Raw genomic sequence first — 207,128 nt, 5'->3', positions numbered from 1 at the left:
AACGGGCGCGGTCCTCGATCGATCAAACTTCAGCTTCGACACCTGAATGATCATCGAAAGGCCGCGCCCGGCCTCATACCACCACGATCAGGAGTGTCCACCTAAGACACCCACAACGGGCGATCCGCTACCTTGCCTGAGCCCTGGGGCCTGCCCGAGGTCGTGGCGCAGGTATGGCCCGACACGGTGGTCCAGCGGTGCATCATCCACCTGCTGGACAACACGTTCCGCTACGCCTCCAAGCGTGACTGGGGCGAGGTCGCCCGCGACATCAAGCCGGTCTACACCGCACCGTCGGAACAGGCCGCCCTGGACGCGTTCGCCGAGTTCAGCGACAAGTGGGAGAAGCGCTACCCGGCGATCGTGCGGCTGTGGTCGGACGCCTGGGCGGAGATGGTGCCGTTCCTGCCCTTCGGCACCGAGACCCGTACGGTCGTGTGCACCACCAACGCGATCGAGTCGATCAACGCCCGGCTACGGCGGGCGGCCAACGCCCGCGGCCATCTCCCCAACGAGACGGCCGCGTAGAAATGCTTGTACCTCGCCATCCGCGCGATGGACCCGACCGGACGCGGCCGCACTCGCTGGACCAACCGGTGGAAGGCCGCACTCAACGCCTTCGACATCACCTTCAACCGCCGCGTCAGCGCCGACCGCCGCTAGACCACACCAGACAGACAACTACTCAGAAACCAGTAGTTACACGCGAAACCGGATAGACCCGGTTCGGGGATCGCCGCCGCGCCGCTACGCGGCGCGCCACCGAGTAGGCCACCGCCGCCGAGCACCACCGAAGGCGGCCCATCGACTGATCTGGATGCATACTCGCCGCTTGACGGCAACCCTGACGGCAACCCTGACGCGCAACGACAGACTTGTACTCCACGGCCACTCTGCGTGTTGTTGATCTCCTCCAGGTTCCCCTTGCGAATCAGCCCGGATAGTCGGGTGGGAGCTCTACCTCCGGCCTCCGGACTGCCATGCATACGAGTTCCCCGGATTCCGAGATCGCGAATTTGGTGTCACCCGAACCCACAAACCAAGACGCCTGCGAGTCACCAAATTGCAGGAAGACGTTGTCGCCCTGAGTCGACCACGCAAGGTGCTGAGGAATGGACACATCACGCTTGGCCGGCTCCACATAGTCCGGGGCAACGCGCCATTCCCACATCTCTCGATCAAGGACCACGGTCCCAAGATTCTTCGAATCTTCGGGCACTGGGAAACGTTGCGCGGCTTCTGGCGGAGCCTCAATTACGACAAGCTCCACAAGGGCTCCCGAACGTTCGTCTACCCTCATTTCTACGTACCCACCATCGTGCCCTTGGATGTAGAGATTCAAGAGCCCCGAACGCCCTTCGAGCTGCCAGTTCACCATTAGTGGAATCCAGGGGTCCGCCTGAATTTGTGCCGCCGCGCACGGCGAGTGGCCAACAACCTTAATCATTCGTCATCCCACCATTCGCGCGTGAACAAGAGCCGGCAACATGCCTGCCTGACGAGGAGCGCCGAACTTCAGCTCCCATCCGCCGACGTTTAGGAGCTTGTCATAGGTGAGGCCGCCGCGGCCAGCTTCACCCACCGCCGCCTGAAGGCTACGAAGGTTTTGCTGGGTGCCCAGTCCAACCATTTCTGGGCTCGCACCTCTGCTGGTCATATTCTCAGCGTACTCGGCGATGTGCTTGCTTGCATTTCCGTGCACCCAAACCTTGGTATCACCGGCAGCCAACTCGAAGGACTTCGGCATTCCACCGGTGCCCGGAATCTCTGGCTGGGTGCCCTTGATGTCGCCCCATACGGTCCCACCGCAGTTGTGGACCAGCACAGGCGTGGTGCCGGCCATCACATAGTACGTGTGGGTGTTGGCGACGGTGAGGTTGTGGACGGTGGCGCGGGGGACGTTCCAGCGGTCGATGGCGGTGATCTGGACGTAGGTGCCGGCGCTGGTTTGGAGCCACTGGCCGGGCTGGAGGTCGGTGGCGTCGATCCACTCGCCCAGCTCGGGTACCCAGAACGGGTGGCCGTCGGTGGCGGTGACCTCGGCGGTCTCCGATCCTTGGTCGCCGTCGGTGTCGATGACGACCTTCACCAAATGCTTGACGCCGTCGCCGGTGATCGTGGCGGTGACCGTGTCCACCTCGGTACGGCCGGTCTCCGGATCGGTGACCACCACCGTGTCGCCCGGCTTGACGTCCTCGATCGCCTTGGTCGAGCCGTCGGCCATGAGCACCCTCGTGCCCGGCACGAAGCTGTTGCTGGGGCGCTCACAGGATCCACCACCCGACGAACCGCCATTGTTGCCGCTGGAGCCGCCGTTACTGCGGTTGGAGGCACCGGAAGAACCGCCCGGCTTCGAGTCGCCCTTACCGCCGCCACCGCCGCCCCTACCACCGCCGCCCTTGCCGCCGGAGGCTGCCGACGAGCCCTTCGGGTTGGACTTGGCCTGAGCTTCCTTCTGCGGGCCGTTACCCGTCTTCTTCGCCGACTGCGTCGCCTTGTGGCTCGTCGAGTTGACCTTGTCGGCGGCCTTCTTCTTCGCCAACTGGGCGGCCTTCTTCGCCCGCTCGATGGCCAGCTTCTTCGCCTGCAACGCAGCGGCCTCCGCTGCCCGCGCCGCCGCCAACACCATCTCGGCGGCCCGTTTCGCCGCCTGCCATGCCTGGATCGCGTTGATCGTCCGGTTGACCGCCCGGATGACCGACGGAATCTTGGCGACCTTCGTCCAGGGAATCGCGTTGAGGATGACGCTGCCACACGCCCACATGTCACCGCCGAAGCAGCTCACAGCATCGTTGATGCCGATGAACTCCTTCAGGATGTACCACGCCGAATCCAGGATCACCGACATCAACGACCGGCCCATGTTGGCCTGCGCCTGCGCCACCATCGCCGACGACAAACCCGCACCGGCCAGCGCCGCCGCCGTCTCCGACGCGGTCAACGCCACCGACAGACCCGACGGATCAGAGTGGGTGACCGGGTTGTTGTGGGCGTACGTGAAGCCGATGTTCTGCACCGGGTCGGTCAGGTCCAGCACCGGGTCAGCGGAGAGGAACCGACCCACCTGCGGGTCGTACAGCCGGGCACCCAACGGTACGAAGCCGGAGGTGTCGTCGCGGACCGCACCGAGGAAGCCCCGGTTGGTCTGGAGGTTGGCCGGTGTGTCGGCGATCCGCTGGTTGCCGAACGGATCCTGCTTACGGATCCGGGTCTGCATACCGTCGGCGAGGGCCACCTCAGCGGACGGGCTGCCCTGATGGTCGCTGGCGACGGCCACCAGGTTGGATCCGGTGCTGGCGCCGTACGCGTACCGCGTCACCATCCCGTCCGGCGTGGCGTAGCTGCGCTGCGTGTTGAGCAGCATCCCGCCGCTCTGCACCGAGACCTGGGCGTCGCCAAGGTCGAGGGTTGCGTGCTGACCCTGGATCTTCAGCAGGCGGGTGCCGCCCGGCCCGTAGATGTGCCGCGTCTCGTCCTGCGCCTCCCACACCTGCGCAGGAACGGCAGCGGCGCAGGCGGCAAGCACGATCGGCGTGGCGTTCGCGATGTTGCCGCCCTGCACCGCCAGGCACAGGCCGGAGGCCGGATGCTTCAACTGCCCCGTCGACAGCCGCTCCACCTGCTGCGCCGTCGTACCGTCACACCGTTGCAGGCGCAACGCCGACCCGGCGGTGGTGCCAGCCGGCTGGGCGCACCAGGAGTCGAATATCGACAGGGTACCCACGTTAGCGTTGGTCTGCTCCGGTGCCGGGACGAACGCCCACTTCTGCGCGATCGTCGCGTTACACGTGTACAGCTGGATGGGTCGGTTCGGTTCGGCCAGGCTGGAACTCAGATCCAGACACTTGCTCGCCAGACCCACATACGCGGTGCGGCCCTTGGTGCCCGCGCCGGTGATCCGCTCGACCTGGCCGTCGTACGTCCAGGACAGCGTCTGCTGGTCGCCGTTGCGGGTGGAGGTGACCGCCTTCGTCTCGCCGGTCAGCTCGTACAGCCGTTTCGCCTCGGAGACGATGGCCGCGCCCTGCGGCGTGGTGTAGGTCTTGGTGACGGCGTCGAGGGTGCGCGGCTGGTCGCCCTCCTCGGTGCCGTAGCCGTACCCGTAGGTGGTCTCGATCGGGCCGGTTGAGGTGCGGCCGGTCAGGTCCCGCTCGACCAGCCTGGTGCGGTTGCCGAGCAGGTCGTACTCGTACTCCTGCCAGTACCCGGTGCCGTCGACTCCCGCCGCCGCGTTCGGTGCCGTCGCGGTGCCCGGACCGGCGCCGCACGACGCCTGGTCGTCGGCGGTCCAGGCGTTGCGGAGCTGGCCGAGCGGGTCGTAGGTGAAGCACTGCCGCTCGGCGATGGTGGTGGCGTGTTCGCGGATCGAGGTGACGTTGCCGGCGTCGTCGTAGCCGTAGGAACGGTTCGAGACGAGGTGGTTGCCGGTGACCTCGCGGAACACCTGCTGCCGGGTGAGGGCGCCGCTGGCGTCGTCGTACGAGGCCATGGTCCACACCCGGTACGGGTACGCGCCCAGGGTGGAGCGCAACACCTGCCCGTACGGCGAGTAGATCGTCTCGGAGCCGTACCAGTCCTTGCCGGACACCGACAGCGGCAGGCCGTCCCTCGTGTAGCGGAACAGCAGCTTCTCGCTGGGTAGCGACCCGACCGCCGGCAGCGTCGCCGACTCGGTCAGACCGGTGTCGGTGTAGGTGTAGTCGTATCGGTACTCCCGGTTCAGGCCCCAGGTGGTGGCGATCGACTCCGGTAGCGTCAGCGTGGTCGACGTCGGCTGATAGTCCTCGGTGTACCCACCGACCGACTGGGTGTACGGCAGACCGTCGGTGTACCGGGTCGCCGTCGCCGGCAGACCCTTACCGCCGGCCACCGTGTCGTAGGTGTACTGGGCCAGCAGTTCACCGCCGCTGCCACCGAGCCGCTGCTGGGTGGGGCGGGACAACTCGTCGTACCCGTTCCACAGCGTCACACCCCGGGCGTTGGTGGTGGTGAGCGGCCGGTCCCGGTGGTCGTACGTCATGGTGGTGGCGCCGGTGTCCGGGTCGGTGGTCCGGGTCAGCCGGCCGCGCTGGTCGTACGTCCACGTCCACGGGACAGGGCTCGCCGAGTGGGTGGCCTCGGCGAGCTGCCCGCGCGCGTCGTACTCGTAGCGCATCGAGGTGAAGTCGGTGCGGGCGGCGTCGCGGAAGGTGTCGACCCGCGTGGTGCGGCCGAGACCGTCGGTGTGGAGGCGGTACGAGGCCGCGCCCGCCGGGTTGATGACGGTGGAGTGGTCGAGACCGTAGCTGTACCGGGTGGCACGGCTCGGGTATTCCGTGCCGTTGAGCAGTGGTAGTTCCTCGACCACCCGGCCAAGCCCGTCGTAGGTGTAGCGGGTGGCGTTGGGCACCACCGTGTCCGACTCGGGGGTGAAGAGCTGACCGATCGGCGAGCCCTCGGCGACGTAAGCGTTGTTGGTCTGCCAGACCTCGCCGGCCGAGTTGTAGAGCGTGTCGGTGATCAGTCGACCGCCGCCGGTCGCCTCCACCTGGGACTGCCGCTCACGGCCGAGCCCATCGTAGATGGTCACCGAGGTTTGGATACGGTCGTCGTGGCCCCGGGCGAAGGTGGTGACGTACGGCGGCTTGCGGATGCTTTCGCCGGGGTTCTCCGGGTCGGGCGCGATCGCCGGTAGGGCGTACTCGGCCCGGAAGTCGGGCACCAGGGCCGGCGACGGGGTACGCCCCGCGCCCCACGCCTCGACCAGGCGGCCGAGCGCATCGTATTCGGCGTGGCTGACCTGGTTGTTCGGGTCGGTGGTCCTGAGGGTGACCGCACGACCCGGGTCCAGATCCCGGGTCTGCTTGTGCCCGAGGGAGTTCTCCTCGCTGACCGCGTATGCCTGCCCGCTGGCCGGGGTGTAGGTGATCCGGGAGACGTTGTTGTCCGGGTCGGTACGGGTCAGTACCCGGCCGACGGCGTCGAAGGTGGTGGTGCCGTCGTTCTGGAAGCCGGAACCGTCTGCCTTCAACGACCAGGTCTGGGTGGCCAGGCCCCGGGTGGTGCTCGGCAGGGCCGTGCCGTAGGCGGCGCCGTCGTAGCCGACCCGCCCGGCGGAGGAGAGCGTCGTCAGGTCGTCGAAGTCGGCGGCCGCACAGGTCGTCGGGCTGCTGCGGATCTGCCTGGTGAGGCCGATGAGGTTCTTGTCGGTGCGGTGCGTGTACTCGACGAGGGTGCACGACTCGTCACCGGACTTGCCGGTGTCGCCAAGTGATTCGATCCGCTCCGGCAGGCCGTGACTGCTCTCGTAGGTGGTCCTGGTCTCGACCGTGCGCATCGTACGGGTGTCGTCGCCGGTTCCGGAGGACCGGGCCACCGCCTTCTGCCGCGTGTCGGTGACCCGCCACGCCTTCAACGGGTCGAGCCCGTCGTCCCGGTCGCGGGAGGCGAGTTCGGTCGCCGTGGGGTAGGTGACGCTGCGGGTGAGCCAGTTGGCGTCCGGGTCGCTGGCCTTGGCGTACGTCAACTCCTCGGCGACCCGGCCGGCGAACGGCTGCCGGTCCTTGGCGATCTCCTCGCCGCTGCCAACGTTGTCCTGCACGGACACGTTGTCGCCCATGCCCCGGAAGTAACGGGTGACCGACTTGGTCTGCTCACTGCCCAGTTCCGCGGTGGCTGGCCCGGTGAGGACGGTGACCTGCTCGAAGCCGGCGAACTGGGAGTACGTGCGGCGGGACTTCTTGCTGAATTCCGGTTCGGCGAGCCGCCAGCCAGCGTTGTCGTACGAGTACCTGGTAAGGGTGGACGAGGCGGCGCCGTCGATGGCGGGCAGTTCCTCGACGGACTCCACCACATACTTGTGGAACCAGTCGATGACGTCGTCCTTGGCCGGATCCGGGTGCCAGAAGTTGGGGTAGCAGAGCCGGGTGTTGGCCTTCAGCTCGGCGGTGTCGTTCTTGCCGGGCAGACCGGATCCGGTGGCGCAGGAACCGGTGGGTGTCTTGTAGCTGACGACGGTCTCACCGCCGTACTCGTTGATCACCCGCGCGACGCGTAGCCGGGAGAAGCTGGGACGGTTGTCGTTACGCACCCGGTTGGGCATGTCCTGCGGGTTGTGGGCGAACCGCACCGGGTTGAGCGCGACCTTGTCACCGTCGACGCCGTACCCGGTCCGCTGGATCGACTCCAGCCAGAGGGCGGTGTTCGGGCCGGTCAGCAGAGTCGGGAAGGACTGGGTGAGCTGGTACTCGTCCACCTTCTGCAGAGCGGTGGAGCCGCTGCGCCGCTGCGCGAAAGTGGTGATCTTGTCGAGGCGTTTGCGGGTGAAGAACGACGGTGAGGAGTTCCAACACTTCCGGCCCGCGATGCAGTTCAGGTCGGCCGGGGTGTCGTACCAGATGCGGTAGTCGTGCGGGATCTGACTGTTGAAGTTCGACTCGGAGCAGGTCTGGGAGCCCTCGGCGAAGCAGCGCTCCGCCACGTCGAAGCTGACCCGGGCCAGCGGTGCGGCGCCGTAGACGCTGGTGCTGCGCTGCCCGTAGTCGATGCGGGTCAGGTAGCCGCCACGGTCGTACTTCACCGGGGACTTGAAGTTGAAGTTCCGCGCGTAGCGGTTCTCCTCCTTGGCCCACCACAGGCTCATCACGTTGCCGTGGATGTCCTCGACGTAGTCCAGCGACCACCGCCACGCCTGGGTGCAGGCCGAGTCGGCCCAGTCGCCGGCCTGGTAGCAGTCCTCACCGGAGTGGTTACCGTAGACCGGTGCGGTCAGCACCGAGTTGGTGACCGGCTGACCGGCGGTCCAGCCGGGCAGGCGGTGCCGGCCGAAATGGTAGCGGGTGCCGTCCCTGGTGGTGACGACCCAGTACTCACCGTCGGCGTCGCCGTTGTCCAGGCTGGTGTCCTTGAGCAGCTGCACCTTGGAACCGTCACCGTTGGCGGTGGTCCATGTTCCGCTGCTGTCGTCCCGGACCAGCTCGGTGGTCATCCCGCCGAGGGAGAGGGTGGCGTTCTTCGACCCCCAGCAGAGGTCCGCGGTCCGGTGGTCGCTGTTGTTGGAGCCGGGCTTCTTCGAGTCCTGCCGGCAGTTGACGTAGGTGCGGGTGATGGCGCCGGCCGCGTAGTCCCAGCCGTCGCCGATCCAGGAAGCCTGGTTGTTGGTGGCCGAGGTGCGCCCGTCCACTGACTGCGACGAGTACGACAGCGCCACCTTCGGCATCAGGCCGCCAGCGGTCTCGGGCACCTGCACCTGGTACGAGTAGGTGAAGGCGCCGGACGAGGAACCCGCCGCCCAGGAGCCGGAGAACAGCAGCGGGGTGGCGGTGAAGTCGCCGGAGGCCGAAGCGCCAGTGTCGAGTACCCCGACGACGTTGGCGCCGGTAGCGCTGGACTGGGCCCCGATGGCCGATCGGCTGGCTACCGCGCCGCCGGTTCCGACAAGTGAGCCGACGGGCACGCTGCCGGTGACGATCCGGCGGTCGCTGGCCCCCTGGTTGACGCCCGTGATCGCGGCGCTGCGGGCGGACGCGCCGGCGACCGGGAGGATTTCCACCTCGCTGGAGACGGCCTGGCCGGTGACTCCGGCCGGGTCGGTCGACTCGACGCCTGAGCTGCCGTCGGCGCAGTCACCCCCGTCCGGATTGTCGAAGACGCAGTCCGGCAGCAGCACGACGCCGAACCGGTCAGCGGCCTGCGGGCCGTAGAAGTCAGCGAAAGGGGTGTAGTCGACGCTGAGAGCCACCTCGGCCGTCGGGTCGGCGGTGGCCGGTGGAGTGATTTTCATGATCAGGCCGGAGACCCCGGCGTCGTGCGACGCCTCCGGGGCGGCCAGGTCCACCGCCCAGGTGCCGGCGAGGGCGGCCGGGTCACCGCCTTCCGGTACGCCGAGAGCGACCGGCAGGTCGTCGACCGGCAACGCGTCACCGGCGGCGACACCGGTGAGGTCCACCGTTCCGCTGCCCTCGTCCCAGGCGTCGACCGCCGAGGGCTCGTACAGATCGAGCGGTTCCGGCTCGTCGGTGAGCAGGTCGGTCACCGCCTGCTCGTCGGGCGCGATCTGCTCCACCTCCGGAATCTCCGGAAGGTCGATCGTGCCCCTGCTCATGCCCGGGGCCGGTATCGCGAAGGCCGGCGCGGGCAGCGCCGTCACCGTCATGGTCATGGACAGCGCCAGGATGAACGCCGTCCGGGCGGGACGCCCCCGCCGTCGGGCGGGCAAACCGGTACCAGGCATGCGCGTCGACTCCCACCCAGGCGTGTAGACGAAGGATGTTTCGCGGGCTAACCGCGAGGACCCGTGCCCGATCGGCACGTGCGTGAGCACTCTCCGTCAGGGCAGGTTGGACCTCAAGGTCACTTAGCGTGATGCCTCAGCCATTGATGTGATGCCGGGCACTGCCCAGATGGCGCAAAAGACACTTGCGATACCAAGGAAGGCAAGTCCGTTTATTCGTTAATACCTGACAAGCAGTACCGGCAAATCCTCCCACACAAGATCCAATTCCGGGCGTATCGGTCACTGATCAGAAAGTAAACATCACGAACAGATAACGTTCACGGGATAGACGAACCGCCCTGGTGCCGTGCGATCGTGTGCCCGCGGTTCTACCCCTCGGCCCCGCCGGTGGGGCGAATCCGCGCCCTTCCCTGTCCGCCCGGCCCACGGGAGTAGACCGCCGTGACAGCGCCTCGCCTACTCAGCCCGTTCGTGCGTACGCGTACCCGGCTGATCTGCACCACGGGTTTCCTGCTGGTCGCCGTCATCGCCACGTCTCTGCCCTGGTGGCCGGGAATTCACCAGGCCGGCGACGGGGTGCCGGAAGCCGCCACCGAGGCCACACCGGCGTCGACACCGCCACGCGACGAGGCGACCGCGATGGCCGAGGCGCTCCGCACGGGCACCGAGGTGCTCGTCGAGACCGCCACCACGGCCACCTCGCTCACCTGGGCACAACCGGCTGGGCAGTGGCGCACCACCACCCACGCCATCGCGCAGCGGGCCAGGAACGCCACCGGGCAGTGGGCACCGATCGACCTCACCCTGACCCACGATGCCGATTCACCGGACAACCTCGGCATCCGCCCGGTCAACCCGCCCAGCCCGGTCCGGTTCTCCGGCGGCCCGACGCGGCCCGACGCCCCGACGTCCGCTGGCCCGTCCGCCCAGTCGATGCGCCTGGTCGCCAACACCCGCGCCGAAGGGGACACCCCCCTCGCCGAAGTCGAGATCGACGGCCACACCCTCACCTACCTGTGGCCCGGCCCGCTGCCGGAGCCGGTGCTCGACGGTCCGCGCCTGCTCTACCCCGAGGTCCGGCCCGGCGTCGATCTGCTACTGGTCGCCCGGGACGAAGGCGGATTCGGGCAGCTGCTGATCGTCAAGAACCGGGACAGCGCCACCATCGAGTCGGTCCGGTCCCTCACCTACGGCCTGCAGTCACCGACGGCGCTCTTCCGCCACGACCAGGAGACCGGCGGTGTGCAGGTCCTCGACGCGGTGAGCCAGGCCGAGATCAGCTCGATGCCCACCCCCTTCGCTTGGGACTCCGCCGGCCAGGACCCGACGTCGCCCCAGCCTGCCCTGCGTACCGCCGTCGCCACCACCACCGACGTACTACGCCTGTCCGGTCTGCAAGGGGTCGAGGCGGGTGCCCGGCACGCCCCGATGCCTGTCAGCCTCGACGGTGACGGTAGCGGGGACGTACGACTACACCTGGACGTCGCCGCCACCGGCCTGCTCACCGACGCGGACGCGTTGTTCCCGCTCTTCCTCGACCCGACGCTGCGCAGCGGCACACTGGCCTGGGCGACGGTCTACAAACAGCACCCCAGCACCAACACCTGGAACGGCACCAACTTCAACTCCGGCAGCACCGACGCCCGGGTCGGTCACGAACAGCAGACTCCGTTGACCGCCCGCTCGTTCTGGCGCATGGGCTTCACCAGCAGCTTGAAGGGCGCGACCGTCAAATCGGCCAGTTTCAAGGTACTCAACAACCATTCCTGGAGCTGCACCGCGCGTCAGATGGAACTGTGGCGCACCGGCTCGATCTCCTCCGCCACCACCTGGAAGAAGCAGCCGAGCTGGGTCGAGGTGCAGCAGAGGAAGTCGTTCGCCCACGGCTACGGAAGCAGTTGCGCCGACGACTACGTCAGCTTCGACGTGAAGAAGATCGCCCAGAACGGCGCCGACGGCGGCTGGTCGAACGTCACCCTCGGCATGCATGCGACCAGCGAGAACGACACACTGACCTGGCGCAGGTTCAAGGTCAGCAGCACCGAACTGGAGGTCGTCTACAACACGCCGCCACGGGAACCGACGGGCGGCAAGAGCACGCCCGGCGGCACCTGCGTGCCCGGCCCCGGCAGCGGTGTCACAGTCGCCAGGACCAATCTGACGCTGTACGCCAAGGCCACCGACCCCGACGACAACCTGGCGTCGCTGCGCTTCCGCTTCTGGAAGACCGGCTCGACCGTCCCGCCGGGCACTCTGGTCACCGCTCGCAGCGATGGCAGCGCGGAACTCCTGGTGCCGTCCAGCAGCCTGGAGGACAAGACCACCTACTCCTGGGACGTACGCGCCGAGGACGAATCAGATGCCTCGTCGAGCTACTACCCGCCCGGCACCGAACCCTGCCAACTGACCATCGACGCCTCGGCGCCGCCCGCACCCACCGTGACGAGTGAGGTGTTCCCGGAGGCCACCCCCGACGGTGCGACCTGGGCAAGCGTGTCGTTCGGCGGAACCGGTGCGATCACCTTCAGCGCCACGGGCGCGACCCGGTTCACCTACGCCTTCGAGGCCATCAACGCCCAGTCCGTGAATGCCGTCGACGGCGCCGCCATGGTGCCGGACCTGGCACCACGGCACGCCGGTCCCACGACCCTGCACGTGTACGCCTACGACGCGGTCGGCAACCGCAGCGGCCGCACCGACTACACGTTTTTCGTGCCGCCACGCGACGAGGCCGACGGTCCAGCTGACACGACCGGCGACCAGCTGCCCGACATGCTGATCGTCGACGGTGACGGCCACCTGCGGACCTACGTCGGTGATGCCGGTGGCGAACTGAACGACCACCTCGCCGCCTCGTACACCGGCAAAGGCGAACAGAACCCGCCCGGACACTGGTACGACCCGGCCACCGGTAAGGCGGCGCTGATCACCAAGCACTCCGACACCTACCCGGGCGACGGGCTGACCGACCTGTTCGCCCGCACCCCGGACGGCGGATTCTGGCTCTACCCCGGTGACGGCCACGGCAGCTTCAACGTGGACGATCGGCTGCGGGTCATGCTTCCGCCGAACACGCCGAACCCGTCAGCCTGGACCCAGATCGAGGCCCTCGGCGACATCACCGGCGACAAGCGGCCGGACCTGGCCCTACGTTCCGGTACGGAGTTCTGGGTGCTGTCCGGCTACACCGGGGCGGCTTTCCAGGAAGCCACCCTGATGAACAGCAACGCCTGGGCCCGCCGGGAAATCCTCAACATCACCGACTTCGACCGGGACGGCACGCCCGACCTGCTCTGGCGCAACATGGACGCCGGCACGCTCTACGTCCGGCACGGGTTGCCCGGCACGGTGGCCGACAGCGTGACCCTGGAATCGCTGAAGCTCGCGGTCAACTCCCGTGACGGTGACGTCCGAATCGGCACGGGCTGGACGGAGGCGGCCTACGACGCCGTCGTAGGCATTCCCGACGTCAGCGCCGACGGGATACCGGACCTCTGGACCCGGTCCGGCACCGACGGCAGCATCCGACTGCACCGGCCCTCCCTCACCGACATCGACGCGTCGGCGCAGGTGGTCCTGTCGTCGAACTACACCTCCATCCGGGCCTTCGGTTGACGCGTCTGCCAGCGGACGTGACCCAAGCCGGTCAGGCGAGGTCGGTTACTGCCAGAGGGCGTTGGCGACCTGCGGGAACAGGCCCTCAGGGTGGGCGCGGAAGAGCGGCTCGGTGCCGAACAGGGTCACCGTTGCCCCCTTCGCCTCGCCGCTCACCACCACCGGCTGGCCGGCGGCGTCCTCCTGGCCGCTCCAGTGACCGGCCTGGAAGAAGCCCTCCCCGGCGAGGCGCTGATCGACGCGCACGCCGCTGCCGACCCTGGTGAAGTACTGCGGTGCGTACACGAAGGAGGTGGGCAGCGCCCAACCGGTGACCGGTGAGGCCGGATCGTTGCGCACCGAGACGGTGCCGTTGGCGTCGCTGCGGCCCGCGGTGGCCGTCACGTCGAGCAGCCCGGCGCGGTCGTTGAACTGCACACCGGCGGCACCACGCCCGACCACGGTGCCGCCGTCGGCCAGCCACGCCTCGAACGCGACCGCTCGGATGCCGTCCAGACCCAGCGGGTCGAACGCGGTCGTGGAGACGAACAGCGCGTCGACGTCGTCGAAGGACAGCGCGCCGGTGTTGAACGCGGTATGTGTCACCGCCACCGGATCGAAACCCATCTGCCGCAGGGCGTGGATCTCGCCCGCGTTCGCCGCGACACCGAGCCGGGTCGGCGCGACCGGCGTGGCCCGGCGTACCTGCGCCGGGGTGAGTCGCATGAAGTCGACACCGTAGGTTTCGGCGATCGGTCGGACGACCGCCGGGTCGCCAGGAACGACGAAGGTCCCGTCGGGGGTACGCGTCACCTTCACCCCGTCGGCGTGCAGTTCGTTCACCGCCCGGATGCCGGCCACCGAGTCCACCACGAGCCCGTGGTGCGTCGCCCGGCCGGACGGGACCGAACCGGTCGCCTGCACCTGTGTCACCGGGCGCAGGGCCCTGCCGTCGAGACCGACGTCGCGGGTCACCGACCGTACGGTCGCACCCCAGAGCTGACCGTGGCTCCAGGCCGAAATGTCGTACATCGTGGGGAAGTCACCCGTCACGTCCCGTCCCACGTCCAGCAGGGCACTGGCCAGCCCCCGTTTGCTCTGCCGCATGTCGACCACATAGGAGCCGCGCTCGTACCTGACCCCGGCCAGGGTGAACGGCCGGGACGCCTGGTGCACGGCCACGTCGTTGTCGAGCAGGAACTGAACCAGCCGGGCCGCCGCGGTGTCGCTGCGCTGACCGGGCCCGGCCGGGACGACGTACGCCCTGGGGAAGCTCTGCGGCTGTGTCCTGGCGTTGTCGCCGGCCGCCAGGGTCAGGGCGAGCGGGTCGTCGACCGGTCGGGTCGGCTCGCCGGCCACGCCGCGTCGAAACCATTCGAGCTGGTCGACCAGGAGCGCCTTGGTGTTCTCACTGGCGTAGCCGAGATTGCCCCGGATGCTCGCCACCGCGACGGCGGTGTTGATCCGGGTACGCTCGTGCCGCTCGGCCTCGGTGAGCGAGCCACGAGGATTCAGAGGCAGCTCGACGGTGTGGCCGACGGTGCCGTGATACATGGCGTACATCGGGGTGAAGATCGGCGGCCAGTCGTCCCAGCCGTCCGTCCACTCCCGGAACGGGATCACGGTACGCCGGCCGCCGTCGGTGTCCGCGCAGCTGGCGCGCTGCTCTCCGGTGGCGAGGACAGCCTGCTCCATGGCCAGCGCGTTACGCAACGCGTGCCTGATGTAGAGGTCGTACTCGTAGTTGTCGCCGTGCGGGCCGGTGGCCGGCTCGATGAGCGTGCAAGTGACGTACCCGTGGATGTCGAGCATGGTCAGCGGGCTGTAGCGGACCAGTTGGGCCCGTACCGCCCGGACCTCCGGCTGTGACGCGGTGATGTGGTCCCGGTTCATGTCGAAGCCGTTGGCGTTGGCCCGGGTGGCGGCGACCCGCCCGTCCGGGTTGTTCGTGACGACGAAAGCGATCACATGCCGGTCGAGCAGTCGCCGGATCGACGGATCGTCGGAGAAAGCCAGGTCGTGGAGGACCTGAAGGCTGGCGTCGGTGCCTTCCCACTCGTTGCCGTGGATGTTGTTGTTGACGAACAGTGGCGTACGCCAGCGGTCGTACCCGCCCGCCCGTGCCTTGGCCAACGCCGCACGCGGATCACTGAACCGCAGGTCGGACAGTCGCTGCCAGGTGCGCCACTCGGCGTCCCGCATCGGCGCGGTCGCCACCACCAGATGCAGATCGCGGCCGAGCACGGACCGGCCGATGACTTCGACACTGATCCGCTCGCTGCGCTGAAGGTCGCGTAGGGCCGCCGGGATGTCGTGGTAGGCGATGAGGTTCATCGGGATGGCGGCGTCGTCAGGGTCGACCGGCACGTCCCGGATGATGTCGTTGCGCGGCTTCCCGGGCAGCTTCGTCGACGGTGCCGGCTGGTGCGGCTCGCCGCCCCGGGCGGTCGCGGAAAGTGCCTGCGAGCCGGAATTGGGATGGAAGGGCAGGTCGGTGTCGGCCGGGCCACGGGGTGACTGCACCGTGGCACCGGGGGTCGCCGGGGCCGCGGGTGCCGCGCTGGGCGCGACGGTCGTCCCGAGAAGGAGTACGGCGGCGAGCGGGGCTACCAGTCGACGAATGTTCACGCACTTACCTCGATTCGCGGGCACGGCACCCGGACGGCGACTCGTGATCGCCAGCGCCGTTACCGGCAGTTCTACCAACGACGGTCTTCGAAGTCGATAGCCGACGGGTGGTTGCCGTCCCGTCGGCGGTCACGGTCGCCGATTCTGGTGCAGGTCCCGACCGTCCGAGTGGGGTCACCGGTCCATCGCCGACGCGACGGTTGCCGAGTCCGATGGCGGGGAAGTGAGGTGCGGTGGGCGGTGCATGGGAGCGGACGAAAAGGATCACCCGGGGGGCTTTCCGCCCGGTCCGTGGTCGGGACCTGTCGCTGCACGCCGCCGCGATCACCTTCTACGGGGCGATCGCCGTGGTGCCGGTGGCCCTGCTGGCGATCTGGTTGACGAGCCTGCTGACGGGAGCGTCGCAGGTGCGCCGGCTCACCGGGTACGCCGTGGAGACGCTGCCGGACGCGATCGGAGCGCCACAGGCGGTGGCCGCGCTCGTCGACGCCGGGGTGGAGCTGACGCCGTGGTTGGCGTTGGCCGCCCTGTTACCAGCCTCGCTGTACGGGGAGGGGCTGCGGCGGGCCTTCGTCTCGGTCGCCGCGCCCCGTTCCGACGAGCACCTGATCGGCTGGCGGGGCCGGTTGCTGCTGCTGCCGCTGCTGGCACCGGCCCCGGCGCTGCTGCTGTCGATCCTGCTGGCCCTGCCGACCACCACCGAGTTGGTCCGACAGGGTGGCTGGGCCGGCGCGCTCGGCGTGGTGCTCTCCTTCCTCGCCGTCTGGCTGGTGCTCACGCCGGTGCTGGTGTGGGTGTTCCGGGTGGTCGGCCCGGCCTCACCGGACTGGCTCTCCACGCTGGGCATGGGCTCCTTCACCGCGGCCAACCTTTCCGGTTTCCTGCACGGTTTCGTGCTTTTCGCCTCGCTGCCGCTCGACCTGGGCGTGCCCTTCGGCGGGTTGAACGAGGTGGGCTCCGCCGTGGCGATCCTGCTCTGGCTCTACCTGTTTCACGTGATCGTGCTGGCCGGCTACTCCGCCACCCTGGCCCTCGCGTCCTGGCGCCTTCGCCGGACACCACGCGGATGACGTGTGTTGATCATCAGGTTCTCCCCCGTCGGCGCCTCCGCCGACAAGGCGTCGCAGGCCGAACTGGCCGCGTTGCCCGAGGACCTCGCCCCGGCCTGGCTCGCCGAGCCGCGCCGGCCACAACGCCGCCCAACGCATCCTCGCCGACCTCGGTCGCTGACCGCCGACGGCGGTGCAAGGTCAACTCGCTGCCGGCGGATCCTCGCCGACCCGGTGGGCGCGGACCTTGTGACCCACGCTGGTCAGGCAGCGCCCACTGGGCAGGTCGAAACGCCAGCCGTGCAGCTGGCAGGTGAGCTGGTCACCGTCGACGATGCCGAAGCGGCTCAGGTCAGCTTTCAGGTGCGGGCAGCGCCGCTGCACCACCCAGTCACCGATGGTGATGTCCTCCGCGTCGACGGCCCGCTCATGCTCGTCGTACCAGCCCTCGGCGTACTGGAGACGCTCCGTGGAAAGGCACTTGAAGAAGGCGTACACGAACTCGTTGTACTGCCCGATCCGGGCGGCCGAGAAGCGGCAGGAAAGGAAAAGCGAGTTGACCCAGTCAACCTCGCCGATGTGCAGCAGGTGCTCCACCAACGCCCGTTCGGTACGGAACCGGTACCGGACCTTCTCGTCGGCGTACGGTCGGACCTGCTTTTCGGGGAAGTCCACCACGATCGACTCGATGCTGTCGCCGTCGTAGCCGACCAGGTCGAAGCGGACCGGACCGCCGACCCCCTTCGCCAGGTAGATCGACTCGTCGAGCAGTGGTTCGACGCGCCGCTTCAGCTCCTTGAGCACGTCCACCTCGGGATGCCGCCAGGACGCCTTCTCCGCCTCGATGATCGGCCGTTTGCGTTCGCGCATCTCCTCCAGGTGGGCGACCTTGTTGGCGAAGAACTCCTCGACCGGCACCGGATGCGTGGTCGTCGCGCCGGTGGTGGTGATCTCGCTGACGCTGCCGGGCAACAACACGATGCCGTTGGTGCCGCCGACCTTGGCGTACTCGGTGAGGAAGACCGACTGGTCGGGGAAGATGTTCCCCTCGTCGCCGAAGATGTCGTTGAACTGCCACAGCTCGTCGTCGAGGAAACACGGCGGGCCGGCGATCGGGAAGACATGGTCGGCTTTGAGGTCGTCGATGTAGCGCCAGGTGCGGTCGAACTGCCGGTCCCGCTTCTGCTTGCCGAACGCGGTCTTCGCCGCGTTCGGCAACTCGTACACCATCGGATACCAGATCGCGCCGGAGAACTGGAGCAGGTGCGCGTGGACGTGGCCCAGCTCGGCGAAGGTACTCAGGTCGGTCGGTCGGGCGTCGTTCTGGTTGAGCAGCCGAACACCGTCGTACTCCACCCAGAGCGAGGAGTCACCGATCGGACCGTCGGTCGGGCTGGTCAACGCCTGGATCATCACCTTCAGGCCGCCGTCCAGCTCGACGACCTCCTCGTTGCGGGTCTTCAGGAACCTCGTGAAGCCCAGCTCGCGGAACTCGTCCTCCATCTCCGAGGTGGGAAACTCGGGCAGTAGGACCGTGGCCTTCTTCGACACGTACCGCTTCAGGTGGGCCGCGTCGAAGTGGTCCCGGTGCAGGTGGGAGACGTACAGGTAGTCGACGTCACCGAGGGCCTCCCAGTCGAGCCGGGAGTTGTCGGGGAAGGGAAACCAGGAGGCGAAGTAGGCCGGATTGACCCACGGGTCGCACAGGATGCTGCCCGCGGCCGTGTCGATCCGCATGCTCGCGTGCCCCGTACCGGTCACTCGCACCGCAGTTCCCCCTCAAAAGACAATCAAAGGTGTACGCCCCAGAACGCTACCGGAGGCTGTCCGGTCCCCGCCCCGCGACGCCGGTAGTGTCCTTCCACCACCGGAGCGGAGCCCATCGCCCCTGGCCGGCAACCTGCGTAGGGGACGTGCCAGACTAGCCGGAGATCCGTTCGCGAGGAAGGACCGACAGTGGCAGGCAGCGAGCCGGTAACGTCGCCAGACCAGCACAAGCCCGGGCACCGCAAGGCCGGGCGGATCGGCGCGGTACTCACCGCGTTCGCGCTGCTGGCCATGCTCTGCGGCAACCACGAGGGCCGGGTCGAGAACCTGTGGCTGATCGGTCTGGCCGCGCTGCTGCTGCTCATCGTGATCGGCGACGTGGTGCTGCGCCGCAACGGCCTGCGCTCCTGACGGTTCCGGCGACCCGCGACAATGCGAACGGGCCCGCTCGGGTCTACCGAGGCGGGCCCGTTCGGGTGAAGCCTGTCAGCGGCCGAAGAGGATGTCCTGCACGTTCTTCAGCGCGGCGTCGACCTCGGCCTCGAAGTAGCCGCCCTGCACCAGCCCGAAACGCAGCGTGTCCAGTTCCTTCGGGTTGACCGGCATCTGGTTGCGCCCAGCCATCCCGCCCAGCAGCGACTCGAAGAACCGGTCCACCTGGTCCGGGTCGTACCCGCTACCGAAGCGGCGGACCTGGAAGCTGCGACGGATCTGGTCGACCCGGTAGAGGTCGCTGCCGGGTGGACCAGCCATCGGAGGCCCGCCCAACGAGGGCCCCGCCATTGCCGGGGGCTCACCCATCGCAGGCCCGCCGAGTGCCTGCTGCGGTGGACCGGCAGGTCCCGCCGCGCCACGCCGTGGATCCCGGTCCGGCAGCCTGATCTCGGCCGTCATATCGGGGCGGCCGTGCCGGCCTGCCTCGAAACCGTCGAAGCGCTGCCCGTCGGGAGGGCCGTAGCCGCCACCCGGGCCGTCCGGCGGGCCATAACCACCGGGCCCGTCCGGCGGACCGTAGTCACCCGGCCCTTCCGGCCGACCATAGCCAGCCGGCCCGTCCGGCCGACCGTAACCAGCCGGCCCGTCCGGCGGGCCATAGTTACCGGGCCCGTCCGGTGGGCCATAGCCACCCGGGCCGTCCGGCGGACCGTAACCACCGGGCCCGTCCGGCGGACCGTAACCACCCGGGCCTGCTGGTAGACCACGCGGCGGAGGCCCGCCGTGGCCCATCGCGCCGGGAGGCCCCATCTGCGCACCCGGACCCATCGGGGCGGCAGCGCCCCGCGAGCCGTCATACCCCCCCCGGCCAGCGTTGTCGTAACCACCGGCGAAGGCACCCGTCGGCTCGTCGTAGCGGCCGTAGGGCGGCCCGGCCTGCGCCGGCATCGCCCGAGGCGGCATCGGCGGCTGCGGCACCGGGGACATGCCGCGGTCGTCCCGCGTCCCAGGACCCATCCGGTCCGACGGGCCCGGCCGGACATCGCCGCGGCTGGCCCCGCCGCTCCGCTCCTCCAACTCCGCCAACTGCCGTTCGACCCGGTCGAGATGCAGGTCAACCTGCCACTCGTCGTAGCCGTTGAAGCGAACCCGGAAGACGACGTCATGAACCTCCTGCGCAGCCACCGACGCTCCGACCGGCTGCCCGGCGAGCGTCGCCTCGACCCGGTCCAGAAAGGCGTCCACCTCGTCAACCTTGTATCCCCGGCGGAGCGCCTTACGCCGGAAACGCTGACCCTGACTCGCCACTATGTCTCCTGGTCTCGTTCGCCACGCCCGGTCATGCCGTCATCTCCCCGGCCGGGTCGGTGCCACTGTCCTCCGCGGCGGCCAGCTGCCCGCACGCCCCGTCGATCTCGCGACCTCGGGTGTCCCGCACCGTGGCGGACACCCCGGCATCACGCAACCGCCGGACGAACTCCCGCTCCACCGGCTTCGGGCTGGCATCCCAGCGGCTGCCCGGAGTCGGGTTCAGCGGGATCAGGTTCACGTGGGCCAACTTGCCGGCCAGCAGCCGACCGAGCAGGTCAGCTCGCCACGGCTGATCGTTCACGTCCTTGATCATCGCGTACTCGATCGACACACGACGGCCCGTACGGGCCGCGTAGGCCCAGGCTGCGTCCAGCACCTCGCACACCTTCCAGCGCTGGTTGACCGGCACGAGTTCGTCGCGCAGCTCATCATCGGGGGCATGCAGCGACAACGCAAGAGTCACGGAGAGGTCTTCGCTGGCCAGTCGGTGGATGGCCGGCACCAGCCCGACCGTGGAAACGGTGATGTGACGCTGCGACAGGCCGAGCCCCTCGGGCGCCGGCGCGACGAGGCGGCGGATCGCGTCGACCACCCGATTGTAGTTCGCCAGCGGCTCCCCCATACCCATGAAAACCACGTGGGACAGCCTCGGTGGCGACCCCACGACCGCACCGGAGGCCGCCACGCCCGCCAGGTAAACCGCCTGGTCGACGATCTCGGCGGTGGAGAGGTTACGGGTCAGACCGGCCTGGCCGGTCGCGCAGAACGGGCACGCCATGCCGCATCCGGCCTGGCTGGAGATGCAGACAGTCACCCGGTCCGGGTAGCCCATCAGTACGCTTTCCACCAACGAGCCGTCGTGTAGCCGCCACAGCGCCTTACGGGTCGCTCCGTCGTCGCAGGCCAGCTCGCGGACCGGGGTGAGCAGCCGGGGCAGCAGCTGGTCGGCGAGGCGTTCACGGGACGCCGCCGGCAGGTCGGTCATCAGAGCAGGGTCGCGTACCAGCCGGGCGAAGTAGTGGGTGGAGACCTGCCGGGCGCGGAACGCCGCCTCGCCCAGCTTCTCGACCAGGTCCTTCCGACCGGCGAGGTCCAGGTCAGCAAGGTGTTGTGGTGGCATCGCCGCCCGGCGCGCACCCGGCGCGTCCGGGTCGGCCGGCATCAGGGGAAGACTCGTCATAGCACGTCCAGTCTGGCACGCCCGCTCGGTGGCGCACCCCCGCAGAGGTGCCGCGTCCGCTCCGGTCCCGTCCGCGTACCGGTCCCGCCTGCGTGGGCCATGCCTCAGTTCACCGCCGGAACGAAGACCACGAGCAGCAGGTACGCGGTCGGCACCGCGAACAGAACAGAGTCGAGCCGGTCCATCAGGCCACCGTGACCGGGCAGCAGGTTACTCATGTCCTTCACGCCGAGATCCCGTTTGATCATCGACTCGGCGAGGTCACCGAGAACCGCCGCGCCCGACACCGCCACGCCGAACACAGCCCCCCACCACGGCGCCACGTCGAACACCAGCCAGAGCAGCACCGCACTGCCGAGCGCCGCCGCGCCGACCGAGCCGGCGAAGCCCTCCCAGGACTTCTTCGGGCTGATCGTCGGAGCCATCGGATGCTTACCGAAGTTGGCACCGGCCGCGTACCCGCCGGTGTCGGAGAGCACCACCGCGACAAGTGTCACCAGCACCCGCAGGGCACCGTCACCGGGAGACGACGCGAGCAGGGCGGCGAAGCCACCCAGGAACGGCACGTACACCGAGATCAGGGTCGCTGCGGTCAGGTCACGCTGGAGGTTGGCCGTACCGTCGCCGAGCCGCCAGACCAGGGTGCCCGCCACCGTGACGAGCAGGCCGAGCAGCAGTGCGTCCAGCCCGGCGAACCAAGCCAGGGTGACCGTGAGGACCCCACCGGCGACCAGCGGAACCAGCGGCACCTGGGCACCCCCGCGGCGCACCGCGCGGGACATCTCCCAGATACCGACACCGAACGCGGCGGCGAGCACCAGCAGGAACGCCGGGGTGTAGAGGAACAGGGGCAGCAGGACCAGGGCGCCCAGCCCCACCCCGACCGCGATGGCCGCCGGCAGGTTCCGCCCGGCCTGGCTCCCGTTCTGCCGGGTGGCGGGCCGGCCGGCACCGGCCCGACGCCGGCCACGGTGCCGGCGGCCCGACCCGTCACCCTCGTCGGGCGACGGCGGTTCGGAACCGGTGTTCCCGGCAGGAACGGCCGCGAGCTGGGTGGTGGGGGCGTCGTCGTGATCCCGCACCGGCGCGATCAGTGCGGTGGGCGCGTCGTCGTGATCCCGCACCGGCGCGATCTGCGCGGTCGGGGCATCGTCGTGGTCCAGGTCGCGGGCACCGTTGCGCCCGTGAACCTGGTCCCAGCCGGCGGGTCTGGACCCGTTCCGGCTGTCCTGGGCAGCCCGGTCGTAGCCACGCCGGTCAAACCGATCCGAATCGGCGTCGTGCGGCGCGTCGAACCCGGCGCCGGCCGGTCCGCCCCGATCATCGGGGCGCTGGGCGAAGGGACGCTCGGACTGCGGGCCGGGACGGGTGAGCGGGTCAGCGTACAACTCCGCACCGGGCTGCGGGCCACGACCCCACGTGCCGGGTTGCACGTCCGGGTCCGGCCAGGGCAACGCGGTGGGCCGATCCGGGCGATGCCAGTCACGGGCCTCGGCGCCGCCGTAGGGGTCGAGGTGGGACATCACGCACCAGAGGAAAGCAGTACGAGATCCACCACTTGACGCACAGCCACTACCATCCCCTACCCGCGCGAGGCGCTCCGTCTGATATGCCGGCCTGTCGGCTGACCGATCCCCACCGTTCACCGTCGGGTCACCGGGAATCGTGCCGAGCCTACTGCACCCACCCGCTTGCAAGGGCGTACCGGGTGCCCGCTCCCGCAGCCTCGACCATGAAGTTGTCACCACGCCACGCCGGTAGCGACGGCAACAACTTCATGATCGGAAAAGTGGTGACCTCGCCGTCAGACTTCCAGGAGTTCGGACTCCTTGTGCTTGACCAGATCCTCGACGTGTGACACGTAGCGCTGGGTCAGGTCGTCCAGTTCCTTCTCCGCGCGACGCCCCTCGTCCTCACCGACCTCGCCGTCCTTGACCAGCCGGTCCAGCTCCTCCTTGCCCTTACGGCGGATGTTACGGATGGCGACCTTCGCCTCCTCACCCTTGTGCCGGGCAACCTTGATCATGTCGCGGCGGCGTTCCTCGGTCATCTGCGGGAGCAGGATGCGCAGCTGGTTACCCTCGTTGTTCGGGTTGACCCCGAGGTCCGAGTCGCGGATTGCCTTCTCCATCGCGTTGATCTGCGAGTTGTCGTACGGCTTGATGATGGCCATCCGCGGCTCCGGAACGGCCACCGACGCCATCTGCGTCAGCGGGGTCGGGCTGCCGTAGTAGTCGATGATGACCTTGGAGAACATGGCCGGAGTCGCGCGACCGGTACGGATGGCACCGAACTCCTCCTTGGCGTGCTCGACCGCACGCTCCATCTTCTCCTCGGCCTCGAGGAGGGTGTCGTCGATCACCGGTCTCCTCGCCTCCTTCTTGTGCTCGTCGTGGGCTTGTCGGGTCACCGGGATGCCGGGATCGCCGTCGGCGATCGGCTCAGGTGGTGATCAGAGTGCCGATCTTTTCGCCACCCACGGCCCGGACGATGGTGTCGTCGCCCTGCGCGCCGAAGACCAGCATCGGCAGGCCGTTCTCCATGCAGAGGCTGAAGGCCGCCGCGTCGGCGACCCGGAGGTTGCGACGCAGCACCTCGGAGAAGGTGATCGAGTCGAGCTTGCTGGCGGTCGGGTCGATCCGGGGATCGGCCGTGTAGACGCCATCCACCCCGTTCTTGCTCATCAGCACGACGTCCGCGTGGATCTCGAGTGCGCGCTGGGCGGCCACCGTGTCGGTGGAGAAGTACGGCATACCCGCGCCGGCACCGAAAATGACCACCCGGCCCTTCTCCAGGTGCCGGATCGCTCGCAGCGGAATGTAAGGCTCAGCGACCTGGGCCATCGTGATGGCGCTCTGCACCCGGGTCTCGATGCCCTCCTTCTCCAGGAAATCCTGGAGGGCCAGGCAGTTCATCACCGTGCCGAGCATGCCCATGTAGTCAGCACGGGCCCGATCCATGCCCCGCTTCTGCAGCTCCGCACCACGGAAGAAGTTGCCACCGCCGACCACGACGGAGACCTGTACACCCCGGCGCACCACGGTGGCAATCTGTCGGGCGATGGCCTGCACCACGTCCGGGTCGACGCCGATCGCGCCCCCGCCGAACACCTCGCCGGAAAGCTTCAACACGACCCGCCGGGCCCGACCGGGCGGTGGTGCCGTCGGATCGTCCGCCGCCAACGTCCGGTCACTCACAACCTGCGTCATCCGCCCGTCCTTCCCCCACTGGCGCGCTCCGGTGCGCGTACCTGCCGCTGCCGACCTTATGGGACGAGGAGGCCGCGGTGTGTGTCGCGTACACCGGCGGCCTCCTCGTCTCGTCGTTGCTCCCCGCACACGGGCGCGACGCGCCCTGGCCGGCTCAGGCCTGGCCGACCTCGAACCGCACGAAACCGGTGACCTCGATACCGGCCTCAGCCAGCACCTGCTTCACCGTCTTCTTGTTGTCGGTCACCGAGGACTGCTCCAGCAGGACGAAGTCCTTGAAGAATGAGTTGACCCGGCCCTCGACGATCTTCGGCAGTGCGGCCTCGGGCTTGTTCTCCTCCCGAGCGGTCTGCTCGGCGATGCGCCGCTCGGACTCGACGACCTCGGCCGGCACCTCGTCACGGGTGAGGTACTGCGGCCGCATCGCCGCGATCTGCATCGCCGCGCCGCGCGCGTCGGCGTCGCCCGCCTCGTCGGCCTTACCGGTGTACTGCACGAGCACACCGACCGCCGGCGGCAGGTCCTGCGCCTTGCGGTGCAGGTAGACCGCGACGGTGCCGTCGAGCTTGGCGAACCGGTTGAGCACCAACTTCTCGCCGATCTTGGCGGACTGTTCCTGGACCAGGTCGGCGACGGTACGGCCGTCGAGTTCGGTGGCCAGCAGTTCCTCGGCGTTGCCGACGCCGGCCCGCTCACCGTGCTCGACGAGCTGCTGGGCCAGCGCGATGAAACTGTCGTTCTTGGCGACGAAGTCGGTCTCGCAGTTGAGTTCGAGCAGCGCCTTACCGGAGTGTGCGACCAGACCGTTCGCGGCGGTCCGCCCGGCCCGCTTGCCGACGTCCTTCGCGCCCTTGACGCGCAGGATCTCGACGGCCTTGTCGAAGTCGCCCTCGGCCTCGGTCAGGGCCTTCTTGCTGTCCATCATGCCGGCGCCGGTCAGATCGCGGAGCTTCTTGACGTCCGCGGCGGTGATCTGGGACATGGCTCTCTCTTCGGTGTTGAGACTGCGTGGAATGGTCTGCGGTGACGTTTACCGGATGACGCGAGGTTCGTGCCCGCCCCACCCGCCGCCGGTCACCGCCCGTCGAACGGACGATGACCGGACGGCGGTACGGTCACTGGCCGGAGACGGCGGCCGGCTGCTCGGCTGCGGCCTGCTCGGCGGCCGGCTGCTCGGCGGCCGGCGGCTGCTCGTCGGCCTTCTTCGGCTCTTCGAGCAGTTCCCGCTCCCACTCGGCCAGCGGCTCGTCGGCGGCGACACCCGCTTCCGGCTTCTCGTCGCCGCCCCGGCGACGTCCAGAGCGGGCGATCAGACCGTCGGCCACGGCGGCGGCGACGACCTTGGTCAGCAGCTCGGCCGAGCGGATCGCGTCGTCGTTACCCGGAATCGGGAAGTCGACCTCATCCGGGTCACAGTTCGTGTCGAGCACGGCGATCACCGGGATGCCCAGCTTGCGGGCCTCGTCGACGGCGATGTGCTCCTTCTTCGTGTCGACCACCCAGACCGCGGCCGGCAGCTTCTGCATGTCCCGGAGGCCACCCAGGGTGCGGGTCAGCTTGATCTTCTCGCGGGAGAGCTGCAGGGTTTCCTTCTTGGTGTAGCCGGCGGCGGTGCCGCTGAGGTCACCGAGCGCCTCAAGCTCCTTCATCCGCTGCAGCCGCTTGTACACCGTCTGGAAGTTGGTGAGCATGCCGCCGAGCCAACGGTGGTTGACGTACGGCTGGCCCACGCGGGTGGCCTGTTCGGCGATCGCTTCCTGCGCCTGCTTCTTCGTGCCGACGAACAGGATGCTGCCGCCCTCGGCCACCGTGTTACGCACGAAGTCGTACGCCTTCTCGATGTAGTCGAGAGTCTGGCGCAGGTCGATGATGTAGATGCCGTTACGCTCGGTGAAGATAAAGCGCTTCATCTTCGGGTTCCAGCGCCGGGTCTGGTGCCCGAAGTGAACACCACTCTCCAGCAGCTGACGCATCGTCACGACGGCCATGATTGATACTCCTTGCGGTCCCTGGTTGTCCCGCCCGGCCGGCGGCCAGGCGTCCTGGTGCCCGGTCGTCGACCATGGTGGGCCCGACCGGGTCGGGACCAGGGAGGCCGCCGCCGCACGACGACTCGTGAGGAGGGCACGCGAGGTCGACCGCACGAGGCGGTCGCCGGATGACCAGTGTACGCGCCCTGCCGACCGTTCCACGCCCGGGTACGGCGGGGCTCCGCACTCGGCTGGCGGTACGGCCAACGGTCAGCCCTCGACCGGGCCAGACTCAGCCGGCAGCGACCGCGGCCACCAGGAACAGCGCCAGTCCGACCGTCAGGTACGCGGTCGGCGGTCGCAACCAACCACGCACCCCGTCGCTCAGCGGGAAGCCGGCAGTCTGTAACCCGTAGAGGCCGGCTGCGAAGATCGGCAGCCCACAGACCAGGAACGTGCCCGCCAACACGTCCCCTGTGGCTACCGGGTCCGCGGTGGCGCCGTGTAGCAGCACCCGCACCGCCGGCAGTTCGAAGAGCAAGACCAGCAGGGCGAAGAGCACCGCGAGCGCCGGTCGCCGCGTCCGGTACACACCGTCCCCGGCCGGCATGCCCGGCTGGACACCGCCCACCTGGTGACCGGAGGTCAGGTGACCTGTCAGCGGGTGACCGGCCGTAGGGTGACCTGTCACGGCATCGGTCGAGCCTGTCGGGGCCTCGCCCACCGGCGACTCGGTCCGGGTCGTCACCGACGGCACCGGTCCGGTCGGCTGCTCCAGCGGGTTACCGGCCTCGGTCCCACGCTTGGTCTCGACGATCGGGTATCCGGCCAGGGCCGCACGGTTCGGCTCCGCCGACACCGGTGTCCCGCCGCTGGTCGGGTCCATCTCGCGGGCGGCCCGTCGACCGGCGCGATCGACGGGCAACTCACCGGAGACGTCCGGTTCGGTCGGGTCCGCCCGGCGGGAACGCGACGCCCGGTAGCGCTCAGTATCCACCGCGACGTCACCGAGCGGGTCCGTCAGGGCGGCGCGGCGAGGCGAGACGTACCGGTCGTCGTCGTCACCACGCTGCTCAGGTACCACGCGCGGCTCGTCGCCGGGGTAGTGCCGCTCCCCCACCGGACGCCACTGCGGGTCGGCATAACCGTGGTCATGATCGCCCGGATACCAGCGTGATTCCCGGTCGTCGGCGAAGCTACGTCGTCCGTCCACGCCCGGCACCGTATGCGACGAGCGCTCAGCACGCCATCCGACCCCGCGTCTGACCAGCCCACCAAGAGTGCTATAGCACAACTAGTGCATGATCGTCCGTTCGTCCACAACTGCCTCGGCCGTCCACAGAACACCAAGGTGGGGTCGCCGCACGCTCTGGACGGGAGCAGGGTGCCGGTCATGACCAAGCGCAACCAGGCGATCGGCGGGTACGGGGAACGCTGCGCCGTACGGCATCTGATCGAGGCGGGACTACGCCCAGTGGCCCGCAACTGGCGCTGCCGCGCCGGGGAGATCGACATCGTTGCCTGGGACGGAGCGGTGCTCGCCTTCTGCGAGGTGAAGACGCGGCGCACCGCGACCTTCGGCAGCCCCGCCGAGGCGGTGGTACCCCGCAAGGCCCGCCGGCTACGGGGGCTCGCCGCCGCCTGGCTCGCCGCCACCGGCACCACCGCCGACGAGGTCCGCTTCGACGTCATCTCGGTGCTGCTGCCCCGCGTCGGCCGGGCACACGTCGAGCACGTCAAGGACGCGTTCCGGTGAGCGGGCACATCCGCCAGCGCAGCGCCCGGGTGCCGCGTCCGGGTACCGAGCGAAGCGAGGCGGGGCGATGAGCTACGCGCGGGTGCTCTGCGTCGGTCTGGTCGGGGTGACCGGGCAGTTGGTGGAGGTAGAAGTGGATCTCGCTGCCGGCCTGCCCGGGGTGGTGATCTCCGGGTTACCGGACACTGCTCTGCACGAGGCACGTGATCGCGTCCGGGCGGCGGTGGTCAACTCCGGCCAGCGCTGGCCGAACCGCCGGATCACACTCAACCTGTTGCCGGCCACCCTGCCCAAGTTCGGTTCGGCGTTCGACCTGGCGATCGCGGTGGCACTGCTCGGCGGGTCGGGCGAGCTCCCGCTGGTGCCGCTCGAGGGTGTGGCGGTCCTCGGGGAGCTGGGCCTGGACGGCACCGTGCGACCGGTCCGGGGCGTGCTGCCGATGGTCGCGTCGGCGGCAAAGGCCGGTGTACGGCGGGTAATCGTTCCGGCCGACAACACCGCCGAGGCGGCCGTCGTCCCCGGGCTGCTGGTACGTGGCGTGGACACCCTGCACCGGCTGGTCTCCTTCGTCCGCGACGGCACGCCGCTGATCGAGCCGCCGGTCGACGCTCCGTCACCGCAGCCACCCGGCCCCGACCTGGCCGAAGTCGCCGGGCAGGGACTGGGTCGCCGGGCTCTGGAGGTCGCCGCCGCCGGTGGACACCATCTGGCCCTGATCGGGCCGCCCGGGGCGGGCAAGACGATGCTCGCCGAACGCCTGCCGTCGATCCTGCCGGAGCTGGACGACGAGGCCGCGTTGGAAGTCACCGCACTGCATTCGATCGCCGGTCTGCTGCCGGCAGGCGGCCGGTTGATCCGCCGCCCACCGTTCCAGGCACCTCATCACACCGCGACCGTCCCCTCGATCGTCGGTGGCGGGTCAGGGCTCGCCCGCCCCGGTGCGATGTCCCTCGCCCACCGGGGGGTACTTCTGATGGACGAGGCGCCCGAGTTCAGCAAGGCGGCGTTGGAGGCGCTGCGTCAACCGTTGGAGCACGGCCGGGTGCTGCTGACCCGCAGCCGGGGAAGCGCCGAATACCCAGCCCGCGCCCAACTGGTTCTGGCGGCCAACCCGTGCCCGTGTGCCAACCCGGCCGGCGACGACCGCTGTGAGTGTGCCCCGCTGGCCCGCCGCCGTTACCTCGGCCGGCTCTCCGGTCCGCTGCTCGATCGGATCGATCTCCAGGTGCGCCTACCACCGATGCGTGCCGCCGAGCTGATGGAGACCACCGGTCACGAGTCCTCCGCGGTGGTCGCCCAGCGGGTCGCGGCGGCACGGGCGACGGCGGCCGAGCGTTGGGCACCACTGGGTCGGCGGCTCAACGCCGAGACACCCGGCCCAGATCTGCGTCGGGCGCCGTGGCGGCTGCCCGGCCGGGTCACCGCAGAGCTGCGGTCCCGGCTCGACTCGGGATCACTGTCCGCCCGTGGCTTCGACCGGGTCGTCCGACTCGCCTGGACGATCGCCGACCTCGACGGGCGGGCACGGCCGGACGCAGGGGACGTCGGCGAGGCCATCGCGCTCAGGACGGGAGAAGGCACATGAGCACCAACGAGGAGTTGACCCTGGCCCGGGTGGCGTTGACCTGGCTGACCGAACCGGGCACCCGGTCGGTGCACGATCTCGTCGACGAGCTTGGTCCGGTCGGCGCGTTGGACCTGTTGTTGGACGGCGGAGCACCTCAGCAGGCGTTGCGTGAATCCGTGGCGGCGCGCAGCCGTGCCGGTGACGCCAGGGTGATCGCCGCCGAGGCTCTGCACCGTGCCGACCGGCTCGGTGTCCGGGTCGTCATCCCCGGCGACGACGAATGGCCCGGGACGGTGCGGAGCCTGTGCACGCTCCGCCTGTTCGAGGCCCGTCGTCGGGTGGACGTGGAAACCGCACCACCGCTCTGCTTCTGGGTACGCGGATCGTGGCCGCTGGCCGAGGCGCTGGACCGGTCCGTAGCGGTGGTGGGGTCGCGAGCCGCCACGGCGTACGGCACCCACATCGCCACGGAGCTGGGCTACGGCCTGGCCAACCGAGGCTGGACCGTCGTCTCCGGTGGCGCGTTCGGCATCGACGCCGCCGCGCACCGTGGTGCGCTGAACGCCGGCGGGCTCACCGTCGCGGTGCTGGCCTGCGGAGTGGATCGTGCTTACCCGATGGGCAACGCCGCGCTGTTCGACCGCATCGCCGACACCGGTCTGCTGGTGAGCGAATGGCCGCCGGGTGCGGAGCCACTGCGTCCTCGCTTCCTCATCCGCAACCGGGTGATCGCGGCGGGGACGAGGGGCACCGTGCTGGTCGAGGCAGCGGCCCGCAGTGGCGCGACGCAGACCACCCGGCGGGCCATCGCTCTCGGCCGACCCGCAATGGTGGTGCCGGGCCCGGTCACCTCGGCGATGTCCGTCGGCGCCCACGAGATGCTCCGGGAATATCCGGAGGCACGCTTGGTGACGGGCCTCGCCCAGGTGCTGGAGGAGGTGGGCCGGATTGGCGAACTGGCCCCGGTGCCGCGTGGACCCGAACGGCCCACCGACCTGCTCGACGACGATGCCCGGTCGATCGTGGAGGCGATGCCGCGACGCAACCGCATCGGCGTGGATGCCCTGGCCGCACGGGCGGGTCTCGCCGTCCGCACGGTGCTGCGCAAACTGCCGCTACTGGAGGAACTGGCCCTGGTGGTACGCCGGGAGGACGGCTATGCCCTGGTTCCGCCGAGCCGGCAGGCCACCCGGCCCGGCACGTAGGGTGGAGCTCGTGGGCAGGACGGGCGGGAGGGGACAGGCCGCAAAGGGCACCCAGGCGATGCACGACGCGCTACCGACCCCGCTGCGCAGCGCCGTGGACGAGTTCGCGGGGCACCTAACCTCGGTCCGGAACCGCTCCGCGCACACCGTGCGGGCGTACGTCGCCGACCTGGTGTCGCTGTTCGACCACGCCGGGCGGATGGGGTGCACCGAAGTGTCCGAACTGAGCCTCGACACGGTACGCAGCTGGCTGGCCCGGCAACGAACGACCGGCGCCGCCCGCACCTCACTGGCCCGGAGAGCCGCAGCGGCCCGCACCTTCAGCGCCTGGGCGCACCGGAAAGGGTTGCTGAGTACCGACGTCGCCGCCACGTTGGCCAGCCCGCGACCACGCCGGACGCTGCCGACGGTGCTTCGTCCCGACCAGGCGGCCATCCTTGTCGAGGAACCCGCCCTCCGCCAGGCCACCCCGACGTGCGGCGCCGGTCCTCAGACCGTCGGAGACTCGCCCACGACGGCGGGGTCCGGGCACACCGACGAGGCGGTACGGCTACGCGACCGGCTCCTACTCGAACTGCTCTACGGCACCGGGGTACGGGTCAGCGAGGTGTGCGGGATCGACACGGGTGACATCGATGAGGACCGTCGGGTCGTCCGGGTACACGGCAAAGGCGGCCGGGAGCGGGCGGTGCCGTACGGGCTGCCGGCGCAACGCGCCATCGACGACTGGCTGCGGCACGGACGGCCGGTCCTGGTGGTCCCCGATGCCCGGGACGCGCTGCTGCTCGGTGCCCGCGGTGGTCGGCTGCACCCGACCACCGCCCGCCGGATCGTCGGCGGCTACGCCGAGGCGGCGGGATTGCCTCACACCAGTCCGCACGCGTTGCGCCACTCGGCCGCCACTCACCTACTCGAAGGCGGAGCGGACCTACGGGCGGTGCAGGAACTGCTCGGACATTCCTCGCTGGCCAGTACCCAGATCTACACCCATGTCTCGGTGGAACGACTCCGGGCCGCCTACCGCCAGGCCCACCCACGCGCCTGACGACCGCACGACCAGATGCCAGCCTGGGCCGGGCGCGACAGTCGGACCACACCAAACAGGTAGGCCACCAAGGGTGACAAGCGGCAAGCAGCACGGGGCACGCCCCGTCGACGGATACGATCATCGGGTGAGCGTTGCGCCACCCCCCGAGCCGATCACCGGTGCGAGCCTGCTCTTCTCCCTCGACCCGGCCGTCAGTCACCTCAACCACGGCTCGTTCGGAGCGGTCCCGATCATGGCGCAACGCGCCCAGCAACGGCTGCGCGACGAGATGGAGGCCAACCCGCTGCGGTTCTTCTCGCAGGGCCTGGTCGACCGAATCGCGCACGCCCGCCGGCATCTGGCGGGTTTCCTCGGCGCAGATCCCGAAGGCACCGCCCTGACCACGAACGTCACCACCGGTGCCGCGGTGGTGTTGCAGTCCCTCGGGCTGACTTCCGGTGACGAGGTGCTCACCACCGACCACGGCTACGGTGCCGTCGAACACTCCATCCGTCGGGAGTGCCGCCGCACCGGGGCCACCCACCGGATCGTGCGGGTCCCGTTGACCGCCACCGACGAAGAGGTGGTGCAGATCGTGCGGCACGGACTGCGGCCGGGCCGGACCCGCCTGCTGGTGATCGACCAGCTCACCTCCGCCACGGCCCGGCTGTTCCCGGTCGCCGCGATCACCGGGGTGGCCGGCGAGCACGGCGTACCGGTACTTGTCGACGCCGCGCACGCCCCGGGCATGCTGCCGACATCAGTACGCAGCATCGGTGCCGATTTCTGGGTCGGCAATCTGCACAAGTGGGGGTACGCGCCGCGCGGCACCGCCGTGCTTGTGGTGGCAGCCCCATGGCGGGACCGGATCGAGCCGCTGGTGGTCTCCTGGGAACAGGACTCGGGGTTCCCGGCCCGTCTGGAGTGGCAGGCAACCTCGGACTACACGGCCTGGTTGAGCGCGCCGGTGGGACTCTACGTGCTACGCAGCCTCGGTGTGGACCGGGTACGCGCCCACAACGCCGGCCTGGCCGCGTACGGGCAGCGGGTGGTGGGGGACGCGTTGGGCGTGCCACCGACCGACCTGCCCGACCCCGGTGGACCGACGGTCGCCATGCGGCTCGTCCCGTTGCCTGCGGACCTCGCCACCACCCTGGACGGTGCCCGGGCATTGCAGACCCGGATCGCCCAGCGGCTCGCCACCCAGGTCGCGGTCACCAACTGGGACGGACGCGGCTGGCTGCGGTTGTGCGGCCAGATTTACAACACGCCCGAGGAGTACCAGCGATTGGCCGTCGGGCTGCCCGGACTGCTCGCCCAACGGTGAGCGGACGCTCACGGCTGACGGCGACGCCACCGACGGGAAGCAGCCGGGCCCGTCCGAGACCGAGCAGAGCGAGCGGATCGAGATAGTCCTCCCCCCGCCGCAGTCCCCAGTGCAGGCACGCGACGCCCGGACAGCCGGCGTGCCCGGGCAGCAGCGTGCCCAGGGGCGCCCCGGCCGGCACCATCGTGCCCACCGTGACGATCGGTCGGACCGGTTCGTAGGTGGTCCGTAGCCCGTCGGGGTGCCCGACCGTGATCACCGGCCGGTCGGCGACCATGCCGGCGAACAGGATCGTGCCCGCTCCGGCCGCACGGATCGTGGCGGCGGCAGGGACGAGCAGGTCGACTCCCCGATGACCGGCAAGCCACGGGCGGCGTGGCGGGTCGAACCTGCGCACCGGCTCCGGTGCGCCGTCGACCGGCCAGCGGAACACCCCGCCGCCGTCGACACGCAGGTTGCCGTCCAGCCCGGATGTGGCCGGCTGGTCCGGCCAGCCGCTCGACGTGGCCGGCGGAGGCAGCCGACCAATCGCCCAGGCCGCACCGCCCACCGGCCCGGAGGGGGCGAGCAACAGGAGCGTGGTGAGTCCACCGGTCATCGCCATCCGCGGTCGCATGCGGTCGATTGTGGTCGGCATCTTTGTCCGCCACCGCCCACCGCAGCCCCCCTGTGGACGGTCGGACGTCCTGTGGACAGTCCACGCACGAAGCTGTCGATCTGCTATGGGCGGCTGCCGTCCCGACTCGCCGGGCACCCGGGGGGGCGATGCCACCGATTCCGACACACGCTTCGGTGCACTGTGGAACGAGGGCCGGTCGCGACGGGTGGGGGTCCGCCGTCACCGCCCCAGTCGGTACCCGAATCAGCCGCCGAAGCCGGAGTCGGCGGGGAGAGAAATCTCCGGCTTCTCCAACTCTTCGACGTTGACGTCCTTGAACGTCATCACCCGGACATTCTTCACGAAACGGGCTGGACGATACATGTCCCAGACCCAGGCGTCGTGCATCTCGACCTCGAAGTAGACCTCGCCGTCGGAGTTGCGCACGTGCAGGTCGACCTGGTTGGCCAGGTAGAACCGGCGCTCGGTCTCCACCACGTAGGAGAACTGACGGACGATGTCGCGGTACTCCCGGTAGAGCTGGAGCTCCATCTCTGTCTCGTACTTTTCGAGATCTTCCGCGCTCATCGCACTCCGCCTTCCATGACCACATCTTCCCCCACCGGCACCGGAGGCCAAGGCTGCTCGCCCAACGCCACGCCGACGGTACCCCCTACGGCGGGCGAGCGCTCCATCGGCTCGTCCCGGCTCGCGTCCAGCGGTCGCCGGGCGCGGGGTGGCCGACTGTCGAGCCCGGAGACGGCGGCCACGTTGACATACGAGTAGCGGTGTTCCCGGCACGGCCCGCGCTCGCGCAGCGCGGCTGTGTGCTCGGCGGTGATGTACCCCTTGTGCTCGGCGAACCCGTAACCGGGATGCTCGGCGTCCAGATCCACCATGATCCGATCCCGGGTGACCTTCGCCAGTACACTCGCCGCCGCCACGCAGGCGGCCACCCGGTCACCCTTCCACACCGCAAGCCCGGGCGCCCCCAGGCCGTCCACGCCGAAGCCGTCGGTCAGGACGTACTCCGGCCGGACCACCAGCGAGGCCAGCGCCCGCCGCATCGCGGCCAGATTGCACACATGCAGCCCACGGGAGTCGACCTCGTCGGCCGGGATGACCACCACCGCGTACGCCAGTGCGCGCTCGACCACCTCATCGTGGATCCGTTCCCGACTGGCCGGCGTCAGCAGCTTCGAGTCGGCCAACCCGTGGATCTCGCCCCGCCGGCCCTCCGGCAGTACCACGGCGGCGGCGACAAGCGGACCTGCGCAGGCACCACGGCCCGCCTCGTCGGCACCGGCGACGTGTCGGAAGCCGCGCCGTTGCAGGGCCCGCTCCAACGCGTACAGCCCGGCCTCGCGGCGTACCACGGTACGTGGTGGAGTCAGCATTCCCGTCCCTCGATGACAGCCGTCGTGCCGGCCAACGCGCGGGTCAGCACCTCTGCAAGGTCAAGTGGATAGCAGCGTTCCCCGGTGCCGCTCAACTCGTCCGCCGACCACCAGCGGTGACCGTCGACGCTACTCCGCTCCACCTCGCTGAACCCCGCCGTGTCGACCTCGTGCGCCGTCACCCGTACCAGGAAGAACTGCTGCTCCTGCCGGTACCGCACGCCGCAGAAAGAGAACTCGGTGACGTCGGCGTGCACGGGCACGCCGACGTCGGCCACGGTCAGCCGCAGCCCGGTCTCCTCGGCCAACTCGCGGACCGCGCCCTCGGCATACGTCTCCCCCGGATCCAGTCCCCCACCCGGGGTGAACCACCAACGCCCGCGTTCGGGGCAGGTCGGGTCGAAGCCGCGGAACAGCAGCAACCGACCGCCCGCGTCGACCAGCAGGACGCGAGCGGCACACCTGGGGGTGTAGACGGTCACCGCACCAGACTGCCAGATGCCTGCGACGTCGCCCACGCCGCGCCGCCTGCCCCCGGAAGCACTCGCCTACCGCAAGGCCGGCCCGGATCAGGACGCGGGAATCGCGTCGAACTCGTCCGGCACGGTCAGGATGGTGGCCCGGTCGAACGGCCAGAAGATGGTGAAGGCCCGCCCGACCACGTCGTCTTCGGGGATGGTGGCGGTCTCGATGTTCTGACCGGACTGCTGGTAGTGCTCGAGTGAGTCACCGGAGGCGGAGCGGTGGTCGCCCATCACCCAGAGCCGCCCCTCGGGCACCTCTACGTCGAACTCCTGGTCCGCTGGCTTGTCGCGCTGGCCATCCACGGAGAAGATGTACGGCTCGTCGAGCGGGATGCCGTTGACCAACAGGCGGTCCTGGTCGTCGCAGCAGACGATGCGGTCACCGCCCACACCGATCACCCGCTTGATGAAGTCCTCCCCCGCGGGTCTGCCGCTCCACTCGAGCGGAGCCTTGAAGACGATCACTTCGCCGCGGTGCGGTGAACGCGTGTGGTAGACGAGTTTGTTGACGAGCACCCGATCGTCGATCTTGAGTGTGTTCTCCATCGACGGTGAGGGGATGAAGAAGGTCTGCAGTACGAAAGCGCGTACCAGTACCGCGACCAGGATCGCCACCCCGAGGAGGATGGGCAGTTCCTTCCAGAAGGAGTGGCGGGGCGTGTCGGTCTGCTCGTCAATCACGGAAGGAGCCTACGTTGCCCGGCCAAGCGCCACCGTCTGGAACGCGCGAGAACGGAAAGTGTGGCTGCAACCGGGAGAAGCAGGACGACACCACCGTTGGAGTCGGTGCGTACCGGGGCCGCCCCGTCGGCTGCCGTTGGCGGGGCGACGCTGGCGAAGGTGTCGGGAATCGGCAGCGAATGCCACCTGTCGGATGGCCAGACCACCGCGAACGCCCGGCCGACCACGTTCTCGATCGGCACCGTGCCCTGGCACCTCGCGTCCTGCGAGACCTGCCGGTGGTCGCCGAGGACGAACATCTGACCTGGCGGAACAACGATCTCCTCGAACCGCCGGGAACGGCATTCCTGTGGATTCGGTGGGAAATCCAACGGCGAGTCACGCAGCACGTACGCGGACTCGTCCAACGGGGTGCCGTTGACCAGCACCCGCCCCTGATCGTCGCAGCAGCTCACCCGGTCGCCGGGTAGTCCGATGACGCGTTTGATGAAGTCCTTCTCACCCGGACGACCAACGCCGACCAGGTCACCGACCGTGCGGCCGAACTTGTCGGCGAAGCTGGTGGCCGGTTGCGCATCCACCTGCGGGACCCACTGATCGGTGCCCCGGAAGACAACCACCTCGCCCCGCAGCGGGTTCCGGACGTCGTAGACGACCTTGTTCACCACCACCCGGTCACCGACGAGCAGAGTGTCCTCCATCGACCCGGAGGGGATGAAGAACGCCTGGAGCAGGAACGTGCGGATCAGCACCGCCAGGCAGAAAGCGACGATGAGGAGCAGCGGCAACTCCTGCCAGAGTGGCATCTGCCGCTTACCGCGCCGGTTACGTCGTCGCCACGGATCAACCGCACCGCCGTCGTCAAGCGCCTGTACCACGCCCACTCCCAGGTCCGCAGAAACGACTACCGCCCGGGAACCTCGTCGAGGCTCCCCGGGCGGTAGTGGAGGTCACCCGCCACAGGAGGCGGGTCACCGCCGCGCTGCGCCCGTACCACCAGGGTAGTGCGGACTGACGAGTACGACATACGCGCAGCTTGGGCGGCGTGGCGCAGAGCGAGGTCAGCTCGGCTGCTTCTCGCGCAGCTCCTTGATCTTGGCCTTCTTGCCCCGCAGCTCACGCAGGTAGTAAAGCTTGGCCCGACGGACGTCACCGCGGACCGCGACCTCGATCCGGTCGATCGCCGGGCTGTTGATCGGATAGGTCCGCTCGACGCCGACGCCGAAGCTGAGCTTACGGACGGTGAAGGTCTCGCGCAGCCCAGCACCCTGGCGGCGGATGACGACGCCCTGGAAGATCTGGACCCGGGACCGAGCCCCCTCAACCACCCGGGCGTGCACCTTGACGGTGTCACCGGCACGGAAGTCGGGCAGGTCGGTGCGCTTCGACTGGGCGTCAAGGGCGTCCAGGATGTTCATCGCTGTGTCCTCGTGAGGCTCACGGCGCACCGTCACTCGGCGCGCGGATGGGTGATACTGATCCCCTTGTGCGGGCCGGTGGAACCGACCCCGGTTGGAGATCCTCGCAGTCGCCTACGGGCGCAGTCGACTGCGGCAACCCCCCTACTTTGCCACATCGGGCCCGGGCACCTGAAATCCGGCCCGGTCCAAGGCCGCCCTGTCCCGCCCGTCCAGGCTCTGCGGATCCAGTCCGGTGAGCATGTCCGGCCGTCGACGACCGGTCCGTACCAACGCCTCGTCACGACGCCAGCGGGCGATCCGGCCGTGATCGCCGGAACGGAGCACCTCCGGCACCGGGAGTCCACGCCAGGTCGCCGGCTTGGTGTACATCGGCGCCTCCAGCAACCCGTGCGCGTGGGACTCCTCGGCGAGCGAACCCGAGTTGCCGAGCACTCCCGGCAGCAGCCTGGTCACCGCCTCCAGGATCACCAGCACCGCCACCTCACCACCGAAGAGCACATAGTCACCGAGGCTCACCTCGGTGACCGGCATCCGTGTCGCCGCGTGGTCGAGGACCCGTTGGTCGATGCCCTCGTACCGGCCGCACGCGAACAACAGGTGCGGCTCGGCGGCCAACTCGGCGGCCACTGCCTGGGTGAAGGGCACCCCGGCCGGCGACGGCACCAGCAGTCGCGGCGGGGTCAGCTCCGTCGGCGCCAGGGCGTCCAACGCCTCCCCCCACGGCTCCGGCCGCATCACCATGCCCGGACCGCCGCCGTAGGGGGTGTCGTCGACGGTCCGGTGCACGTCGTGGGTCCAGTCCCGCAGATCGTGCACGGTCAGCCGCAGCGTGCCGTTGGCCCTCGCTCGGCCGATCAGCGACAGGTCCAGCGGGGCGAGATACTCCGGAAAGATCGACACGATGTCGACGCGCATCAGGGGCTCCGCCAGTCAGAGATCGAGCAGGCCAGCGGGTGGGTCCACCACGACGCGGCCACCGGCGAGATCGACCTCGGGGACGATGGCCCTGACGAACGGGATCAGCGCCGTGTGCCCCTCGGGACGCCGCAGCACCAGCAGGTCCGACGCCGGAGCGTGGTCGATCCGGGCCACCTCGCCCAACCGCTCGCCGTCCGGCGTGACCACCGCCAGTCCCACCAGCTCGTGATCGTGGAACTCCTCGGGATCCTCGGGCGGATCGACATCGGCGCTGTCCACGCCGAGCAGGGTCCCCCGCAGCGCCTCGGCAACGTCGCGGTCCAGCACCCCGTCGAAGGCGACCAGCAGCCGCCCCTGGTGCCGGCGTGCGGACTCGACGGTCAACGTGTCGGGAATCCGGAACGGCACACCGGGGCCGACCGGTGCGGGTCCGGTGGCGGTGGCGGCGTTCGCCCCCGGCACGGCGTTGAGCACCATGCCGGGAGCGAACCGCGTCTCAGGCTCGTCGGTGCGCACCTGCACGGTGACCTCACCGCGGATGCCGTGCGGCTTGCCGATCCTGCCGACGATGAGCAGCATCAGTACGAGTCGACGATGTCGACGCGTACGCCGCGCCCACCGATGGAGCCGATCACCTGACGCAGGGCCTTGGCAGTCCGGCCGGACCGCCCGATCACGGTGCCCAGGTCCTCGGGATGGACTCGGACCTCGAGCCGCTTCCCGCGACGGGAGTCGACCAGCCGGACGCGCACGTCGTCGGGGTGGTCGACGATGCCCTTGACCAGGTGCTCCAACGCCGGCCGCAGCGCCATGTCAGGCCTGCTCGCCGGAGTCGGCGGCGGGCTGCTCCTCGGCCTTCGGGGCTTCCTCGGCCTTCGGGGCCTCGGTGGCCTCGGCAGCCTTGGTGGCCTTCTTCGCCGGCTTGGCCGGGGTGTCGGCGACACCTGCGGCAGCCTTCGCCTCGGCCTCGTACGCCGCCTTGCGGTCGGCCCGCTCGGGAGCGACCTTCAGCGGCGGCGGGGCCGGCAGGCCCTTGAACTTCTGCCAGTCACCGGTCAGCTCCAGCAGCCGCTGCACCGCCTCGCTGGGCTGGGCGCCGACGGAGAGCCAGTACTGGACCCGCTCCGACTTGACCTCGATGACCGAAGGGTCCTCCTTCGGCTGGTAGATCCCGACGAACTCGATCGCCCGGCCGTCGCGCTTGGTACGCGAGTCGGCGACGACGATGCGGTACTGCGGGTTGCGGATCTTGCCCATCCGCAGGAGCCGGATCTTTACGGCCACGGTTGTTTCGCTCCTGTTGCGATCTCACCGACCCGGTACGGGCGGTGTGCACGGGTGAGCGCCAACCGGCACAGTGGGGTTGGGCCGGAGACCGCTCGGGTGGACTGGCGACGCGCCCGGGTTAGAGGGCGCCGGACACGCGCCGGATACCAGCCAGCCATTCTGCCAGATCCTCCCCCGGGCGCTCACACCGCACCGGTAAGCACGGCCCTGCGTGGCGGCAGACACAGCCGAACCGGTCAGCGGACCGGCGGGCGGTCCCAGCCGGCGGGCAGGTCAGCCGGAGCAGTCCAGTGCGGCGGTGCGGTGAAGTCGCACCAGGTGCCGTCGAAGGGAAAGGCTCCGGCCTCGGCGAGTGCTATCACCCGTTTACCCTCGGCCCGTACCGCTGCCTCGTCGGTCACCCAGTAGTGCTCCGGGAAGGCCAACCGCTCGACGAACTCGTCCTCGTCCTTCCACTCCCAGCTGCGGTCCGGACGAACCCACACGTCGAGATCCTGGTCGACGATGTCGACACCGGCCGACCCGCCGTCGTCCCAGCGGACGCCGGCCTCCTCCAGGTTGACGTACCACCCGGCGAAGTGGCCTCGCACGTCGCGGAACCACCAGACCGAGTGGGCTGCGCCGGTGGGCAGGAACTTCAGCAGCGGCGGACCGTCCCAGAGCCCTTGCGTCAGTCGAAAGGTAGGGGTCAGCCACTCCCGGAAGGGCACGGCTCGCATGCCGAGCCCGGCAGCGTTGACCTCGCTCGCCACCGGCGTGCCCTCAGCCACCCAGAGCAGCAACCCGCGCTCGTCGTCGCTCACCACCCGGGCCGGCCGGACCCATCCGATCCGCCCCCGCCGCACGTTGCGGTGCACAACCAACCGGCCCGCCTCAAACCTCACACCCCGACCCTACCCCCACCCAGCCCGGCCGTGCCCCCCGTCAAGAGATCGACTGCGCTGCCGCCCTCGGGTACAACGCGACGGGCGGGGGTGGGGTGGGTCAGTAGGCGCGGGCGAGGATGGCGGTCAGGTCAGGCTCGGTCTCGGTGTCGGGGACGGTGCCGTCGGCGTGGACCAGACACCGGACGGTGACGCCCTGGGCGTTGGCCTTCGCCTCGCCGTCGACGCCGACGGCCGACCACGGGACGCGGGCCCAGCCGGTGGCTGCCGCCTCCAGCGCCTCGTCGAGGGTCGCCACTTCGACCGTGCGCGACTCGCGGAAGGCGAGCGCCTGATCGTGCAACGCCCGCTGGTCGGCGTCGAGGGCGGCGAGCACCGCACCGACCACGTCGGCCACCGGGGTGGGCGACTTCGAGCCGTCCGTACGGCGGACCACCACCGCGTTGCCGGTAGCCAGGTCGCGGGGACCGACCTCGACGCGTACCGGATAGCCGCGAAGCTCGGCATCGACGGCCCGGCGGCCGAAGGGGGTGTCGGTACGGTCGTCGAGCGCGACCCGCACCCCCGCGTCGCGGAGCGCGTCGCGGAGCTTGACCGCAGCCTCGGCGACACCGTCACCGTCCTTGACCACCATGACGTACGCCTGGGTCGGCGCCAACCGCGGCGGCACCCGCAGCCCGTTGTCGTCGCCGTGGCACATGATCAGGCCGCCGAGCATCCGCGTCGAGGTGCCCCAGGAAGTCGTCCACGCGTGCTCCCGACCACCCTCGGCCGAGGAGTAGCTGATGTCGAACGCCTTGGCGAAGTTCTGGCCCAACTCGTGACTGGTGCCGAGCTGGAGCGCCTTGCCGTCACCCATCATGCCTTCGCAGGTGTAGGTGGCGGTCGCCCCGGCGAAACGCTCACGGGTGGTCTTCAGCCCGACCGTCACCGGGATGCCGAGCACGTTCACCATCAGGTCCTCGTACGCCTCGTGCAGGATCTTGCGGGCGTAGGCACGGGCGTCCTGGCGGGTGGCGTGCGCGGTGTGTCCCTCCTGCCAGAGGAACTCACTGGTCCGCAGGAACACCCGGGGGCGCAACTCCCAGCGGACCACGTTGGCCCATTGGTTGAGCAACAGCGGCAGGTCCCGGTAGGAGTCGATCCACTTGGCCATGAACTCGCCGATGACCGTCTCGCTCGTCGGCCGCACCACCACCGGCTCGGCGAGCTGCTTGCCACCACCGTGGGTCACCACGGCCAGTTCCGGCGAGAAGCCCTCGACGTGCTCGGCCTCACGCTTGAGATAGCTCTCCGGAATGAACAACGGGAAGTAGGCGTTCTCCGCACCCGCCGCCTTGATCCGGTCGTCCATCTCGGCCTGCATCCGTTCCCAGATGGCGTAGCCGGCCGGTCGGATCACCATGGTGCCCCGCACCGGCCCGTTGTCGGCCAGCTTCGCCTTGGCGATCAGATCCTGGTACCAGCGAGGAAAGTCCTCTGCCCGGGGAGTAAGCACGCGCGCCATGACCGCACATCCTATGCGCCCGCCCGATTCGACACCGGCTCACCCGCCCCACCTCGATGGTGCTCGTGGTGTTGTCGTCGCGACACGCGCGCAGCGGCGACAGCACGAGCGCCGGAAAGTCCGGCGGGGTGGCTGTCAGCGGACGGGTCGACCGCGGAGGATCAGGCGGGTGGGGGTACGGAGGGCGTCGAGGTCCCGGCGAGGGTCCTGGGGGTAGACCGCCAGGTCGGCGAGGCCACCTTCGACCAGACCGGGGAGGCCGAGCCAGGCTCGGGCAGACCAGGAGGCGGCAGCGAGAACGTCCAGGCGGGACATGCCGGCTTCGTGGTGCAGCAGGTGCATCTCCTCGACGGCGAGCCCGTGGTCGATGCCGCCACCGGCGTCGGTGCCCACGTAGATCGGCACACCGGCCTCGTACGCGGCCCGCACCACCTGGGGGAATCGGTCACGCAGGGCGAGCATGTGGTCGGCGTACCCCGGGAACTTGGGCCGCGCCTGGTCGGCGATGCGACCGAAGGTACGGATGTTGATCATCGTGGGGATCAACGCGGTGCCCTGCCGAGCCATCAGATCGATCAGGTCGGAGCTGAGCCCGGTGCCGTGCTCGACCGAGTCCACTCCGGCCCGCACCATGATCTCCACGGCCGACTCGCTGAAGGTGTGCACGGCGGCACGCGCCCCGGCAGCGTGCGCGGCGGCGACGGCGGCGGTCATCGTGTCGGCGTCCCAGGCTGGTGCCAGATCGCCGACACCCCGGTCGATCCAGTCACCTACCAGCTTCACCCAGCCGTTGCCGGCGGCGGCCTGCTCCGTCACGGTGGCGGCCACCGCCGCGGCGCCCACCTCCACACCGATGTCCCGCAAGTACCGCTTGGGCGGTGCGATGTGGCGACCGGCGCGTATCAACCGCGGCAGGTCGGGTTCATCGTCCAGTTCCGCGTACGGGAGGGGTGACCCGGCGTCGCGGAGGGCCAGCACCCCCGCATCCCGGTCGACGCGGGCCAACGCCCGCGCCTCGTCCAGGGAGGTGATCGGTGTGCCGCCGCGGGCGATGCCGATGTGGCAGTGCGCGTCCACCAGGCCGGGCAAGATGAAACCGCCGTCGGCGACCGTTTCCGCGCCGGGCACCGGATCGAAGGTGACCCGGTCGCCGACCAGCCACAGGTCGCGTACCTCGTCGTCGGGTAGGAGCACACCGCGCACATGCAGAGCCATGGAACAGTCCTACCCGATCACTGATCGTCGTGCCGGGGAAGGCCCCGCCCGCCGCACCGTCAAGGCGGTGTCACCCGCCGTCACCGACATGCTCAGCGGGGCGGCTTGCCGTCCTTGCCGAGCTTGTTGAAGTCGATCTTCGGCAGCCGGAAACCGGGCGGCAGCCCCTGGCCCGCGGCCAGATCGTCGGGGCTCATCCCCGGAGGCAGCTGCGGCATGCCACCGGGGAAACCACCCGGCAGGCCGCCCCGCGCGCCGGCACCACTGCGGGGCCTACCCCCACCCTTGGTGCCCTTGCGCTTGTTCTTCGGCGACTTGGTCGCCTTGCGGCGGCCCGCACCGGGCAGACCCATCATGCCGCCCATCTGCTTCATCATCTTCTGCGCGTCGGTGAAGCGGTTGAGCAGCTGGTTGACGTCCATCACCGTCACCCCGGAGCCGTTGGCGATCCGGGCCCGCCGCGAACCATTGATGATCTTCGGGTTGGTGCGCTCGGCCGGGGTCATCGACCGGATGATCGCGGTGATCCGGTCGAAGTGCCGGTCGTCAAGCTCGGCGAGCTGGTCCTTGACCTGCCCCATGCCCGGCATCATGGCCAGCACGTTGGCGATCGGCCCCATCCGGCGCACCGCGATGAGCTGGTCGAGGAAGTCCTCCAAAGTGAACTGCTCGCCGCCCATCAGCTTGGCGGTCATCTTCTCCTTCTGATCGGTGTCGAAGGCCGCCTCGGCCTGCTCGATCAGAGTGAGAACGTCGCCCATGCCGAGGATCCGGCTGGCCATCCGGTCGGGATGGAAGACGTCGAAGTCCGCCAGCTTCTCGCCGGTGGAGGCAAAGAGGATCGGCTGCCCGGTCACCTCACGGACCGACAGCGCAGCACCACCACGGGCGTCGCCGTCGAGCTTGGAGAGGACCACGCCGGTGATGCCGACGCCGTCGCGGAACGCCTCTGCCGTGCGCACCGCGTCCTGGCCGACCATCGCGTCGATGACGAAGATGACCTCGTCGGGGTCGACCGCGTCGCGGATGTCAGCGGCCTGCTGCATCATCTCCGCATCGATGCCGAGCCGTCCGGCGGTGTCGACGATGACGACGTCCCGGGCAGCCCGCCGGGCGTGTTCGACAGAGGACTTCGCGACCTGGACCGGGTCACCGACGCCGTTGCCGGGCTCCGGGGCGTACACCTCGACCCCGGCGCGTCCACCGAGCACCTGAAGCTGGCCGACGGCGTTGGGGCGTTGCAGGTCGGCGGCGACCAGCAAGGGCTGGTGCCCCTGGGCCTTGAGCCAGCGGGCCAGCTTGCCGGCGAGGGTGGTCTTTCCGGAGCCCTGCAGACCGGCCAGCATGATCACGGTGGGGGGTTGCTTGGCGAACTGGAGTCGCCGTCCCTCGCCGCCCAGCACGGCGATCAGCTCCTCGTTGACGATCTTGATGATCTGCTGGGCCGGGTTGAGCGCCTGGGATACCTCCGCGCTACGCGCCCGTTCCTTGACGTTCGCGATGAAGCCCTTGACCACCGGCAGCGCGACGTCCGCCTCCAGCAGCGCGAGGCGGATCTCGCGCGCGGTGGCGTCGATGTCGGCGTCGGTGAGACGTCCCTTGCCGCGGAGCTTGGTGAAGATCCCGGAAAGGCGGTCACTCAAGGTGTCAAACACGCGAACATCCCGTTTGTCAGTGTTCCGGCGAGCACGAACGAGGTCGGGTGAGGTGTCCGACCACCGCTAGGGTAGCCCGCCGCCCGCACCGGCGCTCCCGGCCGGGCCGCCCGCTCCAGCCCACCCGACCGCCGTCGCCGCGCCACCGCCTCCGCCGCCCTGCGCCAACGCCGCAGCGCCCGGTGGCCGGACCCTGGTCGGCGCTCACACGGCGGCCAGCACAGCCGCCTCCAAGCGGTCCCGCTCACCCTCCGGCGGCCAGCCGCCGACCAGGTAGAAGGCGTCGACCACGTCACCACCGAGCGTGGCGATCCGGGCCGCGCGGACCTGCGCTCCGGCGGCATCCAGCGCGCTGGTCACCCGGTAGAGCAGGCCAGTGGCGTCGGCGGCACGCAACTCCAGCAGCACCGCGTCGGTCGCGGCGTCCCGGTGCCAGACCACCCGCGGCTGAGCCCCGTTCCCCCGCGCGGCCAGAGCACGACCGCGTAACCGCTGGATCACCGACACGTCGCCGACCACCGCGCGGCGCAGGTCCGCGCTCAACGCCACCGGATCCGGGGCCAGGCCGTAGCGCGGCTGTACCCGGCACTGCACCAGGGCCCGCCCGTCCACCGTCGAGGCGTCGGCCGCCAGCACCTCCAACCGGTGCAGGGCCAGGCAGCCGGCCACCGTCGCGAGCAGACCACGTCGATCCGCCGCGGCCACCGCCACCCGGTCCCCACTCAGGTGGACCACCGGCAGGGGCCCGGCCACCAGCGCCGGGTCCGGTGCCGGCGGAGCGGGTACGTCACCCGTGTCGAGGGTGATGCGGACCCGGGCGACCAACTCGGCCACCAGCCGGCCCTTCCAGTCCGACCAGGCGGCCGGGCCGGTGGCGGCCGCGTCGGCGCGCACCAGCGCGTACAGCAGGTCGAGGGTGGTGACGTCGGCTACCGACTCGGCCACCCGGGCGATCGTCACCGGGTCGGAGAGGTCCCGCCGGGTGGCCACCTCGGGCAGCAGCAGGTGCAGCCGTACCAGCGTGCCGATGAGCGCCGCCTCGGCGGGGGGCAGGCCGATCCGGGTCGCGACCGCCTCAGCCATCGGCGCGCCCACCACGCTGTGGTCACCGGGAAGCCCCTTGCCGACGTCGTGCAGGAGCGCGCCGAGCAGCAGCAGATCGGGGCGGTCCACGTCGCGGGTGTGCCGGCTGGCTTCGGCGGCCGTCTGGATCAGGTGCCGGTCCAGGGTGAACCGGTGCACCGGGTTGTGCTGGGGCAGGCTGCGCAGCCGGGTCCACTCCGGCAACCAGCCGTCGACAAGTCCGTACCGGTCACACGTCTCCCAGGCCGGGATCATGCCGGCACCGGCACCGAGCAGCGTGGTCAGGGCGGCGCGCGCCTCGCCCGGCCAGGGCGTCGGCAGCGGCGGACAGTAGGCGGCCAACCACTCGCAGGTGGCCCGGGCGATCGGCAGCCCGGTGGTCGCCGCAGCAGCGGCCACCCGCAGTGACAGGCTCGCGTCGGGGCGGGCGCCGATGGCGGTACGCGCCAGCACCAGCTCTCCGTCGTGCTCCACCACGTCCCGGGCCACCGGCCGGCGCAACGGTCTCCCGTCGGCGCCCCGGCGACGACCGGAGCGCAGTCGGTCCGCGGCGCGGAACGCGTCGTCCAGAGCGTGACTGACGGTCCGGGCGTCCCCGGCGACCCGGCGCAGCAGGGTGTCGCCGTCGCCGTCCTCTGCACGCGAGGCCGGCGCGGAACGCTCCTGCCCAGACGTGTCGGTCGGCTGCGGTGGCACCGCGCCGGGCGGAGGGCCCCCAGCCGCCCCGGACGGTGCGCGACGCAGGCCGAGCAGAGCGGCCACCCCGTCGCGTTCCTGAGCGAGCAGTCGGTCGGCGCGCCGGCCAATCTGCTGGTGCAACGCGTCCCGGGTGTCCAGCAGCCGCAGGTGCGCGGCGTGTACGGCGGGTCGCAGTGCGTCGGTGATCCCCGCGGTCGCGACGGCCCGCAGGATGCCCACGTCCCGCAGCCCTCCGGCTGCTTCCTTCAGGTCACCCTCCAGCAGGTGGGCGAGTTCACCGTGGGCCTGCCAACGGGCGGCGGCGCTCTCCCGCAGCGCGGCGAGTTGGCGGACGGCGGTACGCCGCCAGTGGTCGGTCGCGCTGCTCACCAACGTGCCCGCGAGATCCGCATCACCGGCGACGAACCGGGCATCGAGCAGCCCGAGGGCCACCTTGACATCGTCCTGGGCGACCGACAGCGCCTCGGCGACAGTTCGGACCGAGTGGTCCAGCCGCAGCCCGGCGTCCCAGATCGGATACCAGACAGCGGCGGCCAGTTCGTCGATGCCGGGCACCCCGGCGTGTACCAGCACCAGGTCCAGATCGGCGTAGGGGGCGCACTGCCGGCGGCCCAGGCCGCCGACCGCAAGCAGCGCGACGCCTGGCCGGTCCGGCAGCAGCCGGGCCAGCCAGGCGTCGTACGCGTCCGCCCGAGCCCGACGCGCCGCCGCGCCGACCCCGGCCGGTACACCGACGACCTCGTTGACCAGAAGGTCGGCGCTCCCGAGGGGTTCCGGGGTTGTCCTGCTGGTCAACGAGGTCATCGATGCTCGTCCTAGAGTGCGTCCAGGCCGCGCTCACCGGTGCGGACCCGGACGACCTCCTCGACGGCGGTCACCCAGACCTTGCCGTCGCCGATCTTGCCCGTCCGGGCCGCCGAGACGACAGCGTCGACGATCTTCTCGACGTCGATCTCGTCGGTGAGCACCTCCACCCGGATCTTGGGCAGGAACTCGACGGTGTACTCGGCACCCCGGTAGACCTCGGTGTGGCCCTTCTGCCGCCCGTAACCCTGCACCTCGCTCACCGTCAGCCCGGCCACGCCCAGCGTGTGCAGGGCCTCCTTGACGGCGTCCAACTGGTGCGGCTTGATGACCGCGGTCACCAGCTTCATGTCCAACCCCTCCATTCCCGGAACGTTAGCCGGCGACCTTCTCGCTTACCGGTTCGGTGGTCCCGGTCTTCGGCGCCGTCGGCGTGCCGATGCCCGCGGCGGCGAACGCACCGCCGCCACCACCCGTGGAGCTGAACTCGTACGCGCTCTCCGCGTGCTCGGCGTTGTCGATGCCCTCGACCTCGGCGTCAGCGTTGGTGCGGAAGCCGATGGTCTTGTCGATCACGAAGCCGATCAGGTACGCGACCACGAACGAGTAGGCCAGTACGGCGACCGAGCCGAGAGCCTGCTTGCCCAGCAGCGTGACACCGCCGCCATAGAGCAGACCGTCGTTGCCCTCACCGGCCAGGACCTCCATCGCGAGGAAGCCGATGAGCAGCGAGCCGATGATGCCGCCGATCATGTGCACGGCGACCACGTCGAGCGAGTCGTCGTACTTGAGGCGGTACTTGAGGCCGACGGCGAGCGCGCAGACGACACCGGCGACGACACCCAGCGCAATCGCACCGAGCGGCTCCAGGAAGGCACACGCCGGGGTGATGGCGACCAGGCCCGCGATGGCGCCGGACGCCGCGCCGAGGGTGGTCGGCTTGCCGTCACGGATCTTCTCCACCAGCAGCCAGCCGAGCACCGCGGCGGCGGTGGCGACCTGGGTGTTGATGAAGGCGATCGCGGCGGTGCCGTTGGCGGCCAGGGCCGATCCGGCATTGAAACCGAACCAGCCGAACCACAGCAGGCCGGCACCGAGCAGCACCATCGGCAGGTTGTGCGGCTTGAAACTGTCCTTCGGCCAGCCGACCCGGCGGCCGAGCACCAGGGCCAGGGCCAGGGCCGCGGCACCGGCGTTGATGTGCACCGCGGTGCCGCCGGCGAAGTCGAGCACACCCAGCTCGAAGATCCAGCCACCGCCCCACACCCAGTGCGCCACCGGGAAGTAGACCAGGGTGGCCCACAGGCCGGCGAACAGCAGCCACGGGCCGAACCGGGCCCGGTCGGCGATCGCGCCGCTGATCAGCGCGACAGTGATCACCGCGAACATCAACTGGAAACCGGCGAACAGCAGGTCGGGGATGCCACCCTCGGTCCCGCTCTCCAGCATGCCGCGGAGGCCGGCGGCGGACAGATCACCGGTGATCCCGCCGACGTCCTCACCGAACGCGATGCTGTAGCCGTAGAACACCCACAGCAGGCTGACCAGGCCGATCGCGCCGAAGCTCATCATCATCATGTTGAGCACTGACTTGGACCGGGTCATGCCCCCGTAGAACAGCGCCAGGCCGGGTGTCATGAGCAACACCAGCGCGGCTGAAGTCAAAATCCAGGCGGTGGCACCAGAATCTAGCTCCGGCACGCTGCCTCCTCTCGGGTTGTTTTCTCCCTCCCTCCCGGCACCGCGCAACATCGCCCGTACGCCGGTTGCGCGGAAGCCTGCTGGTCCGCTGTTTCACCTAGGGACCCCGGCCGGTTTCCGAACCGTGACGGCTTGTTTCGTACGTGTGAAGAATGTCGCACACCTGGCTGAATTGGCGGGGGCGGATCGTCCGTTCGGTGCTACCGATCCGCCGACGGCTCAGCGCAAGGCGTACTCGAGGGCCTGTCGCTCGTAGTCGAGCAGCCGCAGATCCCGCATCGGTCGGCGCAGGTGGCCCTTGTGCACGATCCGGACGAAAGCCGGTTCACCGGCCGCAGCCATCCGGCGGATGCCCTCGACATGATCGACGACCCGTTTGCGGATGGTCCGGACCAACCGATGCCGGTCGCGCGGAATGAGCCCGTACGCGTCGGCGAAGAGCCGCAGCCGGCGTGGCCGGTCGGGGCGCTTCCAGCCGAGGGTGATGGAGTCCCGGTCGGAGAAGATCGGCACCCAGGTCCACGCGGCGTAGGCCACGTCGTAGATCCGCGCGCCCGGCGAGGCGAGATCGAAGTCGATCAGCCCGAGAGTGCCGTCGGGCCGCCAGATCACATTGTGCGGTGCCGCGTCGTGGTGGCAGATGACCTCGGTGTCCGGCGGGGGCGGACCGAACGAGCGCCACACCGCGTGCGGTGGCGGCGCGAAACCGTACTGGGCGTCGTGGAACATTCGCAGCATCGTGGCGACGGTCACCAGTGCCTCGTCGGTCACCCAGTGCGGGGCCAGCGGGTATTCCCCGCACTCCCCCTCCAGGTACGACAGCACTTCCCGGTTGCGCTCGTCCATCCCGAGGGCACGGGGCGCGCCGGTGAAACCGACGTACTCCAGGTGGCGCAGCAGGGCGTGCACCGACGGGGTCCACGGCCCGGCGTTACGTCGCACCGTGTCGCCCACCCGCACCACTGTGCTCACGTTCCCGCCGTGCAGCGGGATCTCCTGCGAGGTCACGTACGGTCTCCCGAGGCGCTGCGACGGGTGGCTCGGGTCGCGCCAGCCCGCGTACGCGCGATCGTCTCTGGTCACCCGAGGTTACGCGGTCTGACCGGAAGTCTCGGTGCCCAGCAACGCGTCGACGAACTGCGCCGGATCGAACGGCGCCAGGTCGTCCGGCCCCTCGCCGAGACCGACCAACTTCACCGGGATGCCGAGCTTGCGCTGCACGGCGATGACGATGCCGCCCTTGGCGGTGCCGTCGAGCTTGGTGAGCACGACGCCGGTGACGTCTACCACCTCGGTAAAGACACGCGCCTGCTCCAGACCGTTCTGGCCGGTGGTGGCATCGAGCACCAGCAGTGTCTCGTCGATCGGGCCGTGCTTCTCCACGACCCGCTTGACCTTGCCCAGCTCGTCCATCAGACCGATCTTGTTCTGGAGACGCCCGGCGGTGTCGACGAGGACCGTGTCCACGCTGGTCTCGATGCCCCGCTTGACCGCGTCGAAGGCGACGCTGGCCGGATCCGCCCCCTCCGGGCCACGGACGGTCTCCGCACCGACCCGCCCGGCCCAGGTCTGCAGCTGGTCGGCGGCGGCGGCCCGGAAGGTGTCGGCGGCACCGAGCAGCACGCTACGGCCGTCGGCGATGAGCACTCTGGCGATCTTGCCGCAGGTGGTGGTCTTGCCCGCGCCGTTGACACCGACCACGAGCAGCACCGACGGCACACCCTCCTTCGGTGCGGTGTGCAACGAACGGTCCAACGCGGGGTCGAGGGCGTTCACCAGCTCCGCAGCGAGCAGGGCACGCAGCTCGGCGACCGACCGGGTGCCGAGCACCCGGGTGCGCTCCCGCAGCCGGTCGACGATGTCCCGGGTGGCGTCGACGCCCACGTCGGCGGTGATCAGGCTGTCCTCGATCTCCTCCCAGACGTCCTCGTCGAGCCGGTCCCGGCTGAGCAGCCCGAGCAGCCCCTTGCCGAAGACGTTCTGCGACCGCGACAGCCGGGACCGAAGCCGCACCAACCGCCCGGCCGTCGGCTCGGGCACCTCGACGGTAGGTGTCGGCGCCTCGACGACCGGCGGCTCGACCAGGACCCCGGTGGACAGATCAGCCTCCGGCGCCTGCACCGGCGGGCCGGCGAGATCCTCCTCCGCCCGGGTGTCGACCTCCGTACGCGGCAGCGGCGGCTGCGGCCGTCGACGCAGCCGCGGCACGACCAGCCCGATGCCGCCGAGGATCAGCAGACCGAGCAGGGCGAGGGCGATGAGGAGGTATTCCGTCATGCCGGAATCCTGTCAGATGCCGGCGACCACGTCTCAGCCACCGCTCCCGCCGGGCTCGGCAGTCACCCGGCGCCCGACCGCTCGCGGCGGAGGCACAGAAAAACGGGCGGTAGTCTCGGCCACAGTTGGCAGTGGTGCACCACCGGCCGGGTAGTAGAGGATGAAGTTTTCTCGTCTGGAGGTCCTGTTATGCCCGCCGAGCTGCTCATCGGCCCCCTGCTGCGCCGGGTCGTCGGCACTCGGGCCACCGTCTGGGTGGAGACCACGGCGCCGGCAGTCGTGACCGTCCGCACGCCCGGCGGTGCCACCGGCACCGCGCCCACCTTCACCGCATACGACCACCACTATGCGTTGGTGGTGGTGGACGGGCTCACCCCGGACAGCGCCACCCGGTACGAGGTGCTCGTCGACGACGAACTGGCCTGGCCGGCACCGGACAGTCACTTCCCGCCGAGTGTCATCCGCACCCGGGCCGCCGACGACCGGGAGCAACCGGTCCGCCTGCTCTTCGGTTCCTGCCGGGAGACCACCCAGCACGCGACGACCCGTAAGTTGCCGCCGGACGCGCTCGACGCGTACGCCCGGCGGGTGCTGGCCGACCCGGACCCGGCGGCCCTGCCCGACCTGCTGCTGCTGCTCGGCGACCAGGTCTACGCCGACGAGACCTCACCCACCGTCAAGCGGCTGCTGCGTCGCCGTCGGCGGCGTCCGGAGGGCGCACCGAGGGACCAGGTCGTCAGCTTCGACGAGTACACCAAGCTCTACCTTGAGTCGTGGCGCGACCCGGAGATCCGCTGGCTCCTGTCCACCGTGCCGAGCGTGATGATCTTCGACGACCACGAGATCATCGACGACTGGAACACCTCCGCCTCCTGGCGGGCCGAGATGCGCGACCAACCGTGGTGGGCCGAACGGATCGCCAGTGGGCTGGCCTCCTACTGGGTCTACCAGCACCTGGGCAACCTCTCCCCGGACGAGATCGCGGCGGACCCGGTCTTCGCCAAGGTCAGCACCGCTGGGGACGCCACGGTGGTGCTGCGGGAGTTCGGCGCACGGGTCGACACCGAGGCTGATCTGGCCCACGACACCGAACGCTGGCGGGCAGTGCAGTACCAGTGGAGCTACGCGCTCGACCTGGGGCGTACCCGGTTGGTGATGCTGGACAACAGGTGCAGCCGGGTGCTGCTACCGGAGCGGCGGGCGATGCTGCCACCCGGCGAGTGGTCATGGTTCGTCGACCGCGCCCACGGCGGTTACGACCACCTGGTGGTCGGCTCCTCGCTTCCCTGGCTGCTGCCGCCCGGCATCCACCACGTCGAGACGTGGAACGAGAAGCTGGCCGACTCGCCCCGGCGGTGGGTCGCCGGGCTGGGCGAACGGCTCCGTCGGGCACTGGACCTGGAGCACTGGGCAGCGTTCCGCCGTTCGTTCGACGCGTTGGCCGAGTTGTTCGCCCGCATCGGCGCGGGCACGCCCGGTGCACCGGACGACCGCAAGGGCGCCGGTCCGGCGTACCCACCGCCAGCGTCGATAAGTGTGCTCTCCGGCGACGTGCACCACTCGTACGTGGCGAGAGTCCGGTTCGCCGACCCTGGGGTGCGCACGCCGGTGCACCAACTCACCTGCTCGCCGATCCACAACCAGGTGCCGGCCGGGATGCGTCCACTGATGCGGCTCGGTTGGGCCCGTGGCCCGGCCGGCGCGGCCCGTGCCCTGGCCCGCACCGCGGGGGTCCGTCGTCCCCTGGTCAGGTGGCGCAAGCTGGCCGGGCCCTACTTCGGCAACGCGGTCGCGACACTCACCCACGCCGGGCGCGGGGCCGAGGTGGTCATCGAGGGCACCACCGGTGACGGCCACCTGCACGAGGTGGCGCGCCACCGACTCACCGACGGCCACTGACACACCAGGAGTATGTGATCGTTCACCGGGCACCGGACCATGGTCCGACCGGCAGTGCGTGACTTCGACCCGGTTGCGGCATGTGGCGGTCATCCACGGACGGGACAGCCGACATGCCGCAACCCGGGCCGAGACCGGCACGCCGGGGTCGAGGTCAACTCAGCCGGCCAGCGCGGCGCGCAGGTAGCGCAGGTCCGCCGGCCCGTTCCAGCGATACGCCGACAGCCCGGCGGCGCGGGCCCCGCTGATCGCCCGATCCTCGTCGTCGACGAAGAGCACCCGCGACGGCGGGGTCCGCAGCGCCGCACAGGCGGCCTCGAAGTACTCGGGTGCCGGCTTGTGCACCCCGACGGTCGCGGAGTTGACCACCACATCCAGCTCGTCGGTCAGGCCGAGTGCAGCCAGGTCGGCGTCGAGCAGATCGGTGGCGTTGGTGCCGAGCCCGACCCGGATGCCGGCGGCCCGCGCCTCACGGACGAACATCAGCACCTCCGGATCGACCTCACCGCGGTAGCGCTGCCACTGCGCGACCGCCGCCCGCGCCCGCCCGGCGTCGCCGATCGACGGAGTGAGCGCGTCGGCCACGCTTGTCATCCAGTCGGCATGACTGACCTGGCCGGTGAGCACCGGTTGCAGCCGCCCCCACTGCATGGCGATCTCGCCGAGCACACCGGCGGACAGACCGTGCTCCCGCTCGACATCGGCGGCGACCGCCGGATCCCAGCGCCGCAGCACCCCGTCGAAGCCAACCAGGAGCGCCGTCGCGCGTTCCCGAACCACTACCCGTTCTCCTCGCCGCGGCTGCGCCGCTCGTCGTCGCCGTCGGCCCGGTTGAGCCGTTGACTGATTACCTGGGTGACCCCGCCACGCATGGTCACCCCGTAGAGTGCGTCGGCGATCTCCATCGTCCGTTTCTGGTGCGTGATGACGATCAGCTGGCTCTTCTCCCTAAGCTGGGCCAGCAGGGTGATCAACCGACCCAGGTTCACGTCGTCGAGGGCCGCCTCCACCTCGTCCATGATGTAGAACGGGCTGGGCCGGGCACGGAAGATCGCCACCAGCATCGCCACCGCGGTCAGCGACCGCTCACCACCGGAAAGCAACGACAGTCGTTTGATCTTCTTGCCCGGTGGGCGGGCCTCGACCTCGACGCCGGTGGTCAGCAGGTCCTCCGGGTCGGTGAGGATCAGCCGGCCCTCGCCACCGGGGAACAGCACCGTGAAGACCTGCTCGAACTCACGGGCGGTGTCGGCGAAGGCGCTGGCGAAGACCTCCAGGATGCGGTCGTCGACGTCCTTGACCACGGTGAGCAGGTCCCGCCGGGTCGCCTTGAGGTCCTCCAACTGCTCGGAGAGGAACTTGTACCGCTCCTCCAGCGCCGCGAACTCCTCAAGGGCCAGTGGGTTGACCTTGCCCAACAGGGTCAGTTCCCGTTCCGCCTTGGCGGCCCGCTTCTCCTGCACCGGACGTTCGTAGCGGATCGGCTCGGGCACCGGCAGCCCGTCCCGCTCGGCAGCGGCCACCTCAGCCTCGGTGGGCGGCACCAGCTGACCGGGGCCGTACTCGGCGACAAGGGTCTCGACCGTCAGGCCGAAGTCCTCGGCGGCCTTGGCTTCCAACTGCTCGATGCGTAGTCGCTGCTCGGCGCGGGCGACCTCGTCCCGGTGCACCTGGCTGGTCAACCGTTCCAGTTCCGCACCGAACCGTTTCGCGGCGGCCCGCACCTCCTGAAGCTCCGCCTCGCGGGTGGCCCGTTCCCGCGCCACCGCGTCGCGGTGTTCCTCGGCTCGGGCGATGCTGCTGGCCAGTTGGGCCAACGCCGTCCGCGCGCCCTGCGCCACCGCGCGGGCGATCGCGGCCCCCCGGGCCCGCGCCGCACGCCGGGCCGCCGCCCGTTCCCGGGCCGCCCGCTCGGCGCCAGCCTGCCGGCGCAGCGAGTCGGCCCGCCCGGCGATCGAGGCGACCCGCTCCTCGGCGGTACGCACCGCGAGCCGGACCTCCATCTCGTTCTGTCGCGCCTGCGGCACCATCGCGGCGTACTCGTCACGTTCCTCGGTCGAGGGTTCCGCGTCGATCGGAGTGGCCTCCGCCAGGCGCAGACGCTCCGCCAACTCGGCCAGAGCCGTCAGGTCCCTCTCCCGGGCCGCCTCGGCGCGCGACCGGGACTCGCCGAGCCGGTCGGTCTCCGCCTTCGCCGACCGCGCGGCGGCGCCAAGCTCGGCCAGCCGCCGGGCCGCGGCGTTGCGGTGGCTCTCCGCCTCCCGTTTGGCCGCTGCGGCGTGCTGCACCGCCTCCTTGGCGGCGGCCACCTCGGCACGCGCATCGACCAGCTGTTCCCGCAGTTCGGCGCTGGCCCGTTCGGCCGCCAGCCGACTGGACCGGGCCTCCTCGACGGCCGCCTGCACCTCGATGTAGCTGGGTGCCTTGGCCGATCCGCCGGCTGCCGCGTACGCGCCGACCACATCACCCTCGCGGGTCACCGCTCGCAACTCGGGACTGCCGGTGACCAGCTCGGCGGCGGCGGACAGGTCCGCCACCAGCACCACGTCACGGAGCGCCCGGTGAACTGCGGACCGGATCTGGTCGTCGCAGTCGACCAGATCCGGTGCCCAGAGGACGCCGTCAGGCAGTTTCGGGCGCAACGCGTCGGCCGAACCGGACATGCCGGGCCCGGCAGGGCTGCCGACGAGCAGTCCGGCCCGGCCCGCGTCCGAGATCTTCAGCAGGCGCATCGCCTCGACGGCCTCGTCCACGCCGGTCACCGCGACCGCATCGGCCAGCCCGCCCAACGCCGCAGCGAGCGCCGCCTCGTGCCCCGGGGCCACCGAGAGCAGGCCGGCCAGGCCGCCCAACAGGCCAGGTACCTCGCCGGCGCGGGCCAACAGCGCCCCGGCCCCGTCCTTGCGGCGCAGGCCGAGGGCGAGCGCCTCCTCCCGCGCCCTCCAGGTCGCGGCGTCCTTCTCCGCCGTTCGTTCCGCATCCGACAGGGTGCGGACCCTGGCCTGCACCCGCTCCTGGGCGGCGACGGCCTCGGCGTGCCGGGCGTCCAGGTCGGCGTTGTCCCGGTCCGCTTCGGTGGACTGCTCGGCGACCGCGTCCAGCTCGGCCTGGGCCCGCTCGGCGCGGGCCATCGCGTCGGCGTGCGCGGCGGCCAGCCGCTCGATCTCCTCACCGCCGCTCGTGGTTCGCGCCTGGGCGGAGTTCACCTGCCCGGTCAGCCGAGCCAAACCCTCCCGCCGGTCGGCGATCGCCTTCGCGGCGACGACCAGTTCCCGCTCGGCGGCGGCGAGCTGCCGTTCCAGTTCCTGACGGTGCTCGACCGCCTCGGCGAGTCGGACCTGATCGTCGGTGAGCGCCGCGCGAAGCTCCTCCTCCTGTTCGCGTACCCGTTCGGCCTCGGCCTCCAACTGCTCCGGGTCCCGACCAGGGCGCTCGTCGTCAGGCGTAGCGGTCAGGTGCCGCAGCCGCTCACCCGCCAGCTGCTCGGTAGAGCGGAACCGCTCCTGCAACGCGGAAAGCTTGTACCAGGTGTCCTGGGCGGCCGCCAGCAGCGGAGCATCGGAGGCCAACCCCTCCTCCAACTCGCCGAGGCGGGCCTGCACCTCGGCGTGTTCGGCCTCGACCTGCTCGCGTCGCTGGCGAAGCGCGGTCTCGTCCGCGATCTCCTTGTTCAGCGTGGTCCGCAGGGTGGCGAGGTCGTCGGCGAGCAACCGCAACCGGGCGTCGCGCAGATTGGCCTGGATCACGGCGGCACGGCGGGCCACCTCAGCCTGCCGGCCCAACGGTTTGAGCTGCCGGCGCAGCTCGGCGGTGAGGTCGGTGAGCCGGTTGAGGTTCGTCTGCATCGCGTCGAGCTTGCGCAGCGCCTTTTCCTTGCGCTTACGGTGCTTGAGGACGCCGGCCGCCTCCTCGATGAACGCCCGCCGGTCCTCCGGCTTGGCGTGCAGCATACCGTCGAGGCGGCCCTGCCCGACGATGATGTGCATCTCCCGGCCGATGCCGGAGTCCGACAGCAGTTCCTGGATGTCGAGCAGTCGGCACGAGTCGCCGTTGATCTCGTACTCGCTCTCGCCGGAGCGGAACATCCGGCGGGTGATGGAGACCTCGGTGTACTCGATCGGCAGCGCACCGTCGGTGTTGTCGATGGTGAGGGTCACCTCGGCCCGACCCAGTGGGGCCCGCCCGGCGGTGCCGGCGAAGATGACGTCCTCCATCTTGCCGCCGCGCAACGCCTTGGCGCCCTGCTCGCCGAGCACCCAGGCGATGGCGTCGACGACGTTCGACTTGCCCGAGCCGTTCGGACCGACCACACAGGTGATCCCCGGCTCCAGCTTGAGCGTCGTCGCGGAGGCGAAGGACTTGAAGCCCCTCACCGTCAGACTCTTGAGATGCACCTTCTCGATCCTCGTCCGGTGGCCACCGTACCGTCGCCCGCTGCGTTGCCCCTGGTGAAACGGCAGACTAACCCGGAACCAGGTAGCGCACGCCACGCGACCCACCTGCTGAAGCGGTGTCCGGACCGAGTTCCCTGCGGCGGACGGTGCGGTCGGGTCCGCACAGAGCTGCGCGCCGGCACACAACGTGTCGGCGCGCTCAGTGCATTGGTGCTATTCAGTTGTGGCGACCGGGTTGGGTTCGGTCGCACAGGTGGCGACCAGGTGGGTCAGGTCAGCGCGGGCTCGGCCAGACGGAGCAGATCGTCCGCCTCCGCCGCAGCCGCCGCGAGCCGATCGTTGTCGGCACGCAGCCGCGTGACCTCGAACTCCAGTGACTGAACCCTGGCACGCAGTCGGGTGACCTCGTCGAGCAGGCGCCGGTCGGGCGCCGCACCTACGTGGCCGTAGAGGGCCTTCGCCATTTTTACTCCTTGATGTGCGCTGCCGGAGAGGCCGGCCAACGCGCGCCCTTGTGAACGCGACTACCACTCCCACAACTTCTGGGCATGGCCGGGCGCGACTGGCGACATCACCATATTGAGCCGACAGCCCCTGGTTCGTCAAGTTCTCGCAGGCCGTAGATCATCTCGGCGTCGGCCACACCGGTCACAGGTGGCTGCCACGAGGCGCGGACACGCTCTGTCCGGACACTCCGACTCTACGCGCCGGGATCGCCGACCACCTCAACCGGAGGTACCAGCTCCCCCTTAACTCTTCCTTAGCAAGATTGCTGCTGCTCAGAAACAACACGTAGCGTCACGTCGGCCCGTAACTGACCCGTGGAGGCGACAGGCGTGCACGGCTGGCATGATCCGATCGATCCGGCACACACCCCACGGGGAGCGGAACCACCGACCGACGATCCGGCCTGGTTGACCGACCGCCCCGCACCTCGGTCGTCCTACCTCTTCGGCGACGCTGCGGAGGACCGGCCGGACGCCCGGTACCACGACCAGCCGACCGGGCAGTGGCGGTCCGACGCCCCCGACCAAGCTCCGTACCCGCACCAGGTGGCGGAGGCATCCGCGCCGGGCGAGCCGGCGTACCCGACGGCGCAGCCTGACTGGTACGACACCTCCGGTTCGTTCCACCAGGAGGACGGATGGCACCAGGAGAACGGATGGCACCAGGAGAACGGATGGCACCAGCACGACGACCACACCGTCGTACCCGGCGGTGGCTGGACCGCACACCACCCGTCGCCGCCGGAACCCCCGTACGCCTACGATGACCGGTCCGCCGGGTACGCCGACCGGACCGACGCGTACACCGAGCCGGTCATCCACCCGCCCTACGCGACGCAGCAGACCGGGCACCGGGAGGTGCCCGGAGTCGACGAACCGGCGTTCGAACCCGCCAACGGGAACCGCCGGGCCCGCCGGTTCCCGCGTCCGCTGGTGATGGGCGGCGCCGCCGCAGCAGCCACCCTCGTGGTCAGCATCGGCGTCGCGGCGCTGCTGCTGCCCGGTGACGACACACCGGCCAACGCCACGGCCGGCGGGGCACCGGTCACCGGCGGGGCGGTCGCGCCCCCGGAGGATCAGACGCTCACACTCGACCCGACCGAGAGCCCGAGCCCGAGCGCCACACCCAGTCCGAGCCCGAGCGCCTCCACCCGCACCGCCGCGGCCTCGCCGTCACCGAGCCAGGCCGACCCGCCGAAGCCCGCACCCTCGCGCAGCACGGCCCCCTCCCGGCTCGACACCGATCGTCAGGGCAGCCCGAGCCCGCCCGCCTCGGCCAGCCCGTCACCCTCCGGCGACGTCGCCCCGGAGGCGGCCGAGGTGGTCGCGCTCGTCAACGCCGAACGGGCGAAGGCCGGATGCGGCGCACTCGACATCGACGAGAAGCTGATGACCGCAGCCCAACGACACAGTCAGGACCAGGCCGACCACCAGAACATGTCGCACACCGGCAGCGACGGTAGCGACGCCGGTGAACGCATCGACCGGGTCGACTACGCCTGGCGCACCTACGGTGAGAACGTGGCCTGGAACCAGCGGACGCCCGCAGCGGTCATGGATGCCTGGATGAACAGCGACGGCCACCGTAGGAACATCCTCAACTGCGCCTTCACCGAGATCGGCGTCGGCGTGGCGAGCAGCAACGGGCCGTACTGGACGCAGGTCTTCGCCGCACCGCGTTAGCCGGTCGCGAATGCTCGTCGGGTCCGCCCGCCCCGGAGGCCGAACGCCTACCCCGCCCGCCGCCCTGTTCCTGACGTACGGGGGCGGGGTTGGCAGCGTGGACAGCTGAACGACGAGCGGTTCATGAAGGCCTCCCGTCGGATCGGTGCGCCACAGCGACGGCAGGGCTGCCCCTCACGTCCGTACGCGTTCAACGACCTGTCGAAGTAGCCGCTCTCACCGTTGACGTCCACGTAGAGGGCGTCGAAGCTGGTGCCGCCCGCGGTGATCGCCTCGCCGAGGACGTCCCGCACCTGCGCGAGCAGCCGGTGGGCGGCCGGGCCGGTCAGGGCGTCAGTGATCCGGGTGCCGTGCAGCCCGGCCCGCCACAACGCCTCGTCGGCGTAGATGTTGCCTACGCCGGAGATCAGACTCTGGTCGAGCAGCGCCCGCTTGACCTCGGTACGACGTCGGCGCAGCGCAGCCACGAACTCCGCGTCGGAGAACTCCGGATCCAGCGGATCACGGGCGATGTGGGCGATCTCCGACGGCAGCATGCCGCCGCCTTCACTTACCGACAGGCAGCCGAACGTACGTTGGTCGACGAAACGCAGCTCCGCCCCGTCGTCGTCGAAGCGGAACCTGACCCGCAGGTGCGTTTCGTCGGGCGCGTCCGCCGGTTGCAGCAGGAGCTGCCCGGACATCCCGAGATGCCCGACGACAGCGTCACCGCTGTCCAGTGGCAGCCAGAGGTACTTTCCGCGCCGACACACGTCGAGCACCTTCCGACCGGCCAGCACGTCGGCGAAGTGCGCCCCACCGGGCACGTGTCGACGGACCGCCCGAGGGTGGCGTACCTGCACGGAGCGGATCCGGCGGCCGGTGATCCAGCGGGACAGTCCCTGCCTGACGGTCTCCACCTCAGGCAGCTCAGGCATGGTGTGCCGGGGCTTCGACCTCGCCGACCAGTGGGGCGTCGTCGACCGCTGTGGTCGCCGGCGCGTCCACCGGTTGCGCTGAACCGTCCGCGGACGTCTCGGACTGTTCGGTGAGGGTGCGCCAAGCTGATTCCGCCGCCCGCTGCTCGGCCTCCTTCTTGCTCCGTCCGTCGGCGCCGCCGTACCGGTTACCGGCGACCACTACCCAGGCGGTGAAGGTTTTCAGGTGGTCCGGTCCGGTGCCCTCGATCCGGTACTCGGGCACGCCGAGGCCGAGCGCGGCGGTCAACTCCTGAAGGCTCGTCTTCCAGTCCAGCGCGGCCCCCCGGCCGGCGGACTCGGCCATCAGCGGGTCGAACAGCCGGTGGATGACGATGGCGACGGTGTCCAGCCCGTACTGCAGGTAGATCGCGCCGAGCAGCGCCTCCAGGGTGTCGGCGAGGATGCTGGCCTTGTCCCGTCCGCCGGTGGTCTCCTCGCCCTTGCCGAGCAGTAGGTAAGGGCCGAGCCCGCCCGGGCCCAGGCCGCGCGCCACGTCGGCGAGTGCGCGCATGTTGACCACGCTGGCCCGCAGCTTCGCCAGTTGGCCTTCCGGTAGGTCGGGATGATCCTCGAAGAGGGCGGTCGTGATCACCACACCCAGTACCGAGTCGCCGAGGAACTCAAGCCGCTCGTTGGTGGGCAGGCCGCCGTTCTCGTACGCGTACGAACGGTGGGTGAGCGCGCGTTCCAGCAGTTCCGGGTCCAGCGAGATGCCGAAGGCGGCCTCCAGGTGGCCGACTGCGGGCCGCCGACGCTTGTCGTTGCTCATGATGTGCGTACCTCGGTGTCGGTCGTGCGTTCGGTGCGGTCGCCGCCGACCAGGGCGGCGACTCGCTCGGTGGCATCGCGCCGCCAGAGGTGGGCGGCCAGGGCGATACCGGAGGCTATGTCATCGGGGCGGGCGGCGCCGTGGCAGACGACGACGGTGCCGGCCACTCCGAGCAGCGCGGCCGCGCGGGGTGCGCCACCACCGGGCGGGTCACCGCCGGCCATGGCGTACGCGCCTTCGACGGCCTTGAGCAGCACGTTACCGGTGAAACCGTCGGTGACCACGACATCGGCGCGGGTGCCGAGGCAGACGTCGTAGCCTTCGACGAGCCCGACGTAACGGGCATCCCCGGGCAGTGCCGCCGCGCTGAGCACAGGGTCGGTGAGCCGGCGGGCCCGATCCCCCTTGCCGGCCTCGGTGCCCACGGAGAGCAACCCCACCCGGGGTACGGCGACACCGTGGGCGACCGAGGCGTACGCGGCGCCCAGGGCGGCGTTCCGGGCGAGGGTCGTGGGGCTCGGCTCCAGCGAACCGCCCACGTCGAGCAGGACGACGGTGCCGGAGACAGCGGGCAGTGCGGCGGCGAGGGCGGGTCGCCGCACATCGGGCCAGCGACCAAGGACGAGGGCGGCGGCGGTGACCGTGGCACCGGTGGAGCCGGCGGAGACGAGCGCGTCAGCGTAACCGGCCCGGACGGCAGCCACGGCGGCCCGGACCGTGGTTTCGGCACGCGACGCGCCGGGGTCGTCGGCGATGTCGACGAAGGAGTGGGTCGGTCGGACCGTGATCCGGTCCCGTTCTGCCGGGTCCAGGGCGTCGATCAACGCACCGGCGGCCCGGGTCGGTCCGACGAGAAGCAGGTGCAGGTCCGGGTCGTCGCACACCGCCCGCAGAGCGCCGTCCACCACGACGGCGGGAGCGTCGTCCCCGCCGAGGAGGTCAACGGCGATCCGTGCGATTCCCGACTCCGTCCCGACGCCGGCCGGCCTCAGGCGGCCGGCGTCGGCCGGAGTTTCGGATGATCGCCGGGGGGTGCGCGTCACCCGACCTGTGGTCGGGGACGTCATGCGCGGTCCGGGTCAGACCTCAAGGACCTGGCGGCCGTTGTAGGTGCCGCAGACCGAGCAGGCGGCGTGCGGCAGCTTCGCGGACTTGCACTGCGGGCACGCGATGGTCGCCACCACCGTGGCCTTCCAGTTCGCCCGGCGGGACCGGGTGTTGCTGCGCGACATCTTGCGCTTGGGGACGGCCACGGTTCTTACTCCTCTGTACGGGTCAGTTGCGACAGGCCCGCCCAACGCGGGTCGATCTGCTGGTGGCTGTGATCGGCCGGCAGATCGTCCAGGTGCACCCCGCATTCGGGGCACAGCCCTGGGCAGTCCTGGCGGCAGAGCGGATTGTTCGGCAGTGCGAGCACCACCGCGTCCCGCAACGCCGGTTCCAGGTCGATCAGGTCGCCCTGCATTCGACCGACCTCGTCCTCCTCGGTGGTGGCGTCGGTGGTGCTGTTCTCGTACGCGTACAGCTCCTGGATCGTCACCGCCACCGAGTCGTCGATCTCGTGCAGGCAGCGGCCGCACTCGCCCTGGATCGGACCGCTGACGGTCCCCGAGACGAGCACACCCTCGGACACCGACTCCATCCGCAGATCGAGGTCGAGGCCCGCCCCCTCCGGCACGCCGATCAACTCCACGCCGAGGTCCGACGGTGCCGGGACCACCCGTTCGACGGTACGCAGAGCACCAGGTCGGCGTGGTAGCTCCCTCGTGTCGAGGACCAGCGGCGACCTGGGGTCGAGTGAAGTGGGTGAGTTCTTGGGCATAGTCAGACTCCGGCCGGTGAGAGGCCGACACACGAGGTTACCTGCACGGACACCCCAGCGTCGAACCGGGGTGACCAGCCGTCCCGGGCCGGCCGTGGACGAGCCCGACGTGGCGGAGAGTCCGGTCGGCGGCGGACGATCCGTTCGGCGGCGTAGGCAGGGTCAGAAGGGCAGCGGACGCTCCGCTTCGTCTCCACCGAAGGTGCCGATCTCCCGGAGGGCGTGCATCTTGTCCCGGCCGCGCTCTATCGAGGCCAGCGCCCGGGTGAGGAACTGTTCGAAATTGGCGAGCGCGGTGTCGACGTAGTCGTCGACCTCTTCCCGCAGCCGCTGCGCCTCCGCCCGCGCCTCGGCGACGATCCGCGCGCCCTCGTGTTCGGCGGAGACGGTGACCTCGTTCACCGAGACCAGGCGGGCGTGTTCCGCCTCACCCTCGCTGATGATGCGGTCGGCCTCCCGCTTGCCGGCCTCCATGATCTTGTCCCGTTCCTCCAGCAGGGCGGCGGCGCGGCGCAGGTCGGCCGGGAGCCCTTCCCGCAGTTCGTCGAGGGCCCCGATCATCTCACTCCGGTCGACCATGCAGTTGGTGCGCGACATCGGTACGGAACGCGCCTGCTCCACTATTGTGATCAGTTCGTCGATGCGGTCGAGCGGGTCCACCGGTACCTCACTCCTGTCATTCGTCGGGCCGACCTACATCATGCGGGCTGCGGGCGGTTTCCCGCTTCACCCAATGATGTCGTCCGCCGCCGACCCCGCACCGACGCTTTGCCCGGGCGTGTCGCCGGGGCCGTTGCCCGATCCCGCACTCGCCTACCCGTGGACCCGGCACGAACGGAATCACGCCGGGTCAGGTCGACGGGGGGACCAGGCGGGCTTTCAGGGCCGCACGGACCACATCCGGTACGTGCGGCGTGACGTCGCCGCCCCACTTCGCCACGTCCTTGACCAGACTCGACGAGAGGAAAGAGTAGAGCGGGTTGGTCGGCATGAACAGTGTCTCCACCCCGGCGAGACCGATGTTCATCTGGGCCATCTGCAACTCGTAGTCGAAGTCGCTCACCGCCCGCAGACCTTTGATCAGCACGGTCGCCCGCTGCGCCCGGCAGAAGTCCACCAGCAGGCCCCGGAAGGACTCCACCCGCACGTTGCCGTAGGAAGCGGTCACCTCGCGGAGCATGTCGATCCGCTCCTCGACGCTGAACAGGCCACTCTTCGACTGGTTGATCAGCACTCCGACGATCACCTCGTCGAACAGCCGACTGGCCCGGCCGATGATGTCGAGGTGACCGTTGGTGACCGGGTCGAAGGATCCGGGACACACCGCACGTCTCATGATCGGCGACCGTACCAAAGGGTGGACTCGCCGTACCGGCGACTGCGCTGGCCAGTGATGCCCTGCACCCACTCGACCGGCCCGCCACGACTGGACCGCTCGACCACCACCAATGCTTCCGGCGCCAGCCACCCTCCGTCCACCAGAGCCGCGAGCATCGCGTGGAGGCTGTCGTTCGACATCGCGTACGGCGGGTCGGCGAAGACGACGTCGTACGGCTCGCCCGCCCCGGCGGCCAGGACGGTGGCGACCTTGCCAGCGACCAGTCGGGCCGAGGTACCGACCCGCAGCACGGCCAGGTTCTCGCGGATCACCCGGGCGGCACGCGGGTCGGACTCCACAAGCAGCGCATGCGCCGCGCCGCGCGACAGCGCCTCCAGACCGACGGCACCGGAGCCGGCGTAGAGGTCGGCGAAGCGGGCGCCATCGATGTCGATGTCGGCTTCGACCGCACTGAACAACGCCTCGCGTACCCGATCTGACGTGGGTCGAGTGCCGCCGCCGGGTGGGGCGGTGATCCGCCGGCCACCAAGGGTGCCGGCGACGATGCGGGTCATCGCTCGCTCCTGCTCACCTTTCCGACGCTACGCGAGCCGGGAATTGGAGCTGGCCGACCCCGCATGATCACTTTGAGTGGACAAATTATCTCACGTTCATAACGTTTCCCTTAAGCTTGCCTGAGGGCTGTTTCGCTTCTCACGATCTCGCTAGGGTCTGCCGGTGCCGGCGTCATGTCCGCCGGCCATCGGCACGGGAGGCACCCTTCAGGCGCGGCATACGAGCCGCCAGCGCCGTCCGTCCCGCCCGCGCCGACCCTGACGGTTCTTCACCCCGGGAGTACGCGTGATCCGACCCAAGCTGTCGCTGCGGCGGCCGCTGGCCGTCCTGGCAGCTGCCCTCATCGGCATGACCGGAGCGGCGGTGGCGGCCACCCCCGCCGCCGCCCACCACACCACCATCACCGCCACCGCCGTCTGCGACCAACTCACTGGTGAGCGAGTGATCACGTGGAAGGTGGAAAACAGCGAACGCGACAAGGCTGCCACCCTCAGGAAGGTGACCACGGAGCCCTCGACGCCCGTCCAGGTGCTCGTCCCCGGCGCCGACCCCGTCGACCTCAAGGGCGTCGTCATCGCCAAGAAGGGCTTCGTCGAGGCCGTTCAGCGGGTGCCTGGCGACACCGCACGCGCCAAGCTCACCGTCGAGGCGCGGTGGGACAACAAGCGTGAGCGGACCAACGACGGCACCATCAAGCTCGACCGCGACGCACCGTGCACCCCGGCACCGAAGTGCGTCGACGCCAGCCAGGCGAAGTACAGCCACACCTTCGACGGCCCGAACGGCAAGGCGACCGTCAAGCTGGAGGGCGACCTGCCGCTGTGCGGCGAGGCACAGCAGTACTTCACCCTGGTGTCGTACTTCGCTCCGCGTCCGAAGTTCGCCACCCCGCAGTACGTCTACGGCGAGCCGGACAGCGACTTCCTCGGCGGCGGCCAGACCGAGATCGAGCTGAACGTCGGTGTGCCGGACTGCCACACCCAGGTCGACCTGATCTGGGGCGGCGTCGACGAGGTCATCGACCCGCTGGTCGAGGGCGGCGCACGCTACGGCTCCAAGAAGCTGGGCGACAAGGGCGCCCCCGGCAACCGCTCGTCGGGCCCCCAGGGCTGGTACAACGGCGGCAGCAAGAACTGCACCACCCCGGCGTCCACCTTCGCCTCCTCCTGCGACGGCACCGTCACCGTGTCGCTGAGCAACGACGGTTCGATCTCGAAGTACCCGGTCGAGTTCGAGGTTCGGGGCGAGAACGGCTGGACCAAGAAGGTCACGGTCGAGCCGGGCAAGGCCGACAACGAGACCGTGGTGCCCGCCGAGAACGCCGGGAAGATCGAGGTGCTGGTCGACGGCGAGGTCATCGAGAACGGCACCTACTCCTGGGAGCGTCCCGAGGACTGCCCGCTGCCGACGGTGACCACCGACGCGGACTGCGACACCTTCGGCCTGACCGCCTCGAACCCGGAGGGCGGCATGCCGGTCGAGGTGGAGTTCACCTACGGCGACAAGACCGAGACCCGTACCGTCGCGCCGGGCGCGTCGGAGAAGGTCACCTTCCCGGCCGGTGACGACGAGGCCGCACTCGTCGTCCTTCCTGAGCTGGGCCTGGAGCTTGAGGTGATCTACGCGCCCGAGGGTTGCGGGGGCGGTGGCGGCGGCGAGGAGCCGGGCCTGCCGGTGACCGGTGCTGCTGCCGGCGGCATCGCCGCAGGCGCTATCGCCCTGCTGGCGCTGGGCGCGGTCCTGTTCGTGATGGCACGGCGGCGGCGGATCCACTTCACCGCCTGAGCCGAGCTGAACGTGTCCGCCCCGGTCACCCCGTTCAACGGGTGACCGGGGCGGTTCGCTTGTCCCGGGCCGCAACAGGCCGCAGGGCGGACCCGGGCACAGCTGTCGGATCCGCCGCAGCGGCTCAGCCCTTTTCGAGATACTCGGCGCGGTCGGCGTCGACAAGCGCGGCCACCGAGGCGGCGAGCGCCGGATGCCGGGCCAGCTCCGGATCCTCCTCGACCAACGCGATCGACTCCGCCCGCGCATCCCGGATTAGGTCCGCGTCGCGTAACAGCGACAGCAGGCGCAGGTGCGAACGACGGCCGGACTGGCTTGCACCCAGAACGTCCCCCTCCCGCCGCTGCTCCAAGTCCAGCTCGGCGAGCTTGAAACCGTCGGTGGTGGAGGCCACCGCGTCCAGCCGTTCCCGGGCCCCGCTGCCCTCCGCCGCCTCGGTCACCAGCAGGCAGAGCCCGGGCGCACTGCCCCGGCCCACCCGCCCGCGCAACTGGTGCAGCTGCGAGACGCCGAACCGGTCGGCGTCCAGCACCACCATCATCGTCGCGTTGGGTACGTCAACTCCCACCTCGACCACGGTGGTGGCCACCAGCACGTCGACCTTGCCGGCGGCGAAGGACCGCATCACCGCGTCCTTCTCGTCGGCCGGCAGCCGGCCGTGCAGGACACCGATCCGTAGGCCGTGCAGCGGCCCGTCTGCCAGCAGCGGAGCGACCTCGACCACCGCCAGCGGCGGCCGACGCTCCGAGTCGTCGACCGCCGGTGGCTCCTCCTCGGCCCCGGACGTCGAGTTCCCGATCCGGGGACAGACCACATACGCCTGGTGCCCGGCAGCCACCTCCTCGCGCAGCCGACGCCAGGCCCGATCGAGAAACGCCGGCTTCTCCGCGGCCGGTACGACATGCGAGGCGATCGGCGAACGACCGCGCGGCAGCTGAGACAGGGTGGAGATCTCCAGATCGCCGTAGACGGTCATGGCCACCGTGCGAGGGATCGGGGTGGCGGTCATCACCAGTACGTGTGGCGGCTGCTCAGCCTTGGCCCGCAACGCGTCACGCTGCTCGACGCCGAACCGGTGCTGTTCGTCGACCACCACCAGACCGAGATCGGCGAAGTCGACCCCCTCGTAGAGCAGGGCGTGGGTGCCGAGCACGATGCCGGCCGCCCCGCTGGCGACCTCGCCCAGCACCCGACGGCGAGCCGCCGCACCCAGTGATCCGGTGACCAGCTCCACCCGGGTGGCATGCTCGGCGGCACCCAACTCACCGGCCTGCGCGAGCGGACCGAGCAGGTCGAGCATGCCCCGGTGGTGCTGGGCGGCGAGCACCTCGGTCGGCGCCAGCAGCGCGGCCTGCCCGCCCGCGTCCACCACCTGGAGCATCGCCCGCAGCGCCACCACCGTCTTGCCGGAGCCGACCTCGCCCTGTAACAGCCGGTGCATCGGATGACCGGTGGCGAGGTCGGCGGCGATCTCGACGCCGACCTCGCGTTGCCCGGCGGTCAGCTCGTACGGCAACCGGGCGTCGAAAGCGTCGAGCAGGCCGCCCGGCCGCCCGGGTCGGGGGCGCGCGGGCGACGCGGCGGCGTCCCGCCTGCGGCGGGCCAGGGTCACCTGCACGGCGAATGCCTCGTCCCACTTCAGCCGCCGACGGGCCCGGTAAAGTTCCTCCCGGCTGGACGGCCGGTGGATCTCCCGTAGGGCAGTGCCCAGACCGACGAGGTTCCGACCGGCCCGGACCGTCACCGGCAACGGATCATCCGGCGGTGCCACCGTGTCCAGCACCACCCGGACGCAACGGGCGATCACCCAGGTCGGCACCGCTGCGGCGGCCGGGTAGACCGGAATGAGCGCCCCGGCGAACTCCTCGATCTGCTCGGTTGCCGCCACCTCGGTGTCGGTCTGCTCCCCCAGCAGGACGTACTCCGGGCCGTTGAGCTGCCGCCGGCCCCGGAACTCGGTCACCTTTCCCGCGAACAGGCCCCACCGGCCGGGCCGCAGTTCGCGCTCACGCCACGCCTGGTTGCCGAAGAAGGTGAGGCTGAGGCTGCCTCCGGATCCGTCACCGACGGTGACCTCCAACAGGTTGCCCCGCCGCTGGCGCATCGGGCGTACAGCGGTGCGCTGCACCTGGGCCAGCACGGTGACCTGTTCGCCGACGTCCAGCGCGCGGATGTCGGTGTGCTCGCCACGCTCGTCGTATCGGCGGGGGAAGTGGTAGATCAGGTCACCTGCCGTGTGCAGGTCGAGATGGCCGGCGAGCGCCTTGGCGGTCTTCTCGCCGACGAGCTTCTTCAGGGCGGTGTCCAAGGCTGACGATTCGGTGGTCATTCGACACCGACCAGCAGCGGATGGTGTGGTTGCCCGCCCGGGAACGCCTGCACCTCCACGAAGGGCCAACGCGCTGCGATGTGCGTACGCACCGCGTCGACCAGCCCGTCGGGTGCATCGACGCCGACGAGCAGGGTGACCAGCTCACCACCGCCACCGAGCATCCGGTCGACAAGCGCGACGCAGGTTTCCACCAGGTCGGCACCGATCAGGTTCACCTCCCCCTCGACCAGGGCCAGCACGTCACCGGCGCGGCACGGCCCGGCCACGGTGAGCGCCTCGCGGCCGGCTCGACACACCTCGGCGTAGCGGCAGGCACCGGCGGCCTCAGCCATCGCGATCACGTCGTCGGCGAAGCGGCGCTGCGGGTCACGCACGGCCAGCGCCGCCAACGCCTGCACCGGGGAACGGGTCGGCACCACCGCGACGTCCACCCCGGCCCGGTACGCCTCCGCGGCGACCTGGTTCGCTGCCACCTGCGCCTCCGGGTCGTTCGGCAGCACCACCACGTGGGCCGCGCCGGTGGCCTGCACCGCTTCCAGCAGCTCCCCGCTGGTTGGTTTGCCCGGCACCACCACCGCCCCCTCCGTGGCGAACAGCTCCGCGATACCGGCGCCGGCGGCCACCACCACGGCGGCCCGCCCGTCGGACGACCGGGGTGGTGCGGGCTCCGGCTGGTCGGCGAAACGGGTCACCGAGATCTGGTGCGGGCGGCCGGCCACCACGCCCGCCTCGATCGCGGCACCGACATCGTCGACGTGCACATGGACCTGCCAGGTCCCCTGGTCACCGACGACCACCAGGGAGTCGCCGATCCTGGTGAGTGTCTCGCGCATCCGGTCCACTGCGGCGGCCTCGGCGTCGAGCAGGAACTGCACCTCGTAGGCGTACTCGGTCGGTGCCACCACCGCACCGGCGACGGCGACCGGTCGACGCACCTGCGCGACACCGGGCGCCGGGCGCACCGGGCTCTCCCCCGCGACCACCTCGACCAGCGCGTCGAGTAGCAGACACAGCCCCTTCCCACCGGCGTCGACCACCCCCGCCCGGGCCAGCGCCGGCAACTGCTCGGGGGTGTTGGCCAGCGCGTCGGCGGCAGCGTCGGCCGCCGCCCGGGTCACCACGCGAAGCTCGTCGCTGCCGGTCTGCCCGGCCGCGTCGGCCGCCGCCGCAACCACGGAGAGCAGAGTGCCCTCCACCGGACGGGCCACCGCGGTGTACGCCGCGTCGGCCGCCCCACGCAGGGCCACGGCCAGGTCCCGGCCCCGCACCTGCGGGACGGGGGCCAGCGTGTCGGCGAGGCCGCGCAGGATCTGCGACAGGATCACCCCGGAGTTTCCCCGCGCGCCGAGCAGGGCACCCCGCGCCATCAGTCGCAGCGCATGCCCGTGCGCCGTCGAGGTGCCGTCGGCATGGGTGTCGAGGTCCATCGCGAGCGCCTGCTGCGCGGAGGTGAGGGTGAGCACCAGGTTGGTGCCGGTGTCACCGTCGGGCACCGGGTAGACGTTCAGCTCGTCGATCTCACCCTGGTGCCGCTTGAGCGTAGCCAGGCCGTCGGCGCACCAGCGGCGCACGGCGGCGGCGTCGAAGGTGTCCAGCACGGTGGCAGCCTACTGGCGTACGCTGAGACTTGCCCTGAGCGGGCGGGTTCCGCTTCCGCCGGGTCGCCGCTGCGAACTGGCCGGCCGACCGCCGTGACGCCACCCGCCCCGGATGGGCAGGTGCCCTGCCCATCGGGTAGCCTGACGAGGTTGCCCAGGCTGCGCCTGGTGCTGACCTCATGAACGTTTCAAACCCAGGAGTATCCCGTGGCTAGCGTGTGTGACGTCTGTGGCAAGGGGCCGGGCTTCGGCCACAACGTGTCCCACTCGCACCGGCGGACCAACCGCCGCTGGAACCCGAACATCCAGTCGGTGCGCACCCCGGCCGGTGGCGGCACGACCAAGAAGCTGAAGGTCTGCACGTCCTGCATCAAGGCCGGCAAGGTCGCCCGCGCCTGACGCGGCGACACTCGGGACAGCACGTCCGACAGTACCGGCGAGCCTCGGCGGGCTCGCCGGTACTGTCGTGTCCGCACCCGTAGGCGGTTGCGGGGGAGGCGGCCCCTACTCCACACCAGGCGCCAACAGGGTGCCCTATCTCTTACAGGGTGCGGCCGAAGGACAGGCAGCTGGGTAGCTCGGCGTAGTAGCCGAAGTTGGGGATCCGCTCGTAGCCGGCCGCCGTGTACAGCCCGACAGCCTCGGGCTGCCGGTCGCCGCACTCCAGGATGAGCCGTCGGCGGCCATGCTCCCGGGCCGATCGCTCGACAGCCGCCAGGACCGTACGCGCCACACCCCGCCCCCGCACCTGCGGTGCGGTGTACATCCGCTTCAACTCGGCGTTCTCCTCGCCGTGGCTGCGCCACCCGCCGCAACCCACCGGCTGGCCGTCGATCAGGGCGACCAGGAAGGCCCCGGCCGGCGGGACGAACTCGCTCGCGTCGACGGGGGTCTCGTCGCCGCTGCCTCCGTACCGGGCGCTCAGGTCCGCCATGGTAGCGGTGATCAGGTGCTGGGCTGCCGGCGAGTCGAAGGGAACCACGCGGATCTCGATGTCGGACACCCGTGCAGGGTACGACCACGCCTGGCTGGGCTTCCCGGCTGGCCGGCGGTCAGCGGAAATGGTCCCACCCGGGCGGGCCGTCGAACGGTCGGCCGTCCACGGTCACTCCGGAACCCCCAGCGACCCGGCCGATCACCCGCCAGCCCGGTGGCAGGGCCGTCGCCGGGGGAAACGTCGCCGCCAACGCATGGTCGTCGCCACCGGTCAGCAGCCAGGCGTACGGGTCGACACCGAGCGCCTGCGCGGCGTCACGCATCTGTGGGGGCACCTCGAAGGCGTCCCTGACGGTGTCGATCGCCACCCCGCTGGCCTTCGCCACGTGCCCGAGGTCAGCGAGCAGACCGTCCGAGACGTCGATCATTGAGGTGGCACCGAGCCGGGCGGCCTGCGGTCCGGCCGGGTAGGGCACCTCCGGCCGCCGGTACGCCTCTACCAGCAGCCGGGGTGTCCGGAAACCACGGGAGAGCACGGTGAACCCGGCGGCCGCGTATCCGGTGCGACCGGCCAGGGCGAGCAGGTCACCTGGGCGGGCGCCGGCCCGGGTGACCGGTGCCCGACCGGCCAGGTCGCCGAGCGCGGTCACCGCGACGGTGAGCGTGGGGCTTGCCGACATGTCCCCGCCCACCACGCTGGCACCGACAGCGGCCGCCTCGGCGCCGAGCCCGTCGGCGAGTTGCTCCATCCACTCGGTGTCGACGTCGGCGGGTACGCAGAGCGCGACCAGCAGGGCCGTCGGCTCGGCGCCCATCGCCACCACGTCGGCGAGGTTGGCCGCCGCCGCCCGTCGGCCGATGTCGTGTGCACCGGACCAGTCCCGACGGAAGTGTCGCCCCTCGACGAGTACGTCGGTGGTGGCGACCACCCGGGCGTCCGGCGCGGCCACCACAGCTGCGTCGTCCCCGGGACCCAGCAGCACCGTGGCACCGTACGACAGCCGGGCGGTCACCCGGTCGATCAGTCCGAACTCGCCGACACCCGCGACGCTCACGACGGCACTCCGTTGCGCTCGCTCACTGCTTCTCCTTGGCCACCGATCGGGATCATCCCTGGTCGGTAAGGTACTTTCTCCCTTCGGGCCGCCTGGCGGGCGGCGACGGAGGGAGGTCGAGTCGTGGTTCAGGCGTACATCCTCATCCAGACAGAGGTCGGTCGGGCACGTGACGTGGCCGGTCTCATCGCGGATCTCGCCGGCGTGGTCCGCGTCGACGCGGTCACCGGGCCGTACGACGTCGTCGTGCTCACCGAGGCGAACACCGTCGACGAACTGGGAAAACTGATCGTCAGCAAGGTGCAGATGGTGCCCGGTATCACTCGCACCCTCACGTGTTCGGTGGTGCGCCTGTAAGTGGACGAGCAGCCGAGAACCTCCGTCGCCCCGGCCGACCGCCCGGACGGGAAGGCCCCCGACCGTACCAACCGCAGTGCGGCGCTCATCGCCACGGCGGTGGCGGTGCCGGTGGCCCTGCTGGTGGGTGCGCTGGCGCTGAGCAACCTCTCGCCACCGGAGCCGGCCGCCGCACCGCAGCCGTCGGCGACCACGCCCGGCCCGGCCGCCACCGCACCGGTCCCGATGGCCGCACCTGACCTCGACGGACGTCCGGCCGTCGTATGCCGTGCCCTGCTGTCCCAGTTGCCTGTCTCGATCCGCGAGCTGCCGCAGCGACCGGTCAGCGCCGGGCCGGAGCAGAACGCCGCGTACGGCGATCCGGCACTGACGGTGGCCTGCGGTGGCGACGCGCCACAGGTGCGACCTGACGACCACCTCTACCTGGTCAACTCGGTCTGCTGGTATGCGGTGGAAGGACCCGACGCGACAGAGTTGACCACTGTCGACCGGGAGACGGCGGTGACCATGCGGGTGCCGCACCTCTACGGCGAGGCGTTGCAGTGGGCCGCTCCGGTGTCCGCCACCATCGTCGAGTCGATCCGGTCGTCCGGCACCGCGCCGTCCGGCTGCACCTCCTGACGCGCCGGGCCACGTCCGGTCTGGACCGCATCCGCCGACGCTGCGGGTCAGTACCGCCCGGAACCCCGGGTCATCGCCGTACGGATGAGTCGGTCGACGAGCTTCGGGTACTCCAGGCCGGCCGCCGCCCACATCCTGGGGAACATCGACGTCGGCGTGAAGCCGGGCATCGTATTGATCTCGTTGAGGTAGACGTCGAGTTCGGGCGTGACGAAGAAGTCGACGCGGGCCAGGCCGGCGCAGTCCAGCGCGGTGAAGGCGCGTACGGCGTGCTCGCGCACCTGCCGGGTGACCTGCTCCGGCAGGTCGGCTGGGATGTCGTACTCGCAGGCGGACTCCGCGTCGATGTACTTGGCCTCGAAGTCGTAGAAGTCGTAGTCGCCGACCAGACGGACCTCGGCCAGCACGGATGCCTCCGGTGCGCCGCCGGCCTCGCCCTCCAGGACGCCACACTCGATTTCCCGGCCGACGATGGCACCCTCGACCAGCACCTTGCTGTCGATCTTCCGTGCGGTGGCGAGGGCCGCGTCCAGGTCGGCCCAGTCGTTGACCTTGGTGATGCCGAAGGATGAGCCGGCCCGGGAGGGCTTGACGAAGACCGGGAGGCCCAACCGCTCCTTGTCCGCCTCGCTGAGCGTCGTTCCGCTGCGCAGCACCGCGTACGGGCCGACCGGGATACCCTCGGCGACGCAGAGCTTCTTGGTGAACTCCTTGTCCATCGCGGCGGCCGAGGCGAACACCTTCGCCCCGACGTAAGGGATGCCGGCCATCTCCAGCATGCCCTGGATGGTGCCGTCCTCACCGTAGGCGCCGTGCAGTACGGGGAAGACCACGTCCATGTCGGCGAGCACCCGTGGCCCTTCGACCGGGTCGAGCACGAGCAGCCCACCGCCGGTGGGGTCGGTACGCAGCACGACGTCCAGGCCGGAATCGGCGGTGATCTCCGGCAACCGGCGGGCGTTGATCGCCAACTGACCGGGGTCGCCGCTGGTCAGCACCCACTGACCGGCCCGGGTGATGCCGACCGGTACCACCTCGAACTCGTCCGGATCCAGCGCGCCGAGCACACTGCCGGCGCTGACGCACGAGATGCCGTGTTCCGGGCTGCGGCCGCCGAAGACGATCGCCACACGGGTCTTGCCTGGGGTGGTCACTGTGATCACCTTTCCGGGACGCACTGCTGGCGCTCTCCCGGATGACCTTACTGTGCGTGGCGGGCGGGGGTAGCCGATACCCTGCGGGAACGCCACGCTGCTGCAAACGGTCAACCGATGATACACGGAGTGTTACCGGGCGCCGAGGTCAGCCGGCAAGCTCACGATCGCCGTACGCGTGCCGGCGACCGATGGCGAGCACCTTCACCCGTTGTCGACCGGCCCGCACCATGCCCAGCGCCATGAACGCTCCGGCGATGCGTTCGGCGGCTTCGCGGCTGTTCGCGCCGACCACCTGACGGCGCCGCTCGGGCGCCACCCGCTCGTTACGACCGTCGATCCCGTTCGGGCGGACGTCGGTGAGCACCACCAGGAAACGTGTCATCGCCGGCCGTCCCGGCGCTCGCCGAAAACCCGCTGACCAGTGCACACGTCGATTCCCTCCTGGCAGCCGACCAACTGGCGCGGCACGCGGCGGTCGAGTACGGGGGAAAACCCGACCGCCGCGCGCCCCATCCCCTCCGGTCGCTCACCACCACCGTCGCCACGACAACCGGCGGTGAGGACGCAACAACAGACTGACAGCTCCATGGGCATGAATGCAACTCTCACCGACGTTCTCTCATGTACAGCTTCCCAAATACGTGCGACCATCTATGCATGGCTCCGAAGACCGCACGCGCTCGTCGACTGGGCATCGCCCTGCGCCACCATCGGGAGGCCGCCGGCCTCACCCTGGAGACCGCAGCCGATGAGATCAACAGCACCCGCAGCACCCTCTCCCGCTACGAGAACGCGCAGACCCTCGTCAGCCCGGCTATCGTGCGCGCCCTACTCACCCTCTACGGGGTCGGTGCGGACGACGTCGCGGCAGCTGTCGAGCTCGCCAAGGACGCACGCAAGCCGGGCTGGTGGGTGTCCTACTCGTACCTGCTCGACCGGCGCACCATCGACTTCATCGCGCTGGAGGCGGAGGCCGTCGCCATCTCGAACTTCGAGCCGTCGGTGGTGCCCGGTCTGTTGCAGACCGCCGACTACATCCGTGGTGTGATGCGGGGCGGCCCGCACACCCTCAGCGACAACGACGTCGAGGAGCGGGTACGCATGCGGATCGACCGGCAGCAGCGGGTCTTCGCGGAAGACCCGCCGATCTTCGACGCGATACTCGACGAGGCCGCGCTGCTACGTCCGGTGGGTGACGACTCCGCACAGCAGGGCCAGCTGAGCCACCTGCTAAAGATGAGCGAGCTGCCGAACATCACCGTGCAGATGATCCCGTTGACAGCCGGCTACCACCGGGGCACCCGGGGTTCGCTGCACATCCTCGAATTCGCCGACCCGGAGGACCCGATCATCGCCTCCGTGGAGACGGTCGCCGGGCAGATGATCCTCGACCGTCCCGGTGACCTACGTACCTGCACCAAGATCATGGAACACCTGCGCACCGTCGCACTCAGCCCGACGGACAGTCGCGACGCAATCTTCAACCTGACGAAGGGACGGTAGTTCGATGACACCGGAGATCGAGGCGGCGGTGGCCGTGACACAGTGGCGCAAGAGCAGCCACAGCGGTGACGAGGGAGCCTGCGTCGAGATGGCTGTCGCCCCCGGCACCGTCGCCGTACGCGACTCCAAGGATCCGCACGGTCCGCTGCTGACCTTCCCGCCGTCGGCGTGGGCCACCTTCGCCCAGGCTCCGCCGACCCGCTGAGCTACGGAGGAACCGCACCCCAGAGCCGCTGACCGGGCCGGTAAGGGCACCGCCGGCCCGGTCAGCCCCTCCGTCGCCGTAGCCGCGCACCAACTTCGCCCGAGTTCCGCCTCCCGCCGTCACAGCCTGACGGCGACCTCGTCAGCCGGCGGCGTCGAGCGCGGCCCCGACATCGGCGATCAGGTCAGCGGTGTCCTCCACCCCACAGGAGAGCCGGACGAAGCCGGGAGGGGTGTCGTCGCCCCACTGTGCCCGCCGGTCCGCAGTGGTGTGCAGGCCACCGAAGGAGGTCGCCGCGACGACCAGTCGAGCCGCGTCGAGGAAACGGACGACCCGGTCGGCACTGCCGAGATCGAAGGAGAGCACACCCGGCATCCGCCGCAGTTGCCGCACCGCCACCGGATGCGCCGGGTCGTCGGGCAACCCGGGCCAGCGCAACCCGTCGACGTCGGTACGCGCGGCCAACAGCCGGGTCAGCGCGTCCGCGTTCGCCGTCTGCCGGGCCAGGCGCAGATCGAGAGTGGCCAGCGACCGGTGGGCCAGCCAGGCGTCGAACGCACCAGGCACGGAACCGGTGGCGGTACGCCAGGCGGTGACCGTCGACAACAGGTCCACCGACCGGGTGGCGACGTAGCCGAGCAGCAGGTCAGAGTGTCCGGTCAACGCCTTGGTACCGGAGGCGACGACCACGTCGGCGCCGAGATCCAGCGGACGCTGACCGAGCGGGGTGGCGGTCGTGTTGTCCACGGCCAACAGGGCACCGGCGGCGTGCACCCGCTCGGCCAACGCCGGCAGGTCGACAACGTCGAGCCCGGGGTTCGCCGGTGTCTCCACGAGCACCAGCCGTACCCCGTCGAGATCCGGGTACGGCCCGACGGTCGGTGCGAACTGCACTTCCACGCCGTTGCCGGCGAGAGTGTCGGTGGCGAACGCGCGCACCGGGAAGTACCCGTCGGAGGGGAGGACCACCGCGTCACCTGCCCGGAGCACCGCCAGCAGCAGCCCGGTTATCGCCGCCTGACCGCTGGCGAAGACCCGGCAGTCACCGCCTTCGAGTTCACCGACGGCGGCCTCGAGCAGCCGTCGGGTCGGGTTGTCCGAACGCCCGTACCCGTTCGGCGATCCCTCCGGCCCCTGCCGCGGGTCGAGGTGGTACGGCGCGGCGAACACCGGCCCGGGCAGGAACGGCGCGCCGGGGGTGGGCTCGGGCAGCCCGGCGTGCACGCACCGGGTGCCGTCCCCCAGTACGGGGGTCGACTGTTCGTGCTGCCGGGGCGAACGGAACTGGTATTCGTCGGTCATGCTCACTCCGGTTTCGTGGTGCGGCTCATCAGGGCCTGGACCGCCAGTCGCGGGTCCACCCCCTCGTGACAGACCAGCTCGACCTGCTCGGTGATCGGCATCTCCACCCCGTGCGCACGGGCCAGGTCCCGGATCGCCAGGGCGCTCTTGACGCCCTCGGCGGTCTGCCGGGTGGCGACCCGCGCCTGCTCCAGGGTGGCACCCCGGCCGAGATGCTCGCCGAAGGTACGGTTGCGGGCCGACGGCGACGAGCACGAGGCCACCAGGTCGCCCATTCCAGCGAGGCCGGCGAAGGTGAGCGGATCCGCACCGAGGGCGACCCCGAGCCGGGCGGTCTCGGCGAGTCCACGGGTGACGAGCATGGCTCGGGTGTTGTGGCCGAAGCCCATCGCGGTGGCGATGCCGTACGCCAGCGCGATCACGTTCTTGACGGCGCCGCCGAGCTCGCAGCCGATCACGTCGTCGTTCGTGTACGGGCGGAAGTAGGGCGTGGTGATCGACCGCTGCACCAGGGTGGCCCGGTCGGAGTCGGTGCAGGCGACCACCGTGGCCGCTGGTTGCTCCGCGGCGATCTCCGGTGCCAGGTTGGGGCCGGACACCACCACCACCCGGTCCGCCGCCACCTCGGCGGTCTCGACGATCACCTCGCTCATGCGCTTGGTGGTGCCGAGTTCGATGCCCTTCATCAACGACACCAGGGTGGCTTCGGGGTGCAGATGCCCCACCCACTCGGCGAGGTTGCCACGCAGGGTCTGCGACGGCACCGCCAACACCACCATCTCGGCATCCACGATCGCCTCGACGGGGTCGCCGGTTGCGGTGACCCGCTCCGGCAGCACCACGCCGGGCAGGTACTCCGGGTTACGCCGCTCGGCGCGGATCACGTCGACGATCGGCTGTCGCCGAGCCCAGAGCGTCACCTCCCGGCCGGCGTCAGCGAGGATCTTCGCGAACGACGTCCCCCACGAACCGGCTCCCAACACCGCCACATGCCCACTCATGCCGCCGTCTCCGGGCGCTCACGGTCGGTTTGCGGGCGGATGGGGCGTTGCCACAGCGGCGGTGGTGTGCCGCCCCGGATGTCGGAGAGCATGTCCCGCAACCGCAGCATGATCACATCGGTCATCTCCTCCAACACCTGGCGGCTCGGAGCGACGCCGGCCCAACGACTGAGGTCGATCGGTGGACCGGCCACCACGGTCACCGGGATCCGGGGCCGCAGGTTGATCCGCGCCCGGCGCGGGTCGAAGATCCGCTCCGGGCCCCACATCGCCAGGGGCACCACCGGGACGCCGGTGGTCAGCGCCAGCCGCGCCGCACCGGTCTTGCCCTTCATCGGCCACAGGTCGGGTTCCCGGCTGGTGGTCCCCTCCGGATAGATGATCACAGCGCCGCCTTCGTCGAGCGCCCGGACCAGGGCGTCAAGCGACTTCACCGCGTCGACCGAACCCCGCTCCACGGGGATCTGCCGGCACCGGTGCAGGATCCAGCCGATCACCGGCACCTTGAACACGCTCGCCTTGCCGAGGAACTGAGGCCAACGCCCGGCGTCGTAGACGAAGTGCGCCGAGACCAGCGGATCGGCATGCGAGATGTGGTTCGGCACGATGATCACGGGACCGTCCTGGCTCAGGTGTTCCATGCCCCGCCAGGTGCGCCGGGTCCAGACGGTCATCACCGGCTTGACCAGCACCACGGCGAACCATTGCCAGAATCCCAGCCTCCGCCGACCCACCGTGCCTCCTTCAAGCCCGCCCCGACCCGACACCGGAGGAGCCCGGTGAGGTCCGCAGCCGAAATCATGCCTGCTCGCCCCGGGTACGGCCAGTGAGGGTACCGCCGCCCGACTGGCAGGATGGCAGGTGTGACACAGCCCTGGACGGTGGTGGTGCCGGTCAAGCGCCTGTCAGCCGCGAAGACCCGGCTACGGGGCGGCCTGCCGGGCGTTGCCCATCAGGACCTGGCCCTGGCACTGGCCATGGACACCCTGGCGGCGGTGCGCACCACCCCGGGCGTGGCGGAGGTGCTCGTGGTCACCGGCGACACCCGGGTCGCGCAGGTGGTCCGATCGGCGGGTGTCCGGCTACTTCCGGATCCCGACGCCGGTCTCAACGCCGCGTTCCGGCACGGCGCGGCGAACGTCACCGGCTGGGTGGCCGGGCTCACCGCCGACCTGCCCGCGCTGCGACCGGCCGAGTTGGCGGCAGCGCTGTACGCGGCACTGAGCGGGCCGCCCGCGGCACGCCGGTTCGTGGCTGACACACCGGGCACCGGCACCGTGCTGCTGGCCGCCCCGCCGGGCGTACCGCTGGACCCGCGCTTCGGACCCGACTCGGCCGCCGCGCACACGGCAAGCGGTGCGTACCCGCTGACCGGCGGCTGGCCGAGCCTGCGGCGCGACGTGGACACCGCCGACGACCTGGCCGCCGCAGCATGGCTGGGGCTGGGCCCGCGTACCGCGGCGGTGGCCGCCGGCTGCCTGACCGAGTCCCCGAGCTGACCGGACGGGCGCTCGCCCGTCCCGGCCCGTTCGGTACGGTGCTGGCATGCAGGGCACGGTGGCGACCTTCGACGCGGCGACTCGCAGCGGGCTGCTGCTGCTCGACGACGGCACCGAGCTGTCCTTCCCGGCTCGGGCGTTCGACGCCTCCGGGTTGCGCCTGCTCCGCCTCGGGCAGCGGGTCCGTGTCGAGACGGACGCTGCCGGAGTCGTCGTACGCGTGACGCTGCCGACGATGTCCTGACAACCCGCCCCAAGTTCATTTTGCGTTTACCAAGTTCGGGTGATTATGAGCGGGTGAGTACCCCTCGCGAACGCCCCGCCAGCCCCGCCGCCACCAACGACACCACCAGCCGCAACGGAGGTCGCCCCCGAGGGACCGACGGGCGGTTCCGCAGCACCCGCCCGTCCCCCGAGGACCCAGCGGGCCACGACCCGGCGGCTGCCTCCGCCGGCCTGGAGGAGGTGCTGGACCCGGTGTCGAAGCCGGAGCTGCCGCAGCCTGTCGACGACCCGGTGCCCACCGACCCGCTTCCCGAGGACCGGTTCCTCAACCGGGAGCTGTCCTGGCTCGACTTCAACGCCCGGGTACTCGCCCTGGCCGAGGACCAGAAGACCCCGTTGCTGGAACGGGCCAAGTTCCTGGCCATCTTCGCCAGCAACCTCGACGAGTTCTACATGGTGCGGGTGGCCGGGCTGAAACGCCGGCTCTCCGCCGGCCTGCCCGTGCGGGGCGGCGACGGGCTGCCCCTGCGTACCCAGTTGGCGCTGATCTCGGAGAAGGCCGCCGAACTGGTCGCCCGGCAGGCCGCCTGCTACGTCGACGACCTGCTGCCCAAACTGGCCGCCGAGGACATCCGGGTGCTGCGCTGGTCCGACCTCGGCGATGCCGAACGGGAACGGCTGCGCACCTACTTCCGGGAGAAGATCTTCCCGGTGCTCACCCCGCTGGCGGTCGACCCGGCCCACCCGTTTCCGTACATTTCGGGCCGATCACTCAACCTGGCCGTCGCGGTACGCGACCCGGACGGCGGGCCGGAACTGTTCGCCCGGGTGAAGGTACCGAACAACGTGCCCCGCTTCGTACGGGTGGACCGGGACCGGCCCGGGGTCCGGATGCTGCCGGTCGAGGATCTCATCGCGGTGCATCTCGGTCAGCTCTTCTCCGGCATGCAGGTGGTCGAGTGCCACCTGTTCCGGGTGACCCGCAACGCCGAGGTGGAGGTCGACGAGGACCGGGACGAGGATCTGCTCCAGGCGTTGGAGCGGGAACTGGCGCGCCGTCGTTTCGGCCCACCGGTACGCCTGGAGGTCGCCGCCTCGATCTCCGACCACATGCTGGAACTGCTCGTCCGGGAACTGGACATGGACGCCCAGGACGTGCTTCGCGTCCGTGGCCTGCTGGATCTCTCCGCACTGTGGCAGCTCTACGGTGAGGCCGACCGGCCCGACCTCAAGGACCCGCCGTTCGTGCCCGCCACCCATCCTCGGCTCACCGAGGGCGAGGTGCCGCGCAGCGTCTTCGCCACCCTGCGCGACGGCGACGTGCTCGTGCACCACCCGTACCACTCCTTCGCCACGAGCGTGCAACGGTTCATCGAGCAGGCCGCCGCCGATCCGAACGTGCTGGCCATCAAGCAGACGCTCTATCGAACCAGTGGTGACTCACCGATCGTGGACGCCCTCGTCGACGCCGCCGCTGCCGGCAAGCAGGTGGTGGTGCTCGTCGAACTGAAGGCCCGCTTCGACGAGGTGGCGAACATCGGCTGGGCCCGCACCCTGGAGCGGGCCGGCTGCCACGTCGTCTACGGTCTGGTCGGTCTGAAGACGCACTGCAAGACCGCGCTGGTGGTACGCCAGGAAGGCAACCAGATCCGCCGCTACTGCCACATCGGCACCGGCAACTACCACCCGAAGACCGCCCGGCTGTACGAGGACTTCGGCATGCTCACCGCCGACCCGGAGATCGGCGCCGACCTGACCGACCTGTTCAACGTGCTCACCGGGTACAGCCGGCAGACCGCGTACCGGCGGCTGCTGGTGGCACCGCAGGGCATCCGCAGCGGTCTGATCGAACGGATCGAACGGGAAATCAACCATGTCCGGCTGGGCATGCCGGGGCTCGTCCAGTTCAAGGTGAACTCGCTAGTCGACGAGGAGATCACCGACGCGTTGTACCGGGCCTCGCAGGCCGGTGTACACGTCGACCTGATCATCCGGGGGATGTGCACGCTACGCCCGGGCGTGCCCGGACTGTCGGACAACATCCGGGTGCACTCGATCCTCGGCCAGTTCCTGGAGCACTCCCGGGTCTTCCGGTTCGGTAACAACGGCGACGCGGAGTTCTGGATCGGCTCCGCCGACCTGATGCACCGCAACCTGGACCGACGGGTGGAGGCGCTGGTCCAGGTGACCGACCCGGTGGCCCGAGCCGAACTCGACCATGTGCTCGGTGCCGCGATGAGCCCCGACGTGGAGGCGTTCGAGCTGGCCGGTGACGGCACCTGGAGCCGCCGCGCGGGCCGGCCGGAGACGCCGCTGAGCCACCTTCAGCATCTGCTGTTGCGTCGCGTCGGCGGCACAGCCGGTTGACCGGACCGGAATAGGCTGAGCAGATGGTCGAGGAGGAACGGAAGTTCACGGTGGAGGCCGGGTGGCTACCCCCCGACCTCTCCCCCGCCGCACCGGCCTCGGGGAGCGTCCGCGTACTGACGCCGACGACCCTGGTCGCCACCTACCACGACACCGTGGACCTGCGGCTGGCCCGGGCGGGTGTCTCGCTGCGGTACCGCGACGGTGACGAGGTGCCGTGGACGGTGAAGCTGCCGACCGGCAGTCCCGGCCTCCGCCACGAAATTTCCCGCCCCGGCTCCGCCGACGCGATGCCGACAGAGCTGGTCGAGCTGGTCACCGTGTTCCACCGAGGTGCCCCACTGGCCCCGGCCGCGGTGGTGCGTACCGTACGGCACGCCTGGGAGGTCGTCGACGACTCCGGTCGGGTGCTGGCCGAAGTGGTCGACGACCAGGTCACCGTGCTCGACGACGGAGGTGCCGTCACCGGCGCGTTCCGCGAGGTCGAGGTGGAACGCAAGGCCGGTGACGGCGTACTGCTCGACCGGCTCACCGATCTGCTGACTGCCGCCGGCGCCGGCGGTGGTGACTTCACCCCGAAACACGTACGCGCTCTGGGCCGGGCGGCCACCGCCGAACCGGACCTGGTCGCCCCGGACGACCTACCGGCCGATCCGCGTGCCGCGGCGGTGGTCACCGAGGCGGTACGCCGCGAGGTGGCTCGACTGTTGGCACACGATCCGCTGGTCCGCCTCCGCGCTCCGGTAGGCGACGACGACACCGCCGTGCACCAGATGCGGGTCGCCTGCCGGCGGTTGCGGAGCGACCTGAAGACTTTCGGCCCGCTGGTCCGCCCCGCGTGGGCACGCCCGCTGCGCACCGAGTTGAAGTGGCTGGCAGATGCGCTGGGGGCCGCCCGGGACGCGGAGGTGCTGCGGGAACGGTTGCGCCGCACCGCCACCGCCGACCCGGTCAGCCCGGTCGACCCGGCGGCGGTCGACCGGCTGGACGCCGCACTCGCCGGCTGGCAGGAGGAGGCGCTGGCGGGGGTCGATGAGGCGCTGCGCTCGGCGCGGTACCTCGCTCTGGTCGATGCGCTGGTACTGGCGGCTCGGGCGCCGCGACTGACGCCCCGGGCGGACGCGCCGGCTCGGCGGGTGCTGCCCCGACTCGTGGCCCGTCCGTGGCGACGTCTGGCGGGCACACCGAAGAAGCCAGGCGGCGTCGCGACGCTGGACCCGGCTGGGCCGGACGAGCAGTGGCACACCGTACGCAAGCAGGGCAAGCAGGCTCGCTCGGCGGTGACGGCGGTCGCCCCGGTACTCGGCGGGGACGCGACGAAGCTGGCCCGGGCGCTGGCCAAGGTGCAGAACCTGCTCGGTGAGCATCAGGACGCGGCGGTGGCCGCCGAAACCTGGCGGGCGGTGGCCGACGCCCGGCCCGACGACCATGAGTTGGCGGTGGCCGCGGGCCGGCTGCTGGAGCGGGAGCGGGCGGCCGTGCGACGGGCGCGGGCAGACTTCCCGTACGCCTGGCGGCGAGCCAGCCGGCGACGCCGGACCCGGTGGTTGGCGTGACCGCGATCCGGGCGGCCGGTGGCGTGGTGTGGCGGCCGGCGGGGAACCACGTCGAGGTGTGCCTTGTGCACCGGCCCCGGTACGGGGACTGGACGCTGCCGAAGGGCAAGTTGGAAGCGGGCGAACATCCGCTGGTCGCCGCCGCCCGGGAAGTCGCCGAGGAGGCCGACGCGCAGGCCGTGCCACAGCAGCGGCTGCCCTCGGTCCGGTATTTCAGCGAGGGCCGGCTCAAGGTGGTCGACTACTGGTCGATGCGGGCGGTGGGTACCGGCGGCTTCCAGCCGAACACGGAGGTCGACGAGGTCCGTTGGCTGTCCGCCGATGACGCGATGACCCTGGTGAGTTATCCGCACGACGTGGAGGTGCTGGCCGCCTTCGCGGCGTTGCCGCCGGTCACCGCAGCCCTGATGCTGGTACGCCACGGGCATGCAGGTAAGCGCCTGGCCTGGCCGGGCCCGGACACCGGACGGCCGTTGGACGCCCGTGGCTGGTCCGAGGCACAGGCGTTGGCGCCGCTGATCGGACTGATCCGCCCGGCCCGGCTGCTCTCCGCGTCGCCACGCCGGTGCGTGCAGACCCTCGATCCGGCCGCCGCCCTGGTGGACCTGCCGATCGAGGTCAGCGGCGACCTGGACGAACCGCGGGCAGGCCAACAGCCCGACGAATGCGTACTGGCCGCCGCCGCGCGCCTGGCCTCGCTGGCCGCCGCCGGAGCGTCGGCGGCGGTGTGCAGTCAGGGCAAGGTGATCCCCGGTGCCCTACAGCGGTTGGCGGTGCGGTGCGGCGACTTCACCACCCCCAAGGGCGGGGGCTGGCTGCTCGCCTTCGCCGGTGACCGGCTGGTCGCCGCCGACCGCCTCTGACCGGCTGAGCGGACACGGCGAGGGCGCCCACCGTGCCGGTGGGCGCCCTCGCCGTACGACCGGCTCAGCGCCGGGTCGCAGCCTTCTTGGCCGGCGCCTTCTTCGCCGGAGCCTTCTTGGCCGTCGTGGTCTTCCGGGCCGCCGTCGCCTTGGTCGTCGCGGCGGTCTTCTTCGCCGGGGCGGCCTTCTTCGTGGCGGCCTTCGTGGCGGCCTTCGTTGCCGGAGCGGCCTTGGCTGTCTTCTTGGCCGCGGTGGTCTTCTTGGCCGCCGCGGTCTTGCTCGCCGTGGTCCTCGTGGCTGCGGTGCTCTTCGCCGCGGTCGTCTTCTTCGCCGCAGTCGCCTTGCCACCTGTGGTCCTGGCGGTAGCCCCGGCGGTCTTCTTCGCCGCAGCCGTGGCCTTCGGCACCTTGCCGCTGGCCACCATCTCTTTGAACCCGGCGCCGGGGCGGAACAGCGGCACCGAGGTCTTCTTGACCTTCACCGCCTCCCCGGTACGCGGGTTGCGGGCTGTTCGCGCGCCCCGTACGCGCTTCTCGAACGCTCCGAAACCGGTGATCGCCACCTTCTCGCCCTTGGTGACCGCCGCCTGGACCTCGGCGAGGACCGCGTCGAGCGCGGCCGTCGCCGTTTTCCGGTCCCCCAGGCGAACCGCGAGCGCCTCGATGAGCTCGGCCTTGTTCACTACTTCCTCCTGATTGTGCAACTGACTCGACGCGAGCCATTCTGCGCGCACGGTATGCCCTGTGCTGGCGGGACACAAACATTCGGCGGAAAAAAGCCCTTGTGTCGTAACGGATTCGCCCCCACCGGTGGCACCGGTGGGGGCGAAATCGGCTACGGATCGGGGCGTTCGGACTACGCGACCCGGGGCAGGAAGGCTGGCCGATCAGCCTCGAAGGCGCTGATCCCGGCCTCGTGGCGGAGGGTGAGTCCAATGTCGTCCAAGCCCTCCATCAGCCGCCACCGGCTGAAGTCGTCGAGCGGGAACGACCAGGTCGCCGTGTCGACCCGCACCTCGCGGACGGTCAGGTCGACGACCACCGGGGTGGTCGGGTTCTCCTCGACCACGTTCCAGATCTCTTCGACGGCTTTCAATTCCAGCTCGACCGGAAGCAGTCCTTCCTTGAGGGCATTCCCACGGAAGATGTCGCCGAAGCGCGGTGAGATCACCACCCGGAAGCCGTGGTCGCGCAACGCCCACACGGCGTGCTCCCGCGATGATCCGGTGCCGAACTCCGGGCCGGCCACCAGAATCGACGCTCCCGAGTAAGCTCGATCGTTGAGTACGAATCCCGGGTCCTCACGCCACGCACTGAACAACCCGTCCGCGAAACCGGTACGGGTCACCCGCTTGAGGTACACGGCGGGAATGATCTGGTCGGTGTCCACGTCGGACCGACGCAACGGCAACGCGGTGCCGGTGTGCACGGTGAACTTGTCCATCTGTCGCAGCCCTTCTACAGGTCGGCCGGAGCGGCCAGCCGGCCGACGACGGCGGTGGCGGCAGCAACCGGTGGGCTGACCAGGTGGGTACGCCCGCCCCGGCCCTGGCGGCCCTCGAAGTTCCGGTTCGAGGTCGAGGCGGCACGCTGCCCCGGGGAGAGCGTGTCCGGGTTCATGCCCAGACACATGGAGCAGCCAGCGAAACGCCATTCGGCTCCCGCATCGGTGAAGACCTTGTCCAGCCCTTCCGCCTCGGCGGCCTCTCGGACCGCGGCCGAGCCGGGCACCACGAGCATGCGCACCCCGTCGGCCACCCGGTTGCCGCGAAGCACGTCAGCGGCGGCCCGGAGATCCTCCAGGCGCCCGTTGGTGCACGAACCGACGAACACGACGTCGACGGCGAGGTCACGCAGTGCGGTGCCGGGCTCCAGATCCATGTACGTCAGGGCACGACGGGCGGCGGCCCGTTCCGGCTCGGTGACGAACTCGTCCGGATCCGGCACGGTGGCGCCGAGCGGCGCACCCTGCCCGGGGTTGGTGCCCCAGGTGACGAACGGGGTGACCTCGCTGGCGTCCAGAGTCACCTCGGCGTCGAAGGTAGCGCCCTCGTCGGTGGGCAAGGTCCGCCAGTAGGCTAGCGCCGCGTCCCAGTCGGCGCCGCTCGGTGCGTTCGGTCGGCCCTTGAGGTACTCGAAGGTGGTCTCGTCCGGCGCGATCATGCCGGCCTTGGCGCCCCACTCGATGGACATGTTGGCGATCGTCATCCGCCCCTCCATGGACAGCGCCCGGATCGCCTCGCCCCGGTACTCCACGATGTGCCCGCGGCCACCGCCGGTGCCGACCTTCGCGATCAGCGCGAGCACCAGGTCCTTCGCGGTGACCCCGGGTCCGAGTTGACCGTCGACGGTGACCGCCATCGTCTTCGGGCGGGCCTGCGGCAACGTCTGGGTGGCCAGGACGTGTTCCACCTCGCTGGTGCCGATGCCGAAGGCCAGGGCACCGAACGCACCGTGGGTGGCGGTGTGGGAGTCGCCGCAGACGATCGTCATGCCGGGCTGGGTGAGGCCGAGCTGCGGGCCGATGACGTGCACGATGCCCTGGTTGGCGTCGCCGAGCGGATGCAGCCGCACGCCGAACTCGGCGCAGTTGCGCCGCAACGTCTCGATCTGGATGCGGGAGGTGGGGTCGGCGATGGTGAGCAGGTCGCCACGGCGCTGCTGGAACGAGGAATCGGCGTACCCGGTCGGGGTGTTGTGATCCTCGGTCGCCAGCGTGAGGTCGGTTCGCCGCACGCGGCGGCCGGCCATTCGCAGACCGTCGAACGCCTGCGGGCTGGTCACCTCGTGCAGCAGGTGCAGGTCGATGAAGAGCAGATCGGGCTCACCATCAGCGGACCGGACGATGTGTGCGTCCCAGACCTTCTCGGCCAGGGTCCTCGGTTCAGGAGTGACTCCCACCATCTGGACATCCTAAATTCTGGGAGGTAAATTTCGGCTTGTGGGACACAGTATGAGCGGTGTCGGCGTTCTCGACAAGGCGGTGGTCATCCTGGCCGCCTGCGTCGACGGCGCCAGCCTTGCCGAACTCGTTGAACGCACCAAACTACCCAGGGCCACCGCGCACCGGTTGGCCCAGGCGTTGGAGATCCACCGGATGCTGGTCCGGGACACCCAGGGCCGCTGGCGTCCCGGGCCACGCCTGGGCGAGCTGGCGAACGCGGCACCGGACGTGCTGCTAACAGCGGCCGAGCCGTTGCTGGCCGCCCTACGCGACGCCACCGGAGAGAGTGCCCAGCTCTACCTGCGTCGCGCAGACGAGCGAATCTGCGTGGCCGCCGCCGAGCGGGCCAGCGGACTGCGCGACACCGTGCCGGTCGGCTCGGTGCTGCCGATGACCGCCGGATCGGCGGCACAGATCCTGCTCGCCTGGGAGCCGCCCGAGGCGGTGATGCCGCTGCTGCCCCGGTCGAAGTTCACCGGCCGCACCCTCGCCGAGGTCCGTCGCCGGGGTTGGGCGCAGAGTGTGGCCGAGCGGGAAGCCGGGGTGGCGAGCGTCTCCGCCCCGATCCGTGACCGCACCGGCAGGGTGATCGCCTCGATCAGCATCTCCGGCCCCATCGAGCGGCTGGGCCGCCGCCCCGGGGAACGCCACGCCATGGCCGTCGTCAGAGCCGGCCAACGCCTCTCCGGCCTCTGAGCACCCCGACGGCACCGCCACGCGTGGGTGTGGAGGACCCGGTCGTCGTGGTGGTGATTCGCACGCCCGGCTTCCTGGTAGACCGGGAAAGCCGGCGGGCACGAGATCGGTGGTAGCCCCGACCGGATTCGAACCGGCGCTACCGCCTTGAGAGGGCGGCGTCCTGGGCCGCTAGACGACGGGGCCAGAAACTTTCCTGATTCACCTGCCCTGGGGGCGGTGCGGCAGTAGTCTAGCTGCGCCGTCCCGGCCCGCTCACGCAGGGGGCGACGCAAGCAGGGCACAAGGAAAACGGCCCGCCCGCAGTAGCGGGACGAGCCGTCAACACCTGTAGCCCCGACCGGATTCGAACCGGCGCTACCGCCTTGAGAGGGCGGCGTCCTGGGCCGCTAGACGACGGGGCCAGAACACATCGCGGCACCACCCTTCCGGGCGGTGCCGCCGAACTCTACCAGACTTCGCTTCCGGAGCCCCTCGCGGTGCATCCGTGCCGAACTCCACCAGAATCCAGCGACCTCGATTCCCTGCGGAATCTCGGCTGCGCTGGGGTACCAGGACTCGAACCTAGACTAACTGAACCAGAATCAGTCGGGCTGCCAATTACCCCATACCCCATTGGCCCCTTGCGGCGCCAGGAACAAACTCTACCCTCCCGGCACCGACAGGCCAAATCGACTTCCCCAGAGCACTCCTGAGCTGCCGAAACGGCGATCAGGCCGCCGACACCACCGGGTTCGTCAGTTCACCGATACCCTCGATCCGGACGCTCACCGTATCCCCGTCCATGAGCGGGCTAACCCCTGCCGGCGTTCCGGTCAACACCACGTCACCGGGTAGCAGCGTCATCACGTGTGAGACGTACGACACCAGCGCCGCAGCGTCGAAGACCATGTCGCCGGTACGGCCCAGTTGCCGTACCTCCATCTCGTCCGGGTTACGACCGACCTCGCACCGGATCTCCAGATCGGTGACGTCCAGACCGGTGGTGATCCACGGCCCGATCGGGCAGAAGGAGTCGAATCCCTTGGCCCGGGTCCACTGGCTGTCGGACCGCTGGAGGTCACGGGCGGTGACGTCGTTGGCGCAGGTGTAGCCGAAGATGGCCCGCTCGGCTGTGGCACGGTCCGCCCGGCGGGCACCCGGGGCACCGATCACCACCGCCAGCTCGGCCTCGTGCTCGATCTGCTTGCTGAACTCCGGCAGTCGGATCGCGTCCCGGGGACCGATCACCGAGGTCGAGGGCTTCAGGAACAACAGCGGCTCCTTCGGCACCTCCGCGCCGTGCTCGGCGGCGTGTTCGGCGTAGTTACGGCCGACACAGACCACCTTGCTCGGCAGGATCGGCGAGAGCAGCCGAACGTCGGACAACGCCCAGCGAACCCCGCTGAACGTGATCTGGCCGAACGGATGGCCGGAGATCTCGGCGATGGTGAGCCCCTGCGGACCCGCCTCCGGTTCTCCCTCGACGACACCGAACGACATTCCCTTGGCATGAGCGAAACGAGCGATACGCACCAGGCCAATGTAGTGCCGTGAGGGTACGGCCGCGCAGCTTACCCGCGCAGCTCGCGGTCGGGGTCCAAATCACCGCTTCGTACCCGCCCGACGCGCGCCCGGCCCTAGCGTCGGTCGCGGAGGTTCGTTCGTATGCCTGCATCGACACGACACCACAGGACCCTCGCGGCGATCGTGCACTGCGTCGGACTGCTGACCGCCCTTCCGGTGCTGCCGACAGCCACCGTCTCGCACATCCCGGCGGCCACCGCCCCGGATCCCAGCATGCCGGCGGCGCCGCCCGCGGTACCGACGCCGACCCGGGTGGTCTCGCCGGCCGCCAGACCTGCGGTGAGCGTCCGGGTCGCGCCGGAGCCGAGCACCGCACCTGGATACCGGATCGATGTCCGCAACGACGGCGACAAACCCGTGCAGACCACCGTTCGTCAGGAAATGCCCCAGGGCGTCTCGACAGTCACGGTCAGCGGTGGAGGTCAGGTGGTACGGAACGGCGGATCGGCGGCCACCGAGGTGACCTGGACACTGAAGCTGCCGCCGCAGAGCACCACCACGCTGGGCACCACGCTCACCACCACCGCAGCAGCACCGGTGACGGCACCGACGTGCGCCTTCGCCAGCGACGGCCGGCAACTCTTCGACTGCGCCACCGCCACCTGGACGGCACCCGGGACGGCGACCACGCAGTCACCGGAACGCGCAGGCTGGCGACGCCAGGCGCCTGCGCTGCTGGCCGCCGCAGCCGCCCTGCTGGTGCTGGGCTCGGTGGGACTGGCCACCTGGCGACACCGCCGACGGCCGGTGGCGGCGGCACTTGCCTCGGACGGGCCGGGCACGATCTACCCACGCCCGGCCACTCCCCGGCCCCCGGCCCGGCGTCGCACGCCACCGGTGTGGATCGTGGTGCCGGTGGCCGCGATCGTGCTGGCCGGCACGGTTGGTGCCGCCGCGTGGTCAGCCACCCGCCGCGTCACCACCATCGACACGGACAGCCAACCGACAAGCGGCGCCTGGAAGGGCACCGGAGTCAGCGGGGCCCTCGGAATGCCGCTACGGGAGGACGCATTCGAGTTCACCGTCTACCGGATGACCTGCGAACCGGGACGGGGGGCACGGCAGTGTCAGGTGACGGTCGGGGTCCGCAACGTCACCCCCGACCATCAGAGCTGGCACGGCAAACTGCAACGGGCCTACCTGGCGGACGGCAATTGGGTCACCACCGACGAGTCGGCCACCCGCCAGGCTAACCAGGGTCGCGACGTCTTCGCCGACCCGATGGCCGCCGGGAGCCGTGTGGTGCTGCCGCTGGTCTTCACGATCACGGGGCGGGAGGCACCGCAGCGGCTGGAACTGCGCAGCGGCGTCTTCTCGGCCGGCGTCCGGGTCGACGTGACCTGAGGCGGGCCGGACGCCGGCCGTACCCTTGGACGGTGACCGCCGTCCCCGCCCCCACCTCGCCCACCACCGTCGATGGTGCCGACGAGCGGCGGGTAACCAGCCTCCCCGCGGCTGTCTGGTGGCAGCTGCTGGCGGATCACGAACGGCGGGCCGACTCGCTCACCGCCGGGCACCGGGCCCGCCGAGCCGCCGGGGAGCGCCACGCCATCGAGGACTTCCTGTACGACTACTACGGCACCCGCCCCTCGATACTGCGCCGGTGGCACCCGGGCGTCGGTGTCCACCTGGCGGCCGGCGAGGACGGTCCGGCACCGCAGCACCGCTGGCGCTGGTACACGGTGGACGCGGACGGCACGGTACGCCTCGACGTCGACGGACTCCGCAACGACCGGGGTGACTCGGTGCGCTTCATCCGCCGGCTGCTCACCGCGATCGCCTCCCGACCCGCCTTCACCGGCTGCTTCGGCCTGCACGAGTGGGCGATGGTGTACCGACAGCGTGAGCACCGGCATCCGCTTCCGCTGCGACTCGGTCAGCGGGGCACCGACGCGGTGGTCGAGTCACACCAGATCCGCTGCACCCACTTCGACGCGTACCGGTTCTTCACCCCCGAGGCGGTCGGCCTCAACCATGTCCGACCGACCCGGGACAGTCAGGTCGACCTGGACCAGCCGGGCTGCCTACACGCCGCCATGGACTGCCACAAGTGGGCCACCAAGCTGGGTCCCGCCGTCCCCGGCGACCTGGCGCTCGACTGTTTCGAGCTGGCCGGCGACATCCGGCTACTCGACATGCGAGCCTCGCCGTACGACTTCTCCTCGTACGGTCAACCTGCGGTGGCCGTCGAGACGCCGGAGGGCAAGGCCGAGTACGTGGCGCGGCAACGTGAGTTCGCGCAGCGGGCCGGCCGGTTACGGGCCCGGCTGATCGAGGTCTGTTCGACGTTGCTCGACCCGACCGGACCGCCCCCGACCGGGTCGTGAGCGGCTGACGTGGACTATTCGCCGTCCACCCGACGGTCGCGCTTGCGCTGACCCCGACGCTTCTTCTCCGCGAGTCGCCGCTCCTTGGCCGCCCGTGACGGGCGGGTCGGACGGCGCGGCGGCGGTGGCGGAGCGACCGCCGCCCGCAGCACCGACACCAGACGTTCCCGGGCGGCTTCCCGGTTGGCCAGTTGCGCCCGGTGCTCGCTGGCGGCGATCGTCAGGACGCCGTCGACCAGCCGCCCGGCCAGCCGGTCCAACGCGCGGGTACGCAGCGGCTCCGGGATGCTCGGCGAACCGACCAGATCGAAGCTCAGCTCGACCCGGGAGTCGGCGGTGTTGACGCCCTGCCCGCCCGGTCCGGATGACCGGGAGAAGCGTTCCCGCAGCTCGGCCGGGGCAACCACCCACCTGTCGGTCACCCGTAGTCCGTCGTCCACACTCTGAGGCTAGCGCGGGTCCCGGAGCCCGCTCGTGTCGACGTCGGGAGCACACCAAGCGGCTCGGCAGCCGGTAGTCAACGGGCGGGTCGCTCGTCGGCGCTGCTGCTCGGCGTCGGCACCGCTGGTGCCGGATCGTCGCCGCCACCGGCGGCGGCGTACGCGACCGCGCCGATCAGGAGGAGCGCGATGACGCCGACCTTCGTGGTGACGACTTTGATCAGTACCCAGGCAGCGCGACGCGCTCCGGGCACGGTCTTCCTCGCCGCCTGGTAGTCGTTCCAGCCACGCCGGGCGCGTGCGTACGACGACCCGACGCCACTTCCGATGATGAGGCCCACCAGCAGGAGGGCCGCGATGAGAGGACGCTCCACCCACGCCAGTATTCATACCGAGCGTGATAGTTCCATTCTCCGATCATTGAGCGCCCGAATCCGACACAAACCACGACCTTTCCGTAATCTGCCAGTAGCCCTCGGTGACTATCCGCCCTTACCGATGATCGTGTCGGCGGTCTGCTGCACCTGCTCTATCGGGATCGCGAACCCGATTCCGATGGAGCCGTTACCGTCGATGGTCGCGATCGCGGTGTTCACCCCGATCACCTCACCCCGAGCGTTGACCAGAGGCCCGCCCGAGTTCCCGGGATTGATGGAGGCGTCGGTCTGCACCGCACGGTGCCGGTTGTCACCGAGGCGCACCTGACGGTCCAGTGCGCTGACGATACCCGCGGTGACCGTGCCGGGCAGCCCCAGCGGCGACCCGACGGCCAGCACCGGCTCCCCCACCCGGGTCGCACGCGGCTCGGCCAACGGCAACGACGTCAGGTTGGCCGACGACGGCACCTTGAGCACCGCAAGGTCACTGCCCGGTTCCCGGCCGACCACCTGCGCCGTGAACCGCCGGCCGTCCGGCAGCTCGACGGTCACCGGGCCACCGCGCCCCTTGGCGATGATGTGATCGTTGGTGATGATGTGCTGCTCGGAATCGACCGCGAAGCCAGAACCACTCGCCGCACCGCCCGCAGCCCCACCCACAAGCACCGACACCACGCCGGGCACGGTCTTCTCGGCGGCCGTCACCAGTTCAGCCGGCACCGGTGCTGCGGACGCCGCAGCCGGGCCCGGGAGACCGTCGCGACCCGCCACCCAACCGCCGGCCAACGCCCCCGAGCCGCCGGAGACCGCCACCATCGCCAGCCCGACCAGCAACCGGCGGCGCCAACCGCCCAGCAACCGGTCCCGCGCCTGCGACGCCGAGCCCGCCCCACCCCGGCTGTCCGGGTCGAGATCGGGCGAGACGAACCAGGGCCCGCGCGGCTCACCCAGGCCGGTCTGCACTGCCATACGTACGCTCCTCACGTGTGTCACCCGGTGACCGCTGTCACGGATCGGCCGGTCGCCTTTCAGGGCAGGCGGGAGAACCAGCGCATCGAGCCGACCGCCGCGCCCATCGCGAACACCAGCCCGACTCCGATGAACCGGGACGAGACGTCCTGCCGCACCATGCGCCAACCCACCGAGCTGCCGATGTCGTCGTAGACGGCCCGCAGTTCGGCGCTCGTGCCGGCCTCGTGGAAACCACCCCCGGTCTCCTCGGCGACGGCCCGCAGCGTCTCCCCGTCCACCGGCACCTGGATCGGTCGCCCGCCCCGATCGACGAAGCCACTCGGCGTACCGAACGAGATGCTGTGCACCGGCACGTCGAGGGCCACCGCATCGGCGACGGCCTCCATCGGATCCATCCCCGAGGTGTTCGCCCCGTCGGAGAGCAGGATGATCCGGGCCGGCGGCGGCTCGGTCGCGGCCCTGTCGTCGAGTGCCCTCACCGCGCCCAGCGAGGTGCTTATCGCCTCGCCGATCGCGGTGCCCTGCACCCCCGTCGCGCCCTCGGCCAACCGCTCGATCCCGTCGTGCAGCGCCTCCCGGTCGGTCCCCGGTGGTACCAGCACCGCAGCACTGCCGGCGAACGCGACGAGTCCCACGTTGAACTCGCGGGGCAGTCCGTCGGCGAACCGCCGGGCGGCGCTCTTGGCCGCGCTGAGCCGGTCCGGGGCGACGTCACCGGCGAGCATCGACGTGGAGACGTCCACCGCCACCATCACCGTGGCACGTTCCCGGGGCACCCGGACCTCGGCGGTGGGACGAGCGAAACCGACCACCAGCAGGGCGAGCATGGCCAGGAAGAGGCCAGCCGGCAAGTGTCGCCGCCAGGTCGGGCGCCGGGGCGCCACGCGGTCGAGCAGCCGCAGATTGGTGAAGCGCACCGCGTACCGGCTGCGGCGCCGCTGCGCCACCAGGTACGTCACCGTCAGAGCGAGCACGCCGAGCAACAGCCACAGCCGGACAGGCGACTGCCAGATCATGCCGTACCTCCCCGATGGGACGGGGCCGCGGCGGCGGCCAGCCGGCGTTGCGCATGTACGTGCCGGACGATGTCGACGGTCCAGTCCCGGTCGGTACGTAACGCCAGATGCGTCACGCCGGCCCGACGCAGCGCCTGCCGCACCTGTGTTCGTTGGGCGGCAGCCGCCGCCGCGTACCGCTCCCGCAGTCGGCGGTCGCCAGTCCACACCTCGCGGCGCTCGCCGGTCTCCGGGTCGACCAGGGTGATCAGTCCGACGTCCGGCAGTTCCAGCTCGCGAGGGTCGCTCACCTCGATTGCGAGCACCTGGTGACGCACCGTGAGCTGCCGCAGGTGCCGTTCCCAGGCGGCTGGTAGCCGTGCGTCGTCGGGTAGGCCGTCGAGGAAGTCGGAGACCACCACCACCAACCCGCGACGGTGGGCGACCCGACGTACCTCGGCCAGCGCGTCGCCCAGCCCGGTGGTGGGTGAGGTCCGGGGCCCGTCGTCCGGGATCTCGCCAGCCCGGGGCGCGGCCAGTAACGCGCGCAGCAGTCCGAACAGGTGGGCGCGTCCGGCGCGGGCCGGCACCCGACGCAGCCCGTACGACGTGAGCACCTGGGCGCCGAGCCGGTTACCGGGCCCGGCGGTGAGAAAACCGACGGTGGCGACCGCGGCGACCGCGAGTTCTCGCTTGTCCAACTCGGCGGTGCCGTACTCCATGCTGGGGCTGGCGTCGACGAGCAGCCAGGTGGTCAGCTCCCGGTCGGCGTCCACTTCCCGCACGTGGGGCACCGTGGTGCGGGCCGTCACCGACCAGTCCATCCGGCGCACCTCGTCCTCACCCGGTCGGTATTCGCGGCTGCCCGCCGGTTCGCTACCGGGGCCGGGCAGCAGACCGAGACGTTCGCCGTGCAGCAGGCCGTCGAGACGCCGGGTCACGGTGAGTTCCAGCCGCCGCAACCGCTGATCGGGGGTGAGGTCGGTGAGTACCGGGTCCGCCGCCACCGTTGGTGTGGCATCGCGGCGGCCCATCAGGCGGCTGCCAGATGTGTCGCGTACTCCGGTCTGGCGGTGGTGACCTGGGGCAGCGGGACCGCCTCGACCAGCCGGCGGACGACCCACTCGGCGTTGACCCCGTCGGCGACCGCGTCGAAGGAGAGCACCAGCCGGTGGGCCAGTACGTCCACCGTGAGTTCCCGGACATCGTCGGGCAGGACGAAGCCCCGCCCCCGGAGCAAGGCCTGGGCGCGGGCGGCCGAGACCAGGCCGAGGGTGGCGCGGGGGCTGGCGCCGTACGCGAGCAGCCCGGCCATCTCCGACAGCCCGAACCGACCCGGATCACGGGTGGCGTGGATGAGCCGCACCACGTACTCGGCGATGGCGTGGTGGACGAACACCTGCCTGGCCTGCCGCTGGAACTCCCGCAGCCGATCCGGGTCGAGCACCCGGTGGGCCCGGGGACGGTCGGCGCTCATCCGGTAGAGGATGGTCAGTTCGTCGGCAATATCCGGGTAGCCGACGACGATCCTCATCAGGAAGCGGTCCCGCTGCGCTTCCGGCAGTTGGTAGACCCCCTCCGACTCGATGGGGTTCTGGGTGGCCAGCACCAGGAAGGGTTCCGGCACCGGATGGCTCCGCCCGCCGATCGACACCTGACGCTCGGCCATCGCCTCCAGCAACGCCGACTGCACCTTGGCCGGTGCACGGTTGATTTCGTCCGCCAGCACCAGGTTCGCCATCACCGGGCCCAGCTCGACGTCGAAGCTCTCCTTCGAGGCGCGGTAGATCCGGGTGCCGGCGATGTCGGAGGGAACGAGGTCGGGGGTGAACTGAATGCGGGAGAAGCTGCCGCCGACCACCGTCGCGAGGGTCTGCGCGGCAAGGGTCTTGGCTACGCCCGGTACGCCCTCCAGCAGGCAGTGTCCGTCGGCGAGCAGTGCGACCAGGAGACGTTCGACGAGCCGATCCTGCCCGACGATCACGCGTTTGACCTCGAAGAGCGTCTGGCCCAGATCCGCAGCGGTCGCGTCCGGATCGGCCGGGCTGGGCAGGCTGGCCATGGTGTCCGAGATGTCCGTCACGCTGCTTGCTTCCCGAGCGGGGCGGCGGACAAACGTCGGAATATCCGGCGCTCGGCGACCCAGACCGCCCGAACAACACCGCTACCGGACACCTGGAGGCACGGGCCCTTGCTGACGCCTCCGATGGCGAAGGGGACCTTCCCGACACTTGTGCGCCGGTCGGACACGTCACCGGGCTCCGTCCTGCGACGGAGCCCGGTGACAGTGGACGGTTCAGCGGTGCACGAGCAGGTGGAAGGGCAGGTCGGCGGCGACACCGGCAGAGTTGCGGGTCTGGATGAAAACGGCGTTCGGAGTGAGCAGTCGGGGGGCGACCGCAACCTCTCCGGCCGGCGGGATGCAGCACGAGTCCGGCCGGCCGATCGTCGCCACGTAGACACCTGTGGTGACATTGCTGCCGAACTGCACCTCGTACTGCCCGACGCCGTACTTGATGACGACGCCGGCACCGCGAGCCTTGGTGCCGTTGGCGTTGACCACCGTGGCGTAGAAGCCGCCGGCGGCCTGAACACCCACCGACTCGCCCTCGGCGAGGGTGGCCTTCGCGCTGTTCAGTGCGGCCGTGGTGACGGCAGGCTGCTGGGCACTGCGGGCAGCGGGCTGTCCAGACTCAGCGGTCGGCTTCGCCACGGCGATTCCGCCGCCGGCCAGCGCCAGCGCCAACGCCGCGATCGCCACCGCGGCCGTCTTACGTCGGAAAAACCTGGTCATGACGCGTCTCCCTTTTCTCGGCGTGGAGATACGGCCGGCCCGTTGCACACGGGGCGGTTGTTGCCTTTTCAAGTCGAGCGACAACGAACGGTCGGCGCCTACAGCTCCGCCCGACAAAATCCCCGAAGGCGCATTGTTTCGCCGACATTCGCGCGCCCTGAACTGGGGATTCTCGCCAGAACGCAGCCTCCTGAGCAGCTGAAACCTAGCACCGGAAAATACCGCCGGTCAATAGTGGCAATACCGTCGGCGAGTTGTCCGATCGACGTCAGAAATCACGAAAGGCAAAGCCGGGAAGAACTCACGAGACGCTTTTCATAAATCGTTTCCGATTCTCCCCACGCCAATGGTGACGGACGCGTGCACGAACGGCAGGCACACCGGATACGGTCACGGACACTGACGCGTAGTCTGCTGATCCGTGTCCGGTCACGGTCGGATTCTCAGCTGGCCCGCCCGCTCACACCCGCGCCCGGTCGACGCCATAGGTCAGCGCGTCGACCAACGCGTGCCAACTCGCCTCGACCACGTTGGGGTGTACGCCGACAGTTGTCCAGCCTCCGCCCCGCCCATCAGCCGTCTCGACGAGCACCCTGGTCACCGCACCGGTGCCGTGGCTGCCCTCCAGGATCCGCACCTTGTAGTCGGCCAGCTCGAAGTCCCGCAGCTCCGGGTAGTGCCGTCCGAGGCCGACACGTAGCGCCTCGTCCAGGGCGTTCACCGGCCCGTTGCCCTCAGCCGTGGCGATCACCCGTTCCCCGCGTACCCGGATCTTGACGGTTGCTTCGGAAACTACCGAGCCGTCCTCGCGGTGCTCGACGAGCACCCGGTACGACTCCAGCGCGAACGGCCGCACCGGAGCGGCGTTCGTCAGCTCGGAGCGGACCAGCAGCTCGAACGAGGCGTCGGCGGCTTCGAACGACCACCCGCCGGCCTCCAGCTCCTTCACCCGGTTGGTGACCCGGGACAACGTCTCCGGGTGACCGGTAAGGTCCAGTCCCAGCTCGCGGCTCTTCAGCTCGATGCTGGCCCGGCCGGCCATCTCGGTCACCAGGATCCGCATGTCGTTACCGACAAGCTCCGGCTCCACGTGGTTGTAGAGCAACGGATCCACTTTGATCGCACTCGCGTGCAGCCCCGCCTTGTGGGCGAAGGCCGCAGCCCCGGCGTACGCCTGGTGGGTGTCGGGGGCGATGTTGGCGATCTCGGCGATGGCATGGGAGACCCGCACCATCTGCTCCAGGCAGCCCTCCGGTAGGACCGGCATTCCGAGCTTGAGCTGAAGGTTCGCGACGACCGCGAAGAGGTCGGCGTTGCCGGGGCGTTCGCCGTACCCGTTGGCGGTGCCCTGCACGTGCCGGATTCCGGCCTCGACGGCGGCGATGGTGTTGGCCACCGCGCACGCGGTGTCGTTCTGGGCGTGCATGCCGAGCAGTTCCGGCGCGACACCGATCCGATCGGTGAGATCGACGATGGCGGCGGTCACCTGCGATGGCAGCATTCCGCCGTTGGTGTCGCAGAGAACGAACCGCTCGGCGCCCGCCGAGAGGGCGGTCTCCACCACCGACGCGGTGTACGCCGGGTCGTGCCGGTAGCCGTCGAACGTGTGCTCGCCGTCGACAAAGACCCGACGCCCTTCGGCAACGAGATGGGTCACCGTGTCGTGGATCATCGCCAGGTTCTCCTTGGCGGTGGTCCGCAATGCCCGCTCGACGTGGCGCAGGTCCGCCTTCGCCACCAGGGCGATCGCCGGAGTCTGTGCGTCGAGCAGTCCGCGCACCTGCGGGTCGTCGGCTGCCACCGTGCCGGCCCGACGGGTAGCTCCGAAGGCGACGAGCACCGCGTGCCTGAGGTCGAGTTCGCGGTGGGCCCGGCGGAAGAACTCGGTGTCCTTGGGAACCGCGCCCGGCCAGCCGCCCTCGATGAAGCCGACGCCGAACTCGTCGAGCAGCCGGGCCACCGCGAGCTTGTCGACCACCGAGTAGCTGAGCCCCTCGCGCTGGGCGCCGTCGCGCAGCGTGGTGTCGTATACCTGGAACGTCATCATGATCCCTTCGTTCGGCACCGGCCGGCGCAACAAAAAGACCCCCCGCGGATGCGGGAGGTCTGCGCGCTCGGCGAGGGGAAGCCGGCGCGCTAGTTGCCAATAATGCGGGCGGTGCTGGTCACGACCGGAACTCTGCCACTTCCGGGTCGTTCGTGGGAGGAAGAATCCATACTTCGGGACGGCAGGTGGCTCGTGAGTCGGGTGGTTCGGCTGGTGTAGCGCGCTCGTCAAGGGGTAGGAGTCTCCGGGACAACGTCACACGTTCCGCCAAGACGGCCCATCACGGGCCAGGGCAGGAGACCTCCCATGGACAGGATCGTCCCGAACACCACGAACACCACGCCGGACCCGCAGCTGCGCGCCGTCGACCAGAGCGTCGTCGCCGGCGGGACCCCTGCCGGCGCCTTCGACCCCTGGAGCTACCGGAACGAAGCCGGGGTGGCCGGCGCGAACCTGGTCGGTTACAAGGTGGAGGCAAGCGACGGCTCGATCGGCAAGATCGACAGTGACAGCACCGAGGTCAACGCCAGCTACCTGGTGGTGGACACTGGACCGTGGATCTTCGGCAAGAAGGTGATGCTCCCGGCCGGAACGGTTAACCACGTCGACCACGAGGAACAGAAGGTCTTCGTCGACCGCACCAAGGACCAGATCAAGGCAGCCCCGGAGTACGACGAGACGGCCACCGACCCGGCCTACCGGGACAAGCTCGGCGGCTACTACGACGACACCTACTCCGCCGTCCCGCCCGGTGGTGGTGGACTCCGGTAGGTGACGCCCCGGAACGGTAGACGGTCGGTCGGCATCAGCCCACCGACCGTCTACCGTGTCCAAATGGACTCCATCGAGGTCAACCGCAGAATCCCGTTCACCACCACCTTCAACTTCCGCGACGTTGGTGGCTACCGCACCCGGGACGACCGCACCGTGCGTACCGGCCGGCTCTACCGCTCGGACTCCCTGCACCGGCTCGACGACGACGATCGGGACACGTTCGCGGCACTCGGCGTGCGGACCGTCATCGACCTGCGTCGCCCGCACGAGGTCGAGCGCGACGGCCGGGTGCCCGACTTCGACGGGCTGACCTACCGGCACATCCACCCCGACCACGCCGAGTGGGGTGATCAGCCCTACCGACCCGGCGACGACCTCGCCCGCTACCTCGCCGACCGGTACGCCGACCTGGCCCGCACCGGCACCGCCGGGCTGGCCGAGGCGATCGGCCTGATCGCGGATGACGCGAATGCACCGGTGGTGGTGCACTGCGTCGCAGGCAAGGATCGCACCGGCATCGTCTGCGGGCTGACGCTGGCCGTCCTCGGAGTGCAGGACAGCGAGATCGCGGCGGACTACGCGTTGAGCACTGAGGCGTCGCAGCGGTTCGGCGCCTGGCTCTCCACCACCTTCCCGGACGTGTCCGAGATTCCGGCTCCGTTCCTGTCCTCGCCGGCCGAGACGATGCTGCTCTTCCTCGCCGAGATCCGCGCGGGTCACGGCTCCGTCGACGACTACCTGCGCCATGCAGGTGTCACCGAAGCGCAGCTCACCGCCCTGCGAACCCACCTGCTGGAGTAACGCGAACGAGCGCGACGAAAGTCAGAACACTCGGTGCACCCAGTTGTGCGGATCCTGCGCCTTACCCCGCTGGAGATCCACGAGTTGTTGCCGAAGCGCCATGGTGAAGGTGCCCGGCTCTCCGCCGGCAACGGTGAACTCCCCGCCCGGGAAACGCACCTGCCCGATCGGTGTGATGACCGCCGCGGTACCGCAGGCGAAGACCTCACGCAGTCGGCCACTCAGGGCGTCCGCATGCCAGTCGTCGAAGGTCACCGGCCGTTCCTCTACCCGGTGCCCGGCCGCCGAGGCCAGGGAGAGCACCGACTCGCGGGTGATGCCGGGCAGGATGGTGCCGGTCAGCGGTGGAGTGACAATCGACCCGTCGTCGTAGACGAAGAAGACGTTCATGCCGCCCAACTCGTCGACGTGACGACGCTCCACGGCGTCGAGGAAGACCACCTGGTCGCAGCCGTGTTCCAAGGCCTCGGCCTGGGCGGCGAGCGAGGCCGCGTAGTTGCCGCCGCACTTGGCCGCACCGGTGCCGCCGGGGGCGGCCCGGGTGTAGTCGGGCGAGATCCACACCGTCACCGGCCTGACCCCACCAGGGAAGTACGCCCCGACGGGTGAGGCGATGACCGCGTAGAGGTACTCGTTGGCGGGGCGGACGCCGAGGAAGACCTCGCTGGCGAACATGAACGGCCGCAGATAGAGGCTACCGCCGTCGTCTCCGTCGGGAATCCACTCCCGGTCGATCTCGATCAGCCGGTGCAGCGATTCCACGAAGGTCTGTTCCGGCAACGTCGGCATGGCCATCCGGACGGCGGAGGTGTTGAACCGGGTCGCGTTCGCGTACGGGCGGAACATCGTCACTCCACCGTCAGCCGCCCGGTACGCCTTCATGCCCTCGAAAATCTCCTGCGCGTAGTGCAGTACCGCGCTGGCCGGGTCCATGGGGATCGGGGCGCGCTTCTCGACCCGGGCGTCGTACCAGCCCTTGCCGTCGGCGTAGCGGATGGTGACCATGTGGTCGGTGAACACTCGGCCGAATCCGGGGTTCGCCAGCAGCGCGGCACGGTCGGTGGCCGGTACCGGTGCGGGGTTCGGACGGATCTCGAAGTCGATCTTGTCACCACCGCTCATCGCGCTGACCTCCCTGTGGACGACGGCATGCGCCGACCGCACACCGAAAACCTGGTTATGCCAGAAACCTACCCCGAACGCTCGTTCAGCGGATAGGTCCACCTGTGGACAAGTGGCACATCACCGAACTACCGCCCGGTGCCGACCACTCACCTGGCCGACCCGACGGAGCGTCGGCGGCCGGTGGGACACGATCGGTTCAGCCGGCGGCCTGCGCCGCGATCCGGTCGCCCACCTCGGCGGTGCGTACGGCCACATCAGGGCCACGGGCGGCCAGTTCCGTGCTGACCGCGGCGGTGATCCGGGCGGCGGCGTCAGGATGCCCGAGCTGGTCGAGAAGCAGCGCCGCCGAGAGCACCGCGGCCACCGGGTCGGCGACGCCTCGACCGGCGATGTCCGGGGCGGAGCCGTGCACCGGCTCGAACATCGACGGGTACGTCCCGCCGGGGTTGATGCAACCGCTGGCGGCCAGCCCGATGCCGCCGGTCACCGCGGCGGCGATGTCGGTGAGGATGTCTCCGAAGAGGTTGTCGGTGACCACCACGTCGTACCGCTGCGGCTGGGTGACCAGGAACATCGCGGCGGCGTCGACGTGCTGATACTCGGTGGCGATGTCCGGGTGCTCGGCGGCGACCGCCTCGAAGGTGCGCGACCACAGCGAGCCGGCGTGGGTGAGCACGTTCGTCTTGTGCACCAGGGTCACCTTGCGCCGTTCGCGCCGGGCGGCGCGGGCGAAGGCGTCCCGGACGACCCGTTCGACACCGTGCCGGGTGTTCAGGCTCTCCTCGGTAGCGACCTCGGCCGGGGTACCTCGGTGCAGCGAGCCACCGGCACCGGCGTAGAGGCCCTCGGTGCCCTCCCGTACGACCAGCAGGTCGACCTCACCCGGCTTCACCGCCGCGAGCGGGCTGGCCACTCCCGGCCAGAGCCGCGACGGGCGCAGGTTGACGTACTGGTCGAAGGCGAAGCGCAGCTTGAGCAGCAGACCGCGTTCCAGCACGCCGGGCGGCACCGTCGGGTCACCGACCGCCCCGAGCAGGATCGCGTCGTGGCCGGCCAACTCGTCGAGCACCGAGTCGGGCAGCACCTCACCGGTGCGGTGATACCGTGCCGCACCGAGGTCGTACTCGGTGACTTCGACTCCGGGCAGTACCGCGTCGACGACCTTGCGGGCCTCCGCGACCACCTCGGGGCCGATTCCGTCCCCGGCCACCACCGCGATCCGTGCCACGTTGTCAGCTCCTTCACTCGAATGGCTCGACGGTACGCCGCCGTCCCGCCCCCCGGTACAGGAGTTCCATCTTTCGGGATATCGGTTACGTACAGCAGCTTCCCAGGCGGCATTCATGACTCGGCCATCTCCGCTGCCTAGCGTGAGCGTGACGGGTCGCAGGCCCGGGTGCGCACGCGACGAGGCGGTGGGCACCGAGGAGGGGACGGAAGCGATGTGGACCGACGAGCAACCACGAACCCGCTGGGTCGACCCGGCGGTCTTTCGCTTCCGCCGACCCGATCTGCGACTGGGTACCCAGGAGCGGCGACCGGACCGCACCGACCTCGTGGTCGGGGACCGGATCACCGTCCGGCACACCGTTCGCACCTCGACGGGGTCGTACACCCTGCTACTGAACGCCCCCGAGTGGCTGGGTCGGCGCGGCACCGGCGCGGCACTACGCGACGCCGTGGCCGAGCTGCGGGCGATCGACCTCACGTACGGTCCGAACCGCCCGGAGAGCCTGGTGTCCCGGTTGCGCCGAGGCGAGATCAGCGCCGAATCGTACCCACCCCTCACGGAACTGGTGGACCGCTGCGCCGCGATGCGGGCGGCCACCGACGGCTGGTTCGACGCCTGGGCGGTGCCCGGCGGCTTCGACCCGGGTGGGCTGCTCGGCGGGTGGGCGGTCGAACGGGCCGCAGCCCGACTGCGTGACGCCGGCATCCACGACTATGCCGTGCTCACCGGCGCCGACCTGGTGGTACGCGGTCAGGCCGCGCACGGTGGCCCGTGGCGGATCGCGGTGCACCATCCCACTGACCGGAGCCGGGCACCGCTGATGCTGGACATGACGGCCGGTGCGGTCGGCACCTCCGGAGTGACCGGACGGCACGGCCACGTGGTGGACCCGCACACCGGCGAGCCGGCCCGACAGTTGGTCGCCGCGACCGTGGTCGGACCCGACCTCACCGTCGCCGACGCCTACGCCACCGCCCTGTACGCGGCCGGACCGGCCGGGTTGGCCTGGTTCCGCCCGGGGTCGGACTATCGGGTGCTCTTCGCCGCACCGCGGTGAAGAGCACGATCCGGCGGAGTGACGCGACCACCAGGAATCAGACGACCACCACGGGGCTGCGCAGAGACAGCGATCGGCCTCCACGGTCGCGGCAACGACCGTGGAGGCCGGTCGGCGACGAGTGCGCGTGGCTCGCGCAATCGAGGGGTGCGGACCGCTCGGCCGGGCGTCGACCGCGCCACCCGAAGACGGGCCGACGTCACGTGCTCGGCAGGTGACCGCACCCGTACGTTATCGAGTTGATGCGTTTCGCGGCAAGGGTTCCACAGGGGAGCAGCCACGCAATCCCGGTGCCCCGACCGGTTCCCAGCGGCAGGGTCGTTTTCGACAAGGTGAACCGCAGATGGCACGCTGTCCGCCGTGAGTTTCGATCTGAGCGTGTGGGCCCTGCCGGATGGGGCGACGCCCGAGGACGTACGAGCGGCGGTTCAGCAGTGCCGGGACGGCCGGCACCAGGAACGTCAACCGGACCCTCGATGCGTGGCCTTCTACCGGGCTCTCACCGCCAGCTACCCCGAGCAGCCCGCCGGCCCGAACACCCCCTGGGCGGTCGCTCCGCTGCACAAGGCGGCCGACCACATCGAGCTGAACCTGGACCCCGCCTGCCCGGACCAGGTGCTGCTCGACATCGAGCGGCTGGCCGGCGAGCATCGGCTGATGCTGTTCGACGCCCAGGACGGTTCGGTCTACCCGCCGCCCGGGGCCCGGCTGGCCGGCTGACGCCCGCCGGACAGGCGAACGCAACGCTCCGACCGCCTCCTGTCCGGCGATCGGACGACGAGGGGCCCGGCCGATGGCCGGGCCCCGTCGTGGCGTGCCGGTAGCGCCTGCGCGGGCTACTCGTCGCGCAGGTCGGCGGCGCTGGCCGAGGTGGCACCGATCGAATCCGCTGCCGAGGTGAGCAGGTCGGCACCGAGCGCCTGATCCACGGTGAGGGTCATCAGGGTTTCGCCGCCGGCCTCCCGACGGGCCACCTGCATCGCCGCGATGTTGATGCCGGCCTGACCGAGCAGAGTGCCGACGGTGCCGACCACCCCCGGGCGGTCGGCGTAGCGCAGGAAGAGCAGGATGCCCTCGGCGCCGATCTCCACGTCGAAGCCGTCCACCTCGGTCAGCTTGATGACGTCGCGGGCGCCAGCCTGCGTGACGGTGCCGGAAACACTCACCGTACGGCCGTCGGGTAGCGCACCACGCACGGTGACCAGGACCGGATGATCGACAGTCTCGGTCTGGGTGACGAGCGACACCTCGACTCCCCGCTGCGCGGCCAGGTGCGGCGCGTTGACGTAGGTCACCTGCTCCTCGATCACCGAGCTGAACAGGCCCTTGGTGGCGGCGAGCTTGAGCACCGACACGTCGTGGCCGACGATCTCGCCACGCACCTCGACGGTGACGCTGGCGGCGACCACGCCGGCAACCGCGGTGAAGGCACGACCGAGTTTCTCGGCAAGCGGCAGCAGCGGCCGGACATCCTCGGCGACCACGCCGCCCGCCTGTACGTTCACCGCGTCCGGCACGAACTCGCCCTGCAGGGCCAGCTTGACACTCTTGGCCACCGACAGGCCGGCCTTGTCCTGCGCCTCGGCGGTGGAGGCGCCCAGGTGCGGGGTGGCCACGACGTTGTCGAAGGCGAACAGCGGCGAGGAGGTGCACGGCTCCTTGGCGTAGACGTCCACCCCGGCACCGCCGACCCGGCCCTCGGCGAGCGCGTCGGCGAGGGCCTGCTCGTCGACGAGTCCGCCCCGCGCGGCGTTGACGATCCTGACCCCCGGCTTGACGATGGAGAGTTCCTTCTCACCGATCAGTCCCACGGTCTCCGGGGTCTTCGGCAGGTGGATCGAAATGAAGTCGCTTTCCCGCAGCAGCTCCTCCAGACCCACCAGCCGTACGCCGAGCTGCGCGGCGCGGGCCGGCTGGATGTAGGGGTCGTACGCGATGAGCCGGGTGCCGAAGGCGGCGATCCGGGAGGCGAAGAGCACGCCGATGCGGCCGAGACCGACCACGCCGACCGTCTTGCCCTGCAGCTCCACGCCTGTGTACTTGGACCGCTTCCACTCCCCCGCCTTGAGGGCCGCGCTGGCGCTCGCGGTGTTGCGGGCGACCGCGAGCAACAGCGCGACGGCCTGCTCGGCGGCGGAGACGATGTTCGACGTGGGCGCGTTGACGACCATGACGCCCCGCGCGGTGGCGGCCGGCACTTCCACGTTGTCCAGGCCGACACCGGCCCGGGCCACGACCTTGAGTCGCGGGGCGGCGGCGATCGCCTCGGCGTCGATCTGGGTGGCACTGCGGACGATGACGGCGTCGGCCTCGGAGAGCGCCGAGAGCAGGGCCGGGCGGTCGGTGCCGTCCACGTGCCGGACGTCGAAGTCGTGGGCGAGCACCTCGATGGCGGCGGGGGCGAGTTCTTCGGCGATCAGTACGACAGGAGTCATTGGTCCTCGTAGATGTCGTCAGAGCGGTCGGCCGGGGCTGGACGCTGCGTTGCGCCCGGCGCGCTCCCGGGCCATGGCCGTCAGGTGCCGCCTGGAGCACCTACCCGCGATCGTAGGGGGCGGGCTGCCCGGTGCGCGCCGGAGATCGGGGTGAGTGCCCTCACAAACCGGACGTGACGTACGTGTTAACGATCGTTTACCAGGCGGGCCATTACGGCACCCGACCCCGGCGTCGGGGAGAACGCCGGGGTCGGGTGCCGTGGGGGATACGCTCAGGCGGTCTCGGTGATCGGCCGGTCCACCCAGCTCATCATGCCGCGCAGCTTCTGACCGGTCTCCTCGATCGGGTGCGCCGCACCCTCGCTACGCCACTTGTTGTAGTTCGGACGGCCGGCCTCGTCCTCGGCCACCCACTCACGGGCGAACTCACCCGACTGGATCTCACCAAGGATCTTGCGCATCTCCTCCTTGACCCGACCGTCGACGACCCGGGGACCACGGGACAGATCGCCGTACTCGGCGGTGTCCGAGACGCTGTAGCGCATCCGGGCGACACCGCCCTCGTACATCAGGTCCACGATCAGCTTCAGCTCGTGCAGACATTCGAAGTAGGCGATCTCAGGGGCGTAGCCGGCCTCGGTGAGCACCTCGAAACCGGTCTGCACCAGTGCCGCCGCGCCACCGCAGAGCACCGCCTGCTCGCCGAAGAGGTCGGTCTCGGTCTCCTCGGTGAAGGTCGTCTTGATCGCTCCGGCCCGGGTGCCACCGATGCCCTTGGCGTACGACAGTGCGAGCGCGAAGGCGTTGCCGCTGCCGTCCTGTTCCACGGCGACCAGGCAGGGCACACCCTTGCCGTCGACGTACTGCCGGCGGACCAGGTGACCGGGGCCCTTCGGCGCGACCATCGCCACGTCCACCTCAGCCGGCGGCTTGATCAGCCCGTACCGGATGTTGAAGCCGTGCCCGAAGAACAGCGCCTTGCCCGCGCTGAGGTTCGGCGCGATCGACTCGGCGTAGATGTGGCGCTGCGCAGTGTCCGGGGCGAGAATCATGATCACGTCGGCCTCGGCCGCCGCCTCGGCCGGGGTAAGTACCCGCAGCCCCTGCTCCTCGGCCTTCGGCCGGCTCTTCGAGCCCTCCGGCAGACCGATCACCACATCGACACCGGAGTCGCGCAGCGACAACGCGTGGGCGTGCCCCTGGCTGCCGTACCCGATCACGGCGACCTTCTTCGCCTGGATCAGGCCCAGGTCGGCGTCGTCGTCGTAGTACACCTCAACGCTCATGACTTCCCTTTCGTACGGCGGCCGCAGCGGCCCGTCGTGGCTGGTGGCGACCCTGGTCACGGACCCGGGCCGAGATGGGTTCAGGCGGCCCGCAGAGCCGGACCAGCGGTGATCGCACGCGAGCCGCGCCCGATCGCCACCAGGCCCGACTGGACCATCTCCTTGATGCCGAAGGGCTCAAGGTCGCGCAGCAGCGCGTCGAGCTTGTCCGGGGTGCCGGTGGCCTCGATGGTGAGGGTGTCGGCGGCCACGTCGACCACCCGGGCCCGAAACAGGTTCACCGTCTCCAGGACCTGGCCCCGGGCGTTGCGGTCCGCACGCACCTTGACCAGCAGCAGTTCACGGGCCACCGACGTACCCGGATCAAGCTCGACGATCTTGAGCACGTTCACCAGCTTGTTGAGCTGCTTGGTGACCTGCTCCAACGGCGAGGACTCCGCGTTGACCACGATGGTGATCCGCGAGACGTCCGGATTCTCGGTCTCGCCGACCGCGAGACTGTCGATGTTGAAGCCGCGCCGGGAAAACAGGCCGGAGACCCGGGCCAGCACGCCCGGCTTGTTCTCCACCAGGACCGAAAGCGTGTGAATGGTCATGCCGCGACCTCGCTGAAGACGGTCGCGCCACCGCGCGACAGGGGGCTGGGCTTGCTGTCCGGTGCGTGTCGTGCACTCATCAGAGGTCGTCCTCGTCGAAGGTCGGGCGGACACCGCGGGCGAACATGATCTCGTCGTTGCTGGTGCCGGCAGGAACCATCGGCCAGACCATGGCGTCCTTGCCGACCACGAAGTCGATCACCACCGGCCGATCGTTGATGGACATGGCCATGTCGATGGTCCGGTCCACCTCCTCGGCGGTCTCGCAGCGCAGCCCCACACAGCCGAGCGCCTCGGCCAGCTTGACGAAGTCCGGAATGCGATGCTTGTGGGTGCCGAGGTCGGTGTTGGAGTAGCGCTCGCCGTAGAAAAGCGTCTGCCACTGGCGGACCATACCGAGGTTGCCGTTGTTGATGACCGCGATCTTGACCGGGATGCCCTCCAGGGCACACGTGGCGAGTTCCTGGTTGGTCATCTGGAAGCAGCCGTCGCCGTCGATGGCCCAGACCACCGTGTCCGGTCTGCCCACCTTGGCGCCCATCGCCGCCGGTACCGCGTAGCCCATGGTGCCGAGCCCACCGGAGTTCAGCCAGGTCTGCGGCTTCTCGTACGAGATGAACTGGGACGCCCACATCTGATGCTGGCCGACACCCGCGACGTAGATGGCGTCCGGGCCGGCGATCTCCCCCAGCCGCTCGATCACGTACTGCGGGGACAGAGTGCCGTCGGACGGCTCCTCGTATCCCAGCGGATAGCGCTCACGCAGGTCGTCCAACTGGGTCCACCAGTCGGCGATGTCGGCGGCCCGTCCCGCCGCGCGTTCTGCGGTGACCGCAGTCAGCAGTTCGTCGATGACGTGCCGGGCGTCGCCCACGATCGGCACGTCCGCGTGCCGGTTCTTGCCGATCTCAGCCGGGTCGATGTCGGCGTGCACGACTGTGGCGTCCGGCGCGAACGAGTCGAGCTTTCCGGTCACCCGATCGTCGAACCGGGCACCCAGCGCCACGATCAGGTCCGCCTTCTGCAACCCGTAAACCGCGGCGACGGTGCCGTGCATGCCGGGCATCCCCAGGTGCTGCCGGTGCGAGTCGGGGAACGCGCCCAGTGCCATCAACGTGGTGATCACGGGGATGCCGGTCAGCTCGGCCAGCCGGCGCAGACCCTCGGTGGCGCCGGCCTTGAGCACGCCACCGCCGACGTAGAACACCGGCCGGCGGGCGCCACTGATCAACCGGGCCGCCTCACGGATCTGCTTGCCGTGCGGGTGCAGGGTCGGCCGGTACCCGGGCAGGTCCAGGGTGGGCGGCCAGGTGAAGGTGGTCGACGCCTGGAGGACGTCCTTGGGGATGTCCACCAGGACCGGCCCGGGACGCCCCGTCGAGGCCAGGTGGAACGCCTCGGCCAGCACCCGGGGCAGCTCACTACCGTCCTGCACGAGGAAGTTGTGCTTGGTGATCGGCAGGGTGATGCCCTGGATGTCCGCCTCCTGGAAGGCGTCCGTACCGATCGACGGGCGGGCCACCTGACCGGTGATCGCCACCAACGGCACAGAATCCATGTACGCGTCGGCGATCGGGGTGACCAGGTTCGTCGCCCCCGGACCGGACGTGGCGATGCACACTCCGACCCGGCCGGTGGCCTGGGCGTAACCGGTGGCGGCGTGACCGGCCCCCTGCTCGTGCCGTACCAGGACGTGCCGCACCGTCGAGTCGTAGAGCGGGTCGTACGCCGGCAGGATCGCGCCGCCCGGGATACCGAAGACGACGTCTACACCGAGTGCCTCCAGGGAGAGCACGAGCGAGCTGGCACCGGACACCTGGACCGGGGCGGGACGGGCCGCCGGGACAGCCGGCGAGGCGGTCCGGCTGTGGTCGGCGTCACCCGGCGCCTCGGCGGCGGTACGGGCACGCCGGGCGGAGTGGGCGAGAGTCTCGGGCGTGGGTCTCGTCATGGCGGTTGGCCTTCGGCTGAAGTGGGTGGGGCTGCTCACACTGTCGAACACGGACGGGGTCGGCGTTCGATTGGTTCGACGGCACTAAAAAGGCCCACGTGCCAGATGCACGGGGCCAGCGCACTCTCAGTCACGGAGAGTGCGCTCAGGTAAGTACTCGCAGCGACCGGTACGACAACATGGGCTCAAGACTGACGCATCTCACGCGATGAGTCAACTGATCCCACATTTTGGTTCACGGAGCCGGCGCGTCACCGTCGGGCACGCCGAACCGATCGGGCGTGACCTGCCCGGGAACACTCTCGGCGCGGCGCTGGACGGGAGGAACGGCCGGGTGCGGAGGCGGGCCAACCGCAGCGGCCGTACGGGTCGGCGGACGGGCACCAGCCGATGTCGCCGCCTCCAGCATCGCCTCCAGGTGTTCAGCCGGTACGCCCCAGCCGAACAACGCGCCCTGCCCGAACCGACAACCGGCGGCCACCACCGCAGCCAGCTCCGTAGGGGTGGTGACCCCCTCGGCGATCACCTCCAGGCCGAACTGGTGCCCCAACCGCACCACGATGTCGACCATCGGGGCGAAGGCCGGGCCGTCTCGACCCTCCGGCTGGACCGGCTCGTGCTCCGCCACCAACCCATGATCGATCTTGAGAATGTCGATCGGGAGCCGTCGGAGCTGGTTGAGCGAGGAATAACCGGCACCGAAGTCGTCCAGGGCGATCCGCACCCCGGTCAGCCGGAGCGCGGTCAACCGCCGGATCAACTCGTCGAGATCGGTGGCGACCGCATGCTCGGTGACCTCCAGCACCAGCCGCTGCGATGGTACGTGATGGGCACGCAACGCCTCGGCGACCTGCACCACGTACTCGGGGGCGTGCAGCTCACGCGGGGACACGTTCACCGACATCCAGACGTCGTGGCCCTCCGCGAGCCAGCGGGACAGCTGGTAGCAGGCCTGGTGCAGCACCCAGGCACCAAGCTTGGCAATCATCCCGCTCTCCTCGGCGAGAGGGATGAACTCGTCCGGCCGGACGTTACCCAACTCGGGGTGACGCCACCGCAGCAGCGCCTCCGCGCCCACCGGCCGCACCGACGGCAGGGAGGCCACCGGCTGGAACACCAGACGCAGCTCGTCGCGCTCGATCGCACCGCGCAGCTCGTGCTCCAGCGTGGTACGGCGGCGCAGCAGCCGGTCGTACTCGCCGTCGTAGCGCTCGATCCGGTTCTTGCCGCGCTGCTTGGCGTAGCGCAGCGCCAGATCCGCGTGCCGCAGCAGCAACTCGACGTCGCTCTCGTCGGTCCAACCCGCCAGGCCGATGCTCACCGACAGGAAGACGGGAGCCTCGGGCTGCTCGTAGACGGCACCGAGTACCCGCAACAGTCGCTGCGCCACCACCCCCGCCTCCGCCGGGCCACCGTGCATCAGCACCGCGAACTCGTCACCACCGAGCCGGGCCGCGATATCACCGGGCCGGAGATTGCCACGTAACCGCCGGCCCACCTCGGCGAGCACGGCGTCGCCGACATCGTGGCCCCGCATGTCGTTGACGTGCTTGAAGCCGTCCAGGTCCAGCCCGAGCAGCACGCACGGCACCCGCTCCTCGGCGTGGCGGTGCAGGGCCCGCAGCAGGCCACGTCGGTTGGCCAGGCCGGTGAGTGCATCGGTGTGCGCGAGCTGCCGGAAGTGCGCCTCCCGGTCGGCGAGTCGACGGGCGTAGGCCCGCACATCGTGCAGGGTGAGGTACTGCCGGGCGACCAAAGCGAAGCCCTCGACGCTGCCGGCAGCGATGGCCAACCCGTCGAACCGGCCGTCCTGCAGGAGGTGGTACATCGCCGAGGCGGCCATGGCCCCCATCGGCACGAAGGCGTACTCACCGTCGCGGCGGATCACGTCGATGGCCAGCGCGCCAGGCGGGTCGATGCGGTAGGCCGCGACCGCAGCGATCAACAACCCCACGGCGAGCACCATCGTGCCGGTCAGCGCCAGCCCCGGCCCGGCCTGGCAGAGCCCCGCCGCGACACCCAACCCGCCCACCGACGTGGCGGTGATCCCGGTACCCAGCACGGCCAGGCAGCGTCGGGGCGCCGACGCCCGCAGCACCATGATCGCGGAGAGACCGGCACTCAACGCCGCGCTGACCGAGGCGAGCAGAATCGACGGGCAGGCTGTCGGCGTGGCGTCGCCGAGCAGCCGGGTCGGCTCGGAGAACAACACCCAGCCGACGAACCAGAGCGCGGTACCCACGATCACGCCGTCCAGCGTGAGCCGGGCAGCCGACGGCACCGAGCCGGTCACCCCGGGCAGGCGGAGCAGACCGAAACAGAACAGCAGACCTCCGGTGGCCGTGCCGAGCGCCACCAGGGTGGCCGCGTTGGCGCGAAACTGCTGCTCGTGCGCCCAGTGCCCGTCCGCGGTCACCACGATCGCAGCCCCGACGAGCATGGCCACCACGGCGAACGAGCCGCCGGCGGCCAGCACCGCGTACGCCTGGCGGTGGGGTGCGGCCCGGCGGCGGACAGCGACGGCGAGCAGTGCGCCGGCTGTCAGAGCGATCAGCGAGCCCAGCACCGCAGCGCCGATCATTGCCGGTGTCGTGTGCACACCCTCAACTCTGCCGGATCGATGTTCGCCGTGGGGGTCGGGTGTGCATCTGTTGGGACACGGCGCGACGTCCGTGTCGGGGCCGGCTGACCGGTGTCAGACTGGTAGCCATGCCTGAGCTGCGGTCGAAGACCTCCACGCACGGTCGGACGATGGCCGGTGCCCGGGCCCTCTGGCGGGCCACCGGGATGACCGACGACGATTTCGGCAAGCCGATCGTCGCCATCGCGAACAGTTTCACCCAGTTCGTGCCGGGCCACGTACACCTAAAGGATATGGGCGGTCTGGTCGCCGACGCGGTGGCCGCAGCCGGTGGAGTCGGCCGGGAGTTCAACACCATCGCGGTCGACGACGGCATCGCCATGGGCCACGGCGGCATGCTCTACTCCCTGCCCAGCCGGGAGCTGATCGCCGACGCGGTCGAATACATGGTCAACGCACACTGCGCGGACGCTCTGGTCTGCATCTCCAACTGCGACAAGATCACGCCAGGCATGCTGCTGGCCGCGCTTCGGCTGAACATCCCCGCCGTCTTCGTCTCCGGCGGCCCGATGGAGGCCGGCAAGACGGTGGCGATCGAGGGGATCGTGCACAGCAAGATCGACCTGATCGACGCGATGATCGCCTCATCGAACGAGGCCGTCACCGACGAGCAGCTGGACACCATCGAACGCTCCGCCTGCCCCACCTGCGGTTCCTGCTCCGGCATGTTCACCGCGAACTCGATGAACTGTCTCACCGAGGCGATCGGGCTGGCGCTGCCCGGCAACGGCTCGACGCTGGCCACCCACGCCGCCCGCCGGTCGCTCTTCGTCGAGGCCGGTCGCACCGTCGTGGAGATCGCCAAGCGGTGGTACGACGGTGACGACGCCTCGGTGCTGCCCCGTGCGGTGGCATCCCGGGCCGCCTTCGAGAACGCCGTCGCGCTGGACGTGGCGATGGGCGGCTCGACGAACACGATCCTGCACCTGCTGGCCGCCGCCCGCGAGGCCGAGCTGGACTTCTCGGTCGCCGACATCGACGCCATCTCCCGCCGAGTGCCGTGCCTGGCGAAGGTCGCCCCGAACTCGCCGCAGTACCACATGGAGGACGTGCACCGCGCCGGTGGGATCCCGGCCATCCTCGGCGAACTCGACCGCGCCGGCCTGCTGCGCCGGGACGTGCACGCGGTGCACGCCCCCACCCTGGAGCGCTGGCTTGCCGACTGGGACGTGCGCGGGGGCGCCGCCGGCACGGAGGCGATCGAGCTGTTCCACGCCGCGCCGGGCGGGGTGCGTACCACCGAGCCGTTCTCCACCACCAACCGGTGGTCGTCGCTGGACACCGACGCGGCCGGCGGCTGCATTCGGGACCACCAGCACGCCTACACCACCGACGGTGGGCTGGCCATCCTGCACGGAAACCTCGCACCGGAGGGCTGTGTGGTGAAGACGGCCGGGGTGCCCGAGGAGTGCCTGACGTTCCGAGGCCCGGCCAAGGTCTACGAGTCCCAGGACGACGCGGTGACCGCCATCCTGGCGAAGGAGATCGTCGCCGGGGACGTGGTGGTGATCCGCTACGAGGGGCCGAAGGGTGGTCCTGGCATGCAGGAGATGCTCTACCCCACCTCGTTCCTCAAGGGCCGGGGCCTGGGCCGGGCCTGCGCGCTGCTCACCGACGGCCGGTTCTCCGGCGGCACCTCCGGACTCTCCATCGGGCACGCCTCCCCCGAGGCCGCCTCCGGTGGGCTGATCGCGCTGGTCGAGCCCGGTGACGAGATCGTCATCGACATTCCGGCCCGCTCCATCGAGCTGAACGTCCCCGCCGACGTGCTCGACGCCCGGCGGGTCGCCCAGGAGAAGCGGGACCGCCCGTACACTCCGGTCGACCGGCAACGCCCGGTGTCGGCGGCGCTGCGCGCGTACGCCTCGATGGCCACCTCGGCCAGCGACGGCGCCTACCGCCGCGTCCCGGAGTGACCGACCGGATGGCCCGGCCTGCCGGCGGCGAGACCAGGCTCGTCGCCTGGAGTCACGAGCTGCGCGGCGTGCACGATCGGCTGCGCGAAGCCCTGAACCTGACCCGCAACGCGCTGGCCAGTGGCGACGCGGCCGGACCAGCCACCCGTGACCTGCTGCTGTTCTGTCACGGCTTCTGTGCCGCGCTGACCGGGCACCACGAGGGCGAGGACCGCGAACTGTTCCCCGCGATCGCCGCCGCCTACCCGGAGCTGCGCGACACCCTGCGACACCTGACACAGGACCACTCGATGATCGCGCATCTGCTCGCGGGTCTGCAGGCCGCCGTGGACCGGGCCGCCTCCCCGGCCGAGCTCGACCGTCACGTCGAGGGCATCGCCGCCATCATGGAGAGCCACTTCCGTTACGAGGAACGCCAGCTGCTAGCGGTGCTCGACACGCTCGCCCTGGACGCGGACCCGTCGGCCGTCCTCGGCCCGTTGTGAGCCCGTCGAGGAACGCCGTCGAGCACCCCGGACGGACGCGGCGGATCGTCCATTACGGTTCACCCTGGCGTCATACCGCTCCCGGTAGCGTGGCAATCGTCGATCGTGGACCGGGAGGGTGTCGATGGGTGCGAAGCGAAAGGTTGGCGCCGCGATCACAGCGGCGCTGCTCGCCACGACGGCGGCGGTCGTGGTGCCGTCGCAGGCCAGTGCCGGTCGGGGGGAACCGGGCACCCTGCGGGTGGCGACCTTCAACGCCTCGCTGAATCGGGGGACTGCCGGCGGGCTGGTCGCCAACCTGTCCGGGCGGGACGACGCGCAGGCCGGCAATGTCGCCGAGGTGATCCAGCGGGTACGCCCGGACGTGCTGCTGATCAACGAGTTCGACTACGACCCGACCGGGCAGGCATTGGCGTTGTTCCAGGACAACTACCTCTCCGTGCCACGCAACGGCACCCGGGCGATCCGCTACCCGTACCGCTACGCGGCTCCGTCGAACACCGGTGTCCCCTCCGGACACGACCTCAACAACGACGGGACCGTCGGTGGACCCGACGATGCCTACGGATTCGGGCTCTTCCCCGGCCAGTACGGCATGGCGATCTACTCGGCGTACCCGATCGACTTGACCAGGGTGCGCAAGTTCCAGACGTTCCGCTGGCGGGACATGCCCGGCGCGCTGCTGCCCGACGACCCGTCCACCCCCGAAGCCGCCGACTGGTACACCCCGCAGGAACTCGCCGACGTGCGGCTGTCCTCCAAGAGCCACTGGGACGTGCCGATCCGGCTTCCCGGCCGTACCGTGCACCTGCTGGCCAGCCACCCCACGCCGCCGGTCTTCGACGGGCCAGAGGACCGCAACGGCCGCCGCAACCACGACGAGATCCGCTTCTGGGCCGACTACGTCTCGCCGTGGCGGGCCGGCTACATCTACGACGACGCCGGGCGGCGCGGCGGGTTACGGCCGGGTGCGGCCTTCCTGATCGCCGGTGACCTCAACTCCGACCCGTACGACGGCGACAGCCTGCCCGGCGCGGCGCAGCAGCTGCTCGACCACCCGCGGGTCAACGACCGGGTCGTGCCGGCCAGCGCAGGCGGAACCGCGGCGGCCCGGCGGCAGGGCGGCGCCAACCTCGACCACCGCAGCGAACCGCGCTTCGATACCGCCGACTTCGCCGACACCAGCCCCGGCAACCTGCGGGTCGACTATCTGCTGCCGAGCCGGGGCCTGCCGGTCCGTTCCACCGGAATCTTCTGGCCGGTGCCGGGTGACCCCCTGTTCCGGCTGGTCGGCGACTACGACCCGGCCCTGCCGGGCGGTTTCCCCACCTCCGACCATCGGCTGGTCTGGCTCGACCTGCGACGCTGAGGTGTCGCCTGCCCTGGCGTCGTGACCGGGGCCGGGGCCACACCAACACCGGCTCCGAAGGCACCAACCGAGTGATCAAGACGATCGCCGGCGACACTCACTGAATCGCCGGAACAGCGCAGACTTCGACGTCACCGCGCTGCACGAAGGCGATCTTCTCGTAGACGTGAACAGCCCGCACCGGTCGCGCCGCCCTACCCGCCGGCCCCGCCCAGTGCCGCCGGTTCACGTCGTCGCAGAGATCCTGAACCAGCCGCATCGAGGTTCCGGGATGCCCCGGTGGACCGCCACCGTACTCGTCAAGGTAGGCGGTCGACATGTCCTCGATGACGTAGAAGCCCGAGGGCCGTACGTGGTCGACGAAGAGTGCCTCGAACGACGTACGGATGTGTGCGTTCACGTGGCTGCCATCGTCGATGACGACATCGAACGGCCCGTGCCGACGACCGAGTTCCCGCAGGTAGACCTGGTCGGACTGGTCGCCCCGGTGAACATGGATGCGAGGCTCGTCGATCCGCTTCTCGGCAATGTCGAGGCCGTGGATCTCACCGAACTGGAAATAGTCCCGCCAGGTGCGTAGCGACGAACCTCCCCAGGTGACGGAGTCGTAGCCACCGATCCCGATCTCCAGCAGGTTGACGGGGCGGTCACGAAACGCCGCCAGATGACGCTCGTACAGCGTGGTGTAGCCGTGGCCGCGTTGCTTGTCGGTGTCGTAGACCCTGGCCAGCAGGGACAGGTTGCGACGCGCGGCGGGCGCCACGAACCTCTGGACCCGGATGATCCGTTGATCACCGATCACGTGTCGAATTTTCGCCCGTAGACTGGCCATAACCTACTATAAATGCCCCCAAGGGCACATAACGCCAGATCAGGGCACTGGGCGGACCTGGGCGGCGCCGCGCCAGCATCCCGTGCGGCCGACCGCCGACCGCCACCCCTCACCGGAAAGCTCCACCAGCGCATAGACGCAGGTGCGCGTACTGGTCAACAGGTTGCCATAGGCAGAGATGCCGGCGTAGTCCATGCTGAACTCGGCCGTGCGTGTCGGATCGTCGCCATCGGTCACGGTCAGCCGCACCTGAGCGGGACTCGGCACCGGCACGGACGGCGCCGGTGCCGGCACGAAACGAGGCCAACTCGCACCGCAGGCGGGCGCATAGCGAAGCTCGACCGTACCGACCACCCGATCGTCGAGCAGCACCGCGTTGCTGTCCAGAGTCGTCACGGCGGGATCGGCCGCGCAGCCTGCGTCCTTCGGGTCGGCGCCGTCCCGGGCCGACACGCTGGTGTACCCCACGTCGGATGCGGCTGCGGAGGGACTCACGGGTGCGGTGGGCGTCGCACGGAAAGACCCGGCGAGCCAGGGTACGGTGACGAATCCGATCACCGCGACCACGACGAGCCCGACAGCGAAGCCGGTCCGCCTCGCTGTACGGGAGGTCAGGTCAGGAAGACCCTCTCCGGACTGATCACCGTCGGCGAGTTGGGCGGCACCGCCCACCGGACCGGCCCCGCTCACGTCCAGGCCGGCCACAGCACCCGAACGCTGCTCTGCACCGGGCAGACGCTCGGCGCGGAGCGAATCGAGAGTGCCGGACCCGGCAGAGTCGATGGCAGCCCGCAACGCGTGCCACCGTTCGGTCCATTCGCGCTCGTCGCCGCCGAGCGCGCCGACGTAGGCCAGCGTGGTGTCCAGGGTGGGCATCCGCCGGCCGCCGGCCGCTTCCGACAACGAACTCGACGACCGGTGCGCCCGACGAGCCAGAGCGTGATACGTGGGACGTCCTGCCGCCTCCCTGAGCTGGCGCAACTCGGCAGCGAACGCCTGAAGAGGGTCGACGGTGGGATCCACCGGACGTTCCGCCCGAGCCATGAGCCCTCCCTGGGATTGATTAACCGTCGCCGTTGTTGATTGTCCGACGCGACACAGCGTAGAGATCAGTGTCGACGGAAGGTAGAGATGGGGAGTCGCATCCCGCGGCTGAGACAGCCCACCAGAGTTCAGGAGACACAATGATCCGGAACGCCCGACGGTTTGCCGCCGCTGCCGCAGGCGCCCTCATCACAGCCAGCCTCCTGGTCGCGGCGCCAGCCTCCGCCGCCACCTGCAGCGGTCACGGCTGCGACGGCTTGGATCCGATCGAAACCGGCTGCTCCGCCGACGCCAGTAACGCCACCACCTACCCGAAGTACATCGTCCAGGGCTCGACCACCCTCGCCGTGGTGGAACTGCGCTGGAGCGCCGCATGCAAGACGAACTGGGGTCGGATCTCCAACCGGGTCAGCCCCAGCAACACCGTTCAGGTCCACGTCTACCGGTCGAATCCGTACGGCACCACCGACTGGTACGGCGGCACCGGCCGGCAGTACTACGGTGACCAACTGTACGGACACAACATGAGCGTGTGCGCGGTCGGCAAGGTGACCACCGCCTCCGGCACCGTGCTGACCAGCGACCCGCTCTGCGCCTGACAACTGCCGAGGCCGGCCCCTACGCGGAGGGCTGGACCGGCAGGTGAAGCACCGGGCCGGCGCGTCACGGGACCACGCGCCGGCCCGGCGACCACCTTCAACAGCTCAGCTGGGCGGTGCAGGTGGGAAGCGGCGCCTGCCCCACCGGAGACGTTGGCCAGGTGCCCTTCCATGAAGGTCGTTGACGCAGCGCAACACCGGGCGGGTGGTGAGGCATTCCCCGCTGTGCGGCTGGCGCATCCACCGCTCACCGCGCTCAGCCGGACCCGCAGCCACCACCGGGTGAAACGGTGAGCCCGATCGGTCACCGTGACGTCGAGGGGAACTCCTCGAAGTACGCCTCCACCCGCTCAGCGGTCGCCGGCCGAGCCAGCTCGAAGCCCTGGCCGTACCGGCAGCCGGCCCGATGCGCCCCCTCGACCTGATGGACCGACTCCAACTCCTCGGCCACCACCTCAAGGCCAAGCCGCTCGGCCACCGTGACCACCACGTCCAGCAGAGGCCGGTGCGGGTCCGCACTCACCGAGGCGACCTCAGGTCCGACCTTGAGCAGGTCGATCGGTAGTCGCCGGAGCTGAGCGAGGGAGGCGTGCTCGGCCCGGAAGTCGTCGAGAGCGGTGCGGATGCCCATCGAGCGGAGGCCGGCCAGCCGGGCCACCACCGTCGGCAGCTCGGCGGCCACCTTCGGCTCGGCAACTTCGATCACCAACTGGTCCGGCCCCACCCCGTACGCCTCCAGCACCGCTGCCGTCCGGGGTACGAAGTCCGGCGAGGTGAGTTCGCCGGTGGTCACGTTCACCGCCATCCACAGCCGTCGGCCGCCCACGCTCCAGTCGGCCAGCTGTCGACAGGCCCGGTCCAGCACCCAGACCCCCAGCTCTCCCACGATGTCGAGATCCTCGGCCACCGGAAGCAGTTCCGCCGGGAAGACGGTGCCGAGCACGGGACTGCGCCACCGCAGCAGCGCCTCCGTACCGACCGGTGCCCGGTCGGCCAGGCCCAGCACCGGCTGGTAGATCAGATCCAGCTCTCCCCGGGCGACCGCGCCGGGCAGCTCCCGCTCCAGGTCGAGCCGCCGGACCAGCTGCTCCTCCAGATAGGCGTCGTACCACTCGACCCGGTCCCGACCAAGCTGGGCCGCACGCCGACGGGCCAGGTCCGCCTGACGGAACAGATCCTCCGGCCGCCCCCTGCCCAACTCGGCAAGCCCGATGCTGGGCCGCGACCGCAGCACCGCACCGGACACCTCGTAGGGGCGACCCAGCGCCACGAGCAACCGGGTACCCAGCGCGTACGCGAACATCGGCCCGGATCGGGTGAGCACCGCGAGCCCCGCACCGACCAGGTCGAACACGGCGTCCTCGTCGGTGGCGACGGCCCGCGCCCGACGGACGGCCTCCGCCGCCACGTCGTCACGCACCAGCCGGCCGGGAAGCTCCGCGAGGTGCAGGTCGACCACGAGCAGGGCACCGCCGGCCGGTTCGGGGCAGGCCGCCAGTGCCCGCAGTAGGCCAACACGGCCTGCCGCGTCGTCGTAGTCGTCGGCTACCGGCGTCATCGGGGACGCCGCGTCGGCGGCAGCGGCCACCGGCCCGTCCGGCGGCGTGGGGGCCGCGGCATTCAGCAGCTGGCGCACCACAAGCGGCGGGACCATGGCGAGTGCGAGCAGCACCGCCGTACGGTCCGGCAGGAGCCCCACCTGCAAGTGGTGAGCGACGGCGAGCACCACCGCGACCGGTGGCAGCACCACCCGTGGCCAGACCAACCGGTCCCGCCGGGCGGGATCAACCCGCGTCACCTGCGGGAACCCGGCGGCGATCAGCAGCACACCGACGACCAGTGGGGGCACCGCCAGCAGTGCCGCCCGCCCGGCGGCGGGACTGGCCGGCAACGCGGCCAGCAGCACCAGAGCGAACAGGGTCAACGCGGCGCCACCACGACAACGGGCGGTACCGCCGTCACGGCCGGCACCGGTGAGCACCGCCAACGCGTCGACGGCGAGTAGACCCAGGCCCGCCGCGACTGCCAGCCGTGCGTGGGTCGACACACCGGCGTACGGCAGTAGCAGCCAGGCGGTGAGCACCAGGCAGACACCGGGCGCGGCCTGGTCGAGCAGTCGGCGCAGCCGACTGCGGATCGACGGACGTGGCCGGTCCAAGCTGAACAGACCACCGCCGAGCAACGCCGTGGTGCCGGCGAGCCCGGCGGCAGCAGCCGCCGGACGGTACCCGGCGGAGGCCAGCGGCAGCACCGCCGCGGTCAGGCCGGCGAACACCACCGCGGCGTGCAGCAGGGCGGCAGCTCGACGCGGCCGTGCCGCCCGACGACGGGCCAGTCGTCCGGCCGGTGCGCCGCCGACCGGCGAGTCGGTGCCGAGGGACAGCCGGGACAGCCGGACCCCGGCGAGGGTGGACGCTGGCGCGGCGGCGAGCGCCACCACCGCGATCGCGGGCACCGGACCGGCCGCACCGAGGGCGACCAGGACGGCGGCGACCGCGAGCACGCAGATCTCCGGTAGGGGCGGCCGGTGGGCGCTGGCGCGCAACGGGGCGGTACGGAACACAGACGCGACGGGCACGGCGGTCGCCTTCGTGAGGGGGCACGGGGGCGGTACGCGGACGAAGGACACAGTCCTCCGCCCACCATCGTGGAACGAGTCGCCCGTCGAGAAGTGACGGCCAGTTGACAGTGAGTCAGGTTACCGCAACCGATCGTCGAGCGGAGTGGCGGGCCGACCTCTACGAATGACCACGCCGCGGTGGCCTCGGCCCACCGCCGGCCGGTTCCACCCGGGTGGGATCATCTGGTCATGCCTCGCACCGAGACCGCACGATTCCGGCACAACCAGGCCATCCTGGTCGCGGCGATCGTGGCCACCATCGGCGCACTGCCGCTGGCCAGTTCCCGTCCCTATCTGCTGCCGGTGCTGCTGGTGCCGCTGTCGGTGGCGGTCTGGGCGTGGCGGGCCGGCACCGACGCCGACATGCGCGGGCTACGGGTACGCGCGCTCGCCGGAGAGCGGCAGATCTCCTGGGACCAGGTGGTCGAACTCGCAGCCGACCCTCGCGGGCGGGCGATCGCCCAGCTCGACGACGGCCGACGGTTCGTGCTCCCGGCCGTACGGGGTGAGGACCTGCCGAGGCTGGTGGCGGCAGCCGGACGCGACACCACCGAAGCGGATCAGTAGCCGTCCACCACCACGTTACGCGGCGGCTCACCGGCCACGAAACGTCGGATCTGCTCACCGACCAGGCGGTACGCCCGGGGCAGCAGGCCCCGCACCGAGCCGGCCACATGCGGCGTGATCAGCACGTTCGGCATCGCCCAGAGCGGGTGGTCGGCGGGCAGCGGCTCGGGGTCGGTCACGTCCAGCGCGGCGCAGATCCGGCCGGTGCCCAGCTCGGCGACCAGGGCCTCGGTCCGGGCCACCGGACCCCGGGCGGCGTTGACAAGCAGGGCACCGTCGCGCATCGCGGCGAGGAACGTCTCATCGACCAGCCCCCGGGTCTGCTCGGTCAACGGCACCAGCAGCACCACGACGTCGGCCTGTGGCAGTAGGCGCGGCAACTCGTCCACACCGTGCACCCCGTGCCCGGGCCGGGCGGTCCGAGCCACCAGCACGAACTCCACCTCGAACGGCGTCAGCCGAGCCCGCAGCGCGGTACCGATCGACCCCGCGCCCACGATCAACACCCGTTTGCCGGCCAGTTCGTCGGTGGGGGCCACCTCGTCGTACGCCCACCGTCGCCGGGCCTGCGCCCGAGCCATCGCGGGGAAGCCGCGCAACTGGGAGAGGATCGCGGCGACCACCCACTCGGCGGTGGACGGGTCGTGCACCCCACGGGCGTCGCAGAGCGTGACACCGTCAGGCATCCGACCCACCCAGACGTCGGCACCGGCGGAGAGGAGCTGCACCACCGCCAGATCGGGCAGCTCGTGCAGCAGGCCCACAGCTTTGCGTCCGGCCAGGAAGGGCGGCACCCAGAACTGGACGCCGGCCTTCGGCGACGGCAGCTTCGCCGGGTCCTCCACCGTCTCGACGATGACCTCCGACGGCAGCTCACCGAGCAGGGCACGCCCGGAATCGTGCGGGATCCAGACCTTCACCTCGCCGACGATAGGCGCCGGTACCGGCTGCCCTGCGATGGGCACCCGCGTCGCCTGTCACGCGGTCGGCCCCGGCGGGCTACTCTGGGCCGGGTGAGCGCTCCCCCGTACCGTCGCGCCCGTCACACTCGTGGCGCCCGCCAGGTTCGTGCCACCCTCGGCGCGTCCTGCGCGGCACTGCTGCTCGTCGCCAGTGGTTGCAGCCTCGGTGACCCCGAGCCCGACCCGGCCGGCGAGCCACCGAACCTGCCCAGTCCGACGGCCCAGGTCGGCAACGGCGACCAGGAGGTGGTCGCCACCGAACTCGCCCAGGGGCTGCGGGTGCCGTGGGGAATCGCCTTCCTGCCCGACGGCGGAGCCCTGGTCACCGAACGCGACAGTGGCCGCATCGTCCAGGTCGGGCCGGAGTCGACCACCGACGGTCTGAAAGTCACCGAGGTGCAGACCATCGACGACGTGGTCGCTTCCGGCGAAGGTGGCCTGCTCGGCATCGCGGTCTCCCCGGAGTTCACCCAGGATCAGACGATATTCGTGTACTACACGGCCGAACGGGACAACCGGGTGGCTCGGCTTCGACTCGGTGAAGAACCGACCCCGATCCTCACCGGTATCCCGAAGGCCGGCATCCACAACGGTGGTGGCTTGGCGTTCGGCCCCGACGGTCAGCTGTACGTCAGCACCGGAGACGCCGGGGACACCGACCAGTCACAGGACGTCGACCAGCTCGGAGGCAAGATCCTGCGAATCACACCGGAGGGGAAGCCGGCACCCGGGAACCCCTTCCCGGACTCCCCGGTCTGGTCCCTGGGCCACCGCAACGTGCAGGGCATCGCCTGGTCCAGCGACCGGATGTTCGCCGTCGAATTCGGTCAGAACACCTGGGACGAGATCAATCAGATCACCAAGGGCAAGAACTACGGCTGGCCCGAGGTCGAGGGACGCGGCGGCGACGACCGCTACGTCGACCCGATCGTGCAATGGTCGACCGACGAGGCGTCCTGCTCCGGCCTGGCCGCCGTCGAGCAGATGCTCGCCACCGCCTGCCTGCGCGGTCAACGACTCTGGCTGGTCGAGTTGACCGAAACCGGCACCGTTCTCGGCCAGCCGCAGGCACTGCTCACCGAACGGTACGGGCGGCTGCGCGCAGTCGCCGCCGCGCCGGACGGTTCGCTCTGGGTCAGCACCTCCAACCACGACGGGCGGGGCCGACCGGCACCCGAGGACGACCGGTTGCTGCGCCTCGTCTTCGCCGGGGGCGGAGCCGGACGCAGTTGAGGCGACCATGACGCGTCGCTGCCGAGATCCCAAGGCGGACAGGTAAGAATCTCATCATGGACGGTCAGCAGAACGACGAGCCACGCCGCGATCGGGCCGGGGACACGCCCCCCGGTCGGCCGCGACGCTTCCCACCGATGCGACGCCCCACCGCAGCGCACAGTGGCCGAGAGTGGCATCGGGGCCTACACCGCTTCGCCATCGCCCTGGCCGTGCTGGTCGTGACACTGTTCGGCGTGGTCGCCGGTGTCCTGGCGGGCGGAAACATGGGCACCGACATCGGGCCGTTCCATGCCCGGCTCTCCGTTTCGCCGACAACAGATGGTGGCACCACCGTCGACATCCCCCCGCTTGGCTCGCTGCTACTCAACAGCCATGACGGGCCGACCCGCCTCACCGTGGAGCTTGGCGCGCTGGAGCAGAGCCGCGTGGAGGCGCTGATCGGCGACCCGGCGGGCCTCAACCGGGCCACCCAGTCGGCGGTCGACGAGGTTCGGGACGGGGTGCTGAGACTCGGGCTGCGTACCGTCGGTTCAGCCGTACTGGCCACCCTCGTGCTTGCGCTGCTGGTGTTCCGCGACACCCGCCGGGCGGCCTGGGCCGGTGGCCTGGCGCTGCTGGTCACCGCCGGTAGCCTGGGCACCGCTGCCACGACCATCCGACCCGAGTCGATCGAGGAACCCCGGTACGAAGGGCTGCTGGTCAACGCCCCGGCGATCGTCGGCGACGTACGTAAGATCGCCGACGACTACACCCGGTACGGCGAGCAGCTCCAGCGGCTCATCGGCAACGTCACCCAGCTCTACACGACAGTGTCGGCGCTGCCGGTGTACGAGCCGGAGCCGGGCACCACCCGGGTGCTGCACATCTCCGACCTGCACCTCAACCCGAGTTCCTGGCAGCTCGTCAGGACCGTGACCGAGCAGTTCGGCATCGACGTCGTCATCGACACCGGCGACATCACCGACTGGGGCAGCGAGCCGGAGGCGTCCTACGTCGGGTCGATCAGCCTGCTGGACAAGCCCTACGTGTACATCCGGGGTAACCACGACTCGGGGCGGACAGCCGCGGCGGTAGCCCGCCAACCCAACGCGGTCGTGCTCGACAACACCACTGCCACCGTCGCCGGGCTGACCATCGCCGGCATCGCCGACCCCCGCTTCACCCCGGACAAGAGCACCTCGCCGGCCAGCGGTGGGCTCAACCAGCCCACCGCCGACCAAATGATCACCAATGGGGAGACGCTCGCCGCCACGATCCGCAGTTCTCCCCGGCCTGTCGACATCGCGCTGGTGCACGACCCGGCCGCCGCCGGCCCGCTGTCCGGCACCTGCCCGCTCGTGCTCGCCGGGCACACCCACAACCGGCAGGTCAACACCCTGCCCGAGGTGCCCGACCAGCAGCTCACCACGCTCATGGTGCAGGGTTCCACCGGCGGCGCCGGCTTGCGGGGCCTCGAAGGCGAGGAGCCGACTCCGTTGGCGATGACCGTGCTCTACTTCGATCAGGAGAAGCGACTGCAGGCATACGACGACATCACCGTGGGCGGTACCGGCCAGGCCCAGGTGAACCTCGAACGCACCGTCATCGCCCCACCGGTAACGGCCCTGGTCGCCACTCCCTCTCCCACCACGAGCATCACCCCCACCCCCACCCCCACCCGCTGACGCAACTCGGCTACAGGGCGATCCCAACCCACCCTCGAAACCGCGAGATCTTGGACATTTTCCGTTGGGCGAACGGAAAATGTCCAAGATTTTCTAATGGGGTACAGCTTGCGTGGGTGCGGCTTGGCGGTCGGCCAGGCACCGCAAGCCGGACCGGACCGGGCCAGACCGGGACTGTCAGGCGGGAACCGCCAGCGGTGTGGGTGAGGATCGGGGAAGGCCGGTACTGGCGGCGGGAAGGTCCGACGGCGGGCAGCGGGTGGTCAACGGAGGGAGAGGGCGGCCAATGCGGCGTTGACGATGCTGCCAGGGAGCAGGTCGTGCAGGTCGTAGAGGTCGTGGACGCTGCCGGACTGGCCGAACTCGTCCACCCCGAGAGGGACGGCAGGCGCGCCGACCGCCGAGCCGAGCCAGGCCATGGCGTGCGAGGCGGCGTCGTGCGCGGTCACCACCGGCACCCGGTCGGCGAAAGCCGACCGCAGTGCGCCGGGCACGCTAGGCACCGTCGCCGTGCGTACGCCCTGGCGCAGCGTTCGCTGCCACGCCCGGTAGAGGCGATCCAGACTCGTCACGTCCACGACATGGGCGGCGACCCCTTCGTCTGCGAGTTCCGCCGCTGCGGCGAGCACTTCGGGCAGCACCGCACCGGAGGCGGCCAGTTGTACGGTCGGCGCGTCGGCCAGATGTGGGTACGCCTGGTGGGCGTCGACCAGTCGGTACGCTCCGGCGAGTACCTGCCGGCGTAGTACCGCGTCGCCGAGCCGGTCCCGGGCCGCTTCGAACGGCGCCTGGTCCACCGGTCGGGTGCTGAGCCGGAAGTAGTACGCCCCGTCCTCGGCCGGCACCGCCGTCGGCGTCGCCCGGTCCGCGCCGGCGATCTGCCCGAAGGCGTCGCAGAGCAGCCAGTCGAGGCTTGCCGCGTAGGCGGGTTCGACGAACGTGACCCCGGGCAGCTCCAGGCCGACGCTCGCGGTGATCGTCGACTGGTGTGCACCGCCCTCCGGGGCGAGAGTGACCCCGGACGGCGTGCCGGCGACCACGAACCGGGACCCGGAGTAGGTGCCGTAGAGGAAGGCGTCCAGCCCGCGCAGCACGAACGGGTCGTAGACGGTGCCGACCGGCAGTAGCGGCTGCCCGGACAGGTCCCACGCCAGGCCGAGCTGGCCGAGCAGCAGGAACAGGTTCATCTCGGAGATGCCCAGCTCGATGTGCTGGCCCTCGGGGCTTTCCGTCCAACGCAGCATCCGGTCCTCGGACCAGGAGCGCTGGGCGGTGGGTGCGAACACCCCGGTCTTGTTGATGAAGCCGGCCAGATTGGTGGAGGTGGCCACGTCGGGTGCCGTGGTGACGAGGTACTTCCCCACCTGCCGATCTCGGGCCAGGTCGACGAGCACCCGACCGAAGACCTCCTGGGTGGAGATCGGCTTGTTGGCGCGTACGTTCGTGGTCTGCGGGACGGTGACTCCGAGCGCACGCTCGCGGGGCGCGCGGGACAGTGCCTCCCGACGCTGCCCGGCCCGGATCCCGGCCGGTGAGGCCGGGTCGAGACGGTCCCACTCGGTGTCCCGGGTCAGCCCCTGCGCGGCGCGCAGCTCGTCGACCTGTTCGCCGGTCAGCAGGGCCGAGTGGTTGCGCGGGTTGCCGGCGATCGGCAGCCCCCACCCCTTGACGGTGTACGCGAACACCACACTCGGGCGGTCGGTCACCGCGTCACACTGGGCGTACGCGTCGAGCAGCGCCGCCAGGTCGTGCCCGCCGAGGTCGGTGACGAGTGGGCCCAGTTCTTCGTCGGACACGTCGGCGATCAGCGCCGCGACGGCCTCGGGGGCACCGTCGAGGAACTGCTTGCGCAGCGTCGGACCGGTCAGGCCGAACAGCGACTGGTACTGCTCGTTGGGCATCGCGTCGATCCAGTCGCGCAACGCCGCGCCGCCGGGCCGGTCGTACGCCTCGGCTAGCCGGCGGCCGTACTTCACCTCGACGACGTGCCAACCGGCGGCCTCGAACTGGCCGCGCCACTGGTCGATGCGCACCCCGGGGACGACCCGGTCCAGCGACTGCCGGTTGAAGTCGACCACCCACATCACGTTGCCCAGCCCGGTGGTGGCCGGGTCGGCGACGGCTTCCCAGATGTTGCCCTCGTCCAGTTCGGCGTCCCCGATCAGGGCGACGAACCGGGAGTGTGGCCGCGCTCCGAAGTGTGCGTCGACGTAGCGCCGGGTCACCGCGGCGAACAGCGGGGCGGCGGCTCCGAGACCCACCGAGCCGGTGGAGAAGTCCACCTCGTCCGGGTCCTTCGTCCGTGACGGGTACGACTGGAGTCCGCCGCGCGCCCGCAGCCGGGGCAGGTACGACCGGTCCAGGTTGCCCAGCAGGTACTGGATGGCGTGGAACGCCGGCGAGGCGTGCGGCTTGACCGCCACCCGGTCCTCGGCGTGCAGGTGGGCGAACCACAGGGCGGTCATCGCGGTGACGAGCGAGGCGCTGGATGCCTGGTGCCCGCCGACCTTCACCCCGTCGCCGGCACCGCGATCGTGGTTCGCCGCGTCCACGATGCGGGTGGCGAGCCACAACACCCGCCGCTGGATCTCGTCAAGCACGTCAAGGTCTTGCTGTTCCACGGTCAACTCCATCCAGACGTCCCCGTTGACGCCTCCGCGAGGGGTGAACTGCTCGTCGATCATGAGGTTGGCGGCGATCTGAAGATCTACGACTGCCGCCAACCTCATGATCGACTTGGTTCAGGCGGAGACGCCTAGGCGCTCCAGGATGAGGGTACGGACGGTTTGGGCGTCGGCCTGACCCCTCGTGGTCTTCATGACCGCGCCGACCAGCGCACCGGCAGCGGCAACCTTGCCGCTGCGGACCTTGTCGGCGATCACCGGGTTGGCAGCGATCGCCTCGTCCACCGCGGTGGTCAGCGCGCCGGTGTCGGAGACGACCTCCAGGTTGCGGTTGGTCATGATCTCGGTCGGCGAACCCTCACCGGCGACCACGCCCTCGAGCACCGTACGAGCCAACTTGTCGTTGAGCTTACCGGCGTCCACCAGACCCTGAAGTTCGGCGACCTGGGCCGGGGTGGCCCCGACGTCGGCCAGTTCCACGCCCGTCTCGTTGGCCCGCCGGGACAGCTCACCCAGCCACCACTTGCGGGCCGCCGCAGGTGTCGCACCGGCCGTCACCGTGGCCTCGATCAGCTCGACCGCACCGGCGTTGAGTACCGACTGCATGTCCGCCTCGGACAGCCCCCACGCCTGCTGCAGTCGACGGCGATGCAACCGGGGCAGCTCCGGCAGGGCGGTCTTCAGCTGCGCCACCCAGTCCGGATCCGGGGCGAGCGGCACCAGGTCCGGCTCCGGGAAGTAGCGGTAGTCGGTGGCGGTCTCCTTGGACCGGCCGGGGGTGGTGTCCCCGGTGTCCTCATGGAAATGCCGGGTCTCCTGGGTGATCCGGCCGCCCGCGCCGAGCACCGCCGCCTGGCGCAGCATCTCCGACCGGACCGCCCGCTCCACCGACCGCAGCGAGTTGACGTTCTTGGTCTCCGTGCGGGTACCCCACTCCTGCCCGGGCAGGTTCAGTGAGGTGTTCACGTCGCAGCGCAGGGAGCCCTCCTCCATGCGTACGTCGGAGACACCCAGACCACGCAGCACGTCGCGTAGCTCGGTGACGTACGCGCGGGCCACCTCGGGCGCCAGGGCACCGGTACCCGCGATCGGCTTGGTGACGATCTCCACGAGCGGGATGCCAGCCCGGTTGTAGTCGACGAGCGACTCGGTGGCACCGTGGATCCGACCGGTGGCGCCACCGACGTGCAGCGACTTGCCGGTGTCCTCCTCCAGGTGCACCCGCTCGATGCCGATCCGCACCGTCTCGCCGTTGACCTCCACGTCCAGGTAGCCGTCCACACAGAGCGGCTCGTCGTACTGGCTGATCTGGAAATTCTTCGGCATGTCCGGGTAGAAGTAGTTCTTCCGGGCGAACCGGCACCACGTCGCGATGGAGCAGTTCAACGCCAACCCGATCCGGATGGTCGCCTCGATCGCCGCCTTGTTCGCCACCGGCAACGAGCCAGGCAGCCCCAGGCAGACCGGGCAGACCCGGGTGTTCGGCTCGCCACCGAAGTCGGTCGGGCAGCCGCAGAACATCTTGGTGTTCGTGCCCAGCTCGACGTGGGTCTCCAGGCCGATCACCGGCTCGTAGCGCGCGACGACCTCGTCGTACGCGGGCAGTGTCGTGGTCATCTGTGCTCCTGCCTCACAGTGCCGGTGGGGTGAACGTGCCGACGGCGCTCTCCAACGCGGCGGCGACCCGGTACATCCGGTCGTCGGCCAGCGTCGGAGCCATCACCTGAAGTCCGACCGGCAGCCCGTCGGAGAGCCCGCACGGCACCGAGATACCCGGACCGCCGTACAGGTTGCTCGGAATGGTGAACAGGTCGGCCAGGTACATCTGGTACGGGTCGGAGGTCCGTGCGCCGAGCGGGAAGGCGACGAACGGGGTGGTCGGCGAGATCAACGCGTCGACCCGCTCGAACGCCGCGGTGAAATCGCGGGTGATCAGCGTACGCACCTTCTGGGCCTGCCCGTAGTAGGCATCGTAGTAGCCGGAGGAGAGCGCGTACGTGCCGAGTATGATGCGCCGCTTGACCTCGGGGCCGAATCCCGCCTCCCGGGTCAGCGACATGACCTCCTCAAGCGACCGGTTGCCGTCGTCGCCGGTACGCAGCCCGAACCGGACCCCATCGAACCGGGCCAGGTTCGACGAGCACTCACTCGGTGCGATGAGGTAGTAAGCCGGCAGCGCGTAGCGGAAATGTGGGCAGGAAATCTCGACGATCTCCGCACCGAGCTTGGTGAGCGTGTCGACGGCCTCGTCGAAGGCTGCCGTCACGCCCGGCTCCGCGCCCTCGCCGCCGAACTCCGTGACGATGCCGAGACGTACCCCGCTCAGGTCGCCGGTGGCGCCGAGCTGCGCCGCGGCCACCACGTCCGGCACCGGTGCCGGAATGGAGGTGGAGTCCCGTGGATCGTGCCCGCCGATCGCCGCGTGCAGCAACGCCGCGTCGAGCACGGTACGCGCACACGGGCCGGGAGTGTCCAACGAGGACGAGAAGGCCACCAGTCCGTACCGGGAGGTGCCACCGTAGGTCGGCTTCGCCCCGACGGTGCCGGTGACCGCGCCGGGCTGGCGGATCGATCCGCCGGTGTCCGAACCGATCGCCAGCGGCGCCTCGTACGCGGCGAGCGCCGCCGCGCTTCCCCCACCGGAGCCACCCGGGATCCGGTCGGTGTCCCACGGGTTACGGCTGGGCCCGTACGCCGAGTACTCCGTGGAGGAGCCCATCGCGAACTCGTCCATGTTGGTCTTGCCCAGCATCACCGTGCCGGCGGCGCGCAGCCGCTGCACGATCGTCGAGTCGTACGGCGGACGCCAACCCTGGAGGATCTTCGAGCCGACGGTCGTCGGCACGCCCTTGGTGGTCAGTACGTCCTTGACGGCGACCGGCACACCGGCCAGCGGCCCGAGTTCCTCGCCGGCCGCGCGCCGGGCGTCGATGTCGCGGGCGGCTGCCAGCGCACCTTCGGTGTCGACGTGCAGGAAGGCGTTGATCCGACCGTCGACGGCGGCGATGCGGTCGAGGTGGGCCTGGGTGACCTCGACGGCCGAGGCCCCGCCGGTGGCGACGAGCCCGGCGATCTGCGTCGCGGTCAGTGCGGTGACGTCGGTCATGAGGCCACATCCTCGTCCAGGATCCGCGGTACGCGGAACCGCTGCTCCTCCGCGTCGGGGGCACCCGACAACGCTTCCTCGGGGGTCAGGCCCGGCGTCACGACGTCCTCGCGGAGCACATTCGTCAGCGGCACCGAGTGGGAAGTCGGCGGGATGTCCGCGGCGGCGACCTCGCCCACCTGCGCGACCGCCTGGAGGATCACGTCGAGCTGACCGGCGAAGGTGTCCAACTCCTCCTGCGTCACGGCGAGCCGCGACAGTCGCGCCAGGTGCGCGACCTCCTCGCGGGAGATGGCGGCCATCAGTGCCCCCTTCGTGGCTGTTCTGCGTCTACCTGACCTGCGCCCACCGCTGCCGGGTAGGCGACACGCGGTGACCGCAGCGAGTCTATTGTTTCCCGCCCGGCCGACGGTTGCCGCCTCCCCGACCGCACCGGCTGGCACCGGCCAACGCCATCAGCGGGCGTGCCGGCGCGGGATCTCCGCCTCGTCGAGACCGCCGATCGGGCGCAGCGGACGGTACCGGGCCAACCAGGCGACGAGTTCCTCGGCCGGCATCGGCCGGGCGTAGAACCACCCCTGGGCGGCGTCGCAGCCGGCCAGGTGCAACATCCGCCAAGTGCGTTCGTCCTCGACACCCTCCGCCACCACCCGTAGACCCAGCGCCTTGGCGAGCTCGATGGTCGAACGTACGATCGCCGCGTCGTCGGCGTCCTCGGCCATCCCGAGGACGAACGAGCGGTCGACCTTGACCTCCGACAGCGGTAGCCGGCGTAGGTGTTGCAGGCTTGAGTACCCGGTGCCGAAGTCATCGAGCGCGATACCCACGCCAATCCGGTGCAATCGGGTGATCGTGGTGAGCACCCGGCGCGGGTCGGCCATCAGAGCACCCTCGGTGATCTCCAGTTGCAGCCGCTCCGGTGCCAGACCGTAGCGGGTGAGCCGGTCGGCGATCTGGTCGGCGATCTCGCCGCTGTGCAGGTCACGCACGCTGACGTTCACGGCTGCCCGCAGTGCGAGGCCGGCGGCCGACCACTTGGCGAGCTGCTCCACGACGTCGTCGACGACCCGGCGGGTGAGCAGCCGCATCACCGCACTCTGCTCGGCGACCCGGATCAGCTCCTCCGGGTCGACCATTCCGCGACGCGGGTGCCGCCAACGCAGTAGTGCCTCCACCCCGACCACCTCCCCGGTGGAGATGGCGACCTGCGGCTGGTAATACATCATGATCTCGCCCGAGTCGGTGCCCGACTCGGCACCAGGACGGTCGTCGGCGGTCGGCAGGGTCAGATCCGCTCCGCCTCCACCGGAATCCGGCTGGTCACCGGCGCGGGCCCCGGACCACTGCGTGACGCCGGCCGTCGCAGTGTCCGACGCCGCGTCGCGGGCCGCCCTGGGCAGTGTCGGGTCCGCGCCGGTGATGATCCGGGAGATCAGCTCGTCATCGTGGTGCACCATCCGGGGGCGGCGTCGCCGCCTACTCCACCATGGGGCATCTGTCGACTCGGCAAGCGGCGCGGAGGTGGGCAGTACCGCGCCGTCGCCACCACGAACGGTGGTCACATCGGCCGATGGCGCGTGGCGGCGCCCCGACGTGTTCGCATCCAGCACCCGACGCAGATCGGCCAGCAGGCCCAGCCGCTCGGCCGAGTTGTGGTCGGACTCTGCGGTGTACACGGCGACGGTGTCGTTGCGGTGCTTCGCGTCGTACATCGCCACGTCGGCGTGGCGCATCAGGGTGGCGAAGTCCTCGCCGTGCTGCGGGTACAGGGCGACGCCGATGGAACCGCCGACGTCCAGCGGCAGCCCGTCCAGCGCCACCGGCTCGGCGAGAGCCTGGACGACCTGGTTGGCGAGAGTCCGTGCCTCGCCGACGTCGGTGATCCCGGTCATCACGATCGCGAACTCGTCGCCGCCGAGCCGGGCGACCATCTGCGGCGGGGCGACCACCTCGGTCAACCGGGCGCTCACCTCCACCAGCAGCCGGTCGCCGACCGCATGACCGAGTGCGTCATTGACGTTCTTGAACCGGTCCAGGTCGATCAGCAGCAGGGCGAGACGGGTTCCCGGCTCGCCCCGGGCCGCCCGCCCCGCGTGCTGGTGCACCTGCTCGTTGACCTCAGTGAGCAACGCCTTGCGGTTCGGTAGCCCGGTGAGCGGGTCGAGTGCGGCCAGTTGGTGCTGCTCCACGGTGAGCCGGGCCATCCGGTAGACCGCGAACAGCGGCACCAGCACCAGCGGCACCAGGGCGGCGCTGGCCCGTGCAGCGGTGACAAGCACCGGCGCGAGCAGCAGCAACGACCCGGTGGAGAGCAGTTCGAAGGGCAGTCCGTGCCACGCGGTGGGCCACCACCGCTCGCCGAAACGTAGCCGTACCGCAGCGGTGACCAACCCGTAGTTGACTGCGAACCAGGCGACCCCGGCACCGCCGATCGCGGCGACGTCGATCCAGCTCAGGGTCGCGCCGTCGTAGATTCCGCCGGGGCCGAGCCGGGTGATCGCGTACGCGGCGGCCAGCGCGCAGGCGTACTGCGCGGCGTTGAATGCCGTCCGCCAGGGTGCGTGCCGCATCCGGACACCGGACACCGCCACCGCGACCGCCTGCACCGCGACCGCGGGGCCGAGCCCCCAGCCGAGCAGGATCGCAAAGGTGAAGCAGGTCGAGGGGAAGACGGCCGAGGAGGACTGCCCTCGACCGGGTGGGAGGAAGGGGCGGGCGTCGCAGGCCACGGCGAGTACCGCCATCGTCCAGAACGCCGCCGGCAGATCGGGGAGCGCTGCGACGAAGGACGCCAGCCCGTTCACCGAGACGAGCACGGCCGCCACGAGTACGGCCGCGACGAAGGTCGCGAACTGAGCGGTCCGCCCGGGAGGGACAAGGTTACGCGGATCGGGCGACGCCATCACACCTCCCGGCACGGGACCGGCCCGTGGTTTCACGCGCCATGCCCCAATGAAACGCCCAGACCACCCACTTACCCGACGCGACAGTCACGAACCGGTCGTAGTCGTAATTAAGTTGGTATCCGGCAGAGTGCCGTAAAGATCATCACTCCTCGACGCGGGCCACCTGCCTGGCCGTCTCGGGGCCGGCATCGAGGAGCACCCGGAAGCCTTCCTCGTCGAGTACGGGCACCTTCAGGCTGGCCGCCTTGTCCGCCTTGGAGCCGGGGTTGTCGCCCACCACCACGAAGCCGGTCTTCTTCGACACCGAACCGCTCACCTTGCCGCCCCGAGACTGGATCGCCTCCGCCGCCTGGTCCCGGGAGAACCCGCCGAGCGTGCCGGTCACCACCACGGTCACCCCCTCAAGCGGGCGTGGCCCCTCCTGAACCGCCTCCTCCGCCATGCGGACACCCGCCTCGGCCCACTTACGGACCACCTCGCGGTGCCAGTCGACGGCGAACCACTCACGGATGCTCGCGGCGATCGTCGGACCGACCCCGTCCACTGAGGAAAGTTCTTCTTCCGTCGCCCGGTCGACCGCCTCGACGGAGCGGAAATGCCGGGCCAACGCCTGCGCGGCGGTCGGCCCCACGTGCCGGATGGACAGGGCCACCAGCACCCGCCACAGGTCGCGCTCCCGGGCCGTGGCGAGGTTGTCGAGCAGTTTGACGGCGTTGCTGCCGAGACTGCCGTCCTTGTTCACGAAGAACGAAGCACCCGCCAGCCGCTCGGCGTCGAGCGAGAACAGGTCGCCCTCATCGGTGATGATCCGGGCGTCGAGCAGCGCGGCACCGCTCTTGTAGCCGAGCGCCTCGATGTCGAACGCACCGCGCCCGGCCAGGTGGAACACCCGCTCCCGCAACTGGGCTGGACAACTGCGCGAGTTGGGGCACCGGATGTCGACGTCGCCCTCCTTGGCGGGGGCGAGCGGGGTGCCGCAGGCAGGGCAGACGGTCGGCATGACGAAAGCCCGAGCATCGGGCGGACGTAGATCCACGACCGGGCCGAGCACCTCGGGGATCACGTCACCGGCCTTACGGATCACCACCGTGTCGCCGATCAGCACCCCCTTACGTTCGACCTCGCGCGCGTTGTGCAGAGTGGCGTACTCGACGGTGGAGCCGGCCACCAGCACCGGCTGGAGCACCGCCCGGGGCGTGACCCGACCCGTCCGCCCGACCTCGACCTCGATGTCGAGCAGGGTGGTGTTCACCTCCTCCGGCGGGTACTTGAAGGCGATCGCCCAGCGTGGTGCCCGGCTGGTCGAGCCCAGTCGTCCCTGGATGGGCACCGGGTCGACCTTCACCACCACACCGTCGATCTCGTGCTCGACGTCATGCCGGTGCGCCGCGTAGTACGCGATGTAGTCCCGAACACCGGCCAGGTCGGGCACCACCCGCCAGCGATCGCTCGTGGGCAGCCCCCACGCCGTCAACGCCGCGTACGACTCGGACTGGGTGGAGGGTTGGAAACCGCGGCGGGCGCCGATGCCGTGCACCACCAGGCGCAGCGGGCGGGAGGCGGTGATCCGTGGATCTTTCTGCCGCAGGCTGCCGGCTGCGGCGTTGCGCGGATTGGCGAAGGGCGCCTTGCCCTGCTCGACCAGGCCGGCGTTGAGATCGGCGAAGGCCGCCACCGGGAAGTAGATCTCGCCGCGTACCTCGATCAACGCCGGAGGTGCACCGAACTCCGCCGAGTCGGTCAGCCGGCCGGGCACATCCCGGATGCTGCGCACGTTAGCCGTGACGTCCTCACCGGTGCGACCGTCGCCGCGGGTGGCCGCCCGGACCAGCCGGCCGCCCTCGTAGGTGAGGTTGATGGCCAAGCCGTCGACCTTCGGCTCGCACAGGAAGGGTGCCGGACCACCGGCGTCCCGCTCGACCCGCTCAGCCCAGGCCGCCAGCTCCTCGTCGGCGAAGGCGTTGTCGAGCGACATCATCCGCTCGGCGTGGGCGACCGGGGTGAAGTCCGTGGAGAACGTGCCGCCCACCCGCTGGGTCGGTGAATCCGGGGTGCGCAGCGCCGGGAACTCCGCCTCCAGTGCCTCCAGTTCGCGTAGTTGACGGTCGAAGTCGGCGTCGGAGATCGTCGGTGCGTCGAGCACGTAGTAGCGGTACTGATGCTCGGTCAGCTCCTGGCTGAGTGTGGTGTGCCGCTCCCGCACCTGCGGCGTCGGCTCCGGACCGGCGGCCTCGATCGCCGCATCGCCCTGCTGGGGAACCGCTTCCTCGGACACCCTGCCGCCTCCGGACACCGCTGTCGACCTCCCGTGATCGTGCTACCCCCGAACGGTAGTCCCCGGGTCGGACAATGCCGCCGCCAACCGTCCTGACGTGCCCGGACGCGATCCGAACCGGCTGCCGAGTTCGGTGTGGGCGATGATGCCCGCCGGCCGCGGGGCGGGTCGCCGGGCCCTCACTGCTCGGACAGCCGTCGCCCGGCGTCCCGGCAGGCCGTGAGGACCGCCCGGGCATAAGCCGCGTCGGCGCCGGCCAGACCGCAGGAGGGGGTCACCACCACCTGTGCGGCGAGTCGGCGACGTGGGAACCCGAGTCGGTCCCAGAGGGTACGCACCCGGTCGGCCAGCTCGGCGGAGGTCGGCGCGCGACCGGTGGGCGTCGGCGACGCGGCACCGGCCAGCAGCCCGAACCCGGTGTCGAGCACCTCGCCCAGTGGGTCGAGGTCGGTGAGCAGGCTCAGATCGAGCGCCACACCGATCGCTCCGGTGGAGCGGAGCAGGCCCAGTGGCACGTCCGGGGCACAGCAGTGCACCACGGTCGGCACCCCGGCCGTCTCGATCACCGTGCCCAACAACCCACGGGCCTCACCCGACTCCACTGCACGGTGGACGCCGAGGCCACTCTCGGTGGGGATTCGGCCCGCCAGCACCGCCGGTAGGGCCGGCTCATCCAGTTGGAGCAGTACCGAGGCACGCGGCAACCGGCGGGTCACCGCCTCGACGTGGCCGCGCAGCCCCTCAGCCATTGAGCCGGCCAGATCGCGTACCGCGCCGGGGTCGCGCAGCATCCGACCGCCGACCGGCAACTCGATCGAGGCGGCCAGGGTCAGTGGACCGGCAGCCTGGATCTTGAGTGGGCCGGCGTACTCCTCGGCCTGCTCGGCGAGCTGGTCCAGGTCGCGTTCCATCAGGTCGCGCGCCCGGCGTAGGTCGCGGCCAGGACGCGGAGCCACCCGCCACCGGGCCGCGTACAGCTCGATCGGCAGCTCGACGAGAAGGCCCCCGGTACGCCCGATCATGTCGGCGCCCGGTCCCCGGGCCGGCAGCTCCGGCAGGTGCGGCAGGACAGGCAGCTCACCCAGGACGATCCGTTGCGCCTCGGCGATGTCGGTCCCCGGCAACGACCCCAGTCCCGTCGCCGCTCCCGCCCCCCACGGCAACCCCTGATCATTCACCGCCGCAGGGTACCCGCCGCAGCGAAGCGGGGTCGTCAGCCGGTGATGGTGGCGGAGCCGAGGACGACGTCACCGGCCGGATCCGGGCGGTAGGCGACGATGGCCTGACCGGCGGCCACGCCACGCACCGGGTGGCGCAGGTCGGCGTCAAGGGTGCCGTCGTCGACGGTGACGGCGGCCGGTACCACCACGCCATGGGCGCGCAACTGCACCTCGCACTCGACCGGGCCGGACGGACGTGGGCCACCGGTCCAGACCGGGCGGACGGCCCTCACCGTCGCGACCTCGAGTGCCTCCGCCGGGCCGACGGTGACGGTGTTCGTCTTCGGGGTGATGGAGAGCACGTAGCGGGGCCGACCGTCCGGGGCGGGCCGGTCCAGGTGCAGCCCACGCCGCTGGCCGACCGTGTACGCGTACGCACCGGCGTGCTGCCCCACCACTGCACCCGTGGTCGCGTCGACCACGTCGCCGGGAGTCTCGCCAAGGCGCTGCGCCAGGAATCCCCGGGTGTCACCGTCGGCGATGAAGCAGATGTCGTGCGAATCCGGCTTGTCGGCGACCGCAAGCCCACGCTCGGCGGCCTCCTGCCGAACCTGCGCCTTCGTCGAGTCGCCGAGCGGAAAGATCGAGCGGTCCAGTTGCGCACGGGTGAGCACGGCCAGCACGTAGGACTGGTCCTTGGCCACGTCGACACTGCGGCGCAGCAGGCCGTCCGGGCCGAGTCGGGCGTGGTGCCCGGTGACCACCGCGTCGAACCCCAGGGCCACGGCCCGGTCCAGCACCGCAGCGAACTTGATCTTTTCGTTGCAGCGCAGGCACGGATTGGGGGTACGCCCCGCCGCGTACTCGGCGACGAAGTCGTCGACCACGTCGGCGTGGAAGCGGTCGGCCATGTCCCAGACGTAGAAGGGAATGCCGAGAACGTCGGCGGCCCGCCGCGCGTCCCGCGAGTCCTCCAGGGTGCAGCAGCCCCGGGCTCCGGTGCGGTAGGTCTGCGGATTACGGGCGAGTGCCAGGTGCACACCTGTCACGTCGTGCCCGGCCTGTACCGCCCGCGCCGCCGCCACGGCGGAATCCACGCCACCGGACATCGCCGCCAACACTCTCACCCGGACCACTCTCCTTTCCCATCGAGCCTATCCCCGCCCGACTCACCGTGGCGTACGCGCGCCCGCCGCCCGCCGGGCCCGTTCCACCGCTCCAGGCAGCGCCGCGATGAGCGCGTCGACATCGGCGGTGGTGCTCGTGTGGCCGAGGGAGAAGCGCAGCGACGAACGGGCCCGGTCATCGTCCGCCCCCATCGCCAGCAGTACGTGGGAGGGCTGTGCCACCCCTGCCGAGCAGGCTGAGCCGGTCGAGCAGGCGATGCCCTGGGCGTCGAGCAGCAGCAGCAGCGCGTCGCCTTCGCAGCCGGGGAACGAGAAGTGCGCGTTGCCGGGAAGCCGATCGGTCGGGTCACCGTTGAACACGACCTCCGGGACCGCCTCGCGGACTCGCCGCACCAGGTCGTCACGGAGTTCGGCAACCCCGGCCGCGTACTCCTGCTGGCCCTTGACGGCCGCTTCGACGGCGACCGCGAAGGCGACGATGCCGGCCGCGTCGAGCGTGCCGGAACGCACGTCCCGTTCCTGTCCCCCACCGTGCAGCAGTGGCACCGCCGCCACGTCCCGGCCGAGCAGCAACGCGCCGACCCCTACCGGGCCACCAAGCTTGTGACCGGTCACGGTGAGCGCGGCGACACCGCTGCCGGCGAAGTCGACCGGTACCTGACCGACGGCCTGGACGGCGTCGGTGTGGAACGGCACGCCGTACTCGGCGGACACGGCCGCCAGTTCACCGATCCGTTGGACGGTGCCGACCTCGTTGTTGGCCCACATCGCGGTGACGAGCGCCGCCCGGTCGCCGTGTTCGGCCAGTTCGGCGCGGAGCGCGTCCGGATGCAACCGGCCGGACCCGTCAACGGGCAGCGAGCCCACCTCGGCGTTCTCGTGCTGCTCCAGCCATTCCACCGCGTCGAGGACGGCGTGGTGTTCGACGGCACTGGAGATCACCCGGCGCCGCCGCTCGTCGGTGTCCCGGCGTGCCCAGAAGATGCCCTTCACCGCGAGGTTGTCGCTCTCGGTGCCACCACCCGTGAAGATCACCTCCGAGGGCCGGGCGCCGAGCGCGGCAGCCACCCGTTCCCGCGACTCCTCCACCCGGCGACGGGCACGCCGGCCGGACGCGTGCAGGGAAGACGCGTTGCCGACCTCGCGGGCGGTCGCGACGTACGCCTCCAGTGCCTCGTCGAGCATCGGAGTGGTCGCGGCATGATCCAGGTAAGCCATCACGGTTCAGCCTAACGACCACTCCGACGCTGACCGAAGTCCGGATTGCCTGGCGGGACGTCAGACCGCCGGTGACGCGGCGGTGTGCCCGGACGATCAGCCGGGCCTTGCCGGCGTCGTCGCCGGCCGGATGCGGGCGCCGACGACTTTCTTTCTCGCCCGCACCCGCATCCGCAAGGCACCGCGCAGACGAAGAGAGACCGGGGAGAGGCGCTGGGCTGACAGAGGGGACGGCACCCGTGCGAGCTACAGTCGGGCATGCCCCCAACCAGGCGAACCTTCTCGTGACAGGGTTCCGGCAACCATTGGGCACACCCGAGGACGAGCTGGCCCACCGCTTCCGCGCCGGTGACGAGCAGGCGCTACGCGAGGCCTACGACCGCTACGGCCGGATCGTCCTCCACCTGGCCTCCAGCACGCTCGTGAACCGCAGCGACGCTGAGGATGCGGCCCAGGCCACCTTCGTCGCCGCCTGGCTCGGTCGGGAGACCTTCGATCCGGCCAAGGGCTCACTTGTCGGCTGGCTGCTCGGTATCGGCCGACGCAAGGTGATCGACCGGCTGCGATCCGCTGCCCGGGAGGACCGGGCGGTCGAGACCGTACGCCAACTGCCCGAGCCGGAATCCACCAGTAGTGACCCGGACACCGTGATCGACCGGCTGGTGGTGGCCGACGAGTTGGCTCGGCTGCCGGACGACCAGCGGCGGATGCTGGAATTGGCTTTCTTCGACGATCTGACCCACCAACAGATCTCGACGATGACCGGGGTGCCGCTCGGCACGGTCAAAAGTCACATCCGGCGGGGCATGGCCAGTCTGAAACGCAGATGGGAGGTGGACGGTGCAGCACCTGGAGCACGACCGGCTGGTATTTCTGGCTCTCGGTGAGAGTGAGGTGGACAACGCCGACCGTACCCACCTGGACGCCTGCCCGTACTGCCGGGCGGAACTGGACGGACTGCGTCACGTCGCGGGCCTCGGCGCCGCCGCTCGGGAAATACGTGACCTGCCCGACCCGCCAGGACACCTCTGGCAGGGCATCATGGCCGAGATCACAGCGGCGGAAGAACTGCCCCGGCTCGCTGCCGGACGGCAGCGGCCGGACCTTGCCGAACCGGCTGGCCCGATCCCCCCGGCTGTGGTCTCCGGTGCCCGCCGTTCGCGGCGCGGACGTTGGTCCCGACTCGCCACGACGGCCGTCACGGCGGTGGCCGCCGCCGCCGTCGGAGTGATCGGCACCGCCGCCGTACTACGGGACGGCGAGCCGGTCGAGCAGACCGTGGTGGCCAGTGCCCCACTGGCGGCGTTCGGGGCGACTCCACCGGCGGCCCGGGGTGACGCCCGGGTGCTGGGCACCGGCGAGTTGCATCTGCACGTGGCGAATCTCCCGGCCGTACCGGGGTATTACGAGGTCTGGCTCATCAACCCGCAGAACATGGAGATGTTCTCGGTCGGTGTGCTCGGCGACGGCTCCGACGTGCTGCTGCCGTTGCCACCGAACGTCGATCTGGGGCAGTACTCGGTCGTCGACGTCTCGGCCGAGGACTTCGACAACGACACCGCCCACTCCGGCGACAGTCTCCTGCGGGGCTCCCTGACGGGCTGATCGGCGGGCCGGTTCAGCTCCCCGCCCCGCCGATCAGCTCCCCCGCACCACCGACGACGCAGCCGCCGTCCGGGGTTTCCGGCCGGCGGCTGCCCGGGTACGACTCACTTGCGCTTACGGATCTCCTCGGCGGCCTGCGGGACGATCTTGAACAGGTCACCGACCACCCCGAAGTCGGCCAGCTCGAAGATCGGCGCCTCGCCGTCCTTGTTGACCGCGACGATCGTCTTCGAGGTCTGCATTCCGGCCCGGTGCTGGATGGCGCCGGAGATGCCGAGCGCGAGGTAGAGCTGCGGGGAGACGGTCTTGCCGGTCTGGCCCACCTGGAACTGGTGCGGGTAGAAGCCGGAATCGACCGCGGCCCGGGAGGCGCCGACGGCACCACCGAGCAGGTCGGCCAGCTCCTCGACGAGCGTGAAGTTGTCCGCGTTGCCGACACCGCGACCGCCGGCGACGACGACGCCGGCCTCGGTCAGCTCTGGACGGGAACCCTTCTGCTCGGCCACCCGGTCCACGACCTTGGCCAACTTGTCGCTGTCGGTGGCGGCGACGGTGAGCTGCTCGACGGCGGCGGTGGTGGCGTTCGACGTCGGGTTGACCGAGTTCGGCCGGACGGTGACCAGCGGCAGGCCCCGGGTGACCTTGGACTTCACGATCGTCGACCCGGCGAAGGCCACCTGGGTGGCGGTGCCGTCGGCGGTCAGACCCACCACGTCGGTCAGGATGCCGTTGTCCAGCTTGACCGCAAGTCGGGCGGCGATCTCCTTGCCCTCCTGGGAGGAGGCGAGCAGGACCGCGGCGGGCTGCACCCGCCGGACCAGGTCGGCGACCACGGTGGCCTTCGGTGCCACCAGGTAGCCGTCGATCTCGTCACCCTCGGCCGCGTAGATCTTCTCCGCGCCGTACTCGCCCAGCTTGCCCGCGAGGGCCTCGGCGGCACCGGCGCCACCGAGCACCACAGCCGACGGGCTACCAAGCTCACGGGCGATAGTGAGCATCTCCAGGGTGACCTTCTTGACGCCGAACTCCGCGGTGGCTTCGACGACGACGAGAACCTCAGACATGTCCCACACCCCTCACACGAACTTCTCGGTGGCGAGGAACTCGACGAGCTGCGTGCCGCCGGACCCCTCATCGGTGACCTTGGTGCCACCCGAACGCGGCGGGCGCTTGCTGTGCTCCACCACGGCGCTTGTCGCGCCGACGAAGCCGACTTCACCTGCGGCCACGCCCAGGTCAGCCAGGGAGAGCGTCTGCACCGGCTTCTTCTTGGCGGCCATGATGCCCTTGAACGACGGGTACCGGGGTTCGTTGATGGTGTCCCACACGGAAACGATGGCCGGGGTCGAGGCGGTGACCACCTCGTAGCCCTCCTCGGTCTGCCGCTCCACGGTCAGCGTGGCCCCGTCGACGGTGAGCTTGCGCGCACCGGTGAGCGCCGCGACACCCAGCCGCTCGGCGAGCATGTGCGGCATCACCTGCACCCGCCCGTCGGTCGACTCGGAGCCGCACAGCACCAGGTCGGCGTTGAGCTGCCCGAGCGCGGCGGCGAGCACCTTCGAGGTGGCGACGGCGCAGGAGCCGTGCAGGGCGTCGTCCATCACATGGACCGCCTTGTCCGGTCCCATCGACAGCGCCTTCCGGATCGACTCGGTCGCCCGGTCCGGACCCATGGTCAGGATGGTCACCTCGCCGCCGTGCGCCTCCTTGATCTTCAACGCCTCCTCGATGGCGTACTCGTCCATCTCGTTGATGACGTTGTTCGCCGAACCGCGGTCGACAGTGTTGTCGTCAGTACGCAGGTTGCGGTCCGCGCCTGAATCAGGCACCTGCTTGACGAGTACGACGATGTTCATCGCGCTTCGACGACCCTCCTGCTGTGGTTACGTGATCTTCTCGCCCCGATCTGGGCGCAGCCTCGCGCGTGCGGTGCCGTGGGTCAACCTTGGGCTGTTGTGCGGTTGCCCACCACATCATGTTACCTGTCAGTAGCATCGGCGCCCAGCACGCCCCGGATCCGTTCGACGACCTCGGCCTCAGCGGCACTGACCCCGTTGTGGGCGCGGGCCGTACGATCGGCTGCCGCAAGCACCACCGACCGGTAGACCGGCACGTCCTGCGGCGCCTTCTCGGTCAGGATCTCGACTCCCCGCCGCAACGCCGGCAGCACCACCGACTCCACCTCGAGCGCCGAGTCACGCGGCAGTTTCGGCAACGGCCCACTGGTCAGCGCCTCCTTCACCACTCCACTGGCGCCGGCCATCGCCCCGGAGGCCGCGAAGCTCTCCCGGAACAACGCGATCACCCCTGGCTCGGCGTTGGAGACCATCAGCACCGCACCGAAGGCGCCCGTCTTCAGGGTCAACTTCTCGTCGTCCGTCAGCCGCTGACTCATGATCACGGAGTGTAGACGTAGGGCGTGGTGGCGGTGACCGCGACGAGCCCGAGCCGCTCCAGCACCGGTCGGCTCTCGTCCGACGCGTCGACCTGCACCAAGGTCCGGCCGCGCGCCCCAGCCAGCCGGGCCCGATAGGTGACCATCGCTCGGTAGATGCCCTTACGCCGCCATTCCGGCAGCGTCGAGCCGCCCCAGAGTGTGGCGAACGTGCTGTCGACCGGGTAGCGCACCCAACCGGCGCTCACCATCGACTCGCCCGCCTCGGCCACCACGACCGTGACGGCCTGCGGGTCGGCAGCGATCTCCCGTTCCAGTGCGTCGGCAAGTCCGGACAGGTCGCGCCCCCACACCTGGGTCTTCAGCTCCGCGATCCGGTCCAGGTCCGCGCGCCCGGTCACCTCCCGCAGGCGTACGCCCCCGGGCACCACCGGCAGCGCGGAGGCCAACGGGGCGACCGGGCCTATCACGACGGTCTCCTGCTCCTCGGGCACGAAGCCGGCGACGCGTAGCCGTTGCGGCAGGTCGGCTGGTTCGTCGTGGCCGTGCAGCTTCCACTCGACCGGCTCGCCCCGCTCCCGCGACACCGCCACCTGCCGGGCGATCAACTCGTCGAGATCGACACCTGCCGATCTTCCGAGGTCGCGGTAGGTCACCAGGCCCCGCTGATCGAGACCCAGCACCCGGAAGACCGGGCCGTCGGACTCCACCACGACACCGTCGGGCACCGGATCGGGCAGGCCCGGCCGAAGCTGGGTGTCGTACGCAGCCCGCAGGGTGCTCACGTCAAGATCCGTCATGCTCCCAACCTATTCCCGTGGGGAACCGGATAATCACCATCGTGTGGCAGCTGGTCAGGAACTGGTTCGACCCTCGGGAACTGCGGTCGGTGGGCAACACCCCCGACTACCGCTTCTCGCTGGCCAACGAACGCACCTTCCTGGCCTGGCTGCGTACCGGGCTCGCGTTGATCGCCGGTGGACTCGCCGCCGCGCAGTTCCTGCCCACCCTGCCCCTGGTTCACCTGCGCGAGGCAATCGCCGTGGCGTTGCTGCTGCTCGGCGGGGCCGTCGCGGTCCGGGCCGTCGACCACTGGGCGCGCACCGAACGGGCCATCCGGCTCGGCGAGGAACTGCCGGCGTCCCGCTTCCCGGCCGTCCTCGCCCTCACCGTCGGTTTCGGCGCACTGTCGTTGGTGGTCGCGGTGCTGGCCGGCGCGATCAGCGGATGACCACGGCCCGCGACCCGGGGCTGCAACCCGAACGCACCCGTCTTGCCTGGCGACGTACCCTGCTCGCGCTGACCGTGGTGGCACTACTGACCGTCCGGCTCGCCGTGACCCGGGGCCCGGGTGAGGCCGGGCTTGCGGCGCTCGCCGTCCTCGGCTGGAGCACGACCATCACGCTCTGTTGGCGACGGGCCACCGGCAGCGGCCGACCCCGCACCGGCGGTCCACTCTTGGCCCTGGTGGGGCTGGCCGCCGTCGGATTCGCGCTCCTCGGAGCGCTGCTGGCGCTGCGCGGGCTGTGACGGTGCTGCCTGGGTAGGTAATGATGGTTACATGGCCCGGCTGTACATCCTTCTCTTCCTGGCGCAGGTCGTCCTCGCCGTCTGCGCTCTGATCAGCTGCCTTTCCGCCGAGGAGGACGGCATCCGACACCTCCCCCGGATCGCCTGGCTGCTGATCATTCTGTTCTTCCCGTTGGTCGGCTCGATCGCCTGGTTCGTCGCCGGTCGGGAGCGCCGGCACGCCGGTGGGTCGACCTCCTGGGCTCCGGGCGGACGACCGGCCGCGCCAGCCCGGCCGGTCGCACCGGACGACGACCCGGAGTTCCTCCGCTCGATCGAGGAGCGTTCCCGCCAGGCGGACCAGGAACTCTTCCGCCGTTGGGAGGACGACCTACGCAGACGCGAAGACGACCTACGCAAACGTGAAGGCGAACCGCCCCGCGAGGAACCCCGCCCCGAGAAGTAGCCCAGGGGCAGGGTTCTGCCGCCTCAGGCCAGGTTCGAGGAGCGCGGGTACGCGTCGGCTGGATCGGTGAGCACGTTGACCAGGTACGGCACCCCGGCGTCGAAGGCCCGTTGCAGCGCCGGGCCCAGTTCAGCCGCCTTGGCGACCGTCTCGCCCGCACCGCCCAGCGCACCCACCACCTGGTCGTAGCGCAGCTCGGGCTGAAGGTCGGCAGCCACGTCGTAGCCGTACATGGCCCGCATCGGGTGCTTCTCCAGGCCCCAGATGCCGTTGTTGCCGACCACGATCACCACCGGCAGTTTCTGCCGGGCCAGGGACTCCACGTCCATCAGCGAGAAGCCTGCCGCACCGTCGCCCATCAGCACGCAGATCTGCCGGTCCGGGTGGGTGACCCGGGCACCCATCGCATAGCCCATACCGGTGCCGAGGCAGCCGTACGGGCCGGGGTCGAGCCAGGTGCCGGGCTGGGCGGGCTCCAGGTACCGCCCGGCGTACGAGACGAAGTCCCCGCCGTCGCCGATGGTGACCGCGTCGCGGGCGAGCACCCTACGTAGCTCGCCGTAGATCCGGGCCGGGCGGATCGGGTCGGTTTCGGCTGCCATCTCCTCGGCGTCGCGGACCCTCGCGGCGTCCTCGGCGGTCCGCAGCCGAGCCACCCAGTCGTCGTGGTCGACCCGGTCGCCGGGGTGCTCGGCCAGGCCGGTGAGGATGCCACGCAGGTCACCGGCGGGAGCGGCGGCGGGCTGTACGTGGCCGGCGCGCTGGCTGGGTGCGTCGACGATGTGCACCACCTGGGCCTCGCCGAAGTCGCCGAAGGAGAGCCGGAAGTCCAACGGGGTGCCCACGACCACGACCACGTCGGCGTTGGCCAGGGCCATCCGACGGGCCTTGGCGAAGGCCAGCGGATGCTCCGGCGGCAAAGCACCCCGACCCATACCGTTCGTGAAGACCGGAACGGTGAGCGCCTCGGCGGCGGCCCGCAACTCCGCCACCGCGTCGCCGGTCCAGACGTCCGATCCGGCGATGATCACGGGACGGACCGCAGCCGCGATCAGGCCAGCGGCGCGGGCCACCTCGTCGGGATCGGCTTCGAGCGGACTGAGCTGCGGGCCGGCTGGCAGTTCCGCGTCACCCACCGAGAAGATCGCCTCCAGCGGGAAGTCGAGGAACACCGGCCCCCGGTGCGGAGTGAGGGCGGTGGTCAGCGCGGCCGCCAGCGCCCGGGGTACGTCCTCCGGGCTGAACACCGTCTCCGCGTGCTTGGTGACCGGGGCGACGAGCGGGAGGTGGTCCATCTCCTGAAGGCTGCCCGAGCCCCAGCGGAACTGCGGCGCCCGGCCGCCCAGCACCAGCACCGGCGAGGCGTTGAAGAAGGCGCTGGTCAGGCCGGAGATGCCGTTTGTCACGCCGGGGCCTGCGGTGAGCACGGCCAGGCCGGGGCGACGCTGGAGCTTCGCCACCGCCTCGGCGGCGAAGACAGCGGACTGCTCGTGCCGCACGTCGTAGATCGGGAAATCGCCCTTGTACGCGGCATCGTAGAGCGGGAACACGTGCCCGCCGGAAAGGGTGAACATCTCCCGTACCCCGTACGCGCGCAACGCCGCGAGGGCGAGTTCACCGCCGTGGCCTTCGATCCGCTCCGCCATTCCCGCTCCTCATCGTCGCCTGACCGAGATCACACGCTACTGGCCGGTAGGAGGAATGGGAACCATCCGCGACGGGCTCAACGTCCGGTGAAGTCCGCTTTGCGCTTCGCCACGAACGCCGCCATCCCCTCACTCCGGTCATCGGTGGCGAACAGCGCCGCGAAAAGCTGACTCTCCCAGGCCAGACCCGAGGACAGATCCATGTCCAGGCCACCGTCGACGGCCAGCTTCGCCGCCCGCAACGCCTGCGCCGGCCCGTTCAGGTACGGCTGCACCATCGCCACCGCGCTGTCGTACACCTCGGCCGCCGGTGCGATCCGGTCGGCCAGGCCGATCCGCAGCGCCTCCTGCGCGTTCACCATCCGGCCCGACATGATCAGATCCTTGGCACGGGCCGGGCCGACCAGCCGGGCCAACCGCTGGGTGCCCCCGGCGCCGGGAATGACACCGAGCTTGATCTCCGGCTGGCCGAGCTTGGCGTCCTCGGCCACCACCCGCCAGTCACAGGCCAACGCCAGCTCGCAGCCACCGCCGAGAGCGTAGCCGGTGATCGCGGCCACCACCGGCTTGGGAATCCGGGCGATCGCGCCGAGGGCGCTCGACAGGTCGGCAGCCCGCTCAGCCATGTCCACGTAGGACATGTCCGCCATCTCCTTGATGTCCGCGCCGGCGGCGAAGACCTTCTCCCCGCCGTACACGACGACCGCACGGACACCGCTGTCGGCGGTCGCGGCGGTCGCGGCGGCGCGCAGCTCCTCCTGCACCTGGGTGTTCAGGGCGTTCATCGGTGGCCGCTCCAACCGGATGGTGCCGATGCCGTCCAAGGTCTCCAGCCGCACGAACTCGCCCACGCTGAGCCTCACTTCCTCGTCGAAGTCGCGTGCCAACCTTACGGCGCGGCTCGTTGGGGTACATAGGCTGGTGCCAGACCCGTCAGTCGGGAGTCGCACGATGAACCCTCGCCAACCCGAGCCGCACGGTGCCCGAGCCGCGACACCGTCGCCACCGACCGGGCTGCACGAAAAGCGACCGGCGATCACCTACTACGACGATCGCTCCGTACGGGTCACCTCGGCCGCCGTCACCGTCGAGGGCCGGGTCTACCCGTTAGCTGAGATCGACGAGATCTGGCACCAACACGGCACCCTGTCCTGGCGGGTGCTGGCCGGGCGGGGCGCCCTCGGTGCCGCACTCGTCGCCCCCCTGGTGGCCGCCGCCGCCGGAGTCGCACTGGCCCTCGCACTGGGTCGGTCGATGACCGTCACGATCGCGATCGTCGGGGCCTGCGTTCTGGTCGGACTGACGGTCGGGCCGGTCGCTGACCTCATCTTCGAGCACCTGGACCGTTCCTACGCCCGGGGCAGCCGGCAGCGGGAGGTCTGGATCCGCTGGCGAGGACAACCGGTGCAGTTGCTCCGCACCCCGGACGCCCTGCGCTTCGGCCAGATCTACCGCGCCCTGCAACGGGCGATGGAGGTCGGTCGACCGGCACCACCACGTTCACGCTGAACGCCCACCAGAGCGGCGAAGGTTGCCCGGTGGTGCTTAGGCTCTGGACCTTCGCAGTTTTGGGGTGCGGGTCGGCGGTCACCACGACCTGCGAACGGATTCTCGAAGATCTCTGGATTTTTCGCATTTAGTGTGCGGGTCGGCGGTGGGTGTGACACGCCGGGGTGGCCTGGGGATGCAGGTTGTTGGGTGAGATGACGGAAGCATCGACGGCGCCTGCACCACTGTCGTTGCCGAAAGTGATCCGTCGATGCTTCCAGGAGCCAGCCCGGCCATCTCGCTACGCCGGTTGTTGGACGCCTTCGCGGGGTCTTCTACGACGCCGACGTTCGAGGTGTTCCGCGCCTTGACCTCGATCCGTCAGAACCTCTTGCTCCCCGCCTGACTGTTTTGGCTTGACCGTTTTGTCCATTCGGGGTGGGTGCTGAGTGACTTGGGAAGGTTGACGTGGGTCTGATCGCGCAGACCGGGCAGCGCACGGTCTGCGGGATGCTCACCGGGTCCGGACTGGCCGCCACCTGGTCGCATCATCGGGCGCACCGGTTCTTCTCCACCGCCCGCAGGTCGACCAGATCGGTCTGACCGTGCTCGACCTGGTGGTGCCGCACCTGGTTGATCCGCGGGCGGAGTGCCTGTTGCTGGCGGTCTATGACACCGCGCATCGTCGTTGGGGGAAGAAGGTCCATGGGGCCGGGTGGATCCATGACGGTTCCGCGCCCGCCCGTAACGAGTCGGCGTTCGGGCACCGGTGGGTGGTGGTCGGGATCATCGTGCGGGTGCCGTTCATGTCCCGACCGTTGCGCCTGCCAGTGCTGTGCCGACGGTGGCAGGGCAAGGGCACCGCCTCGACGGTCGAGTTGGCGCTTGACATGGTGACGACCATCGCCGGGCGGGTGGCGGCCCGGCGGATCCACGTGGTCGCCGACGCCGCGTACCACGGTCGTGGCTTGCGGGACCTGCCCACCCAGGTCACCTGGACGACCCGGCTGTCTCGCAACGCGGTGTTTCCGACCCGTCGTTCGCTGACATGCTCACCGCGCTGCGACGCACCCTCATCGCGGCGCCTTTTATGGGCTCTCGCCCAGCTCAACCCACCAACGCGGAAATCCGTCAGGTCCAGCGCGCATGGGCTCTCGCAGCCGCACAGACCGCGAAAGTCGAGTAGGCTAAGTGATGGCGCTCTATTACCGGGACGACACGGTGCAGGTGACCTCCGAGGCGATCCGGGCTGGTGGACACGTCATCCCGATCACCGAGGTCACCTACGTCTGGCATGCGAAGGCACGCACCACCCTGGCCGTACGCGGTCGGGTGTTCGGTCGGGGCGTGCTGGTCCTGCTGCTCTCCCTGCCCCCGCTGGTGGGCCTGGTCTGTGTGCTCTCGCTGGCCTGGTCCGCAACGGACCGAGGCGATTGGCTGCCGGCGCTGATCGTGCTCGCAGCCTGCGTGATCGTCCCGCTCGCGCTGGTGCCGTTCCTGGAGATCCCCCTCGGCTGGCTGGACCGCTCCTACGAGCGCGGCAACCGGGTACTGGAGCTGTGGGTGCAGTACCGGCGGCAGGAGGTGCTCGTGCTACGGACGCCGGACGCACTGCGATTCGGCCAGATCTACCGAGCGGTGCAGCGCGCCGTCGAACAGCAGGGCGACAGTTGAACCCGTCCGCCGGGCGGCTCTGGACCGCCCGGCGCACACTTGACCCCATGGCGCTCCCCCTTCCCCGACCGACCGCCGTGCTCGGTCTCACCCGATCCGCTCTCGACCAGGCTGCCTCCTTCGCCGCCATCCCGACCCGCGCGTTCGCGGTACTCGACGAGGTGGAGGCGCTGCTCGCCCGGATCAACGCGGTGGTGGACCGGGTCGAGCAGACCCTCGACCGGACCGACCGGATGGTCACCGACGCCGAGGTGGCGGTCCGTGAGGTCGCAGTTATCAGCGCCGCCGCCACCGCCGCCGTCGACGACGCCACCAAGGTGGCCGCAGCCGCGTCGGTCGTGGTGGAGTCGGCGCAGTCGGTGGCCGGGCGGGCCGCCGCGACCGTGAGCACAGCGGCGGAGGCCGCCGCCACCGCCGCCGAACTGATGACGGCGTACGAACCGGCGCTACGGCGGGCCGCCCCCATGGCCAACCACTTCGTCGAGCAGCTCAGCCACGAGGAGGTCACCGCAGCGGTCCGGCTGGTCGACGAGTTGCCGAAGCTACGGCAGCACCTCACCGCCGACGTCCTGCCGATCCTGGCCACCCTGGACCGGGTCGGCCCGGACCTGCACGACCTGCTCGACGTCACCCGGGATCTCAAACTCGCGGTCGCCGGCATCCCCGGCCTGTCGATGCTGCGCAGGCGGGGCGAGAAGCTCAACGACGACGCCGGCTGAGACGCCGGTCCGCGCTTCGCCCGACGGGATGCCGGTCCCGGGCGGGTGTGCATCGGCCACGTCGGTCCCGAAGGCTGCGGTGACCTACCGGCACCACTTCACAAGGAAGATGCGGACCTCACCGTCTCGGGTTCCGCACCAGCGTCGGGCAGGTGGCCGGTACAGGACGGTCAGGCCCACTCGAACCACCCTGAACCTGATCAGACCGCGTAAAGCTGATCGATCTCGCGGCGGTGCGGCAGTGAGACGCTGGCTCCGAGCCGGCGTACGCAGGCGGCACCGGCCGCCGAGGCCCAGCGCACCGCGTCCACCAGGTCACGCCCCTCACCCCAGGCCACGGCGAGCGCGCCGGTGAACGCGTCGCCGGCCGCCGTCGAGTCGACCGTGTCCACCTTGACCGCCGGGACCTGCACCGCAGTGCCCTCCCGGTCGCCGTACCAGGCACCCTCCAGCCCAAGGGTGAGCACCGCGCGGGGCACCAGGTCGAGCAGCGCCTGCGGGGCCTCCCGGCCTCGTCCGGTGTACGCCTGCGCCTCGGTCTCGTTGACCACGAGCAGGTCGACGGCGGCGAACAGCTCCGGCGGGACCGGCACTGCCGGCGCCGCGTTGAGCACCACCCGGGTGCCGGCCGCCCGGGCAGCCACCGCCGCCGCGGTGACCGTGTCCACCGGGATCTCCAGTTGCGCGACGAGCACGTCGGCGTCGCGGACGGCGGTTAGCTCGGTCTCGGTCAGCTCGGTCAGCGACGTGTTCGCCCCCGGGGTCACCACTATCGCGTTCTCCCCCTGGGCATTCACCATGATCAGGGCCACTCCGGACGCGCCGTAGGTGGTACGCAGCTGACTGGTGTCGACCCCGGCGGCGGTGATCCGGGCCCGCAGGGTCACCCCGAATGCGTCCGAGCCGATCGCGCCGAGAAACGCCGTGGTGGCACCTGCCCGCGCGGCGGCGATGGCCTGGTTGGCTCCCTTCCCGCCGGGCACGGTGACGAAGTCGGTGCCGAGCCTGGTCTCCCCGGGACGGGGCAGCGCCTCAGCGGTGGCGACCAGGTCCATGTTGGCGCTGCCGACCACTACGACGCGAGTCTGCCGCACGACGCCCTCCCACTCACTGCTGCTGGGTGAAGGTGGCGCGGGCGGTGTAGCGGTCACCGTGTCGCTCGACGAGCAGTGGCAGCCCGAAGGTCTTGGTGAGGTTGTCAGCGGTGAGGGTGTCGGGCAACAGGCCCTGCGCCATCACCGCCCCGTCGCGCAGCAGCAATGCGTGGGTGAAGCCTGGCGGAATTTCCTCGACGTGGTGGGTGACCAGCACCATCGCCGGGGCGTCCGGGTCCTGCGCCAGGTCGGCGAGCCGGGTGACCAGGTCCTCCCGACCGCCCAGGTCCAGCCCGGCCGCCGGCTCGTCGAGCAGCAGCAGCTCCGGGTCGGTCATCAACGCCCGCGCAATCTGCGTCCGTTTACGCTCCCCCTCCGACAGGGTGCCGTACGCCCGGTCGGCCAACGCGCCGACGCCCAGTTGGTCCAGCAACGCCTGGGCGCGGGCCTCGTCCGCCGGGTCGTAGTTCTCCTGCCACCGACCGACCACCGACCAGGCGGCGGTCATCACCACGTCGACGACCCGCTCCCCGGCTGGCACCCGCTCGGCGAGCGCGGCGGTGGACAACCCGATCCGGGTACGCAGTTCCGTGACGTCGGTGCGGCCGATCCGCTCGCCCAGCACGTGCGCGGTTCCGGTGCTCGGGTGCAGGCGCCCGGAGGCGAGGTTGAGCAGGGTGGTCTTGCCGGCTCCGTTGGGCCCCAGCACCACCCAGCGTTCGTCCAGTTCCACCCGCCAGTCGACGTCGTGCAGCAGGGCGGTGCCGGATCGACGTACGGCGACGCCGTCGAGGCTGACCACCAGATCCGCGTCCACGGGCGAAGGGGCGGGGGCGGCACCAGCGGTGCCGGGGATCAGGTCACCAGTCACCAGCCCATCCAACCACGCACCTGCGGTACGTCCCCACGGGCGGGCGTCGCCGCCGTACGGTGACGTGCCGTGTCGTTGCTCACCCTGCGGTCTGCTGGTCCCGGGCCGCTCGGGTGCGCGCCTGATCTGACCGCCCGAGCCGTCGTGCACCGGCGCCGCCTACACCTCGTCAGCCGACCGTGGAGCCGAAGACCTCGTCGCGGACGGCGTCCAGTGCCGTACGCAGCGCACCGTGCAGGACCGGCTCCTCGGTCAGCCCGGTGGTCACCACCCGGGGGCGCACGAGGGTGATCGCGGCGACCTCGTGTTGCACCCGCTCGGCCAGAGCCGTCCCGCCGGCCTGCCCCACCTGCCCGGCGAGCACCACGAGCGGTGGGTCGAGCACCACGCAGGTGCTGGCCACACCGAGGGCGAGCCGGCGGGCCACCTCGTCGAGCATCGGCGCACCCGCAGTGCCGTCGGCGGTTGCGGCCCGGACCGCCTCGGCGGCGGCGTCCGGATAGCCGTGCTCCCGGGCCAGAGCGCGGATCGCGTCGGCGCCGACCAACTGCTGGAACGCCGGCTTCGCCCGGCGCGAGACGTCACGCGGGATGGGTGCGCCCGGCACCGGCAGGTAGCCGATCTCACCGGCGGCTCCGCTGCTGCCGTGGTGCAGCCGCCCGCCCAGCATGATCGCCAGCCCGACACCGGCGCCGACCCAGACCAGGACGAAATCCGCCAGGCCGCCGACCGCACCGGACTGCGCCTCTGCCACCGCGGCCAGGTTGACGTCGTTCTCGAAGACCACCGGGGTGTCCAGGTCGTCACGCAGCGCGGCGAGCAGACCCCGGTGCCAGCGGGGCAGGTTGTACGCGAAGGTGATGTCGCCGGTGCCCGGGTCGACCAGGCCGGGGGTGCCGAGCACGATCCGGCGTACGCTCGACAGTTGCGCCCCGGCGCTGCCGGCCACCTGGACGACCGCGTTGTGCACCACGCCCACCGGGTCGTCGGTGTCCTTCGTGGACTGCTCGACCCGACCGAGTACCGCCCCGGTGATGTCGGCGCAGGCGGCCACCACCCGCTCCGGCCCCACGTCGACCCCGACCACGTGGGCGCTGCCGGGCCGCACAGCGTAGAGCTGGGCGTTCGGTCCCCGACCGCCGGCCTGCTCGCCGACGCGGGTGACCAGCCCGCGTTCCTCCAGCCGCTCCACCAGTTGCGAGGCGGTAACCTTGGACAGGCCGGTCAATTCGCCGATCCGGGCACGGGTCAGTGGCCCCTGCTCCAGCAGCAGTTCCAGCGCCGCGCGGTCGTTGAGGGCCCGCAACAGACGTGGGGTGCCGGGCAGCCGGGTCGCACTCATGCCATGTGTCCTCAAGCAATTAGTAAGCTTTGCTAACCAACAAACTCTTACGTGACTGTAGACCGACTGGCGAACGGGTAAGCCGTAGCGTATCGGCTGCGTGGGAGCACGGACCTCCGCCGACCCGGTACGAGATCCGCACCGGCCGGCACCGGGAGGAGCACACGTGGGGCTGGATCCAGGACTACGCCGGTTGGCGCTGGGTACTCTGCTGGCCGCGTACCCGGGGCCGGTCCCACCCGACTGGGCTGTCGGACTGGTCGCCGACGGGCTCGCCGGGCACACCCTGTTCGGCAGCAACGTCCACGGTCCGGCGCAGGTGTCGGCGAGTACGGCGGCACTGCGTAGCGGCCGGACCGACGTACTCGTCGCCATCGACGAGGAGGGTGGCGACGTCACCCGGCTGGCACACGCCACCGGTAGCCCGTACCCGGGCAACGCCGCGCTCGGCGCGGCCGGCGACGTGACGCTGACCCGCCAGGTCTACCAGGCCATCGGCAGTGAGTTGGCCGGCCTGGGCATCACCCTCGACCTGGCGCCCACGGTCGACGTGAACACCGCAGCCGACAATCCGATCATCGGCACCCGCTCCTTCGGCGCCGACGCGACGAGCGTCGCGGCCCACGCCGCCGCCGCGACCGTCGGCCTGCAGGCTGCCGGGGTGGCAGCCTGCGCCAAGCACTTTCCCGGACACGGAGCGACCGTGACCGACTCCCATCACGGGCTGCCCACCGTGGATGCCGCACCTGACCTGCTGCGCCAGCGGGACCTGCCTCCGTTCGCCGCAGTGATCGCCGCCGGGGTCAGGGCGGTGATGACCGCACACATCCGGGTACCCGCACTCACCGGCCACGGGCCGGCCACGTTCAGCCGTGCCGTGCTGGTGGACCTGCTACGCCACGAGTACGGCTTCGACGGCGTCATCGTCACCGACGCGTTGGAGATGAAGGGCGCGACCCTGGCGGCTGGTGGCGTCGCCCCTGGCGCGGTACGGGCCCTGGCCGCCGGCGCCGATCTGCTCTGCATCGGCGCCAGGGTCGACGCCGACCTGGTCGAGCGGGTCGCCGCCGAGATCGTGGCCGCACTCGGCGAGGGCCGGCTGGAGCGGACCCGCGTCGAACAGGCCGCCGGCCGTGCAGCGGACCTGGCCGCCTGGACCCGCACCGCCGGCCGCACCACTGCCGCCCCCATCGACCTCGGGTACGCGGCGGCCCGCCGGGCCGTGCGGGTGGAGGGCGTGCCGACCGGGCTGGACCGGTCGCTCGTGGTGCATCTGCATGCCGACTCCACCATCGCCGAGGGTCGGGTGCCGTGGGGGCTCGGCCCGCACCTGGGCGGCACCGAGCAGGTCCGGGTGGTGGCCGCCGAAGCCGATCCGGTCGGACTGCGCCGACGTGCCGGCGACCGGCCGATCGTCCTGGTCGCCCGCCACCTGCATCGGCTGCCCGGCGGCCCGGAGTTGGCCAACGCGTTGGCCGCCTCGCATCCGGTGGCCGTGGTCGAGATGGGCTGGCCGGCCACCTGGCGGCCCGACGCGGTGCGAGCTTTCGTCACCACATACGGCGCGAGCCACGCCAACGGCCGCGCAGCCGCCGAGGTGCTCGGCCTGGCCCGCCGACCTCCCCGCTGAGCCCCTTCTCCGCGGAGTCCTCCGGTCCCCGCGAGGCGTCCATCGGCCTATACGCCGAGGTGCTCGCCGGCTCCACCGCGAAGGTCGACGCGGAGCTGCGCCCTCAGCTACCCGAGCTGCTCTGGCTCGCCTATATGGGCGTGGTGCTCTTCTGGGTCTACGACCGCTCGCCGGGACAGACCCGGACCCGGCAACTGATCAACGGCGCGGTGCCGCTTGTCGACCGACTGGTGCAGCTGTCACGTCTGCGCGTGCTGCGGCCGGTGACGCAACAGGTCGTCAGCCTGATTCACACCCTGCGTCACTGAGCGAGGTGGGTGTAAGAACATGCTTCTACCCAGGTCAAGTCCACAATTGGACAGCTGCGAGACGGTGGCGACAGCTTGCCGAGCGGGTTCCGGATACGTAGCGTGATCGGCACTGAAGCCTCACGCGGACCTGGGGGGAGGGCGCGGACCGGGGATCCGGCCCGGGATCCACGGTCCGCGCCCTGCCGGTCAGCGTTCAGCCGACCGGCAGGGTGCCGAGCCAGCTCACGGACGGTCCCGACCCGATCGGGTGCCGAGCATCGACACCACCGTCCGTCACCGCCGACGCCGCTCACCGTACGACGATGCGGTCGATTCGGGGGCGTAGGTGGCCTGGTCCTGGGAACCTGAACGATCTATCGACCGTCAAACCCAGTTCCATACATGGACAACTTTCTTTGGAACGGTGGGGACATGCAGAAGCAGCCGCAGGGGAAGCAGCCGCAGGACCGTGATCAGCAGGACCCCGAGCGCACCTGGCGCAACCACCGGCTCATCGGCCGCTTCCCCGCCCAGCCGGCCCACCGCGGTCACCGGACCCGTCCCGACGCACTCTCCTGGTGCGAGCTGAACAGCCTGCCCACTGGCGCCGTTCGGCACCATCTGAAACCGCGCTGACGCACTTTGAGACGTTGCTGGCCGAGGGACGACTGGCGAGCTGTCACGTTGCCGCTCTCAGGGTTCCTCGACAATGCTCCCCACCCGAAGGGGTACGAGATCCTGTGGCAGCTGACCGAGTGGGTGGCGCACCGAGGAAGCCGGTAAGGGCGGCGAGCCACCGCGCGCTTTCGCACACCTGTCGGGTAACGTCTGCTGGTCCTTCGACGGTCACGACGGGAGCTGGCACATCCATGGGCAAGAAGACGATCCACGTCTCCGACTTCAGCGGCACGGTGCTGAGCGCCGACGACGAGGCCATCCGCGTCGTCGTTCTCGAGCATCCTGACCTGGTGGCCGGGCCCGTGCAGCTGGAGGCCACCCCGGCGGAGGTGGAGAGTCTCGACGATGGCGCCCTGGACGTGGCGGTCGTCGAGATCCACGACCGGCACGGTCACGGTGAGCCGCGACGGGTGGTGCTGACCGCCAGCGAGTTCGACGCGATGGCCACCGACGTGCCGATGGCGCAGTTGCTGAAGACCGCCGAGCGGGTACGTCCACCGAAGGCCCGTCGCAGCACCGAGAAGATCGACTACGGCACCATCGAACATGCCGGCCGACCGCACCGGGGCAGGGTCACCGAGGAGGAGGCCCGACTGGTACGTGAGCGACTCGACGAGGTGAACAAGCGCCTCGCCGATGCCGGCCTGCGCCAGATCGATCCGACCGACCCGGAGCAGGCGGCACGGTACGGGCTCTCCGTCGAGCCCTGATCGACTAATCGGACTCCTGCAACTCGGCCAGGGCCGCCACGACACTCGTTTCGGTGGCGGCCTTGTCCACCCCGAGGCGGGCGAGTACACCCTCGCCGTTCTCCTGTTCCAGCAGGGCCAGCAGGATGTGTTCGGTGCCCACATAGTTGTGCCCGAGCCGCAGCGCCTCGCGGAAGGTCAACTCGAGGGCCTTCTTGCCTGCGGCGTCGAACGGAATGAGGCTCGGCACGTCGTCCGACGGCGCGGGCAGTGCCGCCGTGGCGACCTCGCGTACCGCCTCGGCCGGCACGCCTGCAGCAGTCAGTATCTTCGCGGCTATCGCCTCCGGTTCGGCCAGCAACCCGAGCACCAGGTGGGCGGGGGTGATCTGGGCGTTGTGCGCCGCCCTCGCCTCGTTCTGCGATGCCATCACCACGTTGCGGGCCCGTGGGGTGAACCGCTGGAAGCCCTCCTGCGGATCCAGTGCCGTGGTCACGAAGCGCTTCTGCGCGGCCTGCTTGCTCACTCCCATGCTGCGGCCGATCTCGGTCCAGGACGCTCCGGAGCGGCGTGCCTGGTCCACGAAGTGACCGATGAGGTGATCGGCGACCTCGCCGATGTGATCGGCGATCATGACCGCGTCGCTGAGCTGGTCGAGGGTGTCGGCATGGGCCTGCTTGATGAGCTTGATCAGGTCGTCGAGGCGGACCGGGTTGTTCGTCTGTACGAAATCAGCCATACGTCAACCCTAGGTTGACGCCCCACTCTCGTCAACTCCAGGTTGACGGTCACTTTGGGTGGTCAGGACGGCACGCCAACGGTGCCGAGGTCAAACCTGGTCACCTACAACGGCAACCCAGCCCGACGATCTACTCTGAACGCCGCGGCGACCTGGCCAACCTCAACATGATCATGACGCTCGGACATGAGGGCGCCAACCCAACGTGCTTCCCGGCCGGGCATGATCTCGTGGTGGCATGAGTGCCACACCCCGCGGTGAGCCCGCTAGACCTGACACGCGTAAGACTCGGTGGCAGGCGGGTAAGAACTCGTCGGGCCATTCGTTCGGGAGGCGACACGACGTGGAGAGCACTCAGACCGTCGGGGGGCGACGGTTGTGGTGGTGGATAGGTTCGGCCGTACTGGTCATCGTCGTGGTGGTGGTCGCCACCTGGACGTGGGTCACGGTCCGTAACGACAGCCGCAACGGGCACGTCGTCACCGGTGCCGCCGGTGACCTGCGCGAGGCCACCTTCGTGCTGCTCGACGGCGCCGACGTGATCCGGGTACGCACCACCGACCTCGGCGACGACGCATACCGCATATCGACACCCCGCGACGCCAGCGTCCGACCCACCGTCTCCCTCACCGACGGAAACCTGCTGACCAGCCTGCGCGGCACCGAGCTGGACGGTCCGGCAATCGTGGAGGTGGCGCTGGCCGAGTCGGTACGCTGGCACGTCCGACTCGGCGGCGGCGCGAAGGAGCAGCATCTCGACCTGCACGGCGCGCAACTCGGCGACGTCGAGTTCACCGCCGGCGCGACCCGGGTCGAACTGATCCTGCCCCCGCCGGAAGGTACCCAGCGGACCCTGCTGGGCGGCGGTGCGAGCCAGGTTGTCGTCCGCCTCGCCGGTGACGCACCTGTACAGGTACGCGCCGGTGGCGGAGCCGGCTCGGTCACCGTCGACGGCACCACCCACTCGGGGGTGGCCGGCGGCACGACCTTCACCGCGCCCGGCTGGAACTCCGCGACGGACCGCTACGACATCGACGTCACCGGCGGCGTCTCCTCCTTCACCGTCGAACGCGTCGACGCCGGCTGAACAGGTGTCCATGCGACTGCACGTCGGGTGTGCGATGTGGACTCACCGGTCCTGGCAGGGACGCCTGCTCCCCCATCCGCTGCCGGCGAACGACCGGCTCAGGCACTACGCGGGCTGGTGCGACGCCGTCGAGGGCAACACCACCTTCTATGCCACGCCGACCCTCGACACGGTCACCTCCTGGGCGGAGCAGACCGAAACCGACTTCCGCTTCGTACTCAAGCTGCCGAAGGTGGTCACCCACGAACGCCGGCTCACCGACGTCGACAGGCCGATGCGCGCCTTCCTCGACGCGATCGAACCACTCGGCCCACGGGTCCACGCCCTCTGGGTTCAGTTGCCCGGCTCGTTCGGCCCGCACGACGTACCCACCCTCGCCCGCTTCCTGCGCCGTCTGCCCGCCGCCCACCGCCCCGCCGTGGAGGTACGCGACCCGGCCTTCGTCACCGACCCCCGCGCGACCCGGCTACTGGAGACGATCCTGGCCGACACGGACGCCGAGTGGATCCCCTTCGACACCACCGCGTTCTTCACCGACCCGCCGACCAGCGACGCCGAGCGGGACGCCTGGACCAGGAAGCCGAGGATGCCGCTGCGTACGACGGCGCTCACCGACCATCCGATCGTCCGGTACCTCGGCCGCGACGACCCGGCACGCACCGTCGAGGGCTGGCGACGCTGGGTGGATCTCAACGCACAGTGGCTGCGCGAAGGCCGGTCGCCGACCGTGTTCATCCACACGCCGGACAACGCCGACGCACCGATGCTGGCCCGCCGCTTCCACGAGGAGGTACGCGCCCGGATACCGGAGCTGAACCCACCGCCCGAGCCGATCCCGGTCGAGCCCACCACCCTGTTCTGATTCCTGAATCCGCCCGATGCCGACCAGCAGTTGGTCAGCCGGTGGTCAGCCGCTCCGGCTCTGGTCCGACATGACCGGCCAGGAGCCGGTCGAGCCGGTCAACGCCGGATAGGGGTCGGCGACCGGTTCCGCGTGGCCACGCAGCACCGTACGGAGCCGGAGAACGAGCAGCACAAGCGCCGCCGCCATGACCAACGCCATCATCGCCAGGAGCGCGATCCGTCCGCCACCGGTCGACTCCGCAGTACCACCCGGCTCGTCGCCGTCCCCCACAGTCAGGCGCTCGTCGGGTAGCACGGTGTTCACCGCCGCAGCCGGATCGATCACGCCGTAGCCGTAGTCGACGCTCGCGGCACTCGCGGCGGGCTTGTGCGCGGTCGCCTTGACCCGCTCCACCACCTCGCTCGCACTGAGCTTCGGATAGGCCGACCGCACCAGCGCCACCTCGCCGGCCACGTACGCCACCGCGTACTGGGTGCCGCTGCCGACGAAAGGGTCCGCCTCGGACCGACCGAGGCTTGTGACATCGACACCGGGCGCGACCACGTGCACGCCACCTGACCGGTACCTTGCGGCGACCTGGCCGTTGACCCCGATGGCACCGACCCGCAACACGCCCTCGTCCGGCAGAACGGCCGCCGGGTCGACCGGCTCCCCGTCCAACGCTGCAGCGGCGACCACGACGATGTCGTTGGCCACAGCGGTGGTCACCGCCCTGGCCACCCCGACGTCGTTCGTGTCCACGTGCGATCCGAGTGCGATGACGGTGGCACCGGCGGCGACCGCCGTCTCGACAGCGGTCACCTGGTCCGCCGACCGGGCCGGTGGCCTGTCGGTCACCACCCTGATCGGCAGCACGGTGGCGTCCGGTGCGAGGCCCACCAACACGCTGCCTTTGAAGGGCTGCGCGACGACGATACCGGCCATCGCGGTGCCGCTGCCGAGGCAGTCCACATCACCCCGGCCACCACCGGCGACGACGTCCACGCCCACCGTCACATGCCCGGTCAGCCTGGCCGACGTGCCGTCCACACCCGAGTCGACGATCGCGACGAGTTGCCCTCGGCCGCGGGCGCTGTCCCAGGCCCGCTCCGCGGCGAGCTGCTTGACGGCCCAGTCCGAGACCGTCACGCCCGCCTTGCCCTTTGGTGGCCGGCAGCCGGGCTCCGCCGAGGGTCGGACCGGGGTCACCGGGTTGGCCGCCTGCTGCCGGTCCGGGACGCCGGCGGGGGCAGCCGGCGCCGCGGTTCCGGGACGTTGGGCTGGCGGCGCGGTGCTGGGCTGGTTCGTACGCGGCGCGGCAGTGGCTTGTGAATCCGTACGCGGCGCAGCGGTACCGGACGGGGTCGCCTCGGCGCCGGGGAGGACCCCGTAGCGGACTCCTTCGCCGACTGCGTCCCACGGCAGCACCAGGTGCCAGCCCGGCCGGATCGTCGCCGGGTCGGTGAGCGCACCACCGCCCGGTTGGGGCCGCCCGACATTGAGGTTGAAGATCTCGCCGGCCCGGTCGGTGGAGCCGAGGAAACGGGTCGCAATCCGGGGCAGGCTCTCCGGTGTTCCCTGGTGAGAATTGGTCACCGTGTAGTACTTCACATTCGGCTGGTTGTCGGCACGAGCCGGGGCGGCGAGCACGACAGCGGTGAGAAGTCCCAGCAGGACAGCCCACCTTGACGCGACGGCCAGCCTGATCCGAGGCTGCACGGTCACTCGCCTCCCGCAGGAACCAGCCGCCAGAGGTGGTCGACGGTCCCGTTGTCGGGATGTTGGAACAGCCGGGTCCCGTCGGTGTCGACCATGAACTGCAAAGCCAGGAGCAGACCGCTGCCCTCGTTCTGGATCTCGAACAGCCCACCGCCGATGTCGTCGAGCCGCCACCGGGTCGCCGAGGTGCTGGCGTCGGGCACCTGGGCGGCGAAGGCGTAGGGCTCCTTCGACCCATCGAGAGGCGAGAGCACCAGGCCGTTGAGTACGCTCTTGATCCTGACAAGGCCGTCGCGGTCGCGTACCAACAGCCAGCGTTGGTCTGCTCCGCCCCGATCCGGTTGCTGCACGAGGATCTCGTTCGCCGCCACGGAGCGGTTCGGTACGGTCATCGCCTTCCTGCTGTGCACGTTCACGAGCCGGTACTGCGTCGGCGCCGAAGGGGTCGGATCGGCGCTCGGAGTGCGCGTGGGAGCGGCGCTCGGTGCTGGGGTGCTGCGCCGCGGTGACGGACTCGGCGTCGCCCGGACGGGTGAGGGCGACGGGCTGGCCGAAGGGCTCGTGTTCACGCCGGAGTAGGAGTCGGTGAGCGAAATTGTCCGGTCAGCGAACTCCGCCACGGACGGCACCGGTGGCATCCCACCGGCGGCGCGTACCGCATCTGCGCCCACCTGGAAAGCCGCGAGGGCGTGCCGGTAGCTGTCTCCACCCAGCGGCGTCAGCGACTTCACGAGTGCGCACATCGTCCGACCCAGCACCGTGATCGCCGCGTGTGGATCCCACGGTGAGTTTCCGGCTGGCCCGTACTCGCTCCACAGTTGGGCACGGAACTGGGCGATGCCCATCCGGTCCGCGGAGCGCAAATTGGGGTCGAAACCTGATGAGGCCATCACCTGCGCGGCGACCCGTGCCGGGGTGACCTGCGGACAGACCGAGCCGGCGGCGTGTACCGCCGGTAGATACTCCGCCGGCACCGGCGATCCGGGATCCGCTGCCGAGACGCCCCGCATGGTGACGGTCGCGGGGGTGGCGGAACCGTTGGGACCGCCGAACACCGCCTGGTCGGCATACCAGACCGTGTGGGCGGCGACCTGACTGACGTATTCCCGAGCCCCATCCGGTACCCCTGCCGCGCCGCGCACCGCGTCGATGCCGGAGTGGTACGCCGCGAGGGCCGCCCGCCACTGGTCACCGTCGACGCCGGCCACCCGGATCTGCCCCACCAGGTCACACATGTGGTGTGCGAGCGCGTACACGCTGGCGGTGGTGTCCTGGGCCACTGCGCCCGGCCACGGCGCCCACTTGGTGAACGTCGCGGCCGGCATGGCCGCCACCCCATCGACCTGGTCCGCCGCCACGGCGGAGTTCGCCATCAGCTGGGCCGCGAGCCGTGGGCCGTTCAACGCCGGGCAGGACAGCGCGGCAATCGAGATCGTCTGCGCGGTCTCCGCGTCGACCGGTTGACTGGCTTCCCGCACGGGGTCCGCGACCGCGATCCTGTGTCCGACCACGCCCGTCGCCACACACACGAGAGCCAGCACCAGCGACGTCACCGTCGCACCACGTCGGCTCATTCCTCTCCACCAGGTTACAAGTCCACGTGCGCTCGGCTGTTTCACTGCAGGTCGTCTCCTCGTCGGGCGTCGTGACGCCATCCGGACACCAGCGGCGGTCCGTTCCACAACGGCCACGACGTCCATCACGTTCAGTCGACTCCGTGGAGGAGCACCGGAACCGGACCCACCACGAGGGACGGTCCTGGGCCCGCTTGGGCCTTTCGACCCAGGACCGGCGGCGGTTGACCGTCTACCGTTTGGTCATGCCTGAGGCAGACCTGGACCGACCGGGACGGCGCCGGCTCACGCCATGGCGGCTGGCCGGTGCCACCGTGCTGGCGTCCCTCGGCGTACTCGTCCTGATCGGGACCCTGCGGTACGAGGGCTCCCCCGCCACCAGGACCTCGGTCGCCGACCAGGTCCGTCCGCCCTCGACGACGACGGATGCCTCGGCCTCGCCACTTGAACTGCCTGATCCCACGACCACCTCCGCGATCGGTCCGACCCCCAGCCCCCTGCCCGGCACACCGGGTACCCCACCTCCGCCGAGCAGCGGGCCACTCCGCTCGGCGTCGGCCGGAACGTCCGCCGCACCGGTACGGGAGGTGGTTCAGTCGCCCGGTGCCATCCGGTCCAGCACACCCGGGGTGTCGCAGCCGACCGAACCGTCACAAACGCCCACGACGTTCAGCCCGGTGAGTGTGCAGGCCGAGGACCCGGGTAACTCCATCACCGGTGGAGCGGCGGTCACCAGTTGCGGCACCTGCGACGGCGGGGCCCGGGTACGTTATCTCGGCAGGGTCGTCGTCTATCTCGACGTACCGACCGCCGGCACCCGTACGGTCACCGTCACCTACGAGTCGGACGGCGCACGAGAACTGAAAGTGGCGATCAACAACGCCGCGCCCAGCTCCTTCCAAGTCAGCGGAACCAGTTGGCAACTTCCGCGAACACTACAGTTCACCGCAGCGATACCTGCAGGTCGTGTTGCGGTAACGCTGTACAACGACACGTCGCCGGCACCGGATGTCGACAAGGTGACGATCAGTTGACAAGGTCCGCACGCCAATCGCCGGTTCGATGCCCCGGTGTGTAGATTCGTGCCGTGCCCGCGGTATTGAGTCTGATTCGCCATTTCCGGGCCGGGAAGCCGCACCATGTCCGGTGACCCGGTGTCGGGCAGTTCCAACCCGCGCCGCCTGTTCCTCCTCGCGCGGGTTCCGTCTCCGTGGCGGCACACCGCCTCACGGGCTGTGGTCACCGGTCTGACCGCCACCGTCGTCAAGGCCCCGATGACCACCGACCACGTCACCATCAGCTAGCCCGGCCCCCTGATGCGTCAGTTCGCCGCGAACACCGTCGTCCGCCGTGCGCAACCGGCCGCCGCCCCACGCCCACGACCGCAGTGGACGGCGACCCGATGATCGACATCTTGATCGTCGACGACAATCCCATCGTCCGGGCCGCGCTGCGCGGCTACCTGGCCAGCGCCGACGACATGGCGGTGGTCGGCGAGGCGGGCGACGGACGGACCGCGCTCAGCAGCGCGCAACGTCTCCGCCCGGCCGTGACGTTGCTCGACCACCGTATGCCGATCGCCGACGGGCTCAGCGTCGTCACCCAACTCACCGGGCACACTGCCGTACTGGCGTTGACGAGCGATTCCGGCGAGGAGCTGATCTCCGGGATGCTCCGCGGGGGTGCCCGGGGCTACCTGGTGCACGGCGAGTTCGAGCCGGTAGAGCTACTTCGCGCCGTACGGGCAGTGGCCGCTGGGCAGGCCTGGCTGTCGCCGCGGGGCGCTGCCGTCACCATCTCCGCCCTGCGTGACCAGGCGTTACGGGATCGGGAGACGGCCGGACACGCCGACCGCATCCGTCGGATGCAGGACGAGTTCGGGCTGACGCCCCGGGAAAGGGAAGTTGTCGAGCTGCTCGACGCGGGCCACTCGAACGCCGCCATCGCCCGGCGCCTGCTGCTGACCGAGAAGACGGTCAAGAACCACCTCAACCGCGTTTTCGCCAAACTCGGGGTGAGCAACCGGACCGAGGCGACGATGCGCTGGTCCGGTCGCTGAACGCGCAGGGCCGCCGCACCGTCATGTTGAGGTGATCGGCGTTCTGATCGTACATCCACATCCTTCTGAGCGGGCAGTGATCGGAGCCGCGCTGAGCAACCACAGCCAGATCGAGGTGGTGGGTCTCGCCGGTGACGCCCGTCAGGCGTTGGCGCTCACCCGCCGCCTGAGCCCGACAGTGACACTGTTGGACAACCGGGCAACCAGAGACCTCCACCAGGTAAACGAACTGGCAGATCGATCGTCGCTGATCATGATGACCCGGCGGACCGAGCACCGGGCGCTTGTCGCTCTGCTACTGCGTACCCCGGTGCGGGGTCTGCTCGTCCACGGCCACTTCGAGCCCTCCGATCTGGCCTCGGCGGTGACCGCAGTCGCGTCCGGTCTGGGCTGGCTGTCTCCCGTCGCCGCTGCGGTAGCCGCTTCGGCGCTGCGCGACGCCAAGGATGACCGTGCGTCCTGCGGGCCGGCAGACGACGCCACGGCGCCCGACTCCGGTGACGGTCACGCGTCCGGGGACTCGCCGTCCAGGATGCCGCGTGCGGCCCGCAACCCGTAGAAACAACGGGACCGTACGGTGCCTTCTGGGGTGCCCATCCGCGCGGCCACCTCCGCCACGGTCGCCTCGCCGTAGTAGAGGTCCACCAGAACCGTACGGTGCTCTGTGCTCAGGTTCCGCAGCGCCCCGTCGAGCGCGTATCGATCGACCAATCGTTCATAGGGGTCCTCGGGCGAGGGTACCCAGTCGAGGTCGAGGCCGTAGACCTCAGCGGGACGGGCAAGGCGTGCCCGAGCCGTGTCGACCACCAGGTTGCGAGCCACGGTGAACAACCAACGGCGGACCGCTACCGGATCGTCGGGCAGTTCGTCGAGCCGACGCCAGGCCCGCAGCATGGTCTCCTGAAGCAGATCTTCGGCAAGCTCGTACTGCCCCCGGGTCAACCGGAGCAGGAAGAAGAGAAGCGGCTGGGTGTTCGCTCGGGCGATCACCGACATCCGGCGCTCCACAGCTACGTCCGTATCGGTCCGCTCGGCCACACAAGCAGTCATCGCCGCCGTTCTCCCGTTCAGGCTGTCAGCGTCTTCCTTTCGCGACGGACGCTAACGACGCCCACTGCCGGGAGGCGTGAGCCGGAAGACTCAGCAGGACCCAGAGTGGGGCCCAGACACCCCTGCCGGATCCGACGCGTCGGGGCGCCGATCGCGGGGTGTCTCGCCGGTCGGGCCGCCCGGTCGGGCCGACTCGCCGTTCACCGGCCGCCAGCCGAACCGCCCGGCGGTGAGGACCCGCACCACCTCGACGTCGTCGAACTCGTCGCGTGGTAGCACCAGTTCGATGTCCGCGGCGAGCATGTCGGGCAGGGCAGATCGGATTGTTGTGAGTTCACCGATCTGCTCCGCGGTCGCCCCGATGTCGATGGCCCGCCGCCACGGCACCGACAGGCGGATCAGCCGGTACCCGGCCCGCAACCGTGGCCGTTTACGGGACAGCACAAGCGCCCCGCCCATGCCACTGTCCCCGGCACCGCTGGCCAGCAGTTTTCCTACTGCACCCGATCCGGCACCGACCGTCGGGCCGGTGCCGTCCTCCGGCAGCAACGCCCAGGCCAACGCCTCGGTCTCCCAGGGCCACCGGGGCAGGTCCCCGGGAAGCCCGTCGATGCCGTGCTCGGCCCCCGCACACCGAAGCCGCAGAGCCCGCCCGACCGGAAGCGGATCGGTCTGGACGAGTCGTCCCGATGCCGCCACCGCGTGTCCGGCTGACAGACTGGTCCGGTCCAGCAGCCCGCCGGGCAGCAGGTACACCCCCGACCGGCCCGACAACAGCGCCTGCACCACCGGTGGCTCCTGAACGTTTATCGAGGACAGGTCCACCGCACCGCCTGGTGCGACCTGTACCCGCAGCAGATGCTGGTCGTTGCCGAGTTCCTCGGGTGTCGGCGGGGCCAGGGTGCCGAGGAGGAACAGGTGCGGCGTGGGCACACCGTCGTCCACGGCCCGGCTCGGCGGGCAGTCACACCTGACGTACAGGTCGACCGGTTCGGCGTTCACGTTCGGCCGGTCGGTGATCCAGTAGATGCCGTGTACCGGGCCGCGCCGCGCCGTCACCAGTTCTGGTGGCGGCGCGGACGGTAGGTCCGGCCAGGTTGCCGCCACGATCGCCGGTGCGGGCTGGGGCGGTGGTTCGTCCGCCCTGCGCCGCTCCTCGGGCCGCAGGACACCGGCTGCCGGTGGTGGCCGGTGTCCGGGCCGTTGCGCACCCGTTGCCGGCGGACGCCGGTCTACCGGTCTCCGCATTTCCGTGGCCGGCGGTTGCCGGTTCTCGACGAGCAATCCGTCGTGGCTACGCCAGACACTCGCTGGTCCCTGGGCGTCCAGCCGCATCCAGTGGACCGGTCGGCCCGCCCGGTCCACTGCGCGGGGAGCACCGTCGGCTGTCGCCAGACGGGCCTCCGGTGGCAGCATCCAGACACCGGCGCGCAGACGTCGCACCAGAGGGCTGCCGTAGCGGCGCAGCCCTTCGGCTACGGGCTCCGGATAGCTCGCGAGCAGTACCAGGTCCTCCCCTCGCCAGCCGGCGTCCCGCAACGCCCGTTCCAACGTCCTCGGCCCCAGTGCGTGCGGGGCGGTACCCGCATGCTGCGCCGCCCACCGGCCGTCGTCGAGCAGGGTCAGGTCGACACGGAACAGCCCCCGTTGCTCACGCAGCCGGGTGTAGTACGCCGCCATCGCGCGCAGCCGCTCGGCCGGCACGCTCACCAGCGGTACCCCCGGGTATGTGGTGACACCCGCCGCCCCCACCGGAGACAGCCGGCCGTCCTGGTCGGAGCGGAAACGGGTCGGACCGGCCTCCGGTGGCAGGTACACCTGCCAGGTCGCGGGTTCACCGGCCGGACCGACGGCGCCGAGATCCCCGCAGCTCGACAGGACCACGGCTCCCGCACCCGGCTCCGGCGCCCAGACGGCCACCCCGGTACTAGCGGCGAGCGCGACCAGGTTCTGGCGTAGCGTTTCCCGCTCGCGGGCATCGTCGGGCCATCGGAGCCACATGCGGGCCTCCCCGCCGTACAGCGGAGTGCCGGCGAGGGCCGCGGCGAGTTGCCGTCCTCCCATCGGCTCGGCGGCACCGACGGAGTCTCCGACGACGAAACCGCCGCCTCGGACCGACACCGCGATCGTGGTCAGCTCCGGGTTGCCCGGTGCCAGCCCACCACCTGGCCCGCCCGGTGCCGACCGGTCACCTGCGCCCAGGACGACGAGACCCGGTACCGACCGAGTGGTGGTCACCATTCGTGGCCGCGGTGACCTGACCTCGGCGGGACCCGTTCCGGCCAGCGGCTCCATCGGTTCGGCTGCCCGGCGGTGGCGCCCCCCGGGCGGTCCGCCCGGTGTGGGCGCTCTCGTCGGTGGCGACGGTTCAGTGGTCATGACGCTTGTCCCGGTTGCTGCTCTCCGGTAGTCGGACCGACCAGCGGGACGCCGGAGCCGTGCCCAGGACCACCGGCACCAGTCCGCCGGAGACACGCAGCTGACGGGCGACGTACCCGTCACCTCCGGTGAGCCGGTCACAGATCACGATGCCGGGCGCCGGCGTCGGCTCGACGTCGGACAGCCGTGGCGTGTGTCTGCAACCCGCCGGTACGGCCGGTCCGAGGACGTCACCGACGACGGTGACGTCGCCGCCGGCTGCGAGGACCTGCCGGACCAGTCGCAACGCGTACCGCCGGCAGTCCGGGTCTGCCCCCCGGACGGTCAGCACGTCCGGGCAGCGGGTCAGGTCGGCGAAGAGGCGGCGGTTGTCGCGCTCACCGAGTACGACCAGCACGGTGCCTACCGGCGGTGCCTGTCCGGCAGCACGCCACCAGAAGGGTGGTGCTGGAGAGGCACCTCGGTCCCCGGTCAGCGAAACCTCGACGGCGAGGGCTCCCGCTCGCAGGTCCACCGCGATTTCGTGGACGGCTTCGGTACCGGCCGGTTCGGGACGCGGGACCTCGTCGGGTGTCTCACCCTTCGGTATCGCTTCGGTGGGATGTCGTGCCGACACCGGAACCAGCGGCGACAGCCCGGGCACCCCTTCCTGCGGCTGGGGCTGGGGCTGGGGCTGGGGCTGGGGCTGGGGCTGCGGCTGCGGCTGCGGCTGCGGCTGCGGCTGCGGCTGCGGCTGCGGCTGCGGCTGCGGCTGCGGCTGCGGCTGCGGCTGCGGCTGCGGCTGCGGCTGCGGCTGGAGATTGTCCGGCTTCGGACCGGGAACGCGCCGCGGTGGTGGCTCGACGTCCACCGGAGCCGGCCGGATCGACCTGGGTGGCGGCGCGACGGCCAGCGGCTGCACCGTCGCCAGGGCGAGCGTCCGATCCCGCGCACTGCCCGATCCAGGAACCTGCCCGTCAGCCGGTGCGGTTCGCGGATCCGGCGCTACGGACCGCCCCGGTGTGAAGGACAACGGCGGCGCCACGGACCGCTCGGCGACGTCGGAGCGCTCAGGGACGTCGGCCGGCCAAACCTCCGCCGCCTGTTCGTACCGGTCACGACGTGACCGGCCACCGCGCAACACCAGGGCCGCCGCGACGAACAGCAGGACCGCCACGCAGATGCCGGCCACCTCGACAAGCGCGGCATCCAGCCGGGCCAGCCCCACCGGTTCCGTCTGGGCCGTGGCCGCCACGACCGGTCGCGCGGAACCGACCGGAGCCGATGCGGCTACGGCCGGAACGACTCCGCCGCCCACGACAAGCAGTCCGAGCCCCACCGCGAGAGCCACTCCCCGCCACCAGGCCGTCCCGTTGCCCTGGCGAATCTCCTGCATACCCGTAACGACGAAGGATCCCGCTGCCGCGTTCAGCGAGATCGTCCGGCTCGTCCACCGGACCCCGAAGTCATGCGACGTCATGGAGGTCCTGAACAGGTCAGCCACCCGATCCGTCGTGGGACCGATGGGACGGCTGCACCCGCACGACCGGAGGTAACCAGTGGTGAAGCTCGACGACCGTCCTGCCCAGGACGGGCCGGAACCACCGAACCACTGGTCCGGGCTGCCCTGGCTGCCGGACCGGCCACATCTCAACCCGCGCCCACTCCGACTGCACCTCCGCAGCACCTGGTCACCCGCTCAGGTCGCGGTGGAAGGGCTGCCCAGCGCCGCCCTCTGTCTGGTCGGCTGGCTGGACGCACAGCAAGCAGGCCAGTCCAGCTCCGGCGACCACCTCATCCAGATCCAGGCCGAGCCGGGTACCGCGGTCCATCTGGCCAGTCTGGACGGCAAACTCCCTCCGCAGCTTCAGCACCTGTCCGGGGCGCCCGGCGCATACCTGCTGCCCGCCGGCTGGCTGGACCGGGTACGTCTGATCGGCGCTCACCCGTCGGACGGCTCCGGAGAGGCCAGCCGGACCAGCCTGCCCGTCGTACCGCTGATGCTCCGGTGCGGCGGCGCACGACACGGCACCGACGGCCTACCGGACGACGTGGTGCGGTGGCCCCGCAGAACGTCGGCCGCGTACGCGGTGGTGGCTGGTCCGCCGGAGGGCGACTTCCTACCGATCCTCGCCCGTCGCCCGGGAGTACGGTCGGGGCACCGACTCATCCGGTTCCGGGTCGAGCCCGGGTACGCGATCGATGTGACGGCCACCGCGGCCCGGCTCGCGACGCTGACGTCGGTCCGCTCCCGCATCACCGACCTGCGTGCCAGCGGGGTGGGGTTGATGCTGCCCCGCCGGGCGTTCGGGCGGGTACCCATCACCCGGGTCTTCGAAGCCTCCGGGCGTTCCTGGCGCCGCTACCGGACCTCGAACTCGATGAGCGAGTAGCCGTAGTGACCGGACCGGCGCAGACCGGACACCCGCACGTAGCGGGCGACGGATGAGCCCGCGTCGATCCGTACCGGCCCCTCGGTACCGACACTCGTGGTGTGGATCGTGGACCACGATCGGCCGTCACGGGAGGTCAGCACCGAGTAGCGGGTGGCGTGGGCCCGCTCCCAGACGAGCCGGACCTCGGTCAGCCGCCACTCGTCACCGAGATCGACCGCGATCCACTGCGGGTCGGCGAAGGCGCTCGACCACCGGGTCAGCGGGTCACCGTCGACGGCGTGCTCGGGTGACCAGGCCGGTCCCTCCACCGTCGAGGCGACAACCGGTCGGCCCAGAGCAAGGTTGCGGCGGGTCGGATTCGCCCGCCCGGTCGGTGTTCCCGCCGGCTTCACCGTCGGCGTCGCGGTCGTCGGCCGCGACGCGGCGGACGACGGTGCCGCGCTGGCCGTCGTGGCGCTGATGCTCGGTGTGGGTACCGGACTCGCCGTCGTCTCCACGACGAACGGCTCCGCCGCGACGGGATCCGCTTCCCGCGCGGTGGCATCCCGCGCCGGACCGGCCGGGCGTTCCCGGTCGCCGCCGACCAGGTACGCACCACCGCCGACGGCGATCAGGACGGCCGCGGCGACCGCCGCGCGTAGCGGCACACTGAGGGTACGGCGGTCCCGCCGGGGATCCGGTTCCACGGGCGCCGGCTGTCCGCCCGGCGTGAACGCGGCCAGCCACTCGGTGGTGCGCTCCTGGGTCGGCTGCCCGCCGGCAGTGCGATCGTCGGACGGTCCGGGCACGGTCATCGCTCTCTCATTCTGGTTGGTAGTCGCCGGTGATGACGGCGGTGGCCAGTTCGACCCGGGACCGGCATCCGGTCCGGGCGAACAGTCGGCTGAGCCGCCCCTCGACGCTCTTCTCGCTGGTCCGCAGTACTGTGGCGAGCTCCCGGTTGGAGGCGCCCTCGGCGACGAGCGTGGCCAGCAGGCGTTCGTTCTCGACGACCGTCTCGGCGCGCCCGGGTACCGGCACGTCGTGCGCCCGCATGAGCTTGCGGATCCAGCACCGGTGGAGCCCGGCGTCGAGGCCCCGGTACAGCTCGTACGCCTCCCCGAGCAGCGGGGCGGGGTCGTCACCCACAACGGCCGCCCGTTGCGCCACGCCGGCCAGCAGGAACGGCTGGCCCAGCTCACGGGCGATACTCACCGCTTCCTGCGCCGCCGTACCGGACCGGTCGGCGGCAACGCGGGCGAGGAGATGGTGCACGGTGACGTACGCCGAGCCGGTCGCCGTGGCGAGCCGGCCGGTCTCGTCGACACCCTGCCGTGCGGCGTCACCGTCTCCGCGAGCCACCGCCAGCTCGGTGTGCAGCAGCCACAGCTCCGCCACGCCCGGCACCGCACCCGACTGGGTCGCACCGGTCAGCCCTGCCGACACCAGCCGAGCCGCCGCCACGTCGGCACCGAAGGCCCGTTCGATCTCTGCTTCGGCCAGATCGAGCAGGTACGGCAGGGCGGGCTGTCCGATGCGCGCCCCGGCCAGCAGTGCTCGCGCCCGGGCAGGCCGACCCCGGCCGAGATAACTGACCGCCGCAGCGTGGCACAGGGCGCTGTGCCCGGGTTGGAAACCGCCCACACTGTTGTCGGCCAGGCTGAGCCCGGCCAGGTCGAGCGCCTCGTCCCACCGGCCGCGTGGCCAGGCCAGCAGCGCCTGGTCGAGCTGAGGCAGCCGGGACCGGTCGAGTGCCTGTTCGGTGAGCACCCGCTCGGCGGCGTCCGGGTCGCCCACCATCGCCGACGCACGGACCAGTGTGGCGACCAGCAGCGGCAGTTGCGGGTGCCGCCCAGGGTCCGGCGGATCCGCAGGAAGGGGCCGGCCCCGTAACGTCGCCACGGCCGACCGGAGGGTCACCGCCGCAGGCTCGTCCCGGTCCAGGGTGAGGTCGACCAGCAGCCGTTCCGCCTCGGCCAGGCGGCCCAGCATGCACAGAGCCGCGGCACGGGCCACCGCCACTGGTCCGGCCGGGCCGGGCAGATCGTACTGGCCGTCCGCGATGCGTCGCACGGCCTCGACGTCCCCGGTCCCCCGCAGGCTCGTCAGGTAGCCGAGCAGAAGCTCGGGCCACCTGTCCGACGGCAGGTCCCCGGCGTAGCGGTCGAGCAGCAGCAGGGCGTCCCGGCCCGCGGCGGGGAAATCGCCGCGCAGACAGTGGACCGAGGTTCGCGCGAGCACCGCCGACGCGCGTTCTGTCGGTGTCGCGGCCAGTTCGACGGCGGCGGTGAGCCAGGTGGCGGCTGCCAGCCCGTCGGCCGCCGGAGCCGTGGTTCCGGCTCGTAGCAGGTCACGGACCACCCGGTCGCCACCTGCCAGGCGGCCTGCCTCCGCCAACCGGTCGGCGAGGTAAGCCGGGTCAGCGCAGTGGGCGACACCCGACCAGAGCGCATCGACGGCTACGCGAGCAAGGCTCCGCCGTTCGAACGCACCCAGCTGGGATCGGAGAGCGGGCCCCAGTAGCGGCACCACGAACCGCCACGTCAGCTGCCCGTCCCGACGGCGCAGTCGGAGCACCCGAGCCTCGACGAGATCCGCCAGTCCGCTTGCCACCTCCTCCCGGGTCAGGTCGAGCGCCGTAGCGGTCAGCGCCGGCACGGCACCGTCCAAGGGGTGGAGCACCGCCACCGCCTTGGCCACCGCCCAGGCAGGGGTCGGCAGCGCCCGGATCGGGGCGAGGAGTGCGTGCACCGCAGGCTGGTCGAATGTCGGCTCGGCACCGGTGAGGCGGGCCCGGTGGTCGACCACCCGCACGGAGCCTGAGCGCCGGTGGGCGTCCAGGGCGACATGTAGCGCTGCCGGTACGCCTCGGCTGGTCCGGCGCAGGTGGCGGCGCAGCGACGGATGCGGCGGCACGCCGAGGAGGTCGGCTACCACGCCGTCCAGTTCCCTGGTCGGCAAGGGGCGCAGCGTGACCACCCGGGCGAGGCCGTCGGCGCGGAGTCGATCGAGCAGTACCCGGCCGGTCACGGCCGGCCCGGCGGGAGTACGCACCGCGCAGACCAGCCGCACCGCCGGGTCGGGGCGCATCCGTACCGCCCGTTCCAGCACTGTGAGCGAAGCGTCGTCGATCCACTGCGCGTCGTCGACGAGGACGACGAGGCCGGGTTGTGCCGCCAATCCGTCCGCCAACATCACCGCCTGCCGCTCCACCGCCGCACTGCCGTCGCCGCCCGGGGACTCAGCCGTCGGCGAACGGTGGTGCCGCTCCACCGTGGGTAGGAGGCTCAGCTCCCCGACCAGCCGGCTCACCAGGTGGAATGGCAGCTGATTCTCCGGTGGTGCGAGGCGCACACTGACGGTGGGGGCACCACGTTCGCCGGCCCGGTCACGTAGACGCGACAGGGCTGTCGTACGCCCGATGCCGGCCGGCCCGGTGAGCACCGTGACCAGGGTCGGCGGGCTGTCCACCGGCAGGGTCACCGGCCGCCGCTCCGCACCGGGGTGAACACCAGATCCTCGACGGTGAGGCGGGTCAGCTCGGCGGTGCTCACATCGCCGGCGGAGCCCAGCCGGGACGCCTGCCGGTCGGCCATCCGCTCGAAGACCTTGCGGGCTTCCCGGCCGTTGCCGAAGGTGCCGTCCTTCGGAATTTCGTCGAAGTACGCGAGCAGTGCCGCCGCTGCCGCCTCGTCCAGCCGGTAGTCGTGCCGCTCACACTGGTTCTCGACGATGGTGACCAGTTCGGCCGGGGTGTAGTTGGCGAACTCGATGGTGCGACTGAACCGGGACTCCAGGCCCGGGTTGGCGGCCAGGAAGCGTTCCATGTCAGCGGAGTAGCCGGCGGCGATGACGACCACGTCGTCGCGGTGGTCCTCCATCAGCTTCACGAGCGTGTCGATGGCCTCCCGCCCGAAGTCCGGGCCGGTGCCACCACGGCTGTTGCTCAACGTGTACGCCTCGTCGATGAAGAGCACCCCACCCAGCGCCGAGTTGAACGCCTCGGTGGTCTTGATCGCGGTGCCACCGATGATCTGGGCGACCAGGTCGGCACGGGCTACCTCGACGAGATGCCCCTTCCGCAGTACGCCCAGTTCGGCCAGGATCGCACCGTACAAACGGGCGATGGTGGTCTTACCGGTGCCCGGCGCGCCAGCGAAGACGAGGTGCCGGGCCATCGGCGGTGCGGACAGGCCAGCCTCCTTACGACGCTGGGCCATCTTGTTGAGGTTCACCAACGAGGTGACCTCCTCCTTCACCCCGTGCAGCCCGACCAGCCCCTGCAACTCACGCAGCGGGTCCGAGCCCCGGGCGACCGCGGTCCGCTGTCCCTGCGGCCCGGCGACGGCCACCGGCTCCGGGGCGACGGAGGCGACCGAACCGTACGCGTCGGGCAGCCCGTTGCGGGCGCTGGTCAGCCCCGCCACCTGGACCGCCGTGCTCGGTACCGTCTGCCGCACACCCGCTCCCTGGTTGTCGCGTACCACGCACCCGGTGATCCTCACCGCCCCGGTGGTGTGCAGTTCGACCCCGTCGCCGCCGTTCGCGGAGAACTCCGAGTCGGTGACGGTGCCGGTGGACTCGGCGTCGAACCGGCAGCCGGCTGCCTCGGCGTCGTGCACGCGGGAACCGGCCAGGGATACCTCCGCACCGGCTGCGGCGTGGACCCCCTCGGCTCCGGCGTGCGCGATGTCGCAGTCGGTGAAGGAGGCCGTTGCCCCGCTGACCTGAACGCCGGCTGCCGCGCTACCGCGCAGACTGAGCCCGCTCAGCGACGGCCGGGCACCGCCGGTGACCACGACACCCACCCCACCGGAACGCTCGACCGTGACGTTTTCGAACCGCCCCCGCGCGCCGTCGAGGGCCTCAATCGAGGCGCCGTCGCAGCCCAGCACCTGAAGGCGGTGGAAGAATGGGTCGGCACCCCCGTCGAGTCGGACACCGGTACCGGTGCAGTCGCTGACCGTCAGGTCGGTGAACTCCGGGGTGCTTCGATCGCCGATGCTCACCCCGGTGCCGGCGACCCCGGTGACGGAGCAGGATTCCAGCTTGCCGCCGGCACGGCCGGCGAACCGGAAACCGGAGCGCCGTGCGCCGGTCACCGTGGTGCGCCGCAGGATCGGGGCGCACCGCTCGCCGGTGAACACCCCGTCCGCGCCGCTCCCGTCGACAGTGCAGTCCGTCAGGTCGACGCTTCCGGTGGTGGCGAGGTAGATGCCGACACCGTTGGTGTCCCGCACGGTGAGCCGGCGTACGGTAGCCTGCGACTTCTGCTCAGCGGCGAGCGCCGGCTTGCCCGCCTTGCTGATTTCGGTGTCGTCGATGGTGATCTGGCCGTGTCCGTTCAGGCAGATGCCGTTGCCACGGGCGTGCCGTACCACGCAGGCACGTACCCGCAGCACCCCGTGCTCGGCCACCACCACTGCGGAGGTGCCCAGTTCCTGGAGCTGGCAGTCGTCGAGCACGCTGCCGGCCGCCGAGGTGACCACGACACCCGCGCCGGCCGTGTTGGACACCCGGCTGGCCCGCATCGTCAACGCCCCCTGGTTGCGGACCACCACTGTCGCCCACGCGGCGGCCTTCAGCTCACACTCGGTGACGCTGAGCTGGCCGCCGGTCAGGGCCAACGCGGGGCTCTCCGAGTCGGCCGCAACGATCGCCAGTCCGGCGACCGCCGCTGATTCGGCGGCCAGGAAGAGAGGTACGCCAGCCGGTGGGGTCACCGTGACGGTACCCGGTCCATCTTCGGCGGTGATGGTGACGACCTTGGTCAACACCAGGTTCTCGGCGTAGTTGCCGGCCCGTACCGCGATCACCGCGCCGTCCGGGGCTGCGGCGATCGCCTCGGTCAGGGTCCGGAATCTGCTGCCGGCCGACTGGGCGACGGTGATCCTGCTCTGGTTCACGCTGGTGTTCCCTCCGAGAGTTGAGTGGGTCAGGAGGCCATGCCGAGCCAGACCGGGTCAGCGGGTTGCGCTCCGTCCGGGGCGGTGCCGGTCGGGCGGGCACCACTCGGCACTGCCTCCAGGGCCCGCAGTGACAGGCTCACCGCTGCCAGTTCCACCCGGGAGCGACAGCCGGTACGGGCGAACAGCCGGGTCAGATGGTTCTCGACGGTCTTCTCGCTGATCCGCAGCGCGACGGCGATCTGCCGGTTGGTTCGCCCGTGCCTGATCAACCCGATGACTTCGCGCTCCATCGTGGTGAAGTCGGCTCGACGCAGGCCGGGGCGCGCTGGCGGCATGGTTTCCCCGACCCTGGTGTCCGGGTGGTCGCGGTACGGCCGTACGCCAGCGAGCGCCTGCCGGAGTCGGTCGACCTCCGCCGGTCCGGCGTCGGCGATGAGCCGGCTGGCAAGCGCCGCACAGCGTGGGTGCAGCCAACCGTTGGTGTCGACGTCGAGCACACCCAACTCCACCAGCTCATCGGCGGCCCGCCCGTACTGGCCCAGCCGCTCCCCGGTGGCCTCGGCGAGCACCGACAGTTCGTCGACCGGAAGCGGCGCGACCGCCACCGCGGTCGCCAGCAGGACGGCTGGTGCGCCTGCCGCCCGGGGCTGCTCGACGAGCCGGTGCCCGGCCGGCAACGCGATGGGTGCCGTCTGCTCGACGAGGCACAACTGGCCGCCCAGCACGGCCAGCCGGTTGGCCGATCCCAGTGCGTCCAGGGTCGACAACAAGGTGCCGGGATGGCCGACCAATGGTCCGAGGGCGTTGCGCAGCGCCGCCACCAGCAGGCCGTGTGGTGGCACGCCGGACACCCGGGTGAGTAGTGGCTCCACCGCTGCCTCAGGTAGTGATTCCAGGTCCACGATGTGATCGGCGCGGGCTGCCAGTTGGATCGCCGCCGGGTGTCGCCCGTCCCGGCAGGCGGCGAGGACCAGACAGCCGGGGCGCACCGCCGCGCCGAGCGCGAGAACTGGTGCGATCATCTCGTCCACGTCGTCGACGACCAGCGCCACCGGGCCGCCCCGGCGGATCAGGTCGAACACCGCGCCGAGTTCCAGGACGAGCCGGGTCGCCGGGTCGTCACCGGCCGCCGAGCGCCCGAGGACGCCGAGCGGTGCCGCCAACCGTGGTTCGCCGATCTGCTCGAACCGGTCCCGTACCGCGTCAGCGACGCACCGGAACCCGTACCGGTCGGTCGCCCCGGCGAGGCTTGCCCGGATGACCTGCACTCCCGTCCTGCGCCAGGTCCGCGCGGCGGCGTCGAGCAGGGCCGACTTGCCGTTTCCGGCCGCCCCTCGGACCAGCACCAGCCCGCCTCGTGCGGCAGTCTCCTGCCGTGCGAGGTGCAGCCGCGCGAGTTCCTCCCGCCGCCCCCAGAACGCGGTCCGCCGTCGGTTCCGATCCCGTAGGTCCACGCCAGCCCCCTCTCGGCCGATCCGCCTCCACATGACGAATCGGCTGGGCGCGGCGTTCAGGCCGGTCAGCGGAATTGCGTCACAGGTCCGGCTGGTCGGGTCCGAGAGCTTGGTAATGATTCCGGTTGACGCGCCGCACGTGCAGCACCGCAGCGCTTGCGTCGCTGGACAGACTCACGGTCTGGTGTGGCTCGTGCACGACCAGGTTCACGCCGAGCGCGGTGGCCGTCGCCGCCGGCACGTCGTCGCCGATCGCGGTGTTCCACAGGTCTGGACGCTCCATCGCATCCGCCAACAGCTGCACAGCGGTCGGTGGGGTTCCGGTGGAGTTCCACAGGCGCAGCACACGTGCCGTGAGGGCATGTCCTCTGCTGTCCACGGATCGGAGAACGTCATCGAGCTTCTCCACCACGGCCAGGCCGGTGGGGCCGTCCACGAGGCGGGCCAGCTCTTCCCGCCGCTGGTGCCGGATCGTATCGTGCCTCCGTTGCTCGATGACGGCGGTGGTGTCGGCCGGCCGGAAGTCCGGCATGAGGTCGCGGAGCGCCGCGATGCTCAGGTCAGCGACCGGGTGACCACGGCGGCGGCCCTCCGCCCGTAGCTGTTCGTGCGCGGCGTTCTCCCGCCATTCCGCCACCTCCCGCTGGGTCGGTTCTGGCGGCTGGAAGGGGCCGATCAGGGTGAACACCCAGTTCCATCGGGCTTCGCCGTCGATTCTGTCCGACGTCTCCTCTGCCACCAGCTGCCCCACCGTCCGTCCGAGTGCCGGCTCGAACTGCTCGGGCCGCCGACGGACCTCGCCCGCGCCGTAGATACCCAGGGTTCGCGCGTCCCGCACCGAGTGGGGAAGAGGCACCTGTTGCAGTCGGGCACTCAGCGTCACTGCGTGGCGGAGGCAGTGCCCGTCGGCGGGCACATCGTGTGCCTGCCAGTCCGGTGGATAGTTCCACCCGGTGCTGACCTCGACGTCGACGGTCGTTGCCAGGTCCCCGGTCGGCGGTGGAGCAGCGGACGCCGGCTCGCCGGTCCACGTCTGATCTTCCGTCCCCGTCTGCTCCTGCTCCTGGCTGTCCCGGTTGTCCGCTGGCCGGCTGTAGCGCTCATGCCATTCACCAACGGTGTGGTAGCTGTTCCCCAGCCGCGTCCATTCGATCTGTACCTCGTCCTCCTCGTCGTCGAGCAGAGCCTGGTCGCGTTCACCCTCTGGAGCGTCCGGCCGTACGGCCGCTATGCGGTTGTAGAGATCCCTCCAGTACTGCGGTGTCAATCGCAGGTAACCGACCTGGCGGACCGCGTCGTGCGCGATCATGTCAGGGCTCGTTTCGGCCAGTGCGGCGACGAATGCAGCCGGGTGCTCGGTCTGCAGTGCAGCTCGTCGATATTCCTCGCCGACCGGGACGCCCACTGGACGGTCGATGAGGTGACGAGCGCCGTCCGGCACCACACCGACTTCGAGGTCGTGGCTGGTATCACCCGGACCGGTCGGGCCGATGTGGTGGAGCACCGCCGCCTGCACCCGGTCCGCATGGTTGTCGAACAGAAGCTTCAGCAGCGTGTCCAGGTCGGCGACCGGGGGCTCCAGCGGCCGGTCATCGGCCGGCGTGGCCAGGCCGGCCAGACCGAGCGCGACCTTCATCCAGGTCTGGATGACTGGCAGGTCCAGTACGGACGTGTGGAGCTCGAAGCCCACTCCATCATCGGAGAAGTGCGGCTGCCACGGCCCTCGGTTGCCTGCCCCAGCGGTCTTCGCTCGCAGGCTTGGGTCGTCGCCCAGCCTGGCGAACGTGTCCCGGAAGCGATCGACGAGGACAGCGAGTCCGGCACCCCGATCCGGAGTGACGCCGACGTTCACGACCTGGAGCGATACGTGCATCAGACGTGCCGCGGTCAGGCCGTGGTGGTCGAGGACATCGAGGACCCGGGCGATGTCCTGCCAGGTCTTCTGGTCGGCGGTCAACTGCGGCGAACGAAGGGAGTGGCGGTGGGCTTCCGGAGCGACCCGCCAGCCCGTCAGGCCTTCCTCGTCCAAGACCCTGCGGACCTCCCTGATCCGGTCAAATACGCTCATCGACGTCCAGGGTCGCCCGGGGGTGCGGTACTGCGTGTCGAGCGGGATGACGAGTGCCACTTTCGCTGTGTGGCTAGCGCTGGTCAGGAAGTAGGGCAGCGCCTGGCGGCCGTCACCGGTCCGCCGCTGGACCCAGTCCGCGACCCGTTCGAGCCTCACCGAGGCAGCCTCGTTCGGATCGGTGGCCGCGCTCTCCAACCTCGCCCTCGTCTGCGCGGGAGTCGGAGCGGAGAAATCAGTGAGGATCGGACCAGGGCGGCGGAACCGAGGTATCGCGAGGCTCACCCATTGCGTGGTGTGGAACAGCGCGGCGGCGTGGGCCCGGAGCAGCGGGTTGGGGATCATCGCCAGCAGGCGTCGAGCGCTCCGGTCGGTACCGGTGGCGGTAGCGCCGCCAAGCTTGAGCGGTTCGGCGTACCCCCCGGCCAGTTCGACGCGCCAGGTGTCCGCCCCCGGGGGTAGTTCTCCGGCGCGGACGGTGTCCCGCATCGCGGCTATGACGCTGATCCTGGCCTGCATCACGCCTGTGCTTGTTCCGAAGAAGGGACCGATTTCGGCACTGCCACCGTCAAGGTAGAGGCCGAATTCGGAGGGTACTGTCCCGTGTCCACCCTCGACCTGAGTGTCGGTTCTCCGATGTTCGTCGAGGAGTTGCTGGACGGTCGGATACCACAGCCGGCGGAAGGGGGCATACAGCTCCTCTTGAGGTGTGGCGAGACGGAGTAGTAGATCCTCGTGGGTGTAGTGGATCCGGGCGAGGCGCACGTACGCCTCCTCGTCGAACTCGGCGGTGTCGACCAGCACACTGGCACGGATGTTGGTCCGAGCTGTTCTGTTCGAGATATCGACCCTCTGCACGTCGCGCAGCACGCCGAGCACCCTCCGCAGCTTTTCCCAGCCACCGGCGAGGGGGACAGTGAAATGCCAGCTGAGACCGTCGTGCTCCTCTCTTCCGATGTCGGGCTGCTGATCCGTCAGCCTCTCTAGCTGCCTTATCCGGACGTTCGTGAAGTTGTCGTTCGGCACCGTCGCGGTGATTTTCACCGACAGTCCGTCCACCGGCGGCAGGTCCGCCAGGACCGGCACCAGATTCAAGCCGGCTCTGGTCCTCCGGGCGAGGGTGCCGACCCGGTCGAAAAGGTCCGCCTCCGGTGTCTGCGCGACCAACTCCCGGAGCACCTCCGGCACCCGTCGTCGATCACGGCTCCGCTCCTCCCACACCAGATCCTGGATGACCTGATCCGGCAGAGCATCGATCGCTCGCCGATTGACACCTTCGTTGTCCACCTGCCGGAGCAGTCCCAGAATCTCATTGGCACGGACGCCACGATCGGCCAGATTCTGCTCCCACACCTGGTAGCCGCGGACGAGGTGATCCCGTGACCTGAGCGGCCCGGTCAGCCGAACGAAGGCGACGAGCAGCCCGGGATCCCGCATCATGTCCCGGGCAGTGACGATGATGTCGCGCACTGACGGGTAAGCCTCGATCGGGTAGCCCTTCAGCTCGGTGGGAACTCGACCGACGTGTAGAACCAGGTCGATCACGCCCGCCCACGGCCCGACGGCACGCAGCCGCTCGATCTCGTCCGCTCTCTCCGACTTCAGGCGGTCGACGACGCCGTCCACCACCTTGAAACGCGCCTCGTCGGCATTGAGTTGGTTGATCAGCTCCGCTGAGAGCAGATCGCCCAGGCGACGCGGATCCACGCGCAGGACCGAGGAGAGTGCGAAGAGACGGACTGGATCGAAGACTCCGATCCGCCTTGCCAAGGACCCGACGTCGCTCGGTATCCGATCGAGGCGCAGGCTCGTCCCCCGTATCCACTCCACACCGACGTCCAGCTCGGCTGCCAGCCGTGAGAACGCCTGCTCGTCGAAACCGAGAGGGGCGACCAGGCTGTCGCGAAGATCTTCGATCCTATCGAGCAGATGTCGATCATCGAGGTAGCGGTATTCCTCAGCAGATATCCCGATGTTGCCAGCGGTCCACGCAGCGATCTCCCGCTGCTGTTGCGGATCGTGCTCACGCCCCCAAGTCCACGCTTCGGGCGCACGATCGCGTACCACCATCAGGTTCATCGCGTCGTCGACACTCGCGAAGACGTCGTTCACCGTCTGCGTGTTGAGCCGGTCTGGATCAGGGAGCCATCGCAGAAGATCTGGATCTATGTTCAGTTCCAAAGCCAGCTCGAACAGCCGGCGCGGGACGACGACACCCAGTCGGGTAGCCAGCTCGGGGATGTCGTCGGCGACACGTCCGATCTGGTAACTCAGATCGGCCATATCCATCGGTGCCACCTTGAGTTCCCGAGCTGCCATGACCATCGCCCCATGGTCCAACATGGACTCACTGAGCACCCGGTCCTGGATCTCATGCGCGGGCATGTCGTAGATTTCGGACAACCAGCAGGCCAACCACCAGTCGTCGGCGTGTGGCGCCTCCAAGTCGACTCGCTGCCGCTCCAGTGGCTCAGGCATGTCGAATGCTTCCGCCAGGTGTTCCGCAGTACGACCAGCCAACCAATCGCTGCCTGCACTGGTCGGCTTGCTCATCCTTTCGTCCACGTCTTGCAGCAGGAACGCCAGCCGCCGCGGCGGCAACCCGACTGACGTCCCCGCTCCCAAGAACCTGCTTCCCAGCCACAGGACCCAGTCGGGGTCGACCTTCGTCGCGGCGAACGGCCATGCCGCGACGGCGGATCGGACCAGCTCTGTGGCGAGCCGTGCCGGAGTCAGCATGTCGGAGTGCTCATCCGAGATTGGCGTGACAACCCGGTCGAAAGCCGCCCGGAATGGGACAAGGTAAGCGGGATCAGTCGGTATCCGCCCCGCCACCGCCACCAGGGTCTCCGGGGAGACTTCCAATCGCTGGGCGTGCCAACCCAGCTCCTGCGGTACCCGCCCGGTCCAGGTCGCGATGGTTACCAACTGCCGAACCGACTCCGCCGGCAACCGTAGGTGGGTCGCCAGCTCCAACAGCTGCTGCGGGTCGACCAGCGGATGCGCGACCAGATCACGGAGCTGCTGACGGGTGATACCACCAAGTCGCTCCGTCCAGTCGGTGACCACCTCGTCGTCGGAGTAGTCGATGCGGGGCAGTGCCCCCCGCAACACCTCGCTCGGTTGCCAGGCCGGCGGCACCGAAGGTGGCGTCACCAAACTCGGCGGGACCTCGTACTTCCGCTCCCCCGCCCCCTCCTTGAGCAGCTCGAGATGCCATCCGGGCAGCAGGTCAGCCAGAAAGGCCACGAGGCCGTCGGGCGCGATGGTCCGCAGGGCCTGGTAGGCAAGTCGTTCGAGGTGCCGCGCCGGCAGCAAGAGCGGCAGATCGGTCAGCGGGATCCCGATAACCATCGTTGCGCTGGCGTACTCGCGTGCACGAGGCAGCGACCCGAACTCGCGGCTGAGCTGTTCGACGACGCGGTCGGCGACTACTTCAGCATCCGTGGTGCCTCCAGCTGTCACGGCACGGATCAGGTCACCGAACACTGTGGCCATCACGAGCGGGTCCATCTCCAGCTTGTCCGCGACGGTCCGCACGTTGACCGGATCATTCAAGCCGAGCGCACCCGCCCGCGCCTGCGGATCGGTGAGCTTCAGCGCCAGCCTCGCCTGCTCGAACACGACCGCCGCGTACCGGTCCGGCAGGGCATGCACGAGTTCCAACGGCACGCCCCTCGTGGCCAGCGACCTGACGACAGGCAGGTCCGCCGACCGCAGCCCGAGGCGTGCCCCGAGTTCGGCCAGGACCCGCAACTCGTTGTCAGTCCGGACGCCATGGCCCACAAGCCGGGTGCGCAGCGCATCGACCCAGCTGCCCTGCTCAGGTGTGCGGGCCGTTGAGCCCGCCGTCACCGCCACCAGCTCGTCACCGAGGATCGTCAGGGTGGCCGGAGCCAAACCAAGATCCTGGGCCACCGCGTAGAGGGGACCGGGACCAGCCAGCCCCAGACGATCGGCCACCTCGATGGTCTCGACAGGCACATTGCCCACCACGTCGGCCCACTCCACCAGACGACGCAGCTCGTACGGGTCGCTGCCGATGTCGAGCTGCGCCGCCAGCTCCCTGACCTGAGCGAGGTCGAATTCGAACGTGTCACCGGTCAGCGACTCCACTCGCCACTCGTGCACCCCGATGTCGGCCAACCAGGCACGGGCCTGCGCCGCTGCCACCGGCCCGAGGGCCGGCGCTGCCAGCACGTACGGCGGAGGCGCCCGGTCTGGCGTCCGTTCTGCGCGCCACAGGTACCGGCCGCGCTCCGCCGACGGCGAGTCACCGCTGCGGCGGTCGCGCAGTTGCGGCGGGAGTTGCTGCTCGACGACATGGACCAGATCGTCGTCGTACTCACCCTCGTGGACCGGTCCGTGCAACGACCAGTGGCCGGCGGCGACGCGCTCCGGACCGGCATCGCCGACAGCCGGGACAGATATCCGCACCGCTCGTAGTGACGGTTCTCCCGGCTCCGCACGCTGCAGCAGGTCGTCCTGCGTGGAGAGCACGTGTACGGGACTTTCGGCCCGACGGGACAACTCCGCGGCGAGCGGCTCGGCGAACCGTTTCGGATCGACGCCTCCGGCGTACAAGATCACCAGATTTTGGGAATTCCGCCAGTTCCCGTCGGACACGATCTGCTCCGCGAGGCGGGCCGGGTCGACACCGTCTCGCATCTCCGCCCGTTCCGGGTCGTAGCTCCCCGCCACCCCGAAGACGTGCGGGAAGGTGGGCAAGCGGTCGGCCCACATGAACTCACGAGCCGGAACTCCCGGACGCGGAAGGTACCGGCCGGACGACGTCTCGACACCGGCTGTCACATCGCCCGCCCCCACCGGCTGAACGCGGGGAAAGAGCTGGTCAATGCGAGCGGACACAAGCGGTTGGAGCGAAGCCAGACCGGTAGTGTCAGTAAGCGGTCTGGCCTGTCGACTGGTCGGATCCAGGCTTTCGTAGAAGCCGTCAATAGCAATGAGCCAAGCGGCGAGACGATTCCGCCCGTATAGGCTGTCGAGCCGATTCCCAGCAGTGGCGAGCTCCGCCGCTCCGCTCTCGGTTAGTTGCTTCTTGAGGGCGTTCACCGTGTCGACTACGACAGACGCCACTCGGTCTCGGTGGTCCGGACGCTGTACGTCCGTCGGCGGTTGCTCGCCTGCTGAGCGGCCCGAATCGTCGGCACGCGCTCGGAGCCGCCTGATGACTTCGTCATGCAGTTCGTCGAACGACACCTCCGGACCGCCATCCAGGAAAACGTCTCCTTCATCATCGCCGCTTCTGCGGTCGCCTTCGCCGCCGTCGTCGCTGTCGCTGTCGCTAACGCCGTCGACACCGTCGCCGTCGCTGCCGTCGCTTTCGACACCGCCGTTTTCGACACCGTCGCCCTCGACACCGTCGCCCTCGACACCGTCGCCGTCGCTGCCGTCGCCGTCGCTGCCGTCGCCTTCGCTGTCGCTATCGCCGTCGACACCGTCTCCGTCGCTACCGTCGTCGTCACGGATGCCACTTCCGCCTGTCATCACTTCCGGCATCCTCGCGGCCGCCCAGTCTTGTTCCTCCATTCTCACCGGGTCGGCCAAGGTGACTGCGAGGCCTGTACGCTTACTAAGCTCCTCCACCTTCTGCTGCCAGTCCTTGAATGGCAGGACGTCAGCATCACCGGTAACCGGCAACAGCCGCACCGGAAATTCCGGATTAAACTGCAGGAACGGCAGGGGGACATGCCCGCGAACTGCCAAACCCAGAAACACCAGCAGGGATGGCAGCGGATCAATTCCGAACATGGATGCTGGGAAGCCGGCGGGCAACGGCGCCCGCCGCCCCCCATCCTGCCGCCATGCCACGATCAACTCGCTGCCGTCAGACAGGTTGGGAGGCAGGATCATCATCCCATAGCCTATCCACCAGATCCGTCCACTGAATTCAGCGCGGTTCACAAATGATGCCAGTGTGTCGATCCATGTTGTGATCCGCCCCAATTCATCGGAAAAACTTGCCCGCCAGTCGGGCGCAGAGCTTTGCAACTCGATGACATCGAGGACATACCGCAAGCGCAAGGTATCCGGGAAGGTTGCGAAACGCCTCAGGCCGTCGATCTGCTCGAGCCTCTGCGAAAGTTGTACCTCACCAACCGGCAGGGAACCATCCCGATCCCCCAAAACATCAAAAAGCTTTCTCACCAACTGCAGCTTTTTTTGGGACAGCGCACCGATGCCGTACGCCCGCGCTGCGACGTACCCCAGCGGCAGCAGAGCCTTCGGTCTGACCCCCAGAATGGTGGCGAGTCGCTCCAAAGCCTTGATCGACTCCGACACGCCATCCGGTCGGGGGCCCGGGATAGCGATGTTCAACAAGGCTTCTAGAATAAGGCGAGCATCGATTCCGACATCGGTGTCAGTGCTCGGATTTTGGAACAGCGTCCAGTCCAGGTCCTGAAGCAGTCGTGGCAGAACTTGCTCGATCACCTGGCCCCGTGTATCGATCGAGGCTAAGTGCTCAGAACTCCCATGGTGTACCTGCAAGATCCGAGGATCCGCAACGGCGTCAGGACGCCCACTGAGAGTTCGGGCTAAATGATGTCCTAATCGGACGAGGTGCGGCGGCGGGGGGTGCGTTGGCGCACCGACGAGGACCTTCGGCAAGCCTGCCACGCTGTCCACCGGCTCCGGTCCCGCGTTCTCCGGGAGGGAGTCGGGTCGGATCCACGTGGTCCAGGACGAGGATGCCGAGTTGCCTCCAGTCCACTGGACTGCGTACCAGTTGACCGACGCGGTGTCGCCACCGGGGCTCAACATGCTCGGCATCCCGTTCAGGGTCGGCGCCTGCCGCTGGTTAGGGTGCACTGCGTAGTAGACGGCATGGTCGCCCACGGTCCGCTGGTACGACATCGTGTACGGAACGAAGTTGTCCGGCAGCGGCCGATCTGCTGCGATCCAGCGCTTCGCCACGATCAGCACCTGCTGGCCGCCGAGTCGCCCTGCCAGGGCCTGCAGACGCTCTGCGGTCAGCCCCGTTCCGATCACGAGTTCCACGAGAGCGTTGTCGAGTGAAGCCTCGTGAATCATCGTGAGCAACTCGTCTGCCGATGCCGGGTCGTCTACCTGCACGGAAACCAGTGGCCGCCCCGGATGAGCCATCCTGATCGTCTCGTCGATCCGCTGACTCGAAGTGGACCACACATAGCTTCCGGCGGGGCCGGATTCGGACCGGTAGTCGGGAATCTGAGGGACGGGCGAAGTCGACCAGTCACGTACCGACCCGCCAGCAGAAAGGTCCACCTCGACCTGCAGCATCTGTGCCTCGCCGGCCTGCTGCATGTACATGACACTTGCGCGGATCAGCGCGGCCTCGGCCCGCTCCTTCCTCTCCTCCAAGTACCTGAGCATCCGTCCGTCGAAATCGGGAAGGTGGCGAGCCAACCCCAAATTGTGGTCGAGGTCGGCGAGCTTTCTGCGTGCGCTGACGATGGCGGTATCGGGGGAGACGACCCATGGATCCGGTTGTCGGCCGGTCGACGGCTTCGCGGGAACGTCAGCGAACCCTGCCTGTAGCAGGAGAGCGGCAACCGGATGTCGTGGGTCATCGAGCCAGAGTGGGTCGTTCCACATGGCGGTTCGTACCGCGTCGACGGTGGTGAGTCGCACGATGTGCTTTCGACCAGTGGTCAGCCCGGCCAGCAGCCGGCCGACGAGCATGGTCTGCTCGGCATGCCCGACGCCGTGTACCAGCGCACGCAAAGTCGGGTCTACGTCGTCCTGCGGCAGGGCAACTGTCCACCGCTCGGCGTAGAACTCGCGATACCGATCTGACCAGTCGAGAAACACCTTCGGTATCCCTGCCGCTTCGGCCAGGAAGTCAGCGAGACGCTCCCAGGCAGCGCGATGTTCGCTGTTCCCGGTTCTCCCCGCAAGCGCGGCGTAGTCCTTTCTGGCTCGCTCCCGAAGCTCCGTGTGCACGGATGCGTCAGCTATCCGAAGCTGGCGGTAGTCCGACTCCGACCTGACCGGCGGGGCGTCGACGCCCCGGGTGAAACGGCTGCCATCGGCGTTGACCGCCGATTCCACCGCACGGGCCACATGAGCATCCAGAACCTTGGGATCACGCCAGGCCAGCTCTACCTCCCCAGCACGGAGATCCGCCTTCTGGTTCGGTCGGAACGGACCCAACGACACCGCTCCGTCGGACTCGACGGAAACTCGCCACGCGCCCAGCACACGGGATTCGGGGAACTGCCCGAGGACATCGGGTGCGGTAGGTGAGGTCGTGCGGAGGGCTGGGCTCGCCGCGCGGTCGATGCCACCGTCGGCCAGCACCGCGTAGACGAACTCACCACGGACCGGTGGCCGGTGCAGCCGGTCGTCACCGAACCCGACAAGCCCGTTTGCGATCCCGCTTGTGCCGTCCCGGACAGGGGCCAGGGCCGTCTCAGGGTCACCACCGTCGATCGGACGTGGTTGCAAGCCGGCGACGAACGCTACCTCCGGGGGCACCAGCACACTGGTGAGCAGGGGTCGGCTGGCCCATTCCGGCCGTACGCTCGGCCGGAACCGGTCCGGCATCCGCGCCAACAGTGCCCAAGCGGACAGCGATTCCGCGTCGGTGGGCAGCTCCGGCCGCTCCCCCTGGGACACATGGCCCGGGGTGGTCTCGTCGCTGTCCTGCGGGTCCGTCCCGGTGAGGAATCGGGCCAGTTCGCTGGTACCGCCGTCGTCGGTGGGACCGGTACGGTTCATGCCGTACTTCGGGTCGGCTGGCGGTGCTGGCGCATCGAACCGGGCCTGCCCGGCTGGCAGGTCCATGATCGAGCCGTCTGCCCGGACCGCGATCGCCAGCGCGTCCAACGGCAGCGGCTCGCCTCGCACGAACGGTCGGATTGCCTGGTCCACTGCGGCTTGTGTCTCCACCCACTGCAACGATCCGTCGGTGAAGTGCCGCACCAGCGCGCCGTGCCGGACCAGTTGTCGAGACCCGGGTGCGCCGCCAGCGTGAACGAACAGGGCGAACGCCGTGCTGCCCGGACCGCCCCGCTCAAGGGTGGCAGCGAGCGTGGACGCGTCGGTCACCCTGGACCAGACGCCACCGAGTTCCTCGGCGAGCCGCAGATGTTCCGGACCGATGTTGTCGTCGACCGGCCGGGCCGGCGCACCGAAGAGCCCACGGCGCACCGTCCGTAGCCGGGTGACGCAGTCGTCGCCACCGTCCCGATGAGGCGGCAGCTCCCGCAGAAGGCCGAGGAGCCTTTCGTCGTGGTACTGACCTGCGTCGGTGACCGGTACCGATTGGGCGGCGTCATGATCGCCTGCCGCTTGGCTCACCAAGGCTGCTGCGACTTCCTCGACGCTCCTGGCATGTCGCCGGAGGCCATGGGCCCATGCGCGCTGCGCGTCGGTGCCCCACAACGTCGACGGATGCATGTTCATGTCGTCGACGATGCGGCGGTTCTCGGTGGTGTGCGAGAGGTGTCGGCTCGTCAGGTCCAGCTGGGCCGCCGCCTCTGCGACATGCGCCCTGACCTGTTGCGCATCGGTCGGGTTCACGTCAGCCCAACTCTGCCGCCAGCGAAAACTCTCCCAGCCGAGCCAGGTGTTCAACCTGTCGACCGCGTTGTTGAGGCTCTCGCGCACATGGTCAGGAATATGCCCGGCCGTGATGTTTCGGATCGCGGACACGAGGTTGCCTACCGCGACATGCACGTTCTCCCGGCTGTCCCGGGCAAGTCCCGCCGCGGTTTCCGTAGACAGGTCGAGAAAGACCGACTCGGTCACGCTTCCGCGCACATGCTCGGCGTAGTCGTGGGCGACCCTGGCAGCTCGCAGTGCCACGTCGACATTCGAAGCCAGGTCGCTCACCCAGTCAGCCAGCGTCGGTCCTTGGCTCTGCACCAACTGCTCGTTCGTCCGGCTCACAGTTTCGTTGAGGGCGCGAACGTGGTCGGGCAACTCGACGCTTGCCGCCCTGACCGGTCCATCGGTGCTCAGGACAGCATGCTTGAACGCGTCGTGGTAGTTGGTCCATGCCGCCGCCACTGTGCGGGTGGCGGCCTCCTGCAAGATGCGCATCTCCACCTGCTTGCTGGGCGGTGGATTGCCCTCGTCGAGCGCCAAGCGGTGCCGAACGACCTCGTCGAGATGCCCCTGCGCTGCGATGAGCTGACCAACCGCTTGATCAACCGTGAGGTGGGCGGCGTCGGCAAAATCGGCCCGGTTGACCGACTCCGGCTGCCTGGCATTCCACTCCTCCTGCCACCGTAGGTTGGCCTCACGTATCGCATCGTTCTCGTTGTCTATTCGGTCATCTCTGTCGAATAGAGCAGAGAAGGCCTCCTCGTCGATCGGGGTGAAGGGGCTGCCAAGTAGTGCGGCTTCCCGACCGGCAGCAGCGATCCGCGAGACTAGTGCGGCTTCCTGCACCTTTTCGGAGGCAGATGCCGCGATGTCCAATATTCGCTGCCGCACCTCGGCCGACACAGGAGACCGATCCGCCACGGCCCGAAGCTCGATGGCATAGTTGCGGGCCAACCGAGCGTCCGCGACCAGTTGTTCAGCTAGCCCACGGTTGTCCTCAGCCTCCTCACGCTTGCGCTCTTCAGATTTCTCCCATGCCACGAGCCGCTCTTCCAACTCGACGGCCTTGGTGTTGAGCACGGCGGCTACATGCTCATTTTCAGCTATCAGTCGATCGATCTCGCCCTGATCCAGGGGGGCCGGAACCAGGTTGGACACCACCCGACCGAGGCCATCCAGATTGTTTCTAATCCCGTCTTCATCCGCCTGCTTGTTGTAGTATCGCAACTCTACCGCGATGAGCGGATAAGGCAGGGCTCCCCCACGATCCAATGCATCGAATCGGGTCTCGATCGCGACCATCTTGCCCGGATCGACGAACGGCACCTCCTCCCCACGGTCATCCACACCATCGAACAACAAGTTGTCGAGATAGGCGCGATGGGATTGCCCTATCGCGCCCCGCGGCGAGAAGAAGTCGGGTCGCCCCTTACTGTCGTACAGACTCCACTCAGCAAAGTAGTCATATCCCTTACGCCCATGCTGCAACACCATTGCCTGGACACACCGACCGTTGATCTGGCCTCGGAGATAGTTGGCGTTGTCCGTCAAAAAGTGCCGTACGCTGACCGGAAGCCCCGTGCGAATCGACCGGAAGCTCATCCTGCTCGCAGCCAGGAGAGCCGTTTTGGCGACAGCCTGTCCTTGATAGGGCCTCATGAATGTTTGCACGGCCAGGTGCGGGTATACGAGCGCAACAACACCGGCCAGAATATCGGCGTCATGGGGACCACGCCTGGGGTCAGCGACGAAGTCGAGGCGTCGGGCCATTTCGGCTCCCAACTCCAGACCCTGCGCGAGGAGGGACGAGCCAAGCTCGTTCTCCCCGCCCGCAAGGGCCATCTCCAGCACCGACCTCAGCCCTGAGTACGGAACTCCGACCGTGTACTGGGAGTAGAGGTGGGATTCCTCAGGCGCCTTGACACGCGTAACCGTTACCTCCCGCCCCGCATCGGTAGCCGCAAACCCCTCCACCCCGTCGAGAATGGACGTGAGGGGTACGGTTCGTTCCAGACCGACCGCCTGCAAGCTCCTGACCACAGCCAGCGCCCGCTCGACCATTTCGACGGCGGACCCGTCGGGCCGCTGCTCACCAGGCAGCATCGCTCCCGGCCTGGACACCACCTCCGCAACCCAACCGACTTCTCCCCCGTCGACCGTCAGCAATCCGCCGGGCCCCTCGGCGAGGACTATTCTGTGTTTCAAGTCCACATCGGGAGTAGCCGATACTTTCAGCCCGTGTACCTCGATTTCGATGCCGAGGGCTCCGACAGGATCGTTGTCGTCGTGCCCCGTCGGGACCGGCACCGTACGGGGCTGCGGGATGTCATCGGTCACCGGCATGAACCGGAGCCGTTCCGGGCTCGTCGGCCCGGCCGCCCACCCGCCGGTCTGGCCGTCGAGGAAGGCCACCCCGTCGTCGTCCCGCACCGCGTTGAAGGCGTGTGACACCGTGCCGCCACGGTCGGTGACCACCACGATTCCGCGTGCACCGACCGGTGCCGCCAGTAGCGCTTCCCGGATCGCCGAGTAGTCCGGCACCTCGTGGTACTGCCTGCCGGCGTAGTTCGACAGGTCCGCCGCCGTCTGCACGTCGGAGGGGGGCGCCTGGAAATGAGCGTCGTCGCCGGCCGTGGCCGGGTCCGCCCGGTCCGCCAGGGTCAGGTCGGTGGCGATCGCGGTCAGCAGGCAGTTCGTCGCGAACTCCCCGCCCCGACCAGCGTACGGATTCACCCGCCGCAGCCAGCCGTAGTGGCGTTCGAGGTCGGTTTCGGTTCGCGCGCCGGGCAGCGGCGGCCAGGACGGACCCGCCCGGCCGAGCGGATCAGAGTCCAGGCGCGGCGCAAGGTCGAAGACCGGCCGGTCGAATGCCACGGTGGACCAGTCGATCCGATCCTCCGATCGCGCCTGCGCCTCGTCGGAGGTGATCGACCCGCTCCGGTCGACGTGGTATGTGACCAGCGGCTTCCGGTCGACGGCCACCAGCAGATCCAGAGGCTTGCCGACTCGCCGGACAACATCGACGGCGGCGGACCGCAGTTCGGCGACGATCTGGTCGGGCAGTTCCTCCGGTTTTCCCTCAACCCACAACCGCACCGGCTGCGTACGGAACGGGTCGAGTGGTGTCGGGGCGAGGGCGTTTTCGGGATTGGGGCGGTCGACAGCTCCGTCGGTGATCTGCGTGGCGATGACACCGGCCGCGTCAGCTGGTATCGCACCGTCCCTCGCCCACTGCCGAACCAAATCCCCGATGTCGAACGGCGGGCGTTCGAGGACCGGGTGGGACCGGCTCAGCTGCGACGACCTGGTCGCCGGGAGCGCACCGATGAGTCCGCCCGGGATAGTGCCGCGCAGCAGGTGTCTACGCGGGCCTTCGACGTAGTACGTGACGTCGAACCGGTAGTAGTCGAACGGTCCCCGCCACGCACGGTTCGTTTCGACGTAGTCGCCGGAGGAGTTCTCTTGAGAGATCGTGTTGTCGCGGGCGGCTCCCCCGGAGCCGCCCCCAGCCATCAACGACCGGCCAGCCTTGTCCATCACCGGGTCGAACACCGCCCGACCGGTTTCGAGATCCGCACCCTGGTCGGTCTTCCGCTCGACCTCGATCTCCTGCTCGTGCTCGGTGTTCTCCTCCGGGAAGTTGAGCGTGTTCAGCCCGCCCCGGGTGAGCCACCGGCCCATGGTCGGCTCGATCCGCACGGTGATCTTCTTGCCGTTGAGCAGGGTCCGGCCGTATTCGCCGCCGAGGATCTCGGCGATCTCGTTCCGCGCCGCCCGGTCGTTGAAGACCCGCTCAAGACCGAGTCCCTCGCTGGTACCGGGTTCGAGGCCGTGCACCACCGGCGGCATGACGGTGCCCGGGTCAGACGTCCCCAACCGGGCGGCATACCACGACGCCGACCGCCACGGCAGCATCACGACCGGCGCCCACCGTGCCACCTGCGCCGATCCCGGTACGGCGAGCCCGTGCAGGTACGGGGCAAGGTCGGTGGCGAAGGAGGAGGCGCCGGGCATACGGGCCCGTTCCACCACGGGCCGGAATCGTGGTGCCGGAGCAGGCGCCGGGCGGGTGGTGGTGGTCAGGTGCCCAGGCACCACCCAGTGCACCGAACCGGGCCGTTCGGTCTGCGCGATCGGCTTCCTGTCCGGCGGGAACCACTTCTGCCACATGCGCTGCGCCTCGCCCCGCGAGACGACATCCACGAGACGGGGGACCATCGACAACGCACCACCGGTCCGGCGGTAGAGCTCGGTCGGGTCGGTGTACTGGTGCACCTCGATGGTGAAGGTGGTCCTCTGCCGGAACTCCTGCGACCGGTCGAGCGCGGTGGCCCGCCGGATGTCGCGCTTCGTGAAAACCGTCTTGCGCTTCTGGACGGCCTTACGCTCGTTGAGATGGTGCGCGCCACCCGCGATCCGCTGCCCTTCGACGTGCAGCCCGGCCCAGCGGCCACGCAGGTACGCACCCCAGTGCCGGGCGCGGTCACGACGCTTGCCTCGATGGCCTTCGCGCAGGCCCTGTCCACCGCTGGTCACCTGGAGGTCGGGGCGTGGCCGGGCATACGCCGGCTCGCCCTGCTCCCGCGCGGTCACCTTGATGCCGATCCGCGTGGTGCCGCCGATCTCACCGAACGCCTTGACGTCGTCCCGGCGCCTGAGGCGTGGCTGCCAGAACTCGGTCGGGGTCTTGAGCACCAGCGGAAGACCGGTTGAACGGGCGATGGGGTAACCGACCCGCAGGGACTCCTCGGAGTACGTCGCGTCGAGTGCACGCACGATGTCGGAAGGAACATCATGCCGGCCCGAGCGCAGCAGGCTTCCGGCCAGAACCTGCTTGATCGCGGGAAGGACGTCGGCGGCGTGCACCTCTTCGAAGTACGCCATCCCGATCGCCGCCTCACGATCGGTGACATGCAGTTGCTGGTCGCGTGCCGGCAGGCGGTCGGGTTCCGGCATCGGAAGCCCGAGATCAGCGGCGCGTACGTACGGCACGCCCAACTCCGCCCCGCCGCGGACACTCACCTGGGTTCGCTGCGGCGGCAGGTGCTCGAAGCGTCCGAAGCTTTTGTCCCGCCAGCGGTGATGGCTGATCGTCAGCACTCCGTCGGTACGGAACTGGTGGGCGCGGTCATGATAGGTGCCCAGGTTGAGATCGAGGCCGCCCACCGTCGTGCCGTCCGAGTTCTCCCGACCACCGCCGATGCCGGCGATACCACCGAGTGAGAGCTGATGGCCGGCGCGGGTGGTGTTACCTATCTCGCCGCCTTCCGGCTCACCGAGCCGGAACACCGCTCCGAGGCCCCCTTCGGCCTCCCAGCCCGAGTCGCGGCCTTCCTCGTCGGCGAACCGCACGTCAGCCTCGGTGTACTGCTCCAGGACGTAGCCGCTGCCGGCCGACGGCTCACGAATCCCCTCGTGCCGCGGGTTGTACGTGTCCAGTCTGAGCACCAGAGCCTGCTCGTACCCGTCCGCGGTGGGAGGCAACGGGATCGGCAGGCCCTCCCGACTGACCAGCTTCGGAGCGTGCGCCTCCAGGAACGTCGGGGTGCCCAGGCGGAGGATTTCCTGGGCGACGCCGTACCGGCTACCCGAGGGAGTGACTTCGGACAGGAAATCCCGGAAAGCGTCCGGCGAGGTCCAGACCGATTCGGGCCGCTGCCAGGGCCACAGCCCCTTCAGTTGGCGAACCGTCCAGTCCCACGCCCTGCCGAGCCACGACCGGTGGGGGACGTGTCGGGACGCCAGCCGGGCAAGCTCGTCGCTGATCTCCTTCGTGCCGAGGAGGTTCATCTGGATGCCGGCGAGGCCGCGCCTCGCCAGGTCGAGCCGCTGGCCCGGCTGACCGTTCGGGCCCCGAGCCAGCTGGCTCGGGTCCGCCACCGGCTCGTCGTGAACGTCGACCGCGCCGACTGCGAGAATCTCGTCACCGCGGGGTGGCGTGACCGGTACGTCCTTCTCCGGAACATACACGGGCGTCCAGTACTCCGGCCCCGACAGTTCCCGCACCTGCGCCCGTTGAATCTCGCCCGACAGCCTGCGGGTGGTGACCGCCAGCGTGTACGCGCTGTCGTACTCGAAGCGGACGACCTTGCCGTCGGTCCGCCGCCGCCGGTAGGTCTTGACCGCGCTGCCGTCCACCACCTTGCGGTGCCGCCCGAAACGCCAGTCTGCCTTCCACAACGGGATATCGACGCGGAAGAACTTGGTGAACTGTGCCCGAAACCGGCCGTCGGTCTCCACACTCACGCCGACACGGCGCTTCTCGCCCACGTCTACCGCCAGAGTGCCCTTGTTCTGGGTGTCGAGGGTCACCCCGTCATCGACCGTTGGTTCATTCCGCAGGCTTCTCAGCTCAGTGCCGAGGTGGACGGTGAAGACATACCCGCCCACCGTGACCTCGTGGTTCATCGAGCCGCCGGCCAGCAACCCCTTGAACCCTCCGCGAAGCCCCGGTACACCGAGCTTCACGGAGAGGGTGCGCCGCAGGTGCTGCCGCTGTCTCGGGTTCAGCCGATCGGCCACCCCGGCCTGCTGCATCTGGGCTTCGAGTTCCCGGACCGCCAGTCGGTACAGCTTGTGCGCCCCGGGTAGCTCGCGGACGAAACCCCGGCCGAGGCCCTTTCGGGCGGCCATCGTGAGCGGTTCCTTCCGGTGGACGACATGGTGCTGCACCGGCAGGGGACCCCGTATCCGCCCGTCCCACTCGACGACGAAACGCTGCTGCGGGGGAACTGCGGACGGCTCGCCGATCACCTCACCGGTAGCCGAGAGCATGGTGATGTGGTGGTGATCGGCCAGTGTGCGGAGGGCGTCGCGGACCGCTTCGACCGTGGCGAGATCGACGGTGGCGTCGCCGTCCGAGTCGGTCAGCTGCCGGAATCGGTCGGTGAGCTGGATCTGCGGTGTACCACCGGCGCGGAGGAACTCCGCCACCGCGTGCAGCGACGGTACGCGGTCCAGCGACGCCGCCAGTTCGGCTCGCCCCCGGTGGTCGGGCTCACGATGCCGCTGCGCACTGTCCGGTTCGTCGCGGTCCCGCCCCTGGCCGTCACGCCCCCCGTCGACCTCGTCGTCCCTGACTCGCCCGTCGCGGGGTGCCTCGTCACGGTTCTCCCCGTCGTGGACATCGTCACTGTTCAACACGACGGCGTCGTCGTTGTCCTGGACGACGGCGTCGTCGCGCTGGTGGACGGGGCCGGTCGTCTGGGCGGTCTCCGGTTCGCTGCTGGGCACCCGCCCCGTAGGCCGTCCGCCGAGGGCGCTCTCCTCGAAGACGTCGGCGTGCTGCTCGGCGATGCCCATCTCGCCGGCGGACGTCTGTGTCCGGGTGGCGTCTCCGTGCGAAGAGTGGATCGTGATGGTCCAGTCGAACTCCGTCCGATAACGAACGATCCGGTCTCTGCGCATCATCGCGTGCTTGAGCTGACCGGCGTTGCCGACGGTGCGACCGTGGTCCACCGACATGTGCAGGGCGGGCAACGAGAACGCCGGCGCGATCAGGTGGTGACTTTCCGTCTCGAAGCCGAGGTGCACCCCACCGGCAGCGGAGAACGCACTGCCGTGGTCGGTACCGTCCTGACTGATGACCGTCTCGGCGAGGTCGTCCCGGATCAGTAGGGGATTCTCGGTCGTCGACACGTACCGCACCGTGCGCGGCGTCGCCCCGATCTCCAGATGGCCGGCGAAGTCGCCGTAGCCGGAGAGCTTCCTGGTCAGCAGACGTTTACCGTTCGTGGAGACAGTGGTCTTGTCCCGCTGAGTCGCCTTGGCTCCGATCAGTGGCGACACCCAGCTGTCCGACAGCCAGTACTGGCTGCGGTCCTTGAGGGTCTTCTCGTTCAGGAACTCCTTGGTGGCCAGCTCAAGCACACTGGTCATCGCGGCGGTGGGTACCTTCAGCTCGACAAGCATCTGCCGCAGACTGTCGCGTAGCGGATCCGGGTCGGCCGCGTTGACCGCGAAGTCGATCTCGCCAATGACGGCCGGATCGGTGACCTCGACCGTCGGGTGTGCCCGATCGTCGGCCGGGGTGGCCTCGATCGTGCCGTCCACCGGCGAGGAGTACGCCTGAGGCAACCGCAGGTGCGCCCTACCGGGCAGGTTCACGTTGGCCCGTACGGCTGCCGTTCCCCGGTCCTCGGTCACCCCGACCCGCCGTATCGCCCCCTCGGCGCGAATGGTGGCGGCATAGTCGTGCATGTCGTTCGCGATGATCCGGGAACCGGACTGCACCTCCGTGCCGAGCTTGCGGTGCACGGACTTCTTCTTCTCGCCGCTCACCTTGATCGACGGTGCCAGATGGTGCAGCTCGCCAGCCTTCAACATGAGCAACGGGTCCACGGCGCTGCCGAGGCGACGCTTCGCGGTGGTGACGGCACCGTCCTTGACGGTGGTGTCGCCGTACTTGCTGAAGTACTCCGAATAGCCGGGCTCGACCGGAGTCTGGTCCGGTTCCTGGAACTCGGCGTCTGCCACCTTGAAGCGGAGTTCGACCAGGAGGTCGCCCACCGCGATGACGTCCCCGCCGCGCAGCAGGTCGTTCCAGTGATCGGTACCCGGGTCGGAGACGCGTTCGATGACCTTCGCACGGATCTGGGCAGCTGTCGTCGCCGGCAAGCCGTCGGTCAACGTGTCGATCCAGGCGGACACATCGTCGTGCACGCTCTGCGGTGCGTCGGAGTCGTCGCGTCCCGGCGCAACCGACGTCGCCACGTTCTCCGCCGACTTGAGGTAGCCGTCGCCCAGCAGTCCGAGCCCGACGAACCACGGCGGCGCGGGCGCACTGTCCCGCCGACCTTCGCGGGTCTCCTCCGGTTCCGGCGTCCTCTCCTCCGCTGGTGCGGTCTGTGGGTCAGCCACGGTTTCCGGGGTTGGAGTCAGCTCCCCTTCCGGCGTCGCCTCCGCAGGCGGCGATGTCTCGGGCAGCGCGAAGCGCACCCGCTTCGGCGGGCTGACGTGCTCGGCGACCACCTCGTGTTGCGCAGACGAAGTGTCCTGCTCCGTCAGGCCAGCAGGCACCGCCCGTCGACCCGTCACCGGCCCGAGCGGGATCTCCTCCGGTTCAGGTTCCCTCGGCCGCCCGACGATGTCGTCGCTGGCCGGCGCACCGGTGGAGGTGTTGCTCGGGCCGGAAGATCGGTGGGAAGCGCTGCGACGTCCAGGCGGTGGGGCCGGCGCCCGGCGGGTCGTACGGAAGGCTTCGGGCGCAGTGCCGAACTCGGAACGGTAGGCGCTCTGAATCGTCGGCCAGGCCGTCACGTGGTGCGGGTTGAGGCTGATCTGCTTGCTGTCCGGGTCGCCATGGTTGGTGTGGCTGACCACCACTGTCCAGCCCCTGGCACGCAACTCTGCCATCATCTGATCGCCACGGCGGGTCCGACCGAGAAACTCGTCGAGCTTGGTCTGGCGACGCGCGAAAAGCACCTTACCGGAATTGTCCGTCTTGGCCCGGACGCTCACCTGACGACCGGCGACGGCATGCCGGTACAGACCATAGCCAGGCAGGGCGAGGTCGTCACGGATCCGCTGACCAGACGAAACGATCAGCTGGGCCAGGTCGTACGCCGCATCGGCGGGCGACCGGCCAGCGGATGTCAGACCGAACTCTGTCGCTATCTGGTGGAAATGCCGGACGTCAGGCGATGTCATGGCCCCTTCGGTCCACGCCCGGTCGCCGTCCGGGCCGGCGGTGGCGTGCAACCTATGCAGATGGTGACCGGTGCCAGGATCGACGACCTGGAAGGTGTCCGGGTCGCCTTCGAGCGCCCTGCCGGAAATCTGACGGGTCCGCCCGTCGTCGCGGGTCTCGACGACCACGTCGAGGAACGCTCCGTCGGGTGCCGTCGGCATCCAACCTGGCCGGTCATTGGTCCAGGCCGGCGTGAACTGCGGCGTCCGGGCTGTCCCTGCATCCGGCGCGAGCGTCCATCCCGCACGTTCCAGTCGTTCCCGGGCGATCCGGTTCGCCTCGACCCGAGGCATGCGGTAGTCCTGCGCCTCCGCCCCCGGATCCGACAACACCTCCATGCGGTACGCGTTCCTGCGGATCTCCTGCACCTTCGAGTTGATCACGCGTAGCGAACGGAAGTAGTCCTTGTCGCTGTGTGCGGTCGCGAAGAAGGTAGCCAGATCGAGCGCGCCCGGAACCGGTGAGTTGTTGTCCAGCTCGGCGGTGGCGACGTAGTCGTCCCTCTCGAACGTACGCGCGTCGTAGGTCCCACGCGGCGATCCGTCCGGACCGAAAATGTCGAAGCCGGTGTTGCCGTAGCGCTGACCCGAAAATGCCGGAGACTGGGCCACGGCGTACGAACCGTCCGGCGCGATCCCAACCGTATAGGGCGGTAGCGGCGATGTCGCGAGCACCGGAGCTGGTTCGGTGGCCGGATCAGCTGGGCTACCAACCACTTCCCCGTCCGACACGACAGCGGAACCAGCGAGATCGACCGCAGCTGGGACAACGTCGTCCGGCGACTCGACGAGCACCCAATGTTCGTCGTCGAGGGCCGTCGACTCGTCCACCAGCCGGTGGTCGGCGGCGTCCCTGGCGAACAGGCGGTCGAGTTGCCGCTCCCGCTCGATTGCCGGCCCTTCCAGCGGCAGCCTCGCATACTCCGCCAGCGCCGCCCGGTAGGTCGCCACCGCGCGGACCCGGTCGAGGGCGAGCCGGGCCTGTTCCTGTGCCGGTCGGTCCCCGGCCGTCTCGTGACGTTCCCGAGCCTCGACCATCGCGTGGTACGCGTCCCGCCGGGCGGCCTCCACCTGCTCGGTGACCGCCCGGTCCTCCCCCAACCTGCCCTGATAGAGCTCCTCCGCGTACGCGTAGTCGGTGGTACCCGGTCGCAGTGGATCAGTCAGCGCGGCACGGAGCACCGCCTCATTGTCGGTGCCGAACAGCTGCCGCAGCCGTTCCACCGACCGGGCGTCGACATCACCGGTCCGACGGGCCAGGTCGGCTCGACCGTCCTCGGTGAGTACCCGCTCGGCCAGGTATCGAGCCATCGCGAAGTGTTGCTCGACATGTTCCCACTCGTGACGCAGGTTGCCGACCACAGCCGGCCACGAGTCCAGCCCGGGAGCGAGCGTCATGCTCCACGGCCGGCGCTTGAAACCCCCGTGCAGGCCGTCGGCGAGATCAGCGCTGTCGAACGTCGGCGGCGGAATGCCCGCGTACGGCGCGGGAATCTCGACCAGGTCCGGGCCGCTTCTCCCCCCGGCCCACACCGGGCGGACCAGGGTGTCGGACAGGTACCCGAACAGGTCCGCCGCACCCTGGCGCAGCTGCGCCTCGGTGGGTGCCGGGCCGAGCCGCCGACCGATCCGGGCCGCCTCCTCGTAGTAGTCGACAAGTTTGGCGTCCTCTGGCAGGTGGTGGTCCGGCCGATCGGCGCCCAGTTCACGTAGTCCGTCGATCTGGGACAGCGTCTCCGGTGCAAGCGCACCGAGCTGGCGGTCCAGGTCGTCCCAGACGGCTGCCGGCGGGTCGACCCCCGGAGCACCGACCACCAGCCGTAGCCCGGTGTCCGGTGTGGCGGTCAACCATTGCGCGACCACCGCATCCGGCGCACCTGGTGGGCGTATCCAGACAAGGTTGGGATGACGGACGACGTCCCAGCCGGCCGCCAGCGGGTACGTGTCGACCTGTGCGGCCGGCGGCTGGTGCAGCGCTGAACTCAGGCCACCAGCCACACCCTGGTCGTTGGTGGCGACCTGGATGTCCGGATGCATCGGCGCGAAGAGCAGATCCGTCGGGTTCTCCGGCAGGCTGCCCACCGATCCGTCACGCACGTCGACGAAACCGGGACCACTCTCCGTCTGCACCACCAGGAAAAGCTGCGGATCGGAGCTGTCCGACGCCACCACCCGCAGCAGTCCCTGCGCGTCGTCGGGTACCGACGACGATGTCATCGTCCGCTCGACCGCGTCGTAACCGGGTACCGCCACCGCCCGCCGGCCCGACAGCTCGTGCAGCGCCCGATCCAGCGAGGCAGCGTCCCGCACGTCCGGCCGGACCGTCGGTGATGCCTGGTTGGCGTGCTGGTCGTGGCGTGACAGCGCGGCGTCGAGGGTCCGGGCGAAATGGTTCGTCTCGACCGGTACATCGACTGCCGAGAACCCAGGTTCGGTCGTCGCCTGAGCCCCGGGCGTCGCGGCGGCCTCCGTCGCCTGCCGCGACGGTGTTTCGGCGTGGCGTGAATCGGGCTGCTCTGAGGTCTGGTCGAAGTCGTGGGTGGGGCGGTTGTCGACGGCGATGTCGTCCGGTGTGGCGCTGGTGGTGGCGGGGGCTGTGTGGTGGCGGTCGAGTGGTGTGGTGACGGCCGTGTCGGGGGTGGACGTGTCGTTGTCAGTTCGGTCGCTGGCTGGTGTGTGGGAGACGGTCGCCGGCTGGTTACCGGCTCCGGCGGAGGTTCCACCTTGGGATGCGCCGGTGGTGCCTGGTTCGGCCGGGTTGGTGGTCGGTCTGCCGGTGGTGGGTGTTGCGTTCTGGTTTGCTGTGGTGCTCGTGTGGTTTGCGGAGGCGGTTGGGTGGTTTTCTGCTGTGGTGTGGTGGGGGGCGGTGGGGGTGCTGGTGGTGTCTTGGGTTGGTGTTGTTTCGTGGTGTCGGTTCGTGGTGTTGGTCGGCTGACTGGTGTGGTCGTCTTGGTCGGCGTTGCCGATGGTGCTGGCGTCGTTGGCGTCGCTGACGGCGTTGTCGATGGTGTTGGCGTTGCCTACGGCGTTCCCGGCGGTGCCGGCGGTGCCGACGGTGCCGACGGTGCTCACGTTGCCGGTGGTGCCCACGGCGCCCGTGGTGTCGGTGGTGTCGGCGGTGCTGACGGTGTCGGCGTTCCCGGCGTTCCCGGCGTTCGCCATGTTGTCGGAGCTGCTGCTGGTACCGGCGTTGCTCGTATTCCCTGAGTTGCCCACCGTGTTGCTGGCGTTGTCCATGTCGCCGGAGTTGCCCATGTTGCCTGTGTTGCCGGCGTTGCCCACGGCGTTGCCGGTGTTGCCGGCGGTGTTGCTCGCGGCGTTGCCCACGGCGTCGCCGGAGTTGCCGGCGGTGTTGCTCGCGGCGTTGCCGGAGTTGCCGGCGGTGTTGCTCGCGGAGTTGCCGGCGGTGTTGCCCACGGCGTTGCCGGTGTTGCCGGCGGTGTTGCTCGCGGCGTTGCCGGCGGTGTTGCTCGCGGTGTTGTCGGTGGTGTCGTTCGCGGTGTTGTCGGTGGTGTTGGTGGCGTTGTCCGTGTCGCTGGCGGTGCTGGTGGTGTTGCTGGCGTTGTTCGCGGTGCGGTTGGTGTTGGTGTTGGCGGCGGTGTCGGGGTGGTTGGT

160 protein-coding genes, 3 tRNA genes and 2 pseudogenes are annotated in these 207,128 nt (G+C 70.1%); 57 read left to right on the top strand and 108 right to left on the bottom strand.

Annotated elements, in window-relative coordinates; genetic code table 11:
- Positions 1-147 precede the first annotated feature (147 nt).
- Positions 148-663, top strand: a pseudogene (locus tag HCA58_RS14785) (transposase); the annotation flags it as partial.
- Positions 664-931: 268 nt separating this feature from the next.
- Here HCA58_RS14785 and HCA58_RS14780 read toward each other — a convergent pair.
- Both HCA58_RS14780 and HCA58_RS14775 read right to left on the bottom strand, forming a co-directional pair.
- Complete coding sequence (locus HCA58_RS14780) at positions 932-1,447, bottom strand: hypothetical protein (protein ID WP_169598397.1); 516 nt, start codon at positions 1,445-1,447, stop codon at positions 932-934.
- A gap of 3 nt (positions 1,448-1,450) precedes the next feature.
- Positions 1,451-9,211, bottom strand: a complete 7,761-nt coding sequence (locus HCA58_RS14775; protein WP_169598396.1) for a ricin-type beta-trefoil lectin domain protein — start codon at positions 9,209-9,211, stop codon at positions 1,451-1,453.
- Positions 9,212-9,655: 444 nt separating this feature from the next.
- On the opposite strand from HCA58_RS14775, the gene HCA58_RS14770 reads away from it, so the two are divergent.
- Positions 9,656-12,829 carry a DNRLRE domain-containing protein gene (locus tag HCA58_RS14770; RefSeq protein WP_169598395.1) on the top strand — a complete coding sequence of 1,058 codons (3,174 nt, stop codon included), beginning with the start codon at positions 9,656-9,658 and terminating at the stop codon, positions 12,827-12,829.
- Between the two features lie 45 nt (positions 12,830-12,874).
- Here the strand turns inward: HCA58_RS14770 and HCA58_RS14765 are convergent, their stop codons facing one another.
- Entirely contained in the window at positions 12,875-15,436 is a 2,562-nt protein-coding gene (locus tag HCA58_RS14765) for a M14 family metallopeptidase (RefSeq protein WP_169598394.1), read from the bottom strand.
- A gap of 233 nt (positions 15,437-15,669) precedes the next feature.
- Between HCA58_RS14765 and HCA58_RS14760 the strand changes: the two genes are divergently transcribed.
- Positions 15,670-16,506: a YhjD/YihY/BrkB family envelope integrity protein gene (locus HCA58_RS14760; RefSeq protein ID WP_169598393.1), complete on the top strand. Its 837-nt coding sequence runs from the start codon at positions 15,670-15,672 to the stop codon at positions 16,504-16,506.
- 180 nt (positions 16,507-16,686) lie between these two features.
- Here the strand turns inward: HCA58_RS14760 and HCA58_RS14755 are convergent, their stop codons facing one another.
- Positions 16,687-18,252 carry a Rieske 2Fe-2S domain-containing protein gene (locus HCA58_RS14755; protein ID WP_169598392.1) on the bottom strand — a complete coding sequence of 522 codons (1,566 nt, stop codon included), beginning with the start codon at positions 18,250-18,252 and terminating at the stop codon, positions 16,687-16,689.
- Between the two features lie 189 nt (positions 18,253-18,441).
- Between HCA58_RS14755 and HCA58_RS14750 the strand changes: the two genes are divergently transcribed.
- The gene (locus tag HCA58_RS14750; protein ID WP_093401678.1) at positions 18,442-18,663 is read left to right on the top strand and encodes a DUF2631 domain-containing protein; all 222 of its coding nucleotides are present in this window, start codon (positions 18,442-18,444) and stop codon (positions 18,661-18,663) included.
- A 75-nt stretch (positions 18,664-18,738) separates the two neighbouring features.
- Here the strand turns inward: HCA58_RS14750 and HCA58_RS14745 are convergent, their stop codons facing one another.
- The 8 genes from HCA58_RS14745 to HCA58_RS14710 form a co-directional block, all read right to left on the bottom strand.
- Entirely contained in the window at positions 18,739-19,995 is a 1,257-nt protein-coding gene (locus HCA58_RS14745; protein ID WP_169598391.1) for a DivIVA domain-containing protein, read from the bottom strand.
- A 31-nt stretch (positions 19,996-20,026) separates the two neighbouring features.
- Complete coding sequence (gene rlmN / locus HCA58_RS14740; protein ID WP_169598390.1) at positions 20,027-21,178, bottom strand: 23S rRNA (adenine(2503)-C(2))-methyltransferase RlmN; 1,152 nt, start codon at positions 21,176-21,178, stop codon at positions 20,027-20,029.
- Between the two features lie 104 nt (positions 21,179-21,282).
- Complete coding sequence (locus tag HCA58_RS14735) at positions 21,283-22,701, bottom strand: phosphatidate cytidylyltransferase (RefSeq protein ID WP_169598412.1); 1,419 nt, start codon at positions 22,699-22,701, stop codon at positions 21,283-21,285.
- 281 nt (positions 22,702-22,982) lie between these two features.
- The gene (gene frr / locus HCA58_RS14730) at positions 22,983-23,540 is read right to left on the bottom strand and encodes a ribosome recycling factor (RefSeq protein ID WP_169598389.1); all 558 of its coding nucleotides are present in this window, start codon (positions 23,538-23,540) and stop codon (positions 22,983-22,985) included.
- A gap of 79 nt (positions 23,541-23,619) precedes the next feature.
- Positions 23,620-24,387, bottom strand: coding sequence for a UMP kinase (gene pyrH / locus HCA58_RS14725; RefSeq protein ID WP_169598388.1), 768 nt, complete (start codon positions 24,385-24,387; stop codon positions 23,620-23,622).
- 154 nt (positions 24,388-24,541) lie between these two features.
- A complete protein-coding gene (tsf, locus tag HCA58_RS14720; protein ID WP_169598387.1) occupies positions 24,542-25,369 on the bottom strand; it encodes a translation elongation factor Ts in 828 nt (275 codons plus the stop codon).
- Between the two features lie 133 nt (positions 25,370-25,502).
- On the bottom strand, positions 25,503-26,375 hold the full coding sequence (rpsB, locus tag HCA58_RS14715; protein WP_169598386.1) for a 30S ribosomal protein S2: 873 nt from the start codon (positions 26,373-26,375) through the stop codon (positions 25,503-25,505).
- A 274-nt stretch (positions 26,376-26,649) separates the two neighbouring features.
- On the bottom strand, positions 26,650-27,570 hold the full coding sequence (locus HCA58_RS14710) for a hypothetical protein (protein ID WP_346775991.1): 921 nt from the start codon (positions 27,568-27,570) through the stop codon (positions 26,650-26,652).
- A gap of 180 nt (positions 27,571-27,750) precedes the next feature.
- Here HCA58_RS14710 and HCA58_RS14705 point away from each other — a divergent pair, with 180 nt between their 5' ends.
- The 5 genes from HCA58_RS14705 to HCA58_RS14685 all read left to right on the top strand — a co-directional run bounded on the left by HCA58_RS14705 (position 27,751) and on the right by HCA58_RS14685 (position 33,239).
- Complete coding sequence (locus tag HCA58_RS14705; protein ID WP_169598384.1) at positions 27,751-28,113, top strand: YraN family protein; 363 nt, start codon at positions 27,751-27,753, stop codon at positions 28,111-28,113.
- 67 nt (positions 28,114-28,180) lie between these two features.
- Positions 28,181-29,698 carry a YifB family Mg chelatase-like AAA ATPase gene (locus tag HCA58_RS14700; protein WP_169598383.1) on the top strand — a complete coding sequence of 506 codons (1,518 nt, stop codon included), beginning with the start codon at positions 28,181-28,183 and terminating at the stop codon, positions 29,696-29,698.
- The gene (locus HCA58_RS14695; protein WP_169598382.1) at positions 29,695-30,885 is read left to right on the top strand and encodes a DNA-processing protein DprA; all 1,191 of its coding nucleotides are present in this window, start codon (positions 29,695-29,697) and stop codon (positions 30,883-30,885) included. Before HCA58_RS14700 ends, HCA58_RS14695 begins: the two co-directional genes overlap by 4 nt.
- Before the next feature lie 58 nt (positions 30,886-30,943).
- Positions 30,944-31,930, top strand: coding sequence for a tyrosine recombinase XerC (locus HCA58_RS14690; protein WP_169598411.1), 987 nt, complete (start codon positions 30,944-30,946; stop codon positions 31,928-31,930).
- Positions 31,931-32,057: 127 nt separating this feature from the next.
- A complete protein-coding gene (locus HCA58_RS14685) occupies positions 32,058-33,239 on the top strand; it encodes an aminotransferase class V-fold PLP-dependent enzyme (protein WP_169598381.1) in 1,182 nt (393 codons plus the stop codon).
- On the opposite strand, the gene HCA58_RS14680 is transcribed toward HCA58_RS14685, so the two are convergent.
- The 20 genes from HCA58_RS14680 to ftsY all read right to left on the bottom strand — a co-directional run bounded on the left by HCA58_RS14680 (position 33,127) and on the right by ftsY (position 51,890).
- Positions 33,127-33,855, bottom strand: a complete 729-nt coding sequence (locus HCA58_RS14680; protein ID WP_240956219.1) for a peptidoglycan DD-metalloendopeptidase family protein — start codon at positions 33,853-33,855, stop codon at positions 33,127-33,129. The genes HCA58_RS14685 and HCA58_RS14680 overlap by 113 nt on opposite strands.
- A gap of 246 nt (positions 33,856-34,101) precedes the next feature.
- Complete coding sequence (locus HCA58_RS14675; RefSeq protein WP_169598379.1) at positions 34,102-34,425, bottom strand: DUF2469 domain-containing protein; 324 nt, start codon at positions 34,423-34,425, stop codon at positions 34,102-34,104.
- Positions 34,422-35,234: a ribonuclease HII gene (locus HCA58_RS14670; protein ID WP_169598378.1), complete on the bottom strand. Its 813-nt coding sequence runs from the start codon at positions 35,232-35,234 to the stop codon at positions 34,422-34,424. Before HCA58_RS14670 ends, HCA58_RS14675 begins: the two co-directional genes overlap by 4 nt.
- A complete protein-coding gene (locus HCA58_RS14665) occupies positions 35,228-35,716 on the bottom strand; it encodes an NUDIX domain-containing protein (RefSeq protein ID WP_169598410.1) in 489 nt (162 codons plus the stop codon). Before HCA58_RS14665 ends, HCA58_RS14670 begins: the two co-directional genes overlap by 7 nt.
- 87 nt (positions 35,717-35,803) lie before the next feature.
- Positions 35,804-36,439: a signal peptidase I gene (gene lepB / locus HCA58_RS14660; RefSeq protein ID WP_169598377.1), complete on the bottom strand. Its 636-nt coding sequence runs from the start codon at positions 36,437-36,439 to the stop codon at positions 35,804-35,806.
- A complete protein-coding gene (gene lepB, locus HCA58_RS14655) occupies positions 36,436-37,317 on the bottom strand; it encodes a signal peptidase I (RefSeq protein WP_169598376.1) in 882 nt (293 codons plus the stop codon). Before lepB (HCA58_RS14655) ends, lepB (HCA58_RS14660) begins: the two co-directional genes overlap by 4 nt.
- A 183-nt stretch (positions 37,318-37,500) precedes the next feature.
- Positions 37,501-37,857 carry a 50S ribosomal protein L19 gene (rplS, locus tag HCA58_RS14650; protein ID WP_169598375.1) on the bottom strand — a complete coding sequence of 119 codons (357 nt, stop codon included), beginning with the start codon at positions 37,855-37,857 and terminating at the stop codon, positions 37,501-37,503.
- Between the two features lie 144 nt (positions 37,858-38,001).
- A complete protein-coding gene (trmD, locus tag HCA58_RS14645; protein ID WP_169598374.1) occupies positions 38,002-38,775 on the bottom strand; it encodes a tRNA (guanosine(37)-N1)-methyltransferase TrmD in 774 nt (257 codons plus the stop codon).
- A 15-nt stretch (positions 38,776-38,790) separates the two neighbouring features.
- Positions 38,791-39,354 carry a ribosome maturation factor RimM gene (gene rimM, locus HCA58_RS14640; protein WP_205808690.1) on the bottom strand — a complete coding sequence of 188 codons (564 nt, stop codon included), beginning with the start codon at positions 39,352-39,354 and terminating at the stop codon, positions 38,791-38,793.
- 2 nt (positions 39,355-39,356) lie between these two features.
- Positions 39,357-39,590: an RNA-binding protein gene (locus HCA58_RS14635; protein ID WP_076470518.1), complete on the bottom strand. Its 234-nt coding sequence runs from the start codon at positions 39,588-39,590 to the stop codon at positions 39,357-39,359.
- Between the two features lies 1 nt (position 39,591).
- A complete protein-coding gene (gene rpsP / locus HCA58_RS14630; RefSeq protein ID WP_169598372.1) occupies positions 39,592-40,062 on the bottom strand; it encodes a 30S ribosomal protein S16 in 471 nt (156 codons plus the stop codon).
- A 239-nt stretch (positions 40,063-40,301) separates the two neighbouring features.
- Positions 40,302-40,949 (bottom strand): DUF402 domain-containing protein, encoded by a 648-nt coding sequence (locus tag HCA58_RS14625; RefSeq protein WP_169598371.1) that lies wholly within the window; start codon positions 40,947-40,949, stop codon positions 40,302-40,304.
- Positions 40,950-41,049: 100 nt separating this feature from the next.
- Positions 41,050-42,456 carry a proline--tRNA ligase gene (proS, locus tag HCA58_RS14620; protein WP_169598370.1) on the bottom strand — a complete coding sequence of 469 codons (1,407 nt, stop codon included), beginning with the start codon at positions 42,454-42,456 and terminating at the stop codon, positions 41,050-41,052.
- 135 nt (positions 42,457-42,591) lie between these two features.
- Positions 42,592-43,671, bottom strand: coding sequence for an amidohydrolase family protein (locus HCA58_RS14615; RefSeq protein WP_169598369.1), 1,080 nt, complete (start codon positions 43,669-43,671; stop codon positions 42,592-42,594).
- A 92-nt stretch (positions 43,672-43,763) separates the two neighbouring features.
- Positions 43,764-45,326 (bottom strand): signal recognition particle protein, encoded by a 1,563-nt coding sequence (ffh, locus tag HCA58_RS14610; protein WP_169598368.1) that lies wholly within the window; start codon positions 45,324-45,326, stop codon positions 43,764-43,766.
- Positions 45,327-45,530: 204 nt separating this feature from the next.
- Positions 45,531-47,912 carry a [protein-PII] uridylyltransferase gene (locus HCA58_RS14605; protein WP_169598367.1) on the bottom strand — a complete coding sequence of 794 codons (2,382 nt, stop codon included), beginning with the start codon at positions 47,910-47,912 and terminating at the stop codon, positions 45,531-45,533.
- Between the two features lie 11 nt (positions 47,913-47,923).
- On the bottom strand, positions 47,924-48,262 hold the full coding sequence (locus HCA58_RS14600) for a P-II family nitrogen regulator (protein ID WP_166458079.1): 339 nt from the start codon (positions 48,260-48,262) through the stop codon (positions 47,924-47,926).
- A gap of 25 nt (positions 48,263-48,287) precedes the next feature.
- Complete coding sequence (locus tag HCA58_RS14595) at positions 48,288-49,664, bottom strand: ammonium transporter (RefSeq protein WP_169598366.1); 1,377 nt, start codon at positions 49,662-49,664, stop codon at positions 48,288-48,290.
- Between the two features lie 168 nt (positions 49,665-49,832).
- The gene (locus HCA58_RS14590) at positions 49,833-50,696 is read right to left on the bottom strand and encodes an aminoglycoside phosphotransferase family protein (RefSeq protein ID WP_346775990.1); all 864 of its coding nucleotides are present in this window, start codon (positions 50,694-50,696) and stop codon (positions 49,833-49,835) included.
- 6 nt (positions 50,697-50,702) lie between these two features.
- Positions 50,703-51,890 carry a signal recognition particle-docking protein FtsY gene (ftsY, locus tag HCA58_RS14585; RefSeq protein ID WP_169598364.1) on the bottom strand — a complete coding sequence of 396 codons (1,188 nt, stop codon included), beginning with the start codon at positions 51,888-51,890 and terminating at the stop codon, positions 50,703-50,705.
- Between the two features lie 189 nt (positions 51,891-52,079).
- On the opposite strand from ftsY, the gene HCA58_RS14580 reads away from it, so the two are divergent.
- Positions 52,080-53,789 (top strand): alkaline phosphatase D family protein, encoded by a 1,710-nt coding sequence (locus HCA58_RS14580; RefSeq protein ID WP_169598363.1) that lies wholly within the window; start codon positions 52,080-52,082, stop codon positions 53,787-53,789.
- A 159-nt stretch (positions 53,790-53,948) separates the two neighbouring features.
- Here HCA58_RS14580 and HCA58_RS14575 read toward each other — a convergent pair whose 3' ends face one another.
- The 3 genes from HCA58_RS14575 to HCA58_RS14565 form a co-directional block, all read right to left on the bottom strand.
- The gene (locus HCA58_RS14575; protein ID WP_169598362.1) at positions 53,949-54,569 is read right to left on the bottom strand and encodes an HAD-IA family hydrolase; all 621 of its coding nucleotides are present in this window, start codon (positions 54,567-54,569) and stop codon (positions 53,949-53,951) included.
- A complete protein-coding gene (gene smc / locus HCA58_RS14570; RefSeq protein WP_169598361.1) occupies positions 54,569-58,183 on the bottom strand; it encodes a chromosome segregation protein SMC in 3,615 nt (1,204 codons plus the stop codon). The genes HCA58_RS14575 and smc overlap by 1 nt, the downstream gene beginning before the upstream one ends.
- 269 nt (positions 58,184-58,452) lie before the next feature.
- Positions 58,453-58,647, bottom strand: a complete 195-nt coding sequence (locus HCA58_RS14565; protein WP_169598360.1) for a hypothetical protein — start codon at positions 58,645-58,647, stop codon at positions 58,453-58,455.
- A gap of 372 nt (positions 58,648-59,019) precedes the next feature.
- Here HCA58_RS14565 and HCA58_RS14560 point away from each other — a divergent pair, with 372 nt between their 5' ends.
- Positions 59,020-60,372, top strand: a complete 1,353-nt coding sequence (locus tag HCA58_RS14560; protein ID WP_169598359.1) for a CAP domain-containing protein — start codon at positions 59,020-59,022, stop codon at positions 60,370-60,372.
- A gap of 47 nt (positions 60,373-60,419) precedes the next feature.
- Here HCA58_RS14560 and mutM read toward each other — a convergent pair whose 3' ends face one another.
- From mutM to rsmD, 8 genes are all read right to left on the bottom strand, one after another.
- On the bottom strand, positions 60,420-61,289 hold the full coding sequence (gene mutM, locus HCA58_RS14555) for a bifunctional DNA-formamidopyrimidine glycosylase/DNA-(apurinic or apyrimidinic site) lyase (protein ID WP_169598358.1): 870 nt from the start codon (positions 61,287-61,289) through the stop codon (positions 60,420-60,422).
- Positions 61,282-62,100, bottom strand: a complete 819-nt coding sequence (gene rnc / locus HCA58_RS14550; protein WP_169598357.1) for a ribonuclease III — start codon at positions 62,098-62,100, stop codon at positions 61,282-61,284. Before rnc ends, mutM begins: the two co-directional genes overlap by 8 nt.
- Positions 62,097-63,167 carry a phosphate acyltransferase PlsX gene (locus HCA58_RS14545; protein WP_169598356.1) on the bottom strand — a complete coding sequence of 357 codons (1,071 nt, stop codon included), beginning with the start codon at positions 63,165-63,167 and terminating at the stop codon, positions 62,097-62,099. Before HCA58_RS14545 ends, rnc begins: the two co-directional genes overlap by 4 nt.
- A gap of 12 nt (positions 63,168-63,179) precedes the next feature.
- Positions 63,180-63,353 carry a 50S ribosomal protein L32 gene (gene rpmF / locus HCA58_RS14540; protein ID WP_169598355.1) on the bottom strand — a complete coding sequence of 58 codons (174 nt, stop codon included), beginning with the start codon at positions 63,351-63,353 and terminating at the stop codon, positions 63,180-63,182.
- Between the two features lie 5 nt (positions 63,354-63,358).
- A complete protein-coding gene (locus HCA58_RS14535) occupies positions 63,359-63,922 on the bottom strand; it encodes a YceD family protein (protein ID WP_169598354.1) in 564 nt (187 codons plus the stop codon).
- A 162-nt stretch (positions 63,923-64,084) separates the two neighbouring features.
- A complete protein-coding gene (locus HCA58_RS14530; protein ID WP_169598353.1) occupies positions 64,085-64,582 on the bottom strand; it encodes a hypothetical protein in 498 nt (165 codons plus the stop codon).
- A 190-nt stretch (positions 64,583-64,772) separates the two neighbouring features.
- Positions 64,773-65,258, bottom strand: a complete 486-nt coding sequence (coaD, locus tag HCA58_RS14525; RefSeq protein WP_169598352.1) for a pantetheine-phosphate adenylyltransferase — start codon at positions 65,256-65,258, stop codon at positions 64,773-64,775.
- Positions 65,255-65,815 (bottom strand): 16S rRNA (guanine(966)-N(2))-methyltransferase RsmD, encoded by a 561-nt coding sequence (gene rsmD, locus HCA58_RS14520; RefSeq protein ID WP_169598351.1) that lies wholly within the window; start codon positions 65,813-65,815, stop codon positions 65,255-65,257. Before rsmD ends, coaD begins: the two co-directional genes overlap by 4 nt.
- Before the next feature lie 286 nt (positions 65,816-66,101).
- On the opposite strand from rsmD, the gene HCA58_RS14515 reads away from it, so the two are divergent.
- On the top strand, positions 66,102-67,601 hold the full coding sequence (locus HCA58_RS14515) for a cell wall anchor protein (protein ID WP_169598350.1): 1,500 nt from the start codon (positions 66,102-66,104) through the stop codon (positions 67,599-67,601).
- 124 nt (positions 67,602-67,725) lie between these two features.
- Here the strand turns inward: HCA58_RS14515 and recG are convergent, their stop codons facing one another.
- Together recG and HCA58_RS14505 are read right to left on the bottom strand one after the other, a co-directional pair.
- The gene (gene recG, locus HCA58_RS14510) at positions 67,726-69,930 is read right to left on the bottom strand and encodes an ATP-dependent DNA helicase RecG (protein WP_169598349.1); all 2,205 of its coding nucleotides are present in this window, start codon (positions 69,928-69,930) and stop codon (positions 67,726-67,728) included.
- Positions 69,927-71,531, bottom strand: a complete 1,605-nt coding sequence (locus HCA58_RS14505) for a DAK2 domain-containing protein (RefSeq protein WP_169598348.1) — start codon at positions 71,529-71,531, stop codon at positions 69,927-69,929. The genes recG and HCA58_RS14505 overlap by 4 nt, the downstream gene beginning before the upstream one ends.
- Positions 71,532-71,738: 207 nt before the next feature.
- Here HCA58_RS14505 and rpmB point away from each other — a divergent pair, with 207 nt between their 5' ends.
- Positions 71,739-71,930 (top strand): 50S ribosomal protein L28, encoded by a 192-nt coding sequence (gene rpmB, locus HCA58_RS14500; RefSeq protein ID WP_093401721.1) that lies wholly within the window; start codon positions 71,739-71,741, stop codon positions 71,928-71,930.
- 142 nt (positions 71,931-72,072) lie between these two features.
- Here the strand turns inward: rpmB and HCA58_RS14495 are convergent, their stop codons facing one another.
- Together HCA58_RS14495 and HCA58_RS14490 are read right to left on the bottom strand one after the other, a co-directional pair.
- Positions 72,073-72,534 carry a GNAT family N-acetyltransferase gene (locus HCA58_RS14495; RefSeq protein ID WP_169598347.1) on the bottom strand — a complete coding sequence of 154 codons (462 nt, stop codon included), beginning with the start codon at positions 72,532-72,534 and terminating at the stop codon, positions 72,073-72,075.
- A 49-nt stretch (positions 72,535-72,583) separates the two neighbouring features.
- The gene (locus HCA58_RS14490) at positions 72,584-73,522 is read right to left on the bottom strand and encodes a thiamine-phosphate kinase (protein ID WP_169598346.1); all 939 of its coding nucleotides are present in this window, start codon (positions 73,520-73,522) and stop codon (positions 72,584-72,586) included.
- A 123-nt stretch (positions 73,523-73,645) separates the two neighbouring features.
- Between HCA58_RS14490 and HCA58_RS14485 the strand changes: the two genes are divergently transcribed.
- Together HCA58_RS14485 and HCA58_RS14480 are read left to right on the top strand one after the other, a co-directional pair.
- The gene (locus HCA58_RS14485; protein WP_013284547.1) at positions 73,646-73,879 is read left to right on the top strand and encodes an Lrp/AsnC ligand binding domain-containing protein; all 234 of its coding nucleotides are present in this window, start codon (positions 73,646-73,648) and stop codon (positions 73,877-73,879) included.
- Positions 73,880-74,500 (top strand): DUF3515 family protein, encoded by a 621-nt coding sequence (locus HCA58_RS14480; RefSeq protein WP_169598345.1) that lies wholly within the window; start codon positions 73,880-73,882, stop codon positions 74,498-74,500.
- A gap of 47 nt (positions 74,501-74,547) precedes the next feature.
- On the opposite strand, the gene HCA58_RS14475 is transcribed toward HCA58_RS14480, so the two are convergent.
- The gene (locus HCA58_RS14475) at positions 74,548-75,654 is read right to left on the bottom strand and encodes a D-alanine--D-alanine ligase family protein (protein ID WP_169598344.1); all 1,107 of its coding nucleotides are present in this window, start codon (positions 75,652-75,654) and stop codon (positions 74,548-74,550) included.
- A 148-nt stretch (positions 75,655-75,802) separates the two neighbouring features.
- Positions 75,803-76,039 carry a hypothetical protein gene (locus HCA58_RS14470; RefSeq protein ID WP_169598343.1) on the bottom strand — a complete coding sequence of 79 codons (237 nt, stop codon included), beginning with the start codon at positions 76,037-76,039 and terminating at the stop codon, positions 75,803-75,805.
- A 275-nt stretch (positions 76,040-76,314) separates the two neighbouring features.
- On the opposite strand from HCA58_RS14470, the gene HCA58_RS14465 reads away from it, so the two are divergent.
- Both HCA58_RS14465 and HCA58_RS14460 read left to right on the top strand, forming a co-directional pair.
- A complete protein-coding gene (locus HCA58_RS14465) occupies positions 76,315-77,160 on the top strand; it encodes a helix-turn-helix transcriptional regulator (protein WP_169598342.1) in 846 nt (281 codons plus the stop codon).
- A gap of 4 nt (positions 77,161-77,164) precedes the next feature.
- The gene (locus HCA58_RS14460) at positions 77,165-77,365 is read left to right on the top strand and encodes a DUF397 domain-containing protein (protein WP_169598341.1); all 201 of its coding nucleotides are present in this window, start codon (positions 77,165-77,167) and stop codon (positions 77,363-77,365) included.
- 141 nt (positions 77,366-77,506) lie between these two features.
- On the opposite strand, the gene HCA58_RS14455 is transcribed toward HCA58_RS14460, so the two are convergent.
- The 3 genes from HCA58_RS14455 to HCA58_RS14445 are packed head-to-tail and all read right to left on the bottom strand — an operon-like array spanning position 77,507 to position 80,402.
- A complete protein-coding gene (locus HCA58_RS14455) occupies positions 77,507-78,667 on the bottom strand; it encodes a cystathionine gamma-lyase (RefSeq protein ID WP_169598340.1) in 1,161 nt (386 codons plus the stop codon).
- Between the two features lie 2 nt (positions 78,668-78,669).
- The gene (locus HCA58_RS14450) at positions 78,670-79,668 is read right to left on the bottom strand and encodes an NAD(P)H-dependent glycerol-3-phosphate dehydrogenase (protein WP_169598339.1); all 999 of its coding nucleotides are present in this window, start codon (positions 79,666-79,668) and stop codon (positions 78,670-78,672) included.
- Positions 79,665-80,402 carry a lysophospholipid acyltransferase family protein gene (locus HCA58_RS14445; RefSeq protein WP_169598338.1) on the bottom strand — a complete coding sequence of 246 codons (738 nt, stop codon included), beginning with the start codon at positions 80,400-80,402 and terminating at the stop codon, positions 79,665-79,667. Before HCA58_RS14445 ends, HCA58_RS14450 begins: the two co-directional genes overlap by 4 nt.
- Before the next feature lie 129 nt (positions 80,403-80,531).
- Between HCA58_RS14445 and cofC the strand changes: the two genes are divergently transcribed.
- The 5 genes from cofC to HCA58_RS14420 are packed head-to-tail and all read left to right on the top strand — an operon-like array spanning position 80,532 to position 86,178.
- Positions 80,532-81,167 carry a 2-phospho-L-lactate guanylyltransferase gene (cofC, locus tag HCA58_RS14440; RefSeq protein ID WP_169598337.1) on the top strand — a complete coding sequence of 212 codons (636 nt, stop codon included), beginning with the start codon at positions 80,532-80,534 and terminating at the stop codon, positions 81,165-81,167.
- Between the two features lie 46 nt (positions 81,168-81,213).
- Positions 81,214-81,411 carry a cold-shock protein gene (locus HCA58_RS14435; RefSeq protein ID WP_169598336.1) on the top strand — a complete coding sequence of 66 codons (198 nt, stop codon included), beginning with the start codon at positions 81,214-81,216 and terminating at the stop codon, positions 81,409-81,411.
- 53 nt (positions 81,412-81,464) lie between these two features.
- The gene (locus HCA58_RS14430) at positions 81,465-83,759 is read left to right on the top strand and encodes an RNA degradosome polyphosphate kinase (protein WP_169598335.1); all 2,295 of its coding nucleotides are present in this window, start codon (positions 81,465-81,467) and stop codon (positions 83,757-83,759) included.
- 23 nt (positions 83,760-83,782) lie between these two features.
- Positions 83,783-85,315, top strand: coding sequence for a CYTH and CHAD domain-containing protein (locus HCA58_RS14425; protein WP_169598334.1), 1,533 nt, complete (start codon positions 83,783-83,785; stop codon positions 85,313-85,315).
- Positions 85,303-86,178: an NUDIX hydrolase gene (locus HCA58_RS14420; RefSeq protein WP_169598333.1), complete on the top strand. Its 876-nt coding sequence runs from the start codon at positions 85,303-85,305 to the stop codon at positions 86,176-86,178. Before HCA58_RS14425 ends, HCA58_RS14420 begins: the two co-directional genes overlap by 13 nt.
- A 64-nt stretch (positions 86,179-86,242) precedes the next feature.
- Here the strand turns inward: HCA58_RS14420 and HCA58_RS14415 are convergent, their stop codons facing one another.
- From HCA58_RS14415 to leuC, 3 genes are all read right to left on the bottom strand, one after another.
- Positions 86,243-86,860: an HU family DNA-binding protein gene (locus tag HCA58_RS14415; RefSeq protein ID WP_169598332.1), complete on the bottom strand. Its 618-nt coding sequence runs from the start codon at positions 86,858-86,860 to the stop codon at positions 86,243-86,245.
- A gap of 173 nt (positions 86,861-87,033) precedes the next feature.
- Complete coding sequence (gene leuD, locus HCA58_RS14410; protein WP_169598331.1) at positions 87,034-87,621, bottom strand: 3-isopropylmalate dehydratase small subunit; 588 nt, start codon at positions 87,619-87,621, stop codon at positions 87,034-87,036.
- A gap of 14 nt (positions 87,622-87,635) precedes the next feature.
- Complete coding sequence (gene leuC, locus HCA58_RS14405) at positions 87,636-89,081, bottom strand: 3-isopropylmalate dehydratase large subunit (RefSeq protein ID WP_169598330.1); 1,446 nt, start codon at positions 89,079-89,081, stop codon at positions 87,636-87,638.
- Between the two features lie 49 nt (positions 89,082-89,130).
- Between leuC and HCA58_RS14400 the strand changes: the two genes are divergently transcribed.
- Complete coding sequence (locus HCA58_RS14400; protein WP_091671614.1) at positions 89,131-89,817, top strand: IclR family transcriptional regulator; 687 nt, start codon at positions 89,131-89,133, stop codon at positions 89,815-89,817.
- Positions 89,818-89,927: 110 nt separating this feature from the next.
- Here the strand turns inward: HCA58_RS14400 and HCA58_RS14395 are convergent.
- The 4 genes from HCA58_RS14395 to HCA58_RS14380 form a co-directional block, all read right to left on the bottom strand.
- Positions 89,928-90,003, bottom strand: a tRNA-Glu gene (locus HCA58_RS14395).
- Between the two features lie 145 nt (positions 90,004-90,148).
- A tRNA-Glu gene (locus tag HCA58_RS14390) sits at positions 90,149-90,221 on the bottom strand.
- A gap of 139 nt (positions 90,222-90,360) precedes the next feature.
- Positions 90,361-90,432 (bottom strand) — tRNA-Gln (locus HCA58_RS14385).
- Positions 90,433-90,528: 96 nt separating this feature from the next.
- A complete protein-coding gene (locus HCA58_RS14380; protein ID WP_169598329.1) occupies positions 90,529-91,332 on the bottom strand; it encodes a fumarylacetoacetate hydrolase family protein in 804 nt (267 codons plus the stop codon).
- 132 nt (positions 91,333-91,464) lie between these two features.
- On the opposite strand from HCA58_RS14380, the gene HCA58_RS14375 reads away from it, so the two are divergent.
- A complete protein-coding gene (locus tag HCA58_RS14375; RefSeq protein ID WP_169598328.1) occupies positions 91,465-92,727 on the top strand; it encodes a hypothetical protein in 1,263 nt (420 codons plus the stop codon).
- A gap of 32 nt (positions 92,728-92,759) precedes the next feature.
- On the top strand, positions 92,760-93,710 hold the full coding sequence (locus tag HCA58_RS14370; RefSeq protein ID WP_346775989.1) for a 3-methyladenine DNA glycosylase: 951 nt from the start codon (positions 92,760-92,762) through the stop codon (positions 93,708-93,710).
- A gap of 14 nt (positions 93,711-93,724) precedes the next feature.
- On the opposite strand, the gene arfB is transcribed toward HCA58_RS14370, so the two are convergent.
- From arfB to cimA, 8 genes are all read right to left on the bottom strand, one after another.
- Entirely contained in the window at positions 93,725-94,150 is a 426-nt protein-coding gene (gene arfB / locus HCA58_RS14365; RefSeq protein ID WP_169598327.1) for an alternative ribosome rescue aminoacyl-tRNA hydrolase ArfB, read from the bottom strand.
- A 77-nt stretch (positions 94,151-94,227) separates the two neighbouring features.
- The gene (locus HCA58_RS14360) at positions 94,228-94,524 is read right to left on the bottom strand and encodes a hypothetical protein (RefSeq protein WP_169598326.1); all 297 of its coding nucleotides are present in this window, start codon (positions 94,522-94,524) and stop codon (positions 94,228-94,230) included.
- A 108-nt stretch (positions 94,525-94,632) separates the two neighbouring features.
- The gene (locus tag HCA58_RS14355) at positions 94,633-95,496 is read right to left on the bottom strand and encodes a trypsin-like peptidase domain-containing protein (RefSeq protein WP_169598325.1); all 864 of its coding nucleotides are present in this window, start codon (positions 95,494-95,496) and stop codon (positions 94,633-94,635) included.
- Between the two features lie 59 nt (positions 95,497-95,555).
- Positions 95,556-96,515: a VWA domain-containing protein gene (locus HCA58_RS14350; protein WP_169598324.1), complete on the bottom strand. Its 960-nt coding sequence runs from the start codon at positions 96,513-96,515 to the stop codon at positions 95,556-95,558.
- The gene (locus HCA58_RS14345) at positions 96,512-97,501 is read right to left on the bottom strand and encodes a DUF58 domain-containing protein (RefSeq protein WP_346775993.1); all 990 of its coding nucleotides are present in this window, start codon (positions 97,499-97,501) and stop codon (positions 96,512-96,514) included. Before HCA58_RS14345 ends, HCA58_RS14350 begins: the two co-directional genes overlap by 4 nt.
- Before the next feature lie 26 nt (positions 97,502-97,527).
- On the bottom strand, positions 97,528-98,577 hold the full coding sequence (locus HCA58_RS14340) for a MoxR family ATPase (RefSeq protein WP_169598322.1): 1,050 nt from the start codon (positions 98,575-98,577) through the stop codon (positions 97,528-97,530).
- 213 nt (positions 98,578-98,790) lie between these two features.
- The gene (locus HCA58_RS14335) at positions 98,791-99,288 is read right to left on the bottom strand and encodes a hypothetical protein (RefSeq protein WP_169598321.1); all 498 of its coding nucleotides are present in this window, start codon (positions 99,286-99,288) and stop codon (positions 98,791-98,793) included.
- A gap of 460 nt (positions 99,289-99,748) precedes the next feature.
- Complete coding sequence (cimA, locus tag HCA58_RS14330) at positions 99,749-101,332, bottom strand: citramalate synthase (protein ID WP_169598320.1); 1,584 nt, start codon at positions 101,330-101,332, stop codon at positions 99,749-99,751.
- A gap of 309 nt (positions 101,333-101,641) precedes the next feature.
- Between cimA and HCA58_RS14325 the strand changes: the two genes are divergently transcribed.
- Positions 101,642-102,106: a PRC-barrel domain-containing protein gene (locus HCA58_RS14325; RefSeq protein WP_205808634.1), complete on the top strand. Its 465-nt coding sequence runs from the start codon at positions 101,642-101,644 to the stop codon at positions 102,104-102,106.
- Between the two features lie 63 nt (positions 102,107-102,169).
- Positions 102,170-102,910 carry a tyrosine-protein phosphatase gene (locus tag HCA58_RS14320; RefSeq protein WP_169598319.1) on the top strand — a complete coding sequence of 247 codons (741 nt, stop codon included), beginning with the start codon at positions 102,170-102,172 and terminating at the stop codon, positions 102,908-102,910.
- 21 nt (positions 102,911-102,931) lie between these two features.
- On the opposite strand, the gene HCA58_RS14315 is transcribed toward HCA58_RS14320, so the two are convergent.
- Positions 102,932-104,032, bottom strand: coding sequence for a branched-chain amino acid aminotransferase (locus tag HCA58_RS14315; protein ID WP_169598318.1), 1,101 nt, complete (start codon positions 104,030-104,032; stop codon positions 102,932-102,934).
- 199 nt (positions 104,033-104,231) lie between these two features.
- On the bottom strand, positions 104,232-105,263 hold the full coding sequence (locus tag HCA58_RS14310) for a 3-isopropylmalate dehydrogenase (RefSeq protein ID WP_169598317.1): 1,032 nt from the start codon (positions 105,261-105,263) through the stop codon (positions 104,232-104,234).
- A gap of 214 nt (positions 105,264-105,477) precedes the next feature.
- On the opposite strand from HCA58_RS14310, the gene HCA58_RS14305 reads away from it, so the two are divergent.
- Positions 105,478-106,323: an FAD:protein FMN transferase gene (locus HCA58_RS14305; protein WP_169598407.1), complete on the top strand. Its 846-nt coding sequence runs from the start codon at positions 105,478-105,480 to the stop codon at positions 106,321-106,323.
- A gap of 360 nt (positions 106,324-106,683) precedes the next feature.
- Positions 106,684-107,043 (top strand): hypothetical protein, encoded by a 360-nt coding sequence (locus HCA58_RS14300; RefSeq protein WP_169598316.1) that lies wholly within the window; start codon positions 106,684-106,686, stop codon positions 107,041-107,043.
- A gap of 116 nt (positions 107,044-107,159) precedes the next feature.
- Here HCA58_RS14300 and serA read toward each other — a convergent pair whose 3' ends face one another.
- From serA to HCA58_RS14275, 5 genes are all read right to left on the bottom strand, one after another.
- Entirely contained in the window at positions 107,160-108,758 is a 1,599-nt protein-coding gene (gene serA, locus HCA58_RS14295) for a phosphoglycerate dehydrogenase (protein ID WP_169598315.1), read from the bottom strand.
- 272 nt (positions 108,759-109,030) lie between these two features.
- Positions 109,031-110,044: a ketol-acid reductoisomerase gene (gene ilvC / locus HCA58_RS14290; protein ID WP_169598314.1), complete on the bottom strand. Its 1,014-nt coding sequence runs from the start codon at positions 110,042-110,044 to the stop codon at positions 109,031-109,033.
- Between the two features lie 80 nt (positions 110,045-110,124).
- A complete protein-coding gene (ilvN, locus tag HCA58_RS14285; RefSeq protein ID WP_169598313.1) occupies positions 110,125-110,640 on the bottom strand; it encodes an acetolactate synthase small subunit in 516 nt (171 codons plus the stop codon).
- 79 nt (positions 110,641-110,719) lie between these two features.
- A complete protein-coding gene (locus HCA58_RS14280; protein WP_169598312.1) occupies positions 110,720-112,591 on the bottom strand; it encodes an acetolactate synthase large subunit in 1,872 nt (623 codons plus the stop codon).
- Positions 112,592-112,826: 235 nt separating this feature from the next.
- A complete protein-coding gene (locus HCA58_RS14275) occupies positions 112,827-115,172 on the bottom strand; it encodes a bifunctional diguanylate cyclase/phosphodiesterase (RefSeq protein ID WP_240956234.1) in 2,346 nt (781 codons plus the stop codon).
- Between the two features lie 128 nt (positions 115,173-115,300).
- Here HCA58_RS14275 and ilvD point away from each other — a divergent pair, with 128 nt between their 5' ends.
- The 3 genes from ilvD to HCA58_RS14260 all read left to right on the top strand — a co-directional run bounded on the left by ilvD (position 115,301) and on the right by HCA58_RS14260 (position 119,002).
- Complete coding sequence (gene ilvD, locus HCA58_RS14270; protein ID WP_169598311.1) at positions 115,301-117,148, top strand: dihydroxy-acid dehydratase; 1,848 nt, start codon at positions 115,301-115,303, stop codon at positions 117,146-117,148.
- The gene (locus HCA58_RS14265; protein WP_346775988.1) at positions 117,145-117,633 is read left to right on the top strand and encodes a hemerythrin domain-containing protein; all 489 of its coding nucleotides are present in this window, start codon (positions 117,145-117,147) and stop codon (positions 117,631-117,633) included. The genes ilvD and HCA58_RS14265 overlap by 4 nt, the downstream gene beginning before the upstream one ends.
- Before the next feature lie 124 nt (positions 117,634-117,757).
- A complete protein-coding gene (locus tag HCA58_RS14260) occupies positions 117,758-119,002 on the top strand; it encodes an endonuclease/exonuclease/phosphatase family protein (RefSeq protein WP_169598310.1) in 1,245 nt (414 codons plus the stop codon).
- A gap of 97 nt (positions 119,003-119,099) precedes the next feature.
- Here HCA58_RS14260 and HCA58_RS14255 read toward each other — a convergent pair whose 3' ends face one another.
- Together HCA58_RS14255 and HCA58_RS14250 are read right to left on the bottom strand one after the other, a co-directional pair.
- Positions 119,100-119,804 carry a hypothetical protein gene (locus HCA58_RS14255; RefSeq protein WP_169598309.1) on the bottom strand — a complete coding sequence of 235 codons (705 nt, stop codon included), beginning with the start codon at positions 119,802-119,804 and terminating at the stop codon, positions 119,100-119,102.
- A 69-nt stretch (positions 119,805-119,873) separates the two neighbouring features.
- Positions 119,874-120,878 carry a helix-turn-helix domain-containing protein gene (locus HCA58_RS14250; protein WP_169598308.1) on the bottom strand — a complete coding sequence of 335 codons (1,005 nt, stop codon included), beginning with the start codon at positions 120,876-120,878 and terminating at the stop codon, positions 119,874-119,876.
- Between the two features lie 140 nt (positions 120,879-121,018).
- On the opposite strand from HCA58_RS14250, the gene HCA58_RS14245 reads away from it, so the two are divergent.
- Complete coding sequence (locus HCA58_RS14245; protein ID WP_169598307.1) at positions 121,019-121,477, top strand: DUF2690 domain-containing protein; 459 nt, start codon at positions 121,019-121,021, stop codon at positions 121,475-121,477.
- 171 nt (positions 121,478-121,648) lie between these two features.
- Complete coding sequence (locus HCA58_RS23895) at positions 121,649-121,771, top strand: hypothetical protein (protein ID WP_277351259.1); 123 nt, start codon at positions 121,649-121,651, stop codon at positions 121,769-121,771.
- A gap of 10 nt (positions 121,772-121,781) precedes the next feature.
- Here HCA58_RS23895 and HCA58_RS14240 read toward each other — a convergent pair whose 3' ends face one another.
- Entirely contained in the window at positions 121,782-124,055 is a 2,274-nt protein-coding gene (locus HCA58_RS14240; RefSeq protein ID WP_169598306.1) for a bifunctional diguanylate cyclase/phosphodiesterase, read from the bottom strand.
- A 231-nt stretch (positions 124,056-124,286) separates the two neighbouring features.
- Between HCA58_RS14240 and HCA58_RS14235 the strand changes: the two genes are divergently transcribed.
- Positions 124,287-124,664 carry a PH domain-containing protein gene (locus HCA58_RS14235; protein ID WP_169598305.1) on the top strand — a complete coding sequence of 126 codons (378 nt, stop codon included), beginning with the start codon at positions 124,287-124,289 and terminating at the stop codon, positions 124,662-124,664.
- Here HCA58_RS14235 and HCA58_RS14230 read toward each other — a convergent pair.
- Positions 124,658-125,584: a 2-hydroxyacid dehydrogenase gene (locus tag HCA58_RS14230; RefSeq protein ID WP_169598304.1), complete on the bottom strand. Its 927-nt coding sequence runs from the start codon at positions 125,582-125,584 to the stop codon at positions 124,658-124,660. The genes HCA58_RS14235 and HCA58_RS14230 overlap by 7 nt on opposite strands.
- A 93-nt stretch (positions 125,585-125,677) precedes the next feature.
- Here HCA58_RS14230 and HCA58_RS14225 point away from each other — a divergent pair, with 93 nt between their 5' ends.
- On the top strand, positions 125,678-126,859 hold the full coding sequence (locus HCA58_RS14225) for a PQQ-dependent sugar dehydrogenase (RefSeq protein WP_346775987.1): 1,182 nt from the start codon (positions 125,678-125,680) through the stop codon (positions 126,857-126,859).
- Positions 126,860-126,915: 56 nt separating this feature from the next.
- Positions 126,916-128,526, top strand: a complete 1,611-nt coding sequence (locus tag HCA58_RS14220; RefSeq protein WP_169598303.1) for a metallophosphoesterase — start codon at positions 126,916-126,918, stop codon at positions 128,524-128,526.
- 263 nt (positions 128,527-128,789) lie between these two features.
- Here HCA58_RS14220 and HCA58_RS14215 read toward each other — a convergent pair whose 3' ends face one another.
- The 9 genes from HCA58_RS14215 to HCA58_RS14175 form a co-directional block, all read right to left on the bottom strand.
- Positions 128,790-131,147: a pyruvate dehydrogenase gene (locus HCA58_RS14215; protein WP_169598404.1), complete on the bottom strand. Its 2,358-nt coding sequence runs from the start codon at positions 131,145-131,147 to the stop codon at positions 128,790-128,792.
- Between the two features lie 120 nt (positions 131,148-131,267).
- Positions 131,268-132,767, bottom strand: coding sequence for an Asp-tRNA(Asn)/Glu-tRNA(Gln) amidotransferase subunit GatB (gatB, locus tag HCA58_RS14210; protein WP_169598302.1), 1,500 nt, complete (start codon positions 132,765-132,767; stop codon positions 131,268-131,270).
- 13 nt (positions 132,768-132,780) lie between these two features.
- A complete protein-coding gene (gene gatA, locus HCA58_RS14205) occupies positions 132,781-134,256 on the bottom strand; it encodes an Asp-tRNA(Asn)/Glu-tRNA(Gln) amidotransferase subunit GatA (RefSeq protein ID WP_169598301.1) in 1,476 nt (491 codons plus the stop codon).
- Entirely contained in the window at positions 134,253-134,558 is a 306-nt protein-coding gene (gatC, locus tag HCA58_RS14200) for an Asp-tRNA(Asn)/Glu-tRNA(Gln) amidotransferase subunit GatC (RefSeq protein WP_169598300.1), read from the bottom strand. The genes gatA and gatC overlap by 4 nt, the downstream gene beginning before the upstream one ends.
- Before the next feature lie 153 nt (positions 134,559-134,711).
- Positions 134,712-137,159 (bottom strand): EAL domain-containing protein, encoded by a 2,448-nt coding sequence (locus HCA58_RS14195; protein ID WP_169598299.1) that lies wholly within the window; start codon positions 137,157-137,159, stop codon positions 134,712-134,714.
- Positions 137,160-137,304: 145 nt separating this feature from the next.
- Positions 137,305-139,437 (bottom strand): NAD-dependent DNA ligase LigA, encoded by a 2,133-nt coding sequence (gene ligA / locus HCA58_RS14190; protein ID WP_169598298.1) that lies wholly within the window; start codon positions 139,435-139,437, stop codon positions 137,305-137,307.
- A gap of 179 nt (positions 139,438-139,616) precedes the next feature.
- Positions 139,617-140,615, bottom strand: coding sequence for a methionine synthase (locus tag HCA58_RS14185; protein ID WP_169598297.1), 999 nt, complete (start codon positions 140,613-140,615; stop codon positions 139,617-139,619).
- A gap of 35 nt (positions 140,616-140,650) precedes the next feature.
- On the bottom strand, positions 140,651-141,724 hold the full coding sequence (gene mnmA, locus HCA58_RS14180; RefSeq protein WP_169598296.1) for a tRNA 2-thiouridine(34) synthase MnmA: 1,074 nt from the start codon (positions 141,722-141,724) through the stop codon (positions 140,651-140,653).
- A 42-nt stretch (positions 141,725-141,766) separates the two neighbouring features.
- Positions 141,767-142,942: a cysteine desulfurase family protein gene (locus HCA58_RS14175; RefSeq protein ID WP_169598295.1), complete on the bottom strand. Its 1,176-nt coding sequence runs from the start codon at positions 142,940-142,942 to the stop codon at positions 141,767-141,769.
- Between the two features lie 305 nt (positions 142,943-143,247).
- On the opposite strand from HCA58_RS14175, the gene HCA58_RS14170 reads away from it, so the two are divergent.
- Together HCA58_RS14170 and HCA58_RS14165 are read left to right on the top strand one after the other, a co-directional pair.
- Positions 143,248-143,829: an RNA polymerase sigma factor gene (locus HCA58_RS14170; protein ID WP_240956217.1), complete on the top strand. Its 582-nt coding sequence runs from the start codon at positions 143,248-143,250 to the stop codon at positions 143,827-143,829.
- Entirely contained in the window at positions 143,783-144,547 is a 765-nt protein-coding gene (locus HCA58_RS14165; protein WP_169598294.1) for an anti-sigma factor, read from the top strand. The genes HCA58_RS14170 and HCA58_RS14165 overlap by 47 nt, the downstream gene beginning before the upstream one ends.
- A gap of 104 nt (positions 144,548-144,651) precedes the next feature.
- Here HCA58_RS14165 and HCA58_RS14160 read toward each other — a convergent pair whose 3' ends face one another.
- From HCA58_RS14160 to HCA58_RS14145, 4 genes are all read right to left on the bottom strand, one after another.
- A complete protein-coding gene (locus HCA58_RS14160; RefSeq protein ID WP_169598293.1) occupies positions 144,652-145,611 on the bottom strand; it encodes an electron transfer flavoprotein subunit alpha/FixB family protein in 960 nt (319 codons plus the stop codon).
- Positions 145,612-145,623: 12 nt separating this feature from the next.
- A complete protein-coding gene (locus HCA58_RS14155) occupies positions 145,624-146,403 on the bottom strand; it encodes an electron transfer flavoprotein subunit beta/FixA family protein (RefSeq protein WP_169598292.1) in 780 nt (259 codons plus the stop codon).
- A gap of 122 nt (positions 146,404-146,525) precedes the next feature.
- Positions 146,526-146,942, bottom strand: a complete 417-nt coding sequence (locus HCA58_RS14150) for a hypothetical protein (RefSeq protein ID WP_169598291.1) — start codon at positions 146,940-146,942, stop codon at positions 146,526-146,528.
- A 2-nt stretch (positions 146,943-146,944) separates the two neighbouring features.
- Entirely contained in the window at positions 146,945-147,742 is a 798-nt protein-coding gene (locus tag HCA58_RS14145) for a GNAT family N-acetyltransferase (protein ID WP_169598290.1), read from the bottom strand.
- A gap of 41 nt (positions 147,743-147,783) precedes the next feature.
- Between HCA58_RS14145 and HCA58_RS14140 the strand changes: the two genes are divergently transcribed.
- From HCA58_RS14140 to HCA58_RS14130, 3 genes are read left to right on the top strand one after another with little or no spacing between them, the layout of a single operon-like run.
- Positions 147,784-148,173, top strand: a complete 390-nt coding sequence (locus tag HCA58_RS14140) for a DUF202 domain-containing protein (RefSeq protein ID WP_169598402.1) — start codon at positions 147,784-147,786, stop codon at positions 148,171-148,173.
- Positions 148,170-148,472, top strand: coding sequence for a DUF202 domain-containing protein (locus HCA58_RS14135; protein WP_169598289.1), 303 nt, complete (start codon positions 148,170-148,172; stop codon positions 148,470-148,472). Before HCA58_RS14140 ends, HCA58_RS14135 begins: the two co-directional genes overlap by 4 nt.
- Before the next feature lie 31 nt (positions 148,473-148,503).
- Positions 148,504-148,917, top strand: coding sequence for a PLD nuclease N-terminal domain-containing protein (locus HCA58_RS14130; protein ID WP_169598288.1), 414 nt, complete (start codon positions 148,504-148,506; stop codon positions 148,915-148,917).
- Positions 148,918-148,940: 23 nt separating this feature from the next.
- Here the strand turns inward: HCA58_RS14130 and HCA58_RS14125 are convergent, their stop codons facing one another.
- Complete coding sequence (locus HCA58_RS14125) at positions 148,941-150,563, bottom strand: acetolactate synthase (protein ID WP_169598287.1); 1,623 nt, start codon at positions 150,561-150,563, stop codon at positions 148,941-148,943.
- 77 nt (positions 150,564-150,640) lie between these two features.
- Positions 150,641-151,414, bottom strand: coding sequence for an enoyl-CoA hydratase-related protein (locus tag HCA58_RS14120; protein ID WP_169598286.1), 774 nt, complete (start codon positions 151,412-151,414; stop codon positions 150,641-150,643).
- A 100-nt stretch (positions 151,415-151,514) separates the two neighbouring features.
- Between HCA58_RS14120 and HCA58_RS14115 the strand changes: the two genes are divergently transcribed.
- Positions 151,515-152,072, top strand: a complete 558-nt coding sequence (locus HCA58_RS14115; RefSeq protein ID WP_240956216.1) for a DUF6232 family protein — start codon at positions 151,515-151,517, stop codon at positions 152,070-152,072.
- A 527-nt stretch (positions 152,073-152,599) separates the two neighbouring features.
- Here the strand turns inward: HCA58_RS14115 and HCA58_RS23890 are convergent.
- Positions 152,600-152,734, bottom strand: a complete 135-nt coding sequence (locus HCA58_RS23890) for a hypothetical protein (RefSeq protein ID WP_277351258.1) — start codon at positions 152,732-152,734, stop codon at positions 152,600-152,602.
- Between the two features lie 511 nt (positions 152,735-153,245).
- On the opposite strand from HCA58_RS23890, the gene HCA58_RS14110 reads away from it, so the two are divergent.
- Both HCA58_RS14110 and HCA58_RS14105 read left to right on the top strand, forming a co-directional pair.
- Complete coding sequence (locus tag HCA58_RS14110) at positions 153,246-153,725, top strand: DUF6232 family protein (protein ID WP_169598285.1); 480 nt, start codon at positions 153,246-153,248, stop codon at positions 153,723-153,725.
- Between the two features lie 47 nt (positions 153,726-153,772).
- Positions 153,773-154,444, top strand: a complete 672-nt coding sequence (locus HCA58_RS14105; RefSeq protein WP_169598284.1) for a hypothetical protein — start codon at positions 153,773-153,775, stop codon at positions 154,442-154,444.
- A 200-nt stretch (positions 154,445-154,644) separates the two neighbouring features.
- Here the strand turns inward: HCA58_RS14105 and HCA58_RS14100 are convergent, their stop codons facing one another.
- The 3 genes from HCA58_RS14100 to HCA58_RS14090 all read right to left on the bottom strand — a co-directional run bounded on the left by HCA58_RS14100 (position 154,645) and on the right by HCA58_RS14090 (position 157,751).
- The gene (locus tag HCA58_RS14100) at positions 154,645-155,538 is read right to left on the bottom strand and encodes a ribokinase (protein ID WP_169598283.1); all 894 of its coding nucleotides are present in this window, start codon (positions 155,536-155,538) and stop codon (positions 154,645-154,647) included.
- Between the two features lie 13 nt (positions 155,539-155,551).
- Complete coding sequence (locus HCA58_RS14095; RefSeq protein ID WP_169598282.1) at positions 155,552-156,409, bottom strand: ABC transporter ATP-binding protein; 858 nt, start codon at positions 156,407-156,409, stop codon at positions 155,552-155,554.
- A 169-nt stretch (positions 156,410-156,578) separates the two neighbouring features.
- The gene (locus tag HCA58_RS14090; RefSeq protein ID WP_169598281.1) at positions 156,579-157,751 is read right to left on the bottom strand and encodes an ROK family transcriptional regulator; all 1,173 of its coding nucleotides are present in this window, start codon (positions 157,749-157,751) and stop codon (positions 156,579-156,581) included.
- Positions 157,752-157,917: 166 nt separating this feature from the next.
- On the opposite strand from HCA58_RS14090, the gene HCA58_RS14085 reads away from it, so the two are divergent.
- The 4 genes from HCA58_RS14085 to HCA58_RS14070 all read left to right on the top strand — a co-directional run bounded on the left by HCA58_RS14085 (position 157,918) and on the right by HCA58_RS14070 (position 161,059).
- Positions 157,918-159,381, top strand: coding sequence for a glycoside hydrolase family 3 protein (locus HCA58_RS14085; protein ID WP_169598280.1), 1,464 nt, complete (start codon positions 157,918-157,920; stop codon positions 159,379-159,381).
- Positions 159,273-159,689, top strand: coding sequence for a TetR family transcriptional regulator C-terminal domain-containing protein (locus tag HCA58_RS14080; protein ID WP_346775992.1), 417 nt, complete (start codon positions 159,273-159,275; stop codon positions 159,687-159,689). Before HCA58_RS14085 ends, HCA58_RS14080 begins: the two co-directional genes overlap by 109 nt.
- Before the next feature lie 384 nt (positions 159,690-160,073).
- Positions 160,074-160,307, top strand: a complete 234-nt coding sequence (locus HCA58_RS14075; RefSeq protein WP_240956215.1) for a hypothetical protein — start codon at positions 160,074-160,076, stop codon at positions 160,305-160,307.
- A 233-nt stretch (positions 160,308-160,540) separates the two neighbouring features.
- A complete protein-coding gene (locus tag HCA58_RS14070; protein ID WP_169598279.1) occupies positions 160,541-161,059 on the top strand; it encodes a hypothetical protein in 519 nt (172 codons plus the stop codon).
- Positions 161,060-161,063: 4 nt separating this feature from the next.
- Here HCA58_RS14070 and HCA58_RS14065 read toward each other — a convergent pair whose 3' ends face one another.
- On the bottom strand, positions 161,064-161,777 hold the full coding sequence (locus HCA58_RS14065; protein ID WP_169598278.1) for a Clp protease N-terminal domain-containing protein: 714 nt from the start codon (positions 161,775-161,777) through the stop codon (positions 161,064-161,066).
- 343 nt (positions 161,778-162,120) lie between these two features.
- Here HCA58_RS14065 and HCA58_RS14060 point away from each other — a divergent pair, with 343 nt between their 5' ends.
- Positions 162,121-162,864: a hypothetical protein gene (locus tag HCA58_RS14060; protein WP_169598277.1), complete on the top strand. Its 744-nt coding sequence runs from the start codon at positions 162,121-162,123 to the stop codon at positions 162,862-162,864.
- Positions 162,865-162,898: 34 nt separating this feature from the next.
- Complete coding sequence (locus HCA58_RS14055) at positions 162,899-163,726, top strand: DUF72 domain-containing protein (RefSeq protein ID WP_205808628.1); 828 nt, start codon at positions 162,899-162,901, stop codon at positions 163,724-163,726.
- A gap of 45 nt (positions 163,727-163,771) precedes the next feature.
- Here HCA58_RS14055 and HCA58_RS23555 read toward each other — a convergent pair whose 3' ends face one another.
- Both HCA58_RS23555 and HCA58_RS14045 read right to left on the bottom strand, forming a co-directional pair.
- Positions 163,772-165,433, bottom strand: a complete 1,662-nt coding sequence (locus HCA58_RS23555) for a S8 family serine peptidase (protein ID WP_169598275.1) — start codon at positions 165,431-165,433, stop codon at positions 163,772-163,774.
- The gene (locus HCA58_RS14045) at positions 165,430-167,001 is read right to left on the bottom strand and encodes an RICIN domain-containing protein (RefSeq protein WP_169598274.1); all 1,572 of its coding nucleotides are present in this window, start codon (positions 166,999-167,001) and stop codon (positions 165,430-165,432) included. The genes HCA58_RS23555 and HCA58_RS14045 overlap by 4 nt, the downstream gene beginning before the upstream one ends.
- Positions 167,002-167,246: 245 nt before the next feature.
- On the opposite strand from HCA58_RS14045, the gene HCA58_RS14040 reads away from it, so the two are divergent.
- The 4 genes from HCA58_RS14040 to HCA58_RS14025 all read left to right on the top strand — a co-directional run bounded on the left by HCA58_RS14040 (position 167,247) and on the right by HCA58_RS14025 (position 169,619).
- A complete protein-coding gene (locus HCA58_RS14040) occupies positions 167,247-168,035 on the top strand; it encodes a hypothetical protein (RefSeq protein WP_169598273.1) in 789 nt (262 codons plus the stop codon).
- A gap of 105 nt (positions 168,036-168,140) precedes the next feature.
- A complete protein-coding gene (locus HCA58_RS14035; protein WP_169598272.1) occupies positions 168,141-168,305 on the top strand; it encodes a hypothetical protein in 165 nt (54 codons plus the stop codon).
- A 98-nt stretch (positions 168,306-168,403) separates the two neighbouring features.
- Entirely contained in the window at positions 168,404-169,060 is a 657-nt protein-coding gene (locus HCA58_RS14030; RefSeq protein ID WP_169598271.1) for a response regulator transcription factor, read from the top strand.
- 31 nt (positions 169,061-169,091) lie between these two features.
- A complete protein-coding gene (locus HCA58_RS14025; RefSeq protein WP_169598270.1) occupies positions 169,092-169,619 on the top strand; it encodes a response regulator transcription factor in 528 nt (175 codons plus the stop codon).
- Here the strand turns inward: HCA58_RS14025 and HCA58_RS14020 are convergent.
- From HCA58_RS14020 to HCA58_RS14010, 3 genes are all read right to left on the bottom strand, one after another.
- Positions 169,565-170,056 carry a sigma-70 family RNA polymerase sigma factor gene (locus HCA58_RS14020; RefSeq protein ID WP_169598269.1) on the bottom strand — a complete coding sequence of 164 codons (492 nt, stop codon included), beginning with the start codon at positions 170,054-170,056 and terminating at the stop codon, positions 169,565-169,567. The genes HCA58_RS14025 and HCA58_RS14020 overlap by 55 nt on opposite strands.
- Before the next feature lie 144 nt (positions 170,057-170,200).
- Positions 170,201-172,351, bottom strand: a complete 2,151-nt coding sequence (locus HCA58_RS14015) for a hypothetical protein (RefSeq protein ID WP_169598268.1) — start codon at positions 172,349-172,351, stop codon at positions 170,201-170,203.
- A gap of 127 nt (positions 172,352-172,478) precedes the next feature.
- Positions 172,479-173,948 carry a hypothetical protein gene (locus HCA58_RS14010; protein WP_169598267.1) on the bottom strand — a complete coding sequence of 490 codons (1,470 nt, stop codon included), beginning with the start codon at positions 173,946-173,948 and terminating at the stop codon, positions 172,479-172,481.
- Between the two features lie 82 nt (positions 173,949-174,030).
- On the opposite strand from HCA58_RS14010, the gene HCA58_RS14005 reads away from it, so the two are divergent.
- The gene (locus HCA58_RS14005) at positions 174,031-174,861 is read left to right on the top strand and encodes a hypothetical protein (RefSeq protein ID WP_169598266.1); all 831 of its coding nucleotides are present in this window, start codon (positions 174,031-174,033) and stop codon (positions 174,859-174,861) included.
- On the opposite strand, the gene HCA58_RS14000 is transcribed toward HCA58_RS14005, so the two are convergent.
- The 5 genes from HCA58_RS14000 to HCA58_RS13975 form a co-directional block, all read right to left on the bottom strand.
- Complete coding sequence (locus HCA58_RS14000) at positions 174,831-175,658, bottom strand: discoidin domain-containing protein (protein ID WP_169598265.1); 828 nt, start codon at positions 175,656-175,658, stop codon at positions 174,831-174,833. The genes HCA58_RS14005 and HCA58_RS14000 overlap by 31 nt on opposite strands.
- 7 nt (positions 175,659-175,665) lie before the next feature.
- Positions 175,666-178,326 carry a LuxR family transcriptional regulator gene (locus HCA58_RS13995; RefSeq protein WP_169598264.1) on the bottom strand — a complete coding sequence of 887 codons (2,661 nt, stop codon included), beginning with the start codon at positions 178,324-178,326 and terminating at the stop codon, positions 175,666-175,668.
- Complete coding sequence (locus HCA58_RS13990; protein WP_169598263.1) at positions 178,323-180,749, bottom strand: right-handed parallel beta-helix repeat-containing protein; 2,427 nt, start codon at positions 180,747-180,749, stop codon at positions 178,323-178,325. The genes HCA58_RS13995 and HCA58_RS13990 overlap by 4 nt, the downstream gene beginning before the upstream one ends.
- A 29-nt stretch (positions 180,750-180,778) precedes the next feature.
- Entirely contained in the window at positions 180,779-182,206 is a 1,428-nt protein-coding gene (locus tag HCA58_RS23175) for a LuxR family transcriptional regulator (RefSeq protein WP_205808626.1), read from the bottom strand.
- A gap of 79 nt (positions 182,207-182,285) precedes the next feature.
- The gene (locus tag HCA58_RS13975; RefSeq protein WP_205808624.1) at positions 182,286-206,585 is read right to left on the bottom strand and encodes a toxin glutamine deamidase domain-containing protein; all 24,300 of its coding nucleotides are present in this window, start codon (positions 206,583-206,585) and stop codon (positions 182,286-182,288) included.
- On the opposite strand from HCA58_RS13975, the pseudogene HCA58_RS23170 reads away from it, so the two are divergent.
- Positions 206,530-207,128, top strand: a pseudogene (locus HCA58_RS23170) (hypothetical protein); the annotation flags it as partial. The gene HCA58_RS13975 and the pseudogene HCA58_RS23170 sit on opposite strands and share 56 nt — an antisense overlap.

The sequence above is a fragment of the Micromonospora sp. HNM0581 genome (assembly GCF_012726175.1).
Classification (GTDB): domain Bacteria; phylum Actinomycetota; class Actinomycetes; order Mycobacteriales; family Micromonosporaceae; genus Micromonospora.
This window is presented reverse-complemented; position numbering and strand designations above follow the sequence as displayed.

Bases quoted from the DNA above. Each gene is read 5' to 3' on its own strand.
- HCA58_RS14780 (WP_169598397.1), bottom strand. From the start codon at position 1,447: ATGATTAAGGTTGTTGGCCACTCGCCGTGCGCGGCGGCACAAATTCAG.
- HCA58_RS14775 (WP_169598396.1), bottom strand. From the start codon at position 9,211: ATGCCTGGTACCGGTTTGCCCGCCCGACGGCGGGGGCGTCCCGCCCGG.
- rlmN (WP_169598390.1), bottom strand. From the start codon at position 21,178: ATGACGAGTCTTCCCCTGATGCCGGCCGACCCGGACGCGCCGGGTGCG.
- HCA58_RS14735 (WP_169598412.1), bottom strand. From the start codon at position 22,701: ATGTCCCACCTCGACCCCTACGGCGGCGCCGAGGCCCGTGACTGGCAT.
- pyrH (WP_169598388.1), bottom strand. From the start codon at position 24,387: ATGACGCAGGTTGTGAGTGACCGGACGTTGGCGGCGGACGATCCGACG.
- tsf (WP_169598387.1), bottom strand. From the start codon at position 25,369: ATGTCCCAGATCACCGCCGCGGACGTCAAGAAGCTCCGCGATCTGACC.
- rpsB (WP_169598386.1), bottom strand. From the start codon at position 26,375: ATGGCCGTCGTGACGATGCGTCAGCTGCTGGAGAGTGGTGTTCACTTC.
- HCA58_RS14705 (WP_169598384.1), top strand. From the start codon at position 27,751: ATGACCAAGCGCAACCAGGCGATCGGCGGGTACGGGGAACGCTGCGCC.
- HCA58_RS14700 (WP_169598383.1), top strand. From the start codon at position 28,181: ATGAGCTACGCGCGGGTGCTCTGCGTCGGTCTGGTCGGGGTGACCGGG.
- HCA58_RS14695 (WP_169598382.1), top strand. From the start codon at position 29,695: ATGAGCACCAACGAGGAGTTGACCCTGGCCCGGGTGGCGTTGACCTGG.
- HCA58_RS14690 (WP_169598411.1), top strand. From the start codon at position 30,944: ATGCACGACGCGCTACCGACCCCGCTGCGCAGCGCCGTGGACGAGTTC.
- HCA58_RS14680 (WP_240956219.1), bottom strand. From the start codon at position 33,855: ATGCGACCGCGGATGGCGATGACCGGTGGACTCACCACGCTCCTGTTG.
- HCA58_RS14675 (WP_169598379.1), bottom strand. From the start codon at position 34,425: ATGAGCGCGGAAGATCTCGAAAAGTACGAGACAGAGATGGAGCTCCAG.
- HCA58_RS14670 (WP_169598378.1), bottom strand. From the start codon at position 35,234: ATGCTGACTCCACCACGTACCGTGGTACGCCGCGAGGCCGGGCTGTAC.
- rplS (WP_169598375.1), bottom strand. From the start codon at position 37,857: ATGAACATCCTGGACGCCCTTGACGCCCAGTCGAAGCGCACCGACCTG.
- trmD (WP_169598374.1), bottom strand. From the start codon at position 38,775: ATGCGCGTCGACATCGTGTCGATCTTTCCGGAGTATCTCGCCCCGCTG.
- HCA58_RS14635 (WP_076470518.1), bottom strand. From the start codon at position 39,590: ATGGCGCTGCGGCCGGCGTTGGAGCACCTGGTCAAGGGCATCGTCGAC.
- proS (WP_169598370.1), bottom strand. From the start codon at position 42,456: ATGGCGCGCGTGCTTACTCCCCGGGCAGAGGACTTTCCTCGCTGGTAC.
- HCA58_RS14615 (WP_169598369.1), bottom strand. From the start codon at position 43,671: ATGGCTCTGCATGTGCGCGGTGTGCTCCTACCCGACGACGAGGTACGC.
- HCA58_RS14605 (WP_169598367.1), bottom strand. From the start codon at position 47,912: ATGACCTCGTTGACCAGCAGGACAACCCCGGAACCCCTCGGGAGCGCC.
- HCA58_RS14600 (WP_166458079.1), bottom strand. From the start codon at position 48,262: ATGAAGCTGGTGACCGCGGTCATCAAGCCGCACCAGTTGGACGCCGTC.
- HCA58_RS14595 (WP_169598366.1), bottom strand. From the start codon at position 49,664: ATGTTGCGCGGTGCCGGGAGGGAGGGAGAAAACAACCCGAGAGGAGGC.
- ftsY (WP_169598364.1), bottom strand. From the start codon at position 51,890: ATGACGGAATACCTCCTCATCGCCCTCGCCCTGCTCGGTCTGCTGATC.
- HCA58_RS14580 (WP_169598363.1), top strand. From the start codon at position 52,080: ATGCCCGCCGAGCTGCTCATCGGCCCCCTGCTGCGCCGGGTCGTCGGC.
- HCA58_RS14565 (WP_169598360.1), bottom strand. From the start codon at position 58,647: ATGGCGAAGGCCCTCTACGGCCACGTAGGTGCGGCGCCCGACCGGCGC.
- mutM (WP_169598358.1), bottom strand. From the start codon at position 61,289: ATGCCTGAGCTGCCTGAGGTGGAGACCGTCAGGCAGGGACTGTCCCGC.
- rnc (WP_169598357.1), bottom strand. From the start codon at position 62,100: ATGAGCAACGACAAGCGTCGGCGGCCCGCAGTCGGCCACCTGGAGGCC.
- HCA58_RS14545 (WP_169598356.1), bottom strand. From the start codon at position 63,167: ATGACGTCCCCGACCACAGGTCGGGTGACGCGCACCCCCCGGCGATCA.
- HCA58_RS14535 (WP_169598354.1), bottom strand. From the start codon at position 63,922: ATGCCCAAGAACTCACCCACTTCACTCGACCCCAGGTCGCCGCTGGTC.
- coaD (WP_169598352.1), bottom strand. From the start codon at position 65,258: ATGAGACGTGCGGTGTGTCCCGGATCCTTCGACCCGGTCACCAACGGT.
- rsmD (WP_169598351.1), bottom strand. From the start codon at position 65,815: ATGACCCGCATCGTCGCCGGCACCCTTGGTGGCCGGCGGATCACCGCC.
- recG (WP_169598349.1), bottom strand. From the start codon at position 69,930: ATGACCACCGAATCGTCAGCCTTGGACACCGCCCTGAAGAAGCTCGTC.
- HCA58_RS14470 (WP_169598343.1), bottom strand. From the start codon at position 76,039: ATGACACGTTTCCTGGTGGTGCTCACCGACGTCCGCCCGAACGGGATC.
- HCA58_RS14465 (WP_169598342.1), top strand. From the start codon at position 76,315: ATGGCTCCGAAGACCGCACGCGCTCGTCGACTGGGCATCGCCCTGCGC.
- HCA58_RS14460 (WP_169598341.1), top strand. From the start codon at position 77,165: ATGACACCGGAGATCGAGGCGGCGGTGGCCGTGACACAGTGGCGCAAG.
- HCA58_RS14455 (WP_169598340.1), bottom strand. From the start codon at position 78,667: ATGACCGACGAATACCAGTTCCGTTCGCCCCGGCAGCACGAACAGTCG.
- HCA58_RS14450 (WP_169598339.1), bottom strand. From the start codon at position 79,668: ATGAGTGGGCATGTGGCGGTGTTGGGAGCCGGTTCGTGGGGGACGTCG.
- HCA58_RS14435 (WP_169598336.1), top strand. From the start codon at position 81,214: ATGCAGGGCACGGTGGCGACCTTCGACGCGGCGACTCGCAGCGGGCTG.
- HCA58_RS14425 (WP_169598334.1), top strand. From the start codon at position 83,783: ATGGTCGAGGAGGAACGGAAGTTCACGGTGGAGGCCGGGTGGCTACCC.
- leuD (WP_169598331.1), bottom strand. From the start codon at position 87,621: ATGGACAAGTTCACCGTGCACACCGGCACCGCGTTGCCGTTGCGTCGG.
- leuC (WP_169598330.1), bottom strand. From the start codon at position 89,081: ATGGTGGGAGTCACTCCTGAACCGAGGACCCTGGCCGAGAAGGTCTGG.
- HCA58_RS14400 (WP_091671614.1), top strand. From the start codon at position 89,131: ATGAGCGGTGTCGGCGTTCTCGACAAGGCGGTGGTCATCCTGGCCGCC.
- HCA58_RS14375 (WP_169598328.1), top strand. From the start codon at position 91,465: ATGCCTGCATCGACACGACACCACAGGACCCTCGCGGCGATCGTGCAC.
- HCA58_RS14355 (WP_169598325.1), bottom strand. From the start codon at position 95,496: ATGGCAGTGCAGACCGGCCTGGGTGAGCCGCGCGGGCCCTGGTTCGTC.
- HCA58_RS14350 (WP_169598324.1), bottom strand. From the start codon at position 96,515: ATGATCTGGCAGTCGCCTGTCCGGCTGTGGCTGTTGCTCGGCGTGCTC.
- HCA58_RS14335 (WP_169598321.1), bottom strand. From the start codon at position 99,288: ATGACCAGGTTTTTCCGACGTAAGACGGCCGCGGTGGCGATCGCGGCG.
- cimA (WP_169598320.1), bottom strand. From the start codon at position 101,332: ATGACGTTCCAGGTATACGACACCACGCTGCGCGACGGCGCCCAGCGC.
- HCA58_RS14325 (WP_205808634.1), top strand. From the start codon at position 101,642: ATGGACAGGATCGTCCCGAACACCACGAACACCACGCCGGACCCGCAG.
- HCA58_RS14320 (WP_169598319.1), top strand. From the start codon at position 102,170: ATGGACTCCATCGAGGTCAACCGCAGAATCCCGTTCACCACCACCTTC.
- HCA58_RS14315 (WP_169598318.1), bottom strand. From the start codon at position 104,032: ATGAGCGGTGGTGACAAGATCGACTTCGAGATCCGTCCGAACCCCGCA.
- HCA58_RS14305 (WP_169598407.1), top strand. From the start codon at position 105,478: ATGTGGACCGACGAGCAACCACGAACCCGCTGGGTCGACCCGGCGGTC.
- serA (WP_169598315.1), bottom strand. From the start codon at position 108,758: ATGACTCCTGTCGTACTGATCGCCGAAGAACTCGCCCCCGCCGCCATC.
- ilvC (WP_169598314.1), bottom strand. From the start codon at position 110,044: ATGAGCGTTGAGGTGTACTACGACGACGACGCCGACCTGGGCCTGATC.
- ilvN (WP_169598313.1), bottom strand. From the start codon at position 110,640: ATGACCATTCACACGCTTTCGGTCCTGGTGGAGAACAAGCCGGGCGTG.
- HCA58_RS14280 (WP_169598312.1), bottom strand. From the start codon at position 112,591: ATGACGAGACCCACGCCCGAGACTCTCGCCCACTCCGCCCGGCGTGCC.
- HCA58_RS14275 (WP_240956234.1), bottom strand. From the start codon at position 115,172: ATGATCGGCGCTGCGGTGCTGGGCTCGCTGATCGCTCTGACAGCCGGC.
- ilvD (WP_169598311.1), top strand. From the start codon at position 115,301: ATGCCTGAGCTGCGGTCGAAGACCTCCACGCACGGTCGGACGATGGCC.
- HCA58_RS14260 (WP_169598310.1), top strand. From the start codon at position 117,758: ATGGGTGCGAAGCGAAAGGTTGGCGCCGCGATCACAGCGGCGCTGCTC.
- HCA58_RS14250 (WP_169598308.1), bottom strand. From the start codon at position 120,878: ATGGCTCGGGCGGAACGTCCGGTGGATCCCACCGTCGACCCTCTTCAG.
- HCA58_RS14245 (WP_169598307.1), top strand. From the start codon at position 121,019: ATGATCCGGAACGCCCGACGGTTTGCCGCCGCTGCCGCAGGCGCCCTC.
- HCA58_RS23895 (WP_277351259.1), top strand. From the start codon at position 121,649: ATGAAGGTCGTTGACGCAGCGCAACACCGGGCGGGTGGTGAGGCATTC.
- HCA58_RS14235 (WP_169598305.1), top strand. From the start codon at position 124,287: ATGCCTCGCACCGAGACCGCACGATTCCGGCACAACCAGGCCATCCTG.
- HCA58_RS14220 (WP_169598303.1), top strand. From the start codon at position 126,916: ATGGACGGTCAGCAGAACGACGAGCCACGCCGCGATCGGGCCGGGGAC.
- gatB (WP_169598302.1), bottom strand. From the start codon at position 132,767: ATGACCACGACACTGCCCGCGTACGACGAGGTCGTCGCGCGCTACGAG.
- gatA (WP_169598301.1), bottom strand. From the start codon at position 134,256: ATGACCGACGTCACCGCACTGACCGCGACGCAGATCGCCGGGCTCGTC.
- gatC (WP_169598300.1), bottom strand. From the start codon at position 134,558: ATGGCCGCCATCTCCCGCGAGGAGGTCGCGCACCTGGCGCGACTGTCG.
- HCA58_RS14195 (WP_169598299.1), bottom strand. From the start codon at position 137,159: ATGGCGTCGCCCGATCCGCGTAACCTTGTCCCTCCCGGGCGGACCGCT.
- HCA58_RS14175 (WP_169598295.1), bottom strand. From the start codon at position 142,942: ATGGCTTACCTGGATCATGCCGCGACCACTCCGATGCTCGACGAGGCA.
- HCA58_RS14160 (WP_169598293.1), bottom strand. From the start codon at position 145,611: ATGTCTGAGGTTCTCGTCGTCGTCGAAGCCACCGCGGAGTTCGGCGTC.
- HCA58_RS14155 (WP_169598292.1), bottom strand. From the start codon at position 146,403: ATGAACATCGTCGTACTCGTCAAGCAGGTGCCTGATTCAGGCGCGGAC.
- HCA58_RS14150 (WP_169598291.1), bottom strand. From the start codon at position 146,942: ATGAGTCAGCGGCTGACGGACGACGAGAAGTTGACCCTGAAGACGGGC.
- HCA58_RS14145 (WP_169598290.1), bottom strand. From the start codon at position 147,742: ATGACGGATCTTGACGTGAGCACCCTGCGGGCTGCGTACGACACCCAG.
- HCA58_RS14135 (WP_169598289.1), top strand. From the start codon at position 148,170: ATGACCACGGCCCGCGACCCGGGGCTGCAACCCGAACGCACCCGTCTT.
- HCA58_RS14130 (WP_169598288.1), top strand. From the start codon at position 148,504: ATGGCCCGGCTGTACATCCTTCTCTTCCTGGCGCAGGTCGTCCTCGCC.
- HCA58_RS14125 (WP_169598287.1), bottom strand. From the start codon at position 150,563: ATGGCGGAGCGGATCGAAGGCCACGGCGGTGAACTCGCCCTCGCGGCG.
- HCA58_RS14115 (WP_240956216.1), top strand. From the start codon at position 151,515: ATGAACCCTCGCCAACCCGAGCCGCACGGTGCCCGAGCCGCGACACCG.
- HCA58_RS23890 (WP_277351258.1), bottom strand. From the start codon at position 152,734: ATGCGCGGTGTCATAGACCGCCAGCAACAGGCACTCCGCCCGCGGATC.
- HCA58_RS14110 (WP_169598285.1), top strand. From the start codon at position 153,246: ATGGCGCTCTATTACCGGGACGACACGGTGCAGGTGACCTCCGAGGCG.
- HCA58_RS14105 (WP_169598284.1), top strand. From the start codon at position 153,773: ATGGCGCTCCCCCTTCCCCGACCGACCGCCGTGCTCGGTCTCACCCGA.
- HCA58_RS14090 (WP_169598281.1), bottom strand. From the start codon at position 157,751: ATGAGTGCGACCCGGCTGCCCGGCACCCCACGTCTGTTGCGGGCCCTC.
- HCA58_RS14075 (WP_240956215.1), top strand. From the start codon at position 160,074: ATGGACAACTTTCTTTGGAACGGTGGGGACATGCAGAAGCAGCCGCAG.
- HCA58_RS14070 (WP_169598279.1), top strand. From the start codon at position 160,541: ATGGGCAAGAAGACGATCCACGTCTCCGACTTCAGCGGCACGGTGCTG.
- HCA58_RS14065 (WP_169598278.1), bottom strand. From the start codon at position 161,777: ATGGCTGATTTCGTACAGACGAACAACCCGGTCCGCCTCGACGACCTG.
- HCA58_RS14055 (WP_205808628.1), top strand. From the start codon at position 162,899: ATGTGGACTCACCGGTCCTGGCAGGGACGCCTGCTCCCCCATCCGCTG.
- HCA58_RS14045 (WP_169598274.1), bottom strand. From the start codon at position 167,001: ATGAGCCGACGTGGTGCGACGGTGACGTCGCTGGTGCTGGCTCTCGTG.
- HCA58_RS14040 (WP_169598273.1), top strand. From the start codon at position 167,247: ATGCCTGAGGCAGACCTGGACCGACCGGGACGGCGCCGGCTCACGCCA.
- HCA58_RS14035 (WP_169598272.1), top strand. From the start codon at position 168,141: ATGTCCGGTGACCCGGTGTCGGGCAGTTCCAACCCGCGCCGCCTGTTC.
- HCA58_RS14030 (WP_169598271.1), top strand. From the start codon at position 168,404: ATGATCGACATCTTGATCGTCGACGACAATCCCATCGTCCGGGCCGCG.
- HCA58_RS14020 (WP_169598269.1), bottom strand. From the start codon at position 170,056: ATGTCGGTGATCGCCCGAGCGAACACCCAGCCGCTTCTCTTCTTCCTG.
- HCA58_RS14015 (WP_169598268.1), bottom strand. From the start codon at position 172,351: ATGGTGACCACCACTCGGTCGGTACCGGGTCTCGTCGTCCTGGGCGCA.
- HCA58_RS14010 (WP_169598267.1), bottom strand. From the start codon at position 173,948: ATGACGTCGCATGACTTCGGGGTCCGGTGGACGAGCCGGACGATCTCG.
- HCA58_RS14000 (WP_169598265.1), bottom strand. From the start codon at position 175,658: ATGACCGTGCCCGGACCGTCCGACGATCGCACTGCCGGCGGGCAGCCG.